192 protein-coding genes and 2 pseudogenes (1 of these 194 running past the window's edge) are annotated in these 230686 nt (G+C 68.3%); 105 read left to right on the top strand and 89 right to left on the bottom strand.

Annotated elements, in window-relative coordinates:
- Positions 1-167 precede the first annotated feature (167 nt).
- A complete protein-coding gene (locus BCR55_RS17805; protein ID WP_053298741.1) occupies positions 168-1325 on the top strand; it encodes an iron-containing alcohol dehydrogenase in 1158 nt (385 codons plus the stop codon).
- Here the strand turns inward: BCR55_RS17805 and BCR55_RS17800 are convergent.
- A complete protein-coding gene (locus BCR55_RS17800; RefSeq protein WP_059936470.1) occupies positions 1307-2476 on the bottom strand; it encodes an MFS transporter in 1170 nt (389 codons plus the stop codon). The genes BCR55_RS17805 and BCR55_RS17800 overlap by 19 nt on opposite strands.
- 244 nt (positions 2477-2720) lie before the next feature.
- On the opposite strand from BCR55_RS17800, the gene BCR55_RS17795 reads away from it, so the two are divergent.
- A complete protein-coding gene (locus tag BCR55_RS17795; protein ID WP_059936473.1) occupies positions 2721-3302 on the top strand; it encodes a putative glycolipid-binding domain-containing protein in 582 nt (193 codons plus the stop codon).
- Positions 3303-3323: 21 nt separating this feature from the next.
- On the opposite strand, the gene BCR55_RS17790 is transcribed toward BCR55_RS17795, so the two are convergent.
- Positions 3324-4313: a sulfonate ABC transporter substrate-binding protein gene (locus BCR55_RS17790; protein WP_065495210.1), complete on the bottom strand. Its 990-nt coding sequence runs from the start codon at positions 4311-4313 to the stop codon at positions 3324-3326.
- A 259-nt stretch (positions 4314-4572) separates the two neighbouring features.
- Entirely contained in the window at positions 4573-4980 is a 408-nt protein-coding gene (locus BCR55_RS17785) for a DUF427 domain-containing protein (RefSeq protein ID WP_006411674.1), read from the bottom strand.
- A 279-nt stretch (positions 4981-5259) separates the two neighbouring features.
- On the opposite strand from BCR55_RS17785, the pseudogene BCR55_RS17780 reads away from it, so the two are divergent.
- A pseudogene (locus tag BCR55_RS17780) lies at positions 5260-6920 on the top strand (ABC transporter substrate-binding protein).
- Between the two features lie 72 nt (positions 6921-6992).
- Here the strand turns inward: BCR55_RS17780 and BCR55_RS17775 are convergent.
- The 6 genes from BCR55_RS17775 to BCR55_RS17750 all read right to left on the bottom strand — a co-directional run bounded on the left by BCR55_RS17775 (position 6993) and on the right by BCR55_RS17750 (position 12873).
- On the bottom strand, positions 6993-7940 hold the full coding sequence (locus tag BCR55_RS17775) for a TauD/TfdA family dioxygenase (RefSeq protein WP_065495202.1): 948 nt from the start codon (positions 7938-7940) through the stop codon (positions 6993-6995).
- 174 nt (positions 7941-8114) lie between these two features.
- Positions 8115-9059 carry a TauD/TfdA family dioxygenase gene (locus BCR55_RS17770; RefSeq protein WP_065495198.1) on the bottom strand — a complete coding sequence of 315 codons (945 nt, stop codon included), beginning with the start codon at positions 9057-9059 and terminating at the stop codon, positions 8115-8117.
- A gap of 148 nt (positions 9060-9207) precedes the next feature.
- On the bottom strand, positions 9208-10053 hold the full coding sequence (locus BCR55_RS17765) for an ABC transporter ATP-binding protein (RefSeq protein WP_006411670.1): 846 nt from the start codon (positions 10051-10053) through the stop codon (positions 9208-9210).
- 37 nt (positions 10054-10090) lie between these two features.
- Positions 10091-10915, bottom strand: coding sequence for an ABC transporter permease (locus tag BCR55_RS17760; protein ID WP_053298733.1), 825 nt, complete (start codon positions 10913-10915; stop codon positions 10091-10093).
- Between the two features lie 33 nt (positions 10916-10948).
- Positions 10949-11791: an ABC transporter permease gene (locus tag BCR55_RS17755; protein ID WP_065495196.1), complete on the bottom strand. Its 843-nt coding sequence runs from the start codon at positions 11789-11791 to the stop codon at positions 10949-10951.
- 14 nt (positions 11792-11805) lie between these two features.
- Positions 11806-12873 carry an ABC transporter substrate-binding protein gene (locus tag BCR55_RS17750; protein WP_065495194.1) on the bottom strand — a complete coding sequence of 356 codons (1068 nt, stop codon included), beginning with the start codon at positions 12871-12873 and terminating at the stop codon, positions 11806-11808.
- Positions 12874-13072: 199 nt separating this feature from the next.
- Here BCR55_RS17750 and BCR55_RS17745 point away from each other — a divergent pair, with 199 nt between their 5' ends.
- Positions 13073-13447, top strand: coding sequence for a phage protein NinX family protein (locus BCR55_RS17745; protein WP_065495193.1), 375 nt, complete (start codon positions 13073-13075; stop codon positions 13445-13447).
- A gap of 17 nt (positions 13448-13464) precedes the next feature.
- Here BCR55_RS17745 and BCR55_RS17740 read toward each other — a convergent pair whose 3' ends face one another.
- A complete protein-coding gene (locus BCR55_RS17740) occupies positions 13465-14454 on the bottom strand; it encodes an ABC transporter substrate-binding protein (protein ID WP_065495191.1) in 990 nt (329 codons plus the stop codon).
- 264 nt (positions 14455-14718) lie between these two features.
- On the opposite strand from BCR55_RS17740, the gene BCR55_RS17735 reads away from it, so the two are divergent.
- A complete protein-coding gene (locus BCR55_RS17735; RefSeq protein ID WP_006403904.1) occupies positions 14719-15663 on the top strand; it encodes an AEC family transporter in 945 nt (314 codons plus the stop codon).
- A 39-nt stretch (positions 15664-15702) separates the two neighbouring features.
- Here BCR55_RS17735 and BCR55_RS17730 read toward each other — a convergent pair whose 3' ends face one another.
- Positions 15703-16857, bottom strand: coding sequence for a LysR family transcriptional regulator (locus BCR55_RS17730; protein WP_065495188.1), 1155 nt, complete (start codon positions 16855-16857; stop codon positions 15703-15705).
- A 404-nt stretch (positions 16858-17261) separates the two neighbouring features.
- Positions 17262-17609 carry a hypothetical protein gene (locus BCR55_RS17725; protein WP_065495186.1) on the bottom strand — a complete coding sequence of 116 codons (348 nt, stop codon included), beginning with the start codon at positions 17607-17609 and terminating at the stop codon, positions 17262-17264.
- 71 nt (positions 17610-17680) lie between these two features.
- Between BCR55_RS17725 and BCR55_RS17720 the strand changes: the two genes are divergently transcribed.
- Entirely contained in the window at positions 17681-18232 is a 552-nt protein-coding gene (locus BCR55_RS17720; protein WP_006403900.1) for a DUF3005 domain-containing protein, read from the top strand.
- A gap of 74 nt (positions 18233-18306) precedes the next feature.
- On the opposite strand, the gene BCR55_RS17715 is transcribed toward BCR55_RS17720, so the two are convergent.
- From BCR55_RS17715 to BCR55_RS17710, 3 genes are all read right to left on the bottom strand, one after another.
- Positions 18307-19074, bottom strand: a complete 768-nt coding sequence (locus BCR55_RS17715) for a DUF4397 domain-containing protein (protein ID WP_006403899.1) — start codon at positions 19072-19074, stop codon at positions 18307-18309.
- Positions 19071-19361 carry a hypothetical protein gene (locus BCR55_RS31110; RefSeq protein ID WP_006403898.1) on the bottom strand — a complete coding sequence of 97 codons (291 nt, stop codon included), beginning with the start codon at positions 19359-19361 and terminating at the stop codon, positions 19071-19073. Before BCR55_RS31110 ends, BCR55_RS17715 begins: the two co-directional genes overlap by 4 nt.
- A 121-nt stretch (positions 19362-19482) precedes the next feature.
- Positions 19483-20790 (bottom strand): MFS transporter, encoded by a 1308-nt coding sequence (locus tag BCR55_RS17710; RefSeq protein ID WP_006403897.1) that lies wholly within the window; start codon positions 20788-20790, stop codon positions 19483-19485.
- A gap of 508 nt (positions 20791-21298) precedes the next feature.
- On the opposite strand from BCR55_RS17710, the gene BCR55_RS17705 reads away from it, so the two are divergent.
- Positions 21299-21745, top strand: coding sequence for a MarR family winged helix-turn-helix transcriptional regulator (locus BCR55_RS17705; protein ID WP_006399733.1), 447 nt, complete (start codon positions 21299-21301; stop codon positions 21743-21745).
- A 52-nt stretch (positions 21746-21797) separates the two neighbouring features.
- Here the strand turns inward: BCR55_RS17705 and BCR55_RS17700 are convergent, their stop codons facing one another.
- The 5 genes from BCR55_RS17700 to BCR55_RS17680 form a co-directional block, all read right to left on the bottom strand.
- Positions 21798-24089, bottom strand: coding sequence for a molybdopterin cofactor-binding domain-containing protein (locus tag BCR55_RS17700; protein ID WP_065496642.1), 2292 nt, complete (start codon positions 24087-24089; stop codon positions 21798-21800).
- 222 nt (positions 24090-24311) lie between these two features.
- A complete protein-coding gene (locus tag BCR55_RS17695; RefSeq protein WP_053298716.1) occupies positions 24312-24992 on the bottom strand; it encodes an isochorismatase family protein in 681 nt (226 codons plus the stop codon).
- An 11-nt stretch (positions 24993-25003) separates the two neighbouring features.
- Positions 25004-26044: a hypothetical protein gene (locus BCR55_RS17690; protein ID WP_006411089.1), complete on the bottom strand. Its 1041-nt coding sequence runs from the start codon at positions 26042-26044 to the stop codon at positions 25004-25006.
- Positions 26045-26080: 36 nt separating this feature from the next.
- On the bottom strand, positions 26081-26911 hold the full coding sequence (locus BCR55_RS17685) for an alpha/beta fold hydrolase (protein WP_006403891.1): 831 nt from the start codon (positions 26909-26911) through the stop codon (positions 26081-26083).
- Between the two features lie 27 nt (positions 26912-26938).
- Positions 26939-27691 (bottom strand): hypothetical protein, encoded by a 753-nt coding sequence (locus BCR55_RS17680; RefSeq protein ID WP_006403890.1) that lies wholly within the window; start codon positions 27689-27691, stop codon positions 26939-26941.
- Positions 27692-27990: 299 nt separating this feature from the next.
- Between BCR55_RS17680 and BCR55_RS17675 the strand changes: the two genes are divergently transcribed.
- The 4 genes from BCR55_RS17675 to BCR55_RS17660 all read left to right on the top strand — a co-directional run bounded on the left by BCR55_RS17675 (position 27991) and on the right by BCR55_RS17660 (position 32911).
- Positions 27991-29148, top strand: a complete 1158-nt coding sequence (locus tag BCR55_RS17675; RefSeq protein WP_053298711.1) for an FAD-dependent monooxygenase — start codon at positions 27991-27993, stop codon at positions 29146-29148.
- 216 nt (positions 29149-29364) lie between these two features.
- Entirely contained in the window at positions 29365-29868 is a 504-nt protein-coding gene (locus tag BCR55_RS17670; RefSeq protein WP_065496640.1) for a (2Fe-2S)-binding protein, read from the top strand.
- On the top strand, positions 29858-32356 hold the full coding sequence (locus tag BCR55_RS17665; RefSeq protein WP_065495184.1) for a c-type cytochrome: 2499 nt from the start codon (positions 29858-29860) through the stop codon (positions 32354-32356). The genes BCR55_RS17670 and BCR55_RS17665 overlap by 11 nt, the downstream gene beginning before the upstream one ends.
- A 222-nt stretch (positions 32357-32578) precedes the next feature.
- Complete coding sequence (locus BCR55_RS17660; RefSeq protein ID WP_012467877.1) at positions 32579-32911, top strand: hypothetical protein; 333 nt, start codon at positions 32579-32581, stop codon at positions 32909-32911.
- Positions 32912-33034: 123 nt separating this feature from the next.
- Here the strand turns inward: BCR55_RS17660 and mmsB are convergent, their stop codons facing one another.
- The 3 genes from mmsB to BCR55_RS17645 all read right to left on the bottom strand — a co-directional run bounded on the left by mmsB (position 33035) and on the right by BCR55_RS17645 (position 36892).
- Complete coding sequence (gene mmsB, locus BCR55_RS17655) at positions 33035-33925, bottom strand: 3-hydroxyisobutyrate dehydrogenase (RefSeq protein WP_065495183.1); 891 nt, start codon at positions 33923-33925, stop codon at positions 33035-33037.
- 11 nt (positions 33926-33936) lie between these two features.
- Positions 33937-35463 (bottom strand): CoA-acylating methylmalonate-semialdehyde dehydrogenase, encoded by a 1527-nt coding sequence (locus BCR55_RS17650; RefSeq protein WP_059936513.1) that lies wholly within the window; start codon positions 35461-35463, stop codon positions 33937-33939.
- Between the two features lie 109 nt (positions 35464-35572).
- The gene (locus BCR55_RS17645; protein ID WP_006403883.1) at positions 35573-36892 is read right to left on the bottom strand and encodes an MFS transporter; all 1320 of its coding nucleotides are present in this window, start codon (positions 36890-36892) and stop codon (positions 35573-35575) included.
- A 160-nt stretch (positions 36893-37052) separates the two neighbouring features.
- On the opposite strand from BCR55_RS17645, the gene BCR55_RS17640 reads away from it, so the two are divergent.
- On the top strand, positions 37053-38015 hold the full coding sequence (locus tag BCR55_RS17640; protein WP_006410197.1) for a LysR family transcriptional regulator: 963 nt from the start codon (positions 37053-37055) through the stop codon (positions 38013-38015).
- Between the two features lie 77 nt (positions 38016-38092).
- Here the strand turns inward: BCR55_RS17640 and BCR55_RS17635 are convergent, their stop codons facing one another.
- Together BCR55_RS17635 and BCR55_RS17630 are read right to left on the bottom strand one after the other, a co-directional pair.
- Positions 38093-38812 (bottom strand): haloacid dehalogenase type II, encoded by a 720-nt coding sequence (locus BCR55_RS17635; protein ID WP_065495181.1) that lies wholly within the window; start codon positions 38810-38812, stop codon positions 38093-38095.
- A 131-nt stretch (positions 38813-38943) separates the two neighbouring features.
- Positions 38944-39915, bottom strand: coding sequence for an AraC family transcriptional regulator (locus BCR55_RS17630; RefSeq protein WP_065495179.1), 972 nt, complete (start codon positions 39913-39915; stop codon positions 38944-38946).
- A 94-nt stretch (positions 39916-40009) separates the two neighbouring features.
- Between BCR55_RS17630 and BCR55_RS17625 the strand changes: the two genes are divergently transcribed.
- Together BCR55_RS17625 and BCR55_RS17620 are read left to right on the top strand one after the other, a co-directional pair.
- The gene (locus BCR55_RS17625; RefSeq protein WP_006403880.1) at positions 40010-40843 is read left to right on the top strand and encodes an oxidoreductase; all 834 of its coding nucleotides are present in this window, start codon (positions 40010-40012) and stop codon (positions 40841-40843) included.
- A 349-nt stretch (positions 40844-41192) separates the two neighbouring features.
- Positions 41193-43442 (top strand): bifunctional diguanylate cyclase/phosphodiesterase, encoded by a 2250-nt coding sequence (locus BCR55_RS17620; RefSeq protein WP_065495175.1) that lies wholly within the window; start codon positions 41193-41195, stop codon positions 43440-43442.
- Positions 43443-43462: 20 nt separating this feature from the next.
- Here the strand turns inward: BCR55_RS17620 and BCR55_RS17615 are convergent, their stop codons facing one another.
- The 3 genes from BCR55_RS17615 to BCR55_RS17605 all read right to left on the bottom strand — a co-directional run bounded on the left by BCR55_RS17615 (position 43463) and on the right by BCR55_RS17605 (position 46240).
- On the bottom strand, positions 43463-44497 hold the full coding sequence (locus BCR55_RS17615) for a diguanylate cyclase (protein WP_065495171.1): 1035 nt from the start codon (positions 44495-44497) through the stop codon (positions 43463-43465).
- A 54-nt stretch (positions 44498-44551) separates the two neighbouring features.
- On the bottom strand, positions 44552-45556 hold the full coding sequence (locus BCR55_RS17610; protein ID WP_006399756.1) for a chemotaxis response regulator protein-glutamate methylesterase: 1005 nt from the start codon (positions 45554-45556) through the stop codon (positions 44552-44554).
- 459 nt (positions 45557-46015) lie between these two features.
- Positions 46016-46240, bottom strand: coding sequence for a hypothetical protein (locus tag BCR55_RS17605; RefSeq protein WP_006399758.1), 225 nt, complete (start codon positions 46238-46240; stop codon positions 46016-46018).
- 227 nt (positions 46241-46467) lie between these two features.
- On the opposite strand from BCR55_RS17605, the gene BCR55_RS17600 reads away from it, so the two are divergent.
- The 3 genes from BCR55_RS17600 to BCR55_RS17590 are packed head-to-tail and all read left to right on the top strand — an operon-like array spanning position 46468 to position 49145.
- Positions 46468-47157, top strand: coding sequence for a DUF969 domain-containing protein (locus BCR55_RS17600; RefSeq protein ID WP_006399759.1), 690 nt, complete (start codon positions 46468-46470; stop codon positions 47155-47157).
- Positions 47154-48104: a DUF979 domain-containing protein gene (locus BCR55_RS17595; protein WP_006403874.1), complete on the top strand. Its 951-nt coding sequence runs from the start codon at positions 47154-47156 to the stop codon at positions 48102-48104. The genes BCR55_RS17600 and BCR55_RS17595 overlap by 4 nt, the downstream gene beginning before the upstream one ends.
- Positions 48105-48122: 18 nt before the next feature.
- The gene (locus BCR55_RS17590) at positions 48123-49145 is read left to right on the top strand and encodes a DUF2891 domain-containing protein (protein ID WP_065495169.1); all 1023 of its coding nucleotides are present in this window, start codon (positions 48123-48125) and stop codon (positions 49143-49145) included.
- Positions 49146-49243: 98 nt separating this feature from the next.
- Here BCR55_RS17590 and BCR55_RS17585 read toward each other — a convergent pair whose 3' ends face one another.
- Positions 49244-50065, bottom strand: a complete 822-nt coding sequence (locus tag BCR55_RS17585) for an IclR family transcriptional regulator (RefSeq protein ID WP_006403872.1) — start codon at positions 50063-50065, stop codon at positions 49244-49246.
- 182 nt (positions 50066-50247) lie between these two features.
- On the opposite strand from BCR55_RS17585, the gene BCR55_RS17580 reads away from it, so the two are divergent.
- The 8 genes from BCR55_RS17580 to BCR55_RS17550 all read left to right on the top strand — a co-directional run bounded on the left by BCR55_RS17580 (position 50248) and on the right by BCR55_RS17550 (position 61684).
- Positions 50248-51900: a GMC family oxidoreductase gene (locus BCR55_RS17580; RefSeq protein WP_065495165.1), complete on the top strand. Its 1653-nt coding sequence runs from the start codon at positions 50248-50250 to the stop codon at positions 51898-51900.
- 127 nt (positions 51901-52027) lie between these two features.
- Positions 52028-53332, top strand: a complete 1305-nt coding sequence (locus BCR55_RS17575; protein ID WP_065495163.1) for an MFS transporter — start codon at positions 52028-52030, stop codon at positions 53330-53332.
- Between the two features lie 45 nt (positions 53333-53377).
- Positions 53378-53737, top strand: a complete 360-nt coding sequence (locus BCR55_RS33095; RefSeq protein ID WP_175403827.1) for a hypothetical protein — start codon at positions 53378-53380, stop codon at positions 53735-53737.
- 2 nt (positions 53738-53739) lie between these two features.
- Positions 53740-55149: an FAD-binding oxidoreductase gene (locus BCR55_RS17570; RefSeq protein ID WP_006410975.1), complete on the top strand. Its 1410-nt coding sequence runs from the start codon at positions 53740-53742 to the stop codon at positions 55147-55149.
- Between the two features lie 194 nt (positions 55150-55343).
- Positions 55344-56765, top strand: a complete 1422-nt coding sequence (locus BCR55_RS17565) for an amino acid permease (RefSeq protein WP_006403866.1) — start codon at positions 55344-55346, stop codon at positions 56763-56765.
- 208 nt (positions 56766-56973) lie between these two features.
- Positions 56974-59910: a molybdopterin oxidoreductase family protein gene (locus BCR55_RS17560; RefSeq protein ID WP_065495161.1), complete on the top strand. Its 2937-nt coding sequence runs from the start codon at positions 56974-56976 to the stop codon at positions 59908-59910.
- Between the two features lie 16 nt (positions 59911-59926).
- Positions 59927-60670 carry a 4Fe-4S dicluster domain-containing protein gene (locus BCR55_RS17555; RefSeq protein ID WP_035954546.1) on the top strand — a complete coding sequence of 248 codons (744 nt, stop codon included), beginning with the start codon at positions 59927-59929 and terminating at the stop codon, positions 60668-60670.
- Between the two features lie 66 nt (positions 60671-60736).
- Positions 60737-61684: a DmsC/YnfH family molybdoenzyme membrane anchor subunit gene (locus tag BCR55_RS17550; RefSeq protein ID WP_012217222.1), complete on the top strand. Its 948-nt coding sequence runs from the start codon at positions 60737-60739 to the stop codon at positions 61682-61684.
- A gap of 14 nt (positions 61685-61698) precedes the next feature.
- Here the strand turns inward: BCR55_RS17550 and BCR55_RS17545 are convergent, their stop codons facing one another.
- Complete coding sequence (locus BCR55_RS17545) at positions 61699-62451, bottom strand: IclR family transcriptional regulator (RefSeq protein ID WP_059936769.1); 753 nt, start codon at positions 62449-62451, stop codon at positions 61699-61701.
- A gap of 188 nt (positions 62452-62639) precedes the next feature.
- Here BCR55_RS17545 and BCR55_RS17540 point away from each other — a divergent pair, with 188 nt between their 5' ends.
- Positions 62640-63626, top strand: coding sequence for an AAA family ATPase (locus BCR55_RS17540; RefSeq protein WP_006403861.1), 987 nt, complete (start codon positions 62640-62642; stop codon positions 63624-63626).
- On the top strand, positions 63623-65344 hold the full coding sequence (locus tag BCR55_RS17535) for a cobalt chelatase (protein ID WP_065495159.1): 1722 nt from the start codon (positions 63623-63625) through the stop codon (positions 65342-65344). Before BCR55_RS17540 ends, BCR55_RS17535 begins: the two co-directional genes overlap by 4 nt.
- A 58-nt stretch (positions 65345-65402) precedes the next feature.
- Here the strand turns inward: BCR55_RS17535 and BCR55_RS17530 are convergent, their stop codons facing one another.
- The 5 genes from BCR55_RS17530 to BCR55_RS17510 all read right to left on the bottom strand — a co-directional run bounded on the left by BCR55_RS17530 (position 65403) and on the right by BCR55_RS17510 (position 71400).
- Complete coding sequence (locus BCR55_RS17530) at positions 65403-66170, bottom strand: sulfite exporter TauE/SafE family protein (RefSeq protein WP_012217218.1); 768 nt, start codon at positions 66168-66170, stop codon at positions 65403-65405.
- Positions 66167-67201 carry a phosphate acetyltransferase gene (gene pta, locus BCR55_RS17525; RefSeq protein ID WP_065495157.1) on the bottom strand — a complete coding sequence of 345 codons (1035 nt, stop codon included), beginning with the start codon at positions 67199-67201 and terminating at the stop codon, positions 66167-66169. The genes BCR55_RS17530 and pta overlap by 4 nt, the downstream gene beginning before the upstream one ends.
- Positions 67202-67319: 118 nt before the next feature.
- Positions 67320-69137: a sulfoacetaldehyde acetyltransferase gene (xsc, locus tag BCR55_RS17520; protein WP_065495155.1), complete on the bottom strand. Its 1818-nt coding sequence runs from the start codon at positions 69135-69137 to the stop codon at positions 67320-67322.
- 135 nt (positions 69138-69272) lie between these two features.
- Complete coding sequence (locus BCR55_RS17515) at positions 69273-69677, bottom strand: nuclear transport factor 2 family protein (RefSeq protein ID WP_006399779.1); 405 nt, start codon at positions 69675-69677, stop codon at positions 69273-69275.
- 193 nt (positions 69678-69870) lie between these two features.
- The gene (locus tag BCR55_RS17510) at positions 69871-71400 is read right to left on the bottom strand and encodes a PLP-dependent aminotransferase family protein (protein ID WP_065496638.1); all 1530 of its coding nucleotides are present in this window, start codon (positions 71398-71400) and stop codon (positions 69871-69873) included.
- Between the two features lie 255 nt (positions 71401-71655).
- On the opposite strand from BCR55_RS17510, the gene BCR55_RS17505 reads away from it, so the two are divergent.
- Positions 71656-71985 (top strand): GNAT family N-acetyltransferase, encoded by a 330-nt coding sequence (locus BCR55_RS17505; RefSeq protein ID WP_006403854.1) that lies wholly within the window; start codon positions 71656-71658, stop codon positions 71983-71985.
- Positions 71986-72013: 28 nt separating this feature from the next.
- Complete coding sequence (gene phnY / locus BCR55_RS17500; RefSeq protein ID WP_006403853.1) at positions 72014-73468, top strand: phosphonoacetaldehyde dehydrogenase; 1455 nt, start codon at positions 72014-72016, stop codon at positions 73466-73468.
- Positions 73469-73657: 189 nt separating this feature from the next.
- Here phnY and BCR55_RS17495 read toward each other — a convergent pair whose 3' ends face one another.
- Positions 73658-74344, bottom strand: coding sequence for an alpha/beta hydrolase (locus BCR55_RS17495; protein WP_006403852.1), 687 nt, complete (start codon positions 74342-74344; stop codon positions 73658-73660).
- Positions 74345-74857: 513 nt separating this feature from the next.
- On the opposite strand from BCR55_RS17495, the gene BCR55_RS17490 reads away from it, so the two are divergent.
- The 6 genes from BCR55_RS17490 (at position 74858) to BCR55_RS17465 (ending at position 80925) form a co-directional block, all read left to right on the top strand.
- Positions 74858-77275 carry an MCP four helix bundle domain-containing protein gene (locus BCR55_RS17490; RefSeq protein ID WP_065495151.1) on the top strand — a complete coding sequence of 806 codons (2418 nt, stop codon included), beginning with the start codon at positions 74858-74860 and terminating at the stop codon, positions 77273-77275.
- Positions 77272-78012, top strand: coding sequence for a methyl-accepting chemotaxis protein (locus tag BCR55_RS17485; RefSeq protein ID WP_065495150.1), 741 nt, complete (start codon positions 77272-77274; stop codon positions 78010-78012). The genes BCR55_RS17490 and BCR55_RS17485 overlap by 4 nt, the downstream gene beginning before the upstream one ends.
- Positions 78009-78611, top strand: a complete 603-nt coding sequence (locus tag BCR55_RS17480; RefSeq protein WP_065495147.1) for a hypothetical protein — start codon at positions 78009-78011, stop codon at positions 78609-78611. The genes BCR55_RS17485 and BCR55_RS17480 overlap by 4 nt, the downstream gene beginning before the upstream one ends.
- 56 nt (positions 78612-78667) lie before the next feature.
- On the top strand, positions 78668-79624 hold the full coding sequence (locus tag BCR55_RS17475) for a chemotaxis protein CheX (protein WP_006403847.1): 957 nt from the start codon (positions 78668-78670) through the stop codon (positions 79622-79624).
- Between the two features lie 30 nt (positions 79625-79654).
- Positions 79655-80020 (top strand): response regulator, encoded by a 366-nt coding sequence (locus BCR55_RS17470; protein ID WP_006399794.1) that lies wholly within the window; start codon positions 79655-79657, stop codon positions 80018-80020.
- A gap of 110 nt (positions 80021-80130) precedes the next feature.
- Entirely contained in the window at positions 80131-80925 is a 795-nt protein-coding gene (locus BCR55_RS17465) for an enoyl-CoA hydratase (protein WP_170933584.1), read from the top strand.
- Between the two features lie 70 nt (positions 80926-80995).
- On the opposite strand, the gene alr is transcribed toward BCR55_RS17465, so the two are convergent.
- Positions 80996-82117: an alanine racemase gene (gene alr / locus BCR55_RS17460; protein ID WP_006403845.1), complete on the bottom strand. Its 1122-nt coding sequence runs from the start codon at positions 82115-82117 to the stop codon at positions 80996-80998.
- A gap of 281 nt (positions 82118-82398) precedes the next feature.
- Here alr and BCR55_RS17455 point away from each other — a divergent pair, with 281 nt between their 5' ends.
- From BCR55_RS17455 to BCR55_RS17430, 6 genes are all read left to right on the top strand, one after another.
- A complete protein-coding gene (locus BCR55_RS17455; RefSeq protein WP_006403843.1) occupies positions 82399-82770 on the top strand; it encodes an MAPEG family protein in 372 nt (123 codons plus the stop codon).
- 507 nt (positions 82771-83277) lie between these two features.
- Positions 83278-84327, top strand: a complete 1050-nt coding sequence (locus BCR55_RS17450; RefSeq protein ID WP_053298688.1) for a C45 family peptidase — start codon at positions 83278-83280, stop codon at positions 84325-84327.
- 15 nt (positions 84328-84342) lie between these two features.
- The gene (locus BCR55_RS17445; protein ID WP_053298689.1) at positions 84343-85677 is read left to right on the top strand and encodes an aspartate aminotransferase family protein; all 1335 of its coding nucleotides are present in this window, start codon (positions 84343-84345) and stop codon (positions 85675-85677) included.
- A 64-nt stretch (positions 85678-85741) separates the two neighbouring features.
- Positions 85742-86296 (top strand): carboxymuconolactone decarboxylase family protein, encoded by a 555-nt coding sequence (locus BCR55_RS17440; protein ID WP_035946135.1) that lies wholly within the window; start codon positions 85742-85744, stop codon positions 86294-86296.
- Between the two features lie 125 nt (positions 86297-86421).
- Positions 86422-87321, top strand: coding sequence for a lipid A hydroxylase LpxO (gene lpxO, locus BCR55_RS17435; protein WP_035487807.1), 900 nt, complete (start codon positions 86422-86424; stop codon positions 87319-87321).
- 123 nt (positions 87322-87444) lie between these two features.
- Entirely contained in the window at positions 87445-88173 is a 729-nt protein-coding gene (locus tag BCR55_RS17430; RefSeq protein WP_172488733.1) for a hypothetical protein, read from the top strand.
- A gap of 61 nt (positions 88174-88234) precedes the next feature.
- Here BCR55_RS17430 and ahpF read toward each other — a convergent pair whose 3' ends face one another.
- The 4 genes from ahpF to BCR55_RS17410 form a co-directional block, all read right to left on the bottom strand.
- On the bottom strand, positions 88235-89833 hold the full coding sequence (ahpF, locus tag BCR55_RS17425) for an alkyl hydroperoxide reductase subunit F (RefSeq protein WP_053298685.1): 1599 nt from the start codon (positions 89831-89833) through the stop codon (positions 88235-88237).
- 118 nt (positions 89834-89951) lie between these two features.
- Positions 89952-90515 carry an alkyl hydroperoxide reductase subunit C gene (gene ahpC / locus BCR55_RS17420; RefSeq protein ID WP_006399806.1) on the bottom strand — a complete coding sequence of 188 codons (564 nt, stop codon included), beginning with the start codon at positions 90513-90515 and terminating at the stop codon, positions 89952-89954.
- A gap of 172 nt (positions 90516-90687) precedes the next feature.
- Entirely contained in the window at positions 90688-90933 is a 246-nt protein-coding gene (locus BCR55_RS17415; protein ID WP_065495145.1) for a CopG family transcriptional regulator, read from the bottom strand.
- 94 nt (positions 90934-91027) lie between these two features.
- Complete coding sequence (locus BCR55_RS17410) at positions 91028-91930, bottom strand: LysR substrate-binding domain-containing protein (protein WP_012217198.1); 903 nt, start codon at positions 91928-91930, stop codon at positions 91028-91030.
- A 175-nt stretch (positions 91931-92105) separates the two neighbouring features.
- On the opposite strand from BCR55_RS17410, the gene BCR55_RS17405 reads away from it, so the two are divergent.
- The 3 genes from BCR55_RS17405 to BCR55_RS17395 all read left to right on the top strand — a co-directional run bounded on the left by BCR55_RS17405 (position 92106) and on the right by BCR55_RS17395 (position 95195).
- Positions 92106-93272, top strand: coding sequence for a branched-chain amino acid ABC transporter substrate-binding protein (locus BCR55_RS17405; protein ID WP_006403832.1), 1167 nt, complete (start codon positions 92106-92108; stop codon positions 93270-93272).
- A gap of 119 nt (positions 93273-93391) precedes the next feature.
- On the top strand, positions 93392-93931 hold the full coding sequence (locus BCR55_RS17400) for an L-2-amino-thiazoline-4-carboxylic acid hydrolase (RefSeq protein ID WP_053298682.1): 540 nt from the start codon (positions 93392-93394) through the stop codon (positions 93929-93931).
- Complete coding sequence (locus tag BCR55_RS17395; protein ID WP_053298681.1) at positions 93924-95195, top strand: Zn-dependent hydrolase; 1272 nt, start codon at positions 93924-93926, stop codon at positions 95193-95195. The genes BCR55_RS17400 and BCR55_RS17395 overlap by 8 nt, the downstream gene beginning before the upstream one ends.
- 14 nt (positions 95196-95209) lie before the next feature.
- Here the strand turns inward: BCR55_RS17395 and BCR55_RS17390 are convergent, their stop codons facing one another.
- The 9 genes from BCR55_RS17390 to BCR55_RS17350 all read right to left on the bottom strand — a co-directional run bounded on the left by BCR55_RS17390 (position 95210) and on the right by BCR55_RS17350 (position 107299).
- Entirely contained in the window at positions 95210-96052 is an 843-nt protein-coding gene (locus BCR55_RS17390; protein WP_053298680.1) for a cytochrome c, read from the bottom strand.
- 471 nt (positions 96053-96523) lie between these two features.
- Positions 96524-97822, bottom strand: coding sequence for a hypothetical protein (locus BCR55_RS17385; protein ID WP_053298679.1), 1299 nt, complete (start codon positions 97820-97822; stop codon positions 96524-96526).
- On the bottom strand, positions 97819-99642 hold the full coding sequence (glmS, locus tag BCR55_RS17380) for a glutamine--fructose-6-phosphate transaminase (isomerizing) (RefSeq protein WP_053298678.1): 1824 nt from the start codon (positions 99640-99642) through the stop codon (positions 97819-97821). The genes BCR55_RS17385 and glmS overlap by 4 nt, the downstream gene beginning before the upstream one ends.
- 90 nt (positions 99643-99732) lie before the next feature.
- Positions 99733-100254, bottom strand: a complete 522-nt coding sequence (locus tag BCR55_RS17375; protein ID WP_006403825.1) for a hypothetical protein — start codon at positions 100252-100254, stop codon at positions 99733-99735.
- Positions 100232-101503, bottom strand: coding sequence for a poly-beta-1,6-N-acetyl-D-glucosamine synthase (gene pgaC / locus BCR55_RS17370; protein WP_006399817.1), 1272 nt, complete (start codon positions 101501-101503; stop codon positions 100232-100234). Before pgaC ends, BCR55_RS17375 begins: the two co-directional genes overlap by 23 nt.
- Positions 101500-103587, bottom strand: coding sequence for a poly-beta-1,6-N-acetyl-D-glucosamine N-deacetylase PgaB (gene pgaB, locus BCR55_RS17365; protein ID WP_006410898.1), 2088 nt, complete (start codon positions 103585-103587; stop codon positions 101500-101502). Before pgaB ends, pgaC begins: the two co-directional genes overlap by 4 nt.
- A 15-nt stretch (positions 103588-103602) precedes the next feature.
- Positions 103603-105966 carry a poly-beta-1,6 N-acetyl-D-glucosamine export porin PgaA gene (gene pgaA, locus BCR55_RS17360; protein ID WP_065495143.1) on the bottom strand — a complete coding sequence of 788 codons (2364 nt, stop codon included), beginning with the start codon at positions 105964-105966 and terminating at the stop codon, positions 103603-103605.
- Between the two features lie 104 nt (positions 105967-106070).
- On the bottom strand, positions 106071-106724 hold the full coding sequence (locus BCR55_RS17355; protein ID WP_081068798.1) for a hypothetical protein: 654 nt from the start codon (positions 106722-106724) through the stop codon (positions 106071-106073).
- A 158-nt stretch (positions 106725-106882) separates the two neighbouring features.
- A complete protein-coding gene (locus BCR55_RS17350; RefSeq protein WP_059936604.1) occupies positions 106883-107299 on the bottom strand; it encodes a hypothetical protein in 417 nt (138 codons plus the stop codon).
- A gap of 1292 nt (positions 107300-108591) precedes the next feature.
- On the opposite strand from BCR55_RS17350, the gene BCR55_RS33090 reads away from it, so the two are divergent.
- The 6 genes from BCR55_RS33090 to BCR55_RS17325 all read left to right on the top strand — a co-directional run bounded on the left by BCR55_RS33090 (position 108592) and on the right by BCR55_RS17325 (position 115758).
- Positions 108592-109002 (top strand): hypothetical protein, encoded by a 411-nt coding sequence (locus tag BCR55_RS33090; RefSeq protein WP_155770760.1) that lies wholly within the window; start codon positions 108592-108594, stop codon positions 109000-109002.
- A gap of 737 nt (positions 109003-109739) precedes the next feature.
- Entirely contained in the window at positions 109740-112514 is a 2775-nt protein-coding gene (locus BCR55_RS17345) for a fimbria/pilus outer membrane usher protein (protein ID WP_236860420.1), read from the top strand.
- Between the two features lie 10 nt (positions 112515-112524).
- The gene (locus BCR55_RS17340; protein WP_006403814.1) at positions 112525-113073 is read left to right on the top strand and encodes a hypothetical protein; all 549 of its coding nucleotides are present in this window, start codon (positions 112525-112527) and stop codon (positions 113071-113073) included.
- 46 nt (positions 113074-113119) lie between these two features.
- Positions 113120-113968 (top strand): fimbria/pilus chaperone family protein, encoded by an 849-nt coding sequence (locus BCR55_RS17335; protein ID WP_006403813.1) that lies wholly within the window; start codon positions 113120-113122, stop codon positions 113966-113968.
- A gap of 151 nt (positions 113969-114119) precedes the next feature.
- Entirely contained in the window at positions 114120-115022 is a 903-nt protein-coding gene (locus BCR55_RS17330; RefSeq protein ID WP_006403812.1) for a DUF1120 domain-containing protein, read from the top strand.
- A gap of 463 nt (positions 115023-115485) precedes the next feature.
- A complete protein-coding gene (locus BCR55_RS17325; protein ID WP_065495139.1) occupies positions 115486-115758 on the top strand; it encodes a hypothetical protein in 273 nt (90 codons plus the stop codon).
- Positions 115759-115825: 67 nt separating this feature from the next.
- On the opposite strand, the gene pip is transcribed toward BCR55_RS17325, so the two are convergent.
- Entirely contained in the window at positions 115826-116758 is a 933-nt protein-coding gene (pip, locus tag BCR55_RS17320) for a prolyl aminopeptidase (protein ID WP_006403811.1), read from the bottom strand.
- 127 nt (positions 116759-116885) lie between these two features.
- Here pip and BCR55_RS17315 point away from each other — a divergent pair, with 127 nt between their 5' ends.
- On the top strand, positions 116886-120137 hold the full coding sequence (locus BCR55_RS17315; RefSeq protein ID WP_254661849.1) for a DEAD/DEAH box helicase: 3252 nt from the start codon (positions 116886-116888) through the stop codon (positions 120135-120137).
- Positions 120138-120271: 134 nt separating this feature from the next.
- Here the strand turns inward: BCR55_RS17315 and BCR55_RS17310 are convergent, their stop codons facing one another.
- Genes BCR55_RS17310 through BCR55_RS17280 form a run of 7 tightly spaced genes read right to left on the bottom strand, consistent with a single transcriptional unit; the run spans position 120272 to position 127497 of the window.
- Positions 120272-121336 carry a 2-aminoethylphosphonate aminotransferase gene (locus BCR55_RS17310; RefSeq protein ID WP_059936619.1) on the bottom strand — a complete coding sequence of 355 codons (1065 nt, stop codon included), beginning with the start codon at positions 121334-121336 and terminating at the stop codon, positions 120272-120274.
- Positions 121336-122520: a phosphonopyruvate decarboxylase gene (gene aepY, locus BCR55_RS17305; protein ID WP_059936623.1), complete on the bottom strand. Its 1185-nt coding sequence runs from the start codon at positions 122518-122520 to the stop codon at positions 121336-121338. Before aepY ends, BCR55_RS17310 begins: the two co-directional genes overlap by 1 nt.
- The gene (gene aepX, locus BCR55_RS17300) at positions 122517-124205 is read right to left on the bottom strand and encodes a phosphoenolpyruvate mutase (protein ID WP_006403806.1); all 1689 of its coding nucleotides are present in this window, start codon (positions 124203-124205) and stop codon (positions 122517-122519) included. Before aepX ends, aepY begins: the two co-directional genes overlap by 4 nt.
- On the bottom strand, positions 124202-124969 hold the full coding sequence (locus BCR55_RS17295) for an NTP transferase domain-containing protein (RefSeq protein ID WP_006399829.1): 768 nt from the start codon (positions 124967-124969) through the stop codon (positions 124202-124204). Before BCR55_RS17295 ends, aepX begins: the two co-directional genes overlap by 4 nt.
- Positions 124970-125012: 43 nt before the next feature.
- The gene (locus BCR55_RS17290; RefSeq protein ID WP_006403804.1) at positions 125013-126014 is read right to left on the bottom strand and encodes an HpnL family protein; all 1002 of its coding nucleotides are present in this window, start codon (positions 126012-126014) and stop codon (positions 125013-125015) included.
- Entirely contained in the window at positions 126011-126820 is an 810-nt protein-coding gene (locus tag BCR55_RS17285) for a 2OG-Fe(II) oxygenase (RefSeq protein WP_053298658.1), read from the bottom strand. Before BCR55_RS17285 ends, BCR55_RS17290 begins: the two co-directional genes overlap by 4 nt.
- Positions 126817-127497: a CDP-alcohol phosphatidyltransferase family protein gene (locus tag BCR55_RS17280; protein ID WP_065495132.1), complete on the bottom strand. Its 681-nt coding sequence runs from the start codon at positions 127495-127497 to the stop codon at positions 126817-126819. The genes BCR55_RS17285 and BCR55_RS17280 overlap by 4 nt, the downstream gene beginning before the upstream one ends.
- A gap of 390 nt (positions 127498-127887) precedes the next feature.
- On the opposite strand from BCR55_RS17280, the gene BCR55_RS17275 reads away from it, so the two are divergent.
- Positions 127888-129402, top strand: a complete 1515-nt coding sequence (locus tag BCR55_RS17275; protein WP_006410897.1) for an acetyl-CoA hydrolase/transferase family protein — start codon at positions 127888-127890, stop codon at positions 129400-129402.
- Between the two features lie 28 nt (positions 129403-129430).
- Here BCR55_RS17275 and BCR55_RS17270 read toward each other — a convergent pair.
- Positions 129431-129628 (bottom strand): annotated as a pseudogene (locus BCR55_RS17270) (multidrug transporter); the annotation flags it as partial.
- 92 nt (positions 129629-129720) lie between these two features.
- Positions 129721-130209, bottom strand: a complete 489-nt coding sequence (locus BCR55_RS17265) for a DUF2938 domain-containing protein (protein ID WP_006410895.1) — start codon at positions 130207-130209, stop codon at positions 129721-129723.
- Positions 130210-130379: 170 nt separating this feature from the next.
- Between BCR55_RS17265 and BCR55_RS17260 the strand changes: the two genes are divergently transcribed.
- Complete coding sequence (locus BCR55_RS17260) at positions 130380-130805, top strand: helix-turn-helix domain-containing protein (protein ID WP_006403797.1); 426 nt, start codon at positions 130380-130382, stop codon at positions 130803-130805.
- A gap of 29 nt (positions 130806-130834) precedes the next feature.
- Here the strand turns inward: BCR55_RS17260 and BCR55_RS17255 are convergent, their stop codons facing one another.
- Together BCR55_RS17255 and BCR55_RS17250 are read right to left on the bottom strand one after the other, a co-directional pair.
- Positions 130835-131713 (bottom strand): helix-hairpin-helix domain-containing protein, encoded by an 879-nt coding sequence (locus BCR55_RS17255; RefSeq protein ID WP_065495128.1) that lies wholly within the window; start codon positions 131711-131713, stop codon positions 130835-130837.
- Positions 131714-131861: 148 nt separating this feature from the next.
- Positions 131862-133436 (bottom strand): sigma-70 family RNA polymerase sigma factor, encoded by a 1575-nt coding sequence (locus BCR55_RS17250; protein ID WP_065495126.1) that lies wholly within the window; start codon positions 133434-133436, stop codon positions 131862-131864.
- 358 nt (positions 133437-133794) lie between these two features.
- Here BCR55_RS17250 and BCR55_RS17245 point away from each other — a divergent pair, with 358 nt between their 5' ends.
- Both BCR55_RS17245 and BCR55_RS17240 read left to right on the top strand, forming a co-directional pair.
- Positions 133795-134223: a hypothetical protein gene (locus tag BCR55_RS17245; RefSeq protein WP_172964949.1), complete on the top strand. Its 429-nt coding sequence runs from the start codon at positions 133795-133797 to the stop codon at positions 134221-134223.
- A 27-nt stretch (positions 134224-134250) separates the two neighbouring features.
- On the top strand, positions 134251-135087 hold the full coding sequence (locus BCR55_RS17240) for an SH3 domain-containing protein (protein WP_065495124.1): 837 nt from the start codon (positions 134251-134253) through the stop codon (positions 135085-135087).
- Between the two features lie 294 nt (positions 135088-135381).
- Here BCR55_RS17240 and BCR55_RS17235 read toward each other — a convergent pair whose 3' ends face one another.
- The 6 genes from BCR55_RS17235 to BCR55_RS17210 all read right to left on the bottom strand — a co-directional run bounded on the left by BCR55_RS17235 (position 135382) and on the right by BCR55_RS17210 (position 143179).
- Positions 135382-135765 carry a hypothetical protein gene (locus BCR55_RS17235; RefSeq protein ID WP_006399852.1) on the bottom strand — a complete coding sequence of 128 codons (384 nt, stop codon included), beginning with the start codon at positions 135763-135765 and terminating at the stop codon, positions 135382-135384.
- A gap of 61 nt (positions 135766-135826) precedes the next feature.
- Positions 135827-136831: a hypothetical protein gene (locus tag BCR55_RS17230; protein ID WP_254661848.1), complete on the bottom strand. Its 1005-nt coding sequence runs from the start codon at positions 136829-136831 to the stop codon at positions 135827-135829.
- Positions 136831-138690 carry a dihydroxy-acid dehydratase gene (gene ilvD, locus BCR55_RS17225; RefSeq protein ID WP_035487788.1) on the bottom strand — a complete coding sequence of 620 codons (1860 nt, stop codon included), beginning with the start codon at positions 138688-138690 and terminating at the stop codon, positions 136831-136833. The genes BCR55_RS17230 and ilvD overlap by 1 nt, the downstream gene beginning before the upstream one ends.
- A gap of 185 nt (positions 138691-138875) precedes the next feature.
- Positions 138876-139898: an Ldh family oxidoreductase gene (locus tag BCR55_RS17220; protein WP_035948190.1), complete on the bottom strand. Its 1023-nt coding sequence runs from the start codon at positions 139896-139898 to the stop codon at positions 138876-138878.
- Positions 139891-141483 carry an aldehyde dehydrogenase (NADP(+)) gene (locus tag BCR55_RS17215; RefSeq protein WP_006411785.1) on the bottom strand — a complete coding sequence of 531 codons (1593 nt, stop codon included), beginning with the start codon at positions 141481-141483 and terminating at the stop codon, positions 139891-139893. The genes BCR55_RS17220 and BCR55_RS17215 overlap by 8 nt, the downstream gene beginning before the upstream one ends.
- A gap of 70 nt (positions 141484-141553) precedes the next feature.
- Entirely contained in the window at positions 141554-143179 is a 1626-nt protein-coding gene (locus BCR55_RS17210) for an APC family permease (RefSeq protein ID WP_006411781.1), read from the bottom strand.
- A gap of 430 nt (positions 143180-143609) precedes the next feature.
- On the opposite strand from BCR55_RS17210, the gene BCR55_RS17205 reads away from it, so the two are divergent.
- The 4 genes from BCR55_RS17205 to BCR55_RS17190 are packed head-to-tail and all read left to right on the top strand — an operon-like array spanning position 143610 to position 147161.
- Complete coding sequence (locus BCR55_RS17205) at positions 143610-144542, top strand: 4-hydroxyproline epimerase (RefSeq protein ID WP_065496636.1); 933 nt, start codon at positions 143610-143612, stop codon at positions 144540-144542.
- Positions 144539-145666, top strand: a complete 1128-nt coding sequence (locus BCR55_RS17200; RefSeq protein ID WP_045593294.1) for an FAD-binding oxidoreductase — start codon at positions 144539-144541, stop codon at positions 145664-145666. The genes BCR55_RS17205 and BCR55_RS17200 overlap by 4 nt, the downstream gene beginning before the upstream one ends.
- Positions 145663-145896: a 2Fe-2S iron-sulfur cluster-binding protein gene (locus tag BCR55_RS17195; protein ID WP_006399860.1), complete on the top strand. Its 234-nt coding sequence runs from the start codon at positions 145663-145665 to the stop codon at positions 145894-145896. Before BCR55_RS17200 ends, BCR55_RS17195 begins: the two co-directional genes overlap by 4 nt.
- Complete coding sequence (locus BCR55_RS17190; RefSeq protein WP_065495123.1) at positions 145893-147161, top strand: FAD/NAD(P)-binding oxidoreductase; 1269 nt, start codon at positions 145893-145895, stop codon at positions 147159-147161. The genes BCR55_RS17195 and BCR55_RS17190 overlap by 4 nt, the downstream gene beginning before the upstream one ends.
- Before the next feature lie 52 nt (positions 147162-147213).
- On the opposite strand, the gene BCR55_RS17185 is transcribed toward BCR55_RS17190, so the two are convergent.
- Entirely contained in the window at positions 147214-148158 is a 945-nt protein-coding gene (locus BCR55_RS17185; protein WP_065495121.1) for a LysR substrate-binding domain-containing protein, read from the bottom strand.
- A gap of 165 nt (positions 148159-148323) precedes the next feature.
- Here BCR55_RS17185 and gtdA point away from each other — a divergent pair, with 165 nt between their 5' ends.
- The 5 genes from gtdA to BCR55_RS17160 all read left to right on the top strand — a co-directional run bounded on the left by gtdA (position 148324) and on the right by BCR55_RS17160 (position 153460).
- Complete coding sequence (gtdA, locus tag BCR55_RS17180; RefSeq protein ID WP_065495116.1) at positions 148324-149370, top strand: gentisate 1,2-dioxygenase; 1047 nt, start codon at positions 148324-148326, stop codon at positions 149368-149370.
- 87 nt (positions 149371-149457) lie between these two features.
- A complete protein-coding gene (locus BCR55_RS17175) occupies positions 149458-150156 on the top strand; it encodes a fumarylacetoacetate hydrolase family protein (RefSeq protein WP_065495112.1) in 699 nt (232 codons plus the stop codon).
- A gap of 24 nt (positions 150157-150180) precedes the next feature.
- The gene (gene maiA / locus BCR55_RS17170; protein WP_006403778.1) at positions 150181-150822 is read left to right on the top strand and encodes a maleylacetoacetate isomerase; all 642 of its coding nucleotides are present in this window, start codon (positions 150181-150183) and stop codon (positions 150820-150822) included.
- Between the two features lie 20 nt (positions 150823-150842).
- On the top strand, positions 150843-152051 hold the full coding sequence (locus BCR55_RS17165; RefSeq protein ID WP_053298647.1) for a 3-hydroxybenzoate 6-monooxygenase: 1209 nt from the start codon (positions 150843-150845) through the stop codon (positions 152049-152051).
- A 59-nt stretch (positions 152052-152110) separates the two neighbouring features.
- Complete coding sequence (locus tag BCR55_RS17160) at positions 152111-153460, top strand: aromatic acid/H+ symport family MFS transporter (protein WP_065495107.1); 1350 nt, start codon at positions 152111-152113, stop codon at positions 153458-153460.
- Positions 153461-153608: 148 nt separating this feature from the next.
- On the opposite strand, the gene BCR55_RS17155 is transcribed toward BCR55_RS17160, so the two are convergent.
- Positions 153609-153959, bottom strand: coding sequence for a hypothetical protein (locus BCR55_RS17155; protein WP_035948193.1), 351 nt, complete (start codon positions 153957-153959; stop codon positions 153609-153611).
- 202 nt (positions 153960-154161) lie between these two features.
- Here BCR55_RS17155 and BCR55_RS17150 point away from each other — a divergent pair, with 202 nt between their 5' ends.
- Entirely contained in the window at positions 154162-155646 is a 1485-nt protein-coding gene (locus BCR55_RS17150) for a PLP-dependent aminotransferase family protein (protein WP_175403830.1), read from the top strand.
- A 53-nt stretch (positions 155647-155699) separates the two neighbouring features.
- On the opposite strand, the gene BCR55_RS17145 is transcribed toward BCR55_RS17150, so the two are convergent.
- The 3 genes from BCR55_RS17145 to BCR55_RS17135 form a co-directional block, all read right to left on the bottom strand.
- Entirely contained in the window at positions 155700-155975 is a 276-nt protein-coding gene (locus tag BCR55_RS17145) for a hypothetical protein (protein WP_006403772.1), read from the bottom strand.
- A 98-nt stretch (positions 155976-156073) separates the two neighbouring features.
- Complete coding sequence (locus tag BCR55_RS17140) at positions 156074-157450, bottom strand: cytochrome-c peroxidase (protein WP_065495105.1); 1377 nt, start codon at positions 157448-157450, stop codon at positions 156074-156076.
- Positions 157451-157680: 230 nt separating this feature from the next.
- Positions 157681-159144: a metallophosphoesterase gene (locus BCR55_RS17135; protein WP_035946577.1), complete on the bottom strand. Its 1464-nt coding sequence runs from the start codon at positions 159142-159144 to the stop codon at positions 157681-157683.
- Positions 159145-159314: 170 nt separating this feature from the next.
- Between BCR55_RS17135 and BCR55_RS17130 the strand changes: the two genes are divergently transcribed.
- Positions 159315-160169, top strand: a complete 855-nt coding sequence (locus BCR55_RS17130; RefSeq protein ID WP_035946576.1) for a class I SAM-dependent methyltransferase — start codon at positions 159315-159317, stop codon at positions 160167-160169.
- A gap of 78 nt (positions 160170-160247) precedes the next feature.
- On the opposite strand, the gene BCR55_RS17125 is transcribed toward BCR55_RS17130, so the two are convergent.
- Together BCR55_RS17125 and BCR55_RS17120 are read right to left on the bottom strand one after the other, a co-directional pair.
- A complete protein-coding gene (locus BCR55_RS17125; protein ID WP_065495102.1) occupies positions 160248-160559 on the bottom strand; it encodes a hypothetical protein in 312 nt (103 codons plus the stop codon).
- Between the two features lie 43 nt (positions 160560-160602).
- Positions 160603-162624, bottom strand: a complete 2022-nt coding sequence (locus BCR55_RS17120) for a BCCT family transporter (protein WP_065496634.1) — start codon at positions 162622-162624, stop codon at positions 160603-160605.
- 296 nt (positions 162625-162920) lie between these two features.
- On the opposite strand from BCR55_RS17120, the gene BCR55_RS17115 reads away from it, so the two are divergent.
- The 8 genes from BCR55_RS17115 (at position 162921) to BCR55_RS17080 (ending at position 172285) form a co-directional block, all read left to right on the top strand.
- A complete protein-coding gene (locus BCR55_RS17115; RefSeq protein ID WP_006403766.1) occupies positions 162921-163865 on the top strand; it encodes a MurR/RpiR family transcriptional regulator in 945 nt (314 codons plus the stop codon).
- On the top strand, positions 163862-164851 hold the full coding sequence (locus BCR55_RS17110) for an isoaspartyl peptidase/L-asparaginase family protein (RefSeq protein WP_053298644.1): 990 nt from the start codon (positions 163862-163864) through the stop codon (positions 164849-164851). The genes BCR55_RS17115 and BCR55_RS17110 overlap by 4 nt, the downstream gene beginning before the upstream one ends.
- Before the next feature lie 25 nt (positions 164852-164876).
- The gene (locus BCR55_RS17105; RefSeq protein ID WP_065496632.1) at positions 164877-166820 is read left to right on the top strand and encodes a dipeptide ABC transporter ATP-binding protein; all 1944 of its coding nucleotides are present in this window, start codon (positions 164877-164879) and stop codon (positions 166818-166820) included.
- A 107-nt stretch (positions 166821-166927) separates the two neighbouring features.
- Positions 166928-168490, top strand: a complete 1563-nt coding sequence (gene gsiB / locus BCR55_RS17100; RefSeq protein WP_006411550.1) for a glutathione ABC transporter substrate-binding protein GsiB — start codon at positions 166928-166930, stop codon at positions 168488-168490.
- A 76-nt stretch (positions 168491-168566) separates the two neighbouring features.
- Entirely contained in the window at positions 168567-169487 is a 921-nt protein-coding gene (gsiC, locus tag BCR55_RS17095; RefSeq protein WP_006403762.1) for a glutathione ABC transporter permease GsiC, read from the top strand.
- Between the two features lie 7 nt (positions 169488-169494).
- A complete protein-coding gene (gene gsiD / locus BCR55_RS17090; RefSeq protein ID WP_006403760.1) occupies positions 169495-170388 on the top strand; it encodes a glutathione ABC transporter permease GsiD in 894 nt (297 codons plus the stop codon).
- A complete protein-coding gene (locus BCR55_RS17085; RefSeq protein ID WP_006411556.1) occupies positions 170388-171461 on the top strand; it encodes a P1 family peptidase in 1074 nt (357 codons plus the stop codon). Before gsiD ends, BCR55_RS17085 begins: the two co-directional genes overlap by 1 nt.
- Positions 171458-172285: a M55 family metallopeptidase gene (locus BCR55_RS17080; protein WP_006403758.1), complete on the top strand. Its 828-nt coding sequence runs from the start codon at positions 171458-171460 to the stop codon at positions 172283-172285. Before BCR55_RS17085 ends, BCR55_RS17080 begins: the two co-directional genes overlap by 4 nt.
- Before the next feature lie 439 nt (positions 172286-172724).
- Here the strand turns inward: BCR55_RS17080 and pcaG are convergent, their stop codons facing one another.
- Positions 172725-173318, bottom strand: a complete 594-nt coding sequence (gene pcaG / locus BCR55_RS17075) for a protocatechuate 3,4-dioxygenase subunit alpha (protein WP_006403756.1) — start codon at positions 173316-173318, stop codon at positions 172725-172727.
- Positions 173319-173321: 3 nt separating this feature from the next.
- Positions 173322-174029: a protocatechuate 3,4-dioxygenase subunit beta gene (gene pcaH / locus BCR55_RS17070; protein ID WP_006399888.1), complete on the bottom strand. Its 708-nt coding sequence runs from the start codon at positions 174027-174029 to the stop codon at positions 173322-173324.
- A gap of 287 nt (positions 174030-174316) precedes the next feature.
- On the opposite strand from pcaH, the gene pcaQ reads away from it, so the two are divergent.
- Positions 174317-175294 carry a pca operon transcription factor PcaQ gene (gene pcaQ, locus BCR55_RS17065; RefSeq protein WP_006399889.1) on the top strand — a complete coding sequence of 326 codons (978 nt, stop codon included), beginning with the start codon at positions 174317-174319 and terminating at the stop codon, positions 175292-175294.
- A gap of 106 nt (positions 175295-175400) precedes the next feature.
- Here the strand turns inward: pcaQ and BCR55_RS17060 are convergent, their stop codons facing one another.
- The 3 genes from BCR55_RS17060 to BCR55_RS17050 form a co-directional block, all read right to left on the bottom strand.
- Complete coding sequence (locus BCR55_RS17060; protein WP_006403754.1) at positions 175401-176675, bottom strand: APC family permease; 1275 nt, start codon at positions 176673-176675, stop codon at positions 175401-175403.
- Between the two features lie 134 nt (positions 176676-176809).
- Positions 176810-181252: a DEAD/DEAH box helicase gene (locus tag BCR55_RS17055; RefSeq protein ID WP_065495100.1), complete on the bottom strand. Its 4443-nt coding sequence runs from the start codon at positions 181250-181252 to the stop codon at positions 176810-176812.
- 163 nt (positions 181253-181415) lie between these two features.
- Positions 181416-181940, bottom strand: coding sequence for a metal-dependent hydrolase (locus BCR55_RS17050; RefSeq protein ID WP_006403751.1), 525 nt, complete (start codon positions 181938-181940; stop codon positions 181416-181418).
- Positions 181941-182272: 332 nt separating this feature from the next.
- On the opposite strand from BCR55_RS17050, the gene ggt reads away from it, so the two are divergent.
- Both ggt and ppk2 read left to right on the top strand, forming a co-directional pair.
- The gene (gene ggt, locus BCR55_RS17045) at positions 182273-183994 is read left to right on the top strand and encodes a gamma-glutamyltransferase (RefSeq protein WP_065495097.1); all 1722 of its coding nucleotides are present in this window, start codon (positions 182273-182275) and stop codon (positions 183992-183994) included.
- 220 nt (positions 183995-184214) lie between these two features.
- A complete protein-coding gene (ppk2, locus tag BCR55_RS17040; protein ID WP_006402457.1) occupies positions 184215-185159 on the top strand; it encodes a polyphosphate kinase 2 in 945 nt (314 codons plus the stop codon).
- A gap of 86 nt (positions 185160-185245) precedes the next feature.
- On the opposite strand, the gene BCR55_RS17035 is transcribed toward ppk2, so the two are convergent.
- Positions 185246-185833: a YigZ family protein gene (locus tag BCR55_RS17035; protein ID WP_065495095.1), complete on the bottom strand. Its 588-nt coding sequence runs from the start codon at positions 185831-185833 to the stop codon at positions 185246-185248.
- A 90-nt stretch (positions 185834-185923) separates the two neighbouring features.
- Between BCR55_RS17035 and BCR55_RS33085 the strand changes: the two genes are divergently transcribed.
- The 19 genes from BCR55_RS33085 (at position 185924) to BCR55_RS16945 (ending at position 203618) form a co-directional block, all read left to right on the top strand.
- Positions 185924-186475, top strand: coding sequence for a hypothetical protein (locus BCR55_RS33085; RefSeq protein ID WP_175403829.1), 552 nt, complete (start codon positions 185924-185926; stop codon positions 186473-186475).
- A gap of 253 nt (positions 186476-186728) precedes the next feature.
- Entirely contained in the window at positions 186729-187421 is a 693-nt protein-coding gene (locus BCR55_RS17030) for a beta-ketoacyl synthase chain length factor (RefSeq protein WP_065495093.1), read from the top strand.
- Positions 187405-188199, top strand: coding sequence for a 1-acyl-sn-glycerol-3-phosphate acyltransferase (locus BCR55_RS17025; protein ID WP_065495091.1), 795 nt, complete (start codon positions 187405-187407; stop codon positions 188197-188199). Before BCR55_RS17030 ends, BCR55_RS17025 begins: the two co-directional genes overlap by 17 nt.
- Entirely contained in the window at positions 188174-188479 is a 306-nt protein-coding gene (locus BCR55_RS17020; protein WP_065495089.1) for a phosphopantetheine-binding protein, read from the top strand. The genes BCR55_RS17025 and BCR55_RS17020 overlap by 26 nt, the downstream gene beginning before the upstream one ends.
- A complete protein-coding gene (locus tag BCR55_RS17015; protein ID WP_006402449.1) occupies positions 188476-188724 on the top strand; it encodes an acyl carrier protein in 249 nt (82 codons plus the stop codon). The genes BCR55_RS17020 and BCR55_RS17015 overlap by 4 nt, the downstream gene beginning before the upstream one ends.
- Before the next feature lie 2 nt (positions 188725-188726).
- Positions 188727-189362: a membrane protein gene (locus BCR55_RS17010; protein ID WP_006403745.1), complete on the top strand. Its 636-nt coding sequence runs from the start codon at positions 188727-188729 to the stop codon at positions 189360-189362.
- Positions 189359-191050 (top strand): AMP-binding protein, encoded by a 1692-nt coding sequence (locus BCR55_RS17005; protein ID WP_065495088.1) that lies wholly within the window; start codon positions 189359-189361, stop codon positions 191048-191050. Before BCR55_RS17010 ends, BCR55_RS17005 begins: the two co-directional genes overlap by 4 nt.
- Positions 191047-192753, top strand: coding sequence for a glycosyltransferase (locus tag BCR55_RS17000; RefSeq protein WP_065495086.1), 1707 nt, complete (start codon positions 191047-191049; stop codon positions 192751-192753). The genes BCR55_RS17005 and BCR55_RS17000 overlap by 4 nt, the downstream gene beginning before the upstream one ends.
- Positions 192740-194338 carry a histidine ammonia-lyase gene (hutH, locus tag BCR55_RS16995; protein WP_065496630.1) on the top strand — a complete coding sequence of 533 codons (1599 nt, stop codon included), beginning with the start codon at positions 192740-192742 and terminating at the stop codon, positions 194336-194338. Before BCR55_RS17000 ends, hutH begins: the two co-directional genes overlap by 14 nt.
- Positions 194335-194763 carry a thioesterase family protein gene (locus BCR55_RS16990; protein ID WP_006403741.1) on the top strand — a complete coding sequence of 143 codons (429 nt, stop codon included), beginning with the start codon at positions 194335-194337 and terminating at the stop codon, positions 194761-194763. Before hutH ends, BCR55_RS16990 begins: the two co-directional genes overlap by 4 nt.
- Positions 194754-195428, top strand: a complete 675-nt coding sequence (locus tag BCR55_RS16985; RefSeq protein WP_065495084.1) for an outer membrane lipoprotein carrier protein LolA — start codon at positions 194754-194756, stop codon at positions 195426-195428. Before BCR55_RS16990 ends, BCR55_RS16985 begins: the two co-directional genes overlap by 10 nt.
- Positions 195428-197839: an MMPL family transporter gene (locus BCR55_RS16980; protein WP_065495082.1), complete on the top strand. Its 2412-nt coding sequence runs from the start codon at positions 195428-195430 to the stop codon at positions 197837-197839. The genes BCR55_RS16985 and BCR55_RS16980 overlap by 1 nt, the downstream gene beginning before the upstream one ends.
- Complete coding sequence (locus BCR55_RS16975; protein ID WP_065495078.1) at positions 197836-199023, top strand: beta-ketoacyl-[acyl-carrier-protein] synthase family protein; 1188 nt, start codon at positions 197836-197838, stop codon at positions 199021-199023. The genes BCR55_RS16980 and BCR55_RS16975 overlap by 4 nt, the downstream gene beginning before the upstream one ends.
- Before the next feature lies 1 nt (position 199024).
- On the top strand, positions 199025-199528 hold the full coding sequence (locus tag BCR55_RS16970; RefSeq protein ID WP_035946987.1) for a hotdog family protein: 504 nt from the start codon (positions 199025-199027) through the stop codon (positions 199526-199528).
- Positions 199525-200250: a 3-ketoacyl-ACP reductase FabG2 gene (locus BCR55_RS16965; RefSeq protein WP_006403736.1), complete on the top strand. Its 726-nt coding sequence runs from the start codon at positions 199525-199527 to the stop codon at positions 200248-200250. Before BCR55_RS16970 ends, BCR55_RS16965 begins: the two co-directional genes overlap by 4 nt.
- A complete protein-coding gene (locus tag BCR55_RS16960; protein ID WP_065495074.1) occupies positions 200250-201479 on the top strand; it encodes a beta-ketoacyl-ACP synthase in 1230 nt (409 codons plus the stop codon). Before BCR55_RS16965 ends, BCR55_RS16960 begins: the two co-directional genes overlap by 1 nt.
- Positions 201476-202714 (top strand): beta-ketoacyl synthase N-terminal-like domain-containing protein, encoded by a 1239-nt coding sequence (locus tag BCR55_RS16955; RefSeq protein WP_006403734.1) that lies wholly within the window; start codon positions 201476-201478, stop codon positions 202712-202714. The genes BCR55_RS16960 and BCR55_RS16955 overlap by 4 nt, the downstream gene beginning before the upstream one ends.
- A gap of 32 nt (positions 202715-202746) precedes the next feature.
- The gene (locus BCR55_RS16950; protein WP_065495071.1) at positions 202747-203172 is read left to right on the top strand and encodes a signal peptidase; all 426 of its coding nucleotides are present in this window, start codon (positions 202747-202749) and stop codon (positions 203170-203172) included.
- A gap of 11 nt (positions 203173-203183) precedes the next feature.
- Complete coding sequence (locus BCR55_RS16945; protein ID WP_035947002.1) at positions 203184-203618, top strand: excinuclease ABC subunit A; 435 nt, start codon at positions 203184-203186, stop codon at positions 203616-203618.
- A 44-nt stretch (positions 203619-203662) separates the two neighbouring features.
- On the opposite strand, the gene BCR55_RS16940 is transcribed toward BCR55_RS16945, so the two are convergent.
- Positions 203663-204382: a class I SAM-dependent methyltransferase gene (locus tag BCR55_RS16940; protein ID WP_065495069.1), complete on the bottom strand. Its 720-nt coding sequence runs from the start codon at positions 204380-204382 to the stop codon at positions 203663-203665.
- A gap of 108 nt (positions 204383-204490) precedes the next feature.
- Between BCR55_RS16940 and BCR55_RS16935 the strand changes: the two genes are divergently transcribed.
- Positions 204491-205738, top strand: a complete 1248-nt coding sequence (locus BCR55_RS16935; protein WP_065495067.1) for an NAD(P)/FAD-dependent oxidoreductase — start codon at positions 204491-204493, stop codon at positions 205736-205738.
- Between the two features lie 183 nt (positions 205739-205921).
- Here the strand turns inward: BCR55_RS16935 and BCR55_RS16930 are convergent, their stop codons facing one another.
- The 3 genes from BCR55_RS16930 to BCR55_RS16920 all read right to left on the bottom strand — a co-directional run bounded on the left by BCR55_RS16930 (position 205922) and on the right by BCR55_RS16920 (position 210713).
- Positions 205922-206596, bottom strand: coding sequence for an HAD family hydrolase (locus BCR55_RS16930; protein WP_006410330.1), 675 nt, complete (start codon positions 206594-206596; stop codon positions 205922-205924).
- 161 nt (positions 206597-206757) lie between these two features.
- Complete coding sequence (locus tag BCR55_RS16925) at positions 206758-208959, bottom strand: glycoside hydrolase family 3 C-terminal domain-containing protein (RefSeq protein ID WP_065496627.1); 2202 nt, start codon at positions 208957-208959, stop codon at positions 206758-206760.
- Positions 208960-209531: 572 nt separating this feature from the next.
- On the bottom strand, positions 209532-210713 hold the full coding sequence (locus BCR55_RS16920) for a polysaccharide biosynthesis/export family protein (RefSeq protein WP_190972351.1): 1182 nt from the start codon (positions 210711-210713) through the stop codon (positions 209532-209534).
- Positions 210714-211298: 585 nt separating this feature from the next.
- Between BCR55_RS16920 and BCR55_RS16915 the strand changes: the two genes are divergently transcribed.
- The 6 genes from BCR55_RS16915 (at position 211299) to BCR55_RS16885 (ending at position 221684) form a co-directional block, all read left to right on the top strand.
- Complete coding sequence (locus BCR55_RS16915) at positions 211299-213584, top strand: GNVR domain-containing protein (RefSeq protein WP_065495065.1); 2286 nt, start codon at positions 211299-211301, stop codon at positions 213582-213584.
- A 192-nt stretch (positions 213585-213776) separates the two neighbouring features.
- Positions 213777-215174, top strand: a complete 1398-nt coding sequence (locus BCR55_RS16910) for a DUF6418 domain-containing protein (RefSeq protein WP_083211827.1) — start codon at positions 213777-213779, stop codon at positions 215172-215174.
- Positions 215175-215465: 291 nt separating this feature from the next.
- Complete coding sequence (locus tag BCR55_RS16905; RefSeq protein ID WP_065495058.1) at positions 215466-216608, top strand: acyltransferase; 1143 nt, start codon at positions 215466-215468, stop codon at positions 216606-216608.
- 398 nt (positions 216609-217006) lie between these two features.
- A complete protein-coding gene (locus tag BCR55_RS16900) occupies positions 217007-218827 on the top strand; it encodes an alpha/beta fold hydrolase (protein ID WP_065495056.1) in 1821 nt (606 codons plus the stop codon).
- Between the two features lie 375 nt (positions 218828-219202).
- Positions 219203-220393: a glycosyltransferase family 4 protein gene (locus BCR55_RS16890; RefSeq protein WP_065495055.1), complete on the top strand. Its 1191-nt coding sequence runs from the start codon at positions 219203-219205 to the stop codon at positions 220391-220393.
- Positions 220394-220430: 37 nt separating this feature from the next.
- On the top strand, positions 220431-221684 hold the full coding sequence (locus tag BCR55_RS16885) for an oligosaccharide flippase family protein (RefSeq protein ID WP_006403716.1): 1254 nt from the start codon (positions 220431-220433) through the stop codon (positions 221682-221684).
- 181 nt (positions 221685-221865) lie between these two features.
- On the opposite strand, the gene BCR55_RS16880 is transcribed toward BCR55_RS16885, so the two are convergent.
- Both BCR55_RS16880 and BCR55_RS16875 read right to left on the bottom strand, forming a co-directional pair.
- Positions 221866-222945 carry a glycosyltransferase family 1 protein gene (locus tag BCR55_RS16880; RefSeq protein ID WP_065495053.1) on the bottom strand — a complete coding sequence of 360 codons (1080 nt, stop codon included), beginning with the start codon at positions 222943-222945 and terminating at the stop codon, positions 221866-221868.
- Between the two features lie 21 nt (positions 222946-222966).
- Positions 222967-224124, bottom strand: a complete 1158-nt coding sequence (locus tag BCR55_RS16875; RefSeq protein ID WP_065495051.1) for a glycosyltransferase — start codon at positions 224122-224124, stop codon at positions 222967-222969.
- A gap of 539 nt (positions 224125-224663) precedes the next feature.
- On the opposite strand from BCR55_RS16875, the gene BCR55_RS16870 reads away from it, so the two are divergent.
- Positions 224664-225935, top strand: a complete 1272-nt coding sequence (locus BCR55_RS16870; RefSeq protein ID WP_065495048.1) for a right-handed parallel beta-helix repeat-containing protein — start codon at positions 224664-224666, stop codon at positions 225933-225935.
- Positions 225936-226090: 155 nt separating this feature from the next.
- Here BCR55_RS16870 and BCR55_RS16865 read toward each other — a convergent pair whose 3' ends face one another.
- On the bottom strand, positions 226091-227698 hold the full coding sequence (locus tag BCR55_RS16865) for a mannose-1-phosphate guanylyltransferase/mannose-6-phosphate isomerase (protein WP_065495045.1): 1608 nt from the start codon (positions 227696-227698) through the stop codon (positions 226091-226093).
- Complete coding sequence (locus BCR55_RS16860) at positions 227695-228279, bottom strand: drug:proton antiporter (RefSeq protein ID WP_006402411.1); 585 nt, start codon at positions 228277-228279, stop codon at positions 227695-227697. Before BCR55_RS16860 ends, BCR55_RS16865 begins: the two co-directional genes overlap by 4 nt.
- A gap of 1412 nt (positions 228280-229691) precedes the next feature.
- Between BCR55_RS16860 and BCR55_RS16855 the strand changes: the two genes are divergently transcribed.
- Positions 229692-230686, top strand: the 5' portion of a protein-coding gene (locus BCR55_RS16855; protein WP_035487738.1) for a sigma-54 dependent transcriptional regulator. 397 nt of this gene lie beyond the right edge of the window; 995 of the gene's 1392 nt are visible here — the first part of the coding sequence; its start codon is at positions 229692-229694; the stop codon falls past the right edge of the window.

Below are 230686 nucleotides of genomic sequence, written 5' to 3'. Positions count from 1 at the left end.
TCGTGGCCCGCGCAGCATGCGCGGCCACGCCGCACCGCTGCCGTCGCCCATCGGGAAACGCCGCATTTGCAGCGGCGCGGCGTCGGCGCGATCATTCGATGGCTCGCCCGCCGCGCCCGCCGCATCGTGCAGCCGGACCCCGGCACGGCGACGCCACCGGAGGCCCGATGAACCCGTTTCAATTCCGCACCGTCCCGACGCTGATCGTCGAATACGGCGCCGCGCGCCGGCTCGGCGCGCTGCTGCGCGAGCGCTTTCCGGCGCTGGCGCGGCTGTGCGTGGTGACCGACGCGTTCCTGCACCGCAGCGGCGTGCTCGCGCCCGCGCTCGACAGTCTCGCCGCGCACGGCTGGCAGGTGACCGTGATCGACGACGTGATCGCCGATCCGCCCGAGCGCGTGGTGCTCGACGCGACGGCGCGCGCGGTCGCGGCCGATGCGCAAATCGTGCTGGGTCTCGGCGGCGGTTCGTCGATGGACGTCGCGAAGCTGATCGCCGTGCTCGCGCCGGGGCGGCAGGCGCTCGCCGACATGTACGGCGTCGACAAGGTCGACACCGAGCGGCTGCCGCTGGTGCAGATGCCGACGACGGCCGGCACCGGCTCGGAGGTGACGGCCGTGTCGATCGTCACGGTGGGCGAGGCGCGCAAGATGGGCGTCGTGTCGCCGCATCTGTTCGCCGACGTAGCGATCCTCGACGCCGAGCTGACGCTCGGGCTGCCGCGCGCGGCGACCGCCGCGACCGGCATCGACGCGATGGTGCATGCAATCGAGGCCTACACGTCCGCGCGGCTGAAGAATCCGGTGTCCGACATGCTGGCCGTGCAGGCGCTGACGCTGCTGTCGCGCAATCTGCTCGCCGCATGCGGCGACGGCCACGACCGGCACGCGCGCGAAGCGATGCTGGTCGGCGCGATGTTCGCGGGGCAGGCGTTCGCGAACGCGCCGGTCGCGGCCGTGCATGCGCTCGCGTATCCGGTCGGCGGCATTTTTCACGTGCCGCACGGGCTGTCGAACGCGCTCGTGCTGCCGCATGTGCTGCGCTTCAACGCGGAAGCGGCCGCGCCGCACTATGCGGAACTCGCGGCGATCGTCGCGCCGTCGGCGACGGGCAGCGACGAGGCGAAGACGCATGCGCTGATCGACGAGATCGACCGGCTGATCGTCGCGACCGGCATTCCGCGTACGCTGCGCGAGGTCGGCATCGGCGAAGGCGATCTGCCGCGGATGGCCGCGGACGCGATGCTGCAGACGCGCCTGCTCGTCAACAATCCGCGCGAAGTGACGGAGGCCGACGCGCTCGAGATCTATCGGCGCGCGTGGTGAGCGGATCGCGCGGCGACGCACGCGCAGCCCAGCGCGAGCGCGACCAGCGCGCAGCCGGCCCACGGTGCGAGCAGCAGCGCGCCGCGCTCGACGAGTACGCCGCCGAATGCGGAGCCGAGCGCGACGCCCGCATGCATCGCGGACACGTTGATGCCGACGCTCGCATCGGCGAGCGCGGGCGCCGCGTGGATCAGATGGCTCTGCGCGATCGGCGAGATCGCCCAGCTGACCGCAGCCCATAGCATCATCGCGGGTACGAATGCGAGCGGCGTCGCGGCGGCGGCCGGCAGCACGGCCATCGCGACGACGAACAGCGCCGGGCAGGCGACGAGCGCGCGTCGCGCGCCGAGCCGGTCGGACAGTGCGCCGCCGGCCCACGCGCCGATCACGCCCGCGATGCCGAACGCGACGTACAACGCTTCGAGCGCGGCGGCGCCGGGCGATAGCACCGCCTGCAGATACGGCGTCAGATACGAGAACAGCGTGAAGTGCCCACCGATCATCGCGACCGACACGAGCTGCGCGGCGACCAGCGTCGGGCGGCCGAGCACGGCGCGATACGGCGGCGCGTGCGCGCGCGGCGCGGTGTCGCCGGCATCGACGGCCGCGATGCGCGGCAGCCGGCGGCCGAGCCAGACCGCGAGCGGCAGCGCGGGCACCGCGATCGACGCGAACACGGCACGCCAGCCGGCCCAGTCGGCGATCCGCATCCCGATCGGCACGCCGAGCACGAGCGACGCGCTGATTCCCATGAACACGATGCCGATCGCGCGGCCGCGCTGCGCCGGCGTCGCGAGCTCGGCCGCCAGGCGCGTCGCGACGAGGATCAGCATCGCGCAGCTCGCGGCCATCACCATGCGCGCGGCGAACAGGCTCGCATACCCGGCGCTCGCCGCGGCGAGCAGGTTTGCGGCTGCAAATGTGGCGAGCGACGCGAGCAGGGCCGTGCGCCGTTCGATGCGCGCGACGACGGCGGCCGCGACGAGCGCGGCGAGTGCGAATACGGCGGAGAAGATCGTCGTGAGCTGGCCGGCGGCCGCGACCGATACGTCAAGACCGGCGGAGATCGCCGGCAGGATGCCGACGCAGATGTTTTCGGCGACGCCGGCGAGAAACACGGCGGCGGCGAGCAGGTAAACGCGAACGTCCAACGCAGACCCCTCCAGTACGCGCGACGCGGCGGGGCCCGGCAACGGACGGCCGCGTCGGATCGAATCGACGGATGGGTTTCGACGCGAGGCTTCGGTTATCCCGGAAACGCGCACGTTAGCGCACCGCCGGCGCGCATGCAAGATCGGTCCGTCCTACCCGTACGCAGACGCCGCACGATGCGCGAGAATCGCCTCCATGGCGTCTGCACTGCGGCGTACGACGGCAATCGAACGGAGGCAACGAATGACGCAACGGCACGAACCGACCCATACGCACTGCGTCGCATGGCAGATCGCGCAGACCTGGCACGCGGCCGAATGGTGCCGGCTCGTCGATGGGCGCGACGGTATCGAGTTGTCGGGGAACGTCGCCGGTGCGATCGACGGCACGCCGTTTCGCGTCGACTACGCGATCGCATGCGATGCCGACTGGCTCACGCGATCGGCGCGCGTGACGCGCTGGATCGGGGCGGCCGCGCGGCAGATCGAGCTGCGCTGCGACGGCGGCCGATGGACGATCGACGGCGTCGACGCGCCCGCGCTCGACGGCGCGACCGACGTCGATCTCGGCTTCAGTCCGTCGACGAACACGCTGCCGATCCGTCGCCTTGCACTGAAAGTCGGCGATGCCGCCGCGATCCGGACCGCATGGCTGCGCTTTCCGGCGTTCGACATCGTGTGCGGCGAGCAGCGCTACACGCGGATCGCACCGAACGCGTACCGCTACGAGAGCGGCACGTATGCGGCCGACCTCACGGTCGACGCAGCGGGCCTCGTGATCGACTACGACGAGTGGCGACGCATCGGCGCGACGCACGCGTCGTAATGCAACGCGCGTCGCGGCTGCTCAGCGCGCGGACGCGACGCTGATCTTGCCCGGAATCAGCTTCAGCGTGCTGAACGTGTCGGCGATGTTCTGCTGATATGCGAGCGTCGCGTCCGCGATCGGCTGCACGCCGTAGCCGGTGCGCTTGAGCGCGACTTCGAGCGTCGGCGCGTCGAGGCCGACGAGCGGCGACAGCAGCGTGGCGACGTCGGCCACATGGTCGCGTCCCCAGCGATCGACCGCGTCGATCTCGTCGAGCAGCGCGCGCAGCACCTGCGGCTGTGCGGCCGCGTACTTGCGTGCGGCAAGGTAGTACTGCGTATTGCGTACGAGCCCGTCGCCGTTCGCGATCACGCGCGCGCCGAGCTGCCGTTCGGCCGCGGCGAGATAGGGATCCCAGATCACCCACGCGTCGACGTTGCGCTGCACGAACGCGGCGCGCGCATCGGCCGGCGTCAGATAGATCGGCTGGATGTCGGTGTAGGCGAGGCCTGCCTGCTGCAGCGCCTTCACGAGCAGATAGTGAACGTTCGATCCCTTGTTGAACGCGACCTTCTTGCCGCGCAGCTGCGCGACGCTGCGAATCGGCGAGTCGGGCAGCACGACGATCGCCTCGCCGTGCGGCGCAGGCGGCTCGTTGCCGATATAGACGAAATCGACGCCGGCCGCCTGCGCGAAGATCGGCGGCGTTTCGCCGACCGTGCCGACGTCGATCGCGCCGGCGTTCAGTCCTTCGAGCAGTTGCGGGCCGGCCGGAAACTCGAGCCATTGCACGGCGACGCCCTGGCTCGCGAGCCGTTTTTCGAGCGTGCCGCGCGCCTTCAGCACGACGAAGTTGCCGTATTTCTGGAAACCGATGCGCAACCGTGTGGTGCCCTGCGCATGCGCGGGCAGCCCCGCGAGCGGCCCGAGCGCGAGCCCGGCGACGCCGGCGGCCGCGCGTTGCAGCCAGCGGCGGCGCTGCGCGTTCGCTGCGCCTGTTTCGACGTATGCGTGCGATGTGTCGTTCATGGAAGCGTCCTGCGTGCGGAAAGCGGGCCGCGCGCGAATGCGGCGCGGTCGGCGCACGGCGGGACCGGATGCGGCGATGCGCGCAACCGGCGGTCCGCGCCGGACTCAGCACGATACGTCGGCGCGCGCCGGCGGCCAACCAACGAATCCGCATATGCAAATCAGCCGCGGCGCAGTGCGAAAGCGGCTCGCGCGATGTGCGGCGGCGCAGCGCGCATCGCATCGCGGCGGCGGCATGCAGGCAGGGCGCCGTCGACGCTCAATCCGGGCCGGCCGCGTTGTCGACGATCGAATCGACGCGATCGGGATAGAACGCGAGGTGCCCGCGAATCGCTTCGACGGCCGGATACGGATGTTCGTACGTCCAGACCGCATTGACCGCGCGCGCGCCGCCGGACGGGATCGAGTAGTACGCGCAGTCGCCCTTGTACGGACAGTACGTCGCATGGTCGGTGCGTTGCAGCAGTGCCATGTCGACATCCTCGCGCGGAATGTACAGGACGGCCGGGTAGCTGGCCTCGCGCAGCGCCAGCGCACGCTGCGTATCGGCGACGGTGCGGCCGGCCACGGTAACGACTACGCGCGAGCGGTGCGGCGAGACCGTGATCGGATGGTCGGGGCCCGGCGTCTTCACGGGGCGCGATTGCGGATCGGGGCTGTCAGGCATCGTGTGTCCTCCTGGTATGGGCGGGGCGAAGGCGGCGTATCCCGGCATGCGTGCGCCGGAGACCGGCCGGCCAACCGATACGATGCGCCGATTCCGCAGAACCTGCAGGGGCCGGATGACGCCAGGCTCGCCCCGGCGCTCGCGCGGACGTTTTCATGCAACGGCGCCGGGATGCAGCGATCGCGATAAGCAATAGCGAATCGATTGGTTCGCGATCGGCGGGACAGGCGCGAAGATCGTCCGTCTTCATTCGTATGAACGCCGTCCGTTTCGATCGCCATGAATATCCGCTTGATCTCGCCCGCCGCGCGTCGCGCGCGCAACGTATCGCCGTTCGCGAGCGCGCTTCGCTGCGTCGCCGCGTCGCTGATGCTGGCCGGGGCCGCGTCGCCCGCGCTTGCCGCGCCGGCCGGCAACACGCTCGTGTTCTGCAGCGAAGGCAGCCCGGCCGGTTTCGATCCCGGCCAGCACACGACGAGCACCGATTTCGACGCGAGCACGCATACGATCTACAACGAACTCGTGCAGTTCCGGCGCGGCACGCTCGACCTCGAGCCGGGGCTGGCGACGAGCTGGGACGTGTCGGCCGACCAGCGCGTCTACACGTTCCACCTGCGGCGCGGCGTGAAATTCCAGACGACCGCATGGTTCAAGCCGACGCGCGCGTTCCAGGCCGACGACGTCGTCTTCACGTTCCGCCGGATGCTCGATCGCGACGATCCGTTCCGCAAGACATACCCGGTCAGCTTTCCGTACTTCAGCGACCTCGGCTTCGACCGCAATATCGAACGCATCGAAAAGGTCGACGACTACACGGTGCGCTTCGCGCTGAAAGAGCCCGACGTCGTGTTCGTGCGCAATCTCGCGATGGCCTTCGCGTCGATCCTGTCGGCCGAATATGCGTCGCAGCTTGCCGCGCGCCATCGCGAGGCCGACATCAACCAGTTTCCGGTCGGCACGGGCCCGTTTCAGTTGCGCGCGTATCAGAAGGACGCGGTGATCCGCTACGACGCGAATCCCGACTACTGGAAGCCCGACGACGTGAAGCTCGCGCATCTGGTGTTCTCGATCACGCCCGATCCGGCGACGCGCCTGCACAAGCTGACGAGCGGCGAGTGCCAGGTGTCGGTATTCCCGCGCCCGGCCGATCTCGACACGGTGCGGCGCAATCCGTCGCTCACGTTGTTCTCTGCAACGGGGTTCAACGTCGGCTTCGTCGCGTACAACACGCAGCATCCGCCGCTCGATCGCGTCGACGTGCGGCGCGCGCTCGACATGGCGATCGACAAGGCTGCGATCCTGAGGACCGTCTTCAACGGCGACGCGCGATCGCGACCAACCCGATGCCGCCGGCGCAATGGTCGTACAACCCGCGCCTGAAGGATGCGCCGCACGATCCGGCTGCCGCGAAGGCGCTGCTCGCGCGCGCGGGATTCCCGAACGGCTTCGACCTGACGCTGTGGGCGATGCCCGTGCAGCGGCCGTACAACCCGAACGCGCAGCTGATGGCGCAACTGATCCAGCAGGACTGGGCGAAGATCGGCGTGCGCGCGAAGATCGTCAGCTACGAGTGGGGCGAATACAACCGGCGCGCGAAGCAGGACGGCCAGCACGACGCGATCCTGTACGGCTGGTCCGGCGACAACGGCGATCCCGACAACTGGCTCGGCGCGCTGCTCGGCTGCGACGCCGTGCACGGCAGCAATCTCGCGAAGTGGTGCAACGCGGATTTCGAGCGGCTCGTCGACGCGGCGCGCACGAATGCCGACGTCGCGAAGCGCACGGCGCTGTACGAGCAGGCGCAGGTCGTGTTCAAGGATCAGGTGCCGTTCACGCCGATCGCGACGTCGATCGTGTCGCTGCCGGTGTCGAAGCGTGTGCACGGGCTCGTGTTTTCGCCGCTCGGCGGGCATCGGTTCGACGGCGTGTGGCTCGAATGATGCGCAGTGGCGCGGTGAATCGCGGTGCTGGCGACGACGGACCGGCGCGCCGGTCCGTGCGCGCGTGACGCGTCAGTTGAGCGCGACCGCCGCCGCGGCCTCCACCGGCGAGCCTTCGAGTGCGACCGACGGCCGTCCGTCCGGGCCGACCGGCACGTCGCCGACGAGCGTGGTGCGGTAGAGCTGGCGATCGAAGTCGAGATCGAAGATGTCGACGGGCGCGAGATGGGCCGTCGCGCGGTTGTCCCAGAACGCGATGCTGCGCGGTTCCCACTTGAAGCGGATCGTGAATTCCGGCCGCGTCACGTGTTCCCACAGCAGTTCGAGCAGTGCCTGGCTCTCGCGCGGCGTCAGCCCGACGATCGATTTCAGGAAACTCGGACTCACGTACAGCGCACGCTCGCCGGTTTCCGGATGGACGCGCACGAGCGGGTGCTCGGTCACGAGCGGACGCCGCTCGACGGCTTCGTCGAAAGCGCCGGTCGCGCGCGCGCCGGCCGGCGGCGTGAAGCGGTGAATGCCGCGCAGCCCGTCGACGAAGCCGCGCAGCGGCGCGGACAGCGTCTCGTACGCGCGCACGAGATTGGTCCACTGCGTGTCGTCGCCGTACGGCGGAATCGTCACGCCGCGCAGGATCGACGCCCACGGCGGATTCACGGCCGCGGTGACGTCGGTATGCCAGCCGGTCCACGGCCGTCGCACCGGTTCGCCTTCGAAGCGCGTCGCCTTGCGGTGCTTCGCGATCGAGTAGACGGCGGGGTGTCCTTCGACATGTCCGAATACCGGATGGCCGACCGTCGGTTCCCCGAACTGCGCGGAGAACGCGACGTGCTGCTCGTGCGTGAGGAATTGTTCGCGGAAGAAGATCACGCGCCATTTCAGCAGTGCGTCGCGGATCGCGGCGATCTGCCCGGAGGTCAGCGGCTGGGTCAGGTCGACGCCGCGAATCTCCGCGCCGATGTGGGCGGACAGCGGAATCACGTCGATCGGCTGGCCGGCGGGTTCGAGTAGGGCACTCATGCGACGCTCCTGGCGGAAGTGAACGGAACGAACGGCCGACATCGCGACAGGCTGGCGAGCCGGTTTGGCGGACGTGGATGCATGGTCGGGTTTCCGGTAACGCGGCACGGGCGGCCGCGCAGGCACGGACGGCGACGCATCGCCGTTCCGGCCTGCGCGACACGCATGACTGCATTACTGCAGCGTGGTGCCCGGCCCTTTCAGCACGACGCTTTGCCGGCCGTCGATGGCGACCGGCACGTCGCCGTGAACGGTCGCGCGACGCACGACGCGGCGCGCATCGCCGTAGTCGTTGATCGCGTAATGCTGCGTCGCGCGGTTGTCCCAGATCGCGACGTCGCCTTCCTGCCAGCTCCAGCGCACGGTGTTTTCCAGGCGCGTCACGTGTTCGTGGAAGACCTGCAGCAGATGCGCGGAATCCTGCGTCGACAGGCTCTTGATCCGCTGCACGAAGTGGCCGAGCACGAGCGTGCGCTCGCCCGTTTCGGGATGCACGCGCACGACCGGGTGCTCGGTCTCGTAGACGGTCGAGGTGAACACTTCGCGGTAGCGCTTCAGTTGCGTTTCGTCGGCGTGCACGTGCGTCGACGCGTAGTCGTACGCGTTCGTATGGATGGCCCACAGCGTATCGGCGAGCGTGCGCAGCGTGTCGGGCAGATGCGCATACGCGGCCGCCGTGTTGGCCCAGACCGTGTCGCCGCCGACGGGCGGGATCACGATGGCACGCAGGATCGAGATCTTCGGATACGCGTCGACGAAGGTCACGTCGGTGTGCCACGAGTTGGCGCGCGCGCCGTGCGCGGAATCGAGTTCGAGCAGATGTGCGCTGCCGTCGACGGACGGCACGGTCGGATGCGCGACGGTGTCGCCGAAGCGGCGCGCGAACGCTTCCTGCGCGGCATCGTCGAGATGATGCTGGCCGCGGAAGAACAGCACCTTGTGGCGCAGCAGCGCGGCCTGGATCGCGTCGAACGTCGCATCGTCGAGCGTGGCCGACAGCCGCACGCCGGAGATTTCGGCGCCGATCCTGCCGGCGACCTGACGAAGCTGGAGCGGGGCAGCGGCCGTGCGCGGCGCGGCGTGCGATGACGGGTGAGCGGCGTGCTGGACTTCGGACATCGGGAGTCTCCTGAGGTGAGGACGTTCGGGTTTCCATTCAAGCAGGGACCGCGCGGAACCGGAACCGATCAATCGTCACAACCTTAGCGTGCGGATGCGAACGATCGATATGCGCGGGAGTGCGATGCAACGACGCGTGCGCGGGTGCCTACCAGGCGAGCCGCCACGCGCCGATCCGCTGCGCGTGCGGCGTATCGGCCCGCGCAGGCGTGCCACCCGGGAGATCGCCGTCGCCGCCGTCGTCGAAGTCGGCGAGCACCGTGGCGCGCAGCCGCGCGAACTCCGGCGAATCGCGGCGGCGCGGGCGCGGCAGCGCGACGTCGACGATGCGCTCGATGCGGCCGGGGCGCGGCGCCATCGTGACGACGCGATCGCCGAGATAGACGGCTTCGTCGACGTCGTGCGTGACGAGGATCATCGTGATGCGCTCCTGTTCCCAGATGCGCAGCAGCTCGTTCTGCATGCGCGCGCGCGTCTGCGCGTCGAGCGCGCCGAACGGCTCGTCGAGCAGCAGCACGCGCGGACGATTCACGAGGCCGCGCGCGATCGCGACGCGCTGTGCCATCCCGCCCGACAACTGGTTCGGATACGCGTGCTCGAAGCCGTTCAGCCCAACGAGCGCGATGTGATCCACCACCGCACGGCGCTTCTGCTGCGCATCGAGTGGCGCGTTGCGCAGCGCGGCCTCGATGTTCTGCGCGACGGTCAGCCACGGGAACAGCCGGTGATCCTGGAACACGATGCCGCGCTGCAGCGACGTGTCGCGTACGACCTCGTCGCCCGCGCGGATCTCGCCGGCATAGTCGGTGTCGAGCCCCGCGATCAGCCGCAGCAGTGTCGACTTGCCGCAGCCGCTCGCCCCGACGATCGTGACGAACTCGCCGGCGCGCACGTGCAGCGACACGTCGTCGAGCACGGCGAGCGAGGCGCCGCGCTGCGCATAGCGTTTGCTCACGTGAAGGATGTCGAGCGAATCGGAGGCGAGGGTCGTCATGGCGGAGAGGCGTAGGAAGTCACGGGGAAAGGGACGATCAGGCGTTCAGGTCGCCGCGCTGCGCGAGCACCTTGCGCTCGAGCGCGCGGGCGAGCGCGTTCAGCGCCCATCCGGTCGCGCCGACGACGATGATCCCGAACAGCACGAGATCCATGCGGAACTGCTCGCTGCCGTCGATCAGCGTGTTGCCGATGCCGCTGCCCGCGACCAGCAGATATTCGGCGCCGAGCGTCGCGAGCCATGAATAGATGAGGCCGAGATAGAGCCCGGTGAAGATCGACGGCAGCGCGGCGGGCAGGATCACGTGGCGCACGAGCTGAAGCCGCGAATAGCGCAGCGCACGGGCGACGTCGACATACGCGCGCGGCACCGCGTGAATGCCGTCGCAGGTATGCGCGGCGACCGGCAGCAGCGCGGCGAGCGACAGGAACACGACCTTCGCGACGTCGCCGAGGCCGAACCAGACGGAGATCAGCGGGATCCACGCGAACAGCGAGATCTGCTTGAAGGTGTCGAAACTCGGGCCGACGACGCGCGTCGCGACGCGTGACAAACCGAGCGCGGTGCCGAGCAGCAGCCCGCCCGTCGCGCCGATCGCGAAGCCGCATGCTTCGCGCGCAAGCGACGCCGACAGCGCGCGGAGCAGCGCGCCGCTCGCGATCTGTGTCCATGCGGTGTGCAGCACGTCGGCGGGGCTGACGAGCAGCCCGCTGTTGACCAGATGTGCGGATGCGATCGCCCACCAGATCGCGACCGCGGCGAGCGGCAGCACGAGGCCGCGCCAGTCGCGCGCTTGGCGGCGTCGCGTCAAGACGGTAGCGCGCGGTGCGTCGTGCGATATCGGCGTAGCAGAATGCGGCATGACAGGATTCCTCGGGAAGCGCGGCGCGCGGCGTCAGCCGCGAAACGCGGACGGCACGCCGCGCCGCAGGCGCGCTTCGAGCGCGTCGAGCAGCCGGTTGATCAACAGGCCGACCGCGCCGACCACGACGACGGCGGCCATCACGAGATCGAGCTGGAACAGTTGCCGGCCGTACACGATCAGGTAGCCCAGTCCTTCCGACGACGCGACGAGTTCGACGACGACGAGCGCGAGCCACGACTTCGTGAACGCGAGCCGCACGCCGGTCGCGAGTGTCGGCACGGCGGCCGGCAGCACGACGTGAACGATGCGCTGGCGGCGCGTGTAGCCGAATCCGCGCGCGACCTCGTCGAGCGCGGCGGGCGTCTGACGAAAGCCTTGCAGCGTACTCAGCGTGACCGGTACCAATGCCGCATGCGCGATCAGCAGGTACTTGAGCGGCTCCCCGACGCCGACGAGCAGCAGCAGGAATGGCAGCCAGCCGAGCACCGGAATCTGCACCAGCGCATTGAAGCTCGGCAGCACGTATGCTTCGAACGTCCGCGACAGGCCGAGCGCCGCGCCGATCGCGAAGCCGAGCAGCGTGCCGGCCGCGAAACCGACCAGCACGCGCTGCAGGCTGATCAGCGTATGGCGCAGGAGATCGCCGCTCGCCGCGAGTTCGGCGAGCGCCTGATAGATCTGATCGGGCGGCGGCAGGATCTGCGGCGCGATCCAGCCGCGCGCGCTGCCGACGCTCCATAGCGCGAACAGCAGCGCGGGCAGTGCCCACGGCGCGAGCAGCCACGCCAGCCGCTTCACGGCCGCGCGACGGCGCGACGACGCGCCGAGCGCATGCAGGTCGGACGACGGGATCGGGATCGCGGTGTCGCTCATCGGTGGACTCCGGTTCAGGACAGCGGCTTGCCTGACGCGTCGTAGCGCGGCCAGTACTGTTGGAGCTTCTGCGCGCGCAGCGCGTTGTCGAGATACTTCGGCTCGAACCAGCCGTCGACGTCGATCGGCTGGCGGATCAGCTTCAGCCGCAGCGCATCCTGCGCGACGGCCTTGTAGCGCGCGACGAGGAACGGGTCGATCAGCGGCGACAGGCGATCCTTCAGGCGCTGGTTCGCATAGTCGGCCTGCCAGGACGACACCGGCACGCCGCTCTTCGCCCACAACTTGAACAGCGCATCGCGGTTCGCTTCGTCGGACGACCAGCGCGCGCCTTTCACGACCGCGTCGACCACGCGCTGCACGATGTCCGGATGCGCGCGCTCGAAATCGTCCAGCACGAGCAGGTGCGTCTGACGCGTGAACTGCGGGCCGTCGTTCTGCGATTCGTAGATGATTTTCGCGAGCCCCGCGTCGCGCAGCTTGTACAGCTGGTAGTCGTTCACCGACGCGTCGATGCCCTTCGACGCGAGCGCGGCCAGCGCGCTCGCGGTGTCGAGGTTGGTCACGCGCAGGTCGCGTTCGTCGAGCCCGTTCTTCGCGAGCGCGTTGTCGGCGACGAGCTGCAGGTTCGTGCCGCGGAAGATCGAGACGCGGCGGCCCTTCAGGTCCTTGATCGACTTGATGTCGGAATCGGGCGGCACCGCGATCTTGACGCCCGAGCGGACGCTGGTGGCAAGCAGCAGATGCGTCTTGAGCCCGTTGGCGCGCGCGAGCACGGCGGGCAGGTCGCCCTGGTACGCGAAGTCGAGCGCCTTGTTGGCGATCGCTTCGTTGACGGCCGGCCCGGCGCCCTTGAAGAACAGCCACTGCACCTTGATGCCGTCGGCCGCGAATTCCTTCTCGACGAGCTGCTGCAATTGCACGGTCGCGGCGGACGAGCCGCCGAAGGTCGGCGGATCGCCGGCACCTTGCTGCGCGACGCCGATGCGGATGACGGCGGGTTTGTCCGCGTGCGCGGCGGCGGCCGGCAGCGCGAAGATGGAGGCGATCAGCAGCGATCGCAGCAGACGCAGTGGAAGCATGGATCGATCGAAGTGGAAACGTCAGGGGAACGAAGCGGGCGCGAACCCGTCGAGTCATTCTCGATGACGCTCCCGGCACGGACAAACAACGATTTGAACTATGCTTATCGCGTTGATGCGGCGATCAAAGACGGTGGCGGGGAGGCGCGGTGCGCGCGGCGGGCGCGATGCCGTCGTTGAACACGGAGCGGAGGCGGGCATGCAAGTCGAGGATCTGACGGGCGCGGCGCTGGATTACTGGGTGGCGATGGCGATAGATCGCGCTGCGCCGCGCGTCGATGCGTCGGGCTGCACGGTGGCTGGCGAGTCGGGCGGCGCGCCCGTGCCGTTCGCGCCGTCGTCGTCGTGGGCCGACGGCGGCCCGATCGTCGAGCGGCTGCCGTTCGCCGCGTTCGAGCGCGAGGGCGGGCGCGGCCCGTGGCGCGCCGTGCTGCATCGCGCGGTGCCGGCCGCGGGCGAGCGCTGCACGTTCAACCAGTCGGGGCCGACGCTGCTGGTCGCCGCGATGCGCACGCTGGTCGCCTCGACGTTCGGCGACGACGTGCCGGATCTCGACATGTCGAAACCGCGCTGAGGGCTGAGCGCTGTGCGCTACGTCGCGGAAACGTCCGGTATCGCGATCGACGCGACATCGACCCGTTTCGGCAGGATCGCATCGGCCGCCGCACGGTCCGCGACGCGTTGCAGCACGTCGATGTCGGCGCGCGACACGCTGCGCTGCGCGAGCGCCGCACGGCGCGCGATATCGGCGGCTGCATCGGGCGGCAGGCGCGTGAGCGTTGCATAGACGTTCGCGTAGTCGGCCGGATGCGACAGCGCCCATTGACCGGCGCGCGTGAGCCGTGCGAGCACGTCGGTGAGCGCCGCGCGTTTCGCGCGGTCGTTCAACGTGTCGACCGGCGACGTGAGAAACGCGAGTCCCGAATTGATGCCGCTGCCGTCGCGCACGACGCGCGCACCGCGTCGCACCACATGTCCGTAGTACGGATCGAAGGTCGCCCAGATCGCGATCTGCTTCGCCTCGAACGCGGCGAACGCGTCGACGGGCAGCACGAAGCGCACGTCGACGTCGGCCGGGGCGAGCCCGTGTTCGCGCAGCGCGCCGTACAGCTGATACTGCGAGATGCTGCCGCGCGCCGACGATACGACGACGGTGCGTCCTTTCAGGTCCGCGACCGTGCGCACCGGCGAGTCGGGCTGCACGACGATGCCGAGTGAGGTCGGCGAGCCGACGCGCGTCGCGACGATCCGCAGCGCCGGATCGCCGAGCGCGGCGGTCAGCACGGGCAGGTCGCCGGCCGGTGCGAGATCGATCGCGCCCGCGCGGTGCGCTTCGAACAGCGGCGCGGCGCCCTGAAAATTCGCCCAGCGGAACCGGTACGGCACGCCGTCGAGCACCCGCGCCGCTTCGGCGAGTGCACGCAGTCCGCCTGCCTGATCGCCGAGCACGAGCGTGACGCCCGACACATCGGTGCCGGCCGCGCGCACGGATAGCGCAATGCCGCCGGTCAGCGGTGCGGCGGCGACGGCCGCGACGCGCAGCAGTGCGCCGCGTCGGCTGCGGGACGGAGACGAATGCATGGCGGCGGGTCCTCGGTCATCCGCGCGGGATGCGCGGCTGACGGGCAGATTACGGATTCGGCCTCGCGCAGACAAACATCGAATCGCGAAATGCATATTCGTACTCCGCCGCCGCGGCGCTCGGCGGCCCGCAGGCTGCATACAAGTTGCTTACACAACCGACTGCGACAGGCGAGGCGAGCCGTGCTCACCGGCGTCCGCATTGGACGCAGCCGCGCGGAACCATTAAGCTGGCGCGTTCCGGTTTCACGCAGCGTGTCCAAGATGTCATCGACGATCGAGATTCTGTTGCCCGTGTTCGGGCTGATCGCGGCAGGATTTCTGTGCCGCAAGCGTGGCGTGCTGGGTCCGGCGGCCGCGTCCGAACTGAACCGGTTCGTCGTCTGGCTCGCGCTGCCCGCATTGCTGTTCCAGATCATGGCGCAGGCCTCGTGGCATCAGCTCTATCAGCCAGCCTTCGTCGCGACGTTCGCGCTGACTTGCGCGGCCGTGTTCGGCGGCGTGCTCATCTGGCGCGTGCTCGCCGGGCGGCCGCTCGCCGATGCCAGCATCGACGCGATCGCCGCGTCGTATCCGAACACCGGCTATCTCGGCTTTCCGCTGTGCCTGCTCGCCTTCGGCACCGACAGCCTGACGCCGACCACGATCGCGACGATTCTGGTCGCGTGCGTGCTGTTCGCCGGCGCGATCGTCGTCATCGAGATCGGGCTGCAGCGCGACCGCGCGCCGCTGAGACTCATGTGGAAGGTCGTCGGCGCGCTACTGCGCAATCCGCTGATCGTCGCGCCGCTCGCAGGCGTGTGCGTCGCGGCCGCACACGTGACGCTCGCCGCGCCCGCGCAGACATTCCTGAAGCTGCTCGGCGCGGCGGCCAGCCCGTGCGCGCTCGTGAGCCTCGGGCTGTTTCTCGCGGAGAAGCGCGAGGCATCCGGCGACACGCCGCGCGGCAGCATCGCGCTGACCGCGACGAAGCTCTTCGTCCAGCCCGCGCTCGCATGGTGGCTCGGCGTGCGCGTGTTCGCGCTGCCGCCGGTGCTCGCGCAGATCGCCGTCGTGCTCGCGGCGCTGCCGACCGGCACGGGGCCTTATATGCTCGCCGAATTCTATGGACGCGAAGCGCAGGTGACGTCGCGCACGATCCTGCTGTCGACGATCGGCTCGATCGTGTCGTTGTCGGTGCTGCTTGCGCTCGCGCGGCACGCATCGTAGCGGAGCGCAGCGGGGGCAACCGCACGCACGGCGCGACGGTCAGTGCGATTTCGACGCGATGCGCGCGTGACGTGCGCAGCGCGCGGTCCGAATCGGGCGCGACGAGCAGCGTGACGGACGGCGACCCGGACGTGTGCGCGCAGGTTCGGACGTCGCGGCGGTCGGTGCAGCCGCCGCCGCCGCAGGCAGTGCCGTCACCGCCGGCTGCGCAGCCTCGGCATCGAGCCAACTGCGTGTCGCTTCGGCAATCAGCTCGCGTAGCCAGCGCACGCCGTCGACGCACGAACCCGCGTCGTTCCATGTGATGCGATAGCCGACCTCGGGCGGAGCGGCCGGCAACGCGACGACGCGCAGCGGCAGCAGTTTCGCGTAATGGCACGCAAGCCGGTACGTCGTGGTCAGGACGAGATCCGAGCGCACGAGCGCATGCGCGGCGAGCTCGAAGTGCGGCAGCGTGACGACGATGCGCCGCCGCAGTCCGACGCGCTCGAGTTGCCGGTCGATCGCGCCGGACGCTTCGAGCCGCGACGGCGACGGGCACAGCTGCGGCGCATCGGCGAATTCGGCGGCCGTGATCGCGCCGCGCCGCGCGAGCGGGTGCGTCGCGCGCATCAGGCACACGATCCGGTCGTCGAACAGCCGTTCCTGCCGGAATTGCGCGCCGCGCGCGGGACGATTGTCGATTACGACATCGAGTTCGCCGTCGGCGAGCGCGCGTTCGTCGTCGAAGCCGTCGCCGAGCGGATGAAACACGAGCTGCGCCTGCGGCGCGCGTGTGCGGAACAGCGCGACGAGCTTCGGCACGAACAGCACGTTCAGATAGTCGGGGCAGCCGATCCGGTAGGTGCGTACCGACGTACGCGCGTCGAAGCGCGGCTGCTGGAGCCGGATCAAGTCGATCACGCGCAGTGCATTGCGCAGCGGCTCGATCAGCCGGCCGCCGAACTCGGTCGGCACCATCCCGTAGCGGCTGCGCACGAGCAGCGGATCGCCCAGCAGCGTACGCAGCCGTTTCAGTGCGGCGCTCGTCGCCGGCTGCGACATGTTGAGTCGCACAGCCGCGCGCGACACCGTGCGCTCGGTCAGCAGCACGAGCAGCATGCGCATGAGCCGCGCATCGAGCACGTCGAGCGCGTGTGCGGCGTCGGCGTCGGCGGCGCGCTCAGCGGCGCGCGGTGCTACGCGCTCAAGCATGTCGAGGTCCGTCGCGGCGATGCGGCGCTGGCGCGACGAGCGCGAGCGCGCAGTCGCGGGCCCGGCTTAGGACCGCGCGCGGCCGTGCCGGTTCGATGCGACGCGTCGTCGGCGCCGCGCACGATGCCTGCGCGACAGGCAGTTTCCAGTAGCACGCCGGTGTCTCCTTCCGTATCGGCAATCCGGCCCCGCTCGCGGCTGCACGCAGCGTTGCGCACCGCATCGTGACCGTTATGGTCGGGATTCGCTCGCGAGTATGGTGGGCGCGTCCCGCCATGGGAAATTAAATATTCGGCTGGCCCTCATTTGAAAAACGAATGGTTACGCCGGTACGCGGATTGCTCGTGAACGGGTTCCCATCCACCGACATCAGCGGGAGGTGTCATGCAGCGATATTCATTTCGTCACGTATGCCGAGCCGTTTTCGCCGGCGTCCTGATCGCCGGCATGGCGGCAGGCGCAGGCTGCCAGAAGAAATCGGACAGCACGAGTTCCGACCAGACGTCGTCGGGCAGCATGTCGAACGCGCCGGCGACCGCGCCGTCGGGCACGCCGAGCAGCGGTGCGGCCGGCACCGGGGCCGATACCGGCGCGAGCATGCCGGGTGCGGCGTCGACGCCGAGCGGCGCGAGCGGCGCGAGCGGCGGCTGACGAACGCGTCGCGGCGCGCGGTTCGCGCGCCGCTGCGACGGCCGGCCGGGGCGCGTCGACGCGTCGGGCCGCGCCGTGCCCGTCGCATGAAAGATTTGCAAGGACCGTGTAGCGATTCCCGGAGCGGCGTGCCGGCTCGGCGCCGGTGCGCGCAGCCCGGACAGGAGATGCGATGCAGAACGCCGAATCGAACCCTACCCCGAAACAGCAGCAGGAAACGATCGCGCAAAGCCCCGCGAAAACGCCGGCGGCCGGCCACGAAATGCCGAGCGCCGCCACCCAGGCGAAGGAGTTCGCGCAGCGGCCGCTATCGCCGGAGGCCGTCGCGGGCAAGGCGCCGACCGGCTTGCCGCCGATCGATCGAGATGCGCACGCGGTGGACAGCGGCGATCCCGTGCGCCGCGCAGGCGGCCGCATCGTCACGATCGACAACGCCAACATGGCGATGACGGACAACACGGTCGACGTCGACGGCAAGGGCCTCGAAGCCCGGACCGGCGCGTCGAAGTGGCACGACAACGTGATCTATTCGAACGCGTCGCTCGACGAAAGCGTCGACACGCCGGACGACGGGCTCGGCGGCATCGAGAGCCGCCCGGACGGCAACATGCCGCTGATCGCGACGCGCCCCGGCTGGCGCGTGCGTCACGTGGGCGACGTCGAAGTCCCGCACGGCGATTCGAGCCGCGCCGAGCACGTCATCTGTCTGGAACGGATCGAATAAGGAAGGAAGCAAGCCGCCCGCGCACCGTGCGATGCGCGGGCCGCGCTGCCGGCGGCAGCGCATCGCGGGCCGTGTTACTGCGGCCCGAGTTCCTGTGCGGACGTGTCGGCGTCGTTGCCTTGCGCAACGAGCACGTGAATGTCGTTCGGCGTGACGTCGCCGATGCCGCCCGACGGAATCGTCACGATCAGCCAGTCCGCGTTGTTGTTCAGCGTGACCGGCGCGGTCTTCAGAATCGGCGATTTGCTGCCCGCCGTCGTCACGATGATCTGATAGGTGCCGCCGTTCAGATAGACGGAGTCCTGACCGGAAGGCGGCGACGCGTTCTGGTACGCGGCGCCCGTCAGCGTCGGGGTTTGCGTCGTGATGTCGGTGTTCGGCGGCACGACGTAGACGTCGACGTTCTGCGCGTTCGGCGATGCGTTGAAGCTGCGTACGCGCGCCTTGTCGGACAGCAGGCCCTTGTCGTACGGATCGTCGACGACCGAAATCGCGGACGACGTGCTCGGCAGCGCGATCGTCGTGTAGTGGTGGCCGTTCGCCGCGTTGAACGACTGCGACGCGACCGTGGTGTTCGTTCCCGATACGTCGTAGCTCGCGGTCTGCCCGCCCGAATCGATGTCGTGATAACGCGTGACGCCCTTGTACGCGACGCCCGACGCGTCGACCTTCGCGTTCAGGTAGTAGTCGAGGTTCGGGCCGGCCGGCACTGCGTTGATGAAGCGCGCCTGCGGCTTCGAGATCCCCAGTTCGGTACCGAGGTCGTTGCCGTCGCCTCCCCCGCATGCGGCGAGTACGGAGATCACCGAGCACAGCGCCACCAAAGTTCGAATGGATTTCATGTCGTCCTCTCGTTCAGAAAACCTGCTTGCGATGCGCTCCTGCCGCGCGAACGGTTCGCGCGGGGCGCAACGCCGGGTTCAGGGAAGTAGTCGTCTGCCGGGTCGGCAGGCGCGACCAAGTCGCAAAGAGCGTGCCCGCTTGGCACGACGAACGAGTAAAACGGCGGCCGCACGACGATGCGGCGGCGCGATGGCGATCGTGCGATCGCGCGTGCGACCGGCGGCACGATGATGCGCGCGTGCGATCGTTCCGACGATTGTAAAAAGGTGGCGATGCAAAGCGGCATGCAGCATCGCGTACGTGGTCATGACACGCGAAACCGTTTTAAACGGTCGTCCTTTCGATGCTGACCACATCGGCGGTCGATGCGCGCACAACGATACCGTGACGTTGCGCGCGCATGCGTTTTACCGGTTCACGAGCTTGGCCGGATACGCGAGCGCCAGCGCGCAGCCGATCAGCATGCAAGCGGCGAATGCGTAGAGGCCCGCGCTCTGCGAATGGAACGTGTCGCGCAGCCAGCCGATGAAGTAGGTGCTGCCGAACCCGCCGAGGTTCGCGATCGAGCAGGCGAACGCAATGCCGCCGGCGGCCGCCGATCCCTTGAGGAAGGTCGACGGCAGCGCCCATACGACCGGCATCGCGGCGGCCGCGCCCGCGTTGATCAGCGAGAACAGCACGACGGTGCCGACCGTGCCGTGCGACGACGTCGCCGCGATCGCCAGCGCGACCGCCGACACGACGAACGGCACGACGATATGCCAGCGCCGTTCGCGTGCACGGTCGGAGCTCGCGCCGCAATAGAGCGTCGCGAGGACGGCCGCCGCGTTCGGAATCACCATCAGCCAGCCGATGTGATAGGCGTCCTTCACGCCGGTGTCGCGCAGGATCGTCGGCAGCCAGAAGCTGACCGCGTACAGTCCGAGCAGCACGCACAGGTCGATCAGCCCGAGCGCCCATACCTTCGGATCGGAGAACGCACGCCCGAGCGCGTGGCTCTTGTTCCCCGACGGGTCGCGGTCGAGGTTCGCGCGCAGCACGCGCTTCTCGTCGTCGTTCAGCCATTGTGCGGACTCGATGCGGTTCGGCAGCCAGCGCAGCACCGCGAAGCCGAGCAGGACCGACGGCAGCGCTTCGAGCAGAAACAGCCACTGCCATCCGCCGAGCCCGTGCACGCCGTCGAACGCCCGCATGATCCAGCCGGAGATCGGGCTACCGATCATGCTCGACAGCGGCAGGCCGACCATGAACAGCGCGACGATCCGCGCGCGGCGCGCGTCCGGATACCACTGCGTCAGATACAACAGCACGCCCGGCAGAAATCCGGCTTCCGCGGCGCCGAGCAGGAAGCGCACGACATAGAACTGCATCGGCGTCTGCACGAACATCGTCGCGCCCGACAGCAGCCCCCACGTGATCATGATGCGCGCGATCCACAGCTTCGCGCCGACACGTTGCAGGATCAGATTGCTCGGCACCTCGAACAGGATGTAGCCGCCGAAGAACAGGCCGGCGCCGAGCCCGTACACGGCATCGCTGAACTTCAGCGCGTCCAGCATCTGCAGCTTCGCGAGCCCGATGTTGATGCGATCGAGATACGCGGCGAAATAGCACAGACAGAACAGCGTGATCAGGCGCAGCGTGACCTTGCGGTAGAGCGCGCCGTGCTGCGCGTCGTCGGCACCGACGGCGGCACTCGGGTGGGCGGTAGACATGGGATAACCCCTGTTCGTAAGTGACGGAGGAAATGGGTCGACGGTCGACGCGAGCGTGGTTCGGCGCGCGCTTGAGTCTGTATAGCACGCCAATTAATGAGCGTACACACTACAAAATAAGAAATCTCGGCGGGGGCTTGAAGCGCGGCTCTCGACAGGCGGAAAGGTATCGAAAACACTGGTCTAAACGTGATATTCGGCGGGATTTCGTTGCGAATCGACGGCACCGTTACGAGGCACGAAGCTTCGAGGAAAATTGTATGACTACGCTCGAAAATGGCGCGTGTACACCGGAGCGGGATGCGGCGAAGCGATGCATGCGATCCATGCACCGAACGCGGCGGACTCGCGCGGCGCTGGTTACGCGGCGATGCGCGCGCTAATTGCGCGCATCGCGCCGCCGTCCGTTGACGCACCGCCATGAGGCATCGCCATGCACCGCTTGTGCCGATTTGAGGGTGTACACTCCATGTCTTTCGGTTTTCATGCGGTGCGAGCCGCGACTTTCATGGCGTCTTCCAGGGATTCCTACGACTTTCACGACCAGATCGGGCACTTGCTGCGCCGCGCGTATCAACGGCACGTCGCGATCTTCCAGGAGGCAATTCCGGATTCGGATCTGACGGCCGCGCAGTTCGTCACGCTGTGCGCGGTGAAGGAGCGGCAGGCGAGTTCGCTGAACGACATCGTGAAGGCGACTGCGATCGATCAGGCGACGATACGCGGCGTCGTCGAGCGGCTGAAGACGCGCGCGCTGATCGAGGTGTTGCCCGATCCGAACGACGGCCGCAAGCTGCTCGTGCGAGCGACGGCCGCCGGCCTCGCGCTGATCGACCGCACGGTGCCGTTCGCGCGTCAGGTGACGGAACGCACGTACGGGACGCTGAATCCGGGCGAGCGCGTCGCGCTGCAGTTTCTGCTGCGCAAGATGATGGACGAAGAGGGCGCCGAGTGACGCGTGATCGGCGCGTTCGGTTCGCGGCGACCTCGATCGCGACGAACGGCGGCTAGGCGGTATCGGCCGGCGCGCGCGTGCCGGCCGCATCGCCCGCAAGCAAGCGGCCGGCGTCGCGCAGTCCGGCGCGAATCGTCTCCGGCGTAAAAGGCGGTGCGTAGAACCGCACGCCGGTCGCATCGAACAGCGCGTTCGCGACCGCGGCCGGCCCCGGCACCGACGCCGATTCGCCGGCACCGAGCGGCGGTTCGCCCTGTCGCGGCATCAGCACGACGTCGACGTCGGGCACCTCCGCGAACGTCAGGATCGGATAGCCCGCCCATTCGCGCGACGCGACCTTGCCGTCCGCAAAGCGCACGCGCTCCTTCAGCGTGCGGCTCAGCACCTGGATCACGTTGCCGTGAATCTGATGGCGTACGCCGTCCGGATTGATCATCGTGCCGGTGTCCTGTCCGACCGTCACGCGCTCCACGCGGATTTCGCCGGTCACGCGATCGACGCTCAGATCCACGATCCACGCGGACCACGCCGCGCCGAAACCGGGAAAGCGGCTGTGCACGTAGCGCGCGTACGCGATGCCGCGCCCGCGTACGATGCGCGCCGGATCGGGATCGCGGCGCACGCGCGGCGTCCAGCTTGCGCGTTCGGCCACGGCATGCAGCAGCTCGATCGCGCGCGCGTCCTGCAGATGACGGATGCGAAACGCCAGCGGATCGACGCCGGTCAGCGCCGCGCATTCGTCGACAAACGTATCGTGCGCGAACGAGTTCGGCAACGCCGAGACGCCGCGCAGCCACGACGCGCGCACGAGCGGCGCGAGATCCTCGCAGACGAAGCGCCGGTGCGCGCAGACATACGGCGACACGGCCGTGCGGTCGCCCATCTCGAACACGCGCGGCTCGGGCGCGATCGTGCCGGTCAGCAGTGCGGCAAGCAGCGGCGCGTCGTTCGACGGGTAGCGCGTCGCGAAGTCGTAGCCGACGAGGCGGCCGTCGCGCGACACGGTGCCCGTCACGCGCATCTGCTGGCCCGCGCCTTTCGGTTCCCACAGATGCTCGTCCGCACGCATCAGCTGTACGCGCACCGGGCGCCCGACCGCGCGCGACAGCAGCAGCGCATCGCCGCAGACGTCGTCGGCGCCGTTGCGGCCGTAGCAGCCGGCGGCTTCCATCCGCACGATGTCGATATCGGCTTCGTCGCGCGCGACGAGCGTCGCGAGGTCGTAGCGCAGCGACACCGGGTTCTGCGTGCCGGACCACACGGTGATGCGCCCGTCGCCGGGTGCGCGGTAGTCGGCGACCGCGCACGATGGTCCAATCGACGCATGCATCTGGAACGGCCACGTATAGGTGCGCGTCAGCGTGAGCGTGTCGGGCAACGTGCGGGCGGCTTCGACGTCGCCTTCGTCGAGCAGCAGGCGCGGCTGCGCGGGCGCGGCGGCGATCGCCGCCGCCGGATCGTCGAGCGGCGGCAGCGGCGGATGCGGGCGCCACACGACGCGCAGTTGCCGCGCGGCGCGGATCGCGTGCTCCTCGCGCTCGGCGACGACGCCGACGAAATCGCCGATCGTCACGACCGCGACGAGCCCCGGCACGTCGGCCACCGACGTGCGGTCGACGTCCAGCAGCGACGCGCCGACGAATGGGCCGCTGTCGTGGCCTGCATACGGTGGCCGCACGACACGGCCGTGCAGCATGCCGGGCACGCGTACGTCGTGCACGAACGTGAGTTCGCCGGTCGCCTTTGCCGGCAGGTCGACACGCGGCGACGCGCGGCCGACGATGCGGTACTGCGCCGGATCCTTCGTGCGCGTGTGCGGGTCGAGCGTCAGCGCGATGCGGCGCTGCGCGACGAGTTCGGCGTAGCTTGCCTGGCGCTGCGCGCCGCTGTGGTCGACGGCCGAGATCGTGCCGTCGTCGACGCGCAGTTGCCCGGCATCGACGCCGAACTGCTCGGCGGCAAGCGCAAGCAGCGCATGTCGCGCCTGTGCGGCCGCGCAGCGCAACGGTGCGGCCGAAATCTGGATCGTCGCGCTCGCGATGGTCGGGCCCTGGTTCGGTGTCGCGGCCGTATCGCCGAGCACCATCGTCACGCGCGCGGCCGGCACGTCGAGTTCCTCGGCGACGATCTGCGCGAGCGAGGTGCGGATGCCGGTGCCGAGGTCGACGTGACCGTTGAAGGCGAGGATGCGGCCGTCGTCGACGATCGCGACGAATACTTCGGGCAGCGCCGGCACATACGACGACAGGCTGCCCGGCTGACCGGGCGCCGGCTTCACGGGCGGCGCGGGCGGCCGGATCACGGTCAGGCAGCCGGTGCGCGCGAGCAGTTCGGAGCGGTTCACGGAGCAGGTGTCCTGGGTGGCGGCGCGGCGGGTGCCGCGCGAAAAGTCGTTCGGGACGGTTGGCGGCACGATCGCCGCGTCGTTTCCGGGCCGCTCCCGAATGATCCGCGCGACCGCCCGTTCGAATCTAGACGGCCAAAAACGCGGCGTCAAAGGCGGCGGTGGCAGGCGTCGAGCGCGTCGCGACCGGTGCGGCGCAGTTCGGCCGCGATGCGCATCGGCTCAGCGCGCGGGCGCGTGGGTCGCATGCGTCGCATGTGTCGCGTCCATCGCATCGATCGCCGCGATCGCATCGTCGAGCGGCATCACGGCCGCATATTTCTGCTGCATGTCGAACAGATTCGCTTCGTGCGGTGCGATCGCCCGATCGCCGACGCAATCGGCGAGCACGAGCGGACGGAATCCGTGCGACATCGCATCGACGACGCTCGCGCGCACGCAGCCGCTCGTCACCGCACCGGCGACGAGCAGCGTCTGCACGGCGCGCTGCGCGAGCCAGGGCGCGAGCTGCGTGCCGAAGAACGCGGACGGCACGGTCTTGCGCACGACGAGCTCGCCGTGCGCGGGCGTCAGTTCCGGCACGATCGCGCTGTTCGGGTGATGCTCGGTCAGCGTCGCCATGCCGGGCACCTTCAGCGAGAACACGTTGTCGTCGCTGCCGTCGTCCGCATAGACGATCCGGCTGTGCGCGACCGGCCAGCCGCGCTGCCGCGCGATCGCGAGCGCCTGCGTCGTGCGCGCGATCGCCGGCGCGATGTTGCCGCCGCCGAACGTCGCAGGATCGGCGAACCCGACGACGAAGTCGACGATCAGCAGCGCAAGCCTGCCGTGTGGCGGCAACGGCGTGCCGAAACCCTGTTCGCGATACACGTGCGCTTCGGCGTGGTGGGAGAGGTCGTTCATCGTGGGTCTCGTCAGGCGGGTTGGTCGGTCACGCGCCCGTCGCGCACGACGGCGTGGCCGTCGAGTTCGACCGTGCAGCGGCGCAGCGGGATGTCGATGTGGCACGTCGTCGTGCGGCTGCCGCCGCCTTCGTTGTTCGGGCCGAGCGAGAACAGGAAGTTGCCCTCGAAGGCGCGCGCGTCCATGCCGATCGTCGCTTCGCGGTCGTAGAGGCCGAGCGTCGACCAGCGCGCGCGCGGCTGCAGCCCCCAGCCGATATGCGAGATCGCATAGCCTTCGGGATCGGCGAACGTGTCCATGTAGTCGCGCAGCAGATCGGCGTCGACGCCGCCTTCGATGCGCGTCGCATAGCCGCCCTCGACGGTCAGCACGATCGGCTCGCTCACGTAGTGCTTCTGCGGCAGCAGGATGTCGCCGCGATCGATGACGATCGTGCCGCGCGCCGTGCGATCGTTCGGGTAGGTGAGCGCGAAGCCGCTCGGCCAGTGATCCCAGCGGCCCGGCGCGTCGACGAAGCCGTACTCGGCCGTCGGCGCGAAATCGCCGAGCGGGCAGACGAACGCGGTGCCGGCCGCCGAGCTGACGCGCATCTCGCGCGCGGCGGCAATCTGCTTCGTCGCGGCGAGCACGCGCGTGCGATCGGCGAGCGTCGGCACCATCCGCACCAGCACTTCGGGCGGCTCGACGGCGAGCAGGATCTTCGTGCCGGACTTCAGGATGTCGTGCTGCTCCGGCGAGAACAGCAGCGTCATCAGATCGAGCACGAGATCGCTCGCCTGCAGCGCCGCGATCGCGGCGCGGTTGCCGGTCAGCGGCGTCGTGCCGAGATAGGCGAGCGGATCGCGGCTGAATGCCTTGTCGCCGTTGACGGGCGGCAGGTCGAGCCGGTTCACGATCGCGCCCATCGACTGCGTCGCGATCAGCGCGCACGACAGCGTCTGAGGATGGGTGGCCGCGCTCGTCAGGATCGTGACGGTCTGGCCCGGTTCGAGGCGCGACAGCGTGAGCACCTGCTTCCACGCGTCGATCAGTTGGGTGTCGCTGACTGGCATCGTCGGCTCCGGTAAAGGCGTGAGGGAAAGGCGGCGTCAGGCCGCGAGCGGCGCGCCGAGGAAGTCGCCGAAGGCCGCGTAGAAGCCGCGTGCGTTGTCCCACGGAATCATGTGGCCGGCATCGGGCACGCGCACGTGCCGCATCGACGGCGTCGCGCGCTGCAGTTCGGCGACGTCGTCGTCGCGTACCACGTCGCCACGCTCGGCCGTGATCAGCAGCGACGGCACCGCGAGCTGCGCGGCGTCCGCGTGGAAGTCGTCGGTGTGAAAGCCCTCGTACGAGGCGCGCACCGCGCGCTCGTCGCAGGTATGCAGCCACTCGGCACGCAGCTGCCGCTCCGCGTCGGTCCAGGTCGGGCAGAACGCGCGCATCCCTTCGGCGTCGGTGCCCGCACGTGCGAGCGCGATCGAATCGATGTACCACGGCAGCTTGCCCGGATACTCGCGGCGGCCGGGGCCCGACACGGGCGGATCGACGAGCACGACCGATTCGAGCCCGCGGATGCCGCGCCGCGCGGCGCGTGCGGCGATGCGCGCGCCCATCGAATGACCGACGAGGCTCGTGCGCGACAGGCCGAGCGCGGCGACCAGCGCTACGACGTCGTCGGCCTGCGCATCGAGGCTGTAGTCGAGCGTGGGCGACGCGTCGGAGAGCCCGCGGCCGCGCACGTCGAGCACGTACGTATCGAACGCGGCGCCGAACGCTTCGCCGACGAAGCCCCATGTGATCGCAGGGCTCGTGATGCCGGGAATCAGCACGATCGCCGCACGCGTCGCGCGCGCGCCGGTTGCGCCGCCGTAGCGCAGGTAGTGCTGGCGGATGCCGTTGGCGCGCACGTTCGCGCCGTACAGGAAAGTCGAGGACATCGTGAAAGCTCCGTCGGAAACGCGCGTTCAGTACGCGCCGGACAACAGCGCGCCCGCGCCGGGCACGATCGGCTCGAGATCGAGTTCGCGCAGCATCGCGTAGGTCGTCGCGATCGCGGCGGTGATCACCGGCTTGCCGGTCATGGCCTCGACTTTCGCGACGGCCGGCAGCGACGGCATCTGCACGCAGGCCGACAGCACGATCGCATCGGCGTCTTGATACGGGAGCGTCTTGACGATGTCAGGCAGCCGCGCCGGATCGTGACGGCCGACCTCGAGGTTGTCGGGGATTTCGAGCGCGCGATAGGCAATCACGTCGTAGCCCTCGTTGCGGATGTAGTCGACCACGAGCTCGGTCAGCGGCTTCATGTACGGCGCGACGACGACGATCCGCTTCGCGCCGATCACGCGCAGCGCGTCGACGAGCGCGCCCGCGCTCGTCAGCACCGGCGCGCGCGCGCCGTTGCCGGCCGTATGTTCGGTCAGGCGCGCCTGCGACACGCGGTGATAGCCGTGCCCCATCGCCATGATCGCGACGAGGCAGGCGTAGCCGAGCACGTCGACGCGCGCGTCGGACAGCTCGACCGCGCAACGGTCCGATTCGGCGTCCATTGCCGCCAGCTCTTCCTTGACGACCTTCTTCATCCGCATTCGGCTCGAGTGATACGTAAAGCGCTCGGGCCGGATCGTTTCGCGCAGCCGCAGCATCGCGGGGATTTCCGTTTCCATCGTCGTGTTGGAACTCGGCACGATCTGGCCGATGCGATAGGTCTTGCTCATGACGGGAAGGCTCCGTGTCGGTGAGGGAGGGGCGCTGTGCTGGCGGGCGATCGCGCAGGTTCGAGTAAAGTCTAGTGTGTACATTTGAAAATGACAATGGGTCAAAATTCGCCGGTGAGCCTGAAGATCGACGGCATATAAAGAATTTGGGCAAAATATCGGGGTTTTCCCGAACCTGAAAATGCGACTCGACAATCCGCTTGTCACAAATAAATTGAGTGTGTACGCTACATCAACACCGTTCAACCCGCCCGTTCTCGCGTCAGGTCCGGCGCCGGGCTCACGATCAGGAGATCCGCATGAGCACACCCCGTATCGCAATCATCGGCGCCGGTCTCGGCGGCACGGCCGCCGCGGCGCTGCTGCAGCGCGCCGGCCACGACGTCGTGCTGTACGAGCAGGCGCCCGCGTTTTCACGCCTCGGCGCGGGGATTCATCTCGGCCCGAACGTCATGAAGATCATGCGGCGGATCGGCTGCGAGGACGCGCTCGATGCGATGGGCTCGCATCCCGATTGCTGGTATAGCCGCGACTGGCGCACGGCCGACGTGCTCGCGCGGATTCCGCTCGGCGACCATGCGCGCAGCACGTACGGCGCGAGCTATCTGACCGTCCATCGCGGCGATTTCCATGCGCTGATGACGCAGGCCGTGACGCCCGGCACGATCCGCTTCGGCAAGCGGCTCGCATCGGTGGAGGACACGGGCGACGACGTGCGGCTCACGTTCGCCGACGGCAGCGTCGACACGGCCGACATCGTGATCGGCGCCGACGGTGTGAACTCGCGGATCCGCGAGCACCTGCTCGGCGCGGAGCCGCCGCGCTATACGGGCTACGTCGCGCATCGCGCGGTGTTCCCGGCGTCGCTGCTCGGCAACAAGCCGTACGACATGTGCGTGAAGTGGTGGTCGGAGGATCGCCACATGATGGTCTACTACGTGACCGAGAAGCGCGACGAGTACTACTACGTGACGGGCGTGCCGCAGGCCGAATGGCCGGAGGGCGTGTCGATGGTCGACAGCAATCGCGACGAGATGCGCGAGGCGTTCGCGGGTTTTCATGCGGACATCCAGCATTTGATCGACGTGTCGCCGTCGATCACGAAGTGGCCGCTGCTCGAACGCGATCCGCTGCCGCTGTGGAGCCGCGGCCGGCTCGTGCTGCTCGGCGACGCGTGTCATCCGATGAAGCCGCACATGGCGCAGGGCGCGGCGATGGCGATCGAGGATGCGGCGATGCTCACGCGCTGTATCGGCGAGCTCGGCATCGGCGACTACACGGGTGCGTTCGCGCTGTACGAGGCGAATCGCGCGGCGCGCGCATCGAAGGTGCAGCGCGTGTCGCACGACAACACCTGGCTGCGCACGAACGAGGATCCGTCGTGGGTGTTCGGCTACGACGTGTTCGACGTGCCGCTCGTCTCGCCGTCGCGCGACAGCGTCGCGGCGGTGGCCTGACGCATCGCACGACGATGCGCGGCCTCGCCGCCGGCGCCCGCTGCGCTCGCCGTTCGCGCGACGGCGAGCGCGGTGCCGGTACGCGGCGATTTCGGCGTGTTATACGTCGATGTCGCGCGCCTCGGCGATCGGCGCCGCCGCGCGCCGGTCTGCGCCGGCCGCCGGCCGTGCCTGCCGTCGGCTGACGTTCGCCCGCACCCGTATCCGGATCTGCCCATGTCCCATTCCGCTTCCGCGCCGCGGCCGCTCGCGTTTCGCGTCAACGGCGTACCGCACCGCCTCGACGCCGCCGCCCCCGATACGCCGCTGCTGCTGGTCCTGCGCAACGACTGCGCGCTGAACGGCCCGAAATACGGGTGCGGGCTCGGTCAGTGCGGCGCGTGCACGGTGCTGATCGATGGGCAGCCGGCACGTGCGTGCGTGCTGCCGGCAGCGGCCGCCTCGGGGCGCGACGTGACGACGCTCGAAGGGCTCGGCTCGCGCGATGCGCCGCATCCGGTCCAGCGCGCGTTCATCGACGAGCAGGCCGCGCAATGCGGCTATTGCCTGAACGGAATGATCATGAGCACGAAGGCGCTGCTCGACCGCAACCCGTCGCCGGACGACACGGCGATCCGCGAGGCGCTGCGCTTCAATCTGTGCCGCTGCGGTACGCATCTGGAGATCGTTCGCGCGGTGCATCGCGCGGCGCGCTATCTGCGGGGCGACGATGCAGCGTGATCCGAACCTGCCGGCACACACGCGCGCCGCGCAGGACGCGCTCGAATCGCGCGATGCGCCGGCCGCCGACGATGCAGGCCTGCGCTCGCATCGTGCGCGCTACGGCTGGCCGGCCGGCGACGCGCGCGATGCCGCGTCGCTCGACATCGAAACGCAGACCGCGCCCGATGGGCGGATGACCGCCTGGCGCTACCGTGCGCGGCTCGCCGCGACGGCGGGCGATGGCGACGACGCCGGACGCGTCGCGTCGTCCGGCGCATCGTCGCGTGCCGCGCCGACGCCGGTGCCGTTCGCGTACCGGCACGCGCACACGGCGATCGACATGGCGGACGCCGACGCGATTCCGCGTCATGCGCACGTATTCGCGCGCGAGTCGTTCGTCGACGAACTCGCGGGCACGTTGCGTCGCGATCCGGTCGCGCTGCGCTTGCAGCATCTCGATGCGTCGGCGGATGCGGGGCCGCGCGAGGTCATCCGGATGGTCAGCGAACGTGCGGCCTGGGGTGCGCAGACCGCGCACGATCGCGACGCGCCGACGCGCCTGACCGGTCGCGGCTTCGCGTTCGATGGCGCGACGGTGAACGCGCCGACTGCTGCGCTCGCGCCCGCCGACGAGCCGGCGGCTCGCGCCCAAGCGCACGCCGTCGCGCACACCGGCGACGCGAGCTGGTCCGCATGGGTCGTGGATCTCGACGTCGACCGCGCGACCGGCGATGTCGCCGTGCGCCGAGTCGTGGCCGGGCAGGGCAGCGGCGAGCCGGGCCGGGCGGCGCTCTCCGGCTTGCCCGCGTGGCAGATCGAGGCGGCGATCTCGCGCGTGATGGGCGCGCCGCTGATCGCGCGCGCGGCGCACGACGAAGCCGAGGCCGGCGCACGCGACTCGGCACTCGCGCACGAACTGATCGCGGCCGACGCGGACCAAGCCCGCGCGCGCCGCGCAGCGTCGCCCGACGATGCACGCCGGATCGAGCATGCGGTCGCACCGGCAGCGGCAGCGATCGCGAATGCGCTGTACGACGCGACGGGTGTGCGGTTTCGCGCGCCGCCGTTCGATCCGATGCGGATACGCGCGGCACTTGCGCGGCCGTCGCAGGCAGACGTCGCGGACGCGACCGGCGAAGCCAGCCGGCCCGAACGCGACACCGCGGCGGGCCGCGCGCCGCGTGCCTCCTCGCGCTGGCGCCGATGGCTCGCGGGCGGCGGCATCGGCGGCGTGGTCGGCGGGCTGGTCGGGCTTGCCTGCGCGATCTTGCCGGGGCCGGCACCGATCGCGCCGATCGCACCGGGCGGCGCGGACGGCGCGATGTGGAGCGCCGCGACGCTCGAACGCGGGCGCCAGATCGCGATCGCCGGCGATTGCGCGGTATGCCACACGGCGCCGGGCGGCGCGACGAATGCGGGCGGCCTTGCGCTCGACACGCCGTTCGGCACGATCTATACGACGAACATCACGCCGGACCGCGACACGGGCATCGGCGCGTGGTCGTATCCGGCCTTCGCGCGCGCGATGCGCGACGGCATCTCGCGCGACGGCACGCACCTGTATCCCGCGTTCCCGTACACCGCCTTCGCCAAACTGAGCGAGCCCGACATGCTCGCGCTCTATGCGTATCTGATGTCGCAGCCGCCGGTGCAGCACGTGCCGCCGAAGACGAAGCTGCGGTTTCCACTCGACCGGCGCCGGCTCGTCGCGGGCTGGAACTGGCTGTTCCACGACGCGCGTCCGTTCGCGCCGGACCCCGCGCGCTCGGCGCTGTGGAATCGCGGCCGCTATCTCGTCGACGGCGCCGGGCATTGCGGCGCGTGCCACACGCCGCGCAACGCGCTCGGCGCGGAAAAGGGCGGGTTCGCCTATCTGTCCGGCGGCGAAGCGGAAGGCTGGATCGCGCCGCCGCTCGTCGCATCGCGCGCCGCGCCGGTGCCGTGGACCGAGGCCGCGCTGTTCGACTATCTGCGCACCGGGTTTTCCGCGCAGCACGGCGTCGCGGCCGGGCCGATGGCGCCGGTCGTCGCGGGGCTCGCCGCGCTGCCCGAAGCCGACGTGCGCGCGATCGCGCATTACATCGCCTCACTGTCGCCGCCCGTCGATGCCGCGACGGCTGCCGACGCGGCGGCCCGTCACGCGCGCGGCGCGGAAGCGGTCGCGACGCTCGGCCTCGAAAACGGCCGCCGCGCGTTCGACGCCGCATGCGCGGTGTGCCACGCCGAATCGGGCGGCGTCGGCCATTTCGGCGTGCGTCCGCTGATGGGCCTGAACACGAGCGTGAGCCAGACGACGCCCGACAACCTGCTGCGCGTGCTCCATCACGGGATCGACCGGCCGGCCACCGACGCGCTCGGCTACATGCCGGGCTTTCGCGATGCGTTCGACGATCGGCAGATGGCCGAGCTCGCCGCGTTCATCCGCGCGCGCTATGCGCCGGGACAACCGGCATGGCGCGATCTCGAGAAGGCGTCCGCACGGATCCGTCGCGAAGCCGTGCACTGACGGCGCGATGGCTCGCAGGCCGGCGCTGGGCACGTGCGGTCGGTCGGGAAAAATGACGGGCGATGCGCGACGAAGCGTAAATATTGCGGCGTGAAGCGCGATCGTTTAACCATTCGAAACAATGTGTTCACGGAAAAGGGCATGATCTCGGGCGATCGAGCAGGCATACTGTCGCCCATGTTGCCGAATGCCGTCGAAGCGACGCGCGCTTGCCCTTTCCCCATGTCCAGTCCTGCCTCTTTTCGAATCCTGCGCGGGTTGACCGTCGCGGCCGCCGCCAGTGTGCTCGCCGCGTGTTCGACCGCCTCCGACGTTGCCGCCACGTCGAACCCGAATGTCTTCACCGTGACGACGCGCACGCTCGGCGTGTCGACGTCGTGGGCCGACGCGCATGCGAAGGCCGTCAGCGAAGCGACGAACTACTGCGAGCAGCGCGGCATGCGCGCGAGCATGAAACAGGAGTCGCTGACCGGCGGCCGCCGCGTCGATGCGCGCTCCGAGCTGTCGTTCGAGTGCCACCCGACCTTCGAAACGGCGTCGAACCCGCGCGGCTGAGCGGCCGCGCGCCGGCCGCCCGCGGCTAATGCGGCGCGCCGCACACGAAGGGCTTTTCCCCGATTCCGACCGACCCGCGATGCCGCGCATGCGCATCGCGGGTCGACACACGCCGGTCGTCTGTCACGGGCCCGGCGGCGCGTACAGCTTCACGCACGCCGAGAAGTCGAGCGCCCCGAGCCCTTGCTGGCTCATCGACTGATAGAGCTGTTGCGCGAGCGCGCCCATCCATACCGGCTGCCGTGCGTGCCGCGCGGCGTCGGTCGCGAGCCCGAGATCCTTCAGCATCAGGTTCGTCGCGAAACCGCCCGTGTAGCCGCGCGACGACGGCGCGGCATCGCGGACGCCCGGATACGGGTTATACGTGTCCGAGCTCCAGCAGCGTCCGGTCGACGTGTTGATGATGCCCGCGAGCACGGACGGATCGATGCCGAGCGCGACGCCGAGCGCCATCGCCTCCGACACGCCCATCATCGAAATCCCGAGCAGCAGGTTGTTGCAGAGCTTCGCGATCTGGCCGGTGCCGGTGCCGCCGCAATGGACGACATGCTTGCCCATCGCGAGCAGCACCGGACGGATCTGCTCGAACAGCGCCGGCTCCGCGCCGACCATGAACGTCAGCGTGCCGGCCTGCGCGCCGCCGGTGCCGCCCGACACCGGCGCGTCGGCGAGCCGGCAGTCGCGCTGCGCGGCCGCGTCGGCGAGCGTGCGCACGGTGTCGGGGTCGATCGTGCTGCAGTCGATCAGCCACGCGCCGCCGCGCGCACCGGCCAGCACGCCGTTCTCGCCCTCGTAGACGCCGCGTACGTGCGCGGCGGCCGGCAGCATCGTGATCACGACCGTCGCGCGCGCGGCGGCCTCGCGCGGCGAGCGTGCCGCCGTCGCGCCCGCGCGCACCGCGGCGTCGACCGCGTGCGCGTCGAGGTCGAATACCGTCAGCGCGTGCCCGGCGCGCAGCAGATTGGCGGCCATGGGGCCGCCCATGTTGCCGAGCCCGATGAATGCGATGTCCATGCGGCCTCCGGTCAGCGCAGCGCGATCGTCGTATTGACGCCGCCGGCCGTCGCCTCGTCGTCGAACCAGCGTGCGGTGACGGTCTTCGTCTGCGTGTAGAACTGCACGACCTGCTTGCCGTACGGGCCGAGATCGCCGAGCTTCGAGCCGCGCGAACCGGTGAAGCTGAAGTAGGGCACCGGCACCGGAATCGGGATGTTGATGCCGACCTGCCCGATGTCGATCTCGCTCTGGAACTTGCGTGCGGCCGCGCCGCTCTGCGTGAACAGCCCGACGCCGTTGCCGAACGGGTTCGCGTTGACGAGCGCGATCGCGTCGTCGAGCGTGTCGGCTTCGAGCACGACGACGACGGGCCCGAAGATCTCTTCCGTATAGATCGACATGTCGGTCGTCACGCCCGAGAAGATCGTCGGCCCGATGAAGTTGCCGTGCTCGTAGCCGGGCACCTTCACGCCGCGCCCGTCGAGTTCGAGTGTCGCGCCGGCCTTCACGCCTTCGTCGATCAGCGCGGCGATGCGCGCATGGGCGGCCTTCGATACGACCGGCCCGACGTCGGTGCCGGGCTCGTGTCCCGCGTTGACCTTCAGCGCCTTCGCCTTCTCGACGAGCTCGGGCAGCCAGTCGCGCGCCGCGCCGACCAGCACGACGACCGACGTCGCCATGCAGCGCTGGCCGGCCGCGCCGAAGCCCGCGCCGACGAGCGCGTTGATCGTCTGCTCGCGATGCGCATCGGGCAGCACGACCGCGTGGTTCTTCGCGCCCATCATCGATTGCACGCGCTTGCCGTGCTGACTGCCGAGGTGGTAGACGTGCGTGCCGACGCGCGTCGAGCCGACGAACGAAATCGCCTTCACGTCCGGATGCGTGCAGAGACGATCGACCGCGGTCTTGCCGCCATGCACGACGTTCAGCACGCCCGGCGGCACGCCGGCCTCGAGCGCGAGCTCGACGAGCTGCATCGTCGACAGCGGATCCTGCTCGGACGGCTTCAGCACGAACGTGTTGCCGCAGACGATCGCCATCGGGAACATCCAGAGCGGAATCATCGCAGGGAAGTTGAACGGCGTGATGCCCGCGCAGACGCCGATCGGCTGACGCAGCGTGTACGTATCGACGCCGCCCGCGACGTTCTCCGCGAATTCGCCGAGCTGCAGCGTGCCGATCGAACAGGCATGCTCGATCACTTCGAGGCCACGGAAAATGTCGCCCTGCGCGTCGGGCAGCGTCTTGCCCTGTTCGGCGGTCAGCGTCTGCGCGATGCGTTCGAGATGGCGGCGCACGAGATCCTGAAACTTCAGCATGATCCGCACGCGCGTGCCGATCGGTGTCGTCTTCCAGGTGTGGAACGCGCGCTGCGCGGCGGCGATGGCCGCATCGATCTCGTCGAGCGTCGCGTACGGCACGCGGCCGATCGCCTGCTGCGTGGCGGGGTTCACGATGTCGCCCCATTCGGTGCTGCGCGAATCGACGAACGAGCCGTCGATCAGCAGCTTGGCGGTGGGCAACGCGAGGGCGGTCTGGGGAACTGCGGCGTTCATGGAAGTCTCCGGAAGAACGGGGTGATGAAGAAACAGGGCGGCCGCGTCCGCCGCGCGCAGCGTGGCGCGCGGACGCGGAACGTGGAGGGAAGCCGGCGCGGCCGGCGTGTCAGTGGCGCGCGGGACGCATCAGCGCCGTGCACACGAGCGCGAACACGCCGAAGCCGACGAGATACGCGATGACGTAGTGCGGCTGACCGCCGCCGGCCTTGAGCAGCGAGGTCGCGATCATCGGCGCGAAGCCGCCGCCGATCACGCCCGCGAGCTGGACCGACAGCGAGATGCCGCTGTAGCGGATTTCGGCGGGGAACTGCTGCGCGAACAGCAGCGATTCGGGTGCGTACAGAATCGGAAACACGACGCCGAGGCCCAGCACGATCGCCCACCACGCGAGCGAGGTCTGCTGCGTGCCGAGCATCATGAAGAACGGTGCGGCGAACACGCACATCAGCACGAGCCCGATCGCGAACATCCGGCGCTGGCCGATCAGGTCGCTCAGATGGCCGCACAGCGGCATCGTGACGAGCGACAGCAGCGCGCCGGCCGTGATCGCGTGCAGCATCTCGGCCTTCGGTAGATGGAGCTGCTGCGTCGCATACGACAGCGCGAACGTGACGACCATGTAGAACCACGTGTTCTCGGCCGCACGCGCGCCGACGATCGTCAGCACTTCACGCGGATGGCGGCGCAGCGCGGCCGTCACCGGCGACTTCTCGGCCTTGCCCTGGCGCTGCATCTTCTCGAAGTCCGGCGATTCCGGCACCTTCGCGCGGATGAACCAGCCGAGGCCGACCAGCGCGATGCTCGCGAGGAACGGCACGCGCCAGCCCCACGACAGCATGTCGGCTTCCGGCAGCGCGGCGACCGCGGCCATCGCGAGCGACGAGAGGATCAGGCCGAGCCCGACGCCCGTCTGCGGCAGGCTGCCGAACAACCCCTTGCGGCCCTTCGGCGCATGCTCGACGGCCATCAGCACCGCGCCGCCCCATTCGCCGCCGACCGCCATTCCCTGCAGGAAGCGCATCGCGATCAGCAGCGCGGCGGCCCAGTAGCCGATGCGGTCGTACGACGGGATCAGCCCGATGATCATGCTCGGCACGCCCATCAGCAGCAGCGTGATCATCAGCATCGACTTGCGGCCGATGCGGTCGCCGAAGTGGCCGAACACGATGCCGCCCATCGGCCGCCCGATGAAGCCGACCGCGAACGTGCCGAACGCGGCGAGCGTACCGACGACCGGGTCGAGCGACGGAAAGAAGATGCGGTTGAATACGAGCGCGGCGGCGGTGCCGTACAGGAAGAAGTCGTACCACTCGATCGTCGTGCCGGCCATGCTGGCCCAGCCGGCCAGCAGATGATGCCGCGCGGTGCGCGCGGGGGCCGGCAGCGCGGCGGTTGCATGCTCGTCGAGCGTGGATCGCGTCTGCATGGTGTCTCCATATTTGGTGTGTGCCGGCGGCTCATGGTCCGCCGGTCACTGTCGAGTATAGTTATGCGCAGATTCGCGATGTACCGACAAAGAAACCGGTTGGATGTGCATGAATGCATATCGCGGCCGGCCCGGAGACACTTCTCATTCGATCCCGCCGATGCGACATCCGACCGAGCCGGTTGCCGGCAAGCTGAACTGGGACGACCTGCGCTTCTTTCTCGAAGTGGCGCGCACGCAGCGGGCGAGCGGTGCCGCGAAGCGGCTCGGCGTCGACTACACGACCGTCGCACGGCGCATCCGCGCACTGGAGGCGTCGCTCGGCACGCTGCTGTTCGACAAGTCGCGCGCGGAGGGCTTCACGCTGACGGCCGAAGGGCAGCGGCTCGTCGCCTATGCGGACGCGATGGAGACGACCGTGCAGTCCGCGTGCGACCAGGTCGCGCATACGGGCGAGGCGTTGTCCGGCCACGTGCGGATCGGATCGACCGAAGGGTTCGGCTGCTTCTTTCTCGCGCCGCAGCTCGCGCGGTTTCGCGCCGCGCATCCGCGCGTGACGGTCGATCTGCTGCCGGTGCCGCATTTCGTCAGCCTCACGAAGCGCGAGGCCGATCTCGCCGTCACGCTCGAGCGGCCGGAGCGCGGCCCTTACGTCTGCACGAAGCTTTGCGACTATCAGTTGCGGCTCTATGCGACGCGCGACTATCTGGCGACCCATCCGCCGATCGCCGGCACCGACGATCTCGCGCGGCATACCTTCATCAGCTATGTCGACGATCTCGCGTTCAGCAGCGAACTGCTGTATCTCGAGCGCGCGGTGCCGGGCGCGACGGCCGGACTCAGAACGACGAGCGTGATCGCGCAGTCCTTCGCGGCGCTGCACGGCGGCGGGCTCGCGATCCTGCCGTGCTTCATCGCGGCCGCGCAGCCGGCGCTCGTGCCGGTGCTGCCGGATCAGGTCGTCGTCACGCGCTGCTTCTGGCTGACCTGCCGCGAGGACTTGCGCAAGCTGCGGCGCGTGACCGCGCTGTGGGACTATCTGCGCGCGGCGGCGGACGCGAATCGTGCGTTGCTGTCGGGTGAGTCGAGCGAGTTGCGGTTCGTCGGGGAGCCGGGCGGTTGAGGGCGGGCGCGTAGCCTGTCGTAGCCCGCGCGCGGCGACGGGCCTCGCACATCGAGCACCACGCGTCCGCGCGCCGCTCAGTCGCCGCAGCCCAACTGCCGCGCCAGCGCGTGCAGATCGTCGACGACGAAATCCCACGCGTCTTCCGGCTGCAGATCCATTTGCTGGCCGGGCCCGTATTCGGTCGGGCGCCGCACGAACGCGGTCGACAGGCCGACGCGGCGCGCGGCCGCGAGATCGTTGTTGTGCGCGGCCACCATGCAGATCTCGGCCGGCGCGACGCCGAGAATCTCGACCGCTTCGTTGTAGACCTTCGGCGCGGGCTTGTACGCGCGCGCGACTTCGGCGCCGAGGATCGCGTCCCACGGCAGCCCCGCATGCTTGGCGATGTCGACCATCAGCCGGATGTTGCCGTTCGACAGCGGCGCGATGATGAAGCGCTGCTTGAGCCGCGTCAGTGCGTCGACCGAATCGGGCCACGGGTCGAGGCGGTGCCATGCGAGATTCAGCGCGTCGATCGCCGCATCCGGCACGCCGGCGATCCCGTAGCGCTCGATGATGCGCACGAGATTCTCGCGATGCAGGATGTCGAGCCGCACGTACGAACGGCGTCCGCTGCGGATTTCCTCCATCGACGGCACGTATTCGCGCCGCCATGCGTCGGCGAACTCGAACGCGTCGAGCGTCGGCGCGTAACGCTGCAGAAAGACGCCGGCTTCGCGTGCGACGGTGGTTCTCCAGTCGACGATCGTGCCGAACACATCGAACACGAGCGCCTTGATCTCGGTACGGTTCATATGCGGTCCTGTGCGGGCGGGGGATCGGAGCGGGCCGCAGCGCGTCGGGCACGGACGGTCGCGGCCGCTTGCATCGGCATTAGACCATGCCGGCGCGCGGCGCGTATCGCAGCCGCGGTCGCTCGCGGGCGTCAGTGCGACGACACGTACTCGGCATCGGCGAACGCGGGCGGCAACGCGAAGCTTTCGCGCATGCGCTTCGTTTCGGACGCGGGCGTCGCGCCGAACAGCCGCTTGAACTCGCGGCTGAACTGCGACGGGCTCGCGTAGCCGACCGCGTGGCTCGCCGCTTCCGCCGTCAGCCCCTGTCGCACCATCAGCAGCCGCGCCTGATGCAGCCGCGTCGACTTCACGTACTGCATCGGCGACACCTGCGTGACGGCCTTGAAGTGACTGTGGAAGCTCGGCACGCTCATGCCGGCTTCGCGCGCGAGCTGCGCGACGTCGAGCGGCTGCGCGTAGCCGGCATGGATCGCGCGCAGCGCGCGGCCGATCCGGCCGAACTGGCCGCGCATCGCGAGCGCCGCGCGCATCGACGGGCCCTGCGCGCCGGTCAGCACGCGAAAGTAGAGTTCGCGCAGCAGGCCCGGACCGAGCACGGCCGCCTCGAGCGGCCGCGTCAGTGCATCGAGCAGGCGCAGCACCGATGTGTGCATCGCGTCGTCCATCGGCGTCGACATCATGCTGCGCGGCGCATGCACGGGCGGCGTGCCGCCGGCGCGGTCGATCTGCGCGGCCAGCTCGGCCGCCATCGCGAAATCGAGATGCAGATACAGCGCGAGCAGCGGCCGCGCCGGCGTCGCGTCGGTTTCCATGCTGAACGGCACGGGCACCGAGACGGCCAGATAGTGACGCTCGTCGTAGAGGTAGAGCGCGTCGCCGAAGTAGCCGCGCTTGCGGCCCTGGCAGACGATCACGATGCCCGGGTCGTACAGCACCGGCGTGCGCGCGAGCGCGCGGTCCGAGCGCAGGATGCGCACGCTCGGCAGCGCGGTCAGGTTGTAGCCTTCGCGCGGCGCGAGCGCGGCGGACAGCGCGACGATCCGGTTCCGGCGATCCGGCGAGCGTTCGCCGGATCGCCGGTCAGCTTGCATTGCGTTCATAGTTTTAGGCAAGAAAAACAGCGGAATTCGCGTTAATCGGCTTCGCGATCGACACTAGTATGCAGGCTCCAATCGATTTTCGGGAGAGACTGCAATGGCATCGAACAAGCTTCTGCTCATCACGGGCGTCAGCAGCGGCTTCGGCCGCGCACTCGCGCAAGCGGCGCTGGAAGCGGGGCATACGGTCGTCGGCACCGTGCGCAGCGAGCAGGCCGCGCGCGATTTCGAAGCGCTGGACGCGCAGCGCGCGATCGCGCGCGTGCTCGACGTGACGGACTTCGACGCGATCGACGGCGTCGTCGCCGACATCGAGCGCACGGTCGGTGCGATCGACGTGCTCGTCAACAACGCGGGCTACGGACACGAAGGCGTGATGGAGGAGTCGCCGCTGTCGGAACTGCGCCGGCAGTTCGACGTGAACGTGTTCGGCGCGGTCGCGATGATGAAGGCCGTGCTGCCGTTCATGCGCATGCGGCGGCGCGGCCATATCGTCAACATCACGTCGATGGGCGGGCACATCACGATGCCGGGGCTGAGCTATTACTGCGGCAGCAAGTTCGCGCTCGAAGGCATTTCGGACGCGCTGCGCCAGGAGGTCGCGCCGCTCGGCATCGCCGTGACGGCCGTCGCGCCCGGCTCGTTCCGTACCGACTGGGCCGGGCGCTCGATGGTGCGCACGCCGCGCTCGATCGCGGACTACGACGGGCTGTTCGATCCGGTCCGCGCGGCGCGCGTCGCGCGCAGCGGCAAGCAGCCGGGCGATCCGCACAAGGCCGCGCGCGCGATCCTCGCAGTGATCGCCGCCGAGCAGCCGCCCGCCCATCTGCTGCTCGGCAGCGATGCGCTCGGCCTCGTCACGCAGCGGCTGTCGGCCTGGCAGGACGAAATCCGCGCGTGGGAGGCGCTGACCGTCTCGACCGACGGTTGAGCGCGCACACAGCAGGCCCGGCCGCGCACACCGCTGTGCGTATGCACGGCCGGGCCGTCCGTCGCCGCTCGCATGACGGCGCGCGATGCATCGAATGAATACCTGCGCGACGCGCGATTCGCGCGCCGCATGCTGCACCGCACCCACGCGTAACTCCCGATGCCGATCGATACGCCGGCCGTCACGGATTGGTGTTAAATGGATTCGTGTGAACGGTGGGCGGCGCGCCCGATGCGGCGCGCGAAAACGGGGCGCTCCGGCGCGCGGTGTGAGTCCGGGGCGAAAGCGGTACGAAAGATCGAAATCGAATCGGGGTGTCGGCCCGGTCGAACGGACGGCAGGATTCATCTTGAATACCGAACCGCACAGTGCGCGCTACAGCCTCGGCCTCGCGGCGGAAGTGCTCGCGTCCGAACAAAGCGTGCTGAAGCTGATCACGCGCAATACGCCGCTGCCGGAATTGCTCGCCGAGGTTTGCCGGCGTGCGGAGGCGCTGCTGGGGAAAGGCGCGGCATGCTCGATCCTGCTGCTCGACGAGGACGGCGTGCACGTGCGGGTCGGCGCCGCACCGTCGCTGCCCGCGCCGTACAGCGCCGCGATCGACGGCGCGGCGATCGGGCCCGCGGCCGGCTCGTGCGGCACCGCGATGTACACGCGCCGGATGATCGCCGTCGAGGACATCGAGACCGATCCGCTGTGGGACGCATACCGGTCGATCGCGCTGCCGCTCGGGCTGCGCGCATGCTGGTCGGTGCCGTTCGAGGACGACACGGGCGTCGTGCTCGGCGCGTTCGCCGTCTACTACCGCACATCGCGCCGGCCGAGCCGCGAGGAAACCGCGTTGCTGCTCGACATCAGCAACAGCGTCGGGCTCGCCGTGCATCAGGACCGCATCGCGCAGCAGCTCGCGCGCAGCGAGGAACATCACCGGCTCGTCGTCAACAGCCTCAACGAAGGGATTCTCGTCGTGTCGCGCGACGGCGTCGTGATCGCGAGCAATCCGAGCGCGAACCGGATGCTGCGCGCGAAGGGCGAACTCGTCGGGCGCCGGATGTCGACGGTGATCCTGCGCAAGCTGTCCGAGGACGGCACGCCGATCGCGCCCGACCGCTGGCCGAGCCGGCGCGCGCTGACGAGCGGGACGCCCGTGCTCGACTACACGGTCGGCTTCGGCCTCGCGGACGGCGACGTGATCTGGGTGCGCGGCAACGCGGTGCCGATCGTGAAGCCGGGCGACACGCAGGCCGCGTCGGTGCTCGTGTCGTTCCACGACATCGGCCCCGTGCGCGAAGCGCAGCAGCAGCTGCGCTACCTCGCGACGCGCGACGCGCTGACGGGCCTGTACAACCGCCGCTGGCTGTCCGACCGCATGCGCGAGCTGTTCGGCGGCCGCGATCCGGCGGGCGGCCGGGCGCGCGTCGCGATCCTGTTTCTCGATCTGGTCGGCTTCAAGAAGGTCAACGACACGGCCGGCCACGACGCCGGCGATGCGCTGCTGCGCAGCGTCGCGGCGCGGCTCGCGGCGTGCATGCGCGGCCGGCATGCCCTGACGCGCGTCGGCGGCGACGAGTTCGTGATCCTCGTCGACGACTGCGACGATCCCGAGGCGCTCGCGGCGCTCGCGCGCGAAGTGATCGATGCGATCGCGAAGCCGTTCGAGGTCGCGAACAACGAATACTGGCTCGGCGTGTCGATCGGCATCAGCATCGCGCCGCGCGACGGCGACGATGCGGCGACGCTGATGCGCAACGCCGATTCGGCGATGTACGACGCGAAGCAGCGCGGACGCAATCACTTCACGTTCTTCACCGCGCAGCTGAACCTGCGGCTGCAGCGCCGTTTCGCGATCGAGCAGTCGTTGCGGCGTGCGCTCGCGTCGAACGCGCTGCGGCTCGCGTATCAGCCCGTCGTCGACGCGCGCACCGGTCGCACGGTCGGCGCCGAGGCGCTGCTGCGCTGGACGAGCCCCGACCTCGGGCCGATGTCGCCGGCCGAGTTCATTCCCGTCGCCGAGGATACGGGGTTGATCGTCGCGATCGGCCAGTGGGTGCTCGAAACCGCGTGCCGGCAGGCGGCGGAATGGCGCCGCACGATTGCGCCGGACCTGATGCTCGCGGTCAATCTGTCGCCGCGCCAGTTCCACGACGGGCTCGTCGAATCGGTGAACCGCTGCCTTGCGCAGACGCGGCTCGATCCCGGCGCGCTCGAACTCGAGATCACCGAAGGCGTACTGATGAACGACACCGCGACGGTGCTGCCGATGCTCGAGGCGCTGACCGAGATGAACGTGCGGATCTCGGTCGACGATTTCGGCACCGGCTATTCCTCGCTCGCCTATCTGAAGCGCTTTCCTCTCCACAACCTGAAGGTCGACCGTTCGTTCGTGTCGGGCGTGCCCGATCATCGCGATGCGGTCGCGATCACGCAGGCGGTCGTCGCGATGGCGCATTCGCTCGGGATGAAGGTGACGGCCGAAGGCGTCGAGACCGAGGCGCAGTCGTGGTTTCTGCAGCAGATCGGCTGCGACATGCAGCAGGGCTACCTGTTCAGCCGGCCGCTCGATCCCGTCGACTACGCACGGCGTTTCGCGCTGGTGTGACGATCGCGCGCCGTGCGCAGTCAGCGCGCGGGCGGCGGCGGGTCGACCTCGACGCGGTTGCGGCCGTCGCGCTTCGCGCGATAGAGCGCGCGGTCGGCGGCCTCGATCAGCGCCGTCGTCGGCAGGCCGGGCGCGGGCACGATACTCGCGCCGCCGATGCTGACCGTCACGTGGCCGGCCGTCGACTGCCCGTGCTCGAGCCGCAGCGCGTCGACCGCGAGCCGGATCTTCTCGCCGAGCAGTCGTGCGGCACCCGCCGACGTGCCGGGCATCACGACCGCGAATTCCTCGCCGCCGAAACGCGCGGCGAGATCGCCGGACGGCCGCAGGCACTGCGCGATGGTCGTCGCGACCTGCCGCAGTACGTGGTCGCCCGAGACGTGGCCGTACGTGTCGTTGTACAGCTTGAAGTGGTCGACGTCGATCATCAGCAGCGACAGCTCCGCGCGCTCGCGCGTGCCGCGCCGCCACTCGGCGGCCAGGTATTCGTCGAGATAGCGGCGGTTCGACAGCCCGGTCAGACCGTCCGAATGCATGAGACGCCGCAGTTCGAGATTGGCTTCGAGGAGCTGCTGCTGCGATTGCCGCAGTGCGCGGTAGGCATCGTCGCGCTGCAGCAGGTTCATGTACGACCGCGAGTGGTAGCGGATGCGCGCGACGAGTTCGATGCGGTCGGGCAGCTTCACGAGATAGTCGTTCGCGCCGGCCGCGAACGCGGCGCGCTTGATCGTCGGCTCTTCCTGCGTCGACAGCACGATGATCGGCACGTCGCGCGTCGCGGGATTCGCACGATACGCGTGCACGAGCGTCAGCCCGTCGGTGCCGGGCATCACGAGGTCCTGCAGGATCACGGTCGGGCGCGTGTCGATCGCGGCGGCCATCGCGTCGTCGGAGCGCGCGCAGTAGTGGAAGTCGATGCCGGCCTCGTCGATGAGCGCGCGTCGCACGGCTTCCGCGACGATCGTCTGATCGTCGACCAGCAGCACCATCGCCGGTGCATCGGCGGGCGGGTACGGCGCGTGAACGGGCGGCAGGCGCGTCGGGTCGCTAGTCATGGTCGATGCGTGGGTCTGTCATGGCGGGAAGGGCGTCGGTGGGGCGCGGCAGGTTCAGATGCGCACGAGCGTCGCGAGTTCGCCCGCGATGCGCTCGAGCGGCAGGATCGCGCGCGCGGCGCCGAGCGTCGCGGCCGCCTTCGGCATCCCGTAGACGGCGCTGGTCGCTTCGTCCTGGGCGATCGTATGGTAGCCCTTCATCCGCAGCGCCTTGAGCCCGATCGCGCCGTCGCGGCCCATGCCCGTCAGCAGCACGCCGATCACGTTGCCGGACCAGTGTTCGGTCAGGCTGTTGAAGAACACGTCGACCGACGGCCGGTACGGCGTCGCGGCCGGTTCGCGCGTGTACGCGAGCGTGCCGGCGCGCGTCATCCGCAGATGATCGTCCGTCGCGGCGAGCAGCGCGACGCCCGGCTGGGGGCGATCGCCTTCGCGCGCGACGCGCACGGTGAGCGGCGTCTGACCGTCGAGCCACTGCGCCATGCCTTCGGCGAACGCGCGATCGACGTGCTGGACGATCACGATCGGCGCATCGAAGTCCGCGGGCAGGCTGCCGAGAATCGACGCGAGCGCGCCCGGGCCGCCGGCCGACGCGCCGATCGCGACGAGCGGGCCGCCGTGCGCGCGATGCGTCGCGCAGCCGGCGCGCACGCCGCCCGGCGCATCGAGCAGACGGCCGATCTGGTCGATCTTCGCGAGCAGCAGATCGGCGGTGTCGCCGGCCGCGCCTTCGCGCAGCTGCGGCGTATCGACGGCGTCGAGCGCGCCGGCGCCCATCGCCTCGTACACGCGCCAGGTGTTCGCGCCGATGCTGCTCGTGACGATCAGGATCGCGCACGGCCGCGCGGAACGCATGATGCGCCGCGTCGCCTCGATCCCGTCGAACTTCGGCATGATCAGATCCATCAGCACGATGTCGGGCGGCTGCGCGGCGCAGAGCTCGACGGCCTGCGCGCCGTCGGTCGCGACCCACAGCACGCGGTGCTCGGGGCGCCGCGCGAGCACGCGGCGCAGTGCCTCGACCGCGAGCGGCAGGTCGTTGACGATGCCGATGTTCACAAGCGGGACTCTCCGGTCGGGTCGTTATCGTGAAGTTGGGCCGGTTTCATCGATGGGGGCCTGTTCGCATGCGCCGCGCCGGCTTCGATGGCCGGGCGGCGCGGATTGTTTTCGGTTCGCATCGCCCCGCATGCTGTCATGCGGCGCGATTCGCGGCAATCGAAAAATGGGTGAGCGATGCGTTTGTCAGTGCGTTCGCGCACCGAGCGCGCATGTCGGCGGCCGTGCGGCAGCGGAGCCCGGGGGCGCCGCAAGCGGCGGGATGCCGTGTTCGCAGGGCGTGCGACGGGCCGCGCCGCGCCGCCTGCGGCGTCGGAGCGGGCCATGTCGAAGCCATGTCGAAGCCGCGCCGGGCGAAGCGGGCAGTGAGCGACCGGCGGCGGGCGGCGGTCGAGCGACGGGCATGCCCGATGAATGCGCATTGCCGCCGCATCGAACACCGACGGCGGCGGCCGCGGTTCAGTGGCTGCGCGCGTACCCCTGGATCAGCGCGCGCATCATGCCTTCGACCGTCGCGTCGCGCAGGTCGGCCTCCTGCTCGGACGCCTCGACGAGCGCGGCATAGGCGGTGGCGAGCGTCACGCGGTCGACTTCGTGGCGCTGTTCCATCAGCGTCACCATGCCGTCCTTCGCCAGATGAGCGGAGAACGCGCGGCTGCCGATGGTCTGGAAAACGTCAATCATGGCGGCTCTCCCGAACGTTGCCGGTGCCTTTCAGTGTAGGTCGCGGCCGCACACGGCGCCATGCGCGGCGCAGCGCGCTGCGATCGCCGCCCGTTCAATATTTACCCGAATCCACAAATCATCGACTTTTTATCGATAAATTCGCGTGATAGATTGCGCGCTCCGAACCCGGTCGAAACCGGGAACGCGGCGGCTCCTGGCGCCGCGCATTCAACGAAGGAGGCGTCATGCTGGTGCTGATTGGAGTACCGATCGTCGTGATCGGATTTGCGCTGCGCTTCAACGCGCTGCTGGTGGTGACCGTCGCGGGGCTCGCGACGGGGCTCGCGGCCGGGATCGGCATTGTCGACATCGTCAGCGCGTTCGGCAAGGCGTTCACCGACAACCGCTACATGGGGCTCATCTGGCTGACGCTGCCGGTCATCGCGCTGCTCGAGCGCAACGGGCTGAAGGAGCAGGCGAAGCGGATGATCTCGCGCGTGCATGCGGCCACGACGGGCCGCGTGCTGATGCTGTACTTCGTGCTGCGCCAGGCGACGGCCGCGCTTGGCCTCACGTCGCTCGGCGGGCACGCGCAGATGGTGCGGCCGCTGATCGCGCCGATGGCCGAGGCGGCGGCGGTCAGCCGCCACGGCGACCTGCCGGAGTCGGTGCGCCAGCAGATCCGCGCGCATGCGTCGGCCGCCGACAACGTCGCGGTGTTCTTCGGCGAGGACATCTTCATCGCCATCCAGTCGATCCTGCTGATCAAGGGCTTTCTCGAGCAGAACGGCATCGCGATCGAGCCGTTGCAGCTGTCGGTCTGGGCGATTCCGACCGCGATCGCGGCGCTGCTGATCCATTGCACGCGGCTCGCGCTGCTCGATCGGCGGCTCTCGCGCGGGCTCGCGGCGTTCGGGCGGGAGGGCGCGCGATGATCGGCCTCGAATCGCTGTACACGCTCGCGGGGCTGATGTTCGCGGCGTTCGCCTGCTTCAATCTCGCCGATCGCACGAACGCGCGCCGCGTCTTCAACTTCGCGTTCTGGGCGATCTACGCGGTCACGTTCCTGTTCGGTGCGAAGCTGCCGCATTTCGTGACCGGTTGCCTCGCGATCGCGCTCGCGCTGATCGCCGGCTCGGGCAAGCTCGGCCGCGGCCAGGGCGACGCGGCCGGCGAAGCGGCGGCGAGGCGGCGCGATGCGGGCGCGCTGCGCTTCGGCAACCGGCTGTTCGTGCCCGCGCTGCTGATTCCGGCCGTCACGCTGATCGGCACGTTCGCGCTGAAGCACGTGCCGTTCGTCGACGCGAAGAGCGTGACGCTGATCTCGCTCGTGCTCGGCACCGTCGTCGCGTTCGTCGTCGCGCTCGCGATGCTGCGCGATTCGCCGGTGCACGCGCTGCGCGACGCGCACCACACCATGAATGCAGTCGGCTGGGCCGCGATCCTGCCGCAGATGCTCGCGGCGCTCGGCGCGTTGTTCGCGGTCGCGGGCGTCGGCGGCGTCGTGTCGGGGCTCGTCAAGGACTGGGTGCCGATCGATTCGCCGTTCGCGGTAGTCGCCGCGTATACGGTGGGCATGGCGCTGTTCACGATGATCATGGGCAACGGCTTCGCGGCGTTTCCGGTGATGACGGCCGGCATCGGGCTGCCGCTGATCGTCCATCAGTTCCACGGCAATCCGGCGATTGTCGGCGCGATCGGGATGCTGAGCGGCTTCTGCGGTACGCTGATGACGCCGATGGCCGCGAACTTCAACATCGTGCCGGCCGCGCTGCTCGAACTGAAGGACAAGAACGGCGTGATCAAGGCGCAATGGCCGACCGCCGTGCTGCTGCTCGCCGTGAACACGCTGCTGATGTATGCGTTCGTGTTTCGTTTCTGACCCACCGACGAGATCCTCATGACCGACCGCCTCACGCCCGACCTCGCGTCGAAATTCGCCTCGCTCGCGCTCGCGCACCTCACGCGCGAGTATCCGAACAAGCTCACGCATGCGCTCGCGGGCCCGCAAGACGTGCAGCCGCCGCGCGCACTGCATCCGATCTTCTACGGCAGCTACGACTGGCATTCGTGCGTGCACGGCTACTGGCTCGTGCTGCGCGTGCTCGAACGCTATCCGGCGCTGCCGGAAACCGCGCGCATCGTCGGCGTCGTCGACGCGCACTTCACCGATGCGAACGTCGCCGGCGAGCGTGCCTATCTCGCGCTGCCGCACAACAGCGGCTTCGAGCGGCCGTACGGCTGGGCGTGGCTGCTCGCGCTGTGCGGTCAGCTCGAGCGGCTCGCGCGTCAGGGCACGGTGCCGCAGGCCGCGCGCTGGGCGCAGACGATGGCGCCGCTCGCCGAGCTGTTCGTCTCGCGTTTCGAGGCGTTCCTGCCGAAGGCGACCTATCCGCTGCGCGTCGGCACGCACTTCAACACCGCGTTCGCGCTGTCGCTCGCGCTCGACTTCGCGCGCGACACGCAGCGCGACGGACTTGCCGCGCTGATCGTCGATACCGCGCAACGCTGGCACCTGAACGACGTCGCGTGCCAGGCGTGGGAGCCGTCGGGCGACGAGTTCCTGTCGCCTGCGCTGATGGAAGCCGAACTGATGCGGCGCGTGCTGCCGCCCGACGCCTTCGACGGCTGGTTCGCGCGCTTCCTGCCGGACCTCGCGCGCGGCGAACCGGCGACGCTGTTCGAACCGGCCACCGTCAGCGACCGCAGCGACGGCAAGATCGCGCATCTCGACGGACTTAACCTGAGCCGCGCGTGGTGCCAGCGCGCGCTCGCGCGTGCGCTGCCGGAAGGCGACGCGCGCCGCACGAAGCTCCTCGACGCAGCCGAGCGCCATCTCGCGAGTGCGCTCGCGCATGTCGCGGGCGACTACATGGGCGAGCACTGGCTCGCGACGTTCGCGCTGCTCGCGATCGAAGCGTAGGGCTCATCCGCGGCCGCGCGATCGGCGGCTCGCCGCGGCGCGATGCGTGCGTCTTCATCGCGGCTGCGCCGCGCGTGCGATGCGCGGCCGTGTTCCGTCTACACAGGCTGCGCCGCGTCGGACGCATGCAGCAACGGCGCGAGCCGGCTCGCCGCGTCCTTCAGCTTCGGCACCGTCTCGAGCAGATCGGCGAGCGTCGCGCGCGCAGTCGGCGCGTGCACGGCGAGCGCCGCGAGCACGCGTCCGCTCGCCGCATCCTTCACGGGCACCGCGACCGCCACCATCCCGCGCACGAATTCCTCGTTGTCGATGCCGACACCGCGCACCGACAGCCGGTCGAGCTCGGCCGCGAGCAGCTGCGCATCGGTCAGCGTCCGGTAGGTCATCTTCTTCAGCGTGAGCCGCGCGAGCATCGCGTTGCGCTCCAACGCATTCATCTGCGACAGAAACAGCTTGCCGCTCGCCGTGCAATGCAGCGGCACGCGCATGCCGGGCCGCATTTCGAGCCGCAGCGGTTCGGTCGTTTCGACGCGTTCGACGTACAGCACGGTGTCGCCGTCGAGGGCGGTCAGGTTGCAGGTCTCGCCGAGCACGTCGACGAGCGAACGCAGCACCGAGCGGCAGCCGCGCGTGAACGTGTTGTTCGACAGCGCCGCGAGCGCGAATTGCGCGGCGCGCGGACCGAGCGCGATGCCGCGATCGTGGCCGCGCGAGTCGGGCATGTGGATCACGTAGCCGCGCGTTTCGAGCGATTCGATCAGCCGCAGCAGCGTCGCTTTCGGAATGTGCAGGCGCGCGGCGAGCTGCGACAGCGTATAGGGCTGACCGCCCGACGCGAGCGCTTCGAGGACGGCGAGCGCGCGCAGCACGCGCGCGTCGTCGGGTGCCGCATCGGGCGGCGCGGGGGCGGTATCGCGCATCTGTCTCCTCCGTCGGGTTCGTCGTGCGTCCCGCGTCTGTGCTGCGTGAGAAATGAAACGAATTGAACGGTTTTTGTACCACATTCCCCGCACGGACAATAAAACGGCTTGAAGGTGCTCCGTGCGCTCAATAAATTTGGACAAAACATACCGAATTTTTCATATCGGAACGGAGACACGGAATGACACGCAGCTTCGACTATGTCGTGGTCGGCGCGGGATCGGCCGGTTGCGTCCTCGCCAATCGCTTGTCCGACGGCGGCCGCCATACGGTCTGCCTGCTCGAGGCCGGCCCCGCGGACAACTACATGTGGATCCACGTGCCGATCGGTTACGGCAAGACGATGTTCCATCCCGTCTACAACTGGGGCTTTCATACCGATCCCGATCCGAACATGCACAACCGGCGGCTGTACTGGCCGCGCGGGCGCACGCTCGGCGGCTGCAGCTCGATCAACGGGTTGATCTACGTGCGCGGCCAGCAGCAGGACTACGACCATTGGGCCGCGCTAGGCAACCGCGGCTGGAGCTGGCGCGACTGCCTGCCGTACTTTCGGCGGCTCGAACACAACACGCTCGGCGAAGGGCCGACGCGCGGCATCGGCGGCCCGCTCTGGGCGTCGACGATCCGCCAGCGTCACGAACTCGTCGACGCATTCATTGCCGCGTCGAACCGGCTCGGCGTGCGCAGCGTCGACGACTTCAACACCGGCGATCAGGAAGGCGTCGGCTACTACCAGCTGACGACGCGCAACGGACTGCGCTGCTCGACTGCGGTCGCGTATCTGAAGCCCGCGCGCGGGCGGCCGAACCTGCACGTCGAAACCGATGCGCAGGCGCTGAAGGTGCTGTTCGACGGCACGCAGGCACGCGGCGTGCGCTACGTGCGCCACGGCGAGACGCGCGACGTCCACGCGCGGCGCGAGGTCGTGCTGGCGGCGGGCGCGCTGCAGTCGCCGCAACTGCTGCAGGTGTCGGGCGTCGGGCCCGCCGCGCTGCTGAACCGGCTGGGGATTCCGATCGTCGCCGATCGCGCGGGCGTCGGCGAGAACCTGCAGGATCATCTGCAGATTCGTCTGATCTACGAGGTCACGAAGCCGATCACGACGAACGACGCGCTGCATTCGTGGCTCGGCCGCGCGAAGATGGGGCTGCAATGGGCGCTGATGCGCGGCGGCCCGCTCGCGGTCGGCATCAACCAGGGCGGCATGTTCTGCCGCGCGCTGCCCGAATCGGCGACGCCCGACATTCAGTTTCATTTCTCGACGCTGTCCGCCGATTCGGCGGGCGGCAGCGTGCATCCGTTTCCCGGCTGCACGTATTCCGTGTGCCAGCTGCGGCCCGAATCGCGCGGCACCGTGCGCATCCGCACCGACGATGCGCGCGATGCGCCGTCGATCCAGCCGAACTATCTCGACACCGAGCTCGACCGCCGCACGACGGTGGCCGGCGTGCGCTTCGCGCGGCGTGTCGCGGCAACCGAGCCGATGGCGTCGCTGATGAAGCGCGAGGTGCGGCCCGGCGCCGAGGCGCAGACGGACGACGAGCTGCTCGCGTTCTGCCGCGAATACGGGCAGACGATCTTCCATCCGTCCGGCACCGCGAAGATGGGCGTCGCGAGCGATCCGCTCGCGGTCGTCGACGAGCGGCTGCGCGTCTACGGCACGCGCGGGCTGCGCGTGGTCGACTGCTCGATCATGCCGACGCTCGTGTCGGGCAACACCAACGTGCCGATCGTGATGGTCGCGGAAAAAGCGTCCGACATGATCCTCGAGGACGCACGCGAGGCCGACCGCGGCCGCAGCGTCGCGCCGGCGGCCGAAGCCGCCGCCTAGCGCGACACGCCGAATCGCCCGCGCGGCCCGTGCTCCTGCGCCCGGACGGCCGCCGCGCGCTCACCGGATGCCTCCGCCGGTACGGCGTCGGGGCAGGTCGCGGCGCATCCACCCTGAAGGAGCTCGCATGGCAATCGATTCCCGGGTCGTCCGCCGCGTGGCCGCGGCCAGCGTGATCGGCGCGACGGTCGAGTGGTACGACTTTTTCCTGTACGGCGTCGTCGCCGGCATCGTGTTCGACAAGCAGTATTTCCCGGCCGACGATGCGTTCGTGTCGACGATGCTCGCATATGCGACGTTCGCGGTCGGCTTTATCACGCGGCCGCTCGGCGGCCTGCTGTTCGGTCATCTCGGCGACCGCGTCGGCCGCAAGTCGGCGCTGATTCTGACGATGCTGATCATGGGCGTGTCGACGGCCGGCGTCGCGTTCCTGCCCACCTACGCGCAGATCGGCATGTGGGCGCCCGCGCTGCTGCTGACGCTGCGCGTGCTGCAGGGGATCGGCCTCGGCGGCGAGTGGGGCGGCGCGGTGCTGATGGCGTACGAATACGCGCCGCCGCATCGGCGCGGGCTCTATGCGAGCCTGCCGCAGATCGGGCTCGCGATCGGGCTGTGTCTCGCGGCCGGCGTCGTCGCCGCGCTGTCGCGCGTGCTGCCGGACGCCGCGTTCCTGTCGTGGGGCTGGCGCATCGCGTTCGCGGCATCGCTGCTGCTCGTCGCGATCGGCTTCTACATCCGCACGCGCGTGGCCGATACGCCCGAGTTCGTCGCGCTGAAACGGCAGCGGCGCGACACGAAGCTGCCGGTCGTCGAGCTGCTCGGCGGCTACCGTCGCGCGATCCTGCTCGGCATGGGCGCGCGCTACATCGACGGCGTGTTCTTCAACGTGTTCGCGGTGTTTTCGATCGGCTACATGACGCGCAATCTGTCGATCTCGCGCGGCGACGCGCTGCTCGGCGTGATGAGCGCCGCGGTCGTGATGTGTGCGTTCATTCCCGTGTTCGGCAGCCTGTCCGACCGGCTCGGCCGCGCGCGCGTGTACCGCTGGGGCGCGACGCTCTGCGGGCTGTCGGTGCTGCCCGCGTTCTGGCTGCTGCACGCGCATTCGACGAACCTGCTCGCGGTGTGGCTCGCGCTCGTGATTCCGTTCGGGATTTTCTATGCGATGGCGTACGGGCCCGAGGCCGCGCTGTTTGCCGAGCTGTTCGACGCGAACGTCCGCTATACGGGCATTTCGTTCGTCTATCAGGTGTCGGGCATCGTCGCGAGCGGCATCACGCCGATCGTCGCGACCGCGCTGCTGCGTGCGAACGGCGGCGAGCCGTGGCTCGTCGGGGTTTACGTGATGCTCTCCGCCCTCCTGTCGATCGTGTCCGCGCGCGCGATCGAGAAAAGCGGCGGTGTGGCCGGCGTCGCGGTGCGCGCGACCTGATCGCCGCGCGCCCGTGGCGGGCGGGGCGCGGCGTCGCCGTCGCGCATGTCGCAGCCCGCATGCGGTCGCATCTGCGCGATCTCCGTGCGTGGCCGCGCGTGCGCCGGAAGCGGCCGCGTCGCGCGCCGCGCTTGCCGCGCCGGCACGGGCCGCGCGCTGGTCCAAGCGAATCCGCCCGACTGGCCCTACCTGCGAAAAAACGGCCTGCCTACACTTTCCTCGACAGATCGCCGCATTGAAGCATCTGCGCTGGATCGACCCGAAGAGAACGATCAGGAGACAGGCATGACCAACAGGCAGTCGGCAGCATGCGCCCGTGCGGCGGATGCGCGCCCCGCAACCGTCAGTCGAATCGCCGCCGGCGCGCCGTGCGGCGTCGCGGCCGCCACCGTGTCGGAGGACTGACCATGTCGACCATCGAACGCACCGCGAGCGGCTTTGCGGCCGGACGCCAGCACGATACGCGCTACGATCCGACCTACGATCCGCTCGTGTCGCCCGGCCCCGGCTGCGGCAAGCAGTACGCGCCGACCTACTGGGTCGCCACGGCCGGCAGCCCGCCGCCCGACGACGGCCCCGTCACGCGCGACATGGACGTCGACGTCGCGATCATCGGCGCGGGCTACACGGGCCTTGCGACCGCGCTGTGCCTCGCCCGCGACCACGGCATCAAGGCGGTCGTGCTCGAAGCGAACCGCACGAGCTGGGGCTGCAGCAGCCGCAACGGCGGGCAGGGGCAGAACGCATCGGGCCGCCTGTCTCGCTCGCAATGGATCGAGCGCTGGGGCAAGGAGGTCGCGCTGAAGATGCACGACGAGATCCTCGAAGGCTTCGAGCACTTCAAGTCGCTGGTCGCCGAAATCGACTGCGATCCGCAGCCCGGCGGCCACTTCCTCATCGCGCACCGTCCGCGCATCATGGCGAAGCTCGCGGCCGAGGCAAAGGTGTGGAAGGACGTGTTCGGCTATCCGTCCGAACTGCTGAGCGCGGAGACGTTCCGCCGCGAATTCCTCAACGATCACGAAGCGGCCGGCGCGCTGCACGAACCCGAAGGGATCGGCATTCATGCGCTGAAGCTCGCGTTCGGCTATCTGCGCCTCGCGCGCGAAGCGGGCGCGAAGGTCTATACGAGCAGCCCCGTGCTCGGCTTCGAGACGATCGGCGGCGTGCATCATCTGCGTACGCCGGGCGGTGTCGTGCGCGCGCGCGCGGTCGGCATCGCGACCGGCGCGTATACGGCGCAGACGCTCCATCCGTCGCTGCGCAGCAAGGTGATGCCGATCCTGTCCAATTCGATGGTCACGCGTCCGCTGACGGACGCGGAGATCGAAGCGTGCAACTTCCGTACGACGCAGGTGCTGACCGACACGCGCACGCTGCGCTTCTACTACCGTTTTCTGCCCGATCGCCGGCTGCAGATCGGCAGCCGCAGTGCGATCACCGGCAGCGATGCGCCGAATCCGCGTCACCTCGATCTGCTCAAGGAAGGCATGGCGCGCAAGTTTCCCGCGTTGCGCGGCGTGCAGATCGACTATTCGTGGTGGGGCTGGGTCGACGTGAGTCACGACATGATGCCGCGCGTCTGCCAGCCCGATCCGCATCAGTCGGTGTTCTACGCGCTCGGCTACGGCGGCAACGGCGTGTCGTACTCGCAGCAGGCCGGCCGGCGGCTCGCCGAGCGGATCGCCGGCAAGGGCGAGCGCCAGACGCTGCCGATCTTCACGTCGCCGCTGCCCGGTCATCCGTTCGCGCCGTTCCGGCGCATCGGGCAACGCATGCTCTACGTCTCGTACTTCAGGCGCGACGAGAAGCCCTGAGCGCGAGCGGTGCACAGCGGACACCGCGGACACCGCGGGCCCGCTCGACCGAATAAACCTCGACCGAATAACAACAGCAAGACCGATCCGTGCGGCCGGGGTCGCAGGACCTCGCTCGCCCGTCGACGGCGGCGGTCGCGCGATGCATCCCGCATCGCGCGATTGGCTCCGGACAACCAGGATATGGAGAAGACATGCAACCCTCGAATCAGAGTGACCTGAAATGTGGCCTCAAGCAGCGCCACATGACGATGATCGCGCTTGGCGGCGTGATCGGTGCCGGGCTGTTCGTCGGCAGCGGCGTGGTGATTCAGCAGACCGGGCCGGCAGCGATCCTGTCGTTCCTGATCACGGGCGGGCTCGTCGTGCTCGTGATGCGCATGCTCGGCGAGATGGCCTGCGCGATGCCGGCCGTCGGTTCGTTCTATGAATATGCGCGGCTCGCGTTCGGCACCTGGCGCGGGCCGGGCAGGATGGCGGGTTTCCTGACCGGCTGGATGTACTGGTATTTCTGGGTGATCGTGGTCGCGCTCGAAGCCGTCGCGGGTGCGAAGCTGATCCAGTTCTGGCTACCCGACGTGCCCGCATGGATCATCAGTCTCGCGCTGCTGGTCGTGCTGACGCTGACGAACCTGATCTCGGTCGGCAGCTACGGCGAATTCGAGTTCTGGTTCTCGTCGATCAAGGTCGGCGCCATCATCGTGTTCCTGTTCCTCGGCGGCCTCTACGTGCTCGGTCTGTGGCCGTCGTCGATGCATACCACGGCGGTGCTGCCGACGCTGCTCGGTCACGGCGGGTTCATGCCGCTCGGCATCGGGCCGGTGATGAGCGGGGCCGTCGCGGCGACCGGCTTCTACTTCGGCGCCGAAATCGTCACGATCGCGGCGGCCGAGGCGCGCGAGCCGGCCAAGGCCGTTGCGAAGGCAACCAACTCGGTGATCACGCGCGTGCTGGTGTTCTACGTCGGCTCGGTCGCGCTCGTCGTCGCGCTGGTGCCGTGGAATTCGCCGCAGATGTCGACGCCGTACGTCAGTGCGCTCGAAGTGATGGGGCTGCCGGCCGCGGCGAACGTGATGAACGCGATCGTGCTGACGGCCGTGCTGTCCGCGCTGAACTCGGGCCTGTACGCGGCGTCGCGGATGCTGTTCGCGCTGACGCGCCACGGCGACGCGCCGGCCGCGCTCGCGAAGGTCAGCAAGCGCGGCGTGCCGGTGCGCGCGATCCTGCTCGGCACGGTGTTCGGCTACGTGTCGGTCGTGATGTCCTACGTGTCGCCCGATACCGTGTTCGCGTTCCTCGTCAACTCGTACGGCACCGTCGCAATCTTCGTCTACGTGCTGATCGCGTTCTCGCAGCTGCGCCTGCGCAAGCGCCTCGATGCGGCCGCCGCCGCGAAGCTGCGCGTGAAGATGTGGGCGTATCCGTACCTGACGTGGGTCGCGATCGCCGGGATGATCAGCATCCTCGTCGCGATGGCCTTCATTCCCGATCAGCGCAAGCCGCTGTGGCTGGGCGTCGCGAGCCTCGCGGTGCTGCTCGTCGCCTATGCGCTCACGCGCCGCGGCCGCCGCGAGCATCTCGATGAAAGCGACCTGATCGCGTATCCGCCGCGCTGAGGCACGGCCGTACGCAGCGCCGAAGGCCCGGCGTTCCCGCCGGGCCTTTGCATGGGTGCGGCGCGTATCGATGCGCAAACAACTATCGCGCCGGCCGATAGCTTCGATCGGAGGATGCGACTTTTTGCGGGCGGCGCCCGCGCCTACGATAGACGGACCGATACACGCGTGCCCGCCGGGCACCGCGATCCGCGAACGAGGACAGACGATGGAGCAGCGTGCGCGCGCCCGCGACGAGCGGGCCGAAATCCGGACCACGACGTGCTACATGTGCGCATGCCGCTGCGGCATCCGCGTGCATCTGCGCGACGGCGAAGTCCGCTACATCGACGGCAACCCCGCGCATCCGCTGAACCAGGGCGTGATCTGCGCGAAGGGCTCGTCGGGGATCATGAAGCAGTATTCGCCCGCGCGACTCACGCAGCCGCTGATGCGCAAGCCGGGTGCGGAGCGTGGCGAGGCGCAGTTCGAGCCGGTGTCGTGGGAGGTCGCGTTCGACGTGCTCGCAAAGCGCCTCGCGCATCTGCGCGCGACCGATCCGAAGCGTTTCGCGCTGTTTACCGGCCGCGACCAGATGCAGGCGCTTACCGGGCTGTTCGCGAAGCAGTTCGGCACGCCGAACTACGCGGCGCACGGCGGCTTCTGTTCGGCGAACATGGCGGCCGGGATGATCTACACGATCGGCGGCTCGTTCTGGGAATTCGGCGGCCCCGATCTCGATCGCGCGAAGCTGTTCTTCATGATCGGCACCGCCGAAGATCATCATTCCAACCCGCTGAAGATCGCGCTCGCAAAATTCAAGCGCGCAGGCGGCCGCTTCATCGCGATCAATCCGGTGCGCACCGGTTATGCGGCGATCGCCGACGAATGGATCCCGATCCGGCCCGGCACCGACGGTGCGCTGTTCATGGCGCTCATGCACGAGCTGATCGCGCACGACGCGTTCGACACGGAATTCGTCGCGCGCTTCACGAATGCCGGTGAACTCGTCGACCTGCGCGAGGACGCGGACACGTTCGGCCTGTTCGTGCGCGATCCCGCTGCGCCGGAAGTCAATCCGCTGTATCCGCAGAACCGCATGTGGTGGGACGTCAACACGCAGCGCGCGGTGCTGCATCACACGGAAGGCGCGGTGCCCGCGCTCGAGGGCCGCTACGCGCTCGACGACGGCACGCCCGTCGCGCCGTCGTTCACGCTGCTGCGCGAGCAGGTCGCGCACTGCACGCCCGAATGGGCGGCCGACATCACGGGCATCGCGGCCGACACGATCCGCCGCCTCGCGCGCGAGATGGAGACCGTCGCGCGCGAACACGCGATCGAGCTGCCGGTGCGCTGGACCGATTCCTGGGGCAAGCAGCACGAGACGGTGAAGGGCGTGCCGATCGCGTTTCATGCGATGCGCGGGCTCGCCGCGCATTCGAACGGCTTCCAGACGATCCGCGCGCTCGCGGTGCTGATGTCGCTGCTCGGCACGATCGACCGGCCGGGCGGCTTCCGGCACAAGGCGCCGTATCCGCGCGCGGTGCCGCCGTCGGCGAAACCGCCGAACGATCCGGATCAGGTGCGGCCCGACACGCCGCTCGCGACCGGCCCGCTCGGCTGGCCGGCCGGGCCCGAAGACCTGTTCGTGCATCCGGACGGTTCGCCCGCGCGGCTCGACAAGGCGTTCTCGTGGGAATACCCGCTCGCGGTGCACGGGCTCATGCATTCGGTCATCACGAACGCGTGGCGCGGCGACCCGTATCCGATCGACACGCTGCTGATCTTCATGGCCAACATGGCATGGAATTCGTCGATGAACACGACGGAAGTGCGCAAGATGCTGGTCGACAAGCGCGACGACGGCGAGTACCGGATTCCGTTTCTCGTCGTCTGCGACGCGTTCGCGTCCGAGATGACGGCGTTCGCCGACCTGATCCTGCCCGACACGACCTATCTCGAGCGGCACGACGTGATGTCGGTGCTCGATCGTCCGATCTCCGAATTCGACGGCCCGGTCGACTCGGTGCGCGTGCCGGTCGTGCCGCCGGCCGGCGAATGCAAGCCGTTCCAGGAAGTGCTGATCGAACTCGCGAGCCGGCTGAAGTTTCCGGCGTTCACGACGCCCGACGGCCGGCGCAAGTTCCGCGACTATCCGGACTTCGTCGTCAACTTCCAGACGGCGCCCGACTCGGGCACCGGCTTCCTGATCGGCTGGCGCGGACGCAACGGCGAGAAGGCCGTCGTCGGCGAGCCGAATCCCGACCAGTGGCAGCGCTACGCGGAGAACAACTGCGTCTATCACTACCGGCTGCCGGAGTCGCTGCAATACATGCGCAACTGCAACGGGCCGTACATGGAATGGGCCGTCGACAACGGCATGCGCAAGTTCGGCGTGCCGATCGTGATCCAGCTCTACTCCGATGTGATGCAGAAATTCCGGCTCGCCGCGCAGGGCCGCACGTCGGGGCGCCAGCCGCCCGACGCGCTGCGCGAGCGCATCGCGCGCTATTTCGATCCGCTGCCGTTCTGGTATCCGTCGCTCGAGCGCGGCCTGACCGACACGCAGCGCTATCCGCTCGCGGCGATCACGCAGCGGCCGATGGCGATGTATCACTCGTGGGACTCGCAGAATGCGTGGCTGCGGCAGATTCACGGCGAGAACCATCTGTTCGTGAATCCTGCGACCGCCGCCGCGCAGCAGATCGACGACGGCGCGTGGATCTACGTCGAATCGCCGTGGGGCAAGGTGCGCTGCCGCGCGCGCTACAGCGAGGCCGTCGAGCCCGGCACCGTGTGGACCTGGAACGCGATCGGCAAGGCGTCCGGCGCCTGGAACCTCGGGCCCGCTGCCGGCGAATCGCAGCGCGGCTTCCTGCTGAATCACCTGATCACCGACGAACTGCCGGACGCCGCGCGCGACGGCGCGCGCATCTCGAACTCCGATCCGGTGACGGGGCAGGCCGGCTGGTACGACGTGCAGGTGCGCATCTATCCGGCCGAGGCCGATGCGCGGACGACGCTGCCGCAGTTCGCGCCGATGCCGGCGCTGCCCGGCTCGACGCGCGTGCTGCAGCGCGTGCAGGCGTATTTCGCGGGCACCGGCGCATTTGCCGCGCGGCTGCGGCGTGCCGCGTCGTCGGGCCCGCAGTCGGACGATCGCTAAACGAAGGAGCGCAATCATGACCCAGATGGCTCTCGTCATCGACCTGAACGTGTGTGTCGGCTGCCATGCCTGCGTGACGAGCTGCAAGGAGTGGAACACGTCGGGCGAAGCCGGCAGTCTCGCCGACGTGCGCCCGTACGACGACGATCCGTCGGGCACGTTCTTCAACCGCGTACAGACGTACGAGGCCGGCGTGTTCCCGATGACCGACACGATCCACTTCCCGAAGTCGTGCCTGCATTGCGAGGATCCGCCCTGCGTGCCCGTGTGTCCGACCGGCGCGAGCTACAAGCGCAAGTCGGACGGGATCGTGCTCGTCGACTACGACAAGTGCATCGGCTGCAAGTATTGCGCGTGGGCGTGTCCGTACGGCGCGCGCGAGCTCGACGAAGCGCGCAAGGAAATGACGAAGTGCACGCTGTGCGCGGACCGCATCGACAACGCCGCGCTGCCCGAACGCGATCGCAAGCCGGCCTGCGTGCTCGCGTGCCCGACCTCCGCGCGGCTGTTCGGCGACGTGCACGATCCCGAGTCGGACGTGTCGCGCGCGATTCGCGAGCGCGGCGGCTATACGCTGATGCCGGAGTGGGACACGCGGCCGTCGAACCACTATCTGCCGCGCGTCACGACGCAGCCGTCGTGCGGCTGCGGCAGCGGCGGGGGATGCGGCAGCGCATCGAGCGCGGGCGAGGACGACTCGTTCGAGGCGCGCGCCGCGCGCGGCGACATCGATCTCGTCGCGCTCGCCGCGTCGCGCTGAGCGCGCGGTAGCGCAAGCACGCGGTCTTCATACGCTTACTTCACTGCATTGACGGAGCCGACCATCATGCGTCCAGCCTTCTCGGTCGTTTTTCTCACCACGCTGTGCGGCGCGGCGCAGGGCCTGCTGCTCACGCTCGTCGCGGTCGAGGCGCTCGCGCGCGCGACGGGCGCCGACGTCGGCAACGCGTTCTACGTGACGGGCGCCGCGCTGTCGGTCGCGCTTGGCGCGCTCGGCCTGTTCGCGTCGTTCTTCCATCTCGGCCATCCGGAGCGCGCCTGGCGCGCGATCGCGATGTGGCGCACGTCGTGGCTGTCGCGCGAATGCATCGCGCTGCCGGTGTTTCTCGCGTGCGCGTTCGCCTACGGCGCCGCGCATGCGCTCGGCTGGCGCGGCACGCTGCCGATCGGCGCGGCGGCCGCGCTCGCGAGCGTCGCGCTGTTCGTCTGCACCGCGATGATCTACGCGTGCCTGCGCTTCCTGCAGGAGTGGGCGAGCCCGCTGACGCTCGTGAACTTCGTGCTGCTCGGCTGCGCGTCCGGCTGCACGCTCGCGACCGCGTGCGCCGCATGGCTCGCGCCGTCGCTCGTCGCCGCGCTGGCGCCGGCCGCCTGCGCGCTGACGCTCGCAGGCGGCGCGACGCGGCTCGCGTCGCTGGCGCGCAATGCACGGCTGCGGCCGAAGTCGACCGTGCAGAGCGCGACCGGCATCCGGCAGGCGAAGGTCGAACAGAAATCGCGCGGGTTCACGGCCAGCGCGTTCAATACGCGCGAGTTCTTCCACGGCAAGGGCGCCGGCACGCTGCGCGCGGTGAAGGCCGGCTTTCTGCTCGGCGCGTTTGCGGTGCCGTTCGTGCTGACCGGCGCGCTCGCGCTTGCGCCGACTTCGGCGCTCGCCGCCGCGATACTCGGTGCGGCGTTCGTGATCCAGTATGCGGGGCTCGTCGCGGAGCGCTGGTTCTTTTTCGCGGATGCACGCCATCCGCAGAACATCTACTACCAGCGCGCATCATGATGGGCGGCGCGGTGCTAGAACGTCTCGGCGAGCGCCCGCGCGGCCTCCTGCACGCGCGGCGCGCTGTCGAGCAGCCGCGACAGCGGCGCACGCGACACGGGCGCATGCACGGCGACGGCGGCGACGCACGCGCCTTGCGCATCGACGATCGGCGCGGCGATGCAGACGATGCCGGGGACGAACTCCTCGTTGTCGATCGCGAGCCCGCGGTGCGCGATGCGGTCGAGTTCGGCCTCGAGCAGCGCCGGATCGGCGATCGTGTTCGGCGTATGGCGCGGCAACGGCATCGCGCGCAGCAGTGCGTTGCGCTCGTCGCGCGGCAGCAGTGCGAGCAGCAGCTTGCCACTCGCGCTGCAGTGCGCAGGCACGCGCGAGCCGGGCTTCAGGTCGAGCCGCAGCGGCCAGTCGGCTTCGACGCGGTCCAGATAGACGACGTCGGTGTCGTGCAGCATCGTCAGGTTGCAGGTCTCGCCGAGATCGGCGACGAGCCGCGCGAGGATCGCATGGCGCAGCCGCCGCGCGCCGGCATTGAGCATCACGCGCGCCCCGAGACGCGCGAGCCGCGGGCCGACCGCGTAGGCGTTCTTGCGGCCCGGCTCGCGGATCACGAGGCCGCCCGCTTCGAGCGACGCGAGCATCCGATGCAGCGATGCCTTCGGCATGGCGACGTCGCGCGCGAGATCGGCGAGCGACACGGCGTCGCCCGCCTGGACGAGGTGTTCGAGCAGCGCGAACGCGCGCAGCGTGGGCGTATCGGCGGGAAGCATCGGCAGCATCGTTCCGGAAAATGGACTGCGGCCATTGTACCGAACGGCCCCGCACACGCGGCGCGCGGGCCGGCGTGCCGCGCGAAGCGGCCCGCCTTTCATGCAACGGAACGGATCGTTCCGGAAACGGGGCGACGCGCATCGCATCGGCGCGCGTCGGGCCCGCAACGACAGAGGAGCGCAACGCAATGGAAGGGGTAGCGAGCAAGCCGGACTGCATGGTGTCGGTCCGCGAGCGGTTCGGCATCGATTCGGACCTGACGGTGCCCGCGTTCAGCGTGCGCGACGATCACGTGCCGGATGTCGACGACGCATATCGTTTCAACCCCGACGTGACGCTCGCGATTCTCGCCGGCTTCGCGCGCAACCGGCGCGTGCTCGTGCAGGGCATGCACGGCACCGGCAAATCGACGCATATCGAGCAGGTCGCCGCGCGGCTGAACTGGCCCTGCGTGCGCGTGAATCTCGACGGCCATATCAGCCGGCTCGACCTCGTCGGCAAGGACGCGATCGTCGTGCGCGACGACCTCCAGGTGACCGAGTTTCAGGAGGGCATCGTGCCGTGGGCGCTGCAGCGGCCGGTCGCGCTCATCTTCGATGAATACGACGCGGGACGGCCCGACGTGATGTTCGTGATCCAGCGGATTCTCGAGCGCGACGGCAAGTTCACGCTGCTCGACCAGAACCGCGTGATTCATCCGCATCCATCATTCCGGTTGTTCGCGACGGCCAACACGGTCGGGCTCGGCAATCTGAACGGCCTGTATCACGGCACGCAGATGCTCAATCATGCGCAGATGGACCGCTGGAACGTGGTCGCGACGCTCGACTACCTGCCGCGCGACGAGGAGATCGGCATCGTGCGCGCGCGCGTGCCGGCGCTCGCGGACGAAGCGGGCCGCACGCTGCTCGAATCGATGGTGAGCCTCGCCGAGCTCACGCGCAACGGTTTCGCGACCGGCGACGTGTCGACGCTGATGTCGCCGCGCACCGTGATCGACTGGGCCGAGAACTGCCAGATCTTCCGCGATCCCGCGCTCGCGTTTCGCCTCACGTTCCTGAACAAGTGCGACGACGCGGAGCGGCCGATCGTCGCCGAGTACTACCAACGGTGCTTCGGCGACGAGCTCGCGATCGGCGCGCGCGTCGGCATCGAGCCGGGAGCCGCGCGGTGAGCGCCGAGCGCGACGCAGCCCGGCGCGCCCTCGCGCACGAGACGCTCGGCGCGGCCGCCGTGCGCGCGATGACGCGCGACGCGACGCTGCACTACCGCGCGGGCCGCGTATGTCGGGCGCTTCGGCCGCTGCCGATCCATGCGCCGCATCTGCGCGCGCAGGCGGCCGACGACGATCGCGCGTCGTGGCGCGGCGCGGCGGACGGCGCCGCATTGCGCATTCTCCATTCGGATCCCGATCTGCATCGCGCGCAGCTCGGCGACGATCCGGTCGAGCGCGTGCTGTTCGAAATGCTCGAGCAACTGCGCTGCGAATCGCTCGCGCCGCCCGCGCTGCGCGGCGTCGTGCGGAACCTGCGGCACCGGTTCGAAGCCTGGTCGCGTACGTTTCACCTGTCGGGGCAGGCCGACACGCATGTCGGCATCCTCGTGTACACGGTCGTGCAGATCGCTTGGTCGCGGCTGTCCGGCTGGCCCGTGCTCGACGAAACCGAAGACCTGATCGAAGCGTCGCGCGCGGCGATCGTGCCGCAGATCGGCGCGCAGCTCGCCGCGCTGCGCCGCTGCCGGCACGATCAGCGCGCATTCGCGGTGCACGCGCTCGCGCTCGCGCGCCGGATCGCGGCGATGATCCGCGACGCACGCGCGTCGGTCGTCGACACCGATCCGAACGACACGCGCGAGCCTGACGACGCGCTCACGCAGTTTTCGTTGTGGGTCGACTTCGACGATACGGGCGTCGACCTGCCGGCGCTCGTCGAAACGGGCGAGAGCGCGGTGCTGCACGGCGGCGACGGCGTTTATCGCGCGTATACGACGCGCTACGATCGCGAGCTGAAGCCGGCCGCGCAGATCCGCGCGGCGCTGCTGCGCGAGTATCGCGAACGGCTCGACGCACGGATCGCCGCGCAGCGGATCAACGTGCCGCGCCTCGCGCGTGTACTGCGTGCGGCGCTGGTCGTGCCGCAGACGGACGGCTGGTCGTTCGGCGAGGAGCACGGCCGCCTCGACGGCCGGCGACTCGCGCAGCTGGTCAGTTCGCCGGCGGAGCGGCGGCTGTTCCGGCTCGAGCGTGTGCGGCCGCGCGCCGACTGCGCGCTGAGCTTCCTGATCGATTGTTCGGGGTCGATGAAGACGTGGATCGACGCGGTCGCGCTGACGGTCGATACGCTCGTGCGAGCCGGGGACGCCGCAGGCCTCGCGACCGAGGTGCTCGGCTTCACGACCGGCGCCTGGAACGGCGGCCGCGTGCGGCAGGAATGGCTCGCGCGCGGCAAGCCGCGCCATCCGGGCCGCCTGAACGAGGCGTGTCATCTGGTCTTCAAGGATGCGGCGACGCGCTGGCGCCACGCGCGCACCGGCATCGCCGCGCTGTTCAAGGCCGACCTGTTCCGCGAAGGGATCGACGGCGAGGCGGTCGAGTGGGCGTGCGCACGACTGGCCGCGCGGCCGGAGGCGCGCCGCATCCTCGTGGTGATCTCGGACGGCAGCCCGATGGACGGCGCGACCGCGCTCGCGAACGATCCGTTCTATCTCGACAATCATCTGAAGCAGGTCATCGCGCGCGCCGAGGCGGCCGGCCGCGTCGAAGTGCTCGGGCTTGGCGTCGGTCTCGATCTCGGTCCGTACTATCGCCACCGGCTCGCGATCGACCTGACGTCCGCGCCCGACATGAAGCGGCTCGCCGAAATTGCCTGCTGGATCGGCGCACGGCGATGAGCGCGCGAGCCTCGCGGCGCGCCCGGCGCGCGACGCGCGAAGGGCGCCATGCGGCCGCTTACGCGCGATGCAGCAGCGGCGGCAGCGAGGTGGCGATCAGCCCGCAGCCGATCGCCACCAGCACGCCGAATGCGAGCCGGCGTGTCGCGACGGGCGACAGCGGCGGCGGATAGCGGCGCGCGGCGACCGTCGTCAGCATCACGACCGGCGTCGCGAGTGCCGCGAGCAGCCAGATGTCGCGATCGAGCCGGCCTTCGCACAACGTGTAGAGCACGCGCGTCGCGGACGTCGTCGTAAACAGCACGATCAGCGCGCAGCGGATCTGCACGAGCGTCAGCGGCTGCCGATAGAACTGGAAGATCAGCGGCGGCCCCGACACGCCGAACAGGCCGCTCAGCAGCCCGCCGAACACGCCGCTCATGAAGAAGCTGCGATTGTCGGAGCGCACGTCGAGCGGCGTCGGACGCAACGCGGCGCTGACGCCGCCGTACAGCACGACCGCACCGAGAATCAGCTGCAGCAGGTCGGCCGCCGAACGGCTCAGGCATTCGAGCAGCACCACGCCCGCGACGACCGACGGCAGGATGCCGAGCGTCGCCGCGCCGACCGCGCGCCAGTCGATGTGATGGAGCCGGCCGGGCAGCGCCGTCGCGCCGTTCGCGAGCGACACGATGCTCATCAGCGTCGCGACCGTCGCAAGCGGCGCGAGGCCGAAGCCGCTCGTCGCGCCCATCACGATCATCCCGAGCCCGAAGCCCGTGACGGTCTGGAAGTAGCTGCCGGCGCCGATCAACGCGATCAGGATTGCGAGTTTGTCGGCGGTCATGCGGGTGCCGCCTCGCTCGCCGCGATGCGCTGCGCGGCCGCCTGCGCCTGCACGGTCGTCGCCGCGATCACGTGATAGACGTCGTCGGCGCTGCAGCCGCGCGACAGGTCGTTCGCCGGCCGGCGCAGCCCCTGCAGCAGCGGGCCGACCGCCTTCGCGCGGCCGATTCGCTCGGCGAGCTTGTAGCCGATGTTGCCGGCTTCGAGGCTCGGGAACACGAGCACGTTCGCGTGCCCGCCGACCTGCGAATGCACGATCTTGCGTTCGGCGATCTCCGCGACGATCGCCGCGTCGAGCTGCACGTCGCCGTCGATCGCGAGCGTGGGCCGCTGCGCGCGCACGCGCTCGGTCGCGGCCGTCACCTTGTCGACGGCCGCGTGATGCGCGCTGCCGCTCGTCGAGAACGACAGCATCGCGACGCGCGGCGTCTCGCCGAGCAGCGCCTGCGCGCTATCGGCGGCGGCCATCGCGATTTCGGCGAGCTGCTCGGCATCCGGATCGACGACGAGCGCGCAATCGGAGAAGATCAGTCCGCCCTTGATCGTGTGGAACGGTTCGCAGAGCATCATCAGGAAGAAGCTCGATACGAGACGGAACGCCGGATCGACGCCGATCAGCTGGATGGCCGCGCGCACGACGTCGGCCGTCGCGTGCACGGCGCCCGCGACCGAGCCGTCCGCGTCGCCGAGCCGCACCATCAGGTTCGCGTGACACAAGGGGGCGAGCACCGCGTCGCGCGCGGCGTCGGCCGTCATGCCCTTGTTCTTGCGCAGCGCATGGAGCGTGTCGGCATACGCATCGCGCGACGCGGAGGCGGCCGGATCGACGAGCGTCATGCCGTCGAGCGACACGCCGTCGCGTGCGGCGGCCGCATGGATCGCCGCGCGCGCGCCGACGAGCACGACGTGCGCGATGCCGTCGCGCGTCGCGCGTGCGGCGGCCGCGAGCACGCGCGGATCGTCGGCTTCGCTGAGCGCGATGCGCATCGGCCGGCGGCGCGCGGCTTCGAGAATGCGGTCGAGAGCTTTCATCGGAAACTCGCAGAAGGAAAAATGGCCGGAAGCGGCGGCCCGCACGGGGCACGGCATCCGGCCGGGGACCGGCCACGCGCGTCGCGCACGGCCGGCGTCATGCGTCGGCGACGCGGCGTTACACGTAGTCCTTGTACTTGTCGAGGATGCGGACCGGCTTCGACAGCGCATCGCGGCGGAACGGATCGCCGAGTTCGCGCGTGCACATGATCTCGATGATCGTCGTCTTGCCCTCGTTCATCTGCATGTCGATCGCGCGCTTCAGGGCCGGGCCGACGTCCTCGAGACGATCGACGACGATCCCTTCGGCACCCATCGCACGCGCGATCGCCGCGAAGCTGTGGTTGTCGAGCTCGCCCGCGACGAAGCGACGGTTGTAGAAGTCGACCTGGTTCTTCTTCTCGGCGCCCCACTGGCGGTTGTGGAACACGACGGCCGTGACCGGAATGTTGTGACGCACGCAGGTCATCGTCTCCATCAGGCTCATGCCCCATGCGCCGTCACCCGCATACGACACGGCCGGGCGGTGCGGCGCGGCGACCTTCGCGCCGATGATCGTCGGGAACGCGTAGCCGCAGTTGCCCCAGCTCATCGCCGCGAAGAAGCTGCGCGGCTTGTTGAAGCGCAGATAGCTGTTCGCGACCGAGTTGATGTTGCCGATGTCGGTGGACACCATCACGTCCTCGGGCATCGCCTTCTCGAGCTCACGCAGCACCTGGCGCGGATGCAGATACTGGCCGCCGTTGAAGGTCTTCTCGTGCTTCTGCTCCTCGATCATGTCGAGGCTGAACGCGTCGCGCTCGTGCGTCCATTCGTCGAGTTCCTTCTCCCACGCGGCCTTCTCGGTTGCGATCTGGTCGGCGCGTTCGCCGCGCGTCGCGTCGCATGCGAGCGTGCGGCCCGCGAGACGCTGCGTGAGCGCGACCGCGGCTGCTTTCGCATCGCCGCAGATGCCGACCGAGATCTTCTTCACGAGACCGAGCATCTTGTGATCGGCGTCGATCTGGATGATCTTCGCGTCCTTCGGCCAGTAGTCGAGCCCGTGCTGCGGCAGCGTGCCGAACGGCCCGAGCCGCGAGCCGAGCGCGATCACGACGTCCGCGCGCGACAGCAGCTTCATCGCGGCCTTCGAGCCCTGGTAGCCGAGCGGGCCGCACCACAGCGGATGATTCGCCGGGAACGAGTCGTTGTGCAGGTAGCTGTTGACGACCGGCGCGCCGAGCCGTTCGGCGAGCGCCTTGCATTCCTCGACCGCGTCTGCCATCACGACGCCGCCGCCCGAGATGATCACGGGGAATTTCGCCTGCGCGATCAGTTCGGCCGCATCGTTCAGGCTTTGCTCGCCGCCGGGGCCGCGATCGAGCTTGCGCGGCTGCGGAATCTCGACCTTGATCTTGCCGTAGAAATAGTCGCGCGGAATGTTGAGCTGCGTCGGCCCCATCTCGGCCTGCGCGCGGTCGAAGCAGCGCGCGGTGAATTCGGCCATGCGCGCCGGGTGCGTGACGTGACCCTGGTACTTCGTGAATTCCTGGAACATCGGCAGCTGGTTCGCTTCCTGGAAGCCGCCGAGGCCGATGCCCATCGTGCCGGCTTCCGGCGTGACGATCACGACCGGGCTGTGCGCCCAGTACGCGGCCGCGATGGCGGTGACGCAGTTGCTGATGCCGGGGCCGTTCTGGCCGATCACGACGCCGTGGCGGCCCGAGACGCGCGCATAGCCGTCGGCCATGTGGCCGGCGCCCTGTTCGTGCACGACCGGGATCAAGCGGATGCCGGCCGGCGCAAAGATGTCCATCGCGTCCATGAACGCGGAGCCCATGATGCCGAACATGTCGGTCACGCCGTTCGCGGCCAGGGTCTCGACGAAGGCTTCGGACGGCGTCATGTCCTGCGGGCCGCTGGACGACGCGCGCTGGGAAGAGGTGTGTTCGCTCATGGGTGTCTCCGAGATTGTTCAATTAACGGAACGTCATGTTCCGGATACTAGTTTCAGGCGAAGCCGGGTCAAGCGATTCCGCTGTCGGCTCGGCAATATGGAATGAAATGAAATGATTCGTTTCAAATTCGCGGATCAAGCCGGCTGCTTCGGGCGCTCCTTGCGGAACGCGCGCTTGACCGCGATGAGGCCGTCGCGGAATTCGAACAGGTCGCAGCCTTCGGCCTCGATGCGCCAGCCTTCCGCATGCGTGCCGGTGAATACCCATTCGGACACGCCGCGATTGCCGGTCACGTAGTGGCGGCCGCGGCCCCAGTGCGCGTCGGGGAAGGTCTTGAACACCGCTTCGAACGCGGCGCGCACGGCGTCGCGGCCGACGAAGCGCGTGCCGTGCACGTCCGGGCCGCCGGCTGCGTCGAACACGCAGTCCTCGGTCATGAAGCCCATCAGCGCATTCGCGTCGTGTCGGTTGAACGCGTCGGAAAAGGCCGCGAGCGTGGCGGCCGTGACGGCGGCGGGGGCGGTGAGCGTATCTGCCATAACGTGTCTCCTGTCGAGTGATGGGCGGCCGCGCTGCGCTGGCACGCATGCGGCACGCGGTATCGACACGTTAGTGAGCGGCGGTTTTTGACGGTAGCGCCAGTTTGGGGGTTTCGCTTGGGCCAGCGTGCACGCGCGGCCTCGGCGCGTGCGGCGCGGATCGTGCGCGCGTCATGCGTGCGTCATGCGTGCCTTATCCGGCTGGACGCTGGCCGTTCACGCACTGCGCCAGCGCCTGCACCCCCGCATCGATCCGCTCCAGCGGAATCGCGGAGAAGCCCATCCGGAAACAGCGGCGCGCATCGGCGTCGTCGTTCATGAAGAACACGTCGCCCGGTTCGATCAGGATGCCGGCCGCCTGCGCGTCGGCCGCGAGGCGCACCGCATCCAGCCACGGCGGGCCTTCGACCCAGCACGACGCGCCACCCGTCACGCGCACGTAGCGCGCGTCCGGCAGATGCGCGTCGAGCGCGGCCATCAGCGCCTGCGAGCGCTCGCTGTACGCGTGCGCGAGCCGGCGCAGCAGCGCATCGTGATGACCGAGCGCGAGAAACGTCGCGAACGCGCGCTGGATATACGCGACCGGATGGCGCACCATCAGCCGCCGCAACGCGCGCAGCTCGCGGATCAGCGCCCGCGGGCCGACCACGTAGCCGAGCCGCAGCCCCGGCGCGAAGGTCTTCGACAGGCTGCCGACGTAGATCACGCGATCGGCGCTGTCGAGGCTCTTCAGCGCCGGATGCGGCGTGCCCGAGAACGTGTTCTCGCTCTCGTAGTCGTCCTCGATGATCACGAAGTCGTGCTGCCGCGCACGTTCGAGCAGCGCGCGACGGCGTTCGACCGGCATCGTCGCGGTGGTCGGACACTGATGGCTCGGCGTCACGTACACGTAGTCGCAGCGGGCGAGTGCCGCATCCTGCTCGTCGGGCGCGATGCCGTTGCCGTCGACGGGCAGCGGCAGCAGCCGCGCGTTGCGGTTTTCGAAGATGTTCCGTGCGTCCGGATAGCCGGGATTCTCGAAGCCGACCGTCGTGTGCTTGCCGCACAGCAGATCCGCGATCAGGTACAGCGCTTGCTGGCAGCCGTTCGTCACGACGATCTCGTCCGGCATCGCGAACACGCCGCGGCGCGGCAGCACGCGCGTGCGGATCTGCTGGATCAGCGATTCGTCGTCGCGTTCGATCAGGTCCGGCGCCCAGTTGCGGATCTCCATCACCGACAGCGCCTTCAGGCAGCATTCGCGCCAGTCGTTGGTCGGAAACAGCGACTGGTCGAACTGCCCATAGATGAACGGGAATTCGTAGTGCTGCCAGTTCGCGGGCTTCACGATGTTGCGCTGCCTCGACGGCGGATGCGCGATCCGCTCGTGCCACGCGGGGCGGCCCGCATCGTCGTCGCTGTCCGGCTTCGCTTCGGGCGGCGCCGGCGTGAAGCCCGGCAGCCCTTCGAGCATCTTCGGATTGACGAAGTGGCCGCTGCGCTCGCGCGAGATGAGGTACCCCTCTTCGACGAGCATCTGGTACGCGAGCACGACCGTGTTGCGCGCGACGCCGAGCTGGTCGGCGAGTTCGCGGCTCGACGGCAGCGCGGCGTCCGGCCCAAGCTGACCGTCGAGGATCGCGGCGACGAGCATGCGCCGGATCTGGTCCTGCAGGCTCGTCTTCGACGTCGACGACCGCCGGAACTGCTGCGCCCATAACGCGGTCGGGGTACGGCTCGACATGCTTTCTCCTTCGAACGTGGCGGACACCGCGGCGCATCGCGCGGTCCCGCGGCGGGCGCGCGGTATCGCGAGCATACGCGCGCCGCGACCCAGATGTGGACTCAATGAAAGGCGGCGTCTGGTACTACTGCGCACCGACGTGGCAAGACGATACTGAACTCGTCGCCGCTGCACGATCCGGAAAACTCCCCGGTACGCAGGCGCGGGACGACGCACGCGCGGCGTGCGTCGCGAAAGCGGAGCGGAGGGAGCGTGATGCACGTCGTCGTGTTCAGGGATCGTTGCGCGCGCGTGATGCGCATCGTGTTCGACGATGCGCAGGCGCTGGCGGTCGCGTATCGCGACGACGAAGCGGTCGGCGAGCTAAGCATCGACGACAGTGCGCGTACGCCGCTGCTCGTGCGGCTCTATGTCGAGCCCGCGTACCGGCGCAGCGGCATCGCGCATACGCTGCTCGCGCATGTGTCGCGCGTGCTCGGCGAGCCCATTCGTATCGATACGCACACGCACGGCCGGCCCGATTCGCCGGCATGGACGACGCTGTGCCGCTGCCTCGCGCACGAAGGGATCGTCGTCGTCGACTGACGAACAACGACAGAAAAAGGGAGACCTCATGAGCACGGTGCTGAAGTCGATTCCCGTCGCGGACGCACGGCACGAAGCGTTGCGGATCGACGGGCAACGCGTGTGGCGCGACGCGACGATCGACGTGCGCAACCCCTACGACGGCACGCTCGTCGGCACGGTGCCGAAAGCGACGCTCGACGACGTGCGGCGCGCGTTCGCGGTGGCGCGCGCGTATCGGCCGACGCTCACGCGCCACGAACGCGCGGCGATCCTGCGTCGCGCGGCCGACATCGTGCGTGCGCGCACGGGCGAGATCGCCGCGCTGATCACGGCGGAAGCGGGCTTGTGCATCAAGGATTCGACCTACGAAGCGGGGCGCGTGGCCGACGTGCTGACGTTCGGCGCCGGCGAAGTGCTGAAGGACGACGGGCAGATCTTCTCGTGCGATCTGACGCCGCACGGCAAGAAGCGCCGCGTGTACACGCAGCGCGAGCCGCTGCTCGGCGCGATCTCGGCGATCACGCCGTTCAACCATCCGATGAACCAGGTCGCGCACAAGGTCGTGCCGTCGATCGCGACGAACAACCGGATCGTCGTGAAGCCGTCGGAGAAGGTGCCGCTGTCGTGCTACCTGTTTGCGGACATCCTCTATGAAGCGGGCCTGCCGCCGCAGATGCTCCAGGTGATCACCGGCGACCCGAACGAGATCGCGGACGAGCTCGTGACGAATCCGGCGATCGATCTGATCACGTTCACGGGCGGCGTGTCGATCGGCAAGTCAATCGCATCGCGCATGGGCTACCGGCGCGCCGTGCTCGAGCTCGGCGGCAACGATCCGATCATCGTGATGGAAGATGCCGACCTCGACGAAGCGAGCACGCTCGCGGTATCGGGCTCGTACAAGAACTCGGGGCAGCGCTGCACCGCGATCAAGCGGATGCTCGTGCACGAGGCGGTGGCCGATCGCTTCACCGAGCTCGTCGTCGAGAAGACGCGCGCGTGGTCGTACGGCAATCCGGCCGATCCGTCGAACGACATGGGCACGGTGATCGACGAGGCGGCCGCGATGTTCTGCGAGTCGCGCGTAAACGATGCGATCGCGCGCGGCGCGCGGCTGCTGGTCGGCAATGTACGCGACGGCGCGCTCTATTCGCCGACGGTCGTCGATCGCGTAACGCCCGACATGCCGCTCGTGAAGTACGAGACGTTCGGGCCCGTGTCGCCGATCATGCGCTTTCGCGACATCGACGAAGCGATCCGGATGTCGAACAGCACCGACTATGCGTTGTCGTCGTCGATCTGCACGAACCGCTTCGACTACATCACGCGTTTCATCACCGAACTCGAGGTGGGCAGCGTGAACGTGCGCGAGGTGCCGGGCTACCGGCTCGAACTGACGCCGTTCGGCGGCGTGAAGGATTCGGGGCTCGGCTACAAGGAAGGTGTGCAGGAGGCGATGAAGAGCTTCACGAACGTGAAGACGTATTCGCTGCCGTGGTGAGCGACGCGTGTCGTTCCGCTGCGATCGTCGCGGCTAACAGGATCGATGTTGCATGCGAGCGTGCCGAAGCGGGGCCGGCGTTGCGCGATCGTCGATTCTTGACGCGTGAGGCACTGCGCGCGATCGCATGCGTGCAGCATCGCGCCACCCGACATCGGCGCGACGCGCACGCATCGCGCGGAGACGAAGTTAGCTCAACCCCACGCGCTTGCCGACCCACCGGCCGAAATCGCGCACCATGTCGGCCGTCAGCTCGTGTCCGGCCGCATAGCGCCGCATGTCGTGCGCGACGCCGAGCGCAGTCAATTTCGTGTCGGCCGTTTCGGCCCACGTGACGGGCAGCTTGTCGTCCGCGTCGCCGTGCAGGATCAGCGCGTGCAGCGAACGCAGTGCGTCGCGCGGCGCGATCAGCGGATCGATCTCGGGCAGGATGCGTCCGCAGAGCACCGCGAAGCCGACGACGTCGGCCGGCGACGTGAGCGCGACGCTCGCGCTCATGATGCCGCCCTGGCTGAAGCCGGCGATCACGGTCGGCAGCGCGGCATCCGCGCCGTCCTGCGCGCGGAACGCGTGCAGCAGCGCGATCAGTTTCAGGCGGCTCGCGTTCGCGCGCGCGGGATCGATCTCAGGGCCGTTCGGCCCGAAGCGCACCGGAAACCATGCATGCTGGCCGGGGCCGAAGCCGAGCGGCGCGCGCAGGAACGCGATCTCGATGCGCGGGTCGATCGCGTCGGCGACATGCAGCAGGTTCGTTTCGTTGCCGCCCACGCCGTGCAGCAGCAACAGGCGCGCGGCCGGGCGCGTGCCGGTTGCGGCGCGCAGCCGATATTGCAGGCCGGATTCGGGATCGGTGGTCAGCGGCAGGACGTCGGTCATCATGAGCTTCCGTAACGGGACGAAGCCGACAGTCTAGTGCGTCGCGGCGCGTGCGTGAACGCACGCGGCGGAACGAGTCCGTTTCTTTTCCGGCATGAGTGGCCTCGCGCACATCGGCGACGCGGGTGCGTGACGACGTGCCGCCCATTCAACGACCGACGCGCCGGACATAAAAGAACCGCGCGATAATCGGCATTCGGCAATGCGAAAACGTTTGCCGATAATCGAAGAATCGATTTTTCGGTCGATTATCAAGCGGCAATTAAAACCGCGCCATACCCGAAGCGCCGTACGGCGCGGAGCGCCTCGCCAGGCAAGGCGGGCCAGAGGTTAACGGCAGCCCGTCAAAAATCTTTAGCGTTTTTGCTCGCAATAAATCATTGCATTTTCGTCGATGACCGATCCATTTTGCGTCATCAGACAGTCATATACCTTCCCCGATAATTCGGCGCTCACATTCTTTCAACAGACCAGAGCGCGAGTGAAATCGAATCGCGGCGGGGAGCAGTTCACATGACCATTCGTCATCGCATTACGTTGCTGGTTGTTCTGACGTTCGTCGCGTTGTCCGCGATCGGCGTCTATGCCGTGTACCAGACGCGCAAGAGCGCATCCGAGGTTCGCCAGGTCACGCAGGGCATCGTGCCGAGCGCACTCGCGTCGGCCGATCTCGTCGCCGACGTGAAGAACATCCAGATCGCGACGATGACGCTCGTGTACGCGCCCGACCCCAACACGGTCGCGCAGGCGGCCGACGAGCTGAAGACGAAGGAGGCCGCGTTGCGCGCGGCGCTCGACGCGCAGGCGCGCTCGGCGGTGGGCCGCGCGCAGCAGGGCCTCGTCGCGCAGGCGAAGGACAGCGCCGCGAACTATTTCGCGGCGATCGACGACACCGTGAAGATGAAGACGGCCGGCAAGGCCGAAGTCGCGCAGGCGTACCTGTTCGCGAACGTCGCGCAGTACCGAGACGAACTCGAAAGCATCGTCGACACGCTGCGCGTCGAGAAGAACCGGCAGAAGGACGACGCGATCCTTGCGCTGAACGGCATGCTGTCGACGACGGCGACCGCGATCGGCGGCGTCGCCGGCACGGTCGTCGTGCTGCTGACCGCGCTCGGCTTCGTGCTGTATCGGCAGATCACGCGTCCGCTGAGCCGGATGCAGACGATGATGAGCGAGATCGCGACGAGCCAGGACTTCACGCGGCGCGTGCCGGTGGGCCGGATGGACGAGATCGGCCACTCGATCGTCGCGTTCAACGGGATGATCGAGAAGATCCAGGAGAACGCCGCGCAACTGAAGCAGAAGACGGCCGACATCCAGGCGATGCTGCAGAACATGCAGCAGGGGATTCTGACGGTGGTCGACGGCGGCGTCGTGCATGCCGAATATTCGGCGTACCTCGAGACGATCTTCGAGACGCGCGACATTGCGGGGCGCGACCTGATGGCGCTCGTGTTCGACGATTCCGACCTCGGTTCGGACGCGCGCTCGCAGGTCGAGGCGGCCGTGCACGCGTGCCTCGGCGAGGACAGCATGAACTTCGCATTCAACGAGCATCTGCTCGTAAACGAAGTCGCGAAACGGATGCCGGACGGCCGTCACAAGTGGCTCGATCTGAGCTGGTCGGCGATCACCGACGAGAGCGATACGGTCGTGCGGCTGATGCTGTGCGTGCGCGACGTGACCGAGATTCGCGAGCTGACCGCGCAGGCCGGCGAGCAGCAGCGCCGCCTCGAGATGATCGGCGAGATTCTCGCGATCAGCCAGGACAAGTTCCACGACTTCGTGCACAGCGCGAAGGGCTTTCTCAGCGAGAACGAGCGGATGATCCGGCAGCACGAGCGCGCGGATCACTCGGTCGTCGCCGCGCTGTTCCGCAACATGCATACGATCAAGGGCAACGCTCGCACGTACAGCCTGCAGCATCTGACCAACATCGTGCACGAAGCCGAGCAGGCGTACGAATCGCTGCGCCGCGCGGACAGCGGCCCCGAATGGAACCGCGACGCGCTGATGGAAGATCTTGCGCGCGTGCGCGAAGCCATCGATCACTACGCGACGATCAACGCCGTCACGCTCGGCCGCAGCGGCGGCCCGGCCGACGGCGCGCCGGCCGATTACCTGATGGTCGAGCGTGCGCATATCAGCGAAAGCCTGCGGATGCTCGATCGCGCCGACCCGGCAAACGCGGCCGACTGGCGCGCGGCGCGCGATGCGGTGCGCCGGATGCTGAGTCAGCTCGGCACGCAGGGGATCGGCGACGCGCTCGGCGGCGTGATCGAATCGCTGCCGTCGCTCGCGACCGAACTCGGCAAGCCGGCGCCCGTCGTGCACATCGACAGCCGCGGCTGGCGCGTGCGCAGCGAGATCGCGCCGACGCTGAAGAACGTCTTCATGCACCTGATGCGCAATGCGATCGATCACGGGATCGAGACGTCCGACGAGCGCCGCGCGGCCGGCAAGCCGGCGGCGGGCACGATCGACGTCGCGGTCGACGTCGATGCAGAGGCGCTGCGCTTCGTGCTGCGCGACGACGGCCGCGGGCTTGCGCTAGACCGCATTCGCGCGATCGCGCACGAGCGCGGCTGGCTCGACGCGGATGGGCCCGTGCTGTCGGACGAGGCGGTCGCCGAACTGATCTTCCGGCCTGGCTTCTCCACCGCGCGCGCGGTGACCGAGGTGTCGGGACGTGGCGTCGGGATGGACGCGGTGCGTAACTTCCTGAAACGCGACGGCGGCGACATCGTGCTGCGCTTTACCGACGCGTGCGTCGGCGCGCCGTATCGTGCGTTCGAGACGATCGTGTCGCTGCCCGCGCGTTTCGCGGCGGACAGCCACGCGCACGGCGACGGACACGCGGCCGGCGCCGCACGGCAGCCGGCCGACGCCGGCATCGGCGCACGCTTCAGTACCGCGGAGCGATCGTGAGCGTGTGGACGATCGCGATCGCCGCGGCGCTCGCATCCGGTTTCGTCGTCGTGCTGGCCGCAATCGGCGTGCTCCGCGTGCGCGACGCACGGCGCGTTGCCGCGCTGACCGGCGAAACCGGTGCATTGCGCGCCGCGCTCGCCGCGGCCGACGCGCGCGCCGACGAAGCGACGGCAGCGCATGCGGACGCGGCGGCCGCATGGGCGGAGCGCGAAGCGCAGCTCGAGGACGCGCTCGCGCGCGCGCGTGCCGAATGCGACGCGCAGCGCGACGCCTGCCGGACGCTCGCCGCCGAACGCGACACGCTCGCGCAGCACGCGACGAAGATCGCCGACGAAGCGGCGCGCCTGCGCGGGCTCGCGGGCACGTTCGAGCGCTGGCACGAGCAGATGATCTCGCTGACCGCGCAGAACCAGGACATGCGCATGAAGAACCAGGAGCTGTCGGCGATCGTCGCGCACGTGTCGATCGTGTCGCTCAATGCGTCGATCGAAGCGGCGCGTGCGGGCGCCGCGGGCCGCGGCTTCTCGATCGTCGCGAGCGAGGTGCGCGGGCTCGCCGCGCGCTCGCAGCAATTGTCGAACAGCTATCGCGACAGCCTGAACCGCAACGATCTCGTGACGGCCGCGACGTTCCAGGACATTCAGGCCGGCGGCAAGATGATCACGGCCGCGCTCGCGACGGTCGAGACGCTGGCCGGCCAGCTGCGCGCCCGATTCGAGGGAGCGGCCGCGTGATCAGCGCACAGGCGAAGGCCGGTTTCGAGCGGATCTTCTTCGACGCCGCGCGCACGCGGCTCGCCGCCGACAGCGCGTGCGACATCCGCCCCGTCGCGCACGATGCAGGCGATGCTTCGAGCGCGTCTACGCCCCCGTCCGCGTCGCGCCCGACGTCACGCCGGAACGCGCGCGCGGCCGAGCACCTTGCCGTGCTGACGATTTCCGCGCTGCATTTCCGGCTGCTGCTCGCGCTGAATTTTCGTGACGACGCAGCGACACGCCGCCATTTCGCGTCCGCGATGCAGGCGGGCGGTGCACAGCGGCCGTTGCCGGAAGCGTTCATGGAGATTGCGAATCTGTGTTGCGGCGCGATCAACCAGGCGCTGACGGCGGCGTTCCCCGATCTCGGGATGTCGACGCCGTATCTGCTGCACGGCGCGAGCGTCGACTATCTGGCCGCGCTTCGCCCGGACCACATGGCCGCCTACGACGTGACGCTCGACGGCGACGTGCGCATCGGCGCGACGCTTTGCGTCTGCGCCAACGCGCCGGTCGACTTCCACGTGCCGGAAACGGCCGCCGCGGTAGACGCCGGCGGCGCGCTCGAACTGTTCTGACTGGCCCTGACGAACCCCGCGCGCGTGCCGCGCGATCGAACCCGAGGATTTGCGAGATGACCGAAGACCGACCCGTCAGCAAGGTGCTGGTGCTCGAAGACAGCCGCGCACATGCGGACGCGATCAAGCGCTTTTGCGACGAACATCATCTGGTCGGGCTGACCGTGCGACGCAACCGGCTGCTGCAGGTGCTGCGCTCGAACATCGACCTCGGCGCGATCCTGCTCGCCGAAGACTACGGCGGCTCGCCGGCCGAGAGCGCGATCGTCGCGACGCAGATCGACGCGCTGCGCCCGGAGTTGCCGATCATCCTGCGCCGCACGTCGCTCGCGTCGCGCGAGGGGCTGCCGGAGGCGCTCGCCCGCGTCGCCTGCGCCGCGTACGTCGCGGACGACATGACGCCGCTGCGCCGCGCGATCGACGAATACCTGTTCAGCCGCGACTACCCGAACGCGCTCGTGCGCGGCATCTCGGAGATCACCGAGGCGCGGCTCGACACGCTGTTTCCGGGCATGACGATCGAGCGCGACACGCCGTGCATCGTGCGCGACCAGATCATCTTCGGCGAGGTGTTCAGCCTGATCGCGCTGGAAAGCGCGTGGTGCCGCGGCTACATGCTGCTGCAGACGAGCGAGCAGCCGCTGCTCGACATGATCGGCAGCGTGCATCGCGACCGGGCGCCGGACTTTCGCGACGTCAACGGCGTGCTCGGCGAACTGACGAACCTCGTCTGGGGCGCGTTCAAGAACCGCTACCTCGGCGACGCCGACGCGCTCGCGCGTCATCCGGTGCAGGTGCCGCTCGTCGTCAATCACAAGCAGAAGTTCATCTCGTTCGGCGGCGACTGTCCGCAGCTCTGTTTCAAGTACCGGATGACGGACCCGTCGAGCGGCCGCGCGGTGCAGATCGATCAGCGCTTCGTGTTCAGTCTCAGCTGGTCGCCGGAGGATTTCCGCGAGCAGGTGCCGGACGTCGGGCCGATGGTCGAGTCGGGCGAACTCGAACTGTTTTGAAGTCAGCAACACACGAAAGGGGAATACCGCATGGCAAAGATTCTGGTGGTCGACGATTCGGGCACGGTGCGCGACGAGGTCGCGGGCTTTCTGCGCAATCACGGGCTCGACGTCGCGACGGCGGTCGACGGCAAGGACGGGCTCGCGAAGCTGCGCACGACGCCGGGCGTGCGGCTCGTGATCAGCGACGTCAACATGCCGAACATGGACGGGCTGACGATGGTCGAGAAGATCCGCGGCGAGCTCGCGAATACGTCGGTCAACGTCGTGATGCTGACGACCGAAAGCAGCCCGGCGATGAAGGAGCGCGGCAAGGCCGCGGGCGTGAAGGGCTGGATCGTGAAGCCGTTCAAGGGCGATGCGGTGCTCGATGCGCTAAAGAAGCTCGCGAGCTGAGCGCGGCGCCGCCGGCGACTGGACGGCGCGCCGAATGTGGAGGACCATTTGACCGTCTTCGTCTGTCGATGCCGGAGCGAATCCGGCCGAACCTCGTCGAGCGGAACATCATGGAACCCGATCACGCGACTTCCGAGCCGATCCTGTTGCGCGACATGCGCGACGGCGTCGTCACGCTGCGGCTGAACCGACCGCAGCAGTTCAATGCCTTGTCCGAAGCGATGCTGGCCAGCCTGCGGGACGCATTCGATTCGCTGGCCGCCGACGCGCGCGTGCGCTGCGTCGTGCTGGCCGCCGAAGGCAAGGCGTTCTGCGCGGGGCACGACCTGCGCGAGATGCGCAGCAAGCCGGATCTCGACTATTACCGCACGCTGTTCGCGCAATGCAGCCGCGTGATGCTCGCGATGCGCGCGCTGCCCGTGCCGGTGATCGCGCGCGTGCACGGGATCGCGACGGCGGCCGGCTGCCAGCTCGTCGCCGCGTGCGATCTCGCGATCGCCGCCGACACCGCGCGCTTCGCGGTGTCCGGCATCAACGTCGGGCTGTTCTGCTCGACGCCGGCCGTCGCGCTGAGCCGCAACGTATCGGCCAAGCGCGCGTTCGACATGCTCGTGACCGGGCGCTTCGTCGACGCGGCGACGGCCGCCGCGTGGGGCCTCGTCAACGAGGCCGTGCCGGCCGATGCGCTCGACGCGGCGGTCGCGCGCAAGGTTGCGGAGATCGTCGCGAAGAGCCCGGCCGCGGTGCGCTACGGCAAGCAGATGTTCTACCGGCAGCGCGAATTGCCGCTCGACGACGCGTATGCGTACGCGGGCGACGTGATGGCGCGCAACATGATGGAAGAGGATGCCGGCGAGGGCATCGATGCGTTCCTGGAAAAGCGCGCGCCGACCTGGCGCGCGTAGCGGGGCGGCAGGCACTGCGCCGCGGTCGGCGCGGCGCTGACCGGAACGCGGCGGCGCGGCCGCCGCGCGTTCAGCGCCCGTAGCTGCCGGTGCGCAGCGCGGGCTGGAGCGTCGACGCGCCCGGCGGCACGATCGCGACCGGCACGCGGCGCGCGAGCGCGCACATCAGCTCGTAGCCGATCGTGCCGCTCGCTTCGGCCACGTCGTCCACCTTCACCTGATCGCCCCACAGCTCGACGCTCGAGCCGATCCCCGCGTTCGGGCACGGCGTGAGGTCGACCGTCAGCATGTCCATCGACACGCGGCCGACGACGCGCGTGAGCACGCCGTCCACCGCGATCGGCGTGCCGGTCGGCGCGTGACGCGGATAGCCGTCCGCGTAGCCGCACGCGACGACGCCGATCCGCATCGGCCGCTCGGCCGTGAAACGGCGGCCGTAGCCGACCGTCTCGCCGGCCGCGAGCGACTGCACGCCGATGATCTTGCTCGTCAGCGTCATCGCGGCCATCAGCGGCGTATCGGCGATGTGCCGCGACGCGCCGGTCGGCGAGGCGCCGTACAGGATCGTGCCGGGCCGCACCCAGTCGCGGTGCGCGCGCGGATGCCAGAGCGCGGCGGCCGAATTCGACAGCGTGCGCTCGCCGGGAATGCCGGCCGTGGCGGCGTCGAACTGCGCGAGCTGCCAGTCGATTTCGCCTTCGTCCGCATTCGCGAAATGCATCATCAGCGTGATCCGGCCGATCGACGGCGCGCTCGCCGCGCGCTCCCACGCGGCGCGGAATGCGTCGGGCCGGTAGCCGAGCCGGTTCATTCCGGAATTCATCTTCAGCTGGATGTCGATCGGCTGCTGCGGCCTGGCCGCGATCAGCAGGTCGAGCTGCTCGTCGCAGTGAACGGCGACCGTCAGCCGATGGCGCTCGACGAGTTCGACGTCGGCCGGCTCGAAGATGCCCTCGAGCAGCAGCACGGGCTTGTCCCAGCCGAGTTCACGCACGCGTACCGCTTCGTCGAGGTCGAGCAGCGCGATGCCGTCGGCGGCCGCGAGGCCCGGGTAGATGCGCTCGATGCCGTGGCCGTATGCGTTGGCCTTCACGACGGCCCATACGCGGGACTGCGCGGCTGTCCGGCGGATGAAGTCGAGGTTGTGGCGGACGGCGTCGGGACGGATATGGGCGACGATGGGACGGGGCATGTTGGGGCTCGTATCGATGGTCTTCGGCACGCGCGGCGGCGCGGGGCTGGCTCGCGCGAGAATGCGTCGAGCCAGTGTCGACCGCTATCTTATTGGTGTTCGACCAGTTTTAATTAACGTTTTTATCGCGGATTTGGTAGAAGTTTATGGTTCGCGCGACCGTCGCACGGCCATGACGCCCGAGTCTGCCGTCTAGAAAACCGGTGCACGACCGGCGCGCCGCAATGCTAAGCTCTCGCGACCTTGTCATTGATCAATGTAACCATAAGGAGGAGACGAAGATGACGACCTCGCAGCTATGCCTGTTCATCGTCGCGCTGTTGCCGTTCCCGATGACGATGCTCGCGAAGGCGCGCAAGGGCTATGACAATCACGCGCCGCGCGAGTACCTCGCAAAGCTTGAAGGCTGGCGTGCGCGAGCGCAGGCCGCGCACCAGAACGCGTGGGAAGCGCTCGCGCTGTTTACGGCCGCGCTCGTGGTCGCGTGGCATAACGGCGCGAACGCGCAGCACGTCGACCGGCTCGCGATCGCGTTCGTCGCGATCCGGATCGTCTATGCGCTGATGTATCTGCTGAACTGGGCGTCGCTGCGCTCGCTCGTCTGGTTCGCGGGCATGGTCTGCATCGTGTCGCTGTTCTTCGCCGGCCCGTGACGGCCGTGCATCGCTGATCGTCGACCGGCGGCGCGCACCGCGAGTGCGGATGCGCGCACGATCGCCGACCGCTTCCCCTCGGCGCGCGCGTCGCCGATGCGCGCGCCCGAACCCTGACGCGACGTGCCGACGACGGCCGTCGCTGCTTCCGTTGACCCGCCCCGCAACGTCCTGCCGTGCCGACTGCATCGCGTCGGCCGCGCGCACGTCCTTTCCTCCGCCGCCACGCGTCGTCTCCGGCCGCGTCGCACCCGTCCGGATTCGTCTCGATGCAAATGCATGCTGCGCACTCTTTTGTTGTCGTTGTATTGCTGTTGACAACATATGTTGTATAGATATCTAATTGCGCATCGCATGTTGCGATGCCGGCCGACGTGGTCGTTCGTGCCGGCCCGCGGCCGGCGCCTCGCTCGATCATGCGGAGAAGGCGACCCGATCGACCGGCCGCCGATGCCGCGGCTGAAGGAGTTTCTCAAATACGTGTCCTGAACCTCTGACCGATACGATATGCCGCTTACCGTTTCTCCCGTCATCGCCGGCACGCCGTTCGGCATCGGCGTGCGCCTCGGCGAGCTCGCGCGCCCGGTGTTCGACGCGTACATGCAGCAAAGCCGCGCATGGGCGGCCGTGCGCCGCTGGCGCGGCCACCCGTTCGTCGATGCGCTGCGGCAGGCCGCGCTCGCCGCCTGTCCCGATCTCGTCGCGGAGCTCGACGGGATCGCGGCCGGCGTCGGCTGGCACGCCGACGACATCTTCCTCTGGAATTGCCGCGGCGAACTGATCCACAACGCGCCGGACGGCTGCACGACGCTCGCCGCGCGCGGCGCCGGCGGCACGCGCTGGATCGCGCACAACGAGGACGGCGATCCGTTCCTGCGCGAGCGCTGCCTGCTCGTCGACGTGAAGCCGCACGGCAAGCCGGGCTTCGTCAGCTTCTACTACCCCGGTTCGCTGCCGGGCCATACCTTCGCGGCGAACCGCGCCGGCATCGCGCAGGCGATCAACAATCTGCGGATCCGCACGCCGGCCGTCGGCGTACCGCGCATGATCCTCGCCCGCGCCGTGCTCGACGCGACGTCGCTCGACGCGGCGCTCGACGTGCTGCGCACGCACGCGCGCGCGAGCGGCTTTCATCACACGCTCGGCGCGACCGGCGATGAGCGGCTGATGAGCGTCGAAGCGAGCGTCGCACGCTGCTCCGCGATCGACGTCGCGCAGCGCGCCGGCCACGCGAATCATCTCGTGCATCGCGGCAGCGAAGCGGAACCGCAGATCGTGACGCAATCGTCCGACGATCGCCAGCGGCGCGTCGACGTGCTGCTGCCCGAACTCGACGCGATCGACGAAGCGGCGTTGCGGCGTGTGCTCGCCGACCGCGCGCCGCACGGGCTGCCCATCTATCGCGACGATCCGGCCGATCCCGACGACGAAAACACGCTTGCGACGGCGGTGTTCGCGATCGGCGCGTCGTCGATCGATTTCACGATTCATCAGCACGGCGCCGCGTGTTACGCGACGCGCATCGTGCCCGACGCACGCGCGCACGACGCGCACTGAACCATGAGGCAACGCATGACGACCGTTTTCCATCGCGCGCCGCGCGCCACCTTGCCCGTCGCCGTGGCCGGCGACGGCATCGAGATCATCGATTCGACCGGCAAACGTTACATCGACGCCTGCGGCGGCGCGGCCGTCTCGTGTCTCGGTCACAGCAACCAGCGCGTGATCGACGCGATCAAGCGGCAGGTAGAGCAACTGCCGTATGCGCATACGTCGTTCTTCACGACCGACGCGGCCGAGGAACTCGCCGACCGGCTCGTCGCCGCGGCGCCGGCCGGCCTCGAACACGTGTACTTCGTGTCGGGCGGCTCCGAGGCGATCGAGGCCGCGCTGAAGCTCGCGCGACAGTATTTCGTCGAGAAGGGCGAGCCGCAGCGTCGCCACTTCATCGCGCGCCGGCAGAGCTATCACGGCAACACGCTCGGCGCGCTCGCAATCGGTGGCAATGCGTGGCGGCGCGAGCCGTTCCTGCCGCTGCTGATCGAAGCGCATCACGTGAGCCCGTGTTACGCGTACCGCGAACAGCGCGCCGATGAAACCGAGGAGGCGTTCGCGCAGCGCCTCGCCGACGAACTCGAAGGCAGGATCGTCGAGCTCGGCGCGGAAAACGTCGCGGCGTTCGTCGCGGAAACGGTGGTCGGCGCGACGGCCGGCGCGGTGCCGCCGGTGCGCACGTACCTGAAGAAGATCCGTGCCGTGTGCGACAAGTACGGCGTGCTGCTGATTCTCGACGAGATCATGTCGGGGATGGGGCGCACCGGCTATCTGTTCGCCTGCGAAGAGGACGGCGTCGCGCCCGATCTGCTGACGATCGCGAAGGGGCTGGGCGCCGGCTATCAGCCGATCGGCGCGACGCTCGTCAGCGACCGCATCTACCGGACGATCGTCGACGGATCGGGCTTCTTCCAGCACGGTCACACGTATCTCGGCCATGCGACCGCGTGCGCGGCCGCGCTCGAAGTGCAGCGCGTAATCGCCGAAGACAATCTGCTCGACAACGTGCGCGCGCGCGGCGAGCAGTTGCGCGCGGCCCTGCGTGCGCGCTACGGCGCGCATCCGCATGTCGGCGACGTGCGCGGCCGCGGCCTGTTCGTCGGCGTCGAACTCGTGCGCGATCGCGACAGCAAGGCGACGTTCGATCCCGCGCTGAAGCTGCATGCGACGATCAAGCGCGAGGCGATGCAGCGCGGTTTGATGGTGTATCCGATGGGCGGTACGATCGACGGGCGCCACGGCGACCACATCCTGATCGCGCCGCCGTTCATCTGCACCGCGCAGCAGATCGACGCGATCGTCGAGCGGCTGTCGGACGCGATCGACGCGGCGCTGGCCGCCGCGCGCGCATGACGACGCCCGCACGCACACGTCGCGGCGCTTGCCGCGTTCACCTTTTCATCGACCGTCGATCGTGATGACAGACAGACTGCCTCCATTCGATGCCGCCACCGCGTCCGACGCGCAGAAGGCGGTGCTCGCCGAGATCCTGAACGGCCCGCGCGGCAACCTGAACGGGCCGTTTCTCGGCTGGATCGCGAGCCCCGAACTCGCGCAGCATGCCCAGCGCCTCGGCGCGTTCTGCCGCTACCGGACCGGGCTGCCGCTGCGGCTGTCCGAGCTCGCGATTCTCGTGACGGCCGCGCGCTGGCGCTCGCAGGCGGAGTGGCATATCCACTATCCGATCGCGCTCGACGCCGGCGTGCCGGCGGCGACGGCCGACGCGATCCGCCGCGGCGTCGAGCCGCCGTTCGAGTCGGACGACGACGCGCTGATCCATGCGTTCGCGACCGAGCTGTATGACACGCGGCGCGTGAGCGACGCGACGTTCGCGCGCGCGCAGGCGCGCTTCGGGCACGCGGTCGTCGTCAATCTCGTCGCGCTGCTCGGCTACTACGCGCTCGTCGCGATGACGCTCAATACGTTCGATATGCGCGCGGACGGACAAACTGAATTGCCGTTTCCGGAATAATCTGCACGCCCGCGCGCCGGCGCGGCCGCGCGCGGGTTTGCGCGCGTGCCGCGGCGCACGCGTGACAGCGCAAGAAATTTTCTCCGTCATTAGAATGCCGTCAACTGGCTTACGGGGAATCGGAAATGCGTTGGCTCCTGTTGATCGTCTTTCTCGCGTGCGTCGTCTACACGCATCGACGGGGCAGGGTGCGACACCGGTTTTTCCGCCAGCTGTCCGATCATTCGACGTTCACGGCGCCGCTGAACTGCTTTTCGTATGCGTTTTCGGCGGTGCCGACGACACCGTTCATCGACACGCGTCATTTTCCGGAACTCGAGGCGCTGCGACGCGAATGGCGCACGTTCCGCGACGAGGCGATTGCGTTGCGCGACGCGAGCCGCATCAAGGCGTCGGACGCATACAACGACATCGGCTTCAATTCGTTTTTTCGCCGCGGCTGGAAGCGCTTCTATCTGAAGTGGTACGACGCGCCGCATCCGTCCGCGCAGGCGCTGTGTCCGCGGTCGGTCGAGATCCTGTCGCGCTTTCCGTCGATCAAGGCGGCGATGTTCGCGTCGCTGCCGCCGGGCGGCACGCTCGGGCTCCATCGCGATCCGTACGCGGGCGCGCTGCGCTACCACCTCGGGCTCGATACGCCGAACGACGACGCGTGCCGGATCGTCGTCGACGGCGAGCCGTACGCGTGGCGCGACGGGGAAGCGGTGATGTTCGACGAGACGTATCTGCACTGGGCCGAGAACCGCACCGAGCACGACCGGATCATCCTGTTCTGCGATATCGACCGGCCGATGAAATTCCGCTGGGCGCAGTGGATCAACGATGCGTTCGGGCAGCTGCTGATGCGCGCGGCCGCGTCGCCGAACGAGACCGGCGACCGCACGGGCGGACTCAATCGCGCGTTCCGCTATCTGTATATGATTCGGCTCGCCGGCAAGCGGCTGAAGGCGTGGAATCGCACGGTCTACTACATCGTCAAATGGGCGCTGTTCGGCGGCATCGCCGTCGCGATCTTCTGGCTCTGAAAGCACGCCGCGGCCGATCCGTCCGACGATCGGCCCGAGATGCAACCAAATGTATTCGTCCGCGATCGCGCGGCGGCGCTCGAGTATGATGGCTTGTTCACGTCGTTCCGTCGGTGAGCAAGCATGACGAGTACCCGTAAGACCCTGATGATTGCCGGTGGGCTGCTGGTCGCCGCAGCGGCCACCGGATACGTGATGTTGCTGCGCGCGGATCATCGCGCGATCGCGGAGGCCGGCTTGGCGGATTCGTCCGCGCCTGGGCCCGCGCCCGCACCCGCGATTGCCACGCCGCCTGCAGACGACAGCCATACCGCGCAAGGCGCGATCGCGCCGCCCGTCGCGAAGGCCTCGAGCGCCGCGCACCCGACCCTTTCCGCTTCCTCCGCACCCGCGGCGATCGCGCCGGCGCCCGCCGTTGCCGCGGCGCCGCCCGCGCCTGCGCCCGCTCCGCCCCGGCCGGCTGCGACGCCATCCGTGAAGGTCGTGACCGTCGACGCGCAGGATGCACCCGCGCCCGCACCGGCGCATGCCGCGCCGCCGCAGCAGCACGCGCGACGCCAACGCGACGGCATCGAGCGCCATGCGGCCGTGAAGCCGGCAACGACGAAGGCGGAAATGAAAGCGGAAACGCCCGAAACGGCCGCGCTCGTCCGCGAATCGGCGAAGCTCGATCCATCGCTGCCGCCGCCGGCGATGCCGGTCGTCGCGACGACCGGCACGGCGCACACGAGCGCCGCGCGCCACGGTGCTTCGTCGGGCGCGAATCCGGTCGCCGCGGCGATGACCGAGCAACTGGTCCGCGAATCGACGAACCTGAGCGCGCCGCCGCGCGACAGCGCACCCGCGAAATAAAAAAGCGCCCCGCACGCTGACCAGCGCATGCGGGGCGAAGAGAGATGCGTTGTGTCGCGCGTCAGGCGGCGACCGCTTCGTCGGCTTGCGGCTGCGCGGCGACAGCCGGCGTCGCGTCCTGGCGGATCAGATGATCGAACGCGCCGAGCGACGCCTTGGCGCCTTCGCCGACCGCGATCACGATCTGCTTGAACGGCACCGTCGTCACGTCGCCGGCCGCGAACACGCCGGGCACCGACGTCGCGCCGCGCGCATCGACGACGATCTCGCCGTGCTTCGACAGCTCGACTGTGCCCTTCAGCCATTCGGTGTTCGGCACGAGTCCGATCTGCACGAACACGCCTTCGAGTTCGATCTTCTTCACTTCGCCCGAGCGACGGTCCGTATACACGAGCCCATTCAGCTTGCTGCCGTCGCCGGTGAGCTCGGTCGTTTGCGCTTCGGTGATGACGGTTACGTTCGGCAGGCTGCGCAGCTTGCGTTGCAGCACTTCGTCGGCGCGCAGCTGCGCGCCGTATTCGATCAGCGTGACTGCCTTCACGATGCCCGCGAGATCGATCGCGGCCTCGACGCCCGAGTTGCCGCCGCCGATCACCGCGACGCGCTTGCCCTTGAACAGCGGGCCGTCGCAGTGCGGGCAGTATGCAACGCCGCGGTTGCGGTATTCGCGTTCGCCGGGCACGCCGATCTCGCGCCAGCGCGCGCCCGTCGCAAGCACGACCGTCCTGGCCTTCAGCACGGCGCCGTTCGCGAGGCGGATCTGATGCACGTCGCCGGGAATCAGCGCTTCGGCGCGCTGCACGTCCATGATGTCGACGTCGTACTGCTTCACGTGCTGTTCGAGCGCAGTCGCGAACTTCGGTCCTTCGGTTTCCTGCACCGACACGAAATTCTCGATCGCCATCGTGTCGAGTACCTGGCCGCCGAAACGTTCGGCGACCACGCCGGTCGCGATGCCCTTGCGCGCGGAGTAGATCGCGGCCGCGGCACCGGCCGGGCCGCCGCCGACGATCAGCGTGTCGAACACCGGCTTGTTCTCGAGCGACTTTGCCGCGCGTGCGCCGGCGCCCGTATCGAGTTTCGCGAGGATTTCCTTCACGCTGCTGCGGCCCTGGCCGAACGATTCGCCGTTCAGGAACATCGTCGGCACCGCCATGATCTGGCGTGCTTCGACTTCGTCCTGGAACAGCGCGCCGTCGATCGCGACGTGACGGATGCGCGGATTGATCAGCGACATCACGTTCAGCGCCTGCACGACTTCCGGGCAGTTCTGGCACGACAGCGAGAAGTACGTCTCGAAGGCATAGTCGCCGTCGAGCGCGCGGATCTGTTCGATCACGTCGTCGTCGAGCTTGATCGGATGGCCGCCCGTCTGCAGCAGCGCGAGCACGAGCGACGTGAATTCATGGCCCATCGGAATGCCCGCGAAGCGGATCCGCGCGGGCTGGCCCGGTTCGCCGATCGAGAACGACGGCGTGCGCGCCTCGCCGTCGCGGCGTTCGATCACGGTGACGCGCGTCGTCAGCGATGCAATCTCGTCGAGCAGCGCACGCAGTTCCTGCGACTTCGCGCTGTCGTCGAGCGATGCGACGAGTTCGATCGGGCGCGTGATTTTTTCGAGGTACGCTTTGAGTTGGGTCTTGAGATTGGCGTCGAGCATGGCGTTTCGGATTCCGTAGCGAAGGTTCCGGCCGGGCACTGCATGCCGGAGAAGGGGATGCGGGCCGCGCGATGCGGCGGCCCGCCGTCGCGCGCCTCTCCGGCGCGCGGGGCGATCGTCAGATCTTGCCGATCAGGTCGAGCGACGGGGTCAGCGTTTCCGCACCCGGCGTCCACTTGGCCGGGCAGACTTCACCCGGATGCGCGGCGATGTATTGCGCGGCCTGCACCTTGCGCAGCAGTTCGCCTGCGTCGCGGCCGATGCCGTTGTCGTGGATCTCGCAGAGCTTGATCTCGCCTTCCGGGTTGATCACGAACGTGCCGCGCAGCGCCATCCCTTCTTCCTCGATCAGCACGTCGAAGTTGCGCGACAGCGTCAGCGTCGGATCGCCGATCATCGGGTACTTGATCTTGCCGATCGTGTCCGACGTGTCGTGCCATGCCTTGTGCGTGAAGTGCGTGTCGGTCGACACTGCGTAGATCTCGACGCCGAGCTTCTGGAATTCCGCGTAGCGGTCGGCGAGATCGCCGAGTTCGGTCGGACACACGAACGTGAAGTCGGCCGGGTAGAACACGACGACGGACCACTTGCCCTTGAAGTTCTCGTCGGACACGGGCACGAATTCGCCGTTGTGGTATGCGGTTGCCTTGAACGGTTTGATCTGCGTGTTGATGATCGGCATCTGGTGTTTCCCTTTGCGTCGGTGATGAATGGAGAGACGCCAGTATCCGGGTTCACCCGCAGTCTGTGAAATTGCTTGTTTTAATCCACGGCATCGGGAAATTCTATGTGCGGTGCCGGCGAGCGTCGCGGCGAACGGTCGGCCGGCTCGCCGGGGCTGTGTTCGAGGCGATTCAGCCGTCGGCGCGTCGCGGTTCGCACGACCATTCGGCGCGCGCATCGCGCTGATAGTCGATGCCGGACCGCGCGCGATGGCGCCACAGACCGAACACGTCGGTGCTGCGTGCCTCGCCGATCCTGGCGACGTGGCGGCCGATGGCGTCGCGAATGACGGCATCGAGCGCGCGGTGTTCCGATTCGGCAATCCGCGTCAGTTCGGCGACGACCGTAGCAGGCAGATTGATTGAGATGCGACGCATTGTCACCCTCCGACTGTAGGACGCTCGTAGAGCGCCAAAGGGCGTGCTGCCCGTTGCTGTGAACGGGCATGCTGCGGCAATGCGAACGGCTATGTCAACCGTGCACTCCCGCCATCTCCCTCAACCATTCCGCGAGCCGCCTCGCGCCGTCCGGCAAGTCCGCGTCCTCGCGTGTGCACAGATAGTAGTCGCGGCCGTCCTCGAGCGCATGATCGAACAACTGCACGAGTTCGCCGCTCGCGAGTTCGCGCTCGACGAGCGGCGCGCGCAACAGCGCGACGCCGAGATCCGCGCGTGCCGCGCTCAACGTGAGCTGCCCGTCCTCGAACATCGGGCCGACCGCGTGCGACACGTTGCGCACGCCCGCGCCTTGCAGCCAGTTCACCCACGCGCTGCGATCCTCGTCGTGCACGAGCGGCGCATGCGCGAGATCGGCGGGCGTGGCAAACGGCCCGTGGCGCTTCAGGAACGACGGGCTGCACATCGGCACCATCGCGCCCGGCACCAGCCGTTCGCAGCGATAGCCGGGCCAGTCGCCCGTGCCGAAGCGGATCGACAGATCCGACGCATCGCTGCGGTAGTTGCGGTGGTGCGCGTAGAGCACGGTGACGTCGACGTCCGTGTTCTCCGCAAGAAACGCGTGCAGCCGCGGAATGAACCAGCCGATGCCGAACAGCGGTATCAGGCTGATCGTGATCTGCCGCAGCGACGAACGGTCGCGCACGAAGCGCGTCGCGCTGCGCAGTACCGAGAACGCGGCGCTGATCGACCGGTAGTAGTCGCGTCCTTCGTCGGTCAGCGCGAGCAGCCGGCCGTCGCGTACGGTCAGCGGCGTCTGGATGAACGCTTCCAGCAGCTGCAGCTGATGGCTGACCGCGGACGGCGTGATGTCGAGTTCGGCGGCCGCCGCCGTGACCGAGCCGAGGCGCGCGAACGCCTCGAACGCGCGCACGGCACGCAACGGCGGATCGTCGTGTAACTGTTCGATATTTTTCATGTATCGAATTTTATAGAAAAATCAGGGTAAGCGACAACAATAAAAATGACCATGTTTTCATGGTGTTGGCGTATCGTGTGCGGAACGGCATAAGCATCCAACGATTGAGTATTTGGGATGTTCGTGTCGATTATTTAATATTTTTCATGTTTTGACAGACTCACGGTCCCCGCACATGAAAATCGCTCGTTTCACCGTTGGCTTCGCGTTGTCCGCGTTCGCGCTGGTCGCGTCCGTTACCGCCGGCGCGCAATCCGCGCCGCAGACGATCCTGATCGGTCTCGCCGCGCCGCTGACCGGCCCGTCCGCGCGCATCGGCAAGGATCTGCAGAACGGCGCGCAACTCGCGATCGACGATGCGAACGCGAAGCATCCGACGATCGGCGGCAAGCCCGTCGTGTACAAGCTCGTCGCAGCCGACGACCAGTCCGACCCGCGCACGGCCGTCGCGGTCGCGCAGCAGCTCGTCGACCAGCACGTGATCGGCGTCGTCGGGCACTGGAACACGGGCTGCAGCGTGCCGGCTTCGCGCGTCTATCGCGACGCGGGCATTCCGCAGATCGCGCCGGCGTCGACGGGCCATCAGTACACGCAGCAGGGCTACGCGACGGCCTTCCGCATCATGGGTCACGACGATGCGGGCGGCAACTTCACGGGCGCCTACGCGGTGAAGACGCTGAAGGCGAAGCGCATCGCCGTGATCGACGATCGCACGTCGTTCGGCGCGGGATTGGCCGACCAGTTCATCAAGGGCGTGCAGGCGAACGGCGGCACGATCGTCGATCGCCAGTACGTCAACGACAAGACGACCGACTTCAGCGGCGTGCTGACCGCGATCAAGGGCAAGCGCGCGGATCTGGTGTTCTTCGGCGGGCTCGATGCGCAGGCCGCGCCGATCGCGCGCCGGATGCGCCAGCTCGGCGTGAACGTGCCGCTGCTCGGCGCGGGCGGTTTCGTGAGCCAGACCTTCCTGTCGCTCGCAGGCAAGGACGGCGACGGCGTGACCGCGCTCGAACCGGGCCTGCCGCTCGAACGGATGCCGGGCGGCAAGGCGTTCGACGCGCAGTACCAAGCGCGTTTCCGCGCGCCGATCGAACTGCATGCGCCGTTTGCGTACGACGCGGCCGCCACGCTGATCGCGGCCGCGCAGAAGGCAGGCTCGACGCAGCCGGCGAAGCTGGTCGCCGCCGTGCGCGAGATCGACCGGCCGGGCGTGACGGGCGAGATCGCGTTCGACAAGGAAGGCAACCTGAAGAATCCGGCTTTCACGATCTATCAGGTGCGCGGCGGGAAGTGGACAGTCGTCGATGTGCTCGGCGGCGCGCGGACTGCGGCGAAGTAAAGGACGACCGCTTTGCAGGGGCTCGGAGAAGCGCTCAAGCGCCAACTCGGGACGACAGCTTTGCATAGGGCCCGAGTAAGCGCTAAAGCGCTAACTCGGGCCGACACGGAGACGATTCCATGACCGAAACTACCAAAACCTCCACGACCACTCCGGAAGACACGCGCCTCGGCATCCTCGCGCGGCGCCGCATCGAAGCCGAAATCATCAAGCCGATCTACGAGATCATGAAGCGCGAATTCGGCACCGAGCGCGCGCAGGCCGTGATCGCGGAAGCGGTGCGCGGCGCGGCGGTCGACGCGGGCCGCACGTTCGCCGCGCAGGAGCCGCACGGCACGAGCGTGAAGTCGTTCATCGCGCTGCAGGTGCTGTGGGAGAAGGACGATGCGCTCGACGTCGAAGTGCGGCGCGCGGACGATGCGCACTACGACTACGACGTACATCGCTGCAGCTATGCCGAGATGTATCACGCGATGGGGCTCGGCGAGATCGGGCATCTGCTCAGCTGCGCGCGCGACAGCCACTTCATCGAGGGCTACGATCCGCGCATCGCGCTGACGCGCACGAGCACGATCATGCAGGGCGGCAAGCGCTGCGATTTCCGCTACGCACTGCAACCGGCGCCGCAGGGCGGCGCACAGGAGGCCGGCGATGCGTGACGAAGCGCAAGCGGGCATGCGCGCAGCGGGGCCCCGCGTCGACGGCGAGCGGCTCTGGGCGTCGCTCGAACGGATGGCGCAGATCGGCGCGACGCCGAAGGGCGGTGTCTGCCGGCTCGCACTGACCGATCTCGATCGCGAGTCGCGCGACCTGTTCGTGCAGTGGGCGCGCGACGCGGGCTGCACGGTGCGCGTCGACAAGATGGGCAACGTGTTCGCGCGGCGCGCGGGCCGCCGCGCCGACGCGGCCCCCGTGATGACGGGCTCGCACGCCGATTCGCAGCCGACCGGCGGCCGCTACGACGGCATCTACGGCGTGCTCGGCGGCCTCGAAGTCGTGCGCGCGCTGAACGACGCGGGCATCGAGACCGAACGGCCGATCGACGTCGTGATCTGGACCAACGAGGAGGGCTCGCGCTTCGCGCCGGCGATGGTGTCGGCCGGCGTGTTTGCGGGCGTCTATTCGCTCGAATACGGGCTGTCGCGCACCGACGCAGCGGGCAGAACGATCGGCGACGAACTGGAGCGCATCGGCTATGCGGGCGCCGAGCCGGTCGGCGGCTATCCCGTGCATGCCGCGTACGAGCTGCATATCGAGCAGGGCGCGATTCTCGAACGCGCGGGCAAGACGATCGGCGTCGTGACGGCCGGGCAGGGGCAGCGCTGGTACGAGGTGACGCTGACGGGCATCGATGCGCACGCCGGCACGACGCCGATGGAATTTCGCCGCGATGCGCTGGTCGGCGCTGCGCGGACGATCGCGTTCGTCGATGCGCTGGGCCGCCGCCACGCGCCGCACGCGCGCGCGACGGTCGGCATGATCGACGCGCGGCCGAACTCGCGCAACACGGTGCCGGGCGGCTGCTTCTTCACGGTCGAGTTTCGTCATCCGGACGACGCCGTGCTCGACGAACTCGACGCGGCGTTGCGTGCGGAGCTGACGCGTATGGCCGCCGAAACCGGGCTCGGCGCGCAGATCGAACAGATCTTCACGTATCCGCCTGTGCCGTTCGCGGCCGCCTGCATCGACGCGGTGCGCGACGCGGCCGAATCGCTCGGGCTGTCGCACATGGACATCGTCTCCGGTGCGGGCCACGATGCGTGCTATATCGCGCGCGTCGCGCCGACCGGGATGATTTTCGTGCCGTGCGTCGACGGTCTGAGCCACAACGAAGCCGAAGCGATCACGCCGGAGTGGGCGACCGCGGGTGCGGACGTGCTACTGCGCGCGGTGCTCAAAAGCGCGCAGGAAACCGGCGCGTAACGGCGTCGTTGCCGCTAGCGCGGCGCTTTGCGGCGCGCGACGTAGGCCAGATACGCGACGATCTCGTCGAGTTCTCGATCGCTCAGCTGCGTCGGCGGGAACGCCGGCATCGCGCGGCCCGGCCAGTCGCGCACCGACGCCGGGTTGCGGATATAGCGGCGCAGCGCGGCCGGCTGGAAATAGTCGACGGGGTTCATCGGCGCGTTCAGGTCGGGGCCCGCGTGGCTGCTGCCGGCGCCGTCGATCCGGTGGCACGCGAGGCATTGCGTGACGAACAGGCGCTGGCCCGTGCGCGCGGGGGCGTCCGCAGGAACGGACGGATCGACGGCGAGCGACGGCCAGCGTGCGAGCGGCGCCGATTCGACGGTAATGCGCACGATCTGATACGGCCACTGTTCGCCGCGCACCGACGACGCGTGCGGCCCGACCCACACGAGATAGAACGGCCCGGCGCTCACGGGCTTGCCGGGCAGCTTCGGCCACGGGCGCGACGGTTCCTCCACCGCCAGCCACGCGACCGCGCCGGCCGCCGCGCCGCGGCGCACGAGATCGAGCGGCAACTGCGCGGCGAAGCCGTCGGCGGCGCGCGTCTCGAGCACGCCATCGGCCGGCAGCGGCGCACCGCCGAACAGATTCACGAACGGCACCGCGCGGAACGTCATCGGGCGGCCGTATGCGATGTCTTGCGGCACGTGGATGTCGATGGCGTCGGCGCGCGCGAGCAGCGCTTGCGGCGTCAGCATCTGCGGCGTGCCGTCGATGTCGAGTTCGAGCGCCGGCGCGGACTGCGCGAGCGCGCGCGGGCCGATCGCGTAGAGGATCAGCAGCAGAAGCGAAAACCACCGGCGCATGAGCATTCGTTCTCCGGGAAGCGGCGTTCCGGGCGGCGCGATGCACGCGGCCGCGGGTGACGAAACGGGTCGGGCGACAGTCTATCCGCTTCGCGCGCTGCCCGCGATTCCGATTTCGATGGCCGCGATGTCGGCGCGTGCTCGGATGGAGGCCGGTGCGTCTGCAACAATCCACGCTGCATGCCCGATAGCACAATGTCGCCAGCCGCGCGCCGGCAATGTCGGTAGACCGCGCGCGCCCATATCGGTCGATACCGGCCGCTGCGGTCGCGCGCCAGCGGATTTCCGACGATGCTCGACGCGCATCCGGACGTGCTCGGCCGGCATGCGCGCAGACGCACGCTCGACTAGCAGAGGGCGAAACGGGGCGGGCACTGCATCGTGCGATTCGGCGAGGCAGGCGCATGCAGGAACCCGCCCGACCGTAGCGGCGGCGCGGCCCGCGCTACCGCGACGCGGGTCCGCGCACGCGCGCGCTCAATGCGTCGAGCATTGCGTATCGGCGGCCGACAGCGACGTATTCAGCACCGGTCCGAAGTCGGCTTCGCGCGTGCCCGACGAGGTCAGCGACACGAAATGCATCGCGTCGCCGTTCGAGCGGAACGCCGCGATGCCGGTCGAGCCCCACGGAATCGGCGAGCGCTGCGAGCCGGTCACGGCGATCGCGGCAGGCCCAAGCGTCAGCGTCAGCAATCGCCCGTCGCGCGTCGGCACGTAGGCGCGGGATCCGTCGACGCCGATCTGCGCTTCGCGCACCGATGCGGGCAGGCAGTCGAGCGTCGCGGTGCGCTGACCGTCCGGCGCGACGAGCATGGCGACGCCGCGACCGGCCGAGGTCGTCGTCACGACGATGAAGCGGTCGATCGCCGGCACGTAGGCGGCCGAGTACACGTAGTACTGGATCGCGTCGTTCAGCGTGCCGAGCTTGTCGAGCTGCGCGGATACCGGATCGAACATCGCCGCTTCGAGCGTCGCGTCGGTGCTGCCCGGAATGAATTTTTGCCAGAGCAGCAGCGCCTTGCCCGGCGAGCCCGCGATCATCGGCCACCATTCGCGGCGATGTGCGACGACGGGGACGCGGTTCAGCACGCGGCCGGTCGCGTCGTACGTCTTCACATAGACGCCGTTGCCGGTGCCGAGATTGTCCACGCCGCCGCCGTCGACCCAGCCTTCCGAATAGAACACGACGAAGCGGTCCGACGCGGTCGCGACGTGGCCGGAGTGGCCGCCCGCTTCGACGTCGTTCGGATAGGGCTTGATCGGCCGCAGGTCGCGCCGATAGATTCCGTAGCGCTGGTTCACGACCTGCGGCGTGTTCCAGCCGTCCTCGAAGGTGACGAAGATGTCGCCGCGTGCGTTCTGCGCGATCGACACGGGCTCCTGCGCTTCCGGCCGGCTGATGAACGTGCGCACGCGCGCGATGCGCGGCTGGCCCGGGCTCCACTGGCCGACGTACACGTCGTGCGGCCAGTTGCCGTCTTTCATCGCGCCGCGCGGCACGCGCCCCGAACTGCTGAAGAACACCCAGCGCTTGCCGTTGCCGGCATCGGCGACGCCGATGCCGTGCATGAAGCGGCGCGGGTCGCCGGTATCCTTCGCCGTGCCGTTCGGATCGACGGTGACGGTGTGCACGACCGGCGCGCCGGCGCGTGCGGCGGGCGGCGCCGCGCCGACGCAGCATGCGCTGCAGACGATCGACGCGGCGATCCATGCCGCGGCGCGCCGGCCGGTGCCCGGCCGCGCGCCGGCGGAGGTGGCGACGCGCGGCGCCGTCATTCGACCGTCACCGATTTCGCGAGGTTGCGCGGCTTGTCGACGTCCGCGCCGCGCGCGCAGCCGACGTGATACGCGAGCAGCTGCAACGGGATCACGTTGACGATCGGCGACAGCGCATCGCCCGATTCGCGCACGCGGATCAGATGCGTGTCGCGGTCGGCCTCGAGTTCGAGCTGATCGCCGGCAAGCACGTACAGCCGCCCGCCGCGCGCGCGCACCTCGGCCATGTTCGACTTCAGCTTCTGGAACAGCTGGTCGTCGGGCGCGATCGTGACGACGGGCATCGCGCTCGTGACGAGCGCGAGCGGGCCGTGCTTGAGCTCGCCGGCCGGATAGCCTTCGGCGTGGATGTACGACACCTCCTTCAGCTTCAGCGCGCCTTCCATCGCGATCGGGAAATGAATGCCTCGCCCGAGGAACAGCGCGTTCTCGCTCTTCGCGAACTTCTCGGCCCAGCCCATGATCTGCGTCTCGAGCGCGAGCGCATGGCCGATGCGCGCGGGTAGCGCATGCAGCTGCTGCAGTCGTTCGGCCGCCTGTGCCGGGTCGAGCCGGCCGCGCATCTGGGCGAGCGTGAGCGTCAGCAGGTACAGCGCGACGAGCTGCGTCGTGAACGCCTTCGTCGACGCGACACCGAGCTCCGCGCCGGCGCGCGTCAAAAAGCGCAGCGGCGAGTTGCGCGCGATCGTGCTCGTCGCGACGTTGCAGATCGCCATCGACAGATCCTGGCCCGTCGTGCGCGCGCGTTCGAGCGCGCCGATCGTATCGGCCGTCTCGCCGGACTGCGAAATGCCGACGACGAGCGTGCGCGGATCGGCAACCGCGTCGCGATAGCGGTATTCGCTCGCGATCTCGACCTGCGCGGGCACGCCGGCGATCGACTCGAGCCAGTATTTCGCGGTGAGCCCCGCGTAATAGCTGGTGCCGCAGCCGAGCAGCAGCACGCTTTTCACTTTCGACAGCAGCGCGCGCGTGTCCGCGTGCGCGTCGAAGAGGGCGGGCGAAATTTCGTCGATTCCTTCGAGCGTGTTCTCGATCGCCTTCGGCTGCTCGAAGATTTCCTTCTGCATGAAGTGCTGGTACGGGCCGAGCGCGGCATCGCTGTCGCGCGCGCGCACTTCGCAGAGCGGGCGGCGCGCTTCTTCGCCGAGTGCATCGAGGACGTCGATACGGTCCGGCGTGATCAACGCGACGTCGCCGTCTTCGAGATAGACGAAGCGGTCGGTCAGGTCGCCGAGCGCCGCGCAGTCCGATGCCAGATAGTTCTGCGTCGCGCCGATGCCGATCACGAGCGGCGAGCCCGCGCGGGCGGCCACGAGCCGCTGCGGTTCATGCGCGCTCAGCACGGCGATCGCATACGCGCCGTGCAGCCGCTTGACCGCGCGCCGCACCGCGTCGAACAGATCGCCGCGATAGAGGCTGTGCACGAGATGCGCGATCACCTCGGTATCGGTCTCGCCGCGGAACTCGTAGCCGCGCTGCCGCAGCTCCGCACGCAGCGTGTCGTGGTTTTCGATGATGCCGTTATGCACGACCGCGATCGTGTCGCGCGACACGATCGGATGCGCGTTTTTCTCCGACGGCGCGCCGTGCGTCGCCCAGCGCGTGTGGGCGATGCAGGTCTGCGCCTCGAGCCCGAGCGTCAGCACGCGATCCTGCAAGTCGGCGACGCGCCGCAACGTGCGCTCGCTGCGCAGGCGCCCGTCGCGCAGCACCGCGATCCCGCATGAGTCGTAGCCGCGATACTCGAGCCGGCTGAGGGCATTGACCAATTGCGGCACCTGATTGTTCAGGCCGCTTGCTCCGACGATTCCGCACATGTTTTCACCTCGTCCAGAAGATGGTTCCGGCTTGCCTGCGCGGCGCGTCGGGACGGCGTCCCGACAAGGTCGCACCGCGCGGAAGACGTGTCATGCATTGCTTCCAGGTTCGCCCGTCGCCCATTCGCGCGGCGGCGGCCCCGCGTGGGCGATCCATTCGATGCCGCAGATCGACCCGTTCGCGTCGTGCGACGCGACGAGAATGCGCGACGCGCGCGGCGTGCCGCTGCGTCGCCGGTTGCCGGTGAGCAGGGCGGCCGGCACCGAGTGCGCCGTGACGCTGGCCGAGCGTCGCAGGATCTTCGATACGCGCAGGCGGTATGCGAGCGGATGCACGACGCGCCCGGCGATCAGCCAGGTGATCAGCGAGCCGCCGATCAGCGCGATACACGTCACGTAGAACACGAGCTGCTCGATCGGCATCTCCGCTTCGTTGAACGGCAGCAGATAGCGATACGTATAGATGCAGATCGATGCCCATACGCCGCCGACGAGCGCAGGTCGGCCGAAGCGGAACCAGGCGACCAGCAGCGGGCCGACGACGCCGCCTCGTTCAGCGATCATTTCGCGCGGCGTGCGCAGGGAGAGGTCAATAATCGGTGCGTTGTTCATGTTGAATGCCTCGGTCGGGACTGACCCACACGGCTCGCTTGCCACGGCCTCGCAGCACGACCGCCGGCAGCGCGACGACGGTAGTGATCATGCTGATCAGCCAGAAAGCGACGGGGTACCAAACGGTGTCAAGGAAATACATCAGCAGCTTCTCGTCGTAGCGACGATCGATCATGCTGCCGATGATCAGCTGCAGGATGCAGGTGGCGACCAGCAGCATCCCGTGCCAATGCGGTACGACGGAAACATGCCAGCTCGGCGGCAGCGGATAGACGACATCCACGAGCGCGAGCAGCAGAATGAACGACATCGCATAGGCCCACGCGATGCCGATCAGATACTCGATGAACAGCGGCCACATCATCATCCGCGTCGGCTTCGCGAGCGCGCCGGCGTACTTGATCAGCACCTGGATGCCGCCCTTCGCCCAGCGCAGGCGCTGCCGGTACAGGCCCTTCACGGTTTCCGGCATCAGGATCCAGCTCAGCGCATGCGGCTCGTACACGACGCGCCAGTCGCTGCACTGCAGCTTCCAGCTGATGTCGATGTCCTCGGTCAGCATGTCGGTGCTCCAGAATCCGACGTCGGCGAGTGCGGTCTTGCGGAACATCGTGACCACGCCCGATACCGTGAAGATGCGGCCGTACACCTGCTGCGTGCGCTTGATCAGCCCGACGATCGACGAGAACTCGCCAACCTGCATGCGGCCGAGCAGCGACGTGCGCGTGCGGATGCGCGGATTGCCCGTCACCGCGCCGACGCCCGGATCGGTTAGGAAATGGTCGAGCATCCATTCGATCGCATCGTGGCCGAGCAGCGAGTCGCCATCGATGCAGAGCAGATACTCGGCGTTCGACATCGTGGCCGCGGTCGTGAGCCCGACCGCCTTTCCCTCGTTGCGCGCGTGATGAATCACGAGCAGCCGCGGGATCTCCACCGCCAGCTGGTTCAGGATTTCGCCGGTGCGGTCCTTGCTGCCGTCGTTGACCGCGATGATGTCGTAGTTCGGGTAGTCCATCGCATTCAGATGCTCGATCACGCTGCGTGCATTCGCCTCCTCGTTGAAGCACGGCACGACGATCGACACCTTCGGAAAGCCGCTCGCGGCGATCTTTCGCTTCGACAGCACGCGACCCTCTTCGAGCAGGAAGTAGTGCACGACGCCGCCGATCATCCACAGGTACGACATGAAGAACGGATAGTAGAAAACGAAATCCTGCAGCTTCGTAATGAGGCCGTGCGTGGTCATGGTGTCTTGGTCCCGTTGCGGTGCATCTGCATCAGTGCATTGATCGAGGTCGGATCGAGACGCGATTTCAGCGACATCACGTCGCGCACCGTGTCGAGATTCGGCTGGTTGTTCAGAAAGTTGTCCGGGTAGTACCCGAAGTTCACCGCGCCTTCGCTGCGCAGTCTTCGCATCTGCGCGAGCAGCGTGTCGGCGCCGATGCTCTTGTTCGTGTGCCAGTCGTACGACTGCAGCTCGAACACGGTGCGCGACAGGCCGTTCGGTTTCGCGCGCACGGTGCGCACGAGCCGGTCGAGCCAGCCTTCGGGATCGTCCGCGCGTTCCATGTACGGCATCGCCATCAGCGCGACGTAGTCGTAGGTGGCGAGGAAGTCCGCATAGTTCTGCGCGTACCACGCTTCGGACTCGGGCTTCAGCACCGGCATCGCGAAGATGTTGCGCGCGGTCAGCACGTCGCCGGCGTTCTGGTGCGAGAGCACGATCTTTTCGAGCTGCAGCGTGAAGTCGATCAGATGACGCGTCTTGCGCCGCGTCCAGCGCGCCATCAGGTCGGGATTGCCGCGGATCTTCGCGACGTCGGCGGGCAGCCCCCACTGCGCGTACGCGCGCAGCGCGTGGCGGCTCGCATCCTCGTAGTCGTCGAGCACCGCATCGTCGCTGAACAGGATGCCGCTGAACGACGCGTACTTGCTCAGATCCTCGTAGATCTCCTCGATCATCAGCCGTGCATCGGGGTCGAAAGGACTGAGCCGGAACACGCGCGAGCCGTTTTCGCGGGCCGGTGCGCCATCGAGCGCGCGGACGGCTTCGAGCGCGCGATGCTTGTCCGCCGGCGGCTGGAACGCGAGCACCGGCATCCACGCATAGACCTGCACGTTCGAGCGCGTGTTGAGCTGCCACGCGGCGCGCGAGAACAGGTCCGAGCGCATCGGCAGATGGCGGTTCGGGAAGTACACGGCTTCGGCGACACCCGTGCCTTTCGGATCCGCGTACGCCTGCAGGTAGACCGATTTCGGCTGCATCCGGTAGATGCGCTCGACGAGCACGCCGAGGTTCTTTTCCTGCTGCGCGGGGTTCGGGTCGTACACCTGGTCGAGATCGACCTGCACGATACGCTCGACCGCGTCGACCGCGCCGCGGTTCGTCGCCGGCTCGCGCATCGACCGTTCGAAGCCGCCGATGTCGACGTCGTACATCATCAGGATCCGGCGCAGGCGATCGAGCGGCACGTCGGGCGTGTTCGGCCCCGCGTCGAGGCTGAACTGGATGCCCATCCCGAGCGATGTCGAGATGTCGCGCACCGGCTGGTTCTCCGCGCCGTACGGCCACACCATCGAGCGAATGGTGATGCCGGTGCGCTCGCGCACCTGGTGGATGCAGGTCTGCAGGTCGTTGCGCACGCGTGCGTGGAATTCCTCGTCGGTTTCGTACCGCTTCTCGTCGGGCAGATACAGGTGCGACGTGGTCGCCGGCAGTTCGTTGCCCTGCGGATTCGCGATCGCGCCGTGATGCAGATTGTGCGTGTGGCACGCGAGCTCGATCAGGTCCGACGAGCCGAGCTTGCGCACGTCGTCCCACGACATGAAGTAGTCGCGCGGCACCGACACCTTGTCGCTGATCTTGATCGGCACGTCGGGCGGCGCATCGATCCACGACGTGACGATGCCCATCACGGCCGGATAGCGGAAGCGCTCGAGCAGCGGCAGCACTTTCGTGTAGTGGCTGCGGTAGCCGTCGTCGAACGTGAGCAGCACGGCGCGCGGCGGCAGCGGCTTGCCGCCGTGGCGCGACGCCTCGATCTGCTTGACCGTGATCGGGTGGTAGTTGTTCGTCTCGAGCCACGAGAAGATCGCGGTCAGCGTGCCGGTGTCGACCGCGAACGGGTCGACCATCGTCGACGATGAAAACGTCGACAGCAGATTGTCGCGGACATCGTGCAGGCAAATCACGCGAAACGTCTTGCCGTCGGCCGGGTCGGACGGCGGCAGCAGGTCGATCATCTTGGCCTTCGTCACGCCGGGAAACAACGAGCACGCGGCGAATGCCCCGAGGCATCCGCACATGAAGGTCCGTCTGGATTGCATGGAGAGCTCCTGTTACTAGAACGGCAGGTTGACCGACAGGAAGCCCGTTTCCGAGCGTTCCCGCTGGCCGTCGTACGCATGGCTGCTGACTTCGATGCCGTAGCTGAGCGTGATGTCGCGCTTGAACGTCCACGCGTGCTCGAGGCGTGCGCTCCACAGCGCGCTCGTGCCGAAGCCGCGCTGGTTGAACGCGCCGCCCGACGCGTACAGGCGCTGCTGCAGCGACATGTCGCCTTTCTTCCACAGCGTCATTTGATGCATCGCGGTGACGGCCGCGGCGTAGTCGCGCCTCGGGCTGAAGTAGGGCGTGTCCTGCCGCGAGTTGCTGTCGGTGCCGAGGCCGAGCGACACGTTGACGAGCTGGTTCGCGGACGTGTAGACGCGCTGCGTGCCGGTCGCGGCGATTTCCTGGTGGAAGTTCGAGTCGCTGAAGCGGCTCACGCCGTAGGTCAGCTTCACTTCGCGCCGGTCGTTCTGCCGGTATGCGATCTCGACGTTGGCCGAGCGGCCCCAGATGTGCGCGACATACGCTTTCCACGGCAGCGAGTTGTCGTTGCTGTCGACCGCGCCGCTCAGCGTCCAGTAGTCGTCGACGTTGTAGGTCACCGTGCCGCGTCCGCCGGTGCGACCGTCGCCGCCGAACGAGCGCGTCGCTTCGGCCTGGATCGTCAGCGGCCCGTGCCGGTAGTCGCCGCCGACGCCCGTGCGCGTGCGGCTGATGCGGCCCGTATCGGTCTGCGCGAAGCCGTAGAACGTGTGCGAGAACACGCGCCAGTTGTCGCCGAACGGCTGCGAGTAGATGTAGCTGTCCGACGAGAAGCTGTTGTCGGCCAGCGCGCTGTTGCCGTGCTCGTAGCTGATGTCGGTCGTAAACACCGGGCTGCGGTAGGCGTTGTAGTCGCGCTTGAACGAGCGCACCGCGGCGCTGTCCGGGAACGTGTTGTCGAGAATTTCGTCGGTCTCGCGCGCGGTCGCGTAGTCGTCCGCCGTCAGTGCGGCCCGGCCGAGCCCCGCCCGCATTTCGACGCTGTCCGGGTGATCGGTCAGCGTCGCCCTGTACATCGCCATCGCCTGACGCGGATGCGACTGCCCGGACACCGCGTCCGCATGCGCGGAGCGCACTTCGGCATTGAACGGCACCTCCTTTTCGAGCCGTTCGAGCTCGGCGATGCCTTCGTCGACGCGGCCCGTGTAGATCAGGTACTGCGCGCGCAGCCGGTAATAACGCAGGTAGTCCTCGTTTGCCGGATCCCACGGATGCACCTGACTCGCGGGCGGCAGGGCCGTGTCGATGTCGTTCAGTACGCGGCCCGCATCGGCGGCGCGCGCCTGATCGATATACGACCAGAACAGCCCCTCGCGCAGCTCGATCGGCCGCGTGCGCGAACCGTACTGGAAGCCGCGCGTCGCGCGGTCCGCGGCCGGCGCGCTCGCCTGCTTCAGCGCACGCTCGTAGACGGCGCTCGCCTTGCCCGGTTCGCTGACGTAGAGATATGCATCGCCGACCGCGGCCAGCGCGTCGATCGAGATCTCCGCGTCGGGCGGAATCGTCTCGAACGTCGCGATCGCCTTGTTCATGTCGCCGCGCGCGGCATAGGCGATCGTGCGGTCGCCGGCGAGCGCCGTGCGCACCGACGAATACTCGGGCGTGACCGGCATGCGCGAGTCGAGATCGTCCGCGGCCTTCAGTGCCTGGTCGATGCCGTCGAAGCGGTCGGTACTCGTCATCGAGCGCGCCTTGTCGCGGCCGCCGCGTACCTGCTGGCGGATCGACAGTTCCTCGAGTTGCGCGAGATCGACGGCCGAGAACGCGTCGGGCCGCGCCTTCGCTTCGTCGAGCGCCTTGACCGCGCCGCCGCTGACCGCGAGCCCGAACACGTCGTTGCGGACGGTCGCGGGGTCGGCGGTGCGCAGATTCGGCGCCTGGGCGTTCGGCGCCTGCGCCTCCGGCGGCTGTTGGGGCGGGGGCGTTACGTCCGGGCGCTCGATCGACGGCGCGCCGATCATCGGCGCCGCGCCGGCCGGCGTCGGACTCGGCGCAGTCGGCATTGCCGTGCCCGACACTTGCGCGATCGCCGTCGGTGCGGTGGGCGGCTGTGCGGACGGTGGCGTCGCGTGGGGCGTCGTTGCGTCAGGCGCCGTTGTATCGGGCGCCGTCGCGTCGTGCGACGTTGCGCCGGCTGTCGGCACATCCGCCGGCATGGTTTCGGACGCGCCCTGCGTGCCGGCGGTGCCGCTGGCGCCGACGGCGTCCGCCTCGCTGTCCGCGGCAAAACAGGAGCCGGAGGCGACGAGCAGCAAGACGAGCGGCGCGTGCACGAGCATCCGCCGGTTGGGCGGAGCGACGGTGGTGCATTGTTGTTTCGGATTGTTGGCCACGGTGTGTCCTCACTTCGAGACGATCACGTCGATCGCATACCCGGCGACGCGAGTCGCCGGTTGCCGTGCGGCCGGGATTAGGGCCCCGGCTGCGCTAGGTCGCCTTAAAGGCGATTGCGGATAGCTTGTCCGAGCAATGCGCGCGACTCGCTGTTCATCGGGTCGATCGCAAGCGCGCGGCTGGCGTTCTGCTCGACGCAATCCCACTGGTCGAGCTGCGCGCACCAGCGCGCCCGCGCGAGCGCGCGTGCGCCTTCCACCTCGTCGCGCGACACGGCCGCCGGCTCCATCTGTGCGGCATCGCTGGCGTAGCGCTCGTGCTTCGGCGCGGCATACGAGCGTTTGTGCGTGCTCGCGAGCACCGATGCGCGCGGCCGATGCGCGTCGCGGCGACGCGTCGTCGAGTGACTCGACGTCGTTCCCGTACGCGGGGTCGCGGCGAGCGCCGCGGGTGTCGACGCGGCGTCGGCCGCCTGCGGCGGCGCGGCGGTCCGTGCGTTCGAGACGGCCGCTGGCACGGCGGCCGATATCGAGGCAGACGCAGACGCAGGCGCGCCCGGCGGCGCGTTTTGCGCGAGCTCGATCGCGGACGCCGAGTGCGCGCCGGACACTGCTGCGACGACGGCCTTGCCCGTCTTGTCGGCCGCGTTCCCGACCGCGCCGGAGATGTCGTGCGAGGCGCCTCCATGACCGACGCGCGCATCTCGCTCGATGTACGCGAAGCCGCCGAAGATCGCGGCAAACGCGACGATGCTCAATGCGGCGTTCTTTCCGGGTCCCCAGGTCGGCTTCTGCGGGGAGACGGCACGGTCGTCCGGTCGTTCTGCACGGGTCATTCACTGCTCCTCTGATCGATGTCGTTATTGGCGAGCGGCGTCGTCGCGCGCTTCGCCGGTGGGCCGGCACGGCGTGCCGTTCACCATCGCAGCTGCGCGGTCAGCGATCCCGTTTCGACGATCGCGAACTGCATCGAGCCCTCGTACGTCCCCTCGACGCGGTAGCTCGCTTCCGGAAGACTGAACAGGCAGCGCGGGCCCGTTGCGTTGAATTCGACGAGCACGCGGCCGTGCCGTCGGAGCCGAACCTGCACGTTCGACAGCGGCTGTCCCGTCTGCGCGGACACGAAGGTCACGCCGAGGTTGTACGGGCGGCCGTCGGGCGGCAGTGGCGCGCTGCTGTCGATCTGCGTGTCGCCGCACACGTACGAGATCACGTAGCGGCCCGTATCCGGCGCCGAGGCGGTCGCGCTCGTTTGCGCGTACGCGCCCGCGCACAGCGCCGACATGACCACCGCGATAAAAGGACCAGCGTGCTGGCGAAGCGAGGATGACATTGCGGCCTCCGTCCGGATTGGGGGTGCGTGATTATTCAGAACAAAAAAATGCCCGCGTAATTTCGCGACACGCTATTGATACACGAAGGGTTTTTAACAAACAACTGTGTGTCGCACTGATGGGACGGATTATCGGCCTGTATTAAATGCGAAATCAGATGAAACCGAATTTCTCGCTTAATTATGATTAAAGGCGATATTGCCGGTGCACCTGGAATGCGCCGGTAGAGATTGATCGGGTCGCAAATTATGGTCCCGGAACGCGGGGATTTCGTGCCGGAAAGTAACGGCAGACAAAAGCAAGATTTGCCTGCAAAGCCCGGCCCGGCGGGCTTCTGCGGAGTAATGGATCAGATGATTCGCGGCCGTCGGTGCGGTACCTTACATGACGCTGTCGGATGGTTCGCAAATCAAAATTTCTATTTCCGTTGTAACAAGTTATTTCCATACGATAGATCGGACGGAATTAACCTTAAAACAGGTATGATGAAGTAAAAAATGCAACGCGGATCGGAAAACGTTTTCGACTTAAAATGAGATTCATTATCGGCAGTCATTGTTATCTGGCGTACAGACGAAAAGAAAAATGCTCGCCGGGTACATTGATTGCACTATTTCACCGCACCCGTTTCGTATGCGGTTTTCAGTCGCGGCCGGGTATGTCGCGACGGGTCCGAGGACTTTCGTTCGTCGTTGAGTTGCGGCGGCTCGCGATCGTGGCGGCGCTTGGACCAGACCCCGCAATGCGCACGTGCGGGCGCGCCGGCATGGCGACGCTGCGCGGCGAACTTCCGGCGATGCGTAGTGGTGTGCGACCCGTATCACGTTCGTCAATGGAGGCGGCCCGGTCGACTATGACGACCCGAGGGTCCGGAGACGCCGCGCGGGGGGCGAAGCAGTGTGCACGATTCAGTGGCGCGTTCGATCTCAACACGGCGACGCGGCCCGTCATACATTGGCGACCGCGGCGAATCGGCCGCGTGTAGTGGGCGTTGCCTGTAACGCGCCCGACAAGCGGCACAACGCCGGGTGTGCGGCGGGCGGAGCGGCGGCGGCAGGCTTGTTCCGACGAATGGGCGGTGCGGGGCTCACGCATGCAAGGATTGTCGATTGACGCGCTCGAGTTCTTGCCGGACGCGAGCTGCAGACAGGGCCGGGCGGCTTGCCGTTGTCACGGGCGCCGACGACAGGCAGATAGGCTGCGCGGGACGTCCAATAGCAACGTGCGCATCCCGCGGAGTCACTGCCGCGCATGTTCGTGATCCGACCGCATCGTTGCCGTGTCGGCGCCGATGGACAGCATCGTCGAATTGACGCCGCCATTGCGGACCCACGTCATACCGCCGATCTTGTCGAGCGAACCGGCGGTTGCAACGCGGGCGACCGGGAACCCGTTTCGATCGCGCCGCTACGACGAGCACGCGCTCGACCGTATGGTTGCGTATGCGGCGATCGAACGGCGGCCCGGCGACGGCGTCTCGCACCGCGTCGCATACGTTGAGTCGCGACGCGTGCTCAGCCGGGGCTGGGACGGCGCGCGTCCCGCGCATCGAATGCCGTCTACGTTGCGACGCGCATTCCGTCACGCGTTCGCGGCGCCGCTCGAGTCCAGCGCGCGATCAACCGGAAGCCGAACAGCATCGACGTGGAAGTGCTTCAGTTGCTCGAGCGTTCCTGCTTCCATCGTCGTGTACGCGGTGTGATGCCGACGTCGCCATCTATGAAAACGACCGTCTGATCGCTTTTCCTCGAAGTGCAAGATTGAATTAACACAATTAAACGCTGTTCCGCATACGCGCAAACGTTTCAATACGAATGAATTGCGCAATTTCGCAAAAAGTGAATGCAAGTCGGATTGTTCTGAGGCACATAACTGCGCGTGGATGAATTCGAATTGCGTGAAAGCCTAAAGGCGACCGCTGCGAGTCTCGTAGTACTGCAACATAAGTTGACCGGCCGGCATCTGCATATTGCAGTGCGCGGTCGTTCGCTGCCGAATGCCGACCCGTTCATTCGGCGCAGTCGCTGCGGCCGGCAGGGCCCGTACGCTCCGCAGCCCGCGCGCGGCCTCCGTCTCCGCGCGGGGCGGCTGCAGCGCTAGTCGCGCCGGAAAATCGCAATACTTTGTTATATCTATTTAATAGTTTGTTATATCCATTTAACAGTTTGTTATATCTATTTATTAATTCGCGATTCGTGGCGTGTCTCTATATCAAAAATTGACATTCTAAATTTGCCAGATACTTGGCGATTTTGATGGAAGTTAGACCTATTAGGACGAGTCTATATTTTCTAAACGAAAATTTCGAACTCGTATTATTTTTGCGATGAGGGTGACATGAAAGAATCGCCGCCGTAATTTGAATCGTTAGTGAATATTTTGAAGTCGACGCGCCGTGAATCGGCACCACCGCCTGTGAGGCACGCCACGTTGCGAAGCGTGTTTGCCCGCATCCTCTCTGCCGTCGGTATCAGGCTCCTGTTCGTCGTCGTCGGCTTGGCGCTCGTCTCGGCCGGCGTGGCTTGCAACGCGATGCCCGCGCCGGCCGGGATGGTGTCGGAGCCTGCCGCCACGCCAGCGGGACGCGTCGGCTCCGTATCCGAGCCTGACGCCACACCGACGGAACCGGCCGACGCGCTTGCGGAGCCGACGACGACTGTACCCGCACGGCGTGTCGAATTCGACATCGAGACGCTGAAGGAGCGCGGTCTCGATCCGGCGCTCGCCCAGTACTTTGCGGAGAAGCCGCGCTTCGTCGGCGGCGTGCATCGTGTGTCGCTGTCCGTCAACGGTCAACCGCGCGGCACGGTCGACGTTCGCTTCGACGATCGCGGTAACGTCTGCTTCGACCGCACGTTGATCGGCCGCGCGCGCCTGCGCCTGCCGGACGAACTCACACCGCCGCGCCGGTGGAGCCTGCTCGCATTTCTGAGCGGACAGCAGCCGCTGCTTGCGGAGCCGGAGACGGTCGACACACGCGAATCGGGCACCGACGGATCGGCATCGCGCGGCAACGACGCGGCGGGTGCCGCAGCGAACGATGCGCGTCGCGTTGCCGAATCCGAACGCCGGCTGGCACAACCGTTCGCCGCGAACTGCTACGACTATCGGACGTTTCAGCCGCAGACCGAAGTCAGCGCCGATTCGGCGAAGGATATGGTCGAAATCGTCGTGCCGGCGGACGCGCTGACCCGGCCGCGTCCCGGCGATAACGCGTCGTCCGGCGGTGCCGGCGCGATGCTGAACTACAACGTCGTCGCAGGCGGCAGTCGCTCGAGCGGCAGCAGTACCGCGACGTTCCTGTCCGCGGATACCGAAGCCGGGTTCAATCTCGGCGACTGGGTCGTGCGCAGCGCGCAGACGTACTGGCGGCAGCAGGGCCAGGCCGAGTTTCAGATGCCGTACGCGTTTGCGCAGAAAACCGACGTCGAGACCGGCTATCTGGTGCAGGCGGGGCAGATCGGGATCCGGAACCCCGTGGTCAGCGGCATGCCGATCGAGGGCGTGCAGATCTTGCCCGACGACGCACTTGCGGCCAGCGACGGCGGCAGCACGATTCGCGGCGTCGCGACGCAGCAGTCGCGTGTCGAGGTCCGGCAGGCCGGCATTCTGATCTACACGACGCTGGTGCCGGCCGGGCCGTTTCTGCTGCGCAACGTGACGCTGATCGACCGCTCGTCGCTGATCGAAGTCACGCTGATCGACGACGCGAACAACAAGCGCAGCTTCACGGTGCCGCCTGCTTCGCTCGTCGCGCCGCGCGGCGCACCGCTCGGGCTGTCGCTCGCAATCGGCCGCGTGTACCAGTATCGCGGGCCGCGCGACATGGCGCGACCGATCGTGGTTTCCGTCGCGAAGGGATGGAACGTCGGCCGGCGGTCGAGCGTGGTGGCCGGCGCGATTGTCTCGTCGCGCCATCAGGGTGTCGGCGTCAGCCATTCGATGCCGCTGTTCGGAAACAGCGTATCGATGGGAAACAACGCACAGCTCAGTCGTTCACCGACGCTCGGCGAGCGCGGCGCAAGCGTCGGACTCTCGTTGTCTGCGCAGCTGCCGGGCGACATATCGATGAACGTGCAGGCGAATCGACAGACGATCGGCTTTCGCTCACTGTCCGACACGCTGTATGACGTGCCCGATACCGTTCGCCGTTCGGCGTACTGGGAGATCATGCGCCACTACCGGATCCGGGACGTGATGTCGGGCTCGGCGAGCTGGAACAGCAAGCAGCTCGGCGCGCTGTCGGCGTCGTTCAATCGCTTCTCGACGTACGCCGGCTTCTCCGGTCAGCACGTTGCCGCGTCCTGGAATCGTCAGTTCGGGCGAGCGAGCCTGTCGATCAACGTCGACCGTTCGCTCGGCCGCGGCACGACCGGCGACGATACGGCGATCTACGCGTCGCTGAGTTTTCCGCTTGGACCGGTTCACACGAGCACTTACGTGACTCGCAACGGCGGCATGCTGCGCGGCGGCGTGAACGCGAGCCAGACCGTCAACGACTTCGTCAGTTACAACATCGGCGTCGAGCGTGGGCAGCACAGCGGCAGCGAGCGCGGATTCGCGACGCTGAGCTTGTGGCCGCGCTACACGCAGGTGTCGATCAGCGGTTCGGCGCAGCGCGACAGCGGATCGCTGTCTGCACAGGTGCAGGGCGGCATCGTCGCAACGAAGGCGGGCGTCACGCTGTCGCCGTACAGCATCGGCGAAACGTTCGGCATCGTGTCGACCGGTGAACTGTCGGGCGTGAGCATCAGCACGCCCGCGGGCATCGTGTGGACCGATCCGCGCGGCAAGGCCGTGATCGGCAGCATTCCCGCGTATACCGAGGTCAGCACGGTAGTCCGTACCGAGACGTTGCCGCGCGACGTGGACGTGCGGAACGGCTATGCGGAGCTCAATGCGGGACGCGGATCGGTGAACTTCGTCGACATCGAGGTGCGCCGGACGAAAAGGATGCTGCTCAACGTGCATCTGCAAGACGGGAGCCCGCTGCCGGTCGGCGCATCGATTCGCGATGAGAAAGACCAGTACGTGACGACTGCCGTCGGCGACGGCGTCGTCTATCTCGATCAGGACCCGGCAGGGCCGCTCGTCGCGCGTTTGCCCGGCGGCGGTCGGTGCAACCTGCAGTTTCAGGTGCCCGACGCGCTGCGCGCGGACGCGACCGTCGCACAGATCGACGCGACCTGCGATGCCGATTCCCATCCCAATTAGGGAGTATTCGATGAACACGATTCGCACTTTGGCAATCGCGGCGTTCGTGCTGGGCGGTGTGACGCTTGCCCGCGCCGAACGCTGCGCGATCGCCGTCAGCGATCCGAAGGTCGATTTCGGGCGCGTATTCGGCGACCGCATCGGCGCACCGCGCGGTGCCGATCGCCGTCCGGTCGCGTCGGCGAACCGGGCGCTCGCCGTGCAGTGCCGACAGGAAAGCGTCGCGGCAATCCGCTTCGACGGCGTCCCGTCCGCGGACGGCAGCATCCGGCTCGGGGACGTAGCCCGCTACACGGTCACCGTGACGCGCGTCGCACTCGACGGGCGCGACGTGATGGCGGGCGTTGCGCGAGGCGGCGACGCGGCGGCAGTCACGCCGGCCCCGCTGATCCTGATGCCGGGCGACATGCTCGTGCCGTACGACGCCAATCGTCCGGCAGCGGGCCGACGTCTCGACGTCTTTATCCGGATCGACGCATTTCGAGCGGCCGAGACGACGCTGAGCGGCGAGGTGACGGTCACGTCCGAGCCGCGCTTCAGCGTCGTTTCCACGCCGTGAGCGCGTTTCGTTCAACTTCGCTCTTTTCAAACCATATGGAGGACTGATGTCTCATATCAATCGCATTCTGTCGGCGCTGCTGCCGATCGCTCTGACTGCCGTCCCGGCAGCACCCGCGCATGCGGCCGGCATGGTGCCGGAAACGTCCGTCGTTCTGATCGACGAGGCCGTCGGCGAAACCGCAATGAAAGTCCGCAACACCGACGACAAATCGGCGCTGCTGTACACGATCATCGAGCACGTGCCTGACGATCAGGAGAAGCTGTTCACCGTGACGCCGCCGGTCGCACGCGTCGACCCCGGTCAGACGCAGCTGGTTCGTTTCATCCTGACAAACAGGACGCCGCTGAAGACCGAGCGGCTCGCGCGCGTCGTCTTCGACACGATCGGCGAACGTAAGGACCCGGACGCAAGCATCGTCGCGATTCGCGTTCGTCAGAACCTGCCGGTGATCATGCACCCGAAAGGGCTCGCGGTGAATCGCGAGCCGTGGAAGCTGCTGAAGTGGGAAGCCGTCGACGGCAAGTTGCGCGTCGTGAATCCGAGCCCGTACGTCGTGCGTCTCGGCGCGACCGTCGAGGTGCTGCCGACGAAGAAGCAGGCGTACCTTCCGAACACGTACATGCTGCCCGGTCAGGCGACCTACGTGATGATGCCGAAAGACGACAAACGCAAGGGCGCGCCGCGCACGCCGTCCGCAAAGGATGCTGCCATCACGGCCGAAGCGAAGGCCGAAATCGAAGAGATGCTGAAGCTCTACCCGGGCGCCACGTCGATTCGCTTCCAGCCGGCAACGAGCTACGGCTACATGGCCGACATCTACGAGGCGCGGATCGAAACGCCCGCAGGCAGCCATCAAACGAACGCCGCGCAAAGCGGTTCGGCATCGCGATGACAATCGGGCCGGTCGCGGACGTCGTCAGGCAATTTAGAACTTGTTCTATATAAATTTGGATCACTGATCAATAGAATCTGTCACATCCGATATTGATGCCATTCTTTATCGGATATTTTTGAGCAATCTGCTATACAACAGGAGAGCAGCAATGAATCGAATGAAACTGAATCCGGCGCTTGGCGCGATCGCAATCGGCGTCGCGATGCTGGCCGCAGCACCTCAGGCATTCGCGCAGTCGTCCGCGGTGCTGAAGGTTACGGGCACGATCGTTCCGCCGGCATGCACGCCGACGTTCGAGGGCGGCAGCACGATCGACTTCGGCCAGGTGTCGCCCCGCGCGGATTTCACCAAGGTCGGCGAGAAGAAGACGTCGCTGCGCATCGCCTGTACGTCGCCTTCGTTCATCGCGTTCAAGGTCACCGACAACCGGAACGGCACGCAGGTCAATCGCGGTTTGCTGACGAACTCGAAGGACACGGTGATGAGCTGGCTGGTGCCGAACCTCGCGGATCAGGGCGGCGGCATCATGGGCTGGAACGACCAGCTGTTCGGTCTGGGCAAGACGACGAAGGGCGCGAAGATCGGCGCGTACTCGATGCAGCTTGGTGCGGCGAAGGTGTCGGGTTCGACGAGCGGCGGCCTCGGCTCGCTCACGAACCTGGCGGTCACGACCGGCGTCTCGCTGAGCGACTGGATGCCGGCCGTCGGCGGCATTGCCGATTCGACGTACAAGTCGATCGCCGGCATGGTGCCGGGCTTCAACGCATCGCATGGGCTGTGGATCACGCGCAGCGGGATGCTCGGTAAGCTGGATAGCGACACCGGTCTGTACATCGCGAAGAACTTCAAGTATTCGGCGGTGAACGCATTCAACATCGGCAATGCGCTGTCGATGGCGGTCGTCGGCGGCGGCGTCGCGCATGCGATCAACGGGACGAACTTCACGTTCCCGATCAAGGTGCGCGCGATGCTGAACTCGGCAAGCGAACTGGGTACCGGTACGGCCGAGAAGCTGGATGGTCAGGCGACGTTCGACCTCGTCTATATCTAATCTAGGCGCGGAATCGCTCGCCGGTCAGGCGAACCCGGGCACGACAACGGACGCGGTCGCGTCGCACATGTCGTCGTGCCGCTCAGGCGAGCGACCACGCCGATGTAGCGTGCGCCGCCGTGGTCGCGATCCTGCGATCACGGCGGCGCTGTCTTTTGAGCGGTCGCGCCGTTCGCGGCGGTCTTTCACGTCGAGGATGGCTTGCGGCGCGGTCGCCGTGCCGCGAGAGCGCGGTATCGCCATCGACGCGCCGGCTTTGCAGGCCGCATTGCTTCCCGGTGCATGACGACGCTGGCCGCAAGCGGCGGGCGATGTTTAAGTCTTCGTTAATACTGCGCGCCTAGCATGACGGTGTCGGCGGCCGCGGTAGGTGGAGGTTCGGCGCCGATTGCACGCGCGGGTGCGTCGACGTGTTGGCGCCGCGCCCTCGCGCGTCGTCAGTCCATTGCAACGGCGGCCCAACATGATCAAGACTTTCGACTACCAGCTCGGCAACGACACGATTTCGCTTTGCGCAAGCTTCGGCGCCGGCCCGGCCTGGCGCCGCGTGCTCGTGAGCCGCGCCGATTCGATGGAGACGCTGGTGGTGCTCGACGCGCGCGGCCTGTCCGGGCTGCTGAAGGTCGCGACCGAGGCGCCGGAAGGGCTGCTGGACGACGCGATCCGCAAGGTCGGCGACGAGCGGCTCGTCGAACGCGCGATTCGCGGGAGAACGGTGGTGGAGGCGTCGTTGTGACGACGTCGTCTGCGCGCTTGCGCGGTGCGCGCGGCGCCGCATCGTGCCGCGCGCCTTCGTGCGTGAACTACATGGCGAAGCGGTCGGTCGCCGCGAGCAGCGCGCTCAGGATGCCCGGTTCGTTGTATGCATGCCCGGCGTCGGGCACGATTTCCAGCGTCGCGTCCGGCCACGCCTTCGACAGCTCCCACGCGGTGCGCGCCGGCGTCGCGATGTCGTAACGCCCCTGAACGATCACGCCCGGAATGCCCGCCAGGCGATGCGCGTCGCGCAGCAGCTGCCCTTCATCGACGAAGCCGCGATTCACGAAGTAATGATTCTCGATGCGCGCGAACGCGAGCGCGTAGTGGCCGTCCGCGAAATGCTCGGCGAGTGCCGGATCGGGCAGCAGCGTGATCGTGCGGCCTTCCCACACGCTCCACGCACGGGCGGCCTCGAGCCTGGCCGTTTCGTCGTCGCCCGTCAGCCGTCGATGGTAGGCGGCCATCAGATCGTCGCGCTCGGCCGGCGGAATCGGCGCGATGAATGCTTCCCACAGATCGGGAAACAGCCACGATGCACCTTCCTGGTAGTACCACAGCAGCTCGGCGCGTCGCATCGTGAAGATGCCGCGCACGATCAGTGCGCTGACGCGCGCCGGATGCGTTTCCGCATACGCGAGACCGAGCGCGCTGCCCCACGAGCCGCCGAACACGAGCCATTGATCGGCACCGACCATCTCGCGCAGGCGTTCGATGTCGGCGACCAGATGCCAGGTCGTGTTGTTGTCGAGGCTTGCGTGCGGCGTCGAGCGTCCGCAGCCGCGCTGGTCGAACAGCAGCACGTCGTAGCGCTGCGGGTCGAACAGACGGCGATGGTCGGCACTGCAGCCGGCGCCGGGGCCGCCGTGCAGGAACACGGCGGGCTTGCCGGCCGGATTGCCGCAGCGCTCCCAATAGATGCGGTGGCCATCGCCGGTGTCGAGATAGCCGTGGGCGTAGGGTTCGATCGGTGGATACATGGCGGCTCCTCGTGAACGGGGTCGCAGGCATTATGCGTGAAACGGCCGCGGTGTGTTCGGCGGGCGGTGTTTGCGCTAACCTGCGGGTTCTGAAAAAAAACACAACAGGGCCAAAATGATTCGCGACATGGAGGCTGTGCTCGACTATTGGCACAGTGTCGAATTCTTCAACAGCTACGATCTCGACGACCAGCTCGAGCAGGCACGCGGGCGCCGGCAGAACACGATCTGCGTGCGCGCCGACGCGACGGCGCGCGAAAGCTGGGAAGCCGCGGCCGGGCGAGCGGGGGCGCTGTACCTCGTCCCGTTCGACGTGTCGCTCGCGACACGGTTGATCGAAGCGCATGTCGCCGAGCGCTCGACGGCGCGCAGCGCCATCGAGCGGATTCGCGACGAGGAGATGGCGCCCGAGGGGCTGACGTGCTTCGCGAAACTCGCGATCGGCGCGGGCGGTCGCTCGAGCGGTGACGCGTTGAGCGTGTCCGCGTTGCCGTGGGCGCTTGGACGGCTGCGCGACGGCGAGCTGTCCGACCTCAACGCCGCGGCGTTCGACGCGCATGCGGCCACGCTCAAGAGCGATGTCGACGCGTTGCTCGGCGGCGGCACGATCGTCATCGATTGCGACGTGCTGGCTGCAATGGCTGCACGTCTGCAGGCCTGGGCGGGGCTGGCGCCCAAAGACGGGCTGCTCGCGTGGATGGTGGTCGAGTCTTCCGATCGGAGTCGTCCGACGCGCCAGCTGCGCGATGCGCGCGTGCCGGCCGGCACGGTCGCGCCGAGCGCCGCCGACGAGCCCGCCGCACCATCGGACGCCGATACCGATACCGACGAGGACGATACTGCAGCCGGGCTGCCGATTCTGAACAGTTTCTACGTGCGCGATCTGGCGGACGCGCGCCGGCTACTGCGCGCGCCTGCGCCGCCGCGCGCACTGATCGCGTATCTGGCGACGCACGATGCGGCGAAAACGGATCTCGATGCGTATCCGGCCGGGCAGCGCGAAATCGTCGATGCGCTGCACCCCGCGCACGGCGTCGCGGGACGCTGGCCGTCTCCGCCGGCGCACGTGCAGTCTCTGATGCAGCAGTATTCGCTGAACAAGATGAAGACGTTGGGCGTCGGCGAATTGCTCGCGGTCAACGGGCCGCCCGGCACCGGCAAGACGACGATGCTGCGCGATCTGATCGCGCATCTGGTCGTGGCGCGGGCGAGCGTGCTGGCGGCGTTGCCGGACTGGCGCGCCGGCCTGTCGGGGACGGTCGTCGAGGCGGACGTCGGGACGAAAACGTATCGGGTTCCCGCACTCGCGCCTGCGTTGACGGGCTACGAGATCGTCGTCGCATCGACGAACAATGGAGCGGTCGAGAATCTGTCGCTCGAACTGCCGCAGCGTCGCCATCTCGATCCGGACCTTCGCGAGCGACTGTCTTACTTCGGTCCCGTCGCAACGAAGTATGCCGGCAGCCGGGCAGGGAAGCCGTGGCAGTTGTCCGAGCCGGTGTGGGGGCTCGTCGCCGCGGCACTCGGCAAGCGCGCGAACGGCCGGCGATTCAGCAACGTCTTCAGTCAGTATGCGGCCACGCCTGCCGACAAACCGCAGGACGCGATCCTGTCGAGCAAGGACGTCGATTTTCCGAGCTGGGAGGCCGTGGGCGCGATGACGTACTGGCGCTACCGCAGCCAGTGGCGTGCCGGCGCGGTCGCGCGCGTGCCGTTCGACGTCGCGCAGCAGAATTTCCTGGCCGCACAGCGTACCTTCGACGCCGCGCGCCGCGAACTCGAACGGCTCGACGCGCGGCTCGATGCGATCGAGCAGGCGTGGCCGAAAGTGGTCGCCTGCTGTGCCGACCTCGCGCCGTTCGATCGTTGCATACTGACATCCCAGCGCGAGACGCTCGATGCTCGTATCGAGCGTCTCGATCGCGAGGCGCTGCAGTTCGAGCGCCAACTCGGTCCGTCGTGGTTGCGGTGGTTGTCGAAATGGCTGCGGCGCGACGCCTACCGCGGCTGGCGCGCCGCCACCGATGCTGCACTCCTGCTGCGCAACGTTCGCGACGACTTGCGCGAAGCCGAGCAGATTCACGCGAAGTACGACGTGCCGCTATGGAACGGCGCCGATCTCGCACGCGGTGCGGAAGTCGAGCGCGCGAGCAGCCAGAAACATGCGTTCTGGCAAGGCGCGGTTATCAACGTATTGAGAAACGAACTCTTCGTTGCGGCGATGGCCTTGCACGAAGCGTTCTTCCTGACCGTCCACGCGGAAAAGCCGGCCTTCGACGAGCTCGTCTACGCCTTGTCCAATCAGCTGTCGCGACCGCCGACGCGCGGCGCAAACACACTGTGGCAATGGTTCTTCATGCTGACGCCCGTCGTGTCGAGCACGTTTGCATCGATTCGGCGGCAATTCGCCGGCGTCGATGCGGAGGGACTCGGCTGGCTCGTGATCGACGAGGCTGGACAGGCCGTGCCGCAGGCCGCGGTGGGCGCGTTGATGCGTGCGCAACGCATCGTCGTCGTCGGCGATCCGCAGCAGATTCCTCCTGTCGTCACGCAGTCCACGCAACTGCTCGCGAACCTCGGCGAGCACTGGCTCGGCGAACTGCGCGCGCGGTATGCGGTCGACCGTCAGTCCGTGCAGACGCTGGCCGATCGCGTCTGCGCGTTCGGCGTCAGGCATCCGACGATGCCGGACCGGTTCATCGGTGTGCCGCTGATCATTCATCGGCGGTGTCACGATCCGATGTTCGATATCGCAAACGCGATCGCTTACGGCGGCCGCATGCTGCACGAGCGGAAGATGCGGACGACTGACGTCTGTTTGCCGGCACCGCATCCCGCGCTCGGCCCGAGCGCCTGGTGGGACGTGCGTGCGGTGGCCGATGCGGAGTCGAAGTACGTGCCGGAGCAGGGCGAGCGCGTGTTCGATGCGCTGGTCCGGCTATTCGTGCAGTCGGCGGACACGACCGACGCGATGCCCGATGCGTTCGTCATCACGCCGTTCCGGCAAGTGAAGCGCGGTCTCGTCGAACGGCTCGGCGATCGCGATCGTTGGACGCGGGCGCTTGCCGGAACGGGAAAGCGCGTGCCGGCCGATCTGACGGACTGGATCCGTAAGTGTGTCGGTACCGTGCATACGTTTCAGGGCAAGGAGAGCGAAATCGTGTTTTTCGTGCTCGGCTGCGATCGACGGCATGAAGGCGCGATGAACTGGGCTTCGGCGGAAGCAAATCTGCTGAACGTTGCCGTCACGCGCGCGAAGTCCTATCTCTACGTGATCGGCGATGCGACGCTCTGGGGAGACAAACCGTACTTCGACGTCGCGCTGAATCGGCTGACGCGCAACGCGCAGCACATCGAGCGTTGCGCGGCGGCCGGTTGATGACGCACTCGCGCGCGTCGAGCGGAGAGACGCGAGCTGCATTGGGCCGCGGCGTGCGCTGCGGCACGCAGCACGGGCTGCCACACCCAACAAAAAAGGCCCTCACGGGCCTTCGTCAACCGAACTGACGCAGCCTACCGCGTCAGCTCGCTGAACCCGTCCAGCAGCCGCTCGACGTCGGCCGCTTCGATCGCGCCCATCGTCGAGATGCGGAACAGTTCCTTCGACAACCCGCCTTGCCCCGCGTAAATCACGAAGCCGCGCGCCTTCAGCCCGTCGTGCAGCGCTTCATACGCGACGCCTTGCGGCAGCCGGTATGCGCGCAGCACGACCGACGACGCGCTTTCCGGCAGCACGAGCGGCATCCCGCGTGCGGCGAGCCCGGCCTGCGCCTGATCGGCGAGCGCCTTGTAGCGCGCATGACGCGCGCGCCAACCGCCCGCTTCGTCGAATTCGCGCAGCGCCTCGACGAGCGCGTAATACGCGTGCACGGACGGCGTGAACGGCGTGTTGCGCTGATCCTGCAGCTTCGCGAGACGGCCGAGGTCGAGATAGTAGGTGCGGCTCGCGGCGTTCGCGAGCGCGCTGCGGCGCACGATCACGAACGCCGCGCCCGGCACGCCGTGCAGGCACTTGTTGGCAGTCGCGGCGACGGCATCGATGTCGCCGCCCGCAAAATCGATCGCTTCCGCGCCGAAGCTGCTGACGCCGTCGACGAGCAGCTTCACGCCGCGTGCACGACAGACGCCGGCGATCGCGCCGAGATCGTTCAGGCGGCCGGTCGTCGTCTCGTGATGGATCACCGCGACGTGCGAGTAGCCGCCTGCATCGAGCCGCGCGGCGATCTGCGCGAGATCGGGCGCCTGCATCCATTCGTGCTTGAGCACGTCGTGTGCGATCCGGTACTGCGTCGCGATCTGCGTGATGCGTTCACCGTACACGCCGTTCTCGATCACGAGCAGCTTGCCGTCCTTCGGCACGAGCGCGGCGATCATGCTTTCGACGGCGGCCGTGCCCGAACCGGTCATCAGCACGGCAGTCCATTCGGCCGGATCGAGTTCGTATGCGGCGACGAGACGCGCACGCGCCTCGTCCTGCAGATCGAAGAATTCGCTTTCGCGATGGCACAGGTCCGGTTGCAGCAGGCTGCGGCGCACGCGTTCGGTCAGCGTGACCGGGCCAGGGTTCAGCAGCAGCATCAGTGGGCTCCTTCAGGGGCTTCGGTCAGGGCGGCGGCGCCGATGTGGCGCATCAGGCGCGTCTTCACGTCGACCGGCGTGACGGTCGGCCGCGGCAGCCCGTCGGGCACGCCCGTGCGGATCGCGAGCCGCACGAACTGTGCGCCGTCGGTGCACGGCGCAGCCAGCGCCGCATCGAGCACGTCGAGCGTGTCGCCTTCGACTGCACTCGCATAGCCGCACGCGGCCGCGACGCCTGCGAACGACACATGCTGCGACACGGTTGCCTGGCCGCCGGTCGATTCGTGCGCGCCGTTGTCGAGCAGCACATGCGTGAGGTTCGACGGGCCGTACGTGCCGAGCGTCGCGAACGCACCCATGCGCATCAGCGCGGCGCCGTCGCCGTCGACGGCCACCACGCGCAGATCGGGCCGCGCCAGCGCGAGGCCGAGCGCGAGCGGCGTCACGCAGCCCATCGAGCCGACCATGTAGAGCTGGTTCGGCCGATCGTCGAGCGCGTACAGCTCGCGGCCGCAGAAACCGGTAGAGGCGAGCACGACGGTCGAGTCGACCGGCGTATGCGCGATCACGCGCTGCAGCGCGTCGTGACGCGTCGGCCATGCATCGGGCGACGCCGCACGCGACGACGACCGTGCGGCGACATGCGTGCGCGGCTGCGGGGCCGGATTCGCCTTCAGCTCATATGGCGCGACGCTGCCTTTCTGCATCACGAGTGCGTACGGGCGACCCGTCGCGTCCATGTGCGCGATCGCGCGGTCGAGCGCCGGGCCGACCTGTTCGGGGTCGGTCGGGAACGTCTCCCACGGGATCTCCATCGTGTCGAGCATCGCGGGCGTGATCGGCCCCATCAGCGCGTGCTGCGGCTCGTCGGCGACGCCCGGCTGGCCGCGCCAGGTGACGATCAGCAACTGCGGCAGGCGGAACGTCCACGTGAGCGACGTGAGCGGGCTGACGGCGTTGCCGAGCCCCGAGTTCTGCATCATCGCGATCCCGCGCTTGCCGCCGAGCGTCGCGCCGGCGATCAGCGCGACGGCGTCGCCTTCGTTCGCGGCCGACAGGTAGTGCAGCGTCGGGTCCTGCAGCACGTAGTTGATGAACGGCGTCAGGTACGAGCAGGGCACGCCCGCGTACCAGTCGAAGCCGCGTGCGCGTGCGGCCTCGACGAACTGGGCCGCTTCGATCATTGCGCGCCTCCGTTGCCGGCGCCCGGTTCGGACAGCGGCGTTTGTCCATGCGCGAAGTCGCCCGCGCGGCGGAAGTCTTCGAGATCGTTGACGCCGCGCCAGTGGCCGTGCACGTACTGCACCTCGATCTTCTCGCCGGCGTCGATCAGCGCGTTGAGCAGCGCGGGGATGTCGAGCGTGTCGAAATCGGCGCGTGCCTGCAGCGTCGCGAGCATCGCCTTCAGGCGCTCGACGCCGGCGCCGCGCACGTTCAGCAGCCCGATCCAGCGGCCGTGCGGCGTGCCGGCGGCGGCATCGCTCGACACGCGCTGGAGCAGCACCTTCTGGCCGAACAGCCCGCGGTCGTCGGCGGCCGAGCAGAACGCGAAGTCGCGCACGCTCTGGTTGGTCGGCTCGGTCAGCGACGAATCGACGACGACGCTGAACTCGGCCTCGCTTTCCGCGAGATCGCGCAGGATGTAGCTGCGGAACAGCAGGTCGCCGTACGAGATCACGGTGTCGCCGGTCAGGCGCTCGGCCGCGCAGGCGAGCGATGCGAGCTCGCCCGTTTCGGCGTGGCGTTCGTTGACGACGAGCTTGATGCCCGACGTGTCGATCGCATCGGCGCGATAGCCGCCGACCACCGTGATGTCGTTCACGCCGTGCTTCTTGAAGCCGTCGACGAGCCAGCGCAGCAGCGGCTTGCCGGCAACGGGCAGCATCACCTTCGGCTTGTCCTCGGTGACGGCTTCGAGCCCCTTGCCGCGGCTCGCGGCGAGCACGACCGCCGCGTTCGACGCGCGCGACGACGACGACAGGTAGATGCGCTCGGCGGCCGAGTATTCGTCGGCGTCCTGCAGACGGAAGATCTCGTTGACCGACGCGACGCGATCCTCGACGTTGATCAGCGTTTCGCTCTCGTGGATCTCGCGCGCGACGGCCTGCATCGCCGACGCCGACGCGCGGATCAGATGGTTCGCCCAGATCACGGTGCTGATGCCGGCCTGGCGGAACACGTCGGTCGGCGTGCTGTAGTACTTGGTCGGCACGATCACGAGCGGCGCCTTGCCGCTCCATTCGCGCGCGAACTGCAGGATTTCGTCGGGACGCGACAGCTTGCTGTGGATCAGGATCGCGTCGGCGCCGGCTTCCGCATAGGCGTTCGCGCGGCGCAGCGCCTCGTCCATGCCCCAGCCCGCGATCAGCGCTTCGACGCGCGCGACGATCGAGAAGTCGGGGTCGCTTTGCGAATCCTTGCCGGCCTTGATCTTGCCGCAGAATTCGTCGATCTCGGCGAGCGGCTGGCGCTCGCCGTCGATGAAGCTGTTCGTCTTCGGGAACTGCTTGTCCTCGATGCAGACGCCGGCGATGCCGCGCTGCTCGAGCTTCTTCACGAGGCGGCGCACGTTGTTGAAGTTGCCGTAGCCGGTGTCGCCGTCGAGCAGGATCGGCAGATCGCTCGCGTCGGCCATGAATTCGAGCACGTCGACGACCTGCGTCCAGCTCGCCTCGTTGTTGTCGCGTACGCCGAACTGCGCGGAGATCGCGAGGCCGGACGCCCAGATGCCCTTGAAGCCGGCTTCGCGCACGATGCGTGCGGACAGGCCGTTGTGGGCTTCCATCAGAAATTCGAGCTCGTCGCTGACGAGCATGCGGCGCAGGCGTGCGCTGCGCGATTCGGTGAAGTTGGGTTCGCGTGCATTCATCGTGCGGCTCCCGCAGTGGTGCGTTGAATCAGGGGGAGGACGTCCTGCGCGGCGCGCGCGACGTCGTTCGGGAAATCGATTTCGATCCAGGGCGCGCCCGTGACGTCGGCGACGTCGAACGTGTGGCCGCCTTCGAGCAGCAGGTCGCGCACGGCTTCTTCATGCGGCATGTTGGCGCGGCCGCTGTCGACGTAGCCCGCGACGATCGTCGCGAGGCGGCGCGCGGTGCCTTCGGTGAAGCGGAAGAAGCCGACCGACTCGCCGATCGTGTCGTAGTCGAGGTCGACCGCGAGCTGCTTGCGCAGCTCGACCGGCACGCCGTTCTTCAGGCACAGCTTGACGGGCTCGTCGCCGGCCTCGAAGTCGCGGTCGATCAGCAGGCGGTCGACCGGCTTGTCCGCATCGGCCACGAGCGCGTGGAGAATGCTGTCGTCGTAGAGCACGTCGGCGTCCATGAGCAGCACGTCGCCGCCGCGCGTCATCGCATCGGCGACGGTATGCACGGTCAGCACGCTGCCGAGATCGTAGCGCTCGTTCAGCACGATCTCGGCGCGACGGCCGAGACGCTGCAGTTCCTGCTCGACCTTCTCGGCCTGGAAGCCGAGCCCGAGCACGATTTCGTCGACGCCGACGGCATCGAGCAGGCGCAGATGACGCTCGAGCAGCGACACGTCGTCGAAGCGCAGCAGGCACTTCGGAAACTGCGCTTCGGGCGGTTGTTGCAGGCGCAAGCCGAGGCCTGCCGCAAGAATGATGGCTCGCATGGGTTCTCCAACCAAAATGCCGGCGGATCGGTGCGTGGACCGGTCAGTCGGCGAGCGGCTGCGGCGCACGGCGCCGCTGCCAGTTTCTTTCACTGAAATGCAGATAGAGCAGGCCGGGCAGGCCGAGCGCGAGTTCGCGCGCGCGTTTCGCGAGCGACAGCGCGAGCGCCGCGTCGGGCGGCAGACCGACGAGCGGCGCGAGGAGCAGGTAGCCGCCTTCCTGTGCGCCGAGCGAGCCGGGGATCGCGAAGGCCGCGCCGCGGATCGCCTGACCGACGCTTTCGAGCAGCAGTGCGTCGAGCCAGCCGACCGGGTGACCGAGGAAGTGCAGCGCGAGCCACACCTCGACGGTGCCGACGATCCAGCCGGCGAGGCTCAAGGCGAAGGTCTGCGCGACCTTCGCGCGATCGCGGTACAGCGCGCCGACCGCATCGTCGATCGCGTCGGCGCGCGTCGCGAGCGACGACCAGTCGCGCGGGCCGAGCAGCTTCGACGCGAGCCGCAGCCCGTGTCCGAACAGCCCGCGCCGCTGCGCCGCATAGAACGCGACCGCGAGGCCGCCGAGCACGCCCGTCGCGATCAGCGCCGGCGTGCGCAGATAGGCAACCGAATCGTGCGTCGCATAGAGGCTGAACGCGGCGATGCCGATCAGCGCGAACGCCATCTGCGCGAGCGCCTGCATCGTCGTGCTGACCGTGATCGCGGCGGCCGAGTCGGCCATGCGCGTGCCGCGCTGCGCGAGATGGCGCACCATCAGCACCGGGCCGCCGATCTGGCCGGCCGGCAGCAGGCTGTTCACCGATTCGCCGACCCAGCGCGCGCGCAGCGCGTTGCCGAGATCGGCGCCCGGCTGGCCGCGGCGGAACATCACCGAAATCGCGCCCGCGTCGATCGCGAGCGGCACCACGTGGAATGCCGCGACGAGCGCGAGCCCCCAGCCGGCCGCGAGCAGCGTCGACGCGACCGCGCCGACGCCCTGCCACGCGAGCAGTGCGATGAACAACGCCGTCCCGAGGGACAGCAGAATCAGGCCCGCGCGCGTCATGACCCCGTCGAGCGCCGCGGCGCCAGCTGCTTGAAGACCTGACGGAAGCCGAAATACGCGATCGCGTCCTTCATGTTCGAGATGAAGCGCTTCCACGGCCGCATGCCGGGGTTCGTCACGTATTCGAAAGTCAGCGACACGCGAATCTCGTCCTGGCCGAGCGGCGTGATGCGATGGCGCAGCTTGTCGCCGTCGAACAGCACGATGCCGCCGTCGGCAATCTGCACGGAGCCCGGTTCGTCGGGCACGTTCGGATTGCGCGTGTGCAGTTCGTAGTCGAGCCGGCACGACGATTCGTCGATCACGCCGATCAGCAGCGTATAGCGGCGGCCGTCGTAGTACGAGGTGTCGTAGTGCCAGCCGATGTGGTCGCCCGGCTTCGTGTAGTAGTAGAGCGCGTACGCGTGCGGGTCGTCGTCGGGCGACAGCATCAGCTTGTCGCCGGTGATCTGTTCGAGAAAGCCGATCAGCGCCTTCGAGCGGTACAGCTCGGCGATGTACGGCGCCTGCTCGTCGATCGTGTGCCGGCTCACGCTGCCGCCCTGCTTGTGGCCGGGCAGGTAATTGCGGTTCAGGCCGGCCTGCAGCGCGCGGGCGGCGTCGGCGAGTTTCGCGTGCGCCTCGGGCGGCAGGAACGTGTCGAGGTACAGGAACGAGCCCTGGCGCGTGTAGTCGCTGCGCAGGCGCTCGAGGTCGAGGCGGCCGACGCTGGCGGCCACGGTTCGATCGGGGTCGGAGACGGCCGCGCGCGCGGGCGCGGGACGTGCCTGAGCCAGCACGGAATCGTCGCGCGTGCTAGGAGTCATTTGGAAGCCTGGATTTCGGTTGAATTCTGCGGAACGTTGCCGCGCCTGACGATGCGCCACCAGTCGATGACGACCCACGCGGCGAACAGCGGCGCGCCGATCGACGCCGCGAGCAGGAACGGCTCGACGCCGTCGGTCAGCGTGACGAGCGGCAGCAGATACAGCACGTCCTCGGTTTCGAAGCCGCCGACGAACGCCTGCCGCGTGCCGGCCTTGCCGGCGAACGATTCGATGCGCATCCGCAGATAGAAGATCAGCGCGATCGCCGCGCCGGCCGCCGCGCCGAGCAGCACGGGCGACGCGGCCATCCGGCCGCCTTGCGCGACGATCCCGACGCCCATGCTGACGAACAGCGCGATCGTCACGAGCGCGTCGGCGGCGAGGTCGTAAAAATGACCGATCTTGCTCGACTTGCCGCTGATGCGCGCGAGCTCGCCGTCGGTATGGTCGACGAAGTTCGACAGCACGATCAGGAACGCGCCCGCGTTGCTCCAGCCGAAACCGCCTTGCGCCAGGCACCAGGCGCCGGCGAGGCCGATCAGCAGACGGACGGTAGTGAGGTGATTCGGGGTGACCGGCGTGTCGACGAGCGGCCGGACAAGCGAGCGCGCGAGCCGCGCATCCCAGGTGCGCGGCAGGGGTGGCTCGGAGCGTGTTGCGGTTTTTCTGTGGTCCATCGGCGAAATATATACGGATTTGTAATTTGTTGCTTTTTATTCATTCAATGTCCCGACATGTGCGAGTGTTACCGTGTATTGCGCACAACGCGCGCCGCCGGCCGGACCCGCACGGCGCGCGTCCGAAACGTTGACCTGGATCAGACCCGAAAAATGTGCGCCGAGCACAATCGGTCTGCCGCGCGCCTGTCACAGATCGGCCGCCGGATATCCGGCAAATTCGGGAAGGTTGTTTTGCATCCGGTGGATATTTCAGGGCGACGCGGTCTGCGATACTCCGGCCGTGCCTGTGGTGCCGGCCGCCCAACGCGGCCCCAAGGGCTTCACGTCGCTCAGGAGACACCCCCCGCGACGTCAACGACAGACCGAAACGCGTCAGAAATCCCACCCATGACTTCATCACGCATCCTCGCTCCCGCGCTGCGTTCGCTCGTCCGCACTGCCGACCAGGCCGCCGCGCTGATCCGTCCCGGCATGACCGTCGCGATGAGCGGTTTCACCGGCTCGGGCTACCCGAAGGCCGTGCCGGCCGCGCTCGCCGCCCAAATCGAGGCCGCCCATGCGCGCGGCGAAGACTTCCGGATCAACGTGCTGACCGGCGCCTCGACCGCGCCCGAACTCGACGGCGCGCTCGCGCGCACGAACGGCATCTCGATGCGGCTGCCGTACCAGTCCGACCCGACGCTGCGCGACAAGATCAACGGCGGAGAAGTCGACTACCAGGACATCCACCTGAGCCACGTCGCGCAGTACGCATGGTTCGGGCTATTTGGCGAGCTGGACGTCGCGATCGTCGAAGTCGCCGGCATTCGCGAGGACGGACTGCTGATTCCGTCGGCGTCGGTCGGCAACAACAAGACGTGGCTCGAACAGGCGAAGCACGTGATTCTCGAGGTCAACGCACGTCAGCCGCTCGGCCTCGACGGGATGCACGACATCTATTACGGCACCGCGTTGCCGCCGAACCGCAAGCCGATTCCGCTGACGAAAAGCGACGACCGCATCGGCGAGCCGTATCTGCGCTGCCCGGCCGAGAAGATCGTCGCGATCGTCGAGACCGACGCGCCCGACCGCAGCAACGCGTTCTCCGCGCCGGACGACACGTCGAAGCAGATCGCCACGCGCCTGATCGACTTCCTGCGCCACGAAGTGAAGCGCGGGCGTCTGCCCGCGAATCTGCTGCCGCTGCAGTCCGGCGTCGGCAACATCACGAACGCGGTGCTCGCCGAACTGAGCTCGGCCGGCTTTTCCGATCTGACCGCGTACACGGAAGTGATCCAGGACGGCATGCTCGATTTGCTCGCGGACGGCACGCTGCGTTTCGCATCGGCGACCGCGCTGTCGTTGAGCCCGCCCGCCGTGCAACGCTTCGCCGACCAGATCGCGATGTTCCGCGAGAAGATCCTGCTGCGGCCGCAGGAGATCAGCAACCATCCGGAGCTCGTGCGCCGGCTCGGCTGCATCGCGATGAACGGCATGATCGAGGCCGACATCTACGGCAACGTGAACTCGACGCACGTGATGGGCACGAAGATCCAGAACGGCATCGGCGGCTCGGGCGACTTCGCGCGCAACGGCTATCTGTCGTGCTTCATGTCGGCGAGCACCGCGAAGGGCGGCGCGATTTCGCGGATCGTGCCGATGGCAAGCCATGTCGACCATACCGAGCACGACGTCGCCGTGGTCGTCACCGAGCAGGGCCTCGCCGATCTGCGCGGGCTCTCGCCGAAGCAGCGCGCACGCAAGATCATCGCGACCTGCGCGCATCCGGACTACCGGCCGATGCTCGAGGACTACTTCGAGCGCGCGTCGCACGAGAGCTTCGGCAAGCACACGCCGCATCTGCTCGCCGAAGCGCTGTCCTGGCACGAGCGCTTCGTGCGTACCGGCACGATGAAGGCCTGATCGCGCCGCACCCGGCGCGCACGCGGCGTCAGTCCATCGCCGCGTGCGCGACGTCGACGTCCGCGCCCTTGCGCGGCGGCCGGATCGGCAGCAGCAACGGAATCATCAGCAGCGTCGCGACGAACATCGGCTTGAAATCGTTGAGGTACGCGATCATCGCGGCCTGCTGGTTGATCGTGCGGTCGAGCAGCGCCATGTCGAGGTGGCTGCCGGCCATGGCCTGCACGAGCGCTATACGCTGGTCCGGCTGCTCGGCCGCGTGCGGCACAACCTGATCGACTCCGGCGGCGACCGAGTGCCGTCCGCGACTTCCGCCTGCTAGGCGGCGAGCGCGAGCGCCGCGAGATAGAGCCCGACACCATACGACAGATGCGCGACGAGGCTGCGCCGCCGTGCGACGGCCGGCTGCGGCGTGCGTGATGCCGCGATGCCGAACCCGAGCGCCGGCTGCATCACGAGAAACGGTGCGGCGACGCTGACGAGTCCGGCCGCGAGTGCGGGCGCGAGCGTCGGCGTGTCGACCCAGTGCGGTCCGGCGAGCGCGATCGGCAATCCCGCGAACGCGATGCCGGTCGCGTAATGCGCGGCCCAGCCGAGCGCGCGCTCGCCGCGCAGCGGCGCGGCGGCCGCGATCGACGCGTGCCGGAAGCGTCCGTGCGCCATATGGCCGAGCCAGCGGCCGACCAGCGCGAGATCCAGCGACGGCACGCCGAACACGTGCCGACACAACAGCGCCCACAGATCCATCACCAGCGTCGCACCGACACCGATTGCCGCGATGTGCAGCAGCAGGGCGGGCGCGCTCATCCTGCACCTCGTCCGGATCGAGCGAGGCGGGCGGCGCGGCATCGCGCACGCGTCGGCGCGCAGTCGCGGCGCGCGGCAGGCAGCGGGCAAGTGGGCTTCATCGGTGGTCGTGCTTGTCGTCGTGGATCGCGGCGGCTATCTTGCAACTTCAAGCTCACTTGAGGTCAAGCATGGGACGACTGGATATCGCCGAGGTCGCGCGGCGCACGGGCCTGCCTGCGTCGACGCTGCGTTTTTACGAGGAAAAGGGGCTGATCGAGCCGACCGGGCGCGCCGGGCTGCGGCGCCAGTACGACGAGTCGGTGCTCGAGCGGCTCGCGTTGATCGCGCTCGGCCGCGAGGCCGGTTTTTCGCTCGACGAGATCGTCGCGATGTTCGGCGCGGACGGCCGCCCCGCGATCGACCGCGCGAAGCTCGAGGAGAAGGCCGACGCGATCGATCGGACGATCCGTCGGCTCGCGGCCGTGCGCGACGCATTGCGCTACGCGGCGTCGTGTCCGGCGCCGAGCCATCTCGAGTGTCCGTCGTTCCGGCAGTTGATGCGCGTCGCCGCGCACCGGCATCCTGCGCATCGCGCGAAGACCGAGCGCGCTTAGTGCGGGTGGGGCGTGTGGGCGTGTGCGGGTCAGCGCGTGTAATACGCGCGGCACTCCATCTCGCGCCCGCGCACGATGCGTTTGCCGACGAGCGCGCCGAGCGTTTCGGTGACGACGATGCGCTGATGTTCGCGCTGCAGCGCGTCGTAGAAGTAGAGCGCGACCCAGTTCATCGTGCGGCCCGACGCGCATGCGGGCGCGCCGGACGCACAGAGCGCGGTGAAGTGCCAGCCGCCTTTCGTCATGTGCATCACCGGCGAGCGTACGTCGCTGTCCAGGTGCGCGCGCGTCGATGCGAGTGCCGGCAGCGTGCCGGCTGCCGCCTGACGGCGATACAGACGGTCGACGTACAGCAGCAATTCGACGGGTGGCTCCGCGCCGAGGCCGGCATCGTCGAGGCGGCCCTGCCAGCGGCGGCGGCGCGTGAGCACGTCGTCGAGCGCCGCGCGGATGCCGGCCGCCCGACGCGGGCCGACGCCCGCGATCGTTTCGAGCCGGCCGCTGCGCGCGGCGCTTTCGAGTGCCTCGAGCGTATCGATATGCAACACGTCGTGAATCCGCAGCGCGAGCGAGCGGCCGATGCCGGGCACCGCTTCGAACGCGGACGCGCGTTCCGGATCGCCGCGCAGGCGTTCGAGCTGACGCCAGCGTCCGGTGACGAGCCACTCCGCGATCGCCTGCGCGACGCCCGCGCCGATTTCGGGTATCGCGGCCAGCGCCTCGACGCCGCCCGCGTCGAACAGCGTGCGCGCACCGCCATCGAGCGCATCGACCGCGTCGGCCGCCGCACGATACGCGGCGACGCGGTACGGATTGGCCCCCTGATCGGCGAGCCGCAGCGCCGCCTCGCGCAGGCAAGCCGCGATCTGCCGGTTTTCGTCGTGCGTCGGGTTGCTGCGCGTCGACATCGCGAGTGACCTCGGAAGGCACCAACGGAGGCGGGCGCGCGGCCGCGCGCCCGGTCCTTCGACGATTGTCGCGGTGCGTGTCGAACGGCGATTGACGTGCATCAATGGCAAACGTTGCACGTTGCCGGACGCGCGCCGCGTACGACGATTATGCGTCGAGAAACGCGTGTGCGCCTTCGGCTTCGGCGGCCGTGCGCAGCGCGGCGAGCGCGCGCTTCTCGATCTGGCGCACGCGCTCGCGAGACATCCCGGCATCCTTCGCGATCGCGTCGTAGGTGTCCGGCTCGGTGCCGCCGAGACCGAAGCGCCGGCGCAGCACGTCGGCCTCGGCCGGCGTGACCGAACGCAGCAGCGATCGCACGCATTCGCGCATGCGCGCGCCGGCCAGCTGTTCGAACGGGCTCGCGGATGTTTCGTCCTCGATCAGGTCGACGAGGCCGGTGTCGGCGTCCGGCAGCGGCGTGTCGAGCGAGACCGGCTCGGCCGGCAGCGCGAGAATCGCGCGCAGCTTGTCCTCCGCCAGGCCGGTTTCGGCCGCGAGTTCGGCCGGCGTCGGCTGACGGCCCGTGCGCTGACGGAAGCGCAGCGCTTGCCGCCGCACGCGCTGATGCTGATCGCCGACGTGGACGGGCACGCGGATCGTCCGCGCGCGGTCCGCGACCGCACGTGCGATCGCCTGCCGGATCCACCAGGTCGCATACGTCGAAAACTTGAATCCGCGCCGGTATTCGAACTTCTCGATCGCGCGCATCAGCCCGATGCAGCCGTCCTGCACGAGGTCAGACAGATCGACGCCGCGGTTCAGGTACTTGCGCGCGATCGACAGCACGAGCCGCAGATTTGCCTCGAGCATCGCGCGCGTCGCGTCGCGCACCTTCTGCTGGCCGTCGTTCAGTGCCGCGACCAGTGCGCGGCGCGCAACGGCGTCGAAGCACGCGGCGTCCGCGCCGGCGATCGCGCGCGCCGCGTCGTCGCGCGACGCGGCCGCAAGCGCGCGTACGACGCGGCTTGCGTCGTCGACGGCCGATGTGACCCAGGTCAGCGCGCCGAGCTCGGCCGCGAGACGATCGCGGGCGTCGCGATAGGCGCTCGATCGGCAGCCGTGCGCATGCAGCGCGCGCCGCACGTCGGCGAGGGCATCGCGTACCGCGTCGAAGCGGGCGGTTGCCGGTGCGTCGGCGCTGTCGTTCGCATCGTCCGCGTCGTCCGCGTCGCCGTCGCTGCGGTCGGGCGCGCTCGCCGCCGTCGTGCCGATGCGCGCCAGCAGCGCGTCGACCGCCGGCGGACAACCGGCGAGCGCATGCAGCATCTGGTGGCGCCCGGTTTCGAGCTCGCGCGCAAGCGCGATTTCGTCTTCGCGCGTGAGCAGCGGCACTGCGTGCATGCGACGCATGTACAGCGCGAGCGGATCGGTCGACGCGCTCGCGCCGCGCGCGAGATCGCCGAGCAGCGCGCGACCCTCTTCGAGCGCGTCGCGATCGACGTCGACCGCGGGCGCGGCCGCGAACGGCGGCGGCGCGGCCGGCTCGTCGAGCACGGTGATCCCGATGTCCGCGAGCGCGGCGCGCACGACATCGAGCGCATCGGGGCTGTCGCTTTCGGGCGGCAGCGCGTCGACGAGATCGGCGTGCGTCAGATAACCCTGCTCGCTGGCCAGCGCGAGCAGCTGGATGATCGGATCGAGGGGCGTGTCCGCCCGGGACGTGGGGCGTGGCGTAGTCATGTCGATGGCGGCGCGGGCCGCGTTCCTTGTGAGGCGGACCGAGGCCCGCCGGTTGGGGGCCGCCGGGTGTTCGCGAACGCCTGTTCGTTCACGCCGGCCGGCCCGACTGTATTCAACGTGAGGGCATTCGCCTGGACTTCAACGTCGGCCCGGCACACGCGCGAGCACGCGCCGTACCCGCGGCGCGCGCTACTGCCGGCGACGGGCGCAATCCGCGTGCGGCCGCGCCACGCGGGGCGCGCCGCGCGGCGCCGTGAAACAAACAGTAACGGATCATACCCGCGGAAATCTGCAGGGGACGTAAGCTAGAGTCAGGCGCGCCGCCGATGCGGCGCACGAATGGATGCCGGAGTACCCGATGAGTCCCGTTTCCGCCGCAAGGCCGGGCGTCGTCGCGCTGGTCGCGCTGACGCTCGGCGGCTGCTACTACACCAGTCCCTACGGCTATGCGCCGTATTACACGCCGGTGCCGGCCGTGGCATCGCAGCGCGAAGTGCCGGTTGCGCCGGCGGCTTCCGCTGCTGCTGCGCCGCCGCCCGCGTCGTCGTCCGATGCCGCGGGCGCCGCCACGTACGACACCGCTGTCGTGCCGGCACCCGTGTACGTCGCGCCGGCCTACGTGCCGTACCCGTATTACTACCCTGCGTACTATCCGGCCTGGTACGGGCCGCCGGTCGCGATCGGCTTCGGGTTCTGGGGACACTGGGGCGGCGGCCATTGGCGCGGCGGCGGCGGTCACTGGGGCCGCCCGTGGGGCGGCGGACACGGGGGCGGCCATCGGCACTGACGCGCGGCCGCGCCGCGGGAGAGCAACATGAAAAAGACGATTGTCGGCGGCCTGTCCGCCATTGCGTTTGCGCTGGCTGCCGTACCGGGCGTCGCGCATGCGCAGGGCGATGCCTATACGAACGCGCCGGCCGAGCTGTTCGCCGGGCCGGCGCCCGACTATCCGGTCGTCGCGGAGCTGCCGCCCGGCACCGCGCTCGACGTGTTCGGCTGTCTGAGCGACTACACGTGGTGCGACGTCGCGCTGCCGGGCGTCCGCGGATGGATCGACGCGCAACTGCTCGACTATCCGTACCAGGGCAGCTACGTGCCGATGCTCGAGTACGGCGCGATGATCGGCGTGCCGATTACGGGCTTCGCGATCGGCGCGTACTGGGATCGCTATTACCGCAACCGGCCGTGGTATCACGACCGCGATCGCTGGATGCATCGTCCGGAACCGAGGGTCGGCCCGGGCGGCTTCCCGCCTGCGCGCGGGCGCCCCGAGCCAGGCGGGCCCGTGTTGCAGCCGCCGGCGCCCGGTGCGGCGCCGCACGATGCGCGTCCGTCGGCGACGCGCGGCGGCTGGAACGGTGCGGTGCGTGGGCCGGCGCCTGCGCCTGCGCAGCATCAGGCTCCCGCGCAGGGGCTTCCGCCGGTTCTGCGTCCAGCGCCGGCACCCGCGCCTTCACCGGCGCCCGCGCCGAACATGTCAGGCAACGGCCGCGCGCCGGGGTTGCCGCCCGTTCTTCGGCCACAGGGCGCGCCGGGCGGCGGCGCACCCGCGATGCAGCCGCGTCAGGGCGGCGGTGGCGGTCATCAGCAGGGCGGCGGCGGGAACGCGGGCGGCGGTCGTGGCGGGGGCGGGGACGAGTTCCGTCATTGAGCGCGTGCGGCAGCGTGCGCGAATGGCCGAGGGCGGTGAAAAGCGGGGACGTCGGCGGATTACGTGGACACCGCTTGCTCGCTCGTTGCGGCGCGTCATCCCGAGGCAACATTTAAGCGTGCCTTGGACGGACAACACTCGCTCGCTCCCACAGATCCGAATGCTTCCCCTCCCGTCGGAAAGCGTGTCCTTCGATTGAAGCGGTGACAACAAGCGGTGCCCGGGGCGCCGCTTGCCCGCCCGCACACGGATCGCGCATCCGGCATCGCTGGGAGCCTAAAGCACACGCGACGCTCAAAGATCCCCGCGCACTTCACCGGTTCCCAGCGCATTGCGCTGTCGATTGACTTCCGCCCACAGCGCATCGCTGTCGTCGTTGCGCAGCACGATCATGCAGTCCAGCTGATCGTCGGTCACGCCGAAGTAGTCGAGGATTTCGCGGCGCATCGCATCGATGAACGCCGCGTATTCCGGCGTTGCCTGCGCTTGCGCGTGCAATGCGTCGTATTCCGCATCGTCCGCGCCGCCGCCGTGCTCGTCGATATAGCGCGAGATCCACTCGTCCCGCTCGCGGTCGTAATCGGCCTCGGCGCGCATCGCCTGCACGGCCGTGTAGAAATCCAGTTGCGCAAAAGCCGCGATCGCTGCCGTGGTCGCGTCGTCGAATGTCGTCGTCATGCCATCGATCAAGTGGGTCGTCGACCGTCGATTTTAGCGCGTGCGATCGCTTCGAGACGCTTTAGCGCTGCGGCGCATCGAACAGCTTGTCGAACGGATCGACCTGGGCCATCAGGCCTTCCTCGAGTCCGTCGATGGCATGTTGAAGATCGCTTCCCAGCGCGTCGACCGACGCGTAGCGGTAGGCGTCGTCGGACTGCTTCCAGTTGACGTGTTGGCTCAGAATCGCCTCGTAGGTGTCGCTCTTGAACATCACGATGTTGCCGATCGCTCTGCGCGTGTAGGCGTGATAGCGACCGGGCGATACGTAGCCTGTTCCGACGCGAACGAACAGAACCGCATCGCTTCCCTGATAGGGCGCGCCGCTTGCGTGCAACGCGAAATGCTCGTCCGGCTTGATCGTCGGGAGACCCGGCGCAGACGCATCGACTTCCTTGACGGTAAAGCCATGGTTGCGCAGGACCGTCTCGATGCGGTCGGTGAAGCGCCGGTTCAGCCCCGTATCGCCGAATCGGGCGGTGACCAGATCGTTCAGCAAGGTGGGCGAATGATCGTCGCTCTTGCCGAGTTCGGCGTTGACCGCGCCGGCCGCGGTGCCTGCTGCCAGCGCGCCGACCACGCCCGCACCCGGAAGCGGAATGGGGATGTGAACGGGGCCGGACGGCCCGAACGCGATATACACCGGCTTACCGGGATAGACGACCGTCACGGATTTGACGGCCGCCAGTTGTTCGCGATTGACCTCGGAGGTCGTATCGCTGGCATGGCTCGAGATCGAAATCACGAGCATCAACGCGGCGAAGCGCTGCTTGTTGAATAACATGTGCGTCCAATCTCCGTGCCTGTTCGTTGGCTGAAGGTTATGAGACGCACGCGTTAACGGATCGTCCGCGAAAAGCTTGAGCGCGTGCCGGCGGACGACGTGCGGGGGGCGCAGAAGCCTGTCGACGCCGAGCCGATCTTCACGGTGCTGCGACGGCGTTCCCTTGCTATCGGCGACGACACAAAAAAGCCGCTCCGTGGAGCGGCTTCGCAGACCCGCGGGCAGACGCCCGCGAGCCGGCATCAGTCGTCGAGCAGCGAGAGGTCGCGCACGGCGCCCTTGTCGGCCGACATCACGAGCTTCGCGTACGCCTTCAGCGCCGCGGACACCTTGCGCGGCCGCGGCTTCGCCGGCTTCCAGCCCTTTGCGTTCTGCTCCTCGCGACGGCGCGCCAGTTCCTCGTCCGACACCAGCACGTCGATCGTGCGGTTCGGGATGTCGATGCGGATCTTGTCGCCGTCGCGCACGAGACCGATCGCGCCGCCGGCCGCCGCTTCGGGCGAGCAGTGGCCGATCGACAGACCGGACGTGCCACCCGAGAAGCGGCCGTCCGTCAGCAGCGCGCACGCCTTGCCGAGACCCTTCGACTTGATGTAGCTGGTCGGGTACAGCATTTCCTGCATCCCCGGGCCGCCCTTCGGGCCTTCGTAGCGGACGATCACGACGTCGCCGGCCTTCACCTTGTCGTTCAGGATGTGCTCGACCGCTTCGTCCTGCGATTCGGTCACGTGCGCGGTGCCTTCGAAGACGAGGATGCTCTCGTCGACGCCGGCCGTCTTCACCACGCAGCCGTCGAGCGCGATGTTGCCGGTCAGCACCGCGAGCCCGCCTTCCTTCGAGAACGCGTGCTCGTACGAGCGGATGCAGCCTTCGGCGCGATCGAGGTCGAGGCTCGGCCAGCGCGTGTCCTGGCTGAACGCGACCTGCGTCGGGATGCCGGCCGGGCCGGCCAGATAGAACTTGCGGACCGCCTCGTCCTGCGTACGGACGATGTCCCACTGATCGAGCGCGTCCTTCAGCGTCGGTGCGTGCACGGTCGGCACGTCGGTGTGCAGCTTGCCGGCGCGATCGAGTTCGCCGAGGATCGCCATGATCCCGCCGGCGCGATGCACGTCTTCGATGTGGTACTTGTTCGTGTTCGGTGCGACCTTGCAAAGCTGCGGAACGACGCGCGACAGGCGATCGATGTCCTTCATCGTGAACGCGATCCCTGCTTCCTGCGCGACCGCGAGCAGGTGCAGGATCGTGTTGGTCGAGCCGCCCATCGCGATGTCGAGCGTCATCGCGTTCTCGAACGCCTTGAAGCCGACCGAGCGCGGCAGCACGCGCTCGTCGTCCTGCTCGTAGTACTGGCGCGTCAGTTCGACGATGCGGCGGCCGGCGCGCTTGAACAGCTGTTCGCGATCGGCGTGCGTCGCGACGACCGTGCCGTTGCCCGGCAGCGACAGGCCGAGTGCTTCGGTCAGGCAGTTCATCGAGTTCGCGGTGAACATCCCCGAGCACGAGCCGCAGGTCGGGCAGGCGGAGCGTTCGACTTCGGCGACGTCGGCATCCGAGTAGGACTGGTCGGCTGCGATCACCATCGCGTCGACGAGGTCGAGCTTCTTCAGCTCGACGGTCTTCGTGACGGGGTTCGCGAGGCGCGTCTTGCCGGCCTCCATCGGGCCGCCCGACACGAAGATCACCGGAATGTTCAGGCGCATCGCGGCCATCAGCATGCCCGGCGTGATCTTGTCGCAGTTCGAGATGCAGACCATCGCGTCCGCGCAGTGCGCGTTGACCATGTATTCGACCGAGTCGGCGATGATGTCGCGGCTCGGCAGCGAATAGAGCATCCCGTCGTGACCCATCGCGATGCCGTCGTCGACGGCGATCGTGTTGAATTCCTTCGCGACGCCGCCGGCGGCTTCGATCTCGCGCGCGACGAGCTGGCCGAGATCCTTCAGGTGCACGTGCCCGGGCACGAACTGCGTGAACGAGTTGACGACGGCGATGATCGGTTTCTGGAAATCGTCGTCTTTCATGCCGGTGGCGCGCCACAGCGAGCGCGCGCCCGCCATGTTGCGGCCGGCGGTGGAGGTTTTGGAACGGTATGTGGGCATTGTGGTTGCTGAAGAAAGATCGCGGAAAAGGGTGGGGGCACGGGATTGAGGCCCCTCGCGCGCCCGTGCGAACAACCTCTTGAGCTGCGCCCTGGGCAAACCCGGCGATTATCCCACAGGCGCCGCGCGGGTGGGGGGCGGCGGCCCGCGCCAGCCCGCCCGCGCCGCCGCCAGCCGCCAGCCGTTCAGTCGAGCAGCGCGACGATTTCGTCGTACAGCGCGCGCGGGATGCGCACGCCGTTCGCGATGCTGCGTGCGCGCGCATCGAAGCGCCGCTGCGACGGCAGCCGCGCACCCTGCGCGACGATCGAGTCGAACATCCGCTCGCCGCGCGCGAGGCCCGCGTCGAGATCGTCGCCGAGGAACACCTTCGGATCGAACGCGATCACGAGCTCGCCGTGGCACGGCGTCGCGCCGACGCCTTCGTCGAAGTCCATCGATTCGCGGCTCGTCAGGTCGCCGATCAACGCGCCGCCGAGCAGCTCGACCATCGCCGCGAGTGCCGATCCCTTGTGGCCGCCGAACGTGCGCATCGCGCCCTGCAGCGCGGCTCGCGGATCGGTGGTCGGCCGGCCTTGCGCGTCGATCGCCCATTCGGGCGGGATCGGCTTGCCTTGCTTCGCGTGCAGCTCGATGTCGCCGCGCGCGATCGCACTGGTCGCGAAATCGAACACGAACGGCATGCCGCTCGGCCGCGGCCACGCGAACGCGATCGGGTTCGTGCCGAATACCGGCTCCTTGCCGCCTTCCGGCGCGACCCAGCTGTGACTCGGATTCATCGCGATGCCGACGAGCCCTTCCGCCGCGATGGCCTCGACCTCAGGCCAGAGCGCGGAGAAGTGATAGCAGCGGTTGATCACCATCGCGGCGATCCCGTGCTGCTTCGTCATCTGGACGAGCACGGGCAGGCCCGTCTCGAAGCTCAGCAGCGAGAAGCCGCGATGGGCGTCGACGGCGACGATCGACGACGAGAGCCGCCGCAGCGTCGGCACCGCCTGCGGATCGACCTTGCCCTTGCGCAGCGAGCGCACGCAGACGAGCAGCCGGTAGACGCCGTGCGAGTGGCACTCGTCGCGCTGGCCTTGCGTGATGACGTTCGCGATCGCGCGCGCATGCGCGTCCGACAGCCCGTGATGCGTGAGCACGCGCAGCGCGAGCGCGTGCACTTCATCGAGCGACAGGACGACGGCGTCGATCGGCTCAGCCATTGCGCGCCTCGCGCGGCATCGGCACGCCATCGATGCGTTGCGGCACGTTCAGCGGATTCGCATCGCGGATCGCGTCGGGCAGCAGCGCGTCCGGCACGTCCTGGTACGAGACGGGGCGCAGAAAGCGCTCGATCGCGCGTGCGCCGACCGACGTCGTGCGCGTGTCGGACGTCGCCGGGAACGGACCGCCGTGCACCATCGCGTGCCCGACTTCGACGCCGGTGCCGAAACCGTTGACGAGTATGCGCCCGGCCTTGCGCTCGAGCGTCGCGCGCAGCGCGGCGAACAGCGGCGCGTCGCCGTCGGCGAGGTGCGCGGCGATCGTCAGCTGGCCTTCGAGCGACTTGAGCACGCGATGCAGCGTTTCGGCGTCCGGGCAGCGGACGATCAGCGACGCGGGGCCGAACACCTCGTCGCGCAGCGCGCGGTGTGCCATGAACGCGTCGGCCGACGTGGCGAACAATGCGGCGCGCGCCTGATGACGGCCGCCTTCGGCGCCTTGCGCGAGCGATTCGACCGCTTCGTGGTCGCTCAGCGCGGCGACGCCGCGCGCGTAGCTCGCGTGGATGTGCGGCGTCAGCATCGTCTGCGCGGCGGCCGCGCGAACGGCGCTCGCGGCGGCCGCTTCGAATGCCCGCAGCGCGGGGCCGTCGACCGCGAGCACGAGGCCCGGATTTGTGCAGAACTGACCGGCGCCGAGCGTCAGCGACGCGACGAACTGCTGCGCGATCGCATCGTGTCGCGCATCGAGCGCGGCCGGCAACAGCAGCACCGGATTGATCGAGCTCATTTCCGCGTAGACGGGGATCGGCTCGTGGCGCGCGGCCGCGATATGCATCAGCGCGACGCCGCCGCCGCGCGAGCCGGTGAAGCCGACGGCCTTGATGCGCGGATCGGCGACGAGCGCCTGACCGATTTCGCGCGACGCGTCGAACAGCAGCGAGAACACGCCGGCCGGCAGACCGCATTCCTGCACGGCTTGCTGGATCGCACGGCCGACCAGTTCCGACGTGCCGGGGTGCGCGGAGTGCGCCTTGACGATGACGGGGCAGCCGGCGGCCAGCGCCGATGCGGTATCGCCGCCGGCGACCGAAAACGCGAGCGGGAAGTTCGACGCGCCGAAGACTGCAACCGGCCCGATCGCGACATTGCGCAGGCGCAGATCGACGCGCGGCAGCGGCTTGCGATCGGGGCGCGCGGGATCGATGCGCGCGTCGAGAAAGCCGCCGTCGCGCACGAGCGACGCGAACAGCGCAAGCTGGCCGACCGTGCGGCCGCGTTCGCCCTCGACGCGTGCGCGCGGCAGCCCCGATTCGGCGACGCAGCGTTCGATCAGTGCATCGCCGAGCGCCATGATGTTGCGGCCGATCGCGTCGAGAAACGCGGCGCGCGCGTCGAGGCTCGTTTCGCGATAGAGGTCGAAGGCGTCGTCGGCGAGCGCGCAGGCCGTCTCGAGGTCCTGCAGGCTTGCGCCGCCGAACGCCGGTTCGAGCGGTTCGCCCGTTGCGGCGGCGATCGCGTGGAAGGTGCCGTTCTGTCCGGCGACGGCCGACCGGCCGATCAACAGCTGACCTGTGAGTTGCATGGTTCTCCTCGGAAAAATGCAGGGCCGGGCGCGATCGCCCGGCCGGCGGATGATGGGAAAGGCGCGCGCGTCAGCCTTCGTCGTCCTCGAGCTGCAGCTTCTCGGAACGGACGCCCGTATGCGCTCCCCAGTAGTAGATGACGAGCGCGACCGCGGCGACGACGACCGTGTCGTACGGATGCGCAAGCTGGCCGGTACCGCCGAAGCCGCCGAAATACGACAGCACGATCATGGCCGCGTAGAACGCGATCAGCCACGCAGACGAGCGCACCTGTTCGGCGAGGCTCAGATGCGCGGTGGGCACCCAGCGGCGGCACGCGAGATAGATCGCGAACATCGCGATCTGCAGGCCGAGCAGCCAGGACACCGTGTGCCAGCCCGACCAGTAGACGATCAGCGCGGCGATCACGAACGACGCCGGGCCGGTGATCGCGAACGCGCTCGCGCGGAACGGCCGCGGCAGATCGGGCGCCGTGCGGCGCAGCGCGGCGACCGACACCGGCGCGACCGCGTAGCTGAGCACGAGCGCCGCCGACACGATGTTGATCAGCGCTTCCCACGACGGGAACGGCATCGTCCAGAAGATCGAGAGGCCGAACGTGAGCCACAGGCCCGCGCGCGGAATGCCCGACGCCTCGTCGACGCGCGTGAAGACCTTGAAGAACGTGCCCGTCTTCGCCCAGCCGTACACGACGCGCGGCGTCGCATTCATGTAGATGTTGCCGCAGCCGCTCGGCGAGATCATCGCGTCGGCGACGACCATCACCGCGAGCCAGCCGACGCCGAGCGCGAGCGCGATGTCGCGGTACGGCAGCGAAAAGGCCTTGCTGACGTCGTGCCAGCCGGCGGCGAGCATGTCGGTCGGAATGCTGCCGATGAACGCGAGCTGCAGCAGCACGTAGATCAGCGTCGACAGCAGGATCGAGAGGATCAGCGCGATCGGAATCGTGCGCTGCGGATTGCGCACTTCGCTCGCGACCGACACGATCGGCGTGAGGCCGAGATACGCGAAGATGATGCCGCCGGCGGACACGGCCATTTCGATGCCCGGCATGCCGAACGGCGCGAAGCCGTGCACGGTGAGGTTGGCGGGCTTGAAGAACGTGAACAGCACCGCGATCACCGCCAGCGGCACGATGAACTTGAAGATGCTGATGATGTTGTTCGCCTTCGCGAACGTCTTCACGCTCGAGTAGTTCAGATAAAAGAAGAAGCAGAGCAGGGCCGCCTGCACGAGCCAGCCGAGCGTCGTCGGATCGCTCGACCCTTCGACGGTGAGCCCCGGAAACCATGCGGCCGCATATTGCCGCGCGGCTACCACCTCGATCGCGATCAGGCTCGAGAACGCGATCAGCGTGATGAAGCCCATCAGATAGCCGAGCAGCGGGCCGTGCGAGAACACCGGATAGCGCACGACGCCGCCCGCGCGCGGCAGCGCGGCGCCGAGCTCGCAGTAGACGATGCCGAGCAGCAGCACCGCGAAGCCGCCGAGCAGCCACGAGAAGATGCCGGCCGGGCCGGCGATCGTCGACACGTGGCTCGCGGCGAACAGCCAGCCGGAACCGAAGATGGCGCCGAGACCGATGAAGGTCAGGTCGGTGAGCGACAGCTGTTTCTTGAATTTGCCGTGGCCCGCGTCGGGGTGCGCGGAACCGGAAAGCGGGACGGACGATTGAGCGTTGCCTTGGCCTGGCATGGGCGTGTCTCCTATGGGAATGTCGGCACAGGCTTCGTGTGCGCCGCGCTCCGACGGAGCAGCGGCGCACGCCTGCCGGTCGGCGTAATCCGGTTCGAGCGACCGGACGGCCCGCGGGCATTCGTGCAGCGCCGGCAGGCGCCGATACGAACGTCCCGCGGGCCTGGCCGGACCGAAGACGACGGCGCGAAGGGGGGAAGACCTGCATGCCGCCGTCGGGGGAACGGAAACCAGTATCGCCGCGCAAACCACTATCGCGCTTGAGCGGTTTACCGGAGCAGAATGACGAAATCGGCACAGCGCTTCGGGGCGCGTGCGGCGTGCTTGTGCGCTATGCCGATTTCGTCGCCGCCCTCATTGAAAACCCACAAGCGGCCGGACGCGCGACGGAGGAAGCTATGCCCCTTTCCCCACTTTCGGACGACGCATGATGAAGCGCATCCAGATCATCGATTCGCACACGGGCGGCGAACCCACGCGGCTCGTCGTGTCCGGCTTTCCGTCGCTCGGCAGCGGCACGATGGCCGAACGGCGCGACCTGCTCGCGCGCGAGTACGACCGCTATCGCACCGCGTGCATTCTCGAACCGCGCGGCAGCGACGTACTCGTCGGCGCGCTGCTGTGCGAGCCCGTGTCGCCCGACGCCGCGGCCGGCGTGATCTTCTTCAACAACAGCGGTTATCTCGGCATGTGCGGCCACGGCACGATCGGCGTCGTGCGCACGCTGCATCACATGGGCCGCATCGGGCCCGGCGTGCACCGGATCGAAACGCCGGTCGGCACCGTCGAGGCGACGCTGCACGACGATCTGTCGGTCAGCGTGCGCAACGTGCTCGCGTATCGCCACGCGAAGGACGTCGCGCTCGACGTGCCGGGCTACGGCCCGGTGCGCGGCGACATCGCGTGGGGCGGCAACTGGTTCTTCCTGATCAGCGATCACGGGCAGCGCGTCGCCGGCGACAACGTCGCGGCGCTGACGGCGTACGCGAGCGCGGTGCGCGCAGGGCTCGAACGCGCGGGCATCACGGGCGCGAACGGCGGCGAGATCGATCACATCGAACTGTTCGCGGACGATTCCGAACACGACAGCCGCAGCTTCGTGCTGTGCCCCGGTCTCGCGTACGATCGCTCGCCGTGCGGCACCGGTACCAGCGCGAAGCTCGCGTGCCTCGCGGCCGACGGCAAGCTCGCGCCGGGTGCGGTGTGGCGCCAGGCGAGCGTGATCGGCAGCGTGTTCCACGCGAGCTATGTGGAAGCCGACGGCGGCATCGTGCCGACGATTCGCGGCAGCGCGCATCTGAGCGCCGAAGCGACGCTGCTGATCGAGGACGACGATCCGTTCGGCTGGGGCATCGTGTCGTGAGCGAAGCGGCAACCGACGTCGTCGTGATCGGCGCGGGCATCGTCGGCGCCGCGTGCGCGCACGAGCTCGCGCAGCGCGGGCTGCGCGTGATCGTCGTCGACGATGCGAGCGGCGGCGCGACGGGGGCCGGCATGGGGCACCTGGTCGCGATGGACGACAACGCGGCCGAACTCGCGCTCAGCCATTATTCGATCGAACTGTGGCGCGCACTGAGCGGCGACATGCCGGACGGCTGCGCGTATCGCAACTGCGGCACGCTGTGGCTCGCCGCCGATGCGCACGAGATGGATCTCGCGCGCGCGAAGCAGGCGACGCTGGCCGCGCATGGTGTGGCCGGGGAACTGCTCGACGCGGCCGCGCTCGCGCGGCTCGAGCCGATGCTGCGGCCCGGCCTCGGCGGCGCGCTGAAGATTCCCGGCGACGGGATTCTCTACGCGCCGGTGACCGCGAACTGGCTGCTGCAGCGCGGGCCCGGCATCGTGCTGCGGCGCGACCGCGCGGTCGGCGTCGACGGCGCGCGCGTCACGCTGGCGAGCGGCGACGTGCTGCGCGCGCAACGCGTCGTCGTCGCGAACGGCGTCGCCGCGCGTACGCTGCTGCCCGAGCTGCCGCTGCGCCCGAAGAAGGGCCATCTGCTGATTACCGACCGTTATCCGGGGCGCGTCGCGCACCAGCTCGTCGAGCTCGGCTATGCGGCGAGCGCGCATGCGAGCGACGGCACGTCGGTCGCGTTCAACGTGCAGCCGCGGCCGACGGGCCAACTGCTGATCGGGTCGTCGCGCCAGTTCGACACCGAGGATCCGCGCATCGAGCCGCCGGTGCTCGCGCGGATGCTGCGCCGCGCGGCCGGCTACCTGCCCGATCTCGCCGAGCTGAACGCGATCCGCGCATGGACGGGTTTCCGTGCCGCGAGCCCGGACGGCCTGCCGCTGCTCGGCGAACATCCGGCGCGGCCCGGCGTATGGCTCGCCGTCGGCCACGAAGGGCTCGGCGTGACGACCGCGCCGGGCAGTGCGCGGCTGCTGGCCGCGCAGATGGCGGGCGAGCGGCCCGCGATCGACATCGAACCGTATTTGCCGGGACGTTTTCTGACGACGTCCCCCGTAGCCGGAGCGCTTTCATGATCATTCATCTCGACGGCCGCGCGCTGACGGTGGCGGACGGCGTGACCGTCGCGGCCGCCGTGGCGGCGAGCGGCGACGACACGACGCGCGTGTCGTGCACCGGCGCGCCGCGCGCGCCGTTTTGCGGAATGGGCGTCTGCCAGGAGTGCAGGATGACGATCGACGGCCGTCGGCGGCTCGCGTGCCAGACGCTGTGCCGCGACGGCATGCAGGTGGAGCGCACGCGATGAAGCAGGAACGACTGAGCGTCGACATCGCGATCGTCGGCGCGGGCCCGGCCGGGCTGTCGGCCGCGCGCGCCGCGGCCCGCAGCGACGTGACGATCGCCATCGTCGACGACAATCCGCGTGCAGGCGGCCAGATCTGGCGTCAGCCGGCCGCGGCGACGCCGGTACCGGCGGCCGCCGAGCGGCTTGCCGTGCTGCGGCTGCCGAACGTCAGGCATCTCGCGGCCACGCGCATCGTCGCGGAATCGCAGCCGCAAACGCTGCTGCTCGAAGACGACGAACGCGCACTGCTGCTCGAATACCGGGCGCTGATTCTGTGCTGCGGCGCGCGCGAACTGCTGCTGCCGTTCCCCGGCTGGACGCTGCCCGGCGTAACAGGCGCCGGCGGGCTGCAGGCGCTGATCAAGTACGGCCTCGACGTGCGCGGCCGGCGCATCGTGATCGCAGGCAGCGGCCCGCTGCTGCTCGCGAGCGCGGCCACCGCGCGCCAGGCCGGCGCGCAGGTGTCGCACGTGCTCGAGCAGGCCGCCTGGCGCGACGTGGCTGCGTTCGGCGCCGGATTGTGGCGCTGGCCGTCGAAGCTCGCGCAGGCCGCGCAGCTGTTCACGGCGGCCTATCGGCCCGATGCGCACGTCGTCGCGGCGTTCGGCGACAAACGGCTCGAAGGCGTGCGGATTCGCCGCGGCGACCGCGAATTCGACGTCGAGTGCGACCGGCTCGCGTGCGGCTTCGGCCTCGTGCCGAACACCGTGCTGCCGAGTCATCTCGGATGCCGGGTCGAAAACGGCGCGGTGGCCGTCGACGCGCATCAGCGCACGAGCCGCGACGGACATTTCGCGGCCGGCGAGTGCACGGGCGTCGGCGGCAGCGAGCTCGCGATGGTCGAAGGCGAAATCGCGGGCTGCGCGGCGACCGGGCAGACCGATGTGCTGCCGGCGCTCGTCGCGCGCCGCGCGCAGTGGCAGGCGTTCGCCGACGCGGTGCGCACGCGCTTCGCGATTCGCGAGCCGATTCGCCGGCTCGCGAAGCCCGATACGCTACTGTGCCGATGCGAGGACGTGCGTTTCGACGCGGTGGCCGCTGCGCCCGGCTGGACGGCCGCGAAGCTGCAGTCGCGCTGCGGAATGGGGGCGTGTCAGGGGCGCGTATGCGGTGCGGCCGCGCAAGCGCTGTTCGGCTGGACGCCGCCCGTGCCGCGCTCGCCGCTCGTGCCGGCCCGAGTCGGCACGTTGATGCTCGACGGCGCCGCCGCCGACGAATGCGCGTGACGCACGGCGGCGCACGCAGCGCGGCGCATGCTGCCTGCCTGCGCCGCCGCCGCTAATCCGCCGTTTCCTTTTCCCATCTACCGATCTGCGGCGCGGCGCATGCGCGCAGGCATTCGATCGCGGCCGCGACGGCCGCGCGGTTCGCGCTGTCCGGGTGCCAGTACATCGCGACCGCGCCCTGGCCTTCGAGCCGCATCGGCAGGATCCGGATCGCATTCAGTTGCTCGAAACGTCGCGCGGCACGTTGCGACGCGACGCCGAGCAGGTCCGTATTGTTCAGCAGCGTCAGATTGAGGAGCGACGAGTTCGATTCGACGCAATGCGGCGGCTGCGTGCGGCCGGCCGCCGATAGCGCCGCCTGCAGCGCATTGTGCACCGGCGTGCCGGCCGGCCACACGATCCACGTGTACGACAGCACGTCGTCCCAGCCGACCGAAGCCGCGCCGGCGAGCGGGTGATCGGGCCGCGCGACGAACACGACCGGATCGACGTACAGCGTTTCGACCTGCAGCAGCGGATCGACCGACGCGGAGCCGGTGCGGCCGACGACGATGTCCAGTTCGCCGCGCGCGAGCTGCGGCATCAGCTGCACCAGCGTGCTTTCGTTGAGCCGCACCTGCGCGCGCGGCATCCGTTTCAGCAATTGCGACACCGCGAGCGGCACCGTGTCGGCGGCCGCGACGCCCGATGTGCCGATCATCACGAGGCCGCTGCCGCCTTCGCGCAGTGCGGCCATGTCGTCGCGCGCGACGTCGAGCTGCGCCTCCACGCGGCGCGCGTGCTCGATCAGCGCGTCGCCGTACGGCGTCGGCCGCAACCCGCGCGCATGCCGCTCGAAGAGCGGCAGCCCGACGTCTTCTTCGAGTTCCTTCAGCCACTTCGACAACGCCGGCTGCGTGGTCGCGAGCGCCGCCGCCGACTGGCTCAGATTGCCGGTGCTCGCCAGACTCAGCAGCACCTGCAGATGCCGCAGCCGCAGACGGTAAGTCCAGTCCATTGCGTGCCTCGTATCGAGAGATATATCCAGAACCATATGAATTAGATGATTTGATCATTTTACGGGATATGTCTGGTCGCATATAAATCCGTCAACAGGCCGCATCGTGCGGCCGCCGCCCAGAACGAGCGCCGATGCCGCGATCGGCCGATACCAGGAGACACCATGACGACCCGACATCCGGACCCGTCGCGCGCCGCCTATTACGCGCGCATCGCCGAGCAGCGCCTGACGCCGCTGTGGGAGTCGCTGCACAGCCTCGTGCCGAAGACGCCGCAGCCGGCCGCCCGGCCCGCGATCTGGAAGTACGCGCAGGTGCGCGATCTGGTGATGCAGGCCGGCGACGTGATCAGCGCCGAAGAGGCCGTGCGCCGCGTGCTGGTGCTGGAGAATCCGGGGCTGCCCGGCCGTTCGAGCATGACGCCGAACCTGTACGCGGGTCTGCAGCTGATCCTGCCGGGCGAGATCGCGCCGAGCCATCGCCATACGCAATCGGCGCTGCGCTTCATCGTCGAAGGGCGCGGCGCGTGGACCGCGGTGAACGGCGAGCGCACGACGATGCATCCGGGCGACTTCATCATCACGCCGTCGTGGACCTGGCACGACCACGGCAATCCGTCCGTGGAAGCGGGCGGCGAGCCGGTCGTGTGGCTCGACGGGCTCGACATTCCGCTCGTCGCGCATCTCGACGCGGGGTTCGCGGAGAACTACCCGGAAGCCGTGCAGCCCGTCAGCCGGCCCGAAGGCGACAGCTTCGCGCGCTACGGCCACAACATGGTGCCGGTGCGGCATCGCGTGACCGATCCGACCTCGCCGATCTTCAGCTACCCGTATGCGCGCAGCCGCGAGGCGCTCGACGCGCTGTACCGGAACGGCGAGCTCGACGCTTGGGACGGCGTGAAGCTGCGCTACGTGAACCCGGCGACCGGCGGCTGGCCGATGCCGACGATCGCGACCTTCATGCAGTTCCTGCCGGCCGGCTTCGACGGCCGCACGTATCGCAGCACCGACGCGACGATCTACTGCGTCGTCGAAGGCAGCGGCACCGCGCATATCGGCGGCGACGCGTTCGCGTTCGAGCCGCACGACATCTTCGTCGCGCCGTCGTGGGCGCCGGTGCGGCTGTCGGCATCGTCCGACAGCGTGCTGTTCAGCTATTCCGACCGGCCCGTGCTGTCCGCGCTGAACCTGCTGCGCGAAGCGCGCGACTGACGCCGGCGGCTGTTCACGATCCGTTTTCCGCGCGCCGCCGAAGTCGCGGCGCGCGCCCCTTCATTCATGTCTACGCTGGAGCCGTTCATGACTTTCGTTTTCCCGCCCGAAGCCCCGGCCGCACTTCCTGTCGCCGGCAGCGATGCCCGTTTTCCGGTGCGCCGCGTCTACTGCGTCGGCCGCAACTATGCCGCCCATGCGCGCGAGATGGGCTTCGATCCCGATCGCGAGCCGCCGTTCTTCTTCTGCAAGCCGGCCGACGCCGTCGTGCCGGTCGCATACGGCGAAACGCTCGAACTCGCGTATCCGTCGCAGACGCAGAACTATCACTACGAAGCCGAACTCGTCGCGGTAATCGGCAAGGGCGGGGCCGACATTCCGCTCGGCAGCGCGCTCGACCACGTGTGGGGCTATGCGGTCGGCCTCGACATGACGCGCCGCGACCTGCAGATGAAGATGCGCGAGATGGGTCGTCCGTGGGAAATCGGCAAGGCGTTCGACCGCTCGGCGCCGATCGGCCCGGTGCATCGGGCGAGCGCAGTCGGCCATTTCGAGCAGGGCGGCCTGTGGCTGACCGTCAACGGTGCGACGAAGCAGAAGAGCGACGTGTCGCACCTGATCTGGTCGGTCGCGGAGACGGTCGCGGACCTGTCGAAATTCTTCCGCCTCGAACCGGGCGACGTGATCTTTACCGGCACGCCGGAAGGCGTGGGCGCGGTCGTGCGCGGCGACGAGATGAAGGTCGGTGTCGAGCGGCTCGGCGAACTGACCGTGCGCGTCGTCTGACGCCCGTTTTCGAAAGGTCCCATCGTGCAACTGCATAGCTTCTTCAACAGTTCGACGTCCTACCGGGTGCGCATTGCGCTGGCGCTGAAAGGGCTGTCTTACGACACGCTGCCGGTGAACATCCGCATCGGCGCGCATCGCGACGCGCACTACGTCGACGACGTCAATCCCTCCGCGTCGGTGCCCGCGCTCGTCGACGGCGATTTCCGCCTCGGTCAGTCGCTCGCGATCATCGACTATCTCGACGCGACGCATCCGCAGCCGCGGCTGATTCCCGTCGATCCGCGACAGCGTGCGCGCGTGCTCGAGCTTGCGCTGCTGATCGCCTGCGACATCCATCCGGTGAACAACCTGCGCGTGCTGCGCTATCTCGACGGCGAACTCGACGTGACGCCGCAGCAGAAGACGGCGTGGTACCGGCACTGGATCGCCGAAGGGATGGCGGGCGTCGAGCGCCTGCTCGCGCGCGCCGACACGGGGCCGTGGTGCTTCGGCGATGCGCCGACGCTGGCCGACGTGTGCCTCGTCCCGCAGATCGCGAACGCGCTGCGGATGGACTGCGATCTGAGCGCGTATCCGCGCAGCCTCGCGGTGTACGAACACGCGCAGCGCGAGCCGGCCTTCTTGGCCGCCCAGCCGCAGCGGCAACCGGATTACGTCGCCTGAGGCGATCGGGGGAGACAGACATGAATCAGGCAGGAGACAAGGGTCGCCGCGTGCTCGTGATCGGCGGCGGCATCGGCGGGCTGGCGACGGCGCTCGCGCTCGCGCGGCAGGGCATCCGCGTGAAGCTGCTCGAGCAGGCCGCGCAGATCGGCGAGATCGGGGCGGGCATCCAGCTCGCCGCGAACGCGTTCAATGCGCTGGACGCGCTCGGCGTCGGCGAGGCGGCGCGCAGCCGTGCGGTGTTTACCGACTGGCTGCAGCTGATGGATGCGGTCGATGCGCACGAAGTCGCGCGCATCGATACGGGCGCCGCGTATCGCGCACGGTTCGGCAATCCGTATGCGGTGATTCATCGCGCGGACATCCATCTGTCGATCTACGAGGCGGTCAGGAATCATCCGCTGATCGAGTTTCGCACCAGCACGCAGGTGTGCGGCTTTGAACAGGACGGCAACGGCGTGACCGTGGTCGATCAGCACGGCGAACGCTATCGCGCCGAGGCGGTGATCGGCTGCGACGGCGTGAAATCGGCGATCCGCCACGCGCTGATCGGCGACGCGCATCGCGTGACGGGGCACGTGGTCTACCGCGCGGTCGTCGACGTCGAGAACATGCCGGTCGATCTGCAGATCAACGCGCCCGTCGTATGGGCCGGCCCGCATTGCCATCTCGTCCACTATCCGCTGCGCGGCGGCCGCCAGTACAACCTCGTCGTCACGTTCCACAGCCGCGAGCAGGAAACCTGGGGCGTGCGCGACGGCAGCAAGGAGGAAGTGCTGTCGTATTTCGAGGGCATTCATGCGCTGCCCAGGCAGATGCTCGATCGGCCGACGTCGTGGAAGCGCTGGGCGACGGCCGACCGCGATCCGGTCGAGCGCTGGAGCGCGGGCCGCGCGACGGTGCTCGGCGACGCCGCGCATCCGATGACGCAGTACATCGCGCAGGGCGCCTGTCAGGCGCTCGAGGATGCGGTCACGCTCGGCGCGGCCGTCGCGCAGACCGATGGCGATTTCGAGGCCGCGTTCGCGCTGTACGAACGCGTGCGGATTCCGCGTACCGCGCGCGTGCTGTATTCGGCGCGCGAAATGGGGCGCATCTATCACGCGAAGGGCGTCGAGCGGCAGGTGCGCAATGCGCTGTGGGTCGGACGCACGCAGTCGCAGTTCTACGACGCGCTCGAGTGGCTGCATGGATGGCGCGCCGACGACTGCCTGAAGCCGGTCGCGTAACGCGCACGACGGTCCCGCGCGCCGGCCGAGCCGCGCGCGTTCCTGGAGGAGACATCATCATGAATACCACGCTGTCCGTCGACGTCAGCGAATGGATCGACCGGCGTCGCGTGTCGCCGTTTCAGATCGCGATCGTCGTGCTGTGCTTTCTCATCGTCGCGATCGACGGGTTCGACACCGCGTCGATCGGATTCGTCGCGCCCGTGATCCGGGCGGAATGGCAACTGTCGCCTGCGCAGCTCGCGCCGGTGTTCGGCGCAGGGCTCGCCGGGCTGATGGCCGGCGCACTGGCGTTCGGGCCGTTCGGCGACCGGTTCGGGCGGAAGCGGCTGCTGCTCGCCTGCGTCGCATGCTTCGGCGTCGCGAGCGCCGCGTCCGCGAGTGCGGGCGGTGTCACGGAACTGATCGCGTGGCGCTTCGTGACAGGGCTCGGGCTTGGCGGTGCAATGCCGAACGCGATCACGCTGACGTCCGAATACTGTCCCGCGCGTCGCCGTTCGCTGCTCGTGACGACGATGTTCTGCGGCTTCACGATCGGCTCGGCGCTCGGCGGCCTCGTCGCCGCATCGCTGATCGAACGCGACGGCTGGCGCGCGGTGCTCGTCCTCGGCGGTGTCGCGCCGCTGCTGTTGCTGCCGGTGCTCGCATGGCGGCTGCCGGAATCGGTGCGCTATCTGGTGAACAGCGGCGCGGCGCGCGAGCGGATCGCGGCGCTGCTGAGCCGCATCGCGCCGGATCCGCATCTCGCGCACGCGTCGTTCGTCGCGCCGCGCGGCAAGCCGGCGGCGTCGCCGCTCGGCCGGCTGTTCGGGCCCGATCTGCTGCGCGGTACGCTGCTGCTGTGGCTCGCATTCTTCATGAGTCTGCTCGTGATCTACCTGCTGTCGAGCTGGCTGCCGACGCTGCTGCGCACGACCGGCGCGACGCTGCAGACCGCCGCGCGCGTGACCGCGATGTTTCAGATCGGCGGTACGCTCGGTGCGATCGTGCTCGGCTGGCTGATGGACCGCTTCGATCCGCATCGCGTGCTGGCCTGCAGCTACGTGGCGGCCGGCGTGTTCGTCGCGGCGATCGGCATCTGCGCGGCATCGCCGTGGGGCGCCGCGCTGGCCGTGTTCGCAGCTGGCTTCTGCGTGTCTGGCTCGCAGGTGGGGGCGAATGCGCTATCGGCGGCGTTCTATCCGACCGACTGCCGGACGACGGGCGTCAGCTGGGCCAACGGGATCGGGCGCGGCGGGTCGGTGGTCGGCTCGATGGCGGGCGGCGCAATGCTCGCGGCGGGGCTGCCGCTGCCGACCGCCTTTGCCGTCGTCGCGGTGCCGTGTGTGGTTGCGGGGCTTGCCGTTCTCGTGCTCGGCGGCACGCGGCGCGAGGCCGGCGCCGACGCGATCGCGGGCGAGAACGTGTGACCGGGCGTCGGGCGATCGCGAGACTGCGTCGACGCGGCGGGACGTTTCGGCATCGGTCGATGCCGGCGTCCCCGGTTATATCGGCGTCATGGCGCAGGCCGCGATCCGGCATAGGGCCAGCCCCGCGGACAGACGACGCACCGTAGCGTCACGACCGCTCGTGCGCGCGCGGCGATGCGGTGAGCCGGGCGGGCAGCCGACTCAACCACGCGTGCAGCCGGTCGCGCCAGCTGTATCGACCGGCGGGCGTGACGATTGTCACGCGTACGTCTGCGCCGGCACCGGCCGCGAGTGCAACGTGACCCGGCGCATCCATCGTCAGACATTCGCCTTCGGTCAGCACGCGACGGACCGTCAGAGGCGCGTCGGGCAGCCAGTCGAGCGTGCGGTCCCGCCACGTGACGGCAAGCGCGCCGTCCAGCACGATCAACCGACAGCCCTTGTCGAGCCACGCAAAGTGGCTTTGCCCGGCGTCGAGCCGGATGTCTTGCGTTTGCATCGCGAGTCCTTTCCCGGTAACGCAGCCCCGCGACGGCGAGGCGATAGCGTGCACTCAGGTTAGGGAAACGGGCACAAGCGCAACAGATTCAGCCGACGAGAATCTGTTGCGTTGCAGGCCGCGATTTTTGTGCGCTGTATCGGTGGGTTTACCTCGCATCTGTATCTGGCGCGCACTGCGCGCGGCCGGCACGATCGCTCGCATGACACCCTTTGCCGACATCGCTCGAGAAGCCTTGCCGATGGACGGCGAGCCGTTGTACGAACGGCTCGCCGAGCATTACCGCCGCATCATCGCGGCCGGCACGCTGTCGCCCGGCGACCGGATGCCGTCCGTGCGCACGTTCATGGCGCAGCACGGCGTGAGCCTGTCGACGGCGATCCAGACGTTCCGGCGGCTCGAGGATGCGGGCTGGTGCGAGGCAAGGCCGCGGTCCGGGTATTTCGTGCGCCGCCGCGCATCGCCGGTGCTCGACGCGCTGCCGGAAGGCGATGCGGCGCCGCTCGCCATCGCGCCGCCGTTCGCGGGGCTGCACGAACGCGTGTCGCGTGTGATCGACCGCGGCCACACGGCGACCGATGCGCTGAACCTCGGCGGCGCGTCCGCCGCCGCGTCGCTGTATCCGACCGAACGTCTGCAGGCGCTCGCGATCCGCCTGCTGCGGCGCAAGCCGACGCTGTTGACCGACGCGGGGCGCATCGACGCCCTGCCGGAGTTCCGCCACGCGATGGCGAAGCGCGCGCTGTCGTACGGCGTAACGGTATCGCCGGACGACGTGATGTCGACGAGCGGCGGCGTCGACGCAGTCAATCTCGCGCTGCGCGCAGTCGCGCAGCCCGGCGACACGATCGCGATCGAATCGCCGGCGTTCTTCGGGCTGCTTCAACTGCTCGAAAGCCTCGGCATGCGCGCGCTCGAAATTCCGGCGAGCCCGACGACGGGGCTGTCGATCGAGGCACTCGAAGTCGCGCTGAACGCCTATCCGGACATTCGCGCCGTCGTGGTCGTGCCGAACCTGCAGAACCCGCTCGGCAGCGTAATGCCCGACGAACGCAAGGCGGCGCTCGTCGCGCTGTGCGCGAGCCGCGGCGTGGCCGTGATCGAGGACGAGCCGTACCGCGAACTCGTCGACGTGCCGCAGGCGGTGAAGCCCGTGAAGGCATGGGACCGGGACGGCACAGTCATCTATTGCCCGTCGTTCAACAAGGTGCTCGCGCCGGGAATGCGACTCGGCTGGATGAGCGGCGGGCGTTGGCACGCGCGCGTGAAGATGCTGAAGTTCGCGCACAGCCGTCACAACGCGGCGCTGCTCCAGGCAGTGGCAGCCGAATTCGTCGGTTCGGGCGCGTTCGACCGCCATCTGCGCCGATTCCGCGAGCAACTGCGCGTACAGCGCGACGCAACAGCGGATGCGATTGCGCGGCATTTCCCCGCCGGTACACGGATGAACCGGCCGCCGGGCGGGATGCTGCTCTGGATCGCGCTGCCCGACGGCGTGCATTCGGACGCATTGTTCGATGCCGCGCTCGCTCGAGGCATCAGGATCGCGCCCGGTTCGATCTTTTCGAACTCGAATCGCTTCGACGCCTATATCCGGATCGGCTGCACGCGGGCCTTCGACGCCGCACAGGAGGCGGCATTCGACACGCTGGGCCGGCTCGTGCGCGACGCGATCGCGGCGGGCTGAGCGGACGCGATCGCTCGCACGAACGGCGCGCGAGCGGGAGGGCGCGCGCACGATCAGCGGCCCGCGCTATGTGAGGCGAGGTGTTCGCGAATCAGGGACAGATAGCGATCGCCGACGGAAAAGTCGCGCGCCACGCGCGGCCGATGCGCATGCCGCAGCGTGGCCGGTGCACTCATCCCCAGATACCGGCATACCGCGGACGGGTAAGGCTTGCGCGTATGGCCGAGCTGACGGGCAGCGCGCTCGACGCGCGCATCGCCGACCTGCGCCCGCAGCCATGCCAATACCTGGCGGTCGGTGTCGTTGACGATACGGACCAGATGTTCCATCGCACACCTCCACTGTTCATTGATACAGTACTGTAAATATAAACAGTGTTTGAGGCGACTGCAAGCGAGCACGCACGCTCCTGGCCATCCGGCCAGGGTCAGCGCGCCGGCGCGGCGGCAGCGGCGCGCACGGCCGAGGCAGGCGCCTGCGCGCGCGCCACATTGGCCGCCGTTCCGCCACGCGCCGCAGCGAGCCCCGCATAGCGCGCATCGGTCAGCGTGCCGAGGAACGCGACGATGTCGTCGATTTCGGCGTCGGTCAGTGCGGGCACGGCGCCCGGCCGGCGGTTCATCGGCGTCGAATTGACGTTGATGTTGCCGCGATACGCGGCCGGCACGTCGTCGAACGTCGCCGCGCCGTGATACCAGCGGCGCGGATCGGTCGACCGCGTGTTGTAGAACGCGACCGCGTCGCGCAAGTTGGCGAACACGCCGTTGTGCATGAACGTCTGCTTCACCGCGACGTTGCGCAGCCCCGGCGTGCGCAGATAACCGCACCATTGCGTCGGCTCGGGCCAGCGCAGCCGGCGCGCGGTATCGCACAGCCCGTTGTCGAAGTGCCGCGGGTCGCGATTCGCCGGGAGCGCGCGATTGCGCGGCACCGCGATCGCGTCGTAGCCGAAGTCGGTGAACAGCGAGCGCTCCGGGCGGCTCGACGTTTCCGACAGCGTATGGCAGCTCATGCAGTTGCCCTTGTCGGGATTCCGAAACAGAGCGAGCCCGCGCATCTCGGCCGGCGCGAGGGGCGTGCGCGTGCGCAGATACGCGTCGAAGCGCGACGTGAATGGCGCCATTTCGTCGCTCTGCAAATACGCTTCGACGGCGGTCCCGAGCGCGGGTACGAGCTGCTCGGGGTCGCGCCGCACCGAGATGCCGAAGCGGGCGGCCAGATCGGCACCGAGATCGGTCGCGTCGACCTTGCGCAGCAGCGCGGCCGGCGAACGGTTGTTCATCTCGTTCGGATCGAACAGCGGGCCGCGGATCTGCTCGGCGAGCGTGTCGGCACGGCCGTCGCTGAACAGCCCGCCGAACGGCGACGGCGCGGGTGCATCGTCGTCTTGATAGAAGTGGCGGCGCGGCACATAGCGCACGTACAGCAGCGACGGCGCGTTGCGCGCGCTGAAGCGGCCGGGGCGGCTGCCTTGCGGCACGCCGGGCCCCGCGAGCGAAGCCGCCGACAGCGTCGGCGCGAACGCGCGGCCCGGATCGTGGCACCCCGCGCACGACATGCCGCGCGGCTCGGACAGCCGCGTGTCGAAGAAGATCCGGCGGCCGAGCGCGACGAGCGTGGGCTCGGGCGCGAAGCGCGCGGTTGCCGCGTCGATCTTGCCGGCGACCTGCGGTGTGCCGTTGCCGACGACGCCGACCACGCGCGACGGCGGCGCACCGGGCAGCAGGACCGTTTCCGAAGGCGGCGCGGCGCTTGCCGTAAGCGCCAGCCCGGCAAGCGTCGCGGCGGCACATGCGAGCAGCATGCGTTTTCGACGGGCGCGCGCGGGAACGGAAGTCGCGCCTGGCGCAGGCGCGGCGGCCCGGCCTACCGAATCGGCTGAAGCGGCCGAAGCGGCAGCCGGAGCGGACGTCTCGAACGGAACGGCGTCTGCCATCGCAGCGGAAACTCGCGCCGAATCCGTGAGCGACTTCGTCACGGCGGCGCAGCGATCGCGCAAATGCGCCGGACGATGCGCATATCGAACCTCGTCGATCACGGTGCAATGAATCCCGTCTTGTCGCATGCGAGCGTCGTCCCCGACTGATCGCATGACGCGAGCAGCTTGCCCGCCGCCGAATACGCGTGGAATACCCAGCCGGTCGCCGGCGCCGCGCGCCGCTCCATGATCAGAAAGCCGAAACTGTTGTTGTGCGACAGCCGCTGGATCACCGCGCCGGGCGCGGGCGTCAGGCCGGCCGGGAAAGGATCGGGCAGCGCGACGTCGAGGTTGTCGCCGCCGTTGCCGGACACGATCGTCGCCGGATGGCCGGACGAGAAGTCGATCGCCTGGAAGTCGTGCACGTGGCCGTGCAGCGCGACGTGCACGCCGGGCGGATAGTACGCCTGCGCGTTGAGGCTCGACATCACCGACTGCAGCGCGAGGTTGCCGGGTGCGGGCGTGCTGCCTGCGATCGGCGCGAACGCGAGGATCGGATGATGGTTCGTGAAGATCGTCGTCGTCATGCCGGCCTTCGACGCGAGCGCGGCCACCGTCTGGAACTGCTTCTGGTAGATGCGGAACTGCGCGTCGGTCGGCTTCAGCGCGTTGCGGCCCACCTTCGCGCTATCGAACACGATCACCTGCGTACCGCCGCCGAGCGACACCGCGTAAGGCTCCGAATAGTTCGCGTCGTTGTCGTTCGCCGGATCGTCGCACGAGCGGGACGCCGAGTACGGGCGCGGATCGAGGAAGCGGAACCAGCCCTGACCGGCGCGCGCGCATTCCTCGTGGTTGCCGCGCACGACGACCCACGGCGCTTTCGCCATGAGCGGCGCCGCCGGCCGGAACAGATCGGCCTGCCAGGTATCCCAGCCGTAGCCCCACGGGCTGTCCTTGCAGCCCGCGATGTCGGGCGGGCACGCGTTTTCGCGGTAGTGATAGTCGCCGACGTGCAGCACGAGATCCGGCGACAGCTTCGCGACGCTGGCCGCGATCGTGTCGAACGGCCATACCGTCGGGTCGTTGCACGCCTGCCATGCGTTGTCGGCCTTTTTCATCCGGCAGCCGGTGTCGGCGATGATCGCGATGCGCTGCGGCTGCGCTTTCGGCAGCGGCAACGTGCGGCCCGCGACGCTGGCCGTCTGCGCGTCGGCCGGCAGCGTCGCTTCGCAGACGCTGACCGGAAAACTCGACGGCTTCGAATCGGCCGGGTCGCTCGCCGTCGGGCGTTGCGGCACCGTCGCGGCGCCCGCGCGCAGCGTCATCCGCGACAGCTTGCCGTCGACGATCAGCTGCGGACACAGCGGATCGTCGGACGACGCCGGCTGATAGGCCGTGATCGCGCGCGCGATCGCCTGGTTCGCATCGCCGATCTCGACCCACGCGGCCTGCACGTTGATGGCGGCGCTGGCCGGATCGGCGGGCGCATCGATGTGGTTCGAACACGCGGACAGTGACGCGAAGGCCGCAAGGGCCGCGCAGTGCGCGCGCAACGCGCGAGAGAGGAGTCGTCGCATGGGGAGCACCGTACGAAAGCCGCCAACGTTACGCAGCGCAAATGTAAGAAATATGAAAATAAGGCGCAGCGCGGGCGTGTCGGGACGCGCCGCGACAGGGTTGACTTCAAGCCGCCTTGAGGCAGCACAGTGTGATGGACGATCGACGAAGCAGACAACGGGAGCCGCGAATGAAACAGAACCACGCCAACGAAGAACAGTCCGCGCTGTGGAACGGCCCGTCGGGACGCGCGTGGGTGGACATCCAGGCGTCGCTCGACCGGCTGTTCGAGCCGTTCGCGACACTGCTCGCGGATGCCGCAGCCGCATCGTCCGCGCGCGCCGTGCTGGATGTCGGCTGCGGGACGGGCGCGGTCACGCTCGACATCGCGCGGCGGCTCGGCGCGGACGCACAGTGCACGGGCGTCGATATTTCGGCGCGGATGATCGACGCGGCGCACGAGCGTGGGAAGCGCAGCGGCCTGCGCGTGCACTTCGTGTGCGCGGATGCGCAGACGCATGCGTTCGTGCCCGCCAGTGTCGATCTGATCGTGTCGCGTTTCGGCGTGATGTTTTTCGACGATCCGGTCCGCGCGTTCGCGAATCTGCGGCGTGCGGCGCGCACCGACGCGGCGTTGCGGTTCGTCGCGTGGCGCAGTGCGGCCGAGAATCCGTTCATGACGACCGCCGAGCGGGCCGCGGCGCCGCTGCTGCCGGACCTGCCGCCGCGACGGCCCGGCGCGCCTGGGCAGTTCGCGTTCGGCGACCGGCAGCGCATTGCAGCGGTGCTGTCCGACAGCGGCTGGGCCGACATCGCGATCGAGCCCGTCGATATCGCATGCGCGCTGCCGGAACCCGCGCTGAACGACTACATCGGGCGGCTGGGGCCGGTCGGCCTTGCGCTGCAGCAGGTGGACGATGCGACGCGGCGCCGCGTGGTCGAAACGATCCGCAACGCGTTCGAACCTTACGTGCAGGGCGCCGACGTGCGGTTCGAGGCGGCGTGCTGGCTGGTCACCGCACGCGCGCCATCGTCGGCCGCGTAAGGCGCGGCGCGGGCAGCCGCGCGCACCACGGGCGCGCGGTCCGTGCGCGATGCCGCGCCGGACGACGGCGCATGCAGGTCAGCGACGCCGGGCGCGCAGCATCAGCCACGCGCAGCCCATCGCGACGAGCGCGAGTCCGAGCAGGCTCGCCTCGACGCCGAGCGCGAAGCCCGGCGGCATCTCGCCGCTGTTCGGCACGGGCGCGAGGTTGCCGGCGATCGCGACCGCGCCGCCGGCCAGCAGCGCCACGCAGACGAACCAGTAGAGCTTGCCGCGCGCCGCAGCGGCGCGGATGCGCCACAGCGCGATGCCCAATGCGCCGACATAGAGCAGGACGAGCGTGCCGAGCGCGACGAAGTCGGCAGTGCGATCGTGCAGGATGCCGCTCATCGCTCGAATCCTGCATGCGTCGCGGGCGGGATGGCGCACGCGTTCATTCCGACTCCGTCGCGTGTCCCGGCGCGCGGCTCAGCAGATGCGTGCGCTTGTCGGCCGCGAGCGACACGTAGCGCTCGTACTGGCGCAGCACGTCGGCGATCACTTCGTCGCCGCGCAGGTATTCGATGTCGTAACCGAGCCGCCCGTCCTCGAAGAACGTGATGATGCCGTACACATGCGGGCGCGCCGACTGCGGCTCCGCCGCTTCGCGCATCAGGAATGCGGGCGCGGTTTTCGCGGTCACGCGCACGCCGTAGACAAAATCGCGCTGCTCGGCGGTCGGCACCGTGAGCCGCACCGCATCGTCGCCGTCGCGCTGCACGTGCGCCTCGACGCCGCCCGCGCGCAATTCGTCGGCGACCTTGCGCAGCGCGGGCATCACGGTGTCGGCGACGAACTGGCGCGCATCGGCCTCGGTCGTCTGGCGCAGGATGTGCGTCAGACGATGGCGCCAGTGCTGGCCGGTCCAGAAGCTGGTCGCGGGCGCGACGTCCTGCGAGTAGTGCGCGCGATCGGCGGCGAGCCCGCGCCAGAGGCCGTAGCACAACGCGAGCATGATGATGGCCACCGGCAACGCGGCCATCAGCGTCATCGCCTGCAGCGCGCCGAGGCCGCCGGCGACGAGCAGCACGGCTGCCGTCACGCCGAGCAGCGCGGCCCAGAACAGCCGTTGCCAGACCGGCGAGCGCGCGGCGCCGCGCGTCGCGATCTGATCGATCACGAACGCGCCGGAATCGGCCGACGTGACGAAGAACACCGCGATCAGCAGGATCGCCACGATCGAAAGCAATTGCGACAGCGGCAGGAAATCGAAGAAGCGGAACAGCAGGGCGTCGACGTTGGTGGCCGTCTGCGCGAGCGCACCGGCCGCGCCGTGCGTGTCGAGCCAGATCGCGCTGTTGCCGAACACGGTCATCCAGACGAGGTTGAACGCGGTCGGCACGAGCAGCACGCCGATCACGAACTGACGGATCGTGCGGCCGCGCGAAATGCGCGCGATGAACATCCCGACGAACGGCGACCACGACACCCACCACGCCCAGTAGAGAATCGTCCAGCCGCCGAACCAGCCTTCGTCGCGCGGCGGCGCATACGCATACGTCCGGAACGACAGGTCGACGAGGCTCGACAGATACTGGCCGATGTTGTCGCTGAGCGCGCGCAACAGGAACGTGGTCGGCCCGGCGATCGCGACGAACGCGAGCAGCAGGAATGCCAGCAGCAGATTCAGCTCGGACAGGCGCCGCACGCCCTTGTCGAGGCCGCTCGCCGCCGACAGGCCCGCGAGGATCACGACCAGCGCGACGAGTCCGACGCGAAACGCGTTGCCGCCCGTATCCCAGCCGGCGACGGTATGCAGCCCGGCGCTGATCTGCATCACGCCGTAGCCGAGCGTCGTCGCAATGCCGGCGACCGTGCCGACCAGCGCGAACGCGTCGACGGCGTGGCCGATCCAGCCGTTCACGCGCTCGCGCAGCACCGGATAGAGCCCCGAGCGCAGCGTGAGCGGCAGGTTGTAGCGAAAGCCGAAGTACGCGAGCACGAGGCCCATCAGCCCGTAGATCGCCCACGCATGAAAGCCCCAGTGAAAGAACGTCATCAGCATCGCTTCGCGCGCGGCGCCGGGCGAAGCGGGCTCGACGGTCGGCGGCTTCAGGAAGTGCTGCATCGGCTCGCCGACGCCGAAGTACATCAGGCCGATACCCATGCCGGCCGCGAACAGCATCGCCGTCCAGGACACGAAGCTGAATTCGGGCTCCGCATCGTCGGGGCCGAGCCGGATGTTGCCGAAATCGCTGGCCGCGATCAGCACGAGGAACACGAGAAACGCCGTGACGGCCAGCACATAGAACCAGTCGAAGCGCGCGACGACCCATTGCTGGCCGGCGCTGAACAGCGCGCCGGCCTCGTCGGGCAGCAACGCACAGACGACGAGCAGCGCGCCGATCAGCGCGAGCGACGGCAGTACGACCTGCGGCTTGAACGTGGTACGCGGCGAGGAACGGGAATCGGGCATGGCGGGCATCCAGTAGCGGGTGCAACGAAGCGCGACGCCGCCCCGGCCGCGCATCGCGCGCCGGACCCTGATGCGGCGTGCATCGAATGTACCCCGGTGTCGGGACTGCAGAAAGGGTCGTGCAGCAAAATCGAGCTGACGAATTGTAAGGTATTCGACGAATAAGGGAAAACCCGAATGACGCGCGCGCCGCGTGCGAAGGGCGCGCACCCGCGTGACAACCCTGATGAAAGTTTATTTTTTCCGCCTTGCGGATTGTGTAAATTGATTTACATCTTCGTTGCGGCCTGCAGCTCATGACGCTTTCCGTTCCTCCCGATGTCGGTGCCGACGAACCCGCGATCGCCGAGCGCATTGCGGCCGCGATGCCGTCGATGACGCCGATCCACCGGCGCATGGGCGAGTTTGTGCTCGCGAATCCGTTTCGCGCGGCGACGATGCGGATCGACGAGCTCGCGCTCGCGGTGAACGCGTCGATCGCGACCGCGAACCGCTTCGCGAAGGCGCTCGGCTTCGACGGCTATCCGGCGATGCGCGCGGCGCTCGTGCGCGGTTTCGAGGCGACGCTCGCGCCGGTCGAACGGCTGCGCTCCGCGCAGGAGCAGGAGCCCGGCGTGCGCGGCAGCGCCTGGATCGACACGGTGTTCGATCAGGCGGTCGCGAATATCGAGAACACGCGCGCGCAGCTGAACGCCGCCGACGTCGAAGCCGCCGTCGAGGCGATCGTCGGCGCGCGGCGCGTGCTGATTCTCGGCGCCGGGTCGAGCGCGTTTCTCGCGGGGCTGATGGAGCACGGGCTCTCGGTGTGTCACGACAACGTGCAGTCGCTCGCGCTGCTCGGCGGCCCGTCGCATGCGGCGCGGCGCCTCTACACGGCCGATGCGCGCGACCTCGTGATCGCGCTCGCGTTTCCGCGCTACGTGAAGGACACGGTCGAGCTCGCCACGCGGGCGGCTGCGCGCGGCGCACGCGTGCTCGCGATCACCGACGGCCGTGAATCGCCGCTCGCGCCGATCGCCTCGCTGAGTCTGTACGTGAAGGCCGAGCGGCGCTTCGCGGCGACGTCCGAGGCGGCCGTGCTGGCGACGATCGAAGCGCTGATCGACGCGGTCGCGCTGCGCACGCACCGTTCCGCGAAATCCGCGGCCGAGATGACCGAATTCGTGCTGCCATGGCTCGTGCAGCCGCAAGCGGCCGTTCCCGCTCCGAACCTTTCCTTTCCCCGCCCGGACCCATCATGACTTCACCCGCGATCGTCGCGATTCACGGCGGCGCAGGCACGATCCTGCGCGATGCAATGGACACCGACACCGAACGGCAGTACCGCGCGGAGCTGACCGCGATCCTGCAGGCCGCGCAGGCAGTGCTGGCCGAGGGCGGCAGTGCGCTCGACGCGGTGACGGTCGCCGTGCGCATGCTCGAAGACTGTCCGCTGTTCAATGCCGGCCGCGGTGCGGTCTATACGGCCGAAGGCAAGCACGAACTCGATGCGGCGATCATGGACGGCGCGACGCGAGCGGCCGGTGCGATCTGCTGCGCGACGCGCGTGCGCAACCCGGTGCTCGCCGCGCGGCGCGTCATGGAGGCGAGCGAGCACGTGCTGTTTGCCGGCGCGGGCGCCGATGCGTTCGCGGCCGCGCAAGGGCTCGAACTCGTCGAGCCGGGCTACTTCGATACCGACGCGCGTCATGCGCAGTGGCTCAACGCACGCGCGGCGGCCGGCATGATGCTCGACCACGATGCGGCGACGTTTGCGTTCGGCGCGCCGCGCCGCGCGGAGCCGCTCGATCCGGACCGCAAGCACGGCACGGTCGGCGCGGTCGCGCGCGATCTGCAGGGGCACGTCGCCGCGGCGACCTCGACCGGCGGCATCACGAACAAGCAGCCGGGACGCGTCGGCGACTCGCCGATCATCGGCGCGGGCTGCTACGCGGACGACGCGACCTGCGCGGTGTCCGCGACGGGCACCGGCGAGATGTTCATGCGGCTCGCGGCCGCGCACGACGTGGCGGCGCAGATCGCCTATCGCGGCGCGACGCTCGCGCAGGCCGCCCACGACGTCGTGATGAACCAGCTGCCGCGGCTCGCGGGCCGCGGCGGCATCATCGCGGTCGATGCGTTCGGCAACGTCGCGATGCCGTTCAACACCGAAGGGATGTATCGCGGCCATGCGCGCGTCGGCGCCGCGCCGGTCGTCGGCATCTATCGCGACGACGATGCGAGCTGATGCCGCCGCGTTCGAGGAGACCCGCATGAAACCGAGTCCGTCCGGTCTGATGCTGCCCGAGCAGCGCGTCGTCGCCGTCGACGATCTGTCGGTGATGTTCCGCCGCGAACGCGCGACCTTCGATGCGGTGCGCCACGTGTCGTTTCACGTCGATCGCGGCGAGACGCTCGCGATCGTCGGCGAATCGGGTTCCGGCAAGTCGGTCACGTCGCTTGCGCTGATGCGGCTCGTCGAGCATGGCGGCGGCGAGATCACGAGCGGGCGGATCGCGCTGCGCCGCCGCGGCGGCGCAGTCGTCGATCTCGTGCAGGCGAGCGCCGCGACGATGCGCGGCATTCGCGGCGCGGACGTCGCGATGATCTTCCAGGAGCCGATGACGTCGCTGAACCCGGTCTTCACGGTCGGCGACCAGATCAGCGAGGCGATCGCGCTGCATCAGGCGAAGTCGCCTGCGCAGGCGCGCGCGGAAGCGTTGCGTCTGCTCGACCTCGTGCGCATTCCGGAAGCGCGCCGCGTGTTCGCGCGCTACCCGCATCAGCTTTCGGGCGGGATGCGGCAGCGCGTGATGATCGCGATGGCGCTGTCGTGCCGGCCGGCGCTGCTGATCGCCGACGAGCCGACGACCGCGCTCGACGTGACGATCCAGGCGCAGATCCTGCAATTGATTCGCGGGCTGCAGGACGAGATGAACATGGGCGTGATCTTCATCACGCACGACATGGGCGTGGTGGCCGAAGTGGCCGACCGCGTGCTCGTGATGTATCGCGGCGAAAAGGTCGAGGAGGGCGCGTCGGAGCGCATCTTCGCGACGCCCGCGCATCGCTACACGCGCGCGCTGCTCGCGGCCGTGCCGCGGCTCGGGTCGATGCACGGCACCGACGTGCCGGAGAAATTTCCGCTGCTGAACGCGGAGGCGACCGCGCCCGCTGCCGCATCCGCGACGGCGTCGCCCGCGGCGAACGACGATGCGGACGAGCCACGCGACGCGCGCGCCGGCGCGCCTGCCGACACGCAGCCGCGCGTCGATCCCGCGGCGCCGCCGATCCTGCGCGTGCGCGATCTCGTCACGCGCTTTCCCGTGAAGAGCGGGCTGTTCGGTCGCGTGTCGCAATACGTGCACGCGGTCGAGCGCGTGAGTTTCGAGCTGCGCGCGGGCGAAACGCTCGCGCTCGTCGGCGAATCGGGATGCGGCAAGTCGACGACCGGCCGTTCGCTGCTGCGTCTCGTCGAATCGCAGAGCGGCGCGATCGAGTTCGACGGCCGCGACATCAGCGCGTTGACCGGGCACGACCTGCAGGCACTGCGGCGCAACATCCAGTTCATCTTCCAGGACCCGTTCGCCTCGCTGAATCCGCGCCTGACCGTCGGCTTCTCGATCATGGAGCCGCTGCTCGTGCACGGCGTCGCGAGCGGCCGCGACGCGCAGGCGCGCGTCGACTGGCTGCTCGACAAGGTCGGGCTGCCGCGCGACGCCGCACGCCGCTATCCGCACGAATTCTCGGGCGGCCAGCGCCAGCGGATCGCGATCGCGCGGGCGCTCGCGCTGAATCCGAAGGTCGTGATCGCGGACGAGTCGGTGTCGGCGCTCGACGTGTCGGTGCAGGCGCAGATCGTCAATCTGATGCTCGACCTGCAGCGCGAGCTCGGCGTCGCGTATCTGTTCATCTCGCACGACATGGCCGTCGTCGAGCGCATCAGCCATCGCGTCGCGGTGATGTATCTCGGCCAGATCGTCGAGATCGGCCCGCGCCGCGCGGTGTTCGAAGCGCCGCAGCATCCGTATACGAAGAAGCTGATGAGTGCGGTGCCGATCGCCGATCCGGCGCGCCGGCACGCGCCGCGCCAGCTCGCCGCGGACGAGATTCCGAGCCCGGTCCGTGCGGTCGGCGACGAGCCGGTCGTCGCGCCGCTCGTCGCCGTCGGGCCCGATCATTACGTCGCGACGCATCGCGTCGGCGGCGCGTACTGACGCCGCGTCGCGCGCGTCTGCGAGGCAGTGTGTTTGTCCGGCGCGGGGCAGTCGCTTCCGCGTCTTCCGTCACGCGTCACAGAACCATGCACAAGGAGCCAGCCCTTATGAACAAGTCGCTTTCGTTGCCGATGTTCCGTCCGCGCGCGCTGCTCGCCGCCGGCGCGAGCGTGTTCGCGCTGACGGCCGCGCTGCCCGCGTTCGCGCAGCAGACCGCGGTGATCGCAGTCGACCAGACGTTTACGACGATGGATCCGTACGACGCGAACGATACGGTGTCGCAGGCGGCTGCGAAGTCGTTCTACGAGGGCTTGTTCGGCTTCGACAAGGACATGAAGGTCGTCAACGTGCTCGCGACCGGCTACGACGCGTCGCCGGACGCGAAGGTCTACACGATCCATCTGCGCAAGGGCGTGAAGTTCCATGACGGCACCGACTTCAACGCGGACGCCGTGAAGGCGAACTTCGACCGCGTGACGGATCCGGCGAACAAGCTGAAGCGCTACAACCTGTTCCGCGTGATCGAGAAGACCGAAGTCGTCGATCCGTACACGGTGAAGCTTACGCTGCGCGAGCCGTTCTCCGCGATCATCAACACGCTCGCGCATCCGTCGGCGGTGATGATTTCGCCGGCCGCGCTGAAGAAGTGGGGGCGCGACGTCGCGCTGCATCCGGTCGGCACCGGGCCGTTCGAGTTCGTCGAATGGAAGCAGACGGACGACCTGAAGGTGAAGAAATTCGCCGGCTACTGGAAGAAGGGCTATCCGAAGATCGACGCGCTCGACTGGAAACCCGTGATCGACAACAACACGCGCGCCGCGCTGATGAAGGCCGGACAGGCCGACATGGCGTTCCGCATTCCGTACGAGCAGGTGCCCGACCTGAAGAGCAATCCGAAGCTCGACATCGTCGAGCGGCCGTCGATCGTCGCGCGCTACGTGTCGCTGAACATGCAGCAAAAGCCGTTCGACAACCTGAAGGTGCGCCAGGCGCTGAACTACGCGATCAACAAGGAGGCGCTCGTGAAGGTCGCGTTCTCGGGCTTCGCGACGCCGTCGACAGGCGTCGTGCCGCCCGGCGTCGAATTCTCGACGAAGACGGGCCCGTGGCCGTACGATCCGGCGAAGGCGCGCGCGCTGCTGAAGGAGGCCGGCTATCCGAACGGCTTCGAGACGGTGCTCTGGTCCGGCTACAACAACACGACGTCGCAGAAGGTGATCCAGTTCCTGCAGCAGCAGCTCGCGCAGGTCGGCGTGAAGGCGCAGGTGCAGGCGCTCGAATCGGGCGAGCGCGTATCGAAGGTCGAGAGCGCGCCGGATCCCGCCACCGCGCCGGTGCGGATGTTCTATATCGGCTGGTCCGCGTCGACCGGCGAAGCGAACTGGGCGCTCACGCCGCTGCTGGCTTCGGCATCGATGCCGCCGAAGCTGTTCAATACGGCGTACTACCGGAACCCGGCCCTCGACGACGACCTTTCGAAGGCGCTGCAGACCGTCGATCGCGCGAAAAAGGCCGAGCTCTACGGCGATGCGCAGAAGCGGATCTGGGCCGACGCGCCGTGGATCTTCCTCGTGCAGGAGAACATCGTCTATGCGCGCAGCAAGCGGCTGCACGGCATCTACGTGATGCCGGACGGGTCGTTCAATATCGACGAGGTCTCGATGAACTGAGCGCGCTCGCGCGCATCGCGGCTTGCCGGCGCAGTGCGTCCATCGCGCCGGCAAGCGGCCCCTGTTCGGTGTCCCCATGCTGACTTTCATCATCAAACGGCTGTTCGGCCTGCTGCCCACGCTCGCGATCGTCGCGGTGCTCGTGTTCCTGTTCGTGCATCTGCTGCCGGGCGACCCGGCGCGGCTCGCGGCCGGCCCCGAAGCCGACGACGCGACGGTCGCGCTCGTGCGCGCCGATCTCGGCCTCGATCGGCCGCTGCCGACGCAGTTCGCGAATTTCTTCGTGAAGATCGCGCACGGCGATTTCGGCGTATCGACGCGCAGCAAGCGGCCGGTATCGACGGAAATCGGCGAGCGTTTCATGCCGACGCTGATGCTGACGATCGTCAGCATGGCGTGGGCGACGCTGTTCGGGATGGCGATCGGCATCGCGTCGGCCGTATGGCGCAACCGCTGGCCGGACCGCTTCGGCATGACGCTCGCGGTGTCCGGCATCTCGTTTCCGGCGTTCGCGCTCGGCATGCTGCTGATGGAAATCTTCTCGGTGAAGCTCGGCTGGCTGCCGGTCGTGCCGGACGGCACGTGGAAGAGCTACGTGCTGCCGTCGCTTACGCTCGGCGCGGCGGTCGCGGCCGTGATGGCGCGCTTCACGCGCGCGTCGTTCGTCGAGGTGATGAACGAGGACTTCGTGCGCACCGCGCGCGCGAAGGGCGTGCACGAGCCGAAGGTCGTGCTCAAGCACTGCCTGCGCAACGCGATGATTCCGGTCGTCACGATGATGGGGCTGCAGTTCGGCTTCCTGCTCGGCGGATCGATCGTCGTCGAGGCGGTGTTCAACTGGCCGGGGCTCGGCCGGCTGCTCGTCGATTCGGTGACGATGCGCGATTACCCCGTGATCCAGGCGATCGTGCTGCTGTTCTCGCTCGAATTCATCCTGATCAACCTGACCGTCGACGTGCTCTACGCGGTCATCAATCCGACCATCCGGTTCAAGTGAGGTGCGCATGAACGCAACCGTTCCGAGCCCGGCCGCGCCCGCCGAGACCGCGGTGCGCACGCCGTGGCGCGAATTCTGGCGCAAGTTCCGCAAGCAGACGGTCGCGCTCGTCGCCGGCGGATTCGTGCTGATGCTCGTCGTGCTCGCGTTCGTCGGCCCGCACGTCGTGCCGTTCGATCCGGAGAACTACTTCGACTACGACGCGCTGAACGCGGGCCCGTCGGCCGTGCACTGGTTCGGCGTCGATTCGCTCGGCCGCGACATCTTCAGCCGGATCGTCGCGGGCACGCGGATCTCGCTCGCGGCCGGCTTCTTCTCGGTCGCGCTCGGCGCGCTGATCGGCACGCTGTTCGGGCTGCTCGCCGGCTACTACGAAGGCTGGTGGGACCGCATCACGATGCGCATCGCCGACGTGCTGTTCGCGTTTCCCGGCATCCTGCTCGCGATCGGCGTCGTCGCGATTCTCGGCAACGGGATGATCAACGTGATCTGCGCGGTCGCGATCTTCAGCATCCCGGCGTTCGCGCGGCTCGTGCGCGGCAACACGCTGATGCTCAAGCACATGACCTACGTCGAGGCCGCGCGCAGCATCGGCGCGTCCGACTGGACGATCATCATGCGGCACATCCTGCCGGGCACCGTGTCGTCGGTCGTCGTCTACTTCACGATGCGCATCGGCACCTCGATCATCACGGCCGCGAGCCTGTCGTTCCTCGGGCTCGGCGCGCAGCCGCCGACGCCCGAGTGGGGCGCGATGCTGAACGAAGCGCGTGCGGACATGGTCGCCGCGCCGCACGTCGCGATTTTTCCGAGCCTCGCGATCTTCCTGACCGTGCTCGCGTTCAATCTGCTCGGCGACGGCCTGCGCGACGCGCTCGACCCGAAACTGGAGCGTCGCTGATGCGCACCGTGCCGAGGTGGAACGGCGCGTTGCCCGCCGGCCCGCGCGACTCGATCGCCGACGTGCCGGGCGTGACGGTCGGCCATTGCACGCTCGACGACGGCGCGGTGCAGACGGGCGTCACGGTCGTCAAGCCGCACGCGGGCGATCTGTACCGCAGCAAGGTGCCGGCCGGCGCGGCCGTGATCAACGGCTTCGGCAAGAGCGTCGGGCTCGTGCAGGTCGACGAGCTCGGCACGCTCGACACGCCGATCGCGCTGACGAACACGTTCGGCGTCGGCACGGTCGCGCAGGCGCAGATCCGTGCGGCCGTCGCCGCGAATCCGCAGGTCGGCCGCGACTGGCCGACCGTGAACCCGCTCGTGTTCGAGTGCAACGACGGTTATCTGAACGACCTTCACGCGTTCGCGATCGCGCCCGCGCATTACGACGCCGCCTGCGCGGCCGCGTCGCGCGAGGTCGCGCGCGGCGCGGTCGGCGCGGGGCGCGGGATGTCGTGCTTCGATCTGAAGGGCGGCATCGGCTCCGCATCGCGCGTCGCGATCGCGGCCGAGCGGCCCTATACGGTCGGCGCGCTCGTGCTCGCGAATTTCGGCCGGCTGCCGATGCTGACGCTCGGCGGCGTGCCGGTCGGACGCATCGTCGCCGCGCGGCAGGCGGCGGGCGAGCCGGTCGCGCCGCCGGAGCAGGGCTCGATCATCATGCTCGTCGCGACCGATGCGCCGCTCGACGCACGGCAACTGTCGCGGCTCGCGCGCCGTGCGGCGGCCGGGCTCGCGCGCACCGGCTCGGTGTACGGGCACGGCAGCGGCGACATCGCGCTCGGGTTCTCGACCGCCTATACGATCGCGCACGATGCCGATTACGTCGCGCTGCCGGCGCTCGTCGCCGATGCCGCACTCGACCCGCTGTTCATGGCCGCGGCCGACAGCGTCGAGCACGCGATCGCCGACGCGTTGCTGCAGGCTGTCACGGTCGTCGGCCGCGACGGGCACGTGCGGCGCGCGCTGCGCGACGCGGTGCCCGACCTCGACCGCCTGCTCAACGAAGGACCGACCACCATTCAACGATGAAGATCCTGATCTCGACCGATATCGAAGGCGTCGCCGGCGTGTTTGCCGTCGAGCAGACGCGTGCCGGCAATCCCGAGTACGAACGGGCGCGGCGCTGGATGACCGCCGAAGCGAATGCGGCGATCGAAGGCGCGTTCGCGGGCGGCGCGCAGTCCGTGTGGGTCAACGACTCGCATGGCGGTTTTCGCAACCTGCTGCCGGACGCGCTCGACGCACGCGCGCGCGTCGTGCTCGGCAAGCCGCGCACGCTCGGGATGATGGCGGGCCTAGAACGGCAGCCGGACCTCGTGTTCATGATCGGCTATCACGCGAAGTCGCAGACGCGCGGCGTGCTCGCGCACACGATCAACACCTTCGCCTTTACGCAGGTCTGGCTGAACGGCGTCGAGCTCGGCGAGGCGGGGCTCTATGGCGCGCTCGCGCGCGAATACGGCGCGCACGTCGTGCTCGCGTCCGGCGACGACGTGTTCGCCGAAGAAACGCAGCCGCTGTTTCCCGATGCGCGTTTCGAGACCGTGAAGACGGCCGGCGGTGCATCGAGCGGCGACACGCTGACGCCGGCCGCCGCATGCGCGCGAATTGCGATCGCGGCGCGTGAAACGGTCGCGCGCGCGGTGTCGAGCGGATTGCGCGCCGGCGCGCATCGGCCGGTGCCGGCGCACTGCACGCTGCGTGTACAGACGCCCGCGATCGCCGATCTGTTCTGCGTGCTGCCGTCGCTCGAGCGCGTCGATGCGGTGACGCTGCGTTTCGACGGGCCGTCGGTCGAGCACGTGGTGCGCACGCTGAACAGCTTGTCGGCGATGTCGTTCATGCTGCGCTGAGGCGGCGCCGCCGCGGCGGCAGCGGACAAAAAAACGCGCGTCTGCCGGATTCTGCAGCCGCGCTCAAAGGCACTCGGTCGGCACAGACGCCGGGCGGCATGCGCCGGGCCGCCTGGTCTGCGGGTCACTCGTTCATTGTTTCCTAATACGATTCAATGACGTCGGGTTGCGGTCGATAAGACAGAATAGGATGCGGATCACGCAAGCGAAAACCCGTCGTGCCGATGACGCATGTGCGCGCGCAGCATGCGCGTCGTGTGCGCGGCGTCGCGCGCGCACGGCGGCCCGTCCGGGCGCCGTTCCCGCCGCCGCCCGCGGCGCTTGCGCAACGCAGCATCGATTCATCGCGCAAACGATCACGCCGCGTGCCGCGACGCCGGATTCGGCATCGCGACACGCGGCGTCGTGACACGCGAGCCGGCGTCGGCCGGCGCGCGCGTTACACGTCGAAGAACACCGTTTCGTCCGGGCCCTGCATCCGGATGTCGAAGCGATAGACGACCGGCCGGCCCGGCTGTGCGTCGCGCTTCGCGACCAGCGTCGCACGGCGCTCGGCCGGCACCGCGTTCAGCACCGGGTCGTTCGCGTTCGCCGCCGCTTCGTCGTCGAAATACAGGCGTGTGAACGCGTGCGTGAGGATCCCGCGCATCATGACGGTCACGTTCACGTGCGGTGCGTCGTCCGCGCCGATGCGGCCGGGCTTGACCGTCTCGACGACATAGCGATGCTGCGGATCGGTGCCGGTGCCGACGCGTGCGAAGCCCGTGAAGCCGGACTTCGCGATGTCGTCGCGCGATGCCGGATAGCGGCCCGCGCCGTCCACCTGCGTGAACTCGAGGATCGCGTCGCTGACGACGTTGCCGTCGCCGTCGAACACCTGGCCGACCAGCAGCACGTGCTCGCCTTCGGCGTGCGGCGCGGCGAGCGTCGGCGTAAACAGGCTCTTCAGATCGTAGTCGTACTGCTGCGGACACAGGCCGTAGGCGAAGTACGGGCCGACCGTTTGCGAAGGGGTTTGCTTCAGCGTCGTCATGGTTCAGCGCTCCATCGGGGTGGCGTCGCGGCCGCGCAGCACGATGTCGAATTCGTAGCCGAGCGCATAGCCTTCTTCGGTAATGTCCATCGAAAAACGCGAGATCAGCCGCTCGCGCGCGGCTTCCGGCGTGCCCTGGAAGATCGGGTCGTATGCGAGCAGCGGATCGCCGGGGAAGTACATCTGCGTGACGAGACGCGAGCCGAAATAGTCGCCGAACAGCGAGAAGTGGATGTGATTCGGGCGCCACGCGTTCGGATGGTTGCCCCACGGGTATGCGCCGGGCTTGATCGTCAGGAAGCGGTAGCGGCCTTCGTCGTCGGTCAGGCAGCGGCCGGCGCCGAGGAAGTTCGGATCGAGCGGCGCGTCGTGCTGATCGACCTTGTGCACGTAGCGGCCGGCCGCGTTCGCCTGCCACACTTCGACGAGCGTGTTGCGCACCGGCTTGCCGCCTTCGTCGAGCACGCGGCCCGTGACGACGATTCGCTCGCCGAGCGGCTCGCCGTTCTTCACGGCGTTTTTCGTCAGATCGTGATCGAGCGGGCCGAGATCCTCGGCGCCGTAGACGGGCGCGTACTGGTCGCGCAGCTTTTCCTTCAGCGGGATCAGCGGCCGCGTCGGGCCGCGTTTGACCGACGAGCGGTACTCGGGATGGACATACGCGGGATGCGACGGCCAGTCGCGCGGCGTGAGGATCGTGGGGGCATCCATCGGGCGTCTCCTGAAGATGTTTCGACAAGTGGATGGCAGGACTTTAGCCAATCCGGAAAGTTATGCAAAATGACCTTTTTTCGCGGATCGCATAACGGACGGTTATGCATCGGCCGAGCGTGCCGATTCGCGTCGTGCCGCGTGCCCGCGGGCGTCGGGCGGGCCGTGAGACACGTCGTCGGCGAGCTCTTTCCGCCGCGCTGTCGAGCCCGGAGCTCGGCTCGCTTCGGTTTTACCGAAAAGTTATGCAAAATGGCACTTTATCGCCCATCGCATAACGATCTGTTATGAATAATCGAATCGCGGACGGCCGCGTCAAGTTCCGGCATCTGCAGTGCTTTCTCGCGGTCGCGCAGCTGGGCGGCGTGCAGAAGGCCGCGGAAAGCCTGTCGATCACGCAGCCGGCCGTATCGAAGACGATCGCCGAGCTGGAGGGCATTCTCGGCGTGAAGCTGTTCGAGCGCGGCCGCCACGGCGCGCAGCCGACGCGCGAAGCGCAACTCTTCATGCCGCATGCGAACGCGTGCGTGCTCGCATTGCGGCAGGGCGTCGGCTTGCTCGCGCGCGAGGGCGGCGCGGCTGCCGCGACGCTCGAGATCGGCATGCTGCCGACCGTCGCCGCGTCGCTCGCGCCCGCACTGATGAAGGCGCTGGCCGCACGCTGGCCGCGCGTCGTCGTGCGGATCGCGACGGCGGCCAATACGGAACTGCTCGAACGGCTGAAGGCCGGCGCGATCGAATGCGCGATCGGGCGCTTGTCGGAGCCCGAGCGCATGGTCGGGCTTGCGTTCGAGCAGCTGTACAACGAGCCGCTCGTCGCCGTCGTGCGCGCCGGCCATCCGCTGCTCGCGAGCGCCGCGCCGGCCGCCGAGCTCGCGCGCTATCCGGTCGTGCTGCCGCCGTACGGTACGCTGATCCGCCAGTCGGCCGAGCAGCTGCTCGGCGCGTGCGGGGCGCCGCCGCTCGATGCGTTCATCGAGGTGCTGTCGGTGTCGGTTGCGCGTGCGCTCGCGCTCGAGAACGATGCGGTGTGGTTCGTGCCGCTGTATGCGGCCGAGTACGATCTGTCGGCCGGCGCGCTCGCGCGTCTGCCGCTGCCGGCCGCCGGCACCGACGAGCCGGTCGGACTGGTGCTGCGGACCGACGCGCAGCCGACGCCCGTCGCGCGCACGCTGATCGATGCGGTGCGCGATATTGCGCGTGCGCGCTTCGGCGACGCGCGGCCGCGCCGCGCGGCGCGCAAACCGGCGCGTCGCGGCGGCTGACGTGCGAGGGCGCCGCAGTCGAGGTTGAGCGCGTGCGCGTCGTCGCGAGCCGCAAGCCGCAAGCCGCAAGCCGCCACCCGCAGCTGCGAGCGCACGTCGCATCGCATCACCCGCGCCGCACCGTCATCCGCAGATAGAGCAGCGCGCCGCCGGCAAGCAGCAGCGGGCATACGACATACCATCCCGTCGTCACGAACAGCCCGGCGACCGCGATCAGCGAAATCCACGCGCAGCGATATGCGACGCTGCCGCGCGGCAGCAGTTTCAGCGCGGCCGCCGCGCCGAGCCCGTACACCATCACGAAGCAGCCCGACGTGACGAGCACGAGCGGCGTCGGCCCGACCCCCGCGAGCGTCGTCGCGGCGAGCGCGACCGCCGCGAGCAGCGCGATCGCAGCGAGGCTGCGGCGCGGCACGCCGCCGACCTGACTGCCTTGCGCGAGCCAGCCTGGCAGCGCGCCGTCGCGGCCGAGCGCCGCGCCGAGTTTCGCCGCGCCGGCGAAATAGGCGTTCATCGTGCCGAGCGTGAGCAGCAGCGCCGCGGCCGTCGCCAGCACCTGCGCATGGCCGCCGATACCGCCGGCGATCAGTTCGGCGAGCGGGGCGCCCGACGCGCCGGCCGACGGCCCGAGCACCATCACGCTCGCCGCCGCCACGGACAGATAGAGCAGGCCGACGACCACGACCGCAATGCCGGCCGAGCGCGGCATGTCGTGCGCGGGGCGTCGAAATTCGGCCGCCAGATGCGTGATGGCTTCCCATCCGGCGAAGCTCCAGACGAGCAGCGCGGCCGCCTGTCCGACCGCGAGCCAGCCGTGCGGCGCGAACGGATGCAGGTTCGTCGTGCGCGCATGCGGCGCGGACGCGAGCACGGCGGCGAGCAGCAGCGTCACGAGCAGCGCCGACAGCACGAGTTGCATGCGGCCCGACACCGTCACGCCGAACGCGTTCGCGGCCGACACGATCGCGATCAGCGCGGCCGCGGTCGCGATGACGGTCGTCTGTCCGCCGCCGGTCACGGCCGCGACGTACGCGCCGCCGAACATCGCCGCCGCCGGCGCACCGGCCGGCACCGCGAAATAGAAGCACCAGCCGACGACGGCCGCCGCCTTCGGCCCGAACGCGCGTCGCGCATACGTCGATACGCCGCCCGCGTCCGGGTAGCGGGCGCCGAGCGCCGCGAACGTCGCCGCGAGCGGCGCCGACAGCACGACGAGCGCGGCCCACGCAAGCAGCGACGCGGGGCCCGCGACGTCGGCGGCCAGCGCGGGCAACGCAATCACGCCGGTGCCGAGCACCGCGCCGATATACAGCGCGGCGCCCTGGAAAATCGTCAGCGAACCGCCGTGACGAGCGGCGGGCGAATCGGCGTGCGAGCGCATGGGTGACTGTCTCCGGACGGCTTGTCGTACGCGCGGCGTGCCGCGCGGCGAATAATCGTCCGATGCTACCCGAACGGCAGCGGCGCCGCGGCGCGGCGATCAGTAGTCGGCGACGCTCGCGATGTCAGCGGACGTCAGTAGCGGCGTGCGAGCCGGATGCGCGCGTCCTCGCGCTCGGCGGCCGTCAGGTCGGGCGCATAGCGGAATGCGCCGGACACGAGTGACGCGATCGGCACGCCGTCGCGAAACAGCACGCGATTGCCGGCGAGCGCCGGCACCTTGTCGCCGGGCAGCAGCGTGCCGACGAGGTTGAGCGGATCGACGCCGGTCACGCAGACGGTCTGCCCGTCGCCCGGCTGCCGCCGCATTTCGCGCAGGATCGGGATCGCTTCGGGCAACGCGAATTGCTCGCCCGCGAGGCCCGCGACGAAGCGGCCGCCGCGGATTTCGCCGCGCGCTTCGAGGCGCTGCAGCACGCGCACGAGCTCGCGCCAGCTCGGCAGCCAGTCGGCTTCGCGCTCGAGCAGCCGCCAGAAGACGACGCCGTAGCGGCGCAGCAATGTCCACACGACGTGTTCGAGCGCGGCGGGATCGGTCGCGGGCGCGTGGCGCTTCGGTGCATCCGTTTGCGCACGCTCGGCCGGGCGCTGTACGAGCGCCCAGCGGCCCGCGTCGTCCATGCCGCCGATCAGTGCGCCGCCGCGCCGCGTGCGCGGCGCATAGGTCGCGCTGCGCTTGACGGCCGGCTTCAGCAGCGCGCGCAGCCCCGCGAAGCTGTCCGCGTTCGCAAGGCCGGCCGAGACGAGTTCGCCGAGCGCCTGTTCGAGTTCGACCGGCAGCATGTGCAGCTCGTCGAGCAGCGCGTCGAAGAACATCGCGCCGTGCGCGGCGAGCGCATCGCGCACCTGTGCGGCGCGCGCCGACAGCGTCGGCTGCGCGTCGGGATCGCGCAGCGCATGCCACGCCGCCAGATGACGGCGCGGCAGCAGCACGATCGGCGTGGTCTTCACGGGCGTGCCGGCCGCGCGCGCGGGCGCGCCGATCCGCGTCCAGACCAGCTTGCCGGAGCGGCACAGCTCGTCGAGTCCGCCCGCCGTGTAGTCGCTGAGCCGCGCCGGCAGCAGCGCGTCTTCCCATGCGCCGGCGGCGGCCTCGTAGCCTTCGAGCTGCTCGACGACGGCCGCGAGCGCGTCGCGGCCTGTGCCGCGTGTGTCGGGTGTCAGATGCTGCCAGTGGAACAGGAAGCGCATGAAGTCCGCGCGCTCGACCGGCTCGATTTCGCGGCGCAGCCGCTTCACCGTATAGCGATGAATGCGCGCGAGCAGATGGCGTTCGCACCATTCGTCGACGGTCGTGCCCGGCGTGAAGCGGCCGCGCATCACGTAGCCTTCGCGTTCGAGGGCGGCGAGCGCCGCCGCGGCGGCGGCCGGCGGCAGGCCGAGCGGTCGCGCGATCGCGTCGAGCGGCAGCGGGCCGAAACCGGTCAGCCGCGCGCGGATCAGCTCGACGCATGCGGCGTCGGCTTCCCAGGGCTGCGCGCATGCGGCCGGCACCTTCAGCACCGGCGCCACGCGCGCGTCCGCGTGCACCGCGCGCAAGCAGACGAGCCGTTCGACCGGCACCCACAGCGCGGCGCCATCCGGCGTGACGAGCTTCGTCGCGCGGCGGCTGCCCGCAAGTTGGGCGAGCCACGCAGGCCAGCCTTCGTGTGCGTTCGCTTCGTCTTCGGTGATGCACGCGAGCGTCAGCAGCGCATCGTGCATTTCGTCCGCATCGCGCACGAGCGGCCACGCTTCGTCGCGCACCGCGGCGATCGCATCGGCGTCGAGCGCGCCGAGATCGTCGGCCGATTCCGGATCGCTCCAGCGGCGCGACAGCACCGCCTGCGTGCGGCGCTCCTCGATCGGCGCATCGTCGAGATACGCGTACGGCTTCGCGTTGAGGATCTCGGCGGCGAGCGGCGACGGCGCGGGCAGGTCGCGCGCGATCAGTTCGACCGCGCCGCTTTCGATCCGGCGCAGTAGCGCCAGCCAGCCGTCGGCGTCCATCGCGTCGTGCAGGCAGTCGTCGAGCGTCTGATCGACGAGCGGGTGATGCGGAATCTCGCGTTCGCCGACGACGTTCTCGAGGCACGCGGCCTGATCGGGAAACACGGTCGCGAGCAGATCGTCGCTTTTCATCCGCTGCAGTTGCGGTGCCGTGCGCCGGCCGCCCGTGAAGCGCGGCAGCGCGAGCGACGTCGTCGCGTTCCAGCGCCAGCGCACACCGAACAGCGGCGCGTCGAGCAGCGCCTGGATCAGCACGTGCTCGGCGCTCGTCGAGCGCAGGTAGCGCCATACGTCCTCGAGCGCGAAGCTGTGCGCGAGCGACAGCGACAGGATGATCGCATCGTCGGTCGCCGCCGCCTGCAGTTCGAAGTTGAAACTGCGGCAGAAGCGCTTGCGCAGCGCGAGCCCCCACGCGCGGTTGATGCGGCTGCCGAACGGCGAGTGGATCACGAGCTGCGTGCCGCCCGATTCGTCGAAGAAGCGCTCCATCACGAGCGTGTCTTGCGTCGGCAGCGCGCCGAGCGCCGCGCGGGCGCGCGCGAGATAGTCGACGATCTGCCGGGCCGCTTCGTCGGACAGCCGCAGCTCGTCGACGAGCCAGCGCAGCGCCGGCGCAAGGCGGCTGTCTGCGAGCGCGACGCCGGTTGCGGGGCCGGCGCCCGTATCGGCATCGGCGCCGGCGCGCTTGCGCGATGCGGCGCGCGCCTGCGTCCGGCGATCGCCTTCGGCAAACAGCGCGTCGAGCTGCGCGCGCAGCCGGCCGACGGCCGCCGACAGCTCGTCGCTGCGTCCCGGCGCTTCGCCGAGCCAGAACGGAATGTTCGGCGACTGGCCTTGTGCATCCTCGACGCGCACGCGCCCCGTTTCGACGCGAATGATCCGGTACGACTGGTTGCCGAGCTGGAACACGTCGCCGGCGAGACTTTCGACCGCGAAGTCCTCGTTGACCGTGCCGACCTGGATGCCTTGCGGCTCGAGCAGCACCGCGTAGTCGGCCATGTCGGGAATCGTGCCGCCGGAGGTCGTCGCCGTCATCATCGCGTTGCGCCGGCCGCGCACGGTGCCGCCGACGACGTCGCGGTGCAGATACGCGCCGCGCACGCCGCGGCGGCTCGTGAAGCCTTCCGCGAGCATCTTCATCACGTCGTCGAAGCGCTCGCGCGACAGGCGCGCATACGGCGCGGCGCGCGTGAAGCTCGCGTACAGCGCGTCCTCGCGCCATTCCGCGCACGCGACTTCGGCGACGATCTGCTGCGCGAGCACGTCGAGCGGCGCTTCCGGAATCCGCAGCGTGTCGAGTTCGCCGCGGCGCACGCAGTCGAGCAGCGCCGCGCATTCGACGAGCTCGTCGCGCGACAGCGGAAACAGCCGGCCCTTCGGCACGCCGCCGACGTGGTGCCCCGAGCGGCCGACGCGCTGCAGGAACGGCGCGATCCCGCGCGGCGAACCGACCTGGCAGACGAGATCGACATCGCCGATGTCGATGCCGAGTTCGAGCGATGCGGTCGCGACGAGCAGCTTCAGTTCGCCGCGCTTGAGCCGCTGCTCCGCATCGAAGCGATGCTCCTTCGCGAGACTGCCGTGATGTGCGGCGATCGCGTCCTTGCCGAGCCGCTCGGCGAGATGGCGCGCCATCCGCTCGGCCGTGCGCCGCGTGTTGACGAACACGAGCGTCGTGCGATGCGCGGCGGCGAGTGCCGCGATGCGGTCGTACAGCTGTTCCCACACGTCGTTCGCCATCACCGGTTCGAGCGGCACGTTCGGCAGTTCGAGCGCGAGATCGCGTTCGCGCGTGTGGCCCGTATCGACGATCGCGCATTCGCGCGGCGCGTCGGCCGGGCCGCCGACGAGAAAGCGCGCGACCGCATCGATCGGCTTTTGCGTGGCCGACAGCCCGATGCGCGGCAGCGCGCGGCCGACCAGCGCGTCGAGCCGTTCGAGCGACAGCGCGAGATGACTGCCGCGCTTCGACGACGCGAGCGCGTGGATTTCGTCGACGATCACCGATCGAACGGTCGACAGCATCTGCCGGCCCGAGGTCGACGACAGCAGCACGTACAGCGATTCGGGCGTCGTCACGAGGATGTGCGGCGCGCGCTTGCGCAGCGCGCTGCGCTCGGCCTGCGTCGTATCGCCGGTGCGTACCGCGGTGCGGATCGTCGGCACGGGCAGGCCGAGCTGGGCGAGCGATTCGGCGATGCCGGCAAGCGGCGCATCGAGATTCACGTGGATGTCGTTGGACAGCGCCTTCAGCGGCGATACGTAGACGACGAGCGTCGCGTCAGGCAGCGCGCCGTCGTGCGCGAGCGCGTCGCGCACGAGTTCGTCGAGCGCACACAGAAACGCGGTCAGCGTCTTGCCGGAACCGGTCGGCGCGGCGACGAGCGTCGAGCGGCCGGCCTTGATGTGCGGCCACGCGAGCGCCTGCGCGCCGGTCGGTGCGGCGAACGTGCGGCGAAACCATGCGGCGACGGCCGGATGAAACACATCCAGCGCGCGCGTGGCGGGGCGGGTAGCGGTGACGTCCATCGGTTCGGTGAATTGGGGTGCGAGCGCGGGCGCGGCCGTGCGCGCATCGCCAGTGTGCCAGACGTCGCGCGCGCGTGCCGTGCGTGACGGAACGGGGATCCGTCGTCACAGATGGGGGACGCCGCGCGACTTTCAACGTGCGAGCGCGCGTCGCCGCCATGCGCTACACGCGATGCAGCCAGCCGAGCCAGTGCTGCAGCAGCGGCGCGCGCGTCCACGCCGACTGCACGAGCCAGAGCGTGCCGCCCCACGCGGCCGCGACGACGATCAGATCGCAGTGGCCGCTGTTCCAGAGATTCAGCGAATGGCGCCGCCAGATCCATGGCACGCCGAGCGGGTTCGGCCAGTCGGCGAGCAGATGCATCAGGCCGCCGCACGCGAAGCCGAACAGCGGCGCGGCCCAAAGCGGATGCGGATGATGCGTGAGTCCGTGCCAGCCGAGCGCGAGCAGCGCGAGCCAGCCGATGCCCCAGTGCGTGACGGTGCGATGCGCGATCCACAGCCGCCGCTTGCGGCTCCACCACGCGAGTTCGAGCCAGTCGGGCGCCGTGCCGCCCGCGACGCCGGCGATGAATGCGGCGACGAGCGAGGTATGCCACGGCCCGGTGGCGCCCGTTTGCGCCACGAGGGCGGCGGCCGCGACGCCCGCCGCGAAGCCGGACGCATGATGCGCGTTGTGCGATGCCATATGAAACTGAAACGAAAGACGAAGAAGCCTGAACGAACGGGAACGGCGGCGCCGCGCCCGGAAAAGCGGGGCGCTATCTTCTCAGATGCGTGCACGCAGCGGGCGATCGGTTGCAGATTTTTTCGTTTCGGCGCGAGGAGGGAACGGCGCGTGCCGTTCATCGCAGAGCGGCCCGCCGCACACACGCCCATGACGATTCGCGGTGCGGCGCGTGTTCGACCCTTTTTGTCCCCCTATACTACGAAACCGGCATATGGCCGCCGGCGCGCCAGCGGCTATAAACGGATCGGGTGCTTTTCCAGCCTGAAGGAGATCCATATGGGGGACATGCAATGACTACGCTGAATCGCTTCAAATCATCCGCTGTCGTGCTCGCGACGGCGGCCGGCATCGGTTTCCTGCCGAACGCGCCCGTCTATGCGAAAGGGCCGCAGCCGGCGGTCCTGACGGGTTCCGCGGTCGCGGTGGCCGACAAGTACAGCGCGGATGCCGCGGAGCGGATCTTCAAGGAAGGCGGCAATGCGATCGACGCGGCCGTCGCGATCGCGTTCACGCTCGCCGTCACGTATCCGGAAGCCGGCAATATCGGCGGCGGCGGCTTCATGACGATCTACAAGGACGGCAAGCCTTACTTCATCGACTACCGCGAGCGCGCGCCGCTCGCCGCGACCAAGGACATGTATCTCGACAAGGACGGCAAGGTCATCGAGGGCATGAGCCTCTACGGCCCGCGCGCGGCCGGCGTGCCGGGCACGGTCGCGGGCATGTGGGAGGCGCAGAAGCGCTTCGGCAAGCTGAAGTGGAAGCAGGTGCTCGCGCCGGCGATCCACTATGCGCGCGACGGCTTCATCGTCGACGAGCAGCTCGCGCAGCGCGGCGTCGATGCATCGAAGGAGTTCGGCGGCAAGACGAACTTCGACAAGTACTTCTCGGGGCTGAAGGCCGGTGCGAACTTCAAGCAGCCCGATCTCGCCGCCGTGCTGACGCGCATCGCGAACCAGGGTGCGGAAGGCTTTTACAAGGGCAAGACGGCCGAACTGATCGCCGCATCGATGAAGAGCGGCGACGGCAACGGCCTGATCACGACCGAGGATCTCGCGCAATACCGCGCGGTGTGGCGCGAGCCCGTGCAGGCCAAGTGGAACGGCTACGACGTGATCACCGCGCCGCCGCCGAGCTCGGGCGGGATCGGCCTCGTGCAGCTGCTGAAGATGAAGGCCGATCTGAAGCAGGATTTCGAGGGCGTGACGCTGAATTCGCCGCAATACATCCATCTCGTCGCCGAAATCGAGAAGCGCGTGTTCGCCGATCGCGCGCAGTATCTCGGCGACCCGGACTTCTACAAGGTGCCGGTCGCGCAGCTGACCGACGACGCCTATATCGCGAAGCGCGCTGCCGAAGTCAACCCGAAGGAGCCGTCCGATACGAAGAGCGTGCAGCCGGGCCTCGGCACGACGATGCCGGAGAAGGCCGAGACGACGCACTTCTCCGTCGTCGACAAGTGGGGTAACGCGGTCTCGAACACGTACACGATCAACGGCTATTTCGGGTCGGGCGTGATTGCCGACGGCACGGGCATCGTGCTCAACGACGAGATGGACGACTTCTCCGCGAAGCCGGGCGTCGCGAACATGTTCGGCGTGGTCGGCAGCGACGCGAACGCGATCGAGCCGAAGAAGCGTCCGCTGTCGTCGATGTCGCCGACGATCCTGACGAAGGACGGCAAGGTGTCGCTCGTGATCGGCACGCCGGGCGGCTCGCGGATCTTCACGTCGATCTTCCAGGTGATCAACAACATCTACGACTTCAAGATGCCGTTGAAGGAGGCCGTCGGCGCGATGCGCTTCCATCACCAGCTGCTGCCGCCGAACACGATCTTCTGGGAGCCGTACCACCCGATCGAGGGTGAGCTCGCGAAGCAGCTCGAGGCGCGCGGCTATACGCTGAAGGGACAGGACTTCAGCGGCGATATCCAGGTGATCAAGGTCGACGGAAAGACGCCGGAAGCGGTGGCCGATCCGCGCGGACGCGGCGTGACGCGCATCATCCGGTAACGCACGCCGTCGCGCGGCCGTGCCGTTCGGCGGCCGCGCGGGCGATCGAGACGCCGGGTTCGCGCCCGGCGTTTTCCGTTGTGGGCCGGCGCATGCGGCGCGCTGCCGTGCGTGTCGCGCGCGCCTTGCCGGCACCGGCACGAAGCCGTTTTTCATCAATTTGACGCGCGACGCTGGGATAATGCGGGAGTTTGGCTGCGACCCGATCGAAGGAGGCCCGATGAACGACAACCGCACCGAAACCGACGACCGCTCCGACACGCAATCGCTCGACGCGCGCCGGCGCCGTTTCGAGGAGGATCTCGTCGACGCCTACGACGAAGAGCTGGAGATGGAGCTCGACGATCGCCGCTTCGACGACGGCGACGAGCTGCTGTTCTCGCAGGAGCGCCGCGAGGCACGCAAGCAGTATTTCCGCGAACTGTTCCGCCTGCAGGGCGAGCTCGTGAAGCTGCAGGACTGGGTCGTGAGCACCGGGCATCGTCTCGTCGTGATCTTCGAGGGCCGCGATGCGGCCGGCAAGGGTGGCGTGATCAAGCGCATCACGCAGCGGCTCAATCCGCGCGTCTGCCGCGTGGCCGCGCTGCCCGCCCCGAACAACCGCGAACGGACGCAATGGTATTTCCAGCGCTACGTCGCGCATCTGCCGGCCGGCGGCGAGATCGTGCTGTTCGACCGCAGCTGGTACAACCGCGCGGGCGTCGAACGCGTGATGAATTTTTGTACCGACGACGAATACGAGGAGTTCTTCCGGTCGGTGCCCGAGTTCGAGAAGATGCTCGTGCGCAGCGGCATCCAGATCGTCAAGTACTGGTTCTCGATCACCGACAGCGAGCAGGAACTGCGTTTCCAGAGCCGGATCGAGGATCCGCTGAAGCAGTGGAAGCTGAGCCCGATGGATCTCGAGAGCCGCCGTCGCTGGGAGGCCTACACGGCCGCGAAGGAGGAGATGCTGCAGCGTACGCATATTCCCGAGGCGCCGTGGTGGGTCGTGCAGGCCGTCGACAAGAAGCGCGCGCGGCTCAACTGCATCCATCATCTGCTGAGCCAGGTGCCGTACCACGAAGTGCCGCGGCCGACGATCGAATTGCCGCAGCGCGAACATCACGAGGACTACATTCGCCGGCCGGTGCCGGACCACATGATCGTGCCGGAAATCTATTGAGCGGCGCGGTGGAGCGGCGCGGGCGACCGGCGCGGGCGCGAGGCGTCGGCCGACCGCCATGCGCGGGCGGCGCGACGTATGCCGCATCAAGCGGCAGGAAAGCCCGCGCGGCCTTGCGTCAGATCGAACAGCGCTGTCTTCGCGGCCGCTTCGGCGGTCTCGGGCAGCGTGATCACGAGCCTGACGGTCATGCCGTACGCACTGTCTGCCAGTTCGTACCCCGCCTGTTCGATCCAGCGGCGCACGCGCGCTTCGTCGGGATAACCGATTGCGACCGTGAGCCGCGTGTGGCGAATCCGTGCGATGCGTTCCGCATCGAGCAGCGCCGACGCGATCGCGTCCGTGTAGGCGCGCACGAGGCCGCCCGCACCGAGTTTTACGCCGCCGTAGTAGCGCACCACTGCGCCGAGTACGCCGTCGAGGTCGTGATGGCGCAGCACTTCAAGGATCGGCCTGCCCGCGGTGCCCGACGGTTCGCCGTCGTCCGACATCCCCGACTGGCCGCCCGCGAGCAGCGCCCAGCAGACGTGCGTGGCCGTCGGATGCGCGTCGCGCAGCTGCTGCAGCGCCCGCATGGCGGCCTCGCGGTCTTCGACGGGGATCGCGTGTGCGATGAAGCGGCTTTTGCGGATTTCGAGTTCCCGGGTGGTGGCGGCGGCGAGCGAGTAGGGCATGGTCCGGGCTGATGAAATGCGAGAGGAATCCAGAGGCTGAGGTACTGCCGCCGCGATCGATCGTTCGATGTTGATCGGCGTGCAAGCAAGATGGCGATTTTGCTTCGCGGTACCTGGATGGGTCGGAGCTGCGAGAAAACGAAATTCTACCGTGGTGCGTATCGAGGCATGCCGGCGTCCCGCCGGGAAGACGCGAACGAACTGCTGGATGCCGAGACTTCACGGCTTGCGGCCGCGCATGACATCAGCGTGCGCGTACTTGCTCGAATCGAGACGATTCCGGAAGACGACTCGAACGGCAAAGGGCATACGCCGCCAGTGCAGCTTCGCGCGAAGCCGCGAGGGCCACGGCCGATGCAGCGCTTTGGCGGCAGCCCTGACGGATCGGGCATGCGATCGATTGGCACGGATTTACTGTCGCAGCGCAGGCCTGTATCCGGTCGCGAGCGAATAACTGATTGTGATCGAAGGACAGACTGGCATTCCGCGGTGATTCGCATTGACCAGCGCATTTGCGCCCGGCATCGCCAAACCGAACGAAACAAGGCTTTGCTCGATCGCCGACGAAGCGAGCACTTTTCGATATGTTGTCAACCGTTAAATATCGAAAGAGTGTTGTGTTACAGCGTTGATCTTTTGTAACAGCCCTGTTACAGTTCCGCCGCACCGAATTGCAGCCTATCCAGTCGCAGCGACTGATAATCCGGGCGCCGGCTTCGTATAGACGCGGATTGGAGCTTTTCCGAGAGACCATCGGAAGCGCGACAAATCGACGATGCGAGTCCGGCGATCAATGCGCGACGGGCAAATTTCATGGAAAGTGGAGCGCAACCGGCCGATATGCGGTGGCGCGATATAACAACACTGAAGAGCAACGATCCCAACGAGAACAACAATGGCCGATTTGCATTGGACCATGCCAATCGCCAGATGGACGTCGATTTCGACCGCAGGGGTACCGGGCGTCGAAGCGCTCGATCCGATGGTGCGACGCCGCTTGAGCAGGCTATCGCGTCTCGCGCTTCAGGCAGCCTACGACTGCGCCGGATCCGAAAATCCGCTGCGCATGGTGTTCGCATCGCGCCACGGTGAGCTGGCGCGCACCACCGGCATTCTGGCCGACATCGGCGCCGCGGAACCGGTGTCGCCGACGGCCTTCAGTCTTTCGGTCCTCAACGCCGTGACCGGCGTGTTCGGCATCGCGCGACGCGACCGCTCGGCCGCGACCGCGATTGCGGCCGGGCATGAAACGCTCGGCTACGCGCTGCTCGAAGCCTATTCCCAATACGAAACGTCGCCGGCCTCGCCGGTGCTGCTCGTCTACGCACACGAGCCGGCCGATGCCGTTTACGGCGATGTCGACGACGACGCGCAAAGCGTCGGACTCGCGATTCTGGTCGGCGCCGGCGAGCCGGACGGGCATCTGAGCTGCGAAATGACCGCGGACGTCGCCGCCGACGCACGGGCTGCCGACGACGCCGACACGCAAAGCGCCGCGGTGCTGCGTTGTCTGTCGGCGCGCACGACGGCGTCGTGGCGCGGCGAACGCGCGGCCTGGCGATGGAGTTGGCATGATCGCGCGGCTTGACTACGGCTGGCGTCTGTTCGCGACCGGCGCGAGTCTCGCTTTTTTCGCGCTGTGCGGATTCGGGTTCTCGTTGCTCGCGATCGTCGCCGCGGCGCTATGGCCGCATCGCCGCTCGCGCCAGCGCGGCGTGACGCTCGCCATCCATTATTTCTTTCGCGCGCTGGTCGCGCTGCTGCAGCGTATCGGCGTGATGAAGGTCGAGCTGACCGGCGTCGAGCGTCTTGCGCGCGGCGGCCCCGCAATCGTTGTCGCCAATCACCCGACCTGGCTCGACGTGATGGTGCTGCTGTCGCTGACGCCGAAGGCGTGCTGCGTCGTCAAGCGCGGCCATTGGGGCAACCCGTGCTTCTGGGGCATCGTGCGCGCCGCCGAATACGTGAGCAATGCCGATGCGGCCGATCTCGTCGAAGCCGGCGCGCGTCAGCTGGCGGCCGGCTACACGATGATCATCTTTCCGGAAGGCACGCGCAGCCCGGGCGGCAATCGCCTGCATGCGTTCTCGCGCGGCTTCGCGCATATGGCCCTGCAGTCGCGCAGCCGGATTCTGCCGGTATTGATCGATTGCGATCCGCCGGTATTCACCAAAACGTTGCGCTGGTATCACGTGCCGTCTCGTGCGTTTCGCATGAGCGTCAATGTACTCGAGCCGATGGATCTGAACCGGCTGGCGTCGAACGCGACGCCGCCGTCGATAGCCGCTCGCAGCATCGCGCGCGAAGTGGAAGTGCACATTACTCAAAGCCTGTTTCAGCATGGATACTTTAAAACTGCAAATTAAGCAGCTTCTGATCGACATGCTCGATCTGAGCGACATGACGGTCGACGACATCGACGACGACGCGCCGCTGTTCTCGACCGACGGCATCGGGCTGGATTCGGTGGATGCGCTCGAAGTCGGCATCATGCTGCGCAAGAAGTTTCACCTGCCGATCGCGGCGAACGACGAGCGCACGAAAGCGCACTTCAGATCGGTCAATACGCTGGCGGCATTCATCGCCGAACAGCAGTCTCATCAGGCATCGCACGAAGCCGTGCTGGAAAAGGGGAGTCAATCGTGACGGACGCAGAAATCCTGGAGCGCATCCGCGCGATCTTTCATGAGAATTTCGGGATCGAGCCGGAGCAGGTGAAGCCGGACACGCACCTGTTCGAAGAGCTCGACCTGGACAGCATCGACGCGGTCGATCTGGCCATCAAGCTTCAGGAAATGACGGGCAAGCGGATCAAGCCCGAAGAGTTCAAGTCCGTGCGGACCGTCGGCGACGTCATCGCCGCGGTTCACGCGTTGCTCGCGCGCGCGTGACGATGGCAGCGGCCGGCATGCGGGCGGCGACGGGTGCGGCATGGCCGCGCCGCGCGGGCGTCGCGGCGAGGGTGGCGCTCGCCGTCGCCTATCCGCTCGTCATCCTGTTTGCGTGGCACGGCATGTCGCCGCGTTATGTCGGCTGCCTGCTGGTCGCGCTGCTGTGGCTGCAGCGCACGCTCGGCAAGGGCGCGCTGACGGCGGCGCTCAAACGGCTCACCACGCTCGACTGGTGCGTGGCCGGTGCATTGACCGCGTTGTCGGCCGCGATTGCCGTGACCGATAGCGAACGGCTGCTTCATTTCTATCCCGCCTGCGTCAGTGCCGGCTTGCTCGCTGCGTTCGGCGCGACGCTGCGGCGCGGCCCGACCATGATCGAAAAATTCGCACGGCTGGCCCATCCCGAGCCGGGCCCCGAGATCGTCCGGTATACGCGGCGCGTCACGCAGCTCTGGTGTGTGTTCTTCATCGCAAACGGCGGCTTTTCCGTCTATACGGCGCTGTACTGGAGCAGTGCGTCGTGGGCCCTTTACAACGGGTTGATCGCGTATCTGCTGATCGGCGCGCTGCTGGTCGGCGAGTGGCTGTGGCGAACCTTCGTCGTCGCGGCGATGCGGAAACGGGCGGGTCTCGCATGATCGCGCTGCACGAGATGCTGTGTGCCGACGCCGACAGCGGCGTGGCAGTCTGTCGTGACGGCAACGAGGTGCTGACGCTCGGCGATCTGCGCGCGTGCGCGGATGCCATCGCGCAGGCGGTGGAGGCGCATGGTGCACGACGCGTCGCGATCTGCACAGACGATCCGTACACGTTCGCCTGTGCGCTGTTCGGCGTCGCGGCGGCGCGCGCGGAGGTCGTGATCCCGGCCAGCCATGCGCCCGGTTATCTCGACGATCTGGCCCACGCATACGATCTGATGCTCGACGCGTCGACGCTCGCTACCTGCATGCGCGACGCGAAACCGGCGGCCGCTGCCGTTGCTCGCCCGATCGAGGCCGGCGCCGCTGTGACGCTTTACACGTCGGGCAGCAGCGGCACGGCGAAGCCCGTACGAAAGTCGCTCGCGCAGCTCGATGCCGAGGTGCGCACGCTGCAACGCGAATGGGCGGACAGCGTAGGGACGGCCGTGACGCTGTCGAGCGTCCCCCATCACCACATCTACGGGCTGCTCTTCAGGATTCTGTGGCCGCTCGCGGCCGGTCGCGCGTTCGACCGGATCTCGGTGCTCGAGCCGTTGCAGTTGCAGCAGCGGCTGGCCGCATACGGCGGCGGTATCGTCGTTTCCACGCCGTCGCAGTTGATGCGTTGGCCGTCGTTGCCCGGTTTTCCGATGCAGGCGCCCGCGCCTTGCGCGTTCTTCTCGTCGGGCGGCCCGCTGCCGGCCGACGCGGCGACGGCCTATTCGAAGGCGTTCGGCGCGGCGCCGCTCGAGATCTTCGGCAGCACCGAAACCGGCGGCATCGCCTGGCGGCGCCAGGACGGCTCGGCGGCATGGCAGCCGCTGACGGGCGTCGAGGTGCGCTGCGACGACGACGGCGCGTTGTGCGTTCGCTCCGCTCATCTCGGTCACGATCGCTGGCATCGCACCGACGACACCGCGCGATTCGACGCGCAGGGGCGCTTCGTGCTCGCGGGACGGCGCGATCGCGTCGTCAAGCTGGACGGCAAGCGCGTGTCGCTGCCGGAACTCGAGGCGCGCCTGCTGACGCACGCCTATGTCGCGCAGGCGGCGGCTGTCGTGATCGACGGTGCGACGCGCGCGCATGTGGGCATCGTCGCCGTATTGACGGCGGCGGGGCGCGACGCGCTCGCCGCAGAGGGACGGCTGGCCGTTGCGACGACCTTGCGCCACGCGCTCGGCGCCTATTTCGACGCGGCCGCGTTGCCGCGCCACTGGCGATTCCTGCATGCGATGCCGTTCGATGCGCGCGGCAAACTGCCGGCCGCCGCACTCGCGGCCGCGTTCAGGGCCGCGCCGGAGGGCTTCGAGCTGCTCGCGTCCTGGCAAGCCGACGACGCGTTGCATTACGAACTACGCGTGCCGGCCGCGCTCGCACATTTCGAAGGACACTTTCCGGGGCTGCCGATCCTGCCGGGCGTCGTGCAAATCGACTGGGCGGCGCGCCTTGCGGCTCGCGAGATGCCTGGCGTGCGCGAAGTGCGCGCCATCGAGCACCTGAAGTTCAAGGCGCCCGTGCTGCCGGGCGCCGTGCTCGCGCTGCGCATCGCGCACGATCCCGTACGCGGCCGCGTGCGTTTCGCGTTCCGCTGCGAGGGGCGCGAGTGCACGTCCGGCGCGCTCGTCTACGGTGCGGCTGCGCAATGAACGGCATCTGCATCGTCATTCCGATCTACAACCACCGCGACGCGATCGGCGGCACGTTGGCGCGCCTCGTCGTGCACGGTCTGCCGATCCTCGTGATCGACGACGGCAGCGACGCGCCGACGCAAGCGGTGCTCGCTGCGCTGGCGGCCCGCTACGCGAGCACCGTGACGGTGCTGCGGCTGCCCGTGAACGGGGGAAAGGGCGCGGCCGTCATGGCCGGGCTGCGTGCCGCCCGCGCGCGCGGTTATCGGCACGCGATCCAGATCGATGCCGATGGCCAGCACGATGCGGCGGACGTGACGAAATTCGTCGCGGCCGCGCAGGCCGAGCCCGACGCGGTGATTCTCGGCCGGCCGCGTTTCGACGACAGCGTGCCGAAGGCGCGCCTGTACGGCCGCTATCTCACGCACGTGTGGGTATGGATCGAAACGCTGTCGCTCGACATTCCCGATGCGATGTGCGGATTTCGCCTTTATCCGGTCGATGCCGTCTGCGACGTGATCGACACGGTGTCGATGCCGACGCGGATGGCGTTCGACAGCGAGATCCTGGTCCGTCTCCACTGGCGCGGCCTCGTGTTCAGGACGATCCCGACGCGCGTCGTCTACCCGGAAGACGGTGTATCGCATTTCGACGTCTGGCGCGACAACCTGCGCATCAGCGCAAGTCATACGCGGCTCGTCGCGGGCATGCTGGTACGCGCACCGATACTCGTTGCCCGTCGTCTCGCCGGGCAGCGCGGCGCGTCGCCGGCCGCACGCACGCGCGCGTGGTGGCGCATTCCCGAACGCGGCAGCCGCGTCGGCATGGCGCTGCTCGCGCTCAGCTGTCGCTGGTTCGGTAAAACCTTCACGTCGCTCTGGCTGCATCCGATCGTCGGCTATTTCGTGCTGACGAATCGCGCCGCGCGTACCGCATCGCATGCGTACATCGCGCGGCTTCGCGACGCAGGCGCGACCGCCGTGCCGAAGCCGGGATGGCGCACCGCGTACCGTCACATGCTCGCGTTCGCGCAGGCGGGGTTCGACAAGTTCGTCGCGTGGTCCGGCCGCCTCGACGAGCTCGACGTGCGTTTCGACGATTCGTCCGCATTCGATGCACTGGCGGCGAGCGGACGCGGTGCAATCGTGATCGGCGCGCATCTCGGCAATCTGGAAATGACGCGCGCGCTCGCGCTGCGCGATGCACACACGAAAGTCACGGCGATCGTCTACACCGAGCATGCGAAGCGCTTCACCGGCGTGCTGGCGGGCACCAACAGCGACTTCGGCAAGCAGCTCGTCGAAGTGTCGGACTTCGGGCCCGATACGGCGATGATGATGCAGTCGCGTATCGACGCCGGCGAGCTGCTCGTCATCGTCGGCGACCGCGTGCCGCCGCACGATACCGGCAAGACCGTCGATGCGCGCTTTCTCGATGCGACGGCGCCGTTCGCGCAGGGGCCGTACATCCTCGCTCATGCGCTCGGTTGTCCCGTCTACCTGTTCTTCTGCGTGAAGGAAGCGCGCGGCTACCGGCTCTATTTCGAGCCGTTCGCCGAGCGCATCGACCTGCCGCGCCGGGAACGCGCGACACACGTCGCGACATGGGCGCAGCGCTATGCCGCGCGGCTCGAACACTACTGCCGCAAGGCGCCGTACCAATGGTTCAATTTCTTCGATTTCTGGGCGCGGCCCGATGGAGGTCCGCGTGGCCGAACATGACATGAACGACGTCGCGGCAACCGCGGCCGTGGACGCGACGCGGCCGGCCGTCGTGATCGGCGGCCGGCATCTGACGATCGAGGACGTCGTGGCGATCGCTCGCGACGGTGCGCCGGTCGCGCTGAACGCGGACGGCGAATGGCGCGCGCGAATCGAGCGGGGCGCAGCGTGGCTGCGCGACTATCTCGCGAGCGGCGGCACCGTCTACGGCGTGACGACCGGGTACGGCGATGCGTGCGTGGTCGACGTGCCGCGCGCGCTCGTCGATGCGCTGCCGCTGCAACTGACGCGGTATCACGGATGCGGGATGGGCGACTGGCTCGATGCGACGCAGACGCTGTCCGTCATCGTGGCGCGGCTCAACTCGCTCGCTTTCGGCTATTCGGCCGTGCGCTTCACGTTGCTGGAGCGGCTGGCCGATCTCGTGAACCATCGCATCCTGCCGCGCATTCCGTCGGAAGGGTCGGTCGGCGCGAGCGGCGACCTGACGCCGCTGTCGTATGTCGCCGCGGCGCTCGTGGGCGAGCGTACGGTCGTCTATGACGGCCGCGAGCGGAACGCGAGCGATGTCTGGCGCGCGCTCGATCGCGCGCCGCTGACGCTCGCGCCGAAGGAAGGGCTGGCGCTGATGAACGGCACCGCCGTCATGACCGGGCTGGCATGCCTCGCGTTCGCGCGCGCCGACTATTTGACGCGCGTGGCCGCGCGGCTGACCGCATTGACGACGGTTGCGCTCGACGGCCGCGCCGGGCACTTCGATGCGCGGCTGTTCGATGCGAAGCCGCACGCGGGGCAGGCCGAAGCGGCGGCGTGGATACGCGCCGATCTGGCCGAGCGCGACGAACTGCCCGGACGTCGTCTGCAGGATCGCTATTCGGTCCGATGCGCGCCGCACGTGATCGGCGTGGCGCGCGACGCGCTGTCGTGGATGCGCCGCGATATCGAGAACGAACTGAACAGCGCGAACGACAACCCGCTCGTCGATCCGGACGACGGTTGCGTGCTGCATGGCGGCAATTTCTACGGCGGCCACATCGCGTTCGCGATGGATGCGCTCAAAACCGCGGTGGCCAATCTCGCGGATCTCATGGACCGGCAACTCGCGCTGCTCGTCGACGACAAGTTCAACAACGGGCTGCCGCGCAACCTGACGGGCGCCGCACCCGAGCGCGCGGCGATCAACCACGGTTTCAAGGCGGTGCAGATCTCGTCGTCGGCGTGGACGGCGGAGGCATTGAAACTGACGATGCCGGCGAGCGTGTTCTCGCGCTCGACCGAGTCGCACAATCAGGACAAGGTCAGCATGGGTACGATCGCCGCACGCGACTGCCTGCGTGTGCTGGCGCTGACCGAGCAAGTGGCCGCGGCACACGTGCTCGCGAGCGTGCAGGCCGCGCGTCTGCGGTTGCGCGACGACCCGGATACACAGCTTTCGCCCGCGCTGCGTGCGTTCATCGACGACGTGAGCAGCCAATCGCCGCTCGTGATCGAGGACCGCCCGCTCGAGGCGGAGTTGCGTGCGTTGACCGCACGCATCGCGGCATGCGAGCCGATCGGCGCATCTCGGCGAGGGGGCGCGGCATGAACGCATCCCGTGCGCCGCTGAGCGCGACCGCGCGCGTCGAAGTGCTGTTCCACGATGTCGATGCGATGAACGTCTGCTGGCATGGCCATTACCTGAAGTACTTCGAAAGCAGCCGCGCCGCGCTGCTGCGGATGATCGACTACGACTATCCGGCGATGCTGGCGTCGGGCTACGTCTGGCCGGTCGTGGAGGCCCATCTGAAGTACGTCCGGTCCGCGCATTACGGCCAGCAGCTGGACGTGCGCGCGACGCTGCTCGAGTTCGAGAACCGGTTGAAGATCGGTTACGAAATCGTCGACGCGGCTTCCGGCGAGCGTTTGACGAAGGGTTATACGGTGCAACTGGCGGTCGATGCGGCGACGCGCGAACTGCAGTTCGTGTCGCCGCCGGCGCTGATCGAAAGGGTGCATGCGCAATGGAACTGAATCGGCGCCGCAGACGGTTTGCGACGACGCTGCTGGTCGCGTGCGCGATGTCGGCGGGCGGCGCGGCGACGGCCGCGCCGACGCCTGCACCGGCCACGGCATCGCGGCCCGCGACGACCGCGCTCGTCTCCGAGATCGCCGCGCGGCTCGCGCGGGTCGGCGCGCTTCGCGCGGACTTTCGGCAGACACAAACCTTGCCCGCGATGAAGCGGCCGCTCGTCAGTACGGGGTCGATGCTGTTCGATCGCCGGTCGGGCGTCGTCTGGCGAATCGACACGCCGTACAAGGCGACTTACGTCATCACCGATAGCGGCGTGCGCGAGGTCGGTGCGGACAGACGTGTCGTCGCGCCCGGCAACGGCGGTCGCGGCGTCGCGCAGGTGTCGCGCATGATGCGCGACATGCTGGGCGGCGACCTGTCGGCGCTGTATTCGCAGTTCGACGTCGACGCGAGCGGCACGCCGGACCAATGGCGGATGACGTTGCGGCCGAATCAGCCGCAACTGGCGCAGGCGCTGCGTACGCTCGAAATGCGTGGCGGCGCTTATCTCGAGCGGCTCGACATGACGTTTAGCAACGGCAACGTGACCGTGCTCGAATTCGAGCGTGCGACACCCGTCGCCGCGCCCGCCGCCGCCGAGCGCGCGTGGCTGGAGGCGCGGTAATGGACGTGACGCGCGACGTTGCCGGCACGGCGCGCGAACGCGCGCGGCGGCGCCTGCTGTGCGCCGCCTGGCTGCTCGTCACGCTGGCCGCGGTGCTGTACATCGGGTGGCGTTTCGTCAGCGGCCCTGTGCCGCTGCAGACAAACCTGCTCGCGCTGCTGCCGGCCACCGAAGCGAATCCGGTCGCGGAGCGCGCCGTCGACATGCTCGGCGAGGCGCTCGGCAATCGCACCGTCTACCTCGTGTCCGACGCGGACGCGGCGCGCGCGAAGGCCGCCGCGAAGCGGTTCGGCGAGCGGCTCGGCGCCAGCGCTGCGTTCCGTTCGGTGACGGTCGAGGTACCGCCGTTCGACCTGTCGCAGATCGCGGCCACCTACCTGCCGGCCCGCTTCGGTTTGTTGACGGACGCGGATCGCCGATCGCTCGAGCAGCGCGCTGCGCCGCTTGGCGAGCAGCTCGCGCGGCGGCTTTACGCGCCGCCCGGCGACGGCTTGCAGACCGCGGTGGCCGACGATCCATTCGGCTGGCTGCAGCACTGGCTCGGCAAGTTGCCGCTCGCCGCATCCGACCTGTCGCTCGAGGACGGCATGCTGGTGTCGCATCGCGGCGGCGCGACGGGCGTCCTCGTGATGGCGTCGCTGCCGGGCTCGGCGTACGAATCGAAGATTCAGCACGCGGTGCGGGCCGCGACGGCCGATGCGGAGCACGGGCTCGCTGTCGAATTTCGCGGCGTGCGCGTCGACCGTGCCGGCGCGGTGTTCTATGCGGAAGCCGCGCGTGCGAGTGCCGAGCGCGACGTGCACGTGATCGGCGCGGTGTCGCTCGTCGGCATCGCGCTGCTGATGATGAGCGTGTTCCGCTCGCCGCGGCTGCTGATGCTCGCGTTTGCGTCGACCGCATTCGGCATCGTCTGCGCGCTCGCGGCGACGTTGTTCATCTTCGGCAAGCTGCATCTGCTGACGCTGGTGTTCGGCGTGAGCCTGATCGGCGAGGCCGTCGACTATTCGATCCAGTACTTCGTCGCCTACTTGTCGGCGGGGCGGCAATGGGATGCGCGGCGCGGTGCGGCCGCGGTCCGGCCGGCGCTCGCGGTCGCGCTTGCGACGAGCCTGCTCGGTTACGCGATTCTCGCGTGGGTGCCGTTCCCCGCGCTCAAGCAGATCGCGTGCTTCGCGATCGTCGGGATTCTCGCTGCGTTCGCGGCCGTGACCGGCTTTCTGCCGCTCGTGCTCGTGCGCGGACCGCGCCGCGTGCCGTCGGCTATTTTCTCGCGCGCGGCGCGCCTGCTGGCCGGATGGCAATCGCTGCTGACGGGCCGGCGCGCGGCGATCGCGACGGTGCTGGTCGCGTTGATCGCGATCCCCGGCTGGGCCGCGTTGACGAGCGACGACGACGTTCATCTGCTGATCCAGCGCGATCCCGATCTCGCACGCCAGGAAAACGCGATTCGCGCGGCGATCGGGCTCGCGAATACCGCGCAGTTTTTCGTCGTCGAGGGCGCGTCGCAGGAGGCCGTGCTCCAACGCTCGGAGGCGCTGCTCGCCGCGCTCGATCGACACGAGGCCGGCCGCGTGCAGTCGATCGCGACGTTCGTGCCGTCGGCAAAGCGCCAGGCGCTCGATCGGACCGTGCTCGGCACGCGCGTATTCGCCGACGCCGCCGCGCTTCGCGCCGCGCTGACGCAAGCGGGCTTTCGCGACGATGTCGCCGATGCATGGATTCACGCGTTTTCGCGCGACGCGTCGACGAGGATGACGGTCGACGCGTGGCTGGGGGCACGCTGGTCGGCACCGTTCCGGCATTTGTGGCTCGGCCGCGTCGAAGGCAGCGGCGGTCCGGTCTTCGCGGCACTGGCGATTCCGGAGCGCGTCGACCCGGCGCGGGCGGCGACGTTCGCGACGCTCGCGCGCGAGCTGCCTGGCGTGTCATGGGTCGACAAGGCCGCGAGCGTGTCGAACCTGTTCGGTGCGTATCGCGTCGACAGCGGCCTCTGGCTGGCCGGCGCACTGGTCGTGATCCTCGCGTTGCTCGCGTGGCGCTATGGTCTGCGCGGCGGTATCGCAACGACGCTGCCGGTCGTGTTCGCGATCGCGCTGACGCTGGCGGCGTTCGGCTACGCGCGGGTGCCGCTTACGCTGTTCAACTGGCTCGCGCTGATGCTGGTGCTCGGCGTCGGCGCGAACTACGCCGTGTTCCTGCGCGAAGGATGCACGCGGGACAAGGCCGGCATCGGCGCGGTATGGACCGGCGTGCTGCTCTCGGCCGCGACGACGCTGTTGTCGTTCGGCATGCTCGGCGCGAGCACGATGCCCGCGCTTCGCAGCTTCGGCACGACGCTCGCGCTGGGCATCGTTTTTTCGGTGCTGTTCGCACCGCTCGCTACGCCATCGATGAAGGAGCGCCGCGCATGAATTCGACGCGCACGCCGGTCTACCTGTCCGCGCCCGGCATGATCAACGCGCTCGGCGCAACGACCGGGGACATCGTCGCCGCATTGCGCGCCGGCACCGCGCCGGGCATGGGACCGCGCAGCGATGTCGCGGGCGGCGGCTGGGTCGGCCGCGCGGTTTCGACGCTCGACATCGCGCCGCCCGCAACGCTTGCGCACTTCGACTGCCGGAACAACCGGCTGCTGCTCGCGGCGCTCGCGCAGATCCGGCCCGGCATCGACGCCGCGATCGAGCGCTACGGCGCACGGCGGATCGGCGTCGTGATCGGCACGAGCACGTCCGGCATTCAGGCGGCCGAGCATGCGCTCGCGCGGCGCGCCGCGACCGGCGCGATGCCGCCCGGCTTCGACTATCGCCAGATGGAAATCGGCACGGCCGCGCCGTTCGTGCGCGCGGTGCTCGGCGTGACGGGGCCTGCCTACACGCTGTCGACGGCCTGTACGTCGAGTGCGAAGGCCTTCGCGGCCGCGCGGCGGCTGTTGCGATTGAAGCTGTGCGACGCGGTCGTCGTCGGCGGCGCGGATTCGCTGTGCGAGCTGACGTTGCAGGGCTTCGCATCGCTCGAATCGGTCAGCCCGACGCGGACCAATCCGATGAGCCGCAACCGCAACGGCATCAATATCGGTGAGGGCGCCGCGCTGTTCCTGATGGGCCGCGACGAAACCGCGGTTCGTCTGGCCGGCGTCGGCGAATCGAGCGATGCGCATCATATCTCGGCGCCCGATCCGGCCGGCCACGGCGCAGAGGACGCGCTGCGCGCGGCGCTCGCCGACGCGGGCGTCGCGTCGTCCGCGATCGGCTACCTGAACCTGCATGCGACGGCGACGCGGCTGAACGACGAGATGGAAGCGAACGTGACGGCGCGCGTGTTCCCGCACGGCGTGCCGGCAAGCGGCACCAAGCCGCTGACGGGGCACATGCTGGGCGCGGCCGGCGCGACGGAGCTCGGCTTCGCGTGGCTCGTGCTGGCACGCGGCATCCCGCTGCCGCGGCACCACTGGGACGGCGAGCACGACGCGGCGCTGCCGGCGCTCGATCTCGTCGACGGCGATCGCCATTTGGGCGGCGATGCAACGGGACGCTACGCGATGAGCAATTCGTTCGCTTTCGGCGGCAGCAATGCCAGCCTGATTCTGGGGGCGTGAGATGCATGCCGGATCGTTGATCGAGGCGCTGCACGGCGGCGCGGACATTCCCGTCGCGGACGTGCGCGATGTATTGCCGCATCGCGGCACGATGCTGCTGCTCGATGCGATCGAGCGCTGCTCGGAAAACGGTATCGAGACACGCGCCGTCGCGCGCAGCGACGCATGGTATGCCGACGGCGACGGCGCGATGCCGGCCTGGATCGGCATCGAACTGATGGCGCAGGCGATCGCCGCACATGTCGGTCTGCTTGCCGCGCATGCGGGCGGTCGCGCGAAACCGGGCGTGTTGCTCGGTGCGAACCGCTATGTCGCGCATCGCGCGCGGTTCGACGCGCAAACGACGCTGCACATCGTCGCGCGAGAACTGCTGCGCGGCGACGCGGGGCACGGTGCGTATGAATGCGCGATTTATGCGGAAGGCGAGTGTTGCGCGGAAGCCGTCGTCAAGGTGTACCAGCCGGACGATTTTCAATCTTTTATCGAAGGGAGCTTCAATTCATGACTCGGCGAGTTCTCGTGACAGGCGCGAGCCGCGGGATCGGCCGCGCCGTGGCGCTGCGCATCGCATCCGACGGCTTCGCGGTGACGGTGCATTGTCGCAGCGCGCGCGACGAGGCGGACGCGGTCGCCGCGACGATTCGCGCCCAGGGCGGCACGGCGAGCGTGCTGCAGTTCGACGTGCGCGATCGCGCGGCATGCCGGCGTGAACTCGAGGCCGACGTCGAAGCGAACGGCGCGTATTACGGCATCGTCTGCAACGCGGGCGTGACGCGGGACGGCGCGTTTCCGGCGCTCTCGGAGGAGGACTGGGACGTCGTGATCGAAACCGGTCTGGACGGGTTCTACAACGTCGTTCATCCGCTGACGATGCCGATGGTGCGACTGCGCAACGGCGGCCGTATCGTCACGATCGCGTCCGTGTCGGGTGTGACGGGCAATCGCGGCCAGGTCAATTACAGCGCCGCGAAGGCCGGCCTGATCGGTGCAACGAAGGCGCTCGCGGTCGAACTGGCGTCGCGAAAGATCACGGTCAATTGCGTCGCGCCCGGCCTCGTCGATACGGGGATGCTCGACGCCGTGCCGCTCGACCATGCATTGAAGGCGGTGCCGATGGGCCGCGTCGGCGAGCCCGACGAGGTTGCGGCGGTGGTCGGTTTCCTGATGTCGGACGCGGCGAGCTACGTCACGCGGCAGGTGATCGGCGTCAACGGCGGGATGGTGTGATGAAGCGAGTCGTGGTGACGGGGATGGGCGGCGTGACCGCCTTCGGTCAGAGCTGGCCCGAAATCGAGGCGCGTCTGCGCGACGGGCGCAATGCCGTGCGGCGGATGCCGGAATGGGACTGCTACGAAGCGCTGCATACGCGGCTCGCGTGTCCGCTGCCGGGCTTCGAGCTGCCGCAGGCGTATCCGCGCAAGAAGACGCGTTCGATGGGGCCGGTGTCGATGTATGCGGTCAGGGCGAGCGAGCTTGCGCTGACGGACGCCGGCTTGATCGACGACCCCTCGATCCGCGACGGGCGCATGGGCGTCGCGTACGGATCGTCGTCGGGCTCCGTCGAACCGATCCGCGCATTCGGCACGATGATCGAGACGGGCTCGATGCGCGACGTCACGTCGAACAGCTACGTGCAGATGATGCCGCATACGACGGCCGTCAACGTCAGCCTGTTCTGGGATCTGAAAGGGCGCATCGTGCCGACGTCGTCGGCGTGCGCGTCCGGCAGTCAGGCGATCGGCTACGCGTACGAAGCGATCGCGACGGGCAAGCAGGCGCTGATGCTCGCAGGCGGGGCGGAAGAGTTGTCGGGGCCCGCGGTGGCCGTGTTCGATACGTTGTACGCGACCAGCACGCGCAACGATACGCCGAATCTGACGCCGCGCCCGTTCGACGCCGATCGCGACGGTCTGGTCGTCGGCGAAGGGGCGGCGACGCTCGTGCTGGAAGAGTACGACCACGCGATCGCACGCGGCGCGACGATTCATGCGGAGATCGTCGGCTTCGGCTGCAATTCGGATGGCGCGCACATCACGCAGCCGACCGCCGAAACGATGGCCGTCGCGATGCGCGTCGCACTGAACGACGCGCAGCTCGATGCCGATGCGATCGCGTACGTGAATGCGCACGGCACGTCGACCGATCGCGGCGACGTCGCGGAAAGTCATGCGACCGCGTCGGTGTTCGGCGAACGCATGCCGATCAGCTCGCTGAAGAGCTACGTGGGGCACACGCTCGGCGCATGCGGCGCGCTCGAAGCGTGGTGGACGATCGAAATGATGAAGCGCAACTGGTATGTGCCGACGCTCAATCTCGACACGGTCGATCCGGCGTGCGCGCCGCTCGACTATATCGTCGGCGATGCACGCCGCATCGACGCGGAATTCGTGATGAGCAACAACTTCGCGTTCGGCGGCATCAATACGTCGCTGATCTTCCGGCGGATGGCGGCGTGACGGCGTTCGGCAGCGAAGCGTCTCGCGTCGTCGTCACCGGGCTCGGCATCGTGTCGTGCCTCGGCAACACGCTCGACGACGTCGCGGCCGCGCTGCGCGCCGGGCGCTCGGGCGTGCGTCGTATCGAAACGTGGCGACAGCGCGGTTTTCGCAGCCAGGTCGCCGGTGCGGCGTCCGTCGAGGCGACCGAGCCGTTCTCGCGCAAGCACGAGCGCTTCATGGGCGACACCGCGCGCTTCGCGGCGCATGCGGCGGCGTTCGCGCTCGACGATGCGCGCCTCGATGCCGACGCGCTTCGTTCGCCGCGCGCGGGCGCGATCGTCGGCTCGGGCATCGGATCGATGGCCGAATACGACGACGCGATGGCGATCGCGACGCAGCGCGGCCTCGACAAGACGCCGCCCTATGTCGTTCCGAAGGCGATGAGCAGCACGGCGTCGGCGTGCATCGCGCAGCTGTTCGGCATCGGGGGCGTGTCGTATACGCCGGCTTCCGCTTGCACGAGCGGCGCACTCGCGATCGGCCATGCGGCGCAGTTGATTCGCGCCGGCTGTCAGGACGTCGTCCTTGCGGGCGGAAGCGAGGCACTGCACGACAACATGACGCTGATGTTCGACGCGATGGGCGCGTTGTCGAGCGCGTTCAACGACACGCCGGACTGCGCATCGCGGCCGTATGCGCGCGACCGCGACGGCTTCGTGATTGCTTCGGGCGCGGGCATCCTCGTACTCGAATCGCTCGCGCATGCGCGAGCCCGCGGTGCGCGCATCTACGCGGAGATCGCCGGGTTCGGACAGTGCACGGACGATGCCGGCATGGCGACGCCTCACGCGCCGGGCATTGCGCGCGCGATGCGCATCGCGCTCGATGGCGGCGGCCAACGGCCCGACTACGTCAACACGCACGCACCCTCGACGCCGCTCGGCGACGTCGAGGAACTGAAGGCGCTCGGCGACGTGTTCGGCAGCGACGTGCCGGCGTTTTCGTCGACGAAAGGCATGACCGGTCATCCGCTCGGCGCGAGCGGTGCGCACGAAGCGATCTATACGCTCCTGATGATGCGTGACGGTTTCATCGCCGGTACGGCTGTCGGAAGCGACGCCGATCCGGCGGTCGCCGGCATGCCGCTCGTGCGCGACACGCGCGACGGCACGATCGAACGTGCGCTGTCGATTTCGTTCGGATTCGGCGGCAGCTGTGCAAGTGTGTTGTTGGACGCCTGGAAGGGCGATTGAAGTGAACTGACTGAGCTGAGAGGACGATAACAATGAAACACAAACGACATCTGGCCGGGATGTTGGCTGCGGCAGCGCTGCTGACGGGGTGCGGTACCGTGGTCCGCTCGTTGCCGCTGCCCGCTGCGGCAACGGCGCCCGACGCGAGCGGCGTCGCGGTCTATTTCGGCGCGCAGCCGCATCCGGAGGTCAAGACGAGTATCGGGCCGCGCGCCGAGTCGGTGCGCGTCCAGCGCGGCACGCAGGCGGAGCAGCAGACGTGCGAGCAGGCGCTGACCGAAGCGCTGAATCGCCTTCGCACGTATGCGAAGAATCATGGCGGCAATGCGGTCATCAACGTGACGACGCGGTTCCACAGCCAGCGTTCCGATTCGACGACCGAATACACCTGCGGCGTGAGCGGCGGCGCGGGCGCAATTGCCGTGTCGGGCGACGTCGTTCAACTGAACGCGCAATGACGGAGGAACGGATGAAATACGGTATGGCACTGGCGCTGGTCGGCGCGATCCTGACATCTTCGGCGGCCTATGCACGGGACACGATCGACAACTATCCGATCGAGTCCGCGCTGAAGAGCGACGAGGGCAAGCTCGACGATGGCGTCGCGCTCTATTTCGGCGATCAGCCGCACCCGCGCGTGCTCAAGTCGTACGGCACGTTTGCGACCAACAAGAAGACGAACGCGTTCGGCAAGAGCGACGAGGCGGCGTGCCGGCACGTGTTTCTGTCGGCCGTGCTCGAACTCCAGGCGCGTGCGCGCAAGGAGGGCGGCAATGCCGTCGTCGGCATCAAGAGCAACTACCGCAACGTGTTGCGCTCGAGCGAAACCGAATACACGTGCGGCGCCGGCGCCGTCATGGCCGGTGCGGCGCTGACCGGCGAGGTCGTGACGCTGAAACGCTGAACGGCAGCGCGCAGCAGGGACCGCCGGGCGGCGGCCTCGCCCGATCAGGCCGGCTTGCGTGCGGCGACGTTGACCAGCGTCTCGCGCCGCTTGCCGGGCTTCGGCGTATAGAGGCCGATGCGCTCGAGGAGCCCGAAGTCCTTCGCGCGACTCCACCACAGGTACGGGAACGACACGTTGCGGGATTCGAACGCGAACCCCGCATGACGCAGCATCGCCAGATACCCGTCGGCGCTTTTCTGCACTTCCATCGGATGGCGGAACAATAGCCTGATCACCCACGACTTGATGTACGCGTCGGTGGACTCCGCGAACAGCAGCAGTCCGCCCGGCTTCAGCACGCGGCGAAACTCGGCCAGCGCGCGGTCCTGATCGACGAGATGGTGGAAGGTCTGATGGCAGAACACGATGTCGACGCTCGAATCGGCGAGCGGAATGCGCGTGCAGTCCGCGTGATGCAGCTCGACCGGCGCAGCACAACGATGCGCTTCCTGCGATGCATGCGCGAGCGAGTCGGCGTGGCAATCGATCCCGATGATTTTCCTGGGCGAGAACGCTTCGTTCAGCAGACGGAACGACTTGCCCTGACCGCAGCCGGCATCGAGGATCACCGCCGCGGGCGGAGGCGGCGCCGCGATCAGCTGCTTCAGATCGTCGATGGCGACCCTGAGCACATGGTGCTCCCAGGTATGCGTGCGAAGAAACCAGACGCCGAAGCGGGTTTCGGGAACATAGGCGGGAGCGTGCGTGCGGTAGGACGTCATGGTCTCTCGTTGGAATGTTGGATTTGTTGAGCGCCTATTGTAGTTTGCAACGCCGGATCGTGGCGTCACAAACATAAGAACACCATCCATGGAAACGAATTGGCAAGCATGAACGAAATGAAATCGAACTCCGTCGACGTCGCGATCATCGGAGCGGGGCCGTCCGGTGCCGTCGCGGCGGCGCTGCTGCGCAAGTGCGGCCGGTCCGTACTGGTGCTCGAGCGCCAGCACTTTCCGCGCTTTTCGATCGGAGAAAGCCTGCTGCCGCAGAGCATGTGCTATCTCGAAGAGGCCGGCATGCTGCAGGCCGTCGTCGAGGCCGGTTTTCAGTTCAAGAACGGCGCGTATTTCGTTCATCGCGACCGGACGTCGTCGTTCGATTTCCGCGAGAAGTTTTCCGACGGCTGGGGTACCGCCTATCAGGTCGAACGCGCGACGTTCGACGATCTGCTGATCCGCTGTGCGGCGAGCCAGGGCGCGGACGTGCGATTCGGGCATACCGTGCGCGCGTTTGAGCCCGGGGACATGCCGCGGCTCGACGTTGTCGACGAAGCGGGAAGCGAATACGCCGTAGAGGCGTCGTTCGTCCTCGATGCGAGCGGATTCGGCCGCGTGCTGCCGCGGCTGCTCGGGCTCGAGGCGCCGACCGGGCTGCCGACGCGCGCGGCCGTGTTTTCGCACGTGCAGGACGGCCTGCCGGCCGGATCGACCGATCGCGACAAGATCTGCATTGCCGTGCATCCGGAGCGGCGCGACGTGTGGTTCTGGATGATCCCGCTGACGAACGGCCGCTCGTCGGTCGGTTGCGTGGCCGATGCCGCGTTTCTGGACGTGCCGGAGGCGCAGCAGGAATCGTTGTTGCGCGAACTGCTGCAGAGCGAGCCGACGCTCGCGCGGCTCGTCGGCAGCAAGCCGTTCGTGATGCCAGTGCGCCGTATCGCGGGCTATGCGTCGAACGTCGCGTCGCTGCACGGCCACGGCTATGCCTTGCTCGGCAACGCGGGCGAATTCCTCGATCCGATTTTCTCGTCGGGTGTGACGATCGCGATGCGCTCGGCCCATCTCGCCGTCGCCGCACTCGAACGGCAACTGCGCGGCGAGACGGTGGACTGGGCACGCGACTACGATCTCGCGTTGCGCAAGGGCATCGACACCTTCCGCGCGTTCGTCGAGCGCTGGTATTCAGGCGTGTTGCAGGACATCGTGTTTCATGAAGACAAGGCGTCCGACGTGAAGCGCATGGTGTGCTCGATTCTGGCCGGCTACGCGTGGGACGAAGCGAATCCGTTCGTGCGTGAACCGGCGCGCGGCCTCGATCTGCTGGCCGAGATCTGTCGTTCGAACGCGGCGCGCTGATTGCTGCGCGCGGTCGCGGTGCCCGTCGGCGGAAAGGGATGTCCTTTCCGCGCGTAGCAAGACGGGCGCCTCATCGCTGCCGTTCGACCGTTCGCTCGATCGCTCGATTACGCTGTCGCGCGGACCGTTGCACGTCGACAGACAACGCGCGCCCGCACCGTATCGAACGACCGCGCGACGCACCTACGGCCGCGCGGCGATTTCGTCGAGATGCCAGAGCAAATCCGCCGGGTCGTCATAGACGCGCAGCGCACCGGCGTCTTGCAGTTCCTCGGTGCCATAGCCGCCCGAGCGCAGTCCGACGCCTAGCGCGCGACAGCGGCAGGCGGCGAGCATGTCCCAGATGCTGTCGCCGACGACGACCGTGTGCTCGATCGGCACGTTGAGCCGCCGCGCGGCTTCGACGAACAGATCGGGGTCGGGTTTCGCATACTTGACCTGGTCGCGCGTCACGACGACCGCCTTCGACGCGTCGACGCCGAGCGCGTCGAGGTTGACGCTCGCCGTCTCCATCCGGCCGCTGGTGGCGATCGCCCAGCGGATGCCGGCGGCGGAAAGCGAGTTCAGCAGTTCGGTCGCGCCGGGCAGCGGGCGGACCTGCGCGCGCAGCCGCTGGTAGGCGGCCGCATGCAGCCGCGCGAGCCGCTCGATGCGATCGGTGTCGATGTTTTCCGATGTTTCGCGCAGCAGCTGGTTCAGAAAGAGGCCGCCGCTCATGCCGATTTTCCGGTGGATGCGCCACACGGACAGCTCGAGACCTTCGGCATCCAGCGCTTCCTTCCACGCGAGCACGTGCTGATAGACGCTGTCGACCAGCGTACCGTCGAGATCGAACAGAAATGACGTTTCGATGCGCATCTGAATCTCCCTGTTTCGGTTTCGCGCAAGCAAGCCGCGAATGATGGGCCAGATGCCATTGTAGTCGTGCGTTCGGCGCGCCCGCGCGAGCACGCGGGCGCGATGCCGCGGCCGGCGTCGCCGCGCGTACGCGCGGCGCGCATCCGGCCACGAGACGAGGCTCAGCTTCCCTGCAGGCGGATATCGCGCGACGACGCCCCGACATAGACGGTGCCGCCCGGCACATAGCGCCAGCCGTTACGCGCGGTGTCCCACACGCTCTGCATCCGCGGCGACACGGTGATGCGAACGTGCCGCGCCTCGCCCGGATTCAGCCGGATCTTCTCCCAGCCGACCAGCCGTTTCGGCGGTTCGTCCTTGTACGGCACGCCGAGATATACCTGCGGCGTTTCCGCGCCGGCGACACGCCCGTCGTTGCGCACCGTGAAGGCGACGTTCAGCGAACCGTCACGCTGCTTCGACACCGAAAGCCCCGAATACGCGAAGTGCGTATAAGAGAGGCCGTAGCCGAATTCGAACATCGGCTTGATGTTGTGCGCGTCGTACCAGCGATAGCCCATGTTCAGCTTCTCGGCATAGACCGGATCGCTCTCGAACGCGCCGTTTTGCCCCCAGGTCGGCGTGTCCTGATCGCGGGCCGGGAACGTGACGGGCAGCTTGCCGGACGGATTGACCGCGCCGAACAGCACGTTCGCGATCGCCTTGCCGCCGCCTTCGCCCGGATACCATGCCTCGACGATCGCCGACACGCGATCCTTCCACGGCATCAGCACCGGATTGCCGCTCTGCACGACGACGATCGTGTGCGGATTCGCACGCGCGACCGCTTCGACGAGTGCGTCCTGATTCGACGGATTCGCGAGGCTCAGGCTCTGCAGATCGCCGAAGTCTTCGCCGGCCGGCTGCGCGACGACGACGATCGCGACGTCCGAGCGCGCAGCGAGCGCTGCGGCCTGGTCGATTTCCTGCTGCGTATACGCGCGGAACGGCGATTGCTGATCGCTGTTGCCGGCGAACGTGACCTGTGCGGCCGGCGCGAGCGCGCGAATGGCCGCGACGATCGGCACATCGACCTTCAGCCAGGGATTGCGCCACCAGCTGCAGCCGGTCGACGTGCCGAACGCGAGGCCGCCGCAGCCGGCGAACGAACCGGTGACGGGATCGCGCGTATTGCCCGAGCCGCCGCCGGACATCACGGCAGCGTCGGCGTGTCCGCCGATCACCGCAATGCGCGACAGCGACGACGCGACGAGCGGCAGCTGGTTGCCGTCGTTCTTCAGCAGCACGATCGACTGCTCGGCGACGGATTGCGCGAAGCGGTTCGCGGCGGCGAAGTCGATCGCGCCGCCGGTTTTCGCCGGATCGTCCATCACGCCGACGCGGATCATCACCGCGAGCTTGCGGCGCACCATGTCGTCGAGGCGCGCGGTCGACACCGATCCGTTCGCGATCGCCTGCTTGACGGCAGCCGGCGTCAGATACACGCTCGGGCCGACGTCCTCTTCCTCGTCGAGCCCCGCATTGATCGCGGCGGCGGTGCTATGCGTCGCGCCCCAGTCGGACTGCACCTGGCCTTCGAAGCCCCATTCGTTCTTCAGCACGTCGTTGAGCAAATGGTTGTTCTCGCAAGCATAGGTGCCGTTCAGCCGGTTGTAGCTACACATCACGCTGCCGGGCCGCCCGCGCTTCGCCGCGATCTCGAACGGCAGCAGATAGAGCTCGCGCAGCGTGCGCTCGTCGATCTGGCTGTTGCCGCCCATCCGGCCATGCTCCTGCTCGTTGCCGGCGTAGTGCTTGATGGTCGCGATGACTTTCTGCCGCTGCGTCGCGAGCGTGCGCTCGGCGAGCAGGTCGCCCGCGAGCAGCGGATCCTCGCCGAGATACTCGAACAGGCGGCCGCCGCGCGGCTCGCGCGCGAGGTTCGTGCCGCCGCCGAGGCCCATGCCGAACCCTTGCGCGCGCAACTGAATCGCAACCTGCTTGCCGTAGTCGTACGAGAGGCGACGATCCCAGCTCGCGGCCACCGCGATCGTCGCGGGGAACGTCGTGCTGGCCTGCGACGTGCTGCCGGAACCGGTCGCCGAGTCGACCATGTTGAGATCGGGGATGCCGAGCCGCGGCACGCCCTGGATGTAGCCGGCACCGCCGCCAGGCACCTTCGACATTTCGTACTGGGAATGGATGAACTGCAGCTTCTCGTCGAGCGTCATCTTGCGCACGAGCAGATCGGCACGTCGCTGCGCGGCGCTCGACGCGAAGGCATCGGCGGCATCGGCCGCAGACGAAAAATCGTTCGTGCCCGCATGGACACCGGTGCAGAGGGCCGCCGCCAGGACGGCGGCCGGCCAGAGTTTGTCCCGCATGTTGCTCTCCATGATCGTATTGCGTGTTGTTCGGATGTATCTGGAGCTGCGCGCGTCCGGTGGATTCGCACCGAACGCATTCGGCTGGCGATGCGGGGTGAGGCGGGGCGGCATGCCAGCAGGCGGGGAATCGCGACGGCCGGATCGGCGCGTCCGACGTACGTCGACGAGCGTGTGCAAGCCGCACGACGCCGCGTAATCGGATGTAGCGATTCTCTGCAGCGCCTAATAGTAGGAATGTAGTTTGACTACAGCATCGGTGTTTCTACCGATACATCCGATCTTTGTTCGAGCGCGTTGCCGCACGGGTGAAAAACCGGTCATCGTTCCCGATTGCGGCTGTGCAGCGGAGTAAGAAGTGCCGGTGAAAACGCGGCTCGACGAGCGATGCGCCATGCATGCTGCGCACGATGGTGTAGGTGAGGGGCGGAGGACGGCGGTGTCGTGGCGATCGCGCGGCCAGGACGACGACGCGTTTGCGCCACGCAGATGCAGCGCCGCGCGACGATGCGCCACGAGGCACGGGTGCGAACGGGCCGGCATCGCCATGCCGGCCCTTCGGATAAGAACGATTACTTGGTGACGAGCGCGCCGGTGAGCCCTGCGCTGATCGCCGGGATCAGCAGATTCAGCACGCGGCTTGCGCGGACGAGCCCGGTGTTGTCGACATAGACGACGTCCTTCGACGCGAGCGGGAACTGGTTCGCGAGCAGCATCGACACGGGCGACTTCAGGTCGAGGTGATAGATGACGGGCACGTTGTCGGCCTGCTTGCGCAGCACGAACACCTGTTTCGCATCGGACGTCTGCTGGTTGAGCTGACCGGCCTCGGACAGCGCTTCGCTCAGCGTGAGCGTGCCGTCGCGTTGCGGCGGCACCGAGGCCGGCTTGTTGACTTCGCCCATCACGAAGACGGGATTGTCTTCGCGCGCGGCGACGTGCAACAGGTCGCCCGGCTGCAGCATGATCGTGGCCGGGTTCACGCCCGATTTCATCAGTTGTGCGACGTTCACGGGATAGGCCGTGCCGTTGCGCGTGATCGTCACGCGGCTCTGGTCCGCGGTCGGCGCAAAGCCGCCTGCGCGGTTGACCGCTTCGACGAGCGTCATCGGAATGTCGTTGATCGTCTGCGAGCCGGGCGCGCGTACCTCGCCGTCGACGTAGACCTGACCGGCGCGGAACGACGCAACGCGCACCGTGACCTGCGGTTTCACGAAGACCTTCTTCAGCTCGGCTTCGATCTCCTGCTGGACTTGCAACGGTGTCTTCCCGGCCGCGCGAATCGGTCGCGTGATGTACGGGAACTGCACGCTGCCGTCGCTTTCGATCACGAAGCCCGGTGCCGCGTCGGCGGACCGCGTGTTCTGCATCGGCTGGCCCGCGGCGGCCGCGAATTCAGGGTGATTCCACACGGTGATCTGCAGCACGTCACCCGGACCGAGTTTGTAGCCGCCGGATCTGCCGAACAGGTCGGCCGGAACCGGTGCGGCGGTCACGCTTTTCTGTTCCGCGCGAATCTGATTGACGAGCGCGAGATCGATCTGCTTGACCGGCACCTTCATGTCGCTCGTCACGTCGCCGTTGTCGGACGTGGTGACCGGCAAGGCGGGCGGATCGGCCATGTGCTGGCCTGGCGCAATTCCGCACGCGGACAGCAGCGCACAAATGGCGACGGAGAACGCGGCGCACACGCGACGCACCGCGGGGCGGTTGTTGATCGGCACGGACGTGTCGAATGGCTGGTGGCTGTTCATGTCGTTATTCAGCATCGTTAAACAAAAATATTTCTGTGAAGAACGGGCAGGTTCGCAGCCTTCGGGGCGACCGCGTACCGGCTTCGCCACCGCTGGCTCGCGCGATCCCGGCGCGTCGCGGCCCGCGGCCACTCCACTACGCACACCCGTTGCGCTTATGCCAATCGACGTTGCCGGCCGAAGCGCGCGTCGAATTCACGCTCGCGTGCTCGTCGATGATCCGCGTCCGTTCGAGGGGCCTCGATCGTTTCCGATCGACGGTTTCGCCATGACGGCTCGTGCGTCATGCAACGGTGCGCTAAACGTAGCACGAGATGAATCGGCAAACCCAGTGCTTCGCGTCATCGCTGCTTCTTAATGTAAGGCATCGCACTTAGCATGCCGCCCGTTTATCGCATAGTGGGCTCGGCAAACAGAATCGATTGTCCTGGGGTCAATCATTCGGTGGCGTGCGCATCCAACGACGTCACCGAATGCAGGGCGGGTGCCGGAGCGAAAGGTGCGGCACGAGTGGCGCGACATGCGTGACCAAACGCACGCACTGCAGCGATGAACCTGTCAGGGTGGCACTTTTGGAGCATACGCATGGCACTGGATAGACCTTCATCGAACGGGTATCGAGACGGGTCGGCAACTGTTTCTCGCGATACGTTCAAGTTGACGATGAGCGAATCGCTGCGGAACGTGCTCGATCATCGCCGTCTCTTTCTCGCCGTTTTCCTCGGCTGCCTGTTGTTGGCGACGATCTACGCGATCACGGCAACACCGGTCTATTCGGTCGACACGCTGATCAAGGTCGAGGAAAACAAACACAGCGCGCTCGGCTCGCTTTCCGAGATTTCCAACGCACTCGATATTCAAAGTTCGAGCGTCGTCGGCGAAATCGATATTGCACGTTCGCGCACCGTCGTCACGCGCGCGATGGACGAGACGCTCGCACAAGTCGACGTGTCGGTCCGCAACCCGATTCCGCTGATCGGCGGCTTCGTCGCTTCGCTTCTGCGCAAGGACCGCAACGGTCTCGTCGTGCCGCTGTTCAATACGCCGTTCTGGGCGTGGGGCGGCGAACGCGTCGAGTTCCGCAAATTCGACATTCCCGATGCGCAGATCGGCAAGAAGCTCGAGCTCGACTATCTGCCCGGCAACCGCTTCGTGCTGAGGGACAGCCACGGCGACGAAGTGCTGCGCGGCGTGGTCGGCAAGCCGACCGTCGCGAACGGTTACAACGTCGACGTGGCGCGGATCGTCGCGCGCCCCGGCACCGAGTTTCGCGTACGCCGCGAGTCGACGCAGGTGCGGCTCGATTCGATCCTGACGAAACTGAGCGGCGCGGAGACGAAGCGTCAATCGGGCATCATGCAGCTGAGCTTCGAGGATCACGATCCGGTGTATGCCGCACGGCTGCTCAACGCGATTGCGGCCGCGTATCTCGACGCGAACGCGCGGCGCCGCGCCGAAGACGCCGAGCGCAGCCTGGCGTTCCTCGATCGGCAGCTGCCGGTCGTGAAGGCGCGCCTCGAGCAAGCCGAGGAAGCGCTGAACACGTTCCGCAACGCGCAGGGATCGATCGATCCGCAGGGTGACGTGAAGCTGCTGATCGATCAATTGTCGCTCGTCGACAAGGCGCGGCTCGAAGCGAAGCTCGAGTATCAGGATCTGTCGTCGAAGTACGTCGCGGGACAACCGGAGCTCGCCGCGGTCGCGAGCAAGCTGAAGACGCTCGATCAGCAGTCGGCCGACCTGAAGAACAAGGTCGCGCACCTGCCGTCGCAACAGCAGACGTATTTGCGTCTCGCTCGCGAAGTCGAGGTCAACAGCCAGCTCTACGTCGGCCTGCTGAACAACTCGCAGCAGCTGCAGATCGCGAAGGCCGGCACGGTCGGCAATGCGTCGATCATCGACAAGGCCGATGTCAGCGACAAGCCGATCCGGCCGAAGCGCGTGCTCGTGATCGCACTGGGCGCCGCGTTGGGGCTGATTCTCGGCCTTGCCGCGACGCAGGCCAGCGCGTTGTTCTCGCGACGCGTCCGCGACCCGAAGCATCTGGAAGCGGTGGTCGGCGTGCCGATGCTCGGCGTGCTGCCTGCCGCGCCGCGTGCGCTGCAGGCCAGCGCAGGCGAGCGGCCGCCGTTCGTCGTGGCGCGCGAACATCGCGATACGCCGCTCGGCGAAGCGCTGGAAAATCTCGCGCTGCTGCTCCACTATCGGTTGACTGCGCAGCACGAAAACTCGAAGGCGGTGCTGATGACGTCGCCGGAACCGGGGCAGGGCACGTCGACGATCGCGGCCAATCTCGCCTACCTGTTCGCCGAGAGCGGCTTCAAGACGCTGCTGCTGCGCGCCGATGCGGGCGACGTCGGCACCGGGCGCACGTTGCCGATGAAGTACGAGAAGGGCCTGTCGGATCTGCTGAAAGGCACGCTCGAACTGAAGCGCGCGATCTCCCCGATCAACGATCACCTCGACGTGCTGTCGGCAGGCAAGGGTGTCGAGCCGCTGCGCAACCTGTTCCGTACGGAGCGGCTCGAGGCGCTGATCGCGTCGCTGCGCGACGAATACGACATGATCGTCGTCGATGCACCGTCCGCGCGTGCCGTCGCGAATGTCGCGATGTTGTCGCGGTTCGTCGACGTCACGTTGATGACGGCCCGGCAGGGCGCGGTGACCTACGTCGCCGTCGCGGAAGCGGTCGAGAACCTGAGCAAGGTCGGTGCGCAAGTCGACGGTCTCGTGTTCAACGGCTTCGAATCGCCGTCGCTGAGTCGCGACTCCTACGCGAGCGCGCATCGATCGACGAAGGACAGCCCGCCGCGCGAGGATGCCGGCGAAGCCGTCCCGGGCACGCTGCTGGCACGAACCGGCAGCGATTGAGAACAGCGCCGCTCGGCATGTGCCGGGCGGCGTATGACATGAGCAGCCGGGGCCTCGTCGCGCACCTGCACGGTGTCGACGCGGACGCCGCCGCAGGCAGCGGCGCCCGACTGCAGGATGCGCCGGCTCGCACGGTGCATGACCGATGGACGAATCTCGGGTTGCAGCATGACAGGTAAGACGACGGGGACGATGCGGGTCGACGGCGGATCGATGTCCGCGACGGGCCTGATGATATCGACGCTGTTCGCGATCGCGTTGCTGATCAATGCGGCGATGCCGGCGCTCGGCATGAAAGAGTCGAGCGCGGCATGCACGCTGGTGCTGGCGATGCTGGGCGTCGTCGCGCTCGTTCGAGCGCGTCCGGTGTTCTCGATCTCGATGCTCTACGTGCTCGCGATCGGATTGACTGCGTTCCTCGCAGGCGTCGGACTCGAGAACGGCGGCTATCTGCGCGAAACCGACATCACCGGCGAAGCGACCGGCGCGTTCAGCCGGCTCCTGACGTTCTATCTGATCTTCGTCGCCTGTGCGTTCGTCGCGTTCGAGCGGTTTCTGGACGAGCGCCCGGGGCGCGAGACGATCGTCGCGCGCCTTTCACGGCAGCCGGTCAGCGTAATCGTCGGCTTCGGGCTCGCGTTCGCGGTGATCGTCGTCGGCGTGCTCGCGGGTCTGACGTCCGGCTTCTCGATGTTTACCGGCATCAACCGGTACGCGCTGCGCAACGACGCGTCGAACGGCGCGATGTTCAACCTGTTCCTGAACAACCAGACCTTCGTCGGCCTGCTGCTCGGCACGATCGCGACGAATACCGACAAGCGCATTCGATGGCTGGCGATCGTCACGATGGCGGTCGACCTCGCGCTGAACGTGCTGCATGGCGAGCAGTTCATGGCCGTGCTCCACATCGGCCTCTGCACGCTGACGCCGTTTATCGCGCTGCATGCGATGAACGGCAAGCCGGTCGTGCGCTATCTGGGCATCGGCGCGGGACTCGCGCTGCTGCTCGGCACCGTGTCGATCATCTACGCATACCGCGGGCAGGGGCTCGAAGTCGCCGACGTGATCTCGTCGCGCTTCCTGCTGCAGGGCCAGCCGTGGTACGTCGTGGACAGCGATGCCGGGATGTTCTCGCCGCCGATGTACGGCGGTATCGACGCATTCTGGCGTTTCGTGCATTCGCTCGGCTCGTGGACGATGCCGACGTTTTTCAGCGACGCGCAACCGAGCGGCCTGCGCGATCTGATGATGTCGTATACCGAGCCCAAACTGCTGAAGGCATACATCTTCGACGACGTCACGTTCACGATGGGGAACATGGCCATCCCGGTGTACTGGTTCGGCTATGTCGGCGGCGCGCTCTTCGTCGCGATGACGGGCCTCGTCTATGGCGCGCTCGGTGCGTTGCAGATCCAGGTCGCGATGCGCGGCGGCGTCGTGATGCTGTGGCTGATGTCGAAGGTGTTTTCGTATGCGACGTTCGCCGTCCAGCAAGGCGAGTACTGGATGATGTTCGGCTCGCGCACCCTCTTTTACGCGGTGCTCGCGCTCCTCTGGTGGTATTGCGTCGACAAGCGAACGGCGAGCTGACTCGACGCATGCACGCGCGCGACGTCGAGCGCGTGCCGGCTACCGTTTTGGTTGTATCGGCCGGAATCGAAGCGCCCCGGATCCGCAGGGACGGCGGATGAAACAAGAGGGACGCGCAGGTGTTTGAAGGCATGGATTTGACTGTATTCGATGGGATTGTCGGCGGCTGCTGCAGCGTCGCCTACCTTCGCGGGTGGGCATCGTCGCGGCGGTTGCGTCCGGGCACTCTGATTCATCTCGCGCGCACGCGGCAGGCACATCGCCTCGCACGCGGCGCGTCACCATACAGTCATGTCGAAAACAAACAGCTCCGAACATTTCTACCATGTCGATGCGATGCGCGCCGTTGCCGTAATACTCGTCATATGGACCCACTACGCCGAGCGGTTTGCGTCGCTGGCAGGCTCGCAGCACGCACTCGATACGCTGCAGCGTTCGCTGAATTTCGGACGAGTGGGTGTCGTGATCTTCTTCGCGATCAGCGGGATGCTGATCCCGACGAGCCTGCACGGGCCCGTGCGCGCCGGCACGAAACGGTTTCTCGTGCGTCGGTTCTTTCGGCTCTATCCCGCGTACTGGTTCGCGCTGCCTGCCGGCTATGTCGTCCATTGGTATCTGTTCGGCAGGCAAATGGACATCCGCGGGTTCCTCGCGAACCTGACGATGATGCCGGCCGCGTTCGGCGAAAGCCTGATCCTGCCGCACGGCTGGACACTCGAAACGGAACTGTATTTTTACGGCGTGTGCCTCGTGCTGTTCTGGTGCGGCGCGCTTCATCGGATGCGCGCACTGTGTCTGGTCAGCATCGGACTGTGTCTGCTGTTCGTCGCGGCGCTGAAGCTGCAACTGATCCCGGCCGACGTGCTGAGCCAGTACAAGACGCTGCCGTACCACCTCGCGATCATGTTCTGGGGCGCGTGCTTTCGGCAGGCGTACGACACGCCGTCGAGATTGCTGCCTATCCGCCTGGCGAAGCGCGGCCCGCTCGCCGATCTGTCGATCACGTATCGCGCAGCAGCGGCGTGGGTGGCCGTGCCGATTGCCGTCATTGCGGTGATGGGGGCCGTCAACGACTGGCATCGCAATCTCGAACATCTGCCGACGTCGCTCGCCTACCTGGCGGGCATCGCGATATTCGCCGCATTGGCGACCGTGCTGAAGCTGCGTATCCGGCTGCTTGCATGGCTCGGCGAGATCAGCTACTCGATCTATCTGCTGCACAGCCTGCCGCTATTCGTCGCGTTCTGGCTGTGTCAGCGCTTTCATATCGTCGGATGGCCGTTGGGGCTGTACATGGTCGTGCCGCTCGTGCCACTGGTCCCGCTCGCGTGGGCAGGCTATCGCGTCTGTGAAGTGCCTTGCGTTCAACTGGCGCGCACCGTGACGGCGCGGCGCAGAAGCGGCGCGCTCGCGTCGGGCGACGCCGACGGCTAAACGGCGAACGTCGACTCGGCTTTCGACAGCAGTAGCCGACGCAGTCGGCAGCAGACGTGCGACCGGTGCCAGTCGCGCGGCCCGCGCCGGCGGCGCGTACCCCGATGCGACGGGTCGGGCGCCGCAGCGTCGGCCGGCGGAGGCGCCACGCCGCGACGCAAATGAGAGGGCCGCCTTGCGCGGCGCGCATCGCCGAGCCGGTTGAGTCACGCGACGACGCACCATCGAGCTCGGTAATCGCGACCACACAAGGATCCGCGGCCAGCATGGATGATTGAGCATCGATGGGCAGTAATCTCTCAGTAATCTCGCAGTAAGTGAAACTACAAAGAGGTTGATCGAGGCGGCGGCGCGTTGGCCGCTCCCAAAACCCGGATTGTTAGCGCAAGGAACCAAACATGACACCGATCCAGTTTGATGGATGCATCGGCTGGTTGCACGAAGGCACGCGCACGCACGGCATCGTGATGTGCGAGCCGTTGGGGCACGAAGCCCTGTGGCTTCACAAGCTCGTCCGCTCGCTCGCCGAGCATCTTTCGGATCGCGGCTTCCCCGTGCTGCGCTTTCACTATCGGGCGAGCGGCGACTCGCTCGGCGACGAACGCGATGAGGGGCGCTTCGACGAGATGATCGACAGCACGCGGCGCGCCGTCCAGGCGCTGCGCGAACGCGTCGCGGTCGACAGCGTGGCGCTCGTCGGCGTGCGCGCGGGCGCCGCCGTCGCGCTGCTCGCGGCGGACGCGATGCCCGAGGTTACGCGGTTCGTCGCGCTCGCGCCCGTCGTGCGTGGGCGCGGCTATCTGCGCGAGCTGTCGGCCGTCGCGCAGCACTGGCTCGAAAACATGCCGCCCGTCGTGCGCAACACGATGCGCGACGAGAAGCCGATGAATGTCCTCGGACATGCCTATCCCGACGATCTCGTCGCGACGCTGCGGCATCTCGATCTGTCGAAGGCGGTCGGCGAATTGGGCACGCTGCCGGCGCGTGCGCTGCTCGTCGACGCACCGTACGGCGACGCCGCGATGCTCGCGGGCGCGTTGCAGGCGCGCGGCGTCGCCGCGCAAGTCCAGCCGTGTGCGGACTGGCCCGTCGCGATGCGCGAGCCTTTGTGGTCGCGATTCCCGGCCGGATTGTTCGATACGGTCGCGGACTGGATCGACGTTGAGGCCGGCGCCGACGCAATCGGTCGCGTATCGCCTCAGTGGCCGGACGCCGACGTCGTGCTCCGGGGCGAAGGCAGTGTCGAACGCGTGATCCGCATCGGCCCCGACAACCTGGTCGGCGTGCTGTGCGAGCCCGACGAGCAGACGATGCGCGCGGCCGCGCCGACGCTGCTGATCACCAATACGGCCGCGAACCCGCGCACCGCGGACGGGCGGCTCGCCGTGCGGCTCGCGCGAGCACTGGCCGCGCGCGGCATCTGCACGCTGCGGTTCGATTCGACCGGCACCGGCGACAGCAGCGAGCGTGCGCGCGACATTCAATCCGACATCCCGTATTCGGACCAGTTGATCGACGACGTGCTGAACGCCGCCAACTGGTTGAAGGCCGAGGGCCATCACAAGATCGTCGCATTCGGGATCTGTTCGGGTGCCTATACGTCGCTGCATGCCGCGGCGACGGGGCAGCTCGCCGGCGCGATCGCGGTCAATCTTCCCGTATTCGTGTGGCCGCGCGGCCAGACGCTCGAGAACGCCGTCAAGAATCAGACCAACTCGATGCGCGGCTATTTCGCGTCGGTCCGCAGTGCGGGCAAGTGGCGACGGCTGTTCGCGCGACGTCGCGATCTGCGACCGGTGCTGCGCGCGCTATGGCGTTTCTCCGCGGATGCGATGTCGGTGCCCTTGATGCGCGTCGTGGAGCGGCTCGGGCGCGGCCCGGGCAAGGACACGCCGCGCGGGTTGCTGCGCGACATGTCGGCGCGCGGCATCCGCACCCATCTGATCTACGGCACCTACGATCCCGGCGTCGATGCGGTCGTGCGCCATTTCGGGCCCGTCTCGCGCGCGTTCGCGCACTTGCCGAACGTTTCGGTCGACGTGCAGGAAACGGTCGACCATTCGCTGCACGGCGAACGCGCCGCGCAATACGTCATCGAGCGCTGTGCGGCGCTGCTCGCATGCTGGTGGGCGCCGGCAGAGCGTACGGCGCCGCTGCCGAAGGCAAGACGCACGATGTCGTGGCATTTGCGCAAGCATCGCACCGAATCGACGCACTGACGCGCAATCGTTGTCGGGGGCGGGACGTGGCGGCACGCATGCCGCCGCGTCGGCCGCGCTTTGCAAATGCCGGCCTAAGTGACCGTGCGTACAGTTTCGCCGTGCCGGACGCCTTATCGTCGCAGTGTCGTCGGGGACCGGCCGCTTCGTGGAAGCGGTGCGGTGTGGCGACGCCGTTCCGAAGGTCGACGAAACGAAATTGCACGCAATGCAAAGATTGAGCCTACTTGATTGCCGACAGGCAGCGCGCGGCGTCGTCCGCCACGCGTCGCCCGACAGCGGCGCGCAGCGCGGCCGCGCGCGGATCGCGGCCGCGTCCGGATGCGGCGTCGATATGTCGACGGCCCGCTGCAACACGGATCGAGGTCCGTCGTGATGCGCGTGCTGGTCATCAACGACTTCGTCCGCAAGGGCGGCGCGGAAGAGGTCTACCGCGTGTCGGTCGATGTGCTGCGCGCGCGCAACGACGTCGTCGTCGAAACGTTCGACGAAGAGGCGCTGCGCGGCGTCGAGAACAAGCGCAGCACACGTGCATGGTCGCCGGCGGCCGCGCGTGCGCTGGTCGCGCTGCTGGAGCGTTTCCGGCCGCAACGGATTCTCGTCCACAACTATCACAACCTGCTGTCGTGCGCGATACTGCCGGTACTCGCGCGCTACAAGCGACGCTCGGGATGCGGCCTGTATCTGACCGCGCACGATTATCACCTCGTCTTTTACAATCCGAGCCTGCAGATCTATTCGGGCGGGCGCGCGCAGCCGTTGTCGCTCGACCGGTTGCGCGGACACCGGCGCTTCGTGTCGGTCGCGAGCCCGCACGGGATCGTGCACGACGTCGTGAAGAAGGTGCATTGGCACGTCGTCAATGCGCTTTTCGATCCGCTCGGCCTGTTCGACGAAATCCTGTGTCCGAGCCCGTTCATGCGCGACCTGATCGCGCGCTTCGCGCGCACGCGCACCACGCTGCTGTCGAATCCGATCGATACGACGCTGATGCCGCGTGCGCCGAAGCCCGCGCAGGGCGCGCGGCTCGATCTCGCGTTCGTCGGCCGCATGCATCCGGACAAAGGGCTCGCGGAGTTTCTCGCGCTGATGGCGGGGCCGGCGGGCGACGCGATCGCGTCGTTCACGATCTACGGCGACGGGTCCGAGCGCGACGCGCTCGAAACGCGCTATGCGAGCCTCGTCGAAGCGGGCAGGCTGCGCTTCGCGGGCCGGCTCGACCATGCGACGCTGTTCGCCGCGCTGCCGCAGCACGACGCGCTCGTGCTGCCGTCGATCTGGGTGGAAAATGCGCCGCTCGTGATCGTCGAAGCGGCGATGCTCGGCCTGCCGGTGCTGGTCCACGACATCGGGAGCCTGTCGACGTTCGGCAACGAGATCGGCAACAAGATTCTCTACCGGAACACGCCCGACGATTTTTCGCGCGCGATCGAGGCGCTGCGCGCACACCTCGGCGACGCGAATCGCCGTTACGATTGGTCGCGCTACTCGATCGACTGCTACGCCTCGTCGCTGTACGCGGTACTCGGCATCGACGCGTCGGCGCCGCATCCGCACGCCCATTGACAGTCGGCGCACGTTCACTCTCAGCCCAGAAGGCACGATGACCGCCATTCGCAAAAATTTCGCGATGCTGTTCGCGTTGCAAATCTCGACGTATGTCGTGCCGCTCGTCACGCTGCCGCTGCTCACGCGCGCGCTCGGCCCGCAGCAGTATGGACGGCTGTCGTTCGTGCTCGCGGTGACGACGTACTTCATCAATCTGGTCAACTACAGCTTCGACCTGACGGCCACGCCGCGCGTCGCGCTCGCGCGCGACAAGCTCGAGCGTTCGCGGATCTTCTGGACGACCGTCACCGCGCAGTGGCTGATCGCGATCGCGGGCCTCGCCGTGCTGCTTGCGCTGACGCTGGCGATTCCGCACTTCGCGGCGGAGCGCACGCCGCTGCTGATCGGGTTCGGGATGGCGGTGGGCGCCGCGCTGACGCCCGGCTGGTATTTTCAGGGGATCCAGAAGCTCAGCGTCTACAGCATGACGGTCGTCGTGTATCGCGCGCTGAGCGTCGTCGCGTTCTTCCTCTGGGTCCACACGCCGGACGACATTCTCCCCGCGATCGCGATCAACGCGGCCGTGCCGCTGCTCTGCGGCGTGACGCTGCTCGCCTATCTGTTCGTCTGCCGCGAGGTCGCGCGCGTGCGCGTGCGGCTCGCCGACATCGTCACCGCCGTGAAAGGCGGCACGCAGGTCTTTCTCGCATCGACGTCGATTTCGTTCTACGCGTCGACCAACACGGTGCTGCTGAGCATGGTGGCCGGCAACGTCGCGGCAGGCTACTTTGCTGCCGGCGACAAGCTGATCCGCGCGGCCGTCGGCATGCTGCAGCCGCTGCGGGCGACCACCTATCCGCACATCACGAACCTGATGCATCACGCGCGCGACGAGGCGTTCGCGTTCCTGCGCAAGCTGATCGTCTGGCAGGGCGTGCTCGTGCTCGCGATGTCGGCGACGATCTACGCATTCGCGCCGATGGCGGTCCGGATTCTCTATGGCGCATCGTTCGAGCCGACCGTCGCGGTGCTGCGCTGTCTCGCGCTGGTGCCGTTCATGGCGTGCATGACCGATCTGTTCGGCGTTCAGACGATGCTGCCGCTCGGGATGAAGCGCGCATTCAGCACGATCCTGATCTCGTCGGGGCTGCTGAACGTGACGATCCTGCCGCCACTCGCGGCGCTATTCGCGGAACGCGGGGCGGCCATCGCCGTGTTGCTGGTCGAGACGGCGGTCGTGGGCGCACTCGTGTACGTGCTGTACCGCGAACGGGTCGGCCTGATCGATATGCCGGCGCGCTCGCGGTAACGCGATTCGCTTATCGGCCGTCGTTGCGATCGACGAAGGCAGGGGCATGCCGGTCGATGTCTTCGGCCTTGCTTGCGAGGCTTCTGCGAGCCGACGCAACGCCGATATGACACGCTCGGACCCTGTCGATCCGCGCGCGAAGAGAGCGAGTGGGGAGCAGGAAAGGGCGGCGGTGCGCGTCCTACAGCCGCTCGAATATGGCCTTCATCATTTCGGCGCTGCGGCTCCAGCGATATTTTTCCGCATGCGCGATACCGCGGCGTTTGAACTCGTCCCGCAGCTCCGCCGAGTCGAGCAGGCTGCGCAGCTTCGCCGCGATGTCGCCCTCCGAATACGGATCGCAGTACAGCGCGGCGTCCGCGCAGACTTCCGGCAGCGCCGCCGATTTCCCGACGACGACCGGGCAGCCGTAGCGCATGGCCTCGAGCGGCGGGATGCCGAACCCTTCGTAGATGGACGGATAGAGGAAGCACGCCGCGTTCTGATAGAGCGCCTTCAATTGCGCGTCGCTGATGTAGCCGACGTATTTGACGTTCGGTTCGTCGGCCGTCACGTGATCCTGCTTGCCGAACACCGTCTTGTTCCGCATCCCGACGATCACGAGATCGACCGACGGATCGTCGAGCTGTCGGAATGCCGCGATCAGACGGCCGAAGTTCTTCGTCGGATTCATGCTGCTGACCGCGAGCACGAAGCGGCCCGGCTTGATCGCATGGCGCTCGAGCACGCTCGCGTCGGGCTGCACGGCATCGAGATGGTCGGCGCCGAGCGGCACGACGCGGATCTTGTCGGCCGACACGCGGCAGTGATGCGCGAGCCGGTCGCGCGAGAAATACGAGTTGGTCAGCACGCAGGCGGACGTACGCGCGAGGATCCAGAACATGATCCGATACCAGACGCGAAACGCACGGGAAAAATGCGCCGGCGTGTCGAACACGGCCGCGTCGTGCATGTAGATGACCTGGTTGCCGAGAAAGATCGACGCCGAGTTGCTGAGATTGACGATGCGGCCGCGGCGCGCGAACAGCGGAAGAACGAGCTGCTCCCACACGACACCCTTGCCGAAGCCGATCCTCACCGTGTTCGCGCCGCTGACGGCGTCGCTCGGTTGCGGTGGCACGAGCACGGTGACCGGATCGCGCGGATGAATGTCGATCAGCGCCGCGATCAGCTCGCGTGCGACGCGCTGCACGCCGGTCGTCTTCTGCGTCGTGAAGCGGCCGTTGTAGACGAGGGGTTTCGGAGTCTTCAAAGTGCTCATGTCGTTTGTCGTCGTTCGATATCAGGCTTTGACATGATCGGCCGCAACGGGCTCGAAACCGCGCGTATCGACGCGCACGCCGTCGGTCTTGTCCGTGTCCAGGCCGTAGAGCGCATGCCATTGCCGGAATATCTCGCTCATCGAAAAACGCTGCATCGCAAGCGTGCGTGCCGCGGTACCCATCTGCTCGCGAAGCTGACGATCGTCGCGCAGCTTCGCGACATACGCCGCCATGTCGTCTTCGCTCGACGCGACGTAACCGGTCACGCCGTGAATGACGACGTCGCGATTGCCGATCACGTCGGTCACGACGGCCGGTATGCCGGCGATCTGCGCCTCGATCAGCGCGACCGGCATGCCTTCCCAGCGCGACGTCTGCACGTAGATGCTCATGCCGGATGTGAGCTCCAGCGCACGCGCGCGCGTCACCCAGCCGCTGCAGACGACGGCGCGGCGTTCAGCGGGATCGGGAATTTCGGCGGTATTGCCGCCGATCCACAGAAACTCGACGTCGGCGTGCTGCAGCTTCTGCGCGAGCCGCGCGAACGCTTCATGATTCTTCTGGAACGACGCACGGCCGCTCATCCCGACGACGATCTTGCCGTCGTCGCGCGGTCGGCGCTGCGGGATCGCGGTCACGTCGACGCCGTTTTCGACGAGCACGGCCGAACGCGCGCGCACGCGCTGCTTGATCTCGCCCAGCTCGCTGGCCGAGCACGCGACGACGGTGCCGCCGATGCGCGCGGCGATCTGCTCGAAGCCGAGATACGCGTACTGCTTCATGCGCGACACGTCGCGGCGCAGATACGAAAGACCGTGCGGCGAATAGAACACGGCCGCATGCGGCGTCGCGATGCGCGCGGCGACGCGGCCGAGCACGCCGGCCTTCGACGAATGCAGATGAATCACCTTCGGGTCGTAGCGGCGCAAGTGCGCGACGAGCGCGCGCAAGCTGCGCAGGTCGTGCTTGACGTCGACCTCGCGTGCCATGTCGACGTAGACGAGCTTCACGTCGGGCCTGAACAAGGACGGAAAGTCGGACGGCGTTTCCGCACGGATCGCGTGCAGCACGGTCACGTCGATGCCGGCCGCAGCCGCATGGTTGGCAAGCTGGGTCAGCATCGACAGCACGCCGCCACCGAACGCTTCGGCAATGTGAACGATCTTTTCTTGAGTCATCTTCGGGGTCTATCGATTCGATCGTTCGCTGTGTCACGCACGGTGACGGCAGCGGCCGGTGAATCGTCAAATCGACATCGAGCCGCACGTCTCGCAACGCGTCGTTGAACGAATTACGTATTCCTGATTTACCGATGCATGTCCGTCGTGTTCATCGCATCCGTGCTCCGGTTTTCGGTGTCGCGGCCTGTGCGTGCGGTTCGGTTTCCGTGCGAGACGCGCGAATCCTGAGGTCCGGATCATTGTGTGCCGCCCATTTGTCGCGCTGGGTGCGATGGCTTACCGATCAGGCGATTCGGCGCAGAAAGTCCGCGCATGACGACGTTTATTGAACGATGATTCGTTGTTTGGTCGAATTGCGAACGCGCGCGAACGATTGCCGGTGACAAGCGGCGCCGTCGCGATGCGAAGCGCATGCGATCGGCCAACCGGTCGGTCCGACAGCGCACCGAGAGGCGCCGGTTTCGAATGATTCAATCGCACGTATCGCGCGCCGCGTCGACGATTCGCCGCGCGCGCATGACGGAAAAGGATTCGATATGCATCGCTCACAACGGCTGCTCGTCAGCTACACCGCCATCGTCGGCATGCTGGCGGCCGGCGGACTGTCATGGCCGCAATACGCGATCGCGGCGACCGGCACGTCGGCAGCGGCCGAGGTTCGCCCGAACGTGCCGGACGCGCACGTTCGCCCGGCCGCCGACGGATCGGACCGGGCGGCCGAACTGCAACGCGCGTTCGACATGCTGCGGCCGGGCCAGCGACTGGTGTTCGCGCCGGGCCGCTATGTCGTCGGCCGCTCGCTCACCGTGCGACAGCCGCACGTCGTGCTGCAGGGCAACGGCGCGACGCTCGTCGCGACCTCGCCGAACGACCAGACGCTCGAATTGCGCGGCGACGGTACGGCGCTCGTCGGATTCCGGTTCGAGGGGACCGGAACGACGCGCCTCGGATCGCGCGAGTCGACGAAGATCCAGGTGACGGGCCACGACGTGCAGGTGCTCGGCAACGTGATCGACGGCGGCGCGAGCGCCGGCATCTTCGTGTTCGGCGGCAGCGCCGTCGCGATCGTCGGCAACGAAGTGCGCGCGACGCTCGCGGACGGCATCCACATCACGCACGGCGCGCGCGACGTGCTGGTTCAGCGCAACGTCGTCGGCGACACCGGCGACGACATGATTGCGGTCGTGAGCTATCAGCAGGACGGCGCGCTGAGCCGCAACGTGCTGATTACCGGCAACTCGCTGGAAGGCAATGCGTGGGGCCGCGGCATCACGGTCGTCGGCGGCGCCGACGTGACGATTGCGAACAACGTCGTGCGCAACGTACAGGTGAGTTCGGGGATTCTGGTCGGGCAGGAAGACAGCTGGCACACGTACGGCGCATCGAACGTGCGCATCGAGAACAACGTGATCTCGGACATCCAGACGAAAGCCGACCGCACCGATCCGCGCCCCGTCACGCAGCAGGGAGCGATCGAAGTCAGCACCTGGTCCGGCAAGATCTCGCGCGTGACGGTGATCGGCAATCGCGTGTCGAATACGCGGTTCGACGCCATTCGTCTGTGGGGCAACGTGTCCGACGTACGGCTCGCGGACAATCAGCTCGCAGGGATCGGCGCGCAACCGGTGCGGGTCGGTTCGTCGAACGGTTGCGCGGCCCGGTCGCTGCCCGGCGTGTCGGCGGCATCCGCGATGATCGGCACGCTATGCGGTGGAGCGACTCAGGCAATGTCGGCGGCGGCCGATGCTGTGGGAGCCGATCCGTCGTCGCTGCCGCGCGTGCGCGAAGCGCTTCGGCAGACGCGCTGATCGCGACGCGCGATGATCGGTCGAGCGATCGGTCGGTCGTGCGTCGCGGGTAGCGCCGGCCGCCGTTCGAATGCAATGCGCGGGCGGCGGGGGGCCGGGCATGGCTGCGCGGCGGCGCGCAACCTCTGCGCATGCGCCGCCGCGAATCGCGCGACTTATCGAACGATATCGCGCTCCGCCGTTGCCTCGGCCGGTGCCGAATCGGCCCGGTCGGCAGATTCGGGCGGCATGATCGAGGCAGGCCGGCGCGGCGCGTCGGCGTCGACGACCGCGCGTCCGTACTGATCGTCGAAGCGCACGATGTCGTCCTCGCCGAGATAGTCGCCCGACTGCACCTCGATGATCTCGAGCGGGATGCGCCCCGGATTCTCCAGCCGGTGAACCTCGCCGACCGCGATATACGTCGATTCGTTCTCGCTGAGCAGGAACGTATCGCTGCCGCGCGTGACGCGCGCGGTGCCGCGCACGACGATCCAGTGCTCGGCGCGGTGATAGTGCATCTGCAGCGACAGCTGCTTGCCGGGTTCGACGACGATCCGCTTCACCTGGAAGCGCTCGCCGAGATCGATCGAATCGTAATGCCCCCACGGCCGCTGCACCTTGCGGTGTTCGCTCACTTGCGGGCGCCGATCCATCTTCAGCCGCGCGACGATGTTCTTCACGCGCTGCCCGTCGTGCTTGTTCGCGACCAGCACCGCATCGGGCGTTTCGATCACGACGACGTCCTTCATGCCGACGCACGCGACGAGGCGTCCTTCGGAACGCACGAGACTGTCGTGCGTATCCTCGAATACGACCGTGCCGCGCGCGACGTTGCCGTGCGCGTCCTTCGGCATGATTTCCCAGATCGCATCCCACGTGCCGACGTCGGACCAGCCGGCCGCGAGCGGCACCACGATGCCGTCGATGCCGAGCGTCGGGCTGTCCGCGAGACGCTCCATGACCGCGTAGTCGATCGAGTCGGACGGACACGCGTCGAACGCCGCCGCATCGATGCGGAAGAACGGATCGTCGGCGACGCCGGCGCGCCACGCGGCTTCGCACGCCGCATGAATCTCCGGTGCGAGCGCCTCGATCGCCTTCAGCCATACCGACGCGCGCGTGACGAAGATGCCGCTGTTCCACCAGTAGTCGCCCGATTGCAGATAGCGTTCGGCGAGCGTCGCATCGGGCTTCTCGACGAAGCGTCCGATCGCATAGCCGCCCTGACCGCCAAGGCGGCCCGCGCGCGGCGCGCCGACCTGGATGTAGCCGTAGCCGGTTTCGGCCCGGCGCGGCAGCACGCCGAGCGTGACGATCGCGCCGTCCTGCGCGTAGCGCGCGGCGCGGCCGACTGCGTCCTGAAATGCGGCGACGTCGACGATCACATGATCGGCCGGCATCACGGCCAGCACCGGATCGTCCGCGTCCGCGCACGCGTCGAGCGCGGCGAGCGTCAGTGCCGGCGCAGTATTGCGCGCGCTCGGCTCGAGCAGGATGCGCGCGGTGCCCGCGCCGCGGCCGACGACTTGCGCGGCGCTCATGAAGCGATGCTGCTCGCCGCAGACGAGCAGCAGCCGATCGTCGAGCGATGCGTTGGCGATCCCGTTCAACCGGCGCGCGGTAGCCGACAGCGGCGACTCGTCCGAGACCAGCTCGAGCAGCTGCTTCGGATGCTGTTCGCGCGACAGCGGCCAGAGCCGCGTGCCCGAACCGCCGGCGAGAATCACGGGAAGAATGCGCGGCAGATCGGGCTGCGGCACCGGGCGGAGCGTGCGCGTCATCGATTGACTCCCGTGTCGGCCGGCAGGCGTTGCGGCGCGCGGCTGCCCGTACGCGCATCGTCGTCGCCCGGCGTGGCTGCCGACACGACGCGCGACAGCAGCGTGCGCAGCGCGCCCGAGGTGCGATCGGCCGGCCGCACCATGCCGATGAACGGCGCGCCCTGTTCGAGATACGGGCCGTATGCCTTGCGAAAGCCGAAGCGTTTGTAGAACGCCTGGCGTGCCGCCGGCACGTGGATGCGGATCGCGGTGTCGGGCCACGCGACGTGCGCGGCCGCGAGCGCGCGCTCGACGAGCCGCTCGAGCGTGTCGTCGTCGCGGCATGCTTCGCTCGTCAGTACCTTGTCGATCACGACGTCGGGATCGATGTCGTCGCCGGGCAGGATGCGCGCGTAGGCGGCGACTTCGACGCCGTCCTGCGCCGGCACGCGTGCATAGACGTGCAGCGCGGCCGTGTCCTTGCCGTCGATGTCGAGATGCGTGTGCGCGTCCTCGACGACGAGCACGGCGTTGCGCGCGCGCAGGATCGCATAGAGATCGACGGCGCCCAGGTGTTCGAATTCACAACAATGCCATTCCATGATGCAGTCCTCGCGTGATGCCTTGCGCATGTCGCGGCACGAACGTGCGTCCGTTGCGGCGCGACGATACTGATGATGGGCATGCAATGTCGCGAGGTCTGTTCGAAAGCATACTGACGCAGGCGTTGCGCGCGATTGCCGACGCACCGTCGGCGCGATGCTATGTGCGATAGCACACATCGGCCGTACCGACGCTTTTCGATAATGAACGCATTCAGACGCGCTCGTCGAAGACGCGAGCCATCGATTTCCAATACGAATTCCACATACCGGGGAAGTCCTTGATGATTGCGATCGTTCAGCGTGAACCGGGCGCGCACGCCGACGCCGTCCGTGCACCGGCGAGTGCGATCGACTGCATGGCGCAGCCGATCGCGTTTCGCGCCGCACGCTTCATCGAACGCACCGCGCGCGTCGGCGACGTCGATCGCCGGCATGCGCATCCCGCCGTCGCGGCGCGACCGTCGCCGCCTGAGCAGAACGCGCCGAACGCAGCTATAGTCGCCCATGCTCCGGACGCGCCGCGGCGCCGTCCGCCTGCGCCTGGCGCATCGCAACGAGGCGCGGCCTCGGCCGCCGCCGCGATGGCCGACGTGCAAGCGGCGGCCGACGGGCGGGCGCGCAGGTCGGCGGCGCCCGCGATGGGTGTGAATGGGAATCGATTCGCTCCTCCGCGTGCGCGCCGGATGCTGCGACGTGACGCGCGGGGCCGGGCGCAGCGAGTTCCGTTCCCGGCGAGCCGCGGACGTTACGACGTTGTAACGGCCGGCCGGTGCACGGCGTGCGTCGGGCGGCAGCGGCGCCCGGACGCCGGCACGATTGTTCGACGATACGAACGGCCGGCGCAACGGCGACGCGATTCCGGCAACAATCGTCGGCAATCCGCGACGCCGATCGTGGGGAAAAGTAGTATTTGCCACCGATTGACGCGAATGGTCATAGATAATCAAATCTCAGTCGCTAAAGGGCCGTTTCGGCGGGGGACGCGGCGGCGTAATCGAATGATTCGATGTTTAGCGTTTGGTAACAAGACCATCTTGGAACGGGGTGTAAATTCAGGAGCGAACGAAAGGGGGCGGCCATCCCGAAAGCGGGTTGGCTGCCGTCCGGTTCAGCATCGGGCGCGGCTGTCGTGTACGACGCGACGCAAATGCGGACGGAAATCCCGTTTGCCGACGTGCTTGCCTGACGGCACGTCGCATCAAAGCCGGAACATCGTGACGCAAGAGGTCACGCGTTCCCTTCGAGTACGATAACGGGACCGGGAAACATCCGGCTCGACCTCCGGGGGCTCTCGCCGTGCGTGGTTTCGATCTTCGCCAAAGCTGCGGAAACGCAGCGCGGACAGGCGCTCATGCGCCCTCCGCAACGCACGCGAACGGTTCCGGGAGTGGAGAAAGTGACGGTTTGTTATGAATATGCCAATAACGCGCGATAAGAACGCCGGCGGGGAGAGAGACGCGGGGCAGCGCCCGCTGATCTACTGGACGCAAGCGCCATCCGTCATGCTGCGCAAGGAACTGGCGCGCCGCGACTGGAAGGTCTCGATCGTCACGCATGCGAACGAGCTGCGCGACACCGCCGGCGAGATCACCTGCGGCATCCTCGATCTCAGCGGCGGCCATGCCGACGCGATCGGCAGCATCGCATCGACCTGTGCCTCGATGCGCGACGTCGTGTGGGTCGCGCTCGTCGACGCCGGGCAGACGGCCTCGCCGAACGTTCGTGCGTTATTGCGCGATTATTGTTTCGACTATGTCACGCTGCCGGCCTCGCATCAGCGCATCGCCGATACGGTCGGCCACGCGTACGGCATGGAATGCCTGTTCGCGCGCGATCGCGAACGGCTCGAATCCGACGAGCACGGCATCGTCGGCACCTGCAGCGCGATGCTGCGGCTGTTCGATACCGTGCGGCGTTTCGCGCGCACCGACGCGCCCGTGTTCGTGTTCGGGGAAACGGGAACGGGCAAGGAGCTGACGGCCGTCGCGATTCACCGTCATTCGGAACGCCGCAACGGGCCGTTCGTCGCGGTCAACTGCGGCGCGATTCCGCCGCATCTGCTGCAGTCGGAACTGTTCGGCTACGAGCGCGGTGCGTTTACCGGCGCGAACGCGCGCAAGATCGGCTATGTCGAGGCCGCGAACGGCGGCACGCTGCTGCTCGACGAAATCGGCGATCTGCCGCACGAGAGTCAGGCGAGCCTGCTGCGATTCCTGCAGGAGCGCGCGATTCACCGGCTCGGCGGTAGCGATCCGGTGCCGGTCGACGTGCGGATCGTGTCGGCGACGCACGTCGATCTGCGCGACGCGATGGAAGAAGGGCGCTTCCGCGCTGACTTGTTCCATCGGCTCTGCGTGATGCGGATCGACCAGCCGCCGCTGCGGGCGCGTGGCAAGGACATCGA

This window comes from Burkholderia sp. CCA53 (assembly GCF_001685525.1).
In the GTDB taxonomy this organism is placed as follows: domain Bacteria; phylum Pseudomonadota; class Gammaproteobacteria; order Burkholderiales; family Burkholderiaceae; genus Burkholderia; species Burkholderia multivorans.
This window is presented reverse-complemented; position numbering and strand designations above follow the sequence as displayed.

Coding starts and splice junctions, on each gene's coding strand:
- ilvD (WP_035487788.1), bottom strand. CDS start 138,690: ATGCCCACATACCGTTCCAAAACCTCCACCGCCGGCCGCAACATGGCG.
- BCR55_RS17175 (WP_065495112.1), top strand. CDS start 149,458: ATGACTTTCGTTTTCCCGCCCGAAGCCCCGGCCGCACTTCCTGTCGCC.
- BCR55_RS17600 (WP_006399759.1), top strand. CDS start 46,468: ATGCTGGTGCTGATTGGAGTACCGATCGTCGTGATCGGATTTGCGCTG.
- BCR55_RS17630 (WP_065495179.1), bottom strand. CDS start 39,915: ATGAACGCAATGCAAGCTGACCGGCGATCCGGCGAACGCTCGCCGGAT.
- BCR55_RS17155 (WP_035948193.1), bottom strand. CDS start 153,959: ATGCAAACGCAAGACATCCGGCTCGACGCCGGGCAAAGCCACTTTGCG.
- glmS (WP_053298678.1), bottom strand. CDS start 99,642: ATGTGCGGAATCGTCGGAGCAAGCGGCCTGAACAATCAGGTGCCGCAA.
- BCR55_RS17310 (WP_059936619.1), bottom strand. CDS start 121,336: ATGCTGCTGCTGAACCCTGGCCCGGTCACGCTGACCGAACGCGTGCGC.
- BCR55_RS17650 (WP_059936513.1), bottom strand. CDS start 35,463: ATGAACGCCGCAGTTCCCCAGACCGCCCTCGCGTTGCCCACCGCCAAG.
- BCR55_RS17280 (WP_065495132.1), bottom strand. CDS start 127,497: ATGGACCACAGAAAAACCGCAACACGCTCCGAGCCACCCCTGCCGCGC.
- BCR55_RS16915 (WP_065495065.1), top strand. CDS start 211,299: ATGGCACTGGATAGACCTTCATCGAACGGGTATCGAGACGGGTCGGCA.
- BCR55_RS33095 (WP_175403827.1), top strand. CDS start 53,378: ATGTCGCAGCCCGCATGCGGTCGCATCTGCGCGATCTCCGTGCGTGGC.
- BCR55_RS33085 (WP_175403829.1), top strand. CDS start 185,924: ATGGCGATTTTGCTTCGCGGTACCTGGATGGGTCGGAGCTGCGAGAAA.
- pgaC (WP_006399817.1), bottom strand. CDS start 101,503: ATGACCACGCACGGCCTCATTACGAAGCTGCAGGATTTCGTTTTCTAC.
- BCR55_RS17580 (WP_065495165.1), top strand. CDS start 50,248: ATGACACGCAGCTTCGACTATGTCGTGGTCGGCGCGGGATCGGCCGGT.
- BCR55_RS17745 (WP_065495193.1), top strand. CDS start 13,073: ATGCAAGTCGAGGATCTGACGGGCGCGGCGCTGGATTACTGGGTGGCG.
- BCR55_RS17395 (WP_053298681.1), top strand. CDS start 93,924: ATGCGTGACGAAGCGCAAGCGGGCATGCGCGCAGCGGGGCCCCGCGTC.
- BCR55_RS17240 (WP_065495124.1), top strand. CDS start 134,251: ATGAAAAAGACGATTGTCGGCGGCCTGTCCGCCATTGCGTTTGCGCTG.
- BCR55_RS17430 (WP_172488733.1), top strand. CDS start 87,445: ATGACGAGTACCCGTAAGACCCTGATGATTGCCGGTGGGCTGCTGGTC.
- BCR55_RS17295 (WP_006399829.1), bottom strand. CDS start 124,969: ATGCGAGCCATCATTCTTGCGGCAGGCCTCGGCTTGCGCCTGCAACAA.
- BCR55_RS17465 (WP_170933584.1), top strand. CDS start 80,131: ATGGAACCCGATCACGCGACTTCCGAGCCGATCCTGTTGCGCGACATG.
- BCR55_RS17585 (WP_006403872.1), bottom strand. CDS start 50,065: ATGCGCGATACCGCCCCCGCGCCGCCCGATGCGGCACCCGACGACGCG.
- BCR55_RS17245 (WP_172964949.1), top strand. CDS start 133,795: ATGAGTCCCGTTTCCGCCGCAAGGCCGGGCGTCGTCGCGCTGGTCGCG.
- BCR55_RS17735 (WP_006403904.1), top strand. CDS start 14,719: ATGTCATCGACGATCGAGATTCTGTTGCCCGTGTTCGGGCTGATCGCG.
- BCR55_RS17455 (WP_006403843.1), top strand. CDS start 82,399: ATGACGACCTCGCAGCTATGCCTGTTCATCGTCGCGCTGTTGCCGTTC.
- pta (WP_065495157.1), bottom strand. CDS start 67,201: ATGAAAGCTCTCGACCGCATTCTCGAAGCCGCGCGCCGCCGGCCGATG.
- BCR55_RS16925 (WP_065496627.1), bottom strand. CDS start 208,959: ATGCGGGACAAACTCTGGCCGGCCGCCGTCCTGGCGGCGGCCCTCTGC.
- BCR55_RS17715 (WP_006403899.1), bottom strand. CDS start 19,074: ATGAAATCCATTCGAACTTTGGTGGCGCTGTGCTCGGTGATCTCCGTA.
- BCR55_RS17125 (WP_065495102.1), bottom strand. CDS start 160,559: ATGAGCGGCATCCTGCACGATCGCACTGCCGACTTCGTCGCGCTCGGC.
- BCR55_RS17795 (WP_059936473.1), top strand. CDS start 2,721: ATGACGCAACGGCACGAACCGACCCATACGCACTGCGTCGCATGGCAG.
- BCR55_RS16970 (WP_035946987.1), top strand. CDS start 199,025: ATGCATGCCGGATCGTTGATCGAGGCGCTGCACGGCGGCGCGGACATT.
- BCR55_RS17400 (WP_053298682.1), top strand. CDS start 93,392: ATGACCGAAACTACCAAAACCTCCACGACCACTCCGGAAGACACGCGC.
- BCR55_RS17130 (WP_035946576.1), top strand. CDS start 159,315: ATGAAACAGAACCACGCCAACGAAGAACAGTCCGCGCTGTGGAACGGC.
- xsc (WP_065495155.1), bottom strand. CDS start 69,137: ATGAGCGAACACACCTCTTCCCAGCGCGCGTCGTCCAGCGGCCCGCAG.
- BCR55_RS16935 (WP_065495067.1), top strand. CDS start 204,491: ATGAACGAAATGAAATCGAACTCCGTCGACGTCGCGATCATCGGAGCG.
- BCR55_RS17635 (WP_065495181.1), bottom strand. CDS start 38,812: ATGAACCGTACCGAGATCAAGGCGCTCGTGTTCGATGTGTTCGGCACG.
- pgaB (WP_006410898.1), bottom strand. CDS start 103,587: ATGCAATCCAGACGGACCTTCATGTGCGGATGCCTCGGGGCATTCGCC.
- BCR55_RS17415 (WP_065495145.1), bottom strand. CDS start 90,933: ATGCGTCGCATCTCAATCAATCTGCCTGCTACGGTCGTCGCCGAACTG.
- aepY (WP_059936623.1), bottom strand. CDS start 122,520: ATGATCGAAGCGGCCCAGTTCGTCGAGGCCGCACGCGCACGCGGCTTC.
- BCR55_RS16865 (WP_065495045.1), bottom strand. CDS start 227,698: ATGACGCGCACGCTCCGCCCGGTGCCGCAGCCCGATCTGCCGCGCATT.
- BCR55_RS17685 (WP_006403891.1), bottom strand. CDS start 26,911: ATGTCCTCGACTTTCCTGTACGGCGCGAACGTGCGCGCCAACGGCATC.
- BCR55_RS17405 (WP_006403832.1), top strand. CDS start 92,106: ATGAAAATCGCTCGTTTCACCGTTGGCTTCGCGTTGTCCGCGTTCGCG.
- BCR55_RS17105 (WP_065496632.1), top strand. CDS start 164,877: ATGAAACCGAGTCCGTCCGGTCTGATGCTGCCCGAGCAGCGCGTCGTC.
- BCR55_RS17750 (WP_065495194.1), bottom strand. CDS start 12,873: ATGCTTCCACTGCGTCTGCTGCGATCGCTGCTGATCGCCTCCATCTTC.
- BCR55_RS17215 (WP_006411785.1), bottom strand. CDS start 141,483: ATGCAACTCACAGGTCAGCTGTTGATCGGCCGGTCGGCCGTCGCCGGA.
- BCR55_RS17060 (WP_006403754.1), bottom strand. CDS start 176,675: ATGCGCTCGCACGCCGATTCGCCCGCCGCTCGTCACGGCGGTTCGCTG.
- BCR55_RS17050 (WP_006403751.1), bottom strand. CDS start 181,940: ATGGCATCGCACAACGCGCATCATGCGTCCGGCTTCGCGGCGGGCGTC.
- BCR55_RS17565 (WP_006403866.1), top strand. CDS start 55,344: ATGCAACCCTCGAATCAGAGTGACCTGAAATGTGGCCTCAAGCAGCGC.
- BCR55_RS17705 (WP_006399733.1), top strand. CDS start 21,299: ATGGCGTCTTCCAGGGATTCCTACGACTTTCACGACCAGATCGGGCAC.
- BCR55_RS17670 (WP_065496640.1), top strand. CDS start 29,365: ATGTCCCATTCCGCTTCCGCGCCGCGGCCGCTCGCGTTTCGCGTCAAC.
- BCR55_RS17385 (WP_053298679.1), bottom strand. CDS start 97,822: ATGACGGCGCCGCGCGTCGCCACCTCCGCCGGCGCGCGGCCGGGCACC.
- BCR55_RS16920 (WP_190972351.1), bottom strand. CDS start 210,713: ATGAACAGCCACCAGCCATTCGACACGTCCGTGCCGATCAACAACCGC.
- pcaH (WP_006399888.1), bottom strand. CDS start 174,029: ATGGATGCCCCCACGATCCTCACGCCGCGCGACTGGCCGTCGCATCCC.
- BCR55_RS17665 (WP_065495184.1), top strand. CDS start 29,858: ATGCAGCGTGATCCGAACCTGCCGGCACACACGCGCGCCGCGCAGGAC.
- BCR55_RS17080 (WP_006403758.1), top strand. CDS start 171,458: ATGAAGATCCTGATCTCGACCGATATCGAAGGCGTCGCCGGCGTGTTT.
- ahpC (WP_006399806.1), bottom strand. CDS start 90,515: ATGCCGATCATCAACACGCAGATCAAACCGTTCAAGGCAACCGCATAC.
- BCR55_RS16860 (WP_006402411.1), bottom strand. CDS start 228,279: ATGGAATGGCATTGTTGTGAATTCGAACACCTGGGCGCCGTCGATCTC.
- BCR55_RS17470 (WP_006399794.1), top strand. CDS start 79,655: ATGGCAAAGATTCTGGTGGTCGACGATTCGGGCACGGTGCGCGACGAG.
- BCR55_RS17315 (WP_254661849.1), top strand. CDS start 116,886: ATGGAGGCTGTGCTCGACTATTGGCACAGTGTCGAATTCTTCAACAGC.
- ggt (WP_065495097.1), top strand. CDS start 182,273: ATGACTACGCTGAATCGCTTCAAATCATCCGCTGTCGTGCTCGCGACG.
- BCR55_RS17645 (WP_006403883.1), bottom strand. CDS start 36,892: ATGCAGACGCGATCCACGCTCGACGAGCATGCAACCGCCGCGCTGCCG.
- BCR55_RS17755 (WP_065495196.1), bottom strand. CDS start 11,791: ATGAGCGACACCGCGATCCCGATCCCGTCGTCCGACCTGCATGCGCTC.
- BCR55_RS17605 (WP_006399758.1), bottom strand. CDS start 46,240: ATGATTGACGTTTTCCAGACCATCGGCAGCCGCGCGTTCTCCGCTCAT.
- BCR55_RS17765 (WP_006411670.1), bottom strand. CDS start 10,053: ATGACGACCCTCGCCTCCGATTCGCTCGACATCCTTCACGTGAGCAAA.
- BCR55_RS17325 (WP_065495139.1), top strand. CDS start 115,486: ATGATCAAGACTTTCGACTACCAGCTCGGCAACGACACGATTTCGCTT.
- gsiC (WP_006403762.1), top strand. CDS start 168,567: ATGCTGACTTTCATCATCAAACGGCTGTTCGGCCTGCTGCCCACGCTC.
- BCR55_RS16965 (WP_006403736.1), top strand. CDS start 199,525: ATGACTCGGCGAGTTCTCGTGACAGGCGCGAGCCGCGGGATCGGCCGC.
- BCR55_RS17205 (WP_065496636.1), top strand. CDS start 143,610: ATGAAGCGCATCCAGATCATCGATTCGCACACGGGCGGCGAACCCACG.
- BCR55_RS17450 (WP_053298688.1), top strand. CDS start 83,278: ATGCCGCTTACCGTTTCTCCCGTCATCGCCGGCACGCCGTTCGGCATC.
- BCR55_RS17390 (WP_053298680.1), bottom strand. CDS start 96,052: ATGCTCATGCGCCGGTGGTTTTCGCTTCTGCTGCTGATCCTCTACGCG.
- BCR55_RS17115 (WP_006403766.1), top strand. CDS start 162,921: ATGACGCTTTCCGTTCCTCCCGATGTCGGTGCCGACGAACCCGCGATC.
- BCR55_RS16945 (WP_035947002.1), top strand. CDS start 203,184: ATGAAATACGGTATGGCACTGGCGCTGGTCGGCGCGATCCTGACATCT.
- BCR55_RS17710 (WP_006403897.1), bottom strand. CDS start 20,790: ATGTCTACCGCCCACCCGAGTGCCGCCGTCGGTGCCGACGACGCGCAG.
- BCR55_RS17265 (WP_006410895.1), bottom strand. CDS start 130,209: ATGAGCGCGCCCGCCCTGCTGCTGCACATCGCGGCAATCGGTGTCGGT.
- BCR55_RS17590 (WP_065495169.1), top strand. CDS start 48,123: ATGACCGACCGCCTCACGCCCGACCTCGCGTCGAAATTCGCCTCGCTC.
- lpxO (WP_035487807.1), top strand. CDS start 86,422: ATGCGTTGGCTCCTGTTGATCGTCTTTCTCGCGTGCGTCGTCTACACG.
- BCR55_RS16890 (WP_065495055.1), top strand. CDS start 219,203: ATGCGCGTGCTGGTCATCAACGACTTCGTCCGCAAGGGCGGCGCGGAA.
- gsiB (WP_006411550.1), top strand. CDS start 166,928: ATGAACAAGTCGCTTTCGTTGCCGATGTTCCGTCCGCGCGCGCTGCTC.
- BCR55_RS17790 (WP_065495210.1), bottom strand. CDS start 4,313: ATGAACGACACATCGCACGCATACGTCGAAACAGGCGCAGCGAACGCG.
- BCR55_RS17490 (WP_065495151.1), top strand. CDS start 74,858: ATGACCATTCGTCATCGCATTACGTTGCTGGTTGTTCTGACGTTCGTC.
- aepX (WP_006403806.1), bottom strand. CDS start 124,205: ATGAATGCACGCGAACCCAACTTCACCGAATCGCGCAGCGCACGCCTG.
- BCR55_RS16940 (WP_065495069.1), bottom strand. CDS start 204,382: ATGACGTCCTACCGCACGCACGCTCCCGCCTATGTTCCCGAAACCCGC.
- BCR55_RS17375 (WP_006403825.1), bottom strand. CDS start 100,254: ATGAACAACGCACCGATTATTGACCTCTCCCTGCGCACGCCGCGCGAA.
- BCR55_RS17230 (WP_254661848.1), bottom strand. CDS start 136,831: ATGCCGGCTCGCGGGCGTCTGCCCGCGGGTCTGCGAAGCCGCTCCACG.
- BCR55_RS17085 (WP_006411556.1), top strand. CDS start 170,388: ATGCGCACCGTGCCGAGGTGGAACGGCGCGTTGCCCGCCGGCCCGCGC.
- BCR55_RS17035 (WP_065495095.1), bottom strand. CDS start 185,833: ATGCCCTACTCGCTCGCCGCCGCCACCACCCGGGAACTCGAAATCCGC.
- BCR55_RS17340 (WP_006403814.1), top strand. CDS start 112,525: ATGAACACGATTCGCACTTTGGCAATCGCGGCGTTCGTGCTGGGCGGT.
- BCR55_RS17560 (WP_065495161.1), top strand. CDS start 56,974: ATGGAGCAGCGTGCGCGCGCCCGCGACGAGCGGGCCGAAATCCGGACC.
- BCR55_RS17555 (WP_035954546.1), top strand. CDS start 59,927: ATGACCCAGATGGCTCTCGTCATCGACCTGAACGTGTGTGTCGGCTGC.
- BCR55_RS17140 (WP_065495105.1), bottom strand. CDS start 157,450: ATGCTGCTCGCATGTGCCGCCGCGACGCTTGCCGGGCTGGCGCTTACG.
- BCR55_RS17025 (WP_065495091.1), top strand. CDS start 187,405: ATGATCGCGCGGCTTGACTACGGCTGGCGTCTGTTCGCGACCGGCGCG.
- BCR55_RS17495 (WP_006403852.1), bottom strand. CDS start 74,344: ATGACCGACGTCCTGCCGCTGACCACCGATCCCGAATCCGGCCTGCAA.
- BCR55_RS17770 (WP_065495198.1), bottom strand. CDS start 9,059: ATGTCCGAAGTCCAGCACGCCGCTCACCCGTCATCGCACGCCGCGCCG.
- BCR55_RS17210 (WP_006411781.1), bottom strand. CDS start 143,179: ATGCCAGGCCAAGGCAACGCTCAATCGTCCGTCCCGCTTTCCGGTTCC.
- BCR55_RS16905 (WP_065495058.1), top strand. CDS start 215,466: ATGTCGAAAACAAACAGCTCCGAACATTTCTACCATGTCGATGCGATG.
- BCR55_RS16990 (WP_006403741.1), top strand. CDS start 194,335: ATGAACGCATCCCGTGCGCCGCTGAGCGCGACCGCGCGCGTCGAAGTG.
- BCR55_RS17135 (WP_035946577.1), bottom strand. CDS start 159,144: ATGCGACGACTCCTCTCTCGCGCGTTGCGCGCGCACTGCGCGGCCCTT.
- BCR55_RS17595 (WP_006403874.1), top strand. CDS start 47,154: ATGATCGGCCTCGAATCGCTGTACACGCTCGCGGGGCTGATGTTCGCG.
- BCR55_RS17190 (WP_065495123.1), top strand. CDS start 145,893: ATGAAGCAGGAACGACTGAGCGTCGACATCGCGATCGTCGGCGCGGGC.
- BCR55_RS17775 (WP_065495202.1), bottom strand. CDS start 7,940: ATGAGTGCCCTACTCGAACCCGCCGGCCAGCCGATCGACGTGATTCCG.
- gsiD (WP_006403760.1), top strand. CDS start 169,495: ATGAACGCAACCGTTCCGAGCCCGGCCGCGCCCGCCGAGACCGCGGTG.
- BCR55_RS16980 (WP_065495082.1), top strand. CDS start 195,428: ATGGACGTGACGCGCGACGTTGCCGGCACGGCGCGCGAACGCGCGCGG.
- BCR55_RS16885 (WP_006403716.1), top strand. CDS start 220,431: ATGACCGCCATTCGCAAAAATTTCGCGATGCTGTTCGCGTTGCAAATC.
- BCR55_RS17475 (WP_006403847.1), top strand. CDS start 78,668: ATGACCGAAGACCGACCCGTCAGCAAGGTGCTGGTGCTCGAAGACAGC.
- BCR55_RS17410 (WP_012217198.1), bottom strand. CDS start 91,930: ATGAAAAATATCGAACAGTTACACGACGATCCGCCGTTGCGTGCCGTG.
- BCR55_RS17185 (WP_065495121.1), bottom strand. CDS start 148,158: ATGGACTGGACTTACCGTCTGCGGCTGCGGCATCTGCAGGTGCTGCTG.
- BCR55_RS17165 (WP_053298647.1), top strand. CDS start 150,843: ATGAATCAGGCAGGAGACAAGGGTCGCCGCGTGCTCGTGATCGGCGGC.
- BCR55_RS17785 (WP_006411674.1), bottom strand. CDS start 4,980: ATGCCTGACAGCCCCGATCCGCAATCGCGCCCCGTGAAGACGCCGGGC.
- BCR55_RS17510 (WP_065496638.1), bottom strand. CDS start 71,400: ATGTCGAGCCGTACCCCGACCGCGTTATGGGCGCAGCAGTTCCGGCGG.
- BCR55_RS17120 (WP_065496634.1), bottom strand. CDS start 162,624: ATGCCCGATTCCCGTTCCTCGCCGCGTACCACGTTCAAGCCGCAGGTC.
- BCR55_RS16875 (WP_065495051.1), bottom strand. CDS start 224,124: ATGACTCAAGAAAAGATCGTTCACATTGCCGAAGCGTTCGGTGGCGGC.
- BCR55_RS17195 (WP_006399860.1), top strand. CDS start 145,663: ATGATCATTCATCTCGACGGCCGCGCGCTGACGGTGGCGGACGGCGTG.
- BCR55_RS17730 (WP_065495188.1), bottom strand. CDS start 16,857: ATGCTTGAGCGCGTAGCACCGCGCGCCGCTGAGCGCGCCGCCGACGCC.
- mmsB (WP_065495183.1), bottom strand. CDS start 33,925: ATGGACATCGCATTCATCGGGCTCGGCAACATGGGCGGCCCCATGGCC.
- BCR55_RS17640 (WP_006410197.1), top strand. CDS start 37,053: ATGCGACATCCGACCGAGCCGGTTGCCGGCAAGCTGAACTGGGACGAC.
- BCR55_RS16985 (WP_065495084.1), top strand. CDS start 194,754: ATGGAACTGAATCGGCGCCGCAGACGGTTTGCGACGACGCTGCTGGTC.
- BCR55_RS16930 (WP_006410330.1), bottom strand. CDS start 206,596: ATGCGCATCGAAACGTCATTTCTGTTCGATCTCGACGGTACGCTGGTC.
- BCR55_RS17805 (WP_053298741.1), top strand. CDS start 168: ATGAACCCGTTTCAATTCCGCACCGTCCCGACGCTGATCGTCGAATAC.
- BCR55_RS17020 (WP_065495089.1), top strand. CDS start 188,174: ATGGATACTTTAAAACTGCAAATTAAGCAGCTTCTGATCGACATGCTC.
- BCR55_RS17570 (WP_006410975.1), top strand. CDS start 53,740: ATGTCGACCATCGAACGCACCGCGAGCGGCTTTGCGGCCGGACGCCAG.
- BCR55_RS16950 (WP_065495071.1), top strand. CDS start 202,747: ATGAAACACAAACGACATCTGGCCGGGATGTTGGCTGCGGCAGCGCTG.
- pcaQ (WP_006399889.1), top strand. CDS start 174,317: ATGAATAATCGAATCGCGGACGGCCGCGTCAAGTTCCGGCATCTGCAG.
- BCR55_RS17275 (WP_006410897.1), top strand. CDS start 127,888: ATGACTTCATCACGCATCCTCGCTCCCGCGCTGCGTTCGCTCGTCCGC.
- BCR55_RS17550 (WP_012217222.1), top strand. CDS start 60,737: ATGCGTCCAGCCTTCTCGGTCGTTTTTCTCACCACGCTGTGCGGCGCG.
- BCR55_RS17000 (WP_065495086.1), top strand. CDS start 191,047: ATGAACGGCATCTGCATCGTCATTCCGATCTACAACCACCGCGACGCG.
- BCR55_RS17350 (WP_059936604.1), bottom strand. CDS start 107,299: ATGTCATCCTCGCTTCGCCAGCACGCTGGTCCTTTTATCGCGGTGGTC.
- BCR55_RS17675 (WP_053298711.1), top strand. CDS start 27,991: ATGAGCACACCCCGTATCGCAATCATCGGCGCCGGTCTCGGCGGCACG.
- BCR55_RS17445 (WP_053298689.1), top strand. CDS start 84,343: ATGACGACCGTTTTCCATCGCGCGCCGCGCGCCACCTTGCCCGTCGCC.
- BCR55_RS17260 (WP_006403797.1), top strand. CDS start 130,380: ATGGGACGACTGGATATCGCCGAGGTCGCGCGGCGCACGGGCCTGCCT.
- BCR55_RS17505 (WP_006403854.1), top strand. CDS start 71,656: ATGCACGTCGTCGTGTTCAGGGATCGTTGCGCGCGCGTGATGCGCATC.
- pcaG (WP_006403756.1), bottom strand. CDS start 173,318: ATGACGACGCTGAAGCAAACCCCTTCGCAAACGGTCGGCCCGTACTTC.
- BCR55_RS17005 (WP_065495088.1), top strand. CDS start 189,359: ATGATCGCGCTGCACGAGATGCTGTGTGCCGACGCCGACAGCGGCGTG.
- BCR55_RS17740 (WP_065495191.1), bottom strand. CDS start 14,454: ATGCATTCGTCTCCGTCCCGCAGCCGACGCGGCGCACTGCTGCGCGTC.
- BCR55_RS16900 (WP_065495056.1), top strand. CDS start 217,007: ATGACACCGATCCAGTTTGATGGATGCATCGGCTGGTTGCACGAAGGC.
- BCR55_RS17290 (WP_006403804.1), bottom strand. CDS start 126,014: ATGACGCGCGCGGGCCTGATTCTGCTGTCCCTCGGGACGGCGTTGTTC.
- ppk2 (WP_006402457.1), top strand. CDS start 184,215: ATGAACGACAACCGCACCGAAACCGACGACCGCTCCGACACGCAATCG.
- BCR55_RS17055 (WP_065495100.1), bottom strand. CDS start 181,252: ATGGACGTCACCGCTACCCGCCCCGCCACGCGCGCGCTGGATGTGTTT.
- BCR55_RS17515 (WP_006399779.1), bottom strand. CDS start 69,677: ATGGCAGATACGCTCACCGCCCCCGCCGCCGTCACGGCCGCCACGCTC.
- alr (WP_006403845.1), bottom strand. CDS start 82,117: ATGCCCCGTCCCATCGTCGCCCATATCCGTCCCGACGCCGTCCGCCAC.
- BCR55_RS17615 (WP_065495171.1), bottom strand. CDS start 44,497: ATGACTAGCGACCCGACGCGCCTGCCGCCCGTTCACGCGCCGTACCCG.
- BCR55_RS16960 (WP_065495074.1), top strand. CDS start 200,250: ATGAAGCGAGTCGTGGTGACGGGGATGGGCGGCGTGACCGCCTTCGGT.
- BCR55_RS17030 (WP_065495093.1), top strand. CDS start 186,729: ATGGCCGATTTGCATTGGACCATGCCAATCGCCAGATGGACGTCGATT.
- BCR55_RS17330 (WP_006403812.1), top strand. CDS start 114,120: ATGAATCGAATGAAACTGAATCCGGCGCTTGGCGCGATCGCAATCGGC.
- BCR55_RS17530 (WP_012217218.1), bottom strand. CDS start 66,170: ATGACCGCCGACAAACTCGCAATCCTGATCGCGTTGATCGGCGCCGGC.
- BCR55_RS17250 (WP_065495126.1), bottom strand. CDS start 133,436: ATGACTACGCCACGCCCCACGTCCCGGGCGGACACGCCCCTCGATCCG.
- BCR55_RS17220 (WP_035948190.1), bottom strand. CDS start 139,898: ATGGCTGAGCCGATCGACGCCGTCGTCCTGTCGCTCGATGAAGTGCAC.
- BCR55_RS17720 (WP_006403900.1), top strand. CDS start 17,681: ATGCAGAACGCCGAATCGAACCCTACCCCGAAACAGCAGCAGGAAACG.
- BCR55_RS17690 (WP_006411089.1), bottom strand. CDS start 26,044: ATGCCAGTCAGCGACACCCAACTGATCGACGCGTGGAAGCAGGTGCTC.
- BCR55_RS17235 (WP_006399852.1), bottom strand. CDS start 135,765: ATGACGACGACATTCGACGACGCGACCACGGCAGCGATCGCGGCTTTT.
- BCR55_RS17625 (WP_006403880.1), top strand. CDS start 40,010: ATGGCATCGAACAAGCTTCTGCTCATCACGGGCGTCAGCAGCGGCTTC.
- ahpF (WP_053298685.1), bottom strand. CDS start 89,833: ATGCTCGACGCCAATCTCAAGACCCAACTCAAAGCGTACCTCGAAAAA.
- BCR55_RS17680 (WP_006403890.1), bottom strand. CDS start 27,691: ATGAGCAAGACCTATCGCATCGGCCAGATCGTGCCGAGTTCCAACACG.
- BCR55_RS17545 (WP_059936769.1), bottom strand. CDS start 62,451: ATGCTTCCCGCCGATACGCCCACGCTGCGCGCGTTCGCGCTGCTCGAA.
- BCR55_RS16910 (WP_083211827.1), top strand. CDS start 213,777: ATGCGGGTCGACGGCGGATCGATGTCCGCGACGGGCCTGATGATATCG.
- BCR55_RS33090 (WP_155770760.1), top strand. CDS start 108,592: ATGGACAGCATCGTCGAATTGACGCCGCCATTGCGGACCCACGTCATA.
- BCR55_RS17110 (WP_053298644.1), top strand. CDS start 163,862: ATGACTTCACCCGCGATCGTCGCGATTCACGGCGGCGCAGGCACGATC.
- BCR55_RS16880 (WP_065495053.1), bottom strand. CDS start 222,945: ATGAGCACTTTGAAGACTCCGAAACCCCTCGTCTACAACGGCCGCTTC.
- pip (WP_006403811.1), bottom strand. CDS start 116,758: ATGTATCCACCGATCGAACCCTACGCCCACGGCTATCTCGACACCGGC.
- BCR55_RS17575 (WP_065495163.1), top strand. CDS start 52,028: ATGGCAATCGATTCCCGGGTCGTCCGCCGCGTGGCCGCGGCCAGCGTG.
- BCR55_RS17160 (WP_065495107.1), top strand. CDS start 152,111: ATGAATACCACGCTGTCCGTCGACGTCAGCGAATGGATCGACCGGCGT.
- BCR55_RS17255 (WP_065495128.1), bottom strand. CDS start 131,713: ATGTCGACGCGCAGCAACCCGACGCACGACGAAAACCGGCAGATCGCG.
- BCR55_RS17760 (WP_053298733.1), bottom strand. CDS start 10,915: ATGCCGCATTCTGCTACGCCGATATCGCACGACGCACCGCGCGCTACC.
- BCR55_RS17660 (WP_012467877.1), top strand. CDS start 32,579: ATGTCCAGTCCTGCCTCTTTTCGAATCCTGCGCGGGTTGACCGTCGCG.
- BCR55_RS17335 (WP_006403813.1), top strand. CDS start 113,120: ATGTCTCATATCAATCGCATTCTGTCGGCGCTGCTGCCGATCGCTCTG.
- BCR55_RS17010 (WP_006403745.1), top strand. CDS start 188,727: ATGGCAGCGGCCGGCATGCGGGCGGCGACGGGTGCGGCATGGCCGCGC.
- BCR55_RS17145 (WP_006403772.1), bottom strand. CDS start 155,975: ATGGAACATCTGGTCCGTATCGTCAACGACACCGACCGCCAGGTATTG.
- BCR55_RS17150 (WP_175403830.1), top strand. CDS start 154,162: ATGACACCCTTTGCCGACATCGCTCGAGAAGCCTTGCCGATGGACGGC.
- BCR55_RS17695 (WP_053298716.1), bottom strand. CDS start 24,992: ATGAACGACCTCTCCCACCACGCCGAAGCGCACGTGTATCGCGAACAG.
- gtdA (WP_065495116.1), top strand. CDS start 148,324: ATGACGACCCGACATCCGGACCCGTCGCGCGCCGCCTATTACGCGCGC.
- BCR55_RS17285 (WP_053298658.1), bottom strand. CDS start 126,820: ATGACTCCTAGCACGCGCGACGATTCCGTGCTGGCTCAGGCACGTCCC.
- BCR55_RS17540 (WP_006403861.1), top strand. CDS start 62,640: ATGGAAGGGGTAGCGAGCAAGCCGGACTGCATGGTGTCGGTCCGCGAG.
- BCR55_RS31110 (WP_006403898.1), bottom strand. CDS start 19,361: ATGCCGCTTTGCATCGCCACCTTTTTACAATCGTCGGAACGATCGCAC.
- phnY (WP_006403853.1), top strand. CDS start 72,014: ATGAGCACGGTGCTGAAGTCGATTCCCGTCGCGGACGCACGGCACGAA.
- BCR55_RS16975 (WP_065495078.1), top strand. CDS start 197,836: ATGAATTCGACGCGCACGCCGGTCTACCTGTCCGCGCCCGGCATGATC.
- BCR55_RS16870 (WP_065495048.1), top strand. CDS start 224,664: ATGCATCGCTCACAACGGCTGCTCGTCAGCTACACCGCCATCGTCGGC.
- BCR55_RS17440 (WP_035946135.1), top strand. CDS start 85,742: ATGACAGACAGACTGCCTCCATTCGATGCCGCCACCGCGTCCGACGCG.